This is a genomic window from Thalassobacillus devorans (assembly GCF_900176565.1).
Taxonomy (GTDB): Bacteria; Bacillota; Bacilli; order Bacillales; family Halobacillaceae; genus Thalassobacillus; species Thalassobacillus devorans_A.
The window spans coordinates 114,742-345,427 of the sequence record NZ_FXEH01000006.1 but is presented as its reverse complement, the minus strand read 5'-3'; the positions used below and the strand labels follow the sequence as shown (position 1 = coordinate 345,427).

Here is a 230,686-nt window from a genome sequence, read left to right as displayed (position 1 = left end):
CTTACGGTTTTTAAATCACTTATAAAGACCGTCCACTGCAGTCATCCTTTCAATTATGGTCAGTAAACGTCCTGTAAGAATTTGAAAAACAAACGAAGACGTAAAAGATAAAATACACAGCCTTACTTTTATGCAAGGTGTGTTATAATTAGAAAATTATAACTATTCAAGAACGGAATGAAGGTGAGTACGTGAATCGTATCTGGTTTACTATTTTGCTGGTGACTACCACAAGTCTAATGGGCTCCTCCTTTGCAGTCGGAAAAATCGGATTGAATTATGTCTCTCCCCTGCTTTTGGTCGGCTTGCGTTTTACTATCGCCGGTTTCATCATGGCAGTGAGCGTCTTTCTGCTTAAAAGACAGCATCCGAAACGTGCCAAAGAGTGGGTCCAAATGGTGGTGGTCGGCTTTTTTCAAACAGCCGCCGTAATGGGAGCCATTTTCTTAAGTCTCCGGACGATTACCGCTGGAGAATCTTCCATTTTAACATTTACGAACCCCTTGCTGGTCGTGTTGTTTGGAACTATTTTTATGGGGATGAAATACCGATTAATGCAATGGGGCGGTGTCGCTGTCGGCTTCCTTGGGGTGTTTATCACACTTGGAGCTTCACTGGATATTCAGCAGCCTGGCACCCTGTTAGGTATGATGAGTGCGGTATCCTGGGCCATCGCTACGCTGCTGATGAAAAAGTGGGGCCAGGCGTTTGATACCTGGGTTTTGACCGCTTACCAGATGCTGTTTGGCGGGATCATCCTGTTAGCAGGCAGCGCCGTAATGGAACAGTCTACATTTGTCGTGACTCCCCTATCGATCTTCATTCTGATATGGCTGGCTATCATGGCCTCGATCGTCCAATTTGCGATTTGGTTCTATTTATTGAAACGGGAAGACCCCGGCAAAGTGAGCGCCTTTTTATTCCTGGCGCCATTATTCGGCGTCATCTTCGGCTGGCTGCTATTAAATGAACAACTTCACTTCTCTACATTAATAGGTGGAAGCCTCATTTTAGCTGGAATCTATTTTGTCAATCGACCAGCAAAACAAGTAAGAACCCGTCTCGCCGCCGGTCCCTCACAGCTTTAGAAAAATTTGCCTTAGCCAGGAGTTAAGTCAGAACATTCCTGAGTTAGGGCAGAAGGTGCGCTCGTTAAGTCGGAACCTGGCCGAGTTAGGGCAGAACTTCCCTGCGTTAAGAAAGAATAATCCAACTTAAGGGAAGAACCCGCCCTCCCAGCGCTAGTCCCAGCCTCTACATCAAGTCCATCAGCAAACCTAATACAAACAACATTCCAAATACCCAATGATGGATAGCGGCCCGCTTCATCGCCAGCTGTTCCTCTCTCCCCGACATACGGAAGGAGCGAAGGATACGGATAACAAGCGGAAAAGCGATTGACACCAGCAGCACTCCGCTTCCCACGATGGAAAAAATTCGTAGCGCCATCACTACCAGGTAAGCACCAATTAACAGTACAGCGAGCAGCCGGATGGCATTCCTGCGGCCAATCCGCATCGCGAGTGTCTTCCTGAACCCCGTATCTTTTTTTATATCGCGGATATTATTCGTCAACACCATGGAACTGATCAGCATTGAAAAAACCAGCCCGACAAAGACACTAGCTATGCTAATCATTTGTGTCTGGACTCCGTAACTGAGCATCGTAGTTACAAATCCGAGGAAAAGACCAGCAGTCACTTCACCCAGCCCTAATGATGCAAGGGAACGACGGCCGGCAGAGTAACCGATACCGGTGCAGATTCCAATGAGGCCAACCACAATCACCCACCATCCGGCGATAACAGCAAGCCAGACTCCAAGGAAAGCGGCACTTGCCATCAGCCCGGCCGCCATGTAAGGAATTTCATGATGAAATAGATGCTTTCGCGGGATAGATTTCTGCCACACGCCCCAGCGTTCTTTGTCCTGCCCCCGCTTGAAATCAAAATAATCATTGAACATGTTCGCTCCACTTTGAACCAGCAGGGCAGCAGCCAACAGGATAACCAGTACTTCCCAACGGAATTCTCCTCCTTTTGCAGCCATCAGAGCCCCGGCCATAATCGGACTGATAGTACCACTCCATGTCATCGGCCGCATCAGCTGCACCCAGGACAACTTACATATATAAAGCGTGATCCCGGTTTCTTTTTTATAGGCCTGCACCCTGTTCCCCTCCCTATAATTGCACCATCAAATAAATAAGCACGAGAAAGCCGATGATTTCTACCGATTCTAAGGCGGCGAGTCGAAACAACTCTTGGGAGAGCGGTTTCCGGTCGCCGCCTTCTGCTTCCTTCCATAAATAATCATCCGTGAACACCAGCATCATTTCCCGGTAACCGACCAATACTCCCCAGAACAAGGCGAATGTTCCGATAGAGAGCGCGGCGATCCAATGCTTTCCGTAACTGGTATGAAGGATAGTCTCCAGGCTGCGGAGGGGGCCGAATACGGTACCGAGCAGTATACCGGTGATGATCACAGCAGCCCCTGCCAGTGTAAACAGATAATGGGTGTGGCTCATCAAACGAGTCAGGAATATCCGCTGGGTGTTCAACGGGAAACGGGCAGCCACTGGATACACGCCCCAGCCGATAAACAGGATGCCGCCGGCCCAAATTATGCCTAATAAGATGTGGATGACAAGTACCAGCTCGCGCATATTCCTCCCCCCTGCCCTGTGCTATAAAAAAGATGACTGAGCTCCGTCTGCGCCTCGTTCCGTCATTACCCTTGGAATGCGATGTGTTTTTTCTAACACCAGCCGATAATTGCGATTAACTGCCGTTATCAATCGGCCGAACAAGAACACACTGATCGCCAGCTGAACGATGCCTCCGATTATCAGCAGCAGTCCATTGAACCAGAACATGAGCCCCGCTAACACCGCCATTTCTGCGACAGCCATTTTCCCACTGCGAAGGATAACCGACGCTACCAGCGCCACTACTCCCGCATAGACGATCACAGCATAAACCTCAGGGATATAAAATGCAGTCATAATTCTTCCTCCTTTCCTTTCGGATCAAAACGACACGCCTCATACTCGCTACGGATAAGACCTCCTCCCAACCCTTCATTAATCATGCGGTCCACTTCGTAGTTAATAGGGAGTGATTCTTGTGTTGGCATATCCATCTCCTCCTTTACCATCAGTATCCTCCCATCCTTTAAGAAAATCTTTGACCCAGATCAAGTTTTCACAATATTTTTTTGAGGCTGAACATAAGGTGATATAATGAAAGAAAATGGAAGGAGGAAGCCTGGATGGAAACACATTCCGACAATCAGCCAACCTGTCGCCATTGTCACCATGAAGGCCACGGTCATACCTGCGTCGCCCGGGTGCCGATATTCAATCACCTCGATAGTGACCAGATGAATGCAATAACCAAGGCTATCCGATCGGTTTCCTATCAAAAAGGAGAAATTATTTACCACGCCGGGGATCCTTCTGACTCCCTATATATCGTGAACACCGGATCGGTACGTATATATCGGGTTTCCGATTCCGGCAAAGAGCAGATGGTACGCCTCTTGCATCCTGGAGATTTTACCGGAGAGTATGCATTGTTCAGTGAATCGCTCCATGAATCGTTTGCCGAAGCCAATGAGCCGGCCACGATTTGCACGATTCGCCGGAAAGACCTCCAGGATTTTTTAATGCGATATTCCTCGATCGCATTAAATATACTGGCTGCCTACTCGCGAAGACTGGAAGCTTCCGAAAAACAGACGACTGTCCTCGCAACCGAAAGTGTCGAGAAACGCCTCGCCCTTTATCTGGCGGATTTGGCAGAAGCAGCAGACAGCGATATCATTCGGCTGCCGATGAATAAAAAAGACCTGGCTTCCTTTCTCGGAACAACTCCGGAAACGATCAGCCGGAGAATAGCTGACTTAGAAACGCAGAACATCATCAAAAAAGTGAACCCAAAAACCTTTCGTATCCTTGATAAAGGTCGATTAGAAAGCCTTTAAGCGCCTAATCCATGTATTACAGATACAGGATCGGCGCTTTTTTATGTGCTTTTATTCATCCTTGACCTGCGTCAAGGATTCTTTTTTGCAAACCCAGTATGCTTGAACCATACAAGGCAAAGGAGAGATTTTTTATGAAAACGATCCACTTAAAATTAGAGCCGCTGACTTGTCCATCCTGCATTAAAAAAATCGAAGGAACCATAGCAAAAATGGCAGGTGTTACGTACGTAAAAGTGTTGTTCCATTCCAGCAAGGTGAAAATCCAGTTTGAAGAAAACCTCGTGAACCCCGATCAGCTGGAAGCTACAGTGACCGCATTGGGGTTCACGGTGAATGCCGCGAAAATGATGTAAAGGAGGGATAATGATGAAATGGGTTCAAAAGTATATCAATCACATAACTGGCGTTTCCGGCTTCCTGCTTTTAACGGCCACCGCTAGCTACCTTGCCGGATTTGCAACCATTCAGGAGGTGGCTCTAATCCTGGCGACCTTCATTGCCGGTGTGCCAATCGCGATCAAAGCGATTCAGGCCCTCCGGGTCAAGGCTTTCAGCATTGAATTGCTGGTGACGATTGCCGTAATCGGCGCGCTTATCATAGGTGAATATGTCGAATCCGCTGCGGTTACCTTCCTCTTCCTTTTCGGGGCTTACCTGGAGGCACGGACCCTGGAGAAAACACGTGCTTCCCTGAAAGAACTCATCGATATGGCGCCCCAGGAAGCTGTCATTCTCCAGAAAGACCAGGAAGTCACCATTCCCGTAGAAGCGGTGCAGCCGGGTGACAAGGTAATCATCCGCTCCGGGGAAAAGGTTCCGGTTGACGGCAGCGTCATCAACGGCCGAGCTTCCATCAATGAAGCCGCCATTACCGGGGAATCGGTGCCTGTAACCAAACATAAAGACGGCCACGTTTTTGGCGGAACGATCGTCGATCACGGGTACCTGGAAGTGGTCGCTGAGAAAGTCGGCGATGATACGACTTTTGCTAAAATCATTGAACTGGTCGAAGAAGCACAGGAAACGAAATCCAAAACCGAAAAGTTCCTCGATCGGTTCGCTGCTTTTTATACGCCTGCTGTTGTCCTGTTGGCCGTGCTCGTCTATTTACTGACCCAAAACTTCCACCTGTCCATCACGTTCCTTGTCGTCGCCTGTCCCGGAGCGCTGGTGATCGGCGCTCCTGTCTCGAATGTTGCCGGTATCGGTAACGGAGCCAAACATGGGGTGCTCGTCAAAGGCGGGGATGTGATGGACCGGCTTGCTAAAATCGATACGATGATTTTTGATAAAACCGGCACACTAACCAAAGGTAAACCGGAAATCACCGGGATCAAGACTTTTCATGAAGAGGGTGAAGACGAACTGCTTCGCTTAGCTGCACGGGCGGAAACTCTTTCCGAACACCATCTCGGACGGACTATTGTAATGGAAGCAAACAATCGAGGAATGGCGATAACGGCTGGAGTTACCGGCGATGTCATCAAAGGTGCCGGCCTCATCGCTACGGTAGAAGGTCGCCATCTGTTGATTGGCAACGCAAAACTGATGGCAAAGGAAAAAATTAGCGTGCCGTCGGAAATAGAAGCATATGCCCGAGAACGCGAAAAACAAGGGAACACTGCGATATTCACAGCGATTGACGGGAAAATTTCCGGTGTGATTTCGATTGCCGACAGGATACGAGAAGAAGCTGCAAAAGCAATAGCTGCCATGCGTCATAACGGGGTTAGACAGGTCATCATGCTGACCGGGGACAACCCGCATACAGCGAAGCTTGTTGCCGAACGGCTCGGGCTCGATGAATTCCACGCGGAACTACTGCCGGAAGAAAAAACCGCCTTTGTCCAGGAATTGCAAGCAGCAGGTCATAAGGTAGCAATGGCTGGTGACGGAATCAATGACGCCCCCGCCATCGCCAGTGCGGATATCGGGCTTGCCATGGGTGCAGGCGGAACAGACATCGCCATGGAGACCGCAGACGTTGTCCTGATGGCCGACAAACTGAACCAGCTCGCCCATGCGCACGCACTAGCCAAAGCAACAACCCGGAATATGAAACAGAATACCACTTTTGCTGTCCTTACGGTTCTGATTTTGTTGACCGGCGTCCTTCTGGGAAGTATTCATTTGGCATCCGGCATGTTTATTCATGAAGCAAGTGTCCTCATCGTTATTCTCAACGCTACCAGGCTGATGCGTTTTGGACGCCCTGCTAAAGAAAGAGATGGCATCCCGCAGCCCGCAATCTAGCAGCTATTGAACTGTGATAGAATAAAAGTTTTTCTCACATATGCCAGCCTTTTTCTATCAGAAGTCAGATAAATAAAAGCCAGCTCCTGCTTAATGGGAGCTGGCTTTTTTAAATTTGCCGCAAAAAAATTCCATTCCGCGCTATCCCTTTGAGTTAGGGCGCTATCCCCTCTAGTTAGGGAGGTATACCATGTAGTCAGGGGATTGCCAAAATTAATCTGCTGATTTCCACCCGGCCGATACAACCCAGGCTCTTCAATAAAGTTAAAGTGTCGTTAATTTTTAGTATCTTGGTATCATAAAATACATATAGCTATTGGATTCCGGAGAGGAGTTTTTTCTATGCCCATATTGCCGTCCGCATTACAACGCGGAGATACAATCGGTATTGTTACATTGGGAAGCCCGCCAGAAAGGGATGAAGTCGAGACTGGAATAGCAATGTTAGAAGATATGGGGTTTAAAACAATTCTTGGCCAAAGCGTTTACGCCCGAGATGGCTTTATAGCAGGAACAGCTCAGGATTGTGCGGCAGATCTAATGAGTATGTTTACCAATCCTCAGGTAAAGATGATCTTGCCGTCACGGGGAGGGGTTGGAGTTGCAGGAATTCTCCCCTATCTTGACTACCCGATTATACAGCGAAACCCTAAAATCCTAAGCGGGTACAGTGACATTACGGTACTATTAAATACGTTGTACCAATTTACCAGCATGACCACATTCCAGAGCCTTTTGCTCGTGGATTTTAATGCAAGCACACCCGAGTATAATTTCAATCAATTTTTTACTGCTGTTACCAATACTGCACCAATGAGGCAAATATTAAACCCTCCGGACATGCCGTTAATCAGCAAAAATGCCGGGAATGTCACCGGTCCGATTGTCGGAGGAAATCTCACGTCATTACTTGGTACGCTTGGTACTCCTTTTGAAATAGATACACGGGGAAAAATACTGCTCATCGAAGATACACATGAACCCATCAACACCATCTACCGATATATAGAACATTTAAGAATGGCTGGGAAGTTCCGGGATTGTATCGGTATCGTTATGGGAGAATGTACAGAATGTCAGGAATCTTATGGGAAAACATACGAAGACCTGATCAACGAATTTATCGTACCATTAAATAAACCGCTTATGACTAATCTTGCTACAGCACACGGGACATATAAAGCTGCCATTCCAATAGGGGCTACGGTTAACTTGAACACATTCAATAATACGCTAACAATCCTCGAACCGACTACGCTTCCCTCTTTCATTTGATAGAACAGGGCTATTATCATTTCTATAAGGGTGGTTAATAGCTTTAGTCGTGTTGTATGTGCCACAGTCATAATTCTGTCCAAATTACAAAGAATCCTGAATTTCCTTCTTCTTATATAAATACGTTACTTTCTTCTTATAATCATAAACTCCTTCCATACTAGGTATCTAGCTGGAAGGAGTCTATCTCTTTTATTCTTCTATCATGAGAACCAATATGGGATCAACAGGCTCCTAGTACATGCCGCTCCGCCCACACTAAATATCCGGGGATTTTGTCTCCCCCTATTATTGCTAAGGATTTTCATATGCGCCCCCATCAAATCCAATAATTTCCGGCAAGCTTAGATTCTTGTGTTTTATACTGTTATTAAGACTACTACACTTACTAACCTGCTTGCTTACGGTCTTTATACGACTTTTAAAGACCGTCTACGGCAACCACCTTCACGTAACGTACATAAACACCTTTATAAGGACCATTAACGTCACCTTGTCATCTTCTAACGGTCATTAGATAAGCTGAATAAAGAAAAGAACACGATCCAAAGAAAGGAACGTGTTCCTACAAGCTTATTTTACTTCAAGCTTCACATTATCAATGTAAATTTCATGCTGCCCTGAGAAATTACCCATTAGAAATTTCAACGAAGCGGTATCATTGTCTGTCATAGTAACATCATACTCGTAGTGCTGCATTTCTTCCGTCAAGGAAGCTACTTCACTAAAATAACGGTGATAGGCCGTATTTTCAAGCGTAACTTCGATATCCCTTGCTGCCGTAGAACGGGCATCAAATGATAGTGAATACGTGATATCCTTGCTCAAAGACAGGTTCGGCTGTTCCACTAACACACTCCAGGTCTCATTCCCTGCATTCTCAATGTCCAACTGCAACTGTTCATCGACCACGGAAGCTTGTGCCTGGGCATCAAAGTGGATGTACTGCGACCATGATTCCAGTCCGTTTGAAAAATCACCATTTTTCAGTGGCGCTTGATCGATAGATTTGGAGGTCTGGATAAGCCTGATATCATCTAAGTAGACATCTTCTGCCTGGCCACCGAGCAAAAATCTTAATTGCCCTTCTTCATCAGATATATCTTCCGGCATCTGGAAAGCGATGGTGTTAGCTTTCCTTTCATTAGTAAGCTGCACCGTTTCCCCACGTAAATAACTGACAGATCCATCCTCACTTACGATTTCAATCTGAATACTTGTTACTTCAGGGGCTTTGCCATCAAAAGTAAGTTCGTATTCTTCATTTGCCTGCAAAGGGATTCTGGATTGCTTAAAGACGATGTCTCCCGGCTGTTCTGCCCCATTCTCCACAGTGATTTCCGCTTCTCGTGTCGTCTCCGGAACAGTCACTTCCGCTGCTGCATCATTCTGCAAAGATAGCTCCCAATAGTTAAGGCGTGTCATATCCCCCTGATCAAAGGTACCATTATAAATCAGGTTGCCATCTCCTAAAGCTGGTTTTGACTCGTCCTGCCCTACCTCATCTGTAATATCCTCTACGCGTACGTTCCCAATCCATACCGGAGCAGTACCATTTCCTCCCATATTAAATTCCAGTCTTGCCCCTAAATCTGTATCCTGATTCAAGGTGAAAGTGTAGGAATAGGATTGGACATCCTGACTCAATTGCATTGTTTTTTCACCAGAATAATTGGCATAGCCTCTTTCCGCTCCGCCGGATACCTTGGTCATTATGTTTCGATTCGTGTCTGATTTTGCATCAAACGTCACCTCGTACGTATGACCTTTCAGGACAGGCAGTTTCTGTATCTGCTGTAGCGCCCATAAGGCATTACCAGGATTTTCGATTTCCGTTTTTGCAAAAACAGAGCCGTCCACTTCTTCCGTAGTAAGACTTCCCTTTCCTTCAAAATCCGGTAACTGCAAAAAATTCCAAAGGGTTGGATGAAACTCGTCCTCCGGCTGATCCACTAGTGTAATTGCTTGTTCATAGTTCTGATCGTAAATAAAGTTGCCATCTTCTAACGGCTGCTTGGCATCTTCCGGTAACGTTTCTTCCTCTATAACCGGTTCCACCGGTTCTTTATAATCTCTACCGGTCAATTCATACACCCGGACATAATCCACTTCCATTTGGCCCGGGAATTCGGTTGTTGCATCCGGATTACCTCCATACCAGCCGCCTACAGCCAAATTCAGAATCAAGTAGAATTCCTGGTCAAACGGAGAAGGGAATGCGTACTTATCACCCTGATTTTTCCCCTTACTGAACCATTCATTCTGTGTCTGGTACAGCTTTCCGTCTACATACCAGCGGATTTCACCAGGCTCCCACTCCACTGCATACGTATGGTAGTCTGTGTAATCTTCTCCTTCAGGGAAATGGTATTCAGTGCCCCGGTATGTGTTGTCCGGATATTCTTCCCCATAGTGAATCGTTCCGCCGATATTGCTCGTGTCATTACCGGCTGCTTCCATAATGTCAATCTCACCAGACGTGGGCCACGGACCGTACACATCATCTTCCGGCATCATCCAAAACGCAGGCCAAAACCCTTGTCCTTCCGGCAGTTTCATCTTAGCTTCGAATTTGCCATACTTTTTACTGAACAGACCTTTTGTTTTCAGTTTCGCGGAAGTATAGTCATAAGAGCCAAATTCATCCGTGATCGGCTCTACTTCTTTTTCCGCTTTAATGACCAGTTTTCCATCTTCGATAAAAGAGTTCTCACTGGAGTCTGTATAATATTCCAGCTCATGATGTCTGGGGGGCCGGCCTGCATTGGGTTTCGTCCTGTTCACAGCCAAGTAAAGGCACAGCTATAAAAATAAATAGCAGGACAAATATTATCGTTTTATCCCTTGATTTTATACGCATAAAGCATCCCCCACTCAGTTAAAATTATAGCGTATAATTTATTATTAAGATATGACAATTCATCTCAAGAACTAAAATACATTATTGGGGTAACATTTTGTTTGAAATCGAGAGTCAGAGTAAAGTCAAATAATTCACCATAGTACAGAAAACAAATGAAAAGACAAAGGGTAAAATCATTTCACCCTTTGTCTTATTTGTAATACCATTACTATTATTGGAGTGCATTATTCCTTGTACTCCCCGCCCCACTTATTTTCAAAAATAAGCCGGTCTAACTCTGCTCTCTTTTCCCAATTGGCGGACTCTAAGATCGGCTTGTCCGGATATTCATCTGTATATCCTACGGACAAAAGCGCAATGGGGTCCACATGCGGCGGTATATCCAGGATATCACGCACATCATTCTTTTTATAAAAACTTACCCAGCCCAAGGCCAGGCCTTCCGCACATGCTGCCAGCCACATATTCTGGATCGAACACGCCGTTGATAATGCATCGGTTTCCGGAATGGAATTACGGCCTAACACATGGGACCCTCCTCTGGTGGGATCACATGTCACACATATCGTTAACGGAGCTTCCTTTAATCCTTCGACTTTCAGACTGAGGAATTTAGTCTCTCTTTCCCCTTCATAATGAATGGCTAATGCCCGTCTTTCCTTATCTGCAGCCCAGGCTAACTGTTCATTGATTTCTGTTGATGATATTAAGATATAATTCCATGGCTGCATAAACCCTACCGATGGTGCATGGTGAGCTGCTTCAAGAAAATTCGTTGAATGACATCTTCTTCTATAGGTGTGGGTAAAAAACTCCGAATATCTCTTCGAGTATAAATAACTTTATAGATTGCGTCCCGTTCTTCTTTCGAAAACATCGCTCTCCCCCTTAACCTGTAAAAAGATAGTTATAATGTAATATATATGAAACTACCATTGGAAACAAGCTCACCGGCTGATGTACACTTCTGCTCCAGCACCTTTTCCAGCTGCTGGAGCACTAATCCATGCGTCACCACAACAACAGCGTCATCTTTGTAAGCATGACAGAGTGCCTTCCATTCGCTTTTAACCTGCTTTTCCAACTTATGCATTGCCATGTCATACCATTTCCTGAATGATGGATCATGGATTAAACTTTCTCTGGTTTGACCATTCCAATGGCCATAATCAAGTTCTGTAAAAAGATGTGAAACGAAATGGGGGACCCCCATATAATCAGAAAGGATATAAGCTGATTCCCGTGCCCGCTGTAATGGACTGCTGAGAATTACGTCCCACGTTTCCACCGCTAACTGTTCTGCACATTGACGGCTTTGCCGAATTCCTGTCTCATTAAGTGAAGTTGCTGTATGCCCTTGCAGTTTTCCTTCTGCATTCCAGTCTGTTTCCCCATGCCTGACAAAACAAACTCTCATCTTATTTCAACTGCCTCGACAGGCCATGCCAGCAATAATGGACAGTTTCCGCTTTCTCTGCCGCTGCCTGCAGTACCCACCCCGATAAGTCTCGCCAGGCCCGTTCATCCTTGTCCATAGGGACAACACCACGGCCCATTTCAAGCATAATCAAAATAACCGGCTGCTGGGTCCGTTTTTCGACCTGTTGCATTTCTGACAATATAGATTCGAAGTATTTTCTCACGGATTCCAACTCGCCGGCTTTCTTCCATTCCTCGCGGATCCACACTTCCCATCCTTCGATTACGATAGGCGAGTCAGCGGTGTTATTGATTAATTTCCATTGGTCCAATAGCTGGTTTTCATAGGCGGAAAGCCACTGACAATCAGAAAACTCTTCATTCACTAACTTTCTTTTCCCACTATAGGCACCACCGACCACGAGCTGCATTTCCAGTCACCTCCATCCTGATTGAATACCATACGAATGCCGCCCCCGTTGGGGATTATTGTATCTGTAAAAGATAAACCCGGAATAAAACCGTTCATGATTTCACGAATAACACCGCCATGAGTGACTACTAACACGTTTCTACTATTATTAATTGCCAGTAATTCTATTAGAAATGACCGGACTCGCCTTCTGAACGAAGGATAGTCTTCCCCATTAGGCGGGGACGATGTCTGCCACTGTGAAATCCAGTGTTGATAACGAAGGTCGTTCTGGAGTTCCCGATGCGTATACCCTTCCCAATCACCAAAATTCATTTCACGCAGGTCCGGATCGGCACATGCAAGTTTTTCAGGAACAAGGTATTCTGCCGTTTTTCGGCAACGATTCAGGTCACTTGTATAAATCTGATCGAACGCAAGCCACGATAACTGCTCTTTTAACGAAAACAAATCAGGCAGAAACTCCGACAGCAGAGGCTCATCCGAATGACCGAGATAGCGCTTTTCTTTGTTGCCCTTCGTCATCCCGTGACGAATAAAATAAATAGATACACCATCACAAGTCCCCATAGCTCTCCTCCTTCAATCGCGGTGCCCAGCATATCGCCATTGATGCCCTTGAATTTGTTAAGAAACCATCTGCGTAACAAAAAGAAAAATAATCCATAACCGACCAGTAGCAGCCAGGCCTGCGGTACAAACACTGCGATCACAACAATCGGTATCACTCCAAAGAGGACATCCGCAGTCGACAGGTGTTCCTGCCACGTGTAGGCAAGACCTTTCCGTTTGACCGTCGGGGTCGTTCGTAACAGGAGAATAGCCAGGTACCTGCTACAGGCCGGAATCAGTACGAACATCCCGGCAGCCAGTTGAACATCCATAGCATTAGCGGTCAGCAGGCCATAAAGGAGCGCCAATTTCCATAATAGATAAAAGATCGCTGTCAGCATCGCGAAGCTTCCGACTTGGGGGTCTTTCATAATTGCCAGCTTCTTTTCGACGGGTGCATTTGAGCCGGCAGCATCTGCTACATCCATCAGCCCGTCCAGATGGAGCCCTCCAGTCAGCGCTGTCCAAACAGAAAGCAGCATTAGGGCCGTAAACCATGCGGGCAGCCAGCCACCTATGAAAACATAAATCGCAATCACCAGGATGCCCAGGATAAACCCTACTAAACTGAAAGACTTTAATGCGCCCTTTAAGACAGTTTTTTCCCAAGGAACGGACACGGGCATAGGAATCCGGGTCAAAAATTGCAGAGCAAGTACCAGCCCATAACTTAAACCTTTCATTCAATCACCCTTCCATTGCACAGGAAGTCCAGCAATCACCTGATAGACTTCCTCTGAGCTTGCGATGATATGCTGGTGCAGCTTCTCCAGCATATAAATATAAGCAGCCACACTGCGCGCATTCGCTGGCATTCCTTCATTTATATCATTGGACACCACATACAGGTTCAATTGCCGCCCCCGGGCCGCCTGGAGCCAGCCGCTCACTTCCTGGATGATGGTCTCCCAGTCTGCCTGGTCGATATAAAGTCTGTTACCGAGCCACACCGTCAGGCAATCAATCAGTACGGTACTTTCTTTCTGTATGTCATGTAAACTTTCTTTAATATGTATCGGCGCCTCGATGGTCTGCCATTCTTCTTTCCGATCGTTACGATGGCGAGCAATCCGTGCCTTCATTTCTTCGTCAGATGGCAAAGAAGTTGCAACATAATACAAATTTCCACCCTTATGCTTGTGATAGCTTTCCAGTGCCAGCTTTTCTGCAAAGCTGCTTTTTCCTGAACGAGCACCACCAGAAATGAATGTCAACACGGCTGATCCCTCCATTTTTTCAGCACATGGAGCAGATAATCATTTTCTTCCGCACTCCTGACAGCAAGCCTCAGGTAACAGCCATCCAGCCCTTTGAAATTGTCTGTATGCCTGGGAATGATGTTATGTGCTACTAAAAACCGGAACAGCTTCTCTGTGTCGTTTGGTCTCTTTCCGTCCTTTAGTAAATAGAAGTTGACGCTCGATACGGTATGTATAAATCCAAGGGCTGTCAGGTTTTCCGTAAGTTTCTCACACTCACCCTTCAGCCAGTCTTTCGTCCTTACCATAAAGTTTTCATCAGTCAGCAGTTCTGGTAATAAGCCCGCTGTTATGCCATTGACGCTCCATGGCGGCTGCTTTTTCTGCAGTTTCTGGATCCAGTCACCGCCAGCCATGATATAGCCTGCCCGAAGGCCGGGAATGGCAAAAATCTTTGTTAACGACCGAAGGACAATCAGGTTAGGATAGAAAGTAAGCAGCTTCTTAACAGAAAGCTCCGTTTCAAAAAGAAAATGCACAAATGCTTCATCTATGACAAAAGTTGTCCCCGTTTCCAGTCCGAGTTTCAGTAAACGTTCCAATTCTGTGAGTGGCAGTATGGTTCCTGTCGGGTTGTTCGGCCGGCACAGGAATACGACGTCCACTTCAGCCATTCTCTGCGCCATCGCTTCCACAGGAAACTGGAACGCCAGATTTAACCGGAGATGTGTAATCTCCATGTCGAATGCACGACAGGCCCGCTCATATTCAGAAAAAGTCGGATCGATGATCAATGATTTTTTTCCATGAAATAACTGGGCGATTAGGTAAATGGCTTCCGCTCCTCCATTGGTCAATAGCAGCTGTACCGGATTCATCCCTTCTTGTCGGCAAAGAGCAGCGTACGCCTCTTTATATTCAGGGTCTGGATAGTTCGCTGTTTCCTCCATAAGCCGGGGAAGCTGCCTGGCCAGCCAGGACGGCGGACCAATGGGATTAATGTTGGCACTGAAATCATAGACTCTCCCTTCCGCTTCCATGCCAATAGAAGCGGCAATACGGGCAGGCTGTCCACCGTGTGCAGGTAGTACCATAACGTTTCCTCCTTAACTTATAAATAGCAGCAAGCTTATAAGTATTACAAACATCAGCCATCCGCCGTGCATGATAATGACCGACTGATCAATATGTTCCTTTTTCAATGCTGTTAATGGATTGCCAATTTTGCTGCGCTTCGATACCTTTCCTTTATATGAATTGATACCACCAAGCTCAACACCGAGCAGACCTGCCGTCATCGCTTCCGGCCAGCCACTGTTCGGGCTTGGGTGCTTGCCGGCATCACGAAGTGTCACCCAAAAGGCATTCCTTTTTTTTAGCGTGGGGTGAAACCAGGCAGCGAGCCACATACAAACAGCCGTGATCCGGGCAGGGATCCAGTTGACGAAGTCATCAAACCGCGCAGAAGCAAATCCGAATTTTTCATATGGCTCCTGTTTGTATCCGACCATCGAATCCAGGGTGTTCACTGCCCGATAGGCCATAGCAAGTGGTGCACCACCGAGCAATGCCCAGAATATCGGAGCGGTAATGCCATCGACAGTATTCTCGGCAACCGTCTCAACGGTGCCACGAACAACTTCTCCTTCCGATAACTGTTCTGTGTCACGCCCGACGATATAGCTGAGTTTCTTCCGCGCCAAAGGAAGGTCACCTTCTCGCAACGGCCTTCCGACTTCCTCACCTGCCTGCTGCAATCCTTTGATAGCTATCGTCGAGGAGATAAAGTAAACTTCCAGCACCGCTCCTGCCCAGAAAGAAATGCGTCCAGCAAGGAAAACAACCATGCCAATCATTAAATATGCCGTGACGGTAACCACTCCAAGCAGCAGGAATCCTTTCGCTTTTCGGTGCATTCCCTTGTTCCATTTTTCATCCAAAAAAGAAATCATTTTTCCTATGATCACTACCGGATGAGGGAAAAATTTAGGATCACCGATAACTAACTCGAGTACGATTGCTGCCAGAATAAGATACAGATGATATTCCAAAAAAGCCATCTAACCGTTCATCCTCTGTCGATAATTTTCAATCGCTTCGGTGACAGCACGGTAGACGCTTTGTCCAATTGCCTTCCCAACCTTGGTCCCGGAACCTGCATACGGGGTTGATTCTCCATGCTGGGTAGCTGCAATAGCAATGCTGTCTGTTGATGTACCAGTTGCCATGCTGCCTGTAGCCGGGTCGGTCACCTGCATGTCCGCCAGTGCCTTCGTTTTTGCTTCGGTCGCAGACTGGACAGCATTGACGAATGCCCCATCCGTCAAATGGGCGTCAAGAAACACCATGATATTAATGGTACCGACCTGCCATTCTTCCTCTGCCGGGTGATTTTCTGTAATATCTACTGCATTGCCAACTCCGGCGGTAACGACCGTGAAAACAGGCGTGTCCATGATCGTCTCTCTTACGAACGCCTGGTCCGCAAGCTTGACTGCTGTCATCATCCCCAATGTGTCACCGGCAGGAATATTCGCTTCCTCCAGCCATTCGAGGACATCGGCGGCAGGGTCCTGGCAATCGTAATTTTTTGGCACATGGAAATTACAAAAGTGGCTGAGCCACTGTAATCCTCCTCCCACTACAGCATTGGAGAGCACCCGGAGTGGACGAGGATAGGCAATATGAATGTATTGCTCACTCTGTTCCACCTCCGCCTTTAAGGTAGAAAGTTTCCTATGATGCATCCCTTCCGGAGCCACGAGCATCTGCGGTTTTGCGAGCGTGGGATGACTATGGTGCTTGATATCGACCTCATATACCTTTTGTAATAAGGTCTCATTTTTTAATACCGAGAGGTCGCCTTTTTTCATCAACCGGCCTTGATGAAGAGCAGCAAAGTTATCAGCAAACAAAGCAGCCGTGTTCAAATCATGGAGGATGGCGACAATCGTCATCTGGCGATTTTTCTGATGCTCTTTTAAATGCTGCAGCATGTCGACGGTATGTTTGACGTCCAGATGGTTGGTCGGCTCATCTAAAAACAGGATTCTCGGCTCCTGGGCCAGTGCTTTGGCCATCAGTACGCGCTGCTTTTCCCCGCCACTCAGCCATTTGAACGGCTTGTTTCGATAATGATAGACTTCCGTCTTCTTCATTACTTCGGAAACCACTTCCTTGTCCCTGCGGGAAATATGCTTAATCAGCCCTTTCTGATGCGGGTAGCGCCCAAGCATGACAATTTCCTCCACAGAAAAATCAAATTCCACATGAGAACTCTGGGCCAGAACCGCCATGATTTGGGCTTTTTTTCTGGAGGAGTACGATTGAATCGGTTTTCCAGATACATATATGCTCCCTTGGGAAGGTTCTAATGCTCCCGTCATCAGCCTCAGCAGGGTCGTTTTGCCACTGCCATTCGGTCCAATCAAAGCAAAAAAATCCCCTTCTTCTATCGTCAGGTTGATATCTTTCAGGATATCCTCCTTCTGGTAACCGCCTGACAGGCTCTTCACTTCTATCATGCCTTCACCCCTTTTTCATCCGTTCACGAACCAGTAACACAGCAAATATCGGCGCGCCAATCAAAGCGGTAATGACACCAATCGGCAGTTCCTTCGGTGCGATAATCGACCTCGAAATCAAATCAGCCAGGACAAGAAATCCACCTCCTGTCAGCATCGACAACGGCAGGACATGCTTATGATCCGGACCCGTGATGAGTCGGACAAAGTGCGGAATGACAAGGCCGACGAATCCGATTGAACCCGAAACAGCCACAGATGCACCCGTCAGTAACGAGGCTCCCACTAAGATCAGCACCTTTCCGCCCTGGACATTGACTCCCAAGTGGCCTGCTGATTCCTCACCAAGTGCAAAAGCATTGAGATCATGCGTGCGTGACAACAGGAGGATGACACCCACGATAAAGAACGGAACGATCAGCTGGACGTGACTCCACCCTCTCATCCCGATGTTTCCCATCAGCCAGTATAGAATCTGGCGCATATCTTCCCTGTCACTGAGTGCGATGATCAGGGAAATGATCGCCCCAATGAAGGCGCTGATAATGATTCCAGCCAGGATGATTGTCTCGATATTCAATTCGCGACTGGAGATCCGAGTGATGACAAATACTATTATCATCGTAATAAACCCGCCAAGAATAGCAACAACGGGAAGTGTATAGCTTCCCAGGAAAGCGATCGATAGTTGAAAATAGAGAACAGAAACCGCTCCAAGTGCCGCGCCCGAAGAAACACCGATCGTATACGGGTCCGCCAGTGGATTTCTTAAAAGTCCCTGGAAAGATGCGCCTGCAATCGATAACGATGCACCGACGAATAACGCCAGCAATACCCGCGGGAAACGGATTTCCCAGATAATTACATCAATATTTCCAGCAGCCTCATGACCAAATATTGGCGTCCCGAAAAGCTTCGATGAGAGAACGTCCAGGACAGCTGTCATTGGAAAAGATACACTGCTGACAAATAACCCAAGAAGGGCTGTACCAAGTACAAACCCTCCACTGATTACATATATCCAAAAAATTTTATTCACTAAAAACTTCTGGGTAAATGAGTTCACCAAGTCTTTCAACTCCATCAATCAAACGTGGCCCGGGTCTTGTAACGGTGTCATTGTCAACATCAAATACCTGTTCCTGTTCAACCGCCGGCACTTCACTCCATCCCTCGCGGTTCAGCACTTGCTCTTCCGGATTTTCCACATAATATCCGTAAGTGGTGATGATGACTTCCGGGTTCAATGTAACCGCCTCTTCTTCTGTAAATTTGACCCAGCCTTCTTCATCCGCCGCTGCGTTATTGGCATTGATGGCTTCCAGCATTTCATGCATGAATGTGCCTGTGCCTGTTGTAAAAATATCCGGAGCTGGTGCCACTTCGACCCAGACATCTTTCACTTCCTCCACTTGTTTTGCTTTGTCTTTCACGTCAGCTAACCTGTTCTTCATGTCTGACACAATTTCATCTGCTTTATCTGAACTTCCTGTCGCTTTTCCTAACATCTGAATGTTGTCATAGACCGCATCAAATGAATTGGCATCACCCACGACAACCACATCGATGCCAGCTTCCTCAAATTGATCGAGCACAGCAGAATGGTTCTCATGGTGGAAAGTTGTGACAAGGACCATATCCGGCATCATCGACAAGATCTTTTCCACATTCATTTCCTGACCGCCGACTTTTTCAATATCAGCAGTTTCTTCCGGATAATTGCAATAATCCGAGACACCTATCATTTTCTCACCCTGACCGAGTGCGAAAGCGATCTCCGTATTACTGGCTTGTACCGATACAATCGTTTCGGGTTCTGACTCTATTTCCACCTGTTCGCCCGCCCCATCTTCAACGGTCAGCGGGAAGGAGTCTCCGGAAGCTTCCCCTTGTGTTTCTTCACTACTGTCTGCTGGTTCGTTGGTATTTCCGTCGGATTCGTTTCCTCCTTCTGTCGCTCCACAACCGACCATCACAGCCATGAAGATCGCAAAAATAACAGTTAATAACGAAATTTTTGTTTTGCTTGTCATCATTTTTCCTGCCACTTCCTTCCTATTTATCAAACACAGTTGTTTTTTGCAAAAATCCCCTTATTTTAAGTAGGCGTTTTTCGGCTGGTCACTTGTTCGTAACACCGGCGGCATCGAATGTAGCCATTTCATTCCGCATTCGTACTGCCGCTTCCAGTACTGGAAAGGAAAGAGCTGCACCTGTTCCTTCCCCAAGCTTCAGCCCCAAATCAAGCAGCGGGGCAATCCCTATATCCTCCAGGGCAATTTTGTGCCCCGGTTCTTGTGACACATGACCGGCAAATAAATAACCTGTTATGTGTTCATTAACTCGGGAGGCGACCAGCGCCCCTGATGTACAAATGAAGCCATCTACGATTACAGGGATTCTGGCCTGTGCAGCTGCTAGTATTGCCCCTGTTATTGCGGCAATTTCATAACCCCCCAGTTTCTTAAGCACATCTAACGGGTTCTCTTGATCCGGTCCCCGGCGACTGATTGCTTCTTCAATGACCTTCCTTTTGTGCTGTTTCATCTCTGCTGTAATGCCTGTTCCGTGACCAACCGCCTGTACCACGCTGCAGCCTGTAAGTACGGACACCAGTGCACTGGCTGGGGTTGTGTTCCCGATCCCCATCTCACCTACGATGAGGCATTTTATTCCCCGGGCAATCATCGTCTCCGCTGACTCGGCACCCGCCAGCACGGCCGCATCCATTTGCTCATTCGTCATGGCATCCCTCTTCAAAAAATTCTCTGTCCCGGCAGCTATTTTCCTGGAAACGAGGCGTTCATCGTGAATCTCACCAGCAGCACCGACATCGACTACCTGGAGTTCGGCACTGATTTGCCGAGCAAAAACATTGATGGCTGCCCCGCCATCGAGAAAATTCCTTATCATCTGGATGGTGACTTCCTGCGGAAAAGCGGATACACCTTCTTCTACGATGCCATGGTCACCGGCAAATACCAGAACTCCGGCTGGGAAAACCTGTGGTGCTTCCTGATTCGTGATACCCGCAAGCTGCTTAGCGATTTCCTCCAGTCTCCCAAGGCTTCCTGGCGGTTTTGTCAATGTATCCAGATAACGAGCCGTGTAACTGATTTTCTCCTCGCTTACCGGTTCAATCGATTGGATCAGTTCCTGCAATTGTTTATTCATCGAACTCCCCCGACTGTCGTAAATGTAGTTATTTGTTCATAGAGTTTTGGCATATCGATCGCTTTACGAATATGTGCTGCTAGCCGGTCGAATTCCTGTTCCTGAAAGCTCTGGAATGAGGTTGACGGCTGGATGGGATCCAAACCTTTGTTTACTCGGAGCGTATTCAAGAACTCTTTTCGAAAGATATCGTTATGAAATATTCCGTGAAAGTAAGTGCCGGTCACATTTCCTTTACGTCCACCATCGGTCTGTCCATACATGGTAATAAAAGGTTCCACCCCTTCTCCGGCTAGCGTTGTCCCCATGTGGATTTCATATCCTTCTACAGCGATGGTGCGACCATTCCAATCCACGCTCCCGCTCGATCGGACCGTCTTTTTGTGTCTGGCTATAGTCGTTTCGACCGGAAGCAGCTCCAAACCCTGGACTTCTTCCAGACTGGTCTCCATCTGATATGGGTCTCTTACGTTGGACCCGATCATTTGATACCCGCCACAAATACCAACCACCACAGAGCCATGCTGATGTGCTGTAATAATAGCCTGATCCAGCCTTTTTTCCTTCACATAAACCAGATCCTCGATCGTATTTTTGCTGCCAGGCATAATGATGATATCCGGCTGCTTCAGCTCAGCCGCTTCCTTCACAAACCGGACATGGCAATCTTCCTCGACCAGGAATGGATCTATATCGGTAAAGTTAGAAATCTTCGGATATTCAATGATTGCAATATCAATCGGTTTGTCCGTGTTCTCGTTTCTCGTATACCGGCTTAGGCTTAATGAATCCTCCGCTTCGATACGAAGGTCATGAATATGAGGAACGACACCAAGCACCGGTTTTCCGGTATATTCCTCAAACCATGCCAGTCCGGGATCCAGCAGCGTTTTGTCGCCTCTGAATTTATTAATGACCACTCCAATAATTCGGTCACGGTCTGCTTGCTGCAGCAGTTGGAGCGTACCTACAAGACTGGCGAACACCCCGCCTTTATCTATATCTCCCACTAATATCACCGGTGCATCGGCCAGTTTTGCAACGCTCATATTGACAAGCTCACGGTCATTCAGGTTAACCTCAGCCGGACTTCCGGCTCCCTCGATGACTATGCGATCATAACTGTCTGCAAGCCGGAGGTAAGCCTCTGCAATTATTTCTTTTGCAGTTTCGTAGTATTCCGAACGGTAAGCGCTTGCCTTCATGTTCGACACCGGCTTACCATGCACAACAATCTGAGCATCGTTATCACGGTTCGGCTTGATCAGGACAGGATTCATATCCGTAGTTGCCGGGATGCCGGCCGCTTCCGCCTGGACGCCCTGGGCTCGTCCGATTTCTTTGCCATCGACGGTTATGTAGGAATTCAGCGCCATGTTCTGCGACTTGAACGGAGCCGTCCGGTAGCCGTCTTCCGTAAAAATCCGGCACAGGGCGGTAACGAGGATGCTTTTTCCCGCATCAGAATGCGTTCCCTGAATCATGACCGGGACTGCTTTTTTACTCCCCATACTTCTGGTCCTTGCAGACGCGCAAAAAGTTTTCCAGCACGTCAGGATTAGAGGCAAAATGGATATGCGTATAACCGGCAACCACATTTTTATAGAGAAATCCTTCCTCTCCCGTTCCGAACCTGCTGCTCACCCGATAAGCACCAGGCAGCTCACCTGTTGGTGTAAAAATGGAATAATGGAACTCATGCCCTCGTACTTCCATGTCGTCTTTAAAAAGATAGTTGTTCGCAAGTCCGGAGATTTCCCGGTAGCCAAGCGCTGCTAGTTTCGCTTGCATTTCTGTCTTTCCCGGAAGCACGCCTGCCATCGGATAGGTTTTGCCATCGATCGTCGTGATCGATTCCGATAGATACATCAGCCCACCGCATTCAGCTAGTACAGGGAGACCGTTCTCAACTGCCTCTCTAATAGTCAGTTTGACCTCACGATTTTCCGCCAGTTCCTCTGCAAACTGTTCCGGGAAACCACCGCCTAAATAGAGGCCATCCGCGTCAGGTGGAAGTACTTCCCCTTTTACGGGAGAAAAATAAACAATCTTAGCCCCATAAGCTTCGATCAGCTCCAGATTCTCCTGGTAATAAAAGTTGAACGCCTCGTCACGTGCTACCGCAATGGTGACATCAATCGCGCTTTTTCGTTGAAACATAGCAGGCTCAGCTGCCAGGGCCGACTGTTCGCTGATTTGATAGATTTGGTCCACATCGATCGTTTCGGCAATCGCTTCTCCTAACTGTTCCAGCTGTTCATCCAGTTCCCCACGCTCGATCGAAGGCACGAGACCTAAATGCCGCTCCGGCATCTCGATGGTTTTATTTTTCAAAAGATATCCACAGACCGGAATGCCGCACTCCTGTTCCACCGCTTCTTTGATCAATTGATAATGCCCAGCGCTGCCGACTTTATTAGCAATCACACCAGCAATGTTGTCCCCGGGGTCCAATGACTGAAAGCCCTTCACAATAGCAGCGGCACTCCGGGCCATCGCCGAGCAGTCGACAATCAGAATCGTCGGACTGGAAAGGATCGTACTAATTTCTGCCGTCGACCCTTGGTTGGAAGTCGGTGACTTGCCATCATAAAAGCCCATCACACCTTCGATGATTGATATGTCTGCCCCTTCACTTCCCTTGACGAAAACTTCCGTCATCACATCTTCAGGGAGCATCCAGCTATCCAGGTTGCGGGATGGACGGCTGGTAACCGCGGCGTGATAGGAAGGGTCTATGTAATCAGGACCGCATTTGAAGCCCTGCACTGTGAGCCCCTTTTTCATATACGCAGCCATTAACCCGATCGTAATGCTCGTCTTGCCGACACCACTGGACACACCAGCTATAACGAGGCGGCGGGCAGTCAAAATTCAACACCACGGACGGCAGGAATTCCTTCGTCATAATAATGCTTCTCGACATCAATGACAGATACAAGATCGGCGGCATCCTTTACCTCCTGGAGAGCACTTCTTCCGGTGATCACGAGGTGGACATGCTCGGGCTTGTGATGGATAAGCTCAATTACTTCTTCCAGCGGCAGCACATCATCGACTGGAAACGAATCGATGGCCAGGGCGTTATTCAGCTCGTCCAGAATCACGACATCATACTCACCGGACAGCACCGTTTCCTTGGCGACAGCCCAAGCTTTTTTTAATGCTTCCCGGTGGATTTCCGGTGTTTTTGTCCAGGTGAATCCTTCACCCAGCTGAATGATCTCGGCCCCCAGTTTCAACAGTGATTTTCTTTCACCATAAGGGCGTTTCGGGGACTTGATGAATTGCAGCATTTTCACCTTTTTATCATGGCCTAATGCCCGGACAGCAAGCCCGGTTGCAGCCGTTGTCTTCCCTTTTCCATCACCGGTAAAAACCAGTGTCAAGCCCTGCTTCTTTTTCATCCTATCTCCTCCTCAGTCTTTTTATGGAATTAAAAAAACACCTTCCTCAAAAGGAAGGTGCGACTCTAAATAGGCAGAATATGCAGCATATGAATTCTACGTACTTACAAGCCTCCCTTTTTCCTCGAAGGGTAAACTTTGCGACAAACAGGCAGGCATCCTGACTTACATTCTAATGAAGAATGCTTACAGTGGCGGGACCGTGTTGGACTTTCACCAACTTCCCCTTTTCACCTTAAAGGCTTCCCTTTAAGGACCTGTTCGTATGATATGAAATTAACCTTATTGTAGCCGAACCCATCATTCTTGTAAACTAATCTTTTTTGGATCTTAAAGAAATCACTATCATAATAGCGATAGTAGAATAATCAAGAGAAACAGCTGCTTGCTAATGCATAGAGATAATACATCTGTTATTCTCTTGATCTAAAAAAAGACTGTAAGGCTGGTAAGGCTTAATCTCTAATTCTTTTACAATTTCTTTCGGGATATTAATCGAATTCGTCTCTGTAATGTATCGTTTGTTATGGGTAGTATCCGGGCATGCTTTTTCAATATAAATATGCTGAGATTCATACGTAATATCAACTTGCTCTCCTACATCAATTTCGAGCTCCTTACAAAGACTGGCAGGCATATAAACGACCGGATGTTTCGGAAGTGGTTTTGATCGAATTTTCATCAGATGCATGCGGATGCCTCCTCCTTTAACACTTATTCGTGGGCTGTTAGAAATTCAGGTAAAGGATCGTGGAATTTTGCCCATTCCATCGTCATCTCTGCATTCGTCAACAAACATCGATTCAGTGTCTCCGTTATTTTCTCTTTGTCCATGTCAATTCCAATAAAAACAAGCTCGGTCATCCGGTCTCCGTATTGTTCATCCCAGCGTTCGGCCATTTGAGTATCATCCTGCAGGACTTCTTCCTGTTCTTCCACGGAATATGCAGCAATCCAGTCTCCTGCTCCCTGAATCGTAAGGGACGACCCTGCTTGAGATAATAACCCGGCAATATCATTTCTTGATGCCAGCCAAAAAAAACCTTTGGCCCTTACTACCTCTTCCGGCCAATCTTCAAGCCACTGCATCAACCGTTCGGGATGAAATGGTCTTTGTTTGCGGTAAACAAAAGAACTGATGCCATATTCTTCACTTTCAGGTACGTGCTCTTCATTTAGCTCTTTAATCCAGCCTGCTCCTTGACTAGCCTTTTCAAAATCAAATAATTGAGTATTCAGCACTTCACCGAGTGCTAATTTCCCGTAACGGGTCTCTATAATATTCGCCTCCGGATTCAATTGTTTCAGCACTGCTTTCAATTTGTTGACATCGACTCCCTTAATTAGATCCGTCTTATTTAGAACAAGGACATTGGCAAACTCGATTTGATCGATGAGCAAATCAATGACCTCTCGTTCGTCAGTTTCATCCGCCCCTTGATTACGGTCAAGAAGGCGATCCCCGGAATTATAATCCTCCCAGAAACGATTGGCATCGACCACAGTGACCATGGTATCCAGCCGACATGTTTCCCCGAGGTTTATTCCGAGGTCTGACTCTTCATATGTAAAACTTTGCGCAACAGGAATTGGCTCTGATATCCCAGTCGATTCGATTACAATATAATCGATGTCAAGAGCAGCCAGTTTTTCTACTTCTTTTATCAAGTCTTCCCGCAATGTGCAACAGATACAGCCATTTTGCAATTCTACGAGCTTTTCTTCCGTGCGGCTGAAACCACCTTGTTTGATCATGTCAGCATCAATGTTGACTTCACTCATGTCATTGACGATCACCGCTACTTTCAGGTCTTCTTTATTGTGGAGGATATGGTTCAATAATGTTGTTTTTCCCGCTCCTAAATATCCACTTAATACCGTTACCGGAATTCTCTTTTGCATATTACATTCCTCCTTAGGAAGATTCCGCGATACGTGCTGCTGCTTTTCTGGCCCCGGCAATGTTCCTTGCAACCGGACCTAATTCCAGCTCCGCAAGCGCCCCAGCAACAAATAAGCCCTTTTTCCACTGCAGTCTGGAATCTACAACCGGAAACCCACATGGCGCACAAGGAAGGTGGTGCTCTTGGATCACAGCTGACAGCCATTCCCTTCCAGGCAGGCTAGACTCTGCGCCGGTAGCCAGCAATAGAGCGTCCGTTTGTATAGGTGGGCTGTTTTTCATTTTTATTTCCAGACCTTTTTTGCTTGGACAAACTTTCTTTATCTCATCTGTTACGATCGTCAATTTCCTGTCTCGCTCGTGACGTTTAAGCCTCACGTACAACCCTTTGGTAATAGAACCTAGGTGCCTGGCTTTTTGGATCAACGTCCGCCGTTCCTTATAGCAGGTAATCTGGTTGTATTTATTCAAGTATTTAGGCCCCAGCCATCCCGGATCACTATCAAAGTCTTTCTGGCGAAATGGATGACGCTTAATCAAGGTGACCAATCCATGACTTCTCTGCGAAAGCGTGTTGGCAAGATGGGCTGCTGTCATCCCTCCTCCAACGACTGCAATCGAATGATTGAGGTTTATACCTTCCCTTTCTTCAAACACATGCATGATTCTATCGGGAAACTCTGCTTTCAGCTCAGCTGCCCATTCTGGATAATGGGGTCGATGGTTAACTCCCATCGCAAGAACAACATTTTCTGCATCAAATGATTGATTGGAAGCAGTTGTCACACTCCACAACCCCCTGTGGTAGTCCAGCCCCTCAACAGTATCCTGCTTCCAGCAGCTCTGCAGACCTAAATGATCAAACAGCTCCGTACAATGCTGATTAAACATATCTAACCGTGGGCGTTGATAATATCCTTTAAACGCCTGAGCATAGTCGTTGGATTTCGCATATTTTTTTAAGCTGTAAGGATCCGGGTTCAAATGATGAACAGAAGGCGACCTTAAATAACTCATTCCGATTTTATTAGTAAATGACTTCCACGCTTCAATCGGCTCTCTATGAGGATCGATGATGAGAAGCTCATCTTCTGTTACTTTTTGGTGGTGGAGCAGGCGGGCCGCCACTGAACATCCTTGTATTCCACCGCCTATGATGATCCATTTAAACAACGGCCGCCACTCCTTTCCAAGTTACCAGCTGGCCTTCTTCACACCAGGCACCTGCCCTTTATGCGCATATTCCCTGAAGGCAATCCGGGACATATTAAACTTTCTCATATATCCTCTCGGTCGGCCTGTCACTCCACATCTTCCCGTTAAACGTGTGGGAGAAGAATCACGGGGTAACTTTCTAAGTGCTTCATAATCACCTTTTTCTTTTAATTCTCTTCGCAGCTCCGCATATTTTGTCACCATTTCCTGGCGCTTCTTTTCTTTTGCTATTTTAGACTTTTTAGCCATAACCGCCTCACCTTTCTTAATAATTTTATAATAAGTAATCATTACGTTTTAAAATGAGCAAAAAATTTTTATCCCTTGGGATTATTAAGGAATAGCAACAAAAAAATACTTCTTATTCTCTTCGTATTCCAAATGCTGATGAACGATATCGGTGCAATCCCTCCATTCGATACTTTCCATACAGTCTATAAGTTTTCTGCCAACTTCTTCTTCAATTTCTTTCATTCTATTAAGAAGCTCAAGCAGGGTTATATTAAATTGATTGGCTGCTTTTTTATGCGGAGAGTTAAAAGACAGATAAGAAATATACTCCTTTCCAGTGGCAGTTACCGATGCAATCTCATCTTCCATTTGAATGACATACTTATACAACTCTTTTTTATCATCAGGTAAGCTCTCTACAACTTTGTCAAATAGGAGCTTCTCCAAATACTCGTTCAAGTTAATCATCTCTCCCTAAACGCTAATTAAGTGGCACCGCACAAAACGTAATGATTACGAATTATAATACTTAATTGTAACTGCGTCAACCTCTCCCTAAAAGAAATTTAATAACAGGAACTAAAAAGCAGGCATACTATAAAATAAAAGTTGCATCTGTGCAATATATTCGTATAAAGTTAAAATGTATGGTTAAAAGAAAATTATCCCTGTAAATAAAAGAGGTGATTATATGTGTATATCCACTAATTTCATTGAACAGGAACAAGATAAATACAGACTAGAAATACAGAAAAAATCACTGTATAAATTAGCTCATTCATACAGTGATATTCCTGGGCAAACAGATGAGAAGTGGACGAACAAAATCATATTAGAGGATGAGAATGGCAATCTTTATCCAGTTGCCCTCAACCCAAATGGATTAAGTTTTGCAACGAAAGTAATCACCTATTCGGAATATGAAACGTTAGAAAGTAAAGAGAACAAACGAGCATTCGTAACTTTCTTTGGGTTTCTCGGCTTTTTAATTACAGTTATGGTTACATTCGCCTGGTACTTTACTTGAAAAACCCGTTTAAGTTAGTATCTCCTCTCGAAATGGTTAATCGTTTGTTAACCTTATCATTCAGAGACCTTTGCATCGACTGTCTCGGCATCCTGATAGTAGTAATCAGCAAAAACCTCAGCAAAAGCTTCTATGGAATTGTATAGCTCCGTTAGATTATTGTCGACACCCCCGAATTCGAGAAGCATAGCCCGCTCGGTTAAATCCTGGTTGTAGATGCCATTACCCTCCATCTTTGTTTTAATGAATACCCCGCGACTGATTCCCGGATATTGACTTTCAAGAGCCTCGTGAATTTCTTTAGCAATAGCAAGATTTTTCTCGAAATTTTCATTTTCTTTCCCTACGATAAAAAATAAGCGGGCATATTCGATTCCGTTGATCGTCTGGGTGGTTATCTTCTTTGGTTGGGAGTCCCGATGGATATCTACTAAATACGTCAAACGATCATCTTGAGCCAGTGCCTCCTGGACAAGTTCCCGAGATAAAGCATAGGAGTGATTATAATTCCAGCCCTTTTCCTTCAAACCCCTGGTCATATCAGTTGTATCATGGACAGCTCCAATTCCCCGTGTTTCCAACTCTTTTTTTAGTTTTCTGCCCACCGCAATTACATTGACGTCAGGATTCGTGCTGGATGCATCCTGGTTCGATTCCCCGGTTAACAGCGGGTTGAATGCTTCCCAGCTATGGGAGTGATAAATCAGGACGGATTTATCCTCAATTACCTGGCGCTCCCTTTTTTCTTCTTCCTCTTCCTTCTCTTTTGCAGCATCCAGTTCGTCCTGATCGACTTCCCTGCTATTTAACTGCTCTTCACTTGGAGGTGGTGACTCAATCGGTATATTACTGAAATTGGTACCCTCCCCGGCGATCGCTATTTCTGTATGATAGCTTTCCAAACCAGGCAGTTCCCTTCCTAGTAAGGTGCGGATGTCGCCTAATTCCACATCGGTAGCCATTTTCAGTAAATCAACCTCACCAGTCAATTGGTCAGGGTAATGTATCCGTAAGGAAGTCATTTCCCGAGCCATAAGAAAAAGAAATGCTTCGCTGGGGAGGGCTTCTGATACAGATCGAACAATGGTTGAGGACAAATGGTCTTTTAAACTACTGATTGTAACCGAGACAGATAGCAGAATACCGATTAATATCATGGATAAAAACACATACAACAAGACAATTCTTCCCTTGCGTACATAGTGACCAGGGATTTTTGGCAGCATGCACTTCATCTCCCCCGCTAGAAACTTTAATAATCTAGCTTATGTCACTCTATTAAAAAGCATGACCATTTAGTAGAGGAAATGTCTTTCAAATTACTTTCCATAAAAATAGAAATAGCACCTTTTCTGAGAAAAAAGGTGCTATCGTAGGCATATTTTATGTGATACTTCCATCATGAAAATAAACTATCAAGATTCAACGGAGAAACAATGAAGGAATTTTGACAAGCTATACTTTTGTTGAGCCTTTTCCCACTAAAGATCACTATTCCCAAAGTAAAACATCGATGCATACATTGTTTTTTCGTCAAAAATATACTTCAAACTACTTACTAATATTCCCTTTTACTTGCTTCAATGTTGCCACAATCAGAAAACTGACGATCACTAATAAAAGCCAGGAACTCACCTTACCGAGATGGACAAGACTCCATGCTTCCCTCTGATTCGGGTATTCCCACGCGCCAAAGTAGGTTGCGATATTTTCTGCAATCCAGATAAAAAATCCAATCAGCACAAACGAAAGAGCAAGCGGCATACGGTAGCGGCTGCCATTAACCGAATAAGTCACCCACGAACGCCAGAAAACGAGGATTACAAGCCCCGCTAATATCCAGCGTACATCAATCCAGAAATGGTGCGTGAAAAAGTTCAAGTAGATGGCCGCTGCCAAACTGACCACCATCAAAAACGGCGGCCACTGAACCAGTTCCACCTTAAGCCTTCGCCACGCCTGGCAAAGGTAACTCGCTACACTCGCATACATGAATCCACTATACAAAGGTACGCCAAAAATTTTGGAATACCCTTCACCCGGATAAGACCAGGAACCCATATGCACCTTGAAAATTTCAAGCGCGAGTCCGATCAGATGGAATAACGTGATGACCTTCAGTTCGTCCCGTGTTTCCAATCCGGAACGCAACATAGCCCACTGCATCAGAAGAAAAATAATCAAAAGCCAGTCATACCTTGGCAGTATAGGAAGAGATAGGATTTGCGTAATAGCCAACGAGGCAAAAATAACCACCGGGAACACGCAGGATAACGCTTGCTCCCAGCCAAAATGAAAAAGCTGTACTACCGCTCTTCCAATTTTGCCGCCAACAGCCTTTGTTACATAAGAGTTCGGCAAGGAATTATTCATAATTGTCTTCATCCGGCTGGTATTCCAAAATATCACCCGGCTGGCACTCCAACGCCTTACAAATTGCATCCAGCGTCGAGACCCGAATCGCCTTCGCCTTCCCATTTTTTAATATCGAAAGATTAGCCATCGTGATACCAACCCGCTCCGACAGTTCGGTCACGCTCATCTTCCTTTTTGCCAGCATGACATCAATATTGATGATAATTGCCATGTTCATCACCTCATACCGTTAACTCATTTTCTGATTTTATTTCAATAGCGGTGTTTAACAGTTTTTGAAGAACCGCCGCAAAGACCGCAATCACCATGGCGCCGAAAATAATTATCATGCCAATTACGATTACACCTGGTGCATCGTCATACTCCGCGAAGAGATAAATGATCGGCATCAAAAGCACATAAAAACCACTGATCGCAATGGCACAATATTTGATATTCTTCAACGCTTTTACTGACAAGCCTGAAAAAGCTTCGTTTCTATCAATATAGCTCAAAAGCCGATAAGCCTGATACAACGCCAGAAAATACGCCAGCGCGGTAGTATATAAACCAATAAACACAAGATATTGCACATAATCCATCCCCGGAATTATCTCAGAAAATCCACGCGCGATGGTAGGTACCGCGAATATACACAAAGCAAGAACCGGTATCCCCATAAGAAACACAGCAATCTTCAAAAAGAGTGTTTCCCGTTTCATAAACAGCACCTCACTAATTTAATGTCAGTTAAAATTTACCACAAAATTTATCGTTTTACAATAAATTTTTATTCCTTTATGGTATTTTTTTGTTGATTACTGCATTACGAAACTACTGAATAAGAACTCATTTTCTTATTAATCATAATCATTATTAAAGACCACTGCTCCAAAGGGTATCCTTGCTAACGGTCTTTATCCCGCTTATAAAGACCCTCCAATCAGAGTTTCACTACTATAATGAACCTTAGACCCGTCATAATGACCAGCCGAACTGACCGAGCTTCCTCTAACGGCATTAAGCAGTCTGCTCCTACAAAAAAAAAAGACTTCCGCCACCGGAAGTCCTTACTTTCTTATTATTTCACTTGCCTCTCGGAATAAATCCTTCCTCACACACCTTACAAGGTGTCTGGAAATGAGCCTGCTGCATCAAACACAGCACATGCAGAGACAGGAACAACAAACACGGAGAATTCATCACCCGCCTCTTCAGTCTGTCGCTACTCCAAGAAAACTGCTTTCCCACACAGGAAAACCATCAATCAAACTAAAATAAATCAGGACTGATTTTTTCAGGTAAATAGAAAGCGATCTCAGGGAAAAATGCTATCCCGAACAAGACTACCAGTATGATCGCTATATAAGGCAGTACTGCTCCGAATGACCGCTCAATAGAAAGGTTGCCTATTTTAGCTGCGAGCAACAGACATAGCCCATATGGCGGAGTTACCAATCCTACTGCCAACGTCATGACGGTTATGATTCCTAGCAATACCGGATCAATGTTAAAGGTAATTGCTACCGGCAGAATTACCGGAATAAATAGTATCATAGCCGGTATAGCATCCATAAAGGTACCAACGAATAAAAAGAACGCGATGATAATTAAAAGGAAAACCCATTTGCTATCGATATTTTCTGTAAAAAATTGGTTCGCCCAAGCAGATAATTGATAATAACTCATCAATTCCCCTAATGCATTGGCTGCCGCTAATGCAAACAGGGATAGCGAGCTTAGCGTGATCGTATCAATAAGAATCCGTGGGAAGTCCTTCAGCTTTAATGTTCTATATACAAACATGCCAATCACCACTGTGTATAAAGAAGCGAACGCGGCTGCTTCGGTTGCTGTAAAAATACCTGTGATGATTCCTCCTATTAGAATGACCGGGGTCATCATAGCCGGAATCGTATCAATCAATTGCTTGGTAAAATTCTTTAAGGATGCCCGTTGATAGGTAGGATAGCCTTTTTTTAAGGCCAGCATATATATCAAAGTCATCATACCAAGTCCAATTAAGACCCCCGGGATAATTCCCACAATGAATAAAGCACCGACAGAAACATTCGTTAGTCCGGCATAAATAATCATCGGAATGCTCGGAGGAATTACCACACCGATTGTCGAGGAGGCAGCTGTAATCGCAACCGCATTCTCTTTATCATACCCCTGTTTTTTCATATTCGGTATCAGGATTTTACCTACCCCGGCTGTGTCAGCCTGGGAGGCGCCGGATACTCCCGCGAATAGCATGGATACGAGAATATTAGCATGGGCAAGTCCTCCCCGGATATGCCCGACGATAGATAGAGAAAAATCAATCAATTTTTGAGAGATTTGACCGCTGTTCATCAGGTTAGCCGCTAATATGAATAACGGCACGGCAATTAGAACGAAAGAGTCCAAACCATTTAACATTTTTACAGGGACTGTCACTTCCGGGATATAAGGAACATTCATAATACCTAGCATTGCTACTATGCCGATGACAAAAGCAATCGGAATTCCAATGATCATCAGGATCACAAATAAACCTACTAATAATGGACCTATCATTCTACTGCCTCCTCTCTACTAAAATTCTTTAGGATACGAATGATGTGGTTAAGTGTATAGATAACCATGGTACCTCCCATGATTGGGACAGACACCCATACATATCCCATTTTCATTTGTGATAAAGATACCCAGTTATAATTCCAGAAACTCTGAACAGCCTGGATGCCATAAAAGAAAATAGCAAAGCTGAAGGCAAGCAGAATAAGATCGTTTATAATGAATAAAGTATTGCGCTTTTTCCCACGTAACTTCTTCAGGACAAGATCAAACTTGAAGTGTTCTCTACGATTCAGCATGACAGAAGCGCCCATAAATACCGACCAGATGAACGAATAGTTGGCCACTTCTTCCGTCCAGACAACCGAAACTCCCATATACCTGGTAATAACCTGGATGAGAATGGCTGTGAAAAAGATACAAAGAAATAGGATGCCGAGTGTCAATTGGATACGTTCCAGCCATTTGATGAACATGGTTTTCCTCCTTCTTACACGTTAAAAGGAAAGGGCACCTCGGTGCCCTTTAACCCACAGGGTTCTTTCGGTGTTATTTCAACTCCCTGATTTTTTGAAGCATTTCTTCTGCGCCAATTTCCTTAGCGGTTTTTTCCTGGATTGGTTCAGCCAGTACAATGAATGGCTCACGGTCGATTTCATTCACTTCCGCCCCATCCTCGATGGCTTTTTCCTTATACTCTTCTTCTTGCTCCAGTACTGACTTTCTTTCTGTTTCTACAGATGCTTCAGCCGCTTCCATAATGATTTCTTTCTGCTCATCGGAATAGGTATCGAATTTCTTGCCGTTTACCAGTAAGAAACGTGTGGTGTAATCGTGTCCGGTTTCTGTGATATATTTCCCGTTTTCTGTTTTATGGTGATTTTGCTGTACGAAATAAGGATAAGAGTTTTCAGCTGCATCTACGACATTCTGCTGCAGTCCCTGGTATAGTTCGCCCCAGGCTACTGAAGTCGGTACCGCACCAGTCTGCTTCCAGTAGTTAGCCACCGCACCGGAAGTCTGCGTACGGTATTTCATTCCTTTAATGTCTTCCATGGATTCCAATGGTTTTTTACCATAGTATTGACGTACTCCTGCAGACCAATAACCAAGCAGTTTAAAATCGTTATTGGATTTTTCATTGATAATATCAGCCATTTGTTCTCCTACTTCACCGTCAACCACGCTTTCCCAATGCTCATAACTGTCAAAAACATACGGGAGTGCAAACAAGTCGATTTCATCAATCCCGGCTTTACTCATAAATCCTGGCGACACCAATACCACGTCTGCCCCGCCTAGCTTGAGCTTTTCTACTAATTCAGACTCACTAGTCCCCAGTGTACCCGCATGAACTTCAACCTCAATATTGCCCTCTGATTTCTCTTCTGCCACTTCCTTGAATTCAACGAGTCCATCCTGGTAAGGATTTTCTGGAGACGTCTGGTTGTGGGCAGCAACTATCTTAATCGAATCTCCTTCTGCACCGTTTCCTTCCTCACTGCAGCCCGCAAGTGTCAATAGACCAGCTAGCAGCATAAACAACAAACCTGTCAGTTTTTTCATTTTGAAATCCTCCCTGATATTGAATTCGCTTACATATTTTAGTTAAAAACAGACATAGCAGACACTTTCTTTACATACGATGCTGCACGTTTGGCAAGTTCATCGTAGTCCTCATCTTTATTCAACTGCTTAGGATTAACCAGCTGACTGCCAATTCCGACTACCTCCGCACCATTATTAAAATATTCTTCCATGTTCTCACCATCAATTCCGCCGGTTGTCATCAACGGGATTTGTGGCAGCGGGCCTTTTATACTTTTGATATAACCTGCCCCCACTGTTCCTGCCGGAAACACTTTAACCATGTCTGCCCCGTGTTCATAGGCTGTCAAAACCTCCGTCGGAGTGAAAGCTCCCGGAATGCTTGGGGCCCCATAACATTTCGTTATCTTTATCGTTTCGGTATTAAGTGTAGGAGATACGATGAAGGTGGCACCCGCAAGCAACATAGTTCTTGCCGTTTCTGGATCAAGCACTGTTCCTGCCCCAATCATCAACTTATCACCGAACGCTCCTGTGACTTTCTCGATAATCTTCTCCGCATGTTCAGTTTCTGCTGTAATTTCCAGTGCATGGACCCCCCCTTTATGTAGTGCTTCCGCAATGGGAATGATATTTTCCTCATCAGCATTTCGAATAACTGCAACGATACGCGCTTGTTTTAACCGTTCAAAAACACTCAAATTTTTCACCTCCATTTATTCCATATTCGCATGACGTTCGGTCATTTTCTCATAACTATCGTCCAGTGCATGGATGATGACGGCATCCAGAAGCAGGTGGACAGATTGGTCAAATTGGTTCCCGAGCGGCTGAATGGTCTTTGGTTCTTCCGCTCGTCTTTTTTTCGTTGCCGCCGGAATGACCAGTACCCCATCCGTTATTTTCGTCAGTTCTGCATCAGGATTGGTAGTAACTAAGAATACCTTTGCTCCAGCTTCTTGTGCCTTTTTTGAAAATTGCACAATGGCACCAGTTGATCCAGAGCCCGAAATGGCAATCAGCAAGTCCCCTTCCAAGATACTTGGCGTAATTGTTTCACCGGTAACATAGACTTCAAACCCTCCATGCATTAACCGCATCGCGATTGCTTTGCCCATTAGTCCGGAGCGTCCTTCCCCAGAGATAAAGATACGTTTACTGGACCGGATCTGCTCGGACAACTGCACTGCCTGTTGTTCATCTACACGCTGAAGTACTTGTGTGATCTCTTTGCTGACTTCATCAATGATTGTTCGCATTGGTTTCTATCACCTCTTTGATTTGTCGTGCTGCTTCCTTCTTATTTTCCTGATTGGTAATCGCCGAACCGACGATAATGGTGTCTGGCTGATACTCTATTACCATAGGAAGTGACTGGACGTTTATTCCTCCTGCAACAGCACAGTCGATACCGGAAATATCATCTACAAGCGAGAATGCGTCATCTCCCATTTTTCCTGTCTGCTGCATATCCTTTCCAAAATGAAGGCTTACAAGATCCACTCCCAGCTCCTTCAAGTGAAGAACTTTACTTCTATCCTGGACGCCAAGAAGGTCTACCATCACCCGCCCGCCATACCGATCGGCAACTTCCAACATATCCGTGATTGTCTTATCAGCTGAAAAGGCCATTACCGTAGTGATGTCTGCTCCAGAACGAAAAGCTTGTTCTGCCTCATGTTTTCCAGCATCACATGTTTTCATATCAGCCACGATGGTTTTGTCTGGATAGGCCTTACGGATTTCTCTTACGATTGCCATTCCATATTCTTTAATGACGCCAGTACCAACCTCTATCCAGTCGATGGTGTCACTGGTTTCCTCCAAAATCTCCAGGCACTGTTCCCGGGTTAGCCGGTCAAGCGCTAACTGCAGGTTCATCATCATCCCTCCTAACCTATCTTTCTACTAATTCTTTTTCTCCCAATTGCATAAGCACCTCATCCAGTAATGGAAGCCCTTCATTGTCGCCTTCCACACTTACGACCATAGAACCGATCGTATTGGCAAAACGTATTATTTTTTCTAATGGCCAACCTTGCAGGTAACCATAAATAAATCCGGCGTCAAATCCATCTCCTGCGCCTACGGTATCCACTACCTTTTTAGGTGGGAGAGCGGAAGCTTCCAAAGAGGCTCCGTCCATATAGCCAAACGCCCCGTTTTCCCCACGTTTTATCGCCAATGCTGTTATTTCATGCTTCCTACATTCTTTAATCACTTCTTCTGGGAGATACGTATCAAAAAGAAGTTCTGCTTCGTCTTCCCCAGTTAGCAATATATCGACATAAGGCAGGAAACGAGTCAGCGCTTCTTTTGCCTCCTCCCGGCTCCATAGCTTCAGCCGGATATTCGGATCCAGGGAAACCAGGACATCGTTTGCCTTAGCCAGTTTAAGCATATGTTCAATTAATTCCACATTCTTTTCCTTATCGATGGCAGGGAAGACGCCTGTTACATGGAGTACTTTCGACGTCTTGATCACATGTTCGTCCAATGACTCAATCGTCAGCGTGGTCGTAGGTGAATTTTCTCTATAATAGAATGTACGCCCACTGCCGTCTTCTCTGATTTCTTTAAAATTCAAAGAGGTGGGATAGCCATCCTCCAGTTTCACCGATGAAACGTCTACTCCTTCGCCTCGAACGAAGTTGTAAATGTATCTTCCGAACTCGTCATTTCCGAGTCGGCTGATCCAGCCAGTAGCTAAACCAAGCCGGGCACACCCAATGGCAAAATTCATTTCTGCCCCGCCAATTTTTCTTTTGAATGAATCGGCATATCTCATCGGCCCTTTTTGCGATGGATCAAAGGTAATCATTGCATCGCCGATTGTCACGACATCTCTCATACGGTATCCCTTCCTTTGGCATCAGACCCATATCCAACTGAGTCCCTTACAATTAATTTTGGTTCGAAACAATATTCGGATAGCGATCCTTCTGCTTTTTTATCTAGAATATTTGCTAATAAGATGTCAGCCGCTTTCTTCCCCATTTCAAAGGTAGGCTGTGCCACGGTAGTTAGCGTCGGGGTATAGAAACTTGCAAATGACACATCATCGATTCCGATAACTGCCAAAGCAGCCGGAATTTCGAGTTGTTTTTCTTTTACATACTTTAAAATTTCAATTAGTGCCAAGTCGTTTCCAGCTAAAATCGCATCCGGTGGCTCTGCCAGAGAAAGCATTTCCTCCAGTCCGTTCTGAATATGCTCTATTTCCAAGCTTTTTACGTAATCTTCTTCAACTTGCAATCCGTTATCTTGTAAAGTATTACGGTATCCTTCAATTCTCTCCACCCTGGGGGTTATATCCCGGATAATCGAGGACGTAATAATCCCTATCCTTTTGTAACCACGATTAATGAAATGTTGCACAGCCAGTCCGGCCGCCTTACGGTTGTCCAAAGTAATCGATGTAATGGGTACATCTTCAACGGATCTGTCCACAAATATTACTGGGTATTTTTCGTCAAGCATCTTTCGGTAGAGTTCTTTATTTCCCCCAGTCGGAAAAATGATGATTCCGTCCACTTGTTTCGCTCGAAGCATTTCAATATAATTCTTTTCTTTTTCCGGTTGATCGTCTGCATTACACACGATAAGGTGAAACCCCTGTTCGTTGCATTCGTCTTCTATGGCACGGCTTACTTCCGTAGAAAAGTTGTGCAGGATATTAGCCACAATTACTCCAATTGTTTTGGTAGACTTTTGCTTTAAACTCCTGGCTACAATATTTGGATGGTAACCGAGTTCTTTGATAGCCTTTTCAATTCTTTCTTTTGTTTTCTCCCCCATATAGTCATAACGTTTGTTCAAATACTGGGAAACAGTACTTTTTGAAACATTCGCATGGGAAGCCACATCTCCAATAGTGACTGATTTCATTTGCAATCTCTCCAAGCCTATTAACTAAATCGGTTTAGTAAACCGATTTAGTAACAGTATAGATGGTATGAAAGCGTTTTACAACCCCTGAAGGTAAATTCCATTTATATCCTCCTGTATGCCATTAAGTTCCCCTATTTAATAATTAGTTAAGAAATAATTAAGAAGGAGTTCATGCATGAGAGCTAAAATGAAACCCTTAGCTTGATAAAGAAAGGATGTATGAAATGAAGAAAATTGGAAGAATTATATTCATAGGGTTAGGTGCACTGTTGCTCTTATGTTTCATGGTGCAGTTCATATTGGCGGGAATGGCGGCGTTTATTAACTTCGAATATTGGAAGGACCACATGTTTTTTGTTCATTTGTTTGGGTTTAACCTCCCAATTATTATGTTGCTCACCGCTTTTATCTCCAAGTTTCCAAGAAAAGTATACCTACAGCTCGCTGCAATTTTTGGACTGACCTTCCTCATGTATGTAACCGCAAATATTTCATCCCTCTTCCCATGGGTTGGGGCGCTGCATCCACTATTTGCGGTTTTGTTATTTTTGGCATCTATTGCTATTCTTAATACAAGTTTTAGATTGACCTTTAAAAGACACTGACACAAACAAAATTCTTCTGGCCACTAACATAAACGGAAGCAGGTGATTTCAATGTCCATCAAAAAACGGTTGGTGTTATCCAATATAGGTATGATCGTCTTGCCGATTGTCGGCTTTTTAATTTTAGAGATGATTTTGGGATACCTATTTTTTGTAGCCTTCAACGGAACTCCACGTGGTTCAGACCTGGAGCTATTTATCGGCCTTCGTATGGCAGGAATGATCATTATTTTAGCCGTAATCAATGGCCTGTTAACTTATTATGTGTCACGGAGCATTTTATCGCCGCTAAATAACTTATCGCTAGCAGCCAAAAGAATCCGGGAAGGAGATTTAAATTATAGTGTCAAGTCTAAACGGAACGATGAGTTGGGTGAACTTTCCGAAACGTTTGAGGCCATGCGTATCAGCTTAAAAGAAGCAGAGGTCGCTCGCAGGAATTATGAACAGAACCGGCAGGAGTTAACCGCGAGTATCTCCCACGATTTAGCCACCCCATTAACGTCCATCAAAGGCTATGTAAATGGGATACAGGACGGCATCGCCAACACTCCGGAAAAATTAGAACGCTATTTGGACATCATTTATAAAAAAGCGGATGATATGGATGCTCTCATCCACGATTTATTTCTCTATTCGAAGTTTGACGTCAGCCAGGTTCCATTTGATTTTGAAAAAATAGATTTGTATGCTTTTTTTCAAAATTTCATCGAAGAAATCACCTTTGATATAAAAGAAGCAGGAGGATCGGCTGCTCTCCATGCCAGCCCTGATACCTCCTACCTCGTGGAAGCAGACCGGGAGCAATTAAGAAGAGTCGTAAAAAATATTATCCAAAACAGCTTAAAATATATCGATAAACCTCAAAAGGAAATACACGTTTACCTGGATAATAGGGAAGATGAGATCGTAGTCCGAATACAGGATAACGGCAGCGGAATCGCTCCAGAACACCTCCCCTACTTGTTTGAAAGTTTTTATCGGACTGATACATCAAGAAACTCGTCTACAGGAGGAAGCGGCCTTGGATTGGCCATCGTTAAAAAGATCATTGACCAGCACGGTGGCAAAGCCTGGGCCGAAAGTGAGACCGGACAGGGAACAAGTATTTATTTCACGTTAAAGAAGAAGGTGTCAAAATGAAAAGAATCCTAATCATCGAGGATGAACGGACGATTGCAGAACTGGAGAAGGATTACCTGGAGATGAATGGTTTCGAGTGCGACATCGCAACGAGTGGTGAATCCGGCAATGAACAAGCTCAGCGTAAATCCTACGACCTGATTTTACTGGATTTAATGCTCCCGGGAGTCGATGGCTTTGAACTATGCAGGCAATTGCGTGGCAGCATGGATATCCCGATTTTAATGGTAACAGCCAGAAAAGAAGACATCGATAAAATTCGTGGTTTTAATCGTGGTGCAGATGATTATATCCAGAAGCCGTTTAATCCTAACGAACTGGTAGCCCGGGTAAAAGCCCACATTTCAAGATACGACCGTCTCGTCAATCGTACGAGCGAACCTTCGGAAATACGCACCAATGGTTTAACGATTGACCTCCAGTCACGGAGACTATTTGTCGCTGGTAAACAAAAAGAATTGCGCGCCAAAGAATTTGACTTGCTGGTTCTTTTAGCCTCTAACCCTGATCGTGTGTTTACGAAAGAAGAGTTATTTGAACGTATTTGGGGGATAGATTCTTTCGGAGATATCTCCACTGTAACCGTTCATATCCGCAAGATAAGAGAAAAAATAGAACATAATCCTTCTAACCCTGAATTATTAGAAACCGTTTGGGGAGTAGGTTATCGTTTCAATAAAAAGACCTCCTGAACCCTTGGACCATAAGGCGAAGCTGATCAAACGCTTCGTCTTTTTCATTTGGCAAATAGGTACAAACTAGTTCCACTAGTCTGTCGTTTTAAGAATTAATTAATAAATTGCTAATAACCAATTAAGCTTCATTATTTATGATTAGCTCAGGTTTTCAAACAGGGAGAGCCTAAGTCAATCATAAACAGTAAAGGAGTCATCGTTATGTTTCAAAAAATTACGTTGTCGTCGGTAGTATCTCATTTATGGGTGCAATGGATTATGTTAGGAAGTATTTTACTGGATACGTTCATGGTGTATCCGAATATTTTTCATAATATCCCGGAATCGTTTGCAACAAGTATGGAATTTATGGCAGTGGCAAGTCCCCACACTTACTTTCCGCCATTAGGAATGGCTAGTATAGCAACCGGAATATTGGCAGCGATTTTAGCGTGGAAAGTTAAACCCGCCCGCTATTGGATTTTGTTGAGCATGAGTATGATCGTCCTTGAAGGGGGCGCTTCTATGATATTTGAATGGCCGCGTAATGAAATTATGTTCATCGAAGGTTCTGCAGTGCATTCTGCTGAGTTTTTAAAACAAACAGCCAGAGAATTTTTGATCGTCCACTGGTTCCGTGTAGCTTTTAATGCCATTGGTTCAATTCTTATGTTCACAGGATTCATGAAGTATTACAAACATGCTTACTGTAAGACAGGATCGAATTAACCCAGCCAGCAGGAAGAGAGCCAATCCAGTGGAAGCTCTCTTTTTTTATAGACAACCTCCTTATATACTAGAAAGCACTCATGCGATAAAAGACAACCCCTAATGCTAACTAAACACTTTCAGAACTTTACTAGACAAAATTGAAAATTTAAAAGACACTTTTAAACATTTACTAGACAAAAACCTTCCCTATTAGAAAAAAATGGCCTGCCCCCCCCCCGTGTAAAGCATCCACCTGGGAGCAAGCCAACTATTTATTTATTAATCAAACTCTTCGCTTTTGCTTCCGCACGACGACGATGCAAAATAGGTTCCGTATAACCATTTGGCTGGTTGACGCCATCGAAAATCAAATCACAGGCAGCCTGGAAAGCGACGGATCCTTCGTAATCAGCCGCCATCGGCTGGTATTCTGGATCACCGGCATTCTGCTCATCAACGACCTTCGCCATCCGGTAAAGGGTTTCCTTTACCTGCGCTTCAGAAACAATGCCATGGCGCAGCCAGTTGGCCATGTGCTGCGAAGAAATTCGAAGGGTCGCCCGGTCTTCCATCAGGCCGATATTGTTGATGTCCGGTACCTTCGAGCACCCGACGCCATGGTTGATCCAGCGGACGACATAGCCAAGAATACCTTGTGCGTTATTATCAAGTTCCTGTTGGATTTCCTCACTGCTCCAATTCGTTTCTTTTGCGACAGGTACATCCAGGATGTTGTCCTGTACATCTTCCATTTGAGATTTGATGTCGTTTTGTACTTTCCTGACATCGATGGAATGATAATGCATCGCATGAAGGGTCGCTGCTGTCGGTGATGGTACCCAGGCCGTGTTGGCGCCTGCCTTCAGCTGACCGCCTTTTTCATCAATCATCGATTTCATCATCTCAGGCATTGCCCACATGCCCTTCCCGATTTGGGCACGTCCCTGGAGTCCTGCTGCCAGCCCGACTTGCACATTGGACTGTTCATAAGCCTTCAGCCAGTTGGAGGATTTCATGTCTTTCTTCCGGATCATCGCTCCCGCTTCCATGGAGGTATGAATTTCGTCGCCTGTCCTGTCCAGGAAACCGGTATTAATAAAAACGATACGCTCTCTCACTTCGGCGATACAATTTTTCAAATTCAAAGTAGTACGGCGCTCCTCATCCATGACACCGATCTTGATGGTATGCCGCTCCAGTCCAAGCATATCTTCCACCCGATCCAACAGTTTATTAGCAAAGGCCACTTCCTCCGACCCATGCATTTTCGGTTTCACAATATAAATGGATCCTTTCTCGGAATTCTGGAACTTGGCATTCCGTAGCAGATCATGCTTGGCAACAAGACTTGTCACTACGCCATCCATAAGACCTTCCGGAATTTCATTTCCATCTTTATCCAAAACAGCATCAGTCGTCATCAGGTGACCTACGTTACGCATGAACATCAGTGAACGGCCATGGAGGGTGATGTCCTCTCCCTCCGGTGTAATGTAACACCGGTCCTGTTTAAGCGTCCGGGTTACGGCTGTTCCGCCTTTATTGAAAGTAGACTTCAATGTCCCTTTCATCAGTCCCAGCAGATTGCTATATACCTGAACTTTGTCTTCAGCATCAACAGCAGCTACCGAATCTTCACAATCCATAATAGTTGTCGTCGCGGCTTCCATACAAATATCCTTCACACCAGCATTGTCTGTTTTTCCGATCGGGTGATAAGGATCAATTTGGATTTCCACATGCAGGCCATTGTTTTCGAATAAAATTGCAGTTGGTTCTTCTGGTGACCCTTTATATCCTTTGAATTTTTCCGGATGCTCGAGCTTCGTCTGCTTATCGCTGAGAAGTGTTACGACCAATTCCCCGGATTTAATAGAATAACCTGAAGCTTCATAATGACTGGATTTCTCTAAAGGAAAAATATCATCAAGGAAAGCTTTCGCATATTGGATAACCTTTTGGCCTCGGACCGGGTTATAAGTTTGTCCGCGCTCTGCCCCATCTGCTTCGCTGATTACATCCGTGCCATAAAGAGCGTCATAAAGGCTTCCGTAGCGGGCGTTGGCAGCATTCAATGCATACCTTGCATTATCTACTGGTACGACTAGTTGAGGTCCCGCCTGCTTAGCGATTTCATCATCGACATTTTCTGTTGTGATTTCAAAATCGCCTGTAGGCTCTTCCAAATAACCGATGTCCATTAAAAAGGCCCGATAAGTATTTAAATCAAAATCCTCTTTATTCTCCTGGTACCAGGTATCGATTTTCTCCTGAATCTCATTTCTTTTTTCTAGCAAAAATTTATTTTCAGGAGCTAGATCATGAACCAATCTATCAAATTCTTCCCAAAATTCATCTTGTGGTACCCCGCTTTCGGGCAGCGCTTCCGAAACAATAAATTCATAGAGAGCAGAATCGACTTGTAACCTTCCTGCTTGTACGTAATTACTCATCCATCATCCTCCTTTTAAAAATCTAATGAAACCTTACTAGAAAAGCTTCGACAATCCTTCCCCCGACATAAACCCCTGCTACACCCAGCACGCCGGCGAGTACAGGAGGTGCCGGCAGGGGAAGTTTTATCAATTTAAAGACGATACCAATGAAGATTCCGGCGATCAAAGCAAGTACCGCTTCTCTTACCATCAGGCAGCCCTCCTTCCAGATTATACGTTCACTTTCTCATTCAATCTGCCTAGATTTTGTTCAAAAGGGGCAGTGATAACGCCTTTTTCCGTTATGATACCCGAAATGAGCTTATTCGGGGTAATATCAAAGGATGGATACAGCGCACTGGTACCCTCAGGAGCGATTCGTACTCCCTTGATCTGGGTTACTTCATCGGCGTTTCGCATTTCTACTTCAATGGCATCCCCGGATGGTGTATCAAAATCAATCGTGTGACTGGAGGTAGCCGTGTAGAATGGGATGCCGTTTTCTTTGGCAGCGAGCGCATGCATATAGGTGCCTACTTTATTGGCAAGATCGCCATTCGCAGATACCCGATCGGATCCAACTACGATTTTATCTATTTTACCGGTGTTCATACAGAACCCGGACATGTTATCGGTAATCAATGTATGCGGGATGCCGAACTTTTTCAGCTCATAGGCTGTGATTCTGGCTCCTTGAAGATAGGGACGGGTTTCACAGGTGAATACATGGATATTCTTCCCTTGTTCATGGGCTGCCCGGAGGACTGATAAAGCTCTGCCGCCATAACCGGCGCCTCCAAGTGCTCCGGAATGACAGTGGGTCATAATAGTATCGCCGTCTTCGATCAGTTCAGCACCGTATTTTCCGAGCTGGTATTCGAACTCCAGCTGGCGCTCAATGATTTCTACCGCTTTTTGTTCAAGGGTTTCCACTACATCCCCCTGTGCAGAGGAAGCTGTGGCTACCATTTCATCAACTGTCTTCATGAGATTAACCGCAGTCGGGCGAGTACTTTTCAACAAGTCACCTGCCTGGCGGATCTTCTCTACGTCCCCTTTTGACTGGTAAGCTGCCAGGTAAATACCATAAGCTCCACATAATCCAATGGCTCCTGAGCCACGAATCATCATCGAACGGATTGCCTCGCCCAGCTCCTCTATGGATGCGATTGATTGGATATCCTCTTCAAAAGGAAGCTTTAATTGATCAAGTAGTTTCAATCTTCCATTTTCAAACCAGATCGGCAAAGCAAGCTCCGATTCCCGGTGACGGTTGGCTAATTCTTCGATTAGTCGCATCGTATTCCTCCCTCGTTATTAGCTGGTAACTGCTACATTCGCCTGTAGCTGCGATAAAATGAACGCTTGTTTCGCCGTGGCTTCCGCAAGGTCTACAACATTATAAGCAGCCTCGAGAGTCGGACCTACTGAGCAGACGCCATGATCTTTCATCAAAGAGATTTTAATATCCGGGTACTGGGTGAACACATCTGTGACATGCTGAGCCAGTTCTTTTGAGCCAGATGGCGCAACATCCGCAACCGGAACATGTCCGAGAAGCTTTCTCGCGGTCACGGTTGGAAGTGGAAGTTCCATGCCAAGACAGGCATAGCCGATGGCATAATTCGGGTGGCAGTGAACAACAGCATTTACATCGGGGCGTACTTTATAGATGCCTAAGTGAAAGCCGATTTCTTTTGAAGGCTTTCCCTGCCCTTCGATCACTTCGCCCTCCATGTTGACGATTAGTGCATCTTCGCGGCTAACTTCCCCTAAACTGATACCGCTTCGCTTGATTAAAACGTTATCCGTACCAGGAATTCTTACGCTAATGTTGCCGCCCGTCGCCTGGGTAAAGCCTTTTTGATAGACTTTATGAGAGACGTACTCTAATTCTTTTTTCAACAAATCTAGTGACATGGTGAATTCCTCCTCTTCATTTATAAATCGCTTCAAAAAACGGTTTCTGTTCCTCTGCAAATCTTAGGGCTTCTGCGCTTTTTTCCAGGCGGTGGTGTGAGCGCCTCCGGACCCGGTTAATCACATCATTTTCATTAAACGAGAGGATTTTACGATCGCGCATGACCCATTTTCCTTTAATCATCACCGACTCAATCGATTGCCCATTCTCATGGAAGACAAGCTGCTCATGAACGTCATTAGCAGCCGCCCAGGCAGGGGTGTTTTTATTAAGAAAAACAAGATCGGCTTCATAACCGGCTTTAATTTTCCCCCGCTTGCCTGGAAGTAACGCCGCTCCCTGGATGATTCCCATTTCAAGCATGTTGTGAGCACTCGGCCACCACTTATATTCGGAAGCATTGTTTCGCTGCATCATTAGCGCCAGCCTCATCATTTCAAATAAATTATGACTCGTCCCGCAGTTGCTGGCGTCAGTGCCAAGACTCACGGGCATATCTTTTTCCATATAGGTCATAATCGGTGCTGTCCCGCTTCCAAGAATTTTATTGCTGGCAGGGTTATGGATGATCGATACTCCACGGTCTTCTAACAAATCGATTTCTTCTGGTGCCAGCCAGACGGCGTGGGCAGCAGATAAACGCTCATTCAGCAACCCAGCACGATCAAGATGACCGATTATACCCTTTTTGTAGGTCCTCATACCGTAGTCGCGCTGGAGATATGTTTCCAGCAGATGGGTATGGACATTCAAAGCGTATAAATCACTAAGTTCCCGGGATAACCGAAGCATCTCCCGACTGCACCGCTGTGGCGCATTCGGACCAATCATGATATGAATCCGCTCGTCTTTTCCGTGCCACCGCCTGATTAAACCTTCATAAAAATGTTTCATACGTTCCGGTGTCGGCGGTTTCGAAGCAGCCAGCTTCTGCTTTATCCTATCTGGGAAATCTATCTGTAAAAAGTCGTGATCTTGTATATCGTGCAGCATCGGAGCGAACGCGACATGCATATTGGATTCTCGATAAGCTTCCAGTGCGGATTCTGCTTTCGGAAAATGCGGGAAATGATCGATACAGCCTGTGATGCCGTTTCGGATCATCTCCGCGGCACCCAACAGGACAGCATCATGAATATCTTCATCTGACAGCGAGTGTCCAAAAGCAATGGTATACAGTGACCAGAGTTCAAGCGGATAGCTGCTTTCCGTTCCCTTTAATAGATTGGAATAGGAATGATAGTGGGCATTGGTCATGCCAGGAATCACTAACTTCCCATCGGCATCAACCACTTCCTCTGCGAGACAGGAATCTGGCAGTTCTCCTTCTGGAAAAATATGCTTTATTTTTCCGCCTTCTATCAGCAGACTGCCAGTTATCACCCGCTGGTCTTCCATCGTTACCAGTTCCGCATTTTTTATGAGAACACTCATCATCCTTATGCGTTTGTTACTTGTGCTTTTTTAAGCTTTGCCGCCCGCGCTGCCAGTGCCCGTTCATATGCTTCATGGGCAATCGATGGCTTGTCAGCAGTTGCCAGTTCTACTGTTTTCAGGAATAGATCCTTGATTTTTTCCTGGTTATCTTTCACAACATTTTTATGGGTATCAAGATCAGGTGGAACATCGGTTGTACCAGCCGCGAGATCAGTAGAGATGACTACTACAGCATAGGCCAGCCCAAGCTCACGGGCTAAAATAGCTTCAGTTGCATTCGTCATCCCGACGACATCCATTCCCCATTGCTTATATAACTGAATTTCCAGTGCTGTTTCATAACGCGGTCCATCGACACAGACATAGTTGGCTTTTGGTACCAGGTCGATATCCAAGGCTTCCGCTGCATTCTTAAACGTCTGGTTAAGGTCAGGGCAATAAGGCTGCGTAATCTCTACGGAATATTTATCGTAAGTATTGATGCGATTCGTCGTAGCATCGAGGAACTGATCAAGCAGTGCCAGCTTCCCGACTGGTATTTCCGGATTCAGGGATCCGACCGCACACATCGCAATGACGTGATCAATTTCGAGCTGCTTCAGCGCCATCATGTTTGCACGATAATTGATCTGATGGGCCAGGCTGTCATGAGTCTTGCCATGCCTTGGCAAAAAGTAGATTTCCTTCCCGGCATGTTCGCCTTCATAAACGACGGCATCCCCGTATTCTGTCGTTACCGTTCTTTCTTTCATATTATCTACTAAATTATAAAACCCTGTACCTCCAACAATACCGATTTTCATAGTATTCCTCCTCGTCATCTATTTTTGGGCTTGCTGTAATAATGATGGGAAAAAGTAAGGTTTTCCTGAGCGCTTTTTCAATTCATCCCACTCATTGAGAATCTTTGTCGCCTCTGTAGCAACAGCGATCGATTGGGCTACACCTTCCCCTTTATATTCAAATTCATCTTTCACCCGGTTCGCTACTGCGGTAAATACAGCCCCGGCTCTCAAGTTGAACAGGCTGCTTAGTGTCAACACTGTGGATGCTTCCATCTCAAAATTCAAAACGCCGGCTTTTTGCATATCTTCCATGATGGTCTCCATCCAGCTCTGCCTGTAGTTGTTAAACCCAGGTCTGCCCTGCCCGCAGAAGAAGGATGCTGCGGTATATCCGATTCCGACGTGATAAGTTGCCCCAATACGTTCTGCCGCTTCGATTAGGGCCATCACAACTTCCTGGTTCGCGATGGCAGGATATTTATGATCGACGTACTGGTCGCTCGTCCCGTCATAACGGACCGCTCCGGCACAGATGATCAAGTCCCCTGGTTCGATGTTTTCCTGCATGGCCCCGCAAGTACCGACGCGAATGAAAGTTTCGGCGCCAATTTCGGCGAGTTCTTCTAATGCACTTGCGGTTGATGGCCCCCCTGCCCCTGTCGAACAAGCTGAGATGCCAACGCCACCAACTTTCCCGGTATAGGTCACATGCTCCCGATAGGTGGCGACATGTCGTTTTTCTTCCCATAACGCCGCCATTTGTCCGACTCGCTCCGGGTCACCCGGAAGTAATACGTATTTTTCTACATCGCCCGGGCGGCAGCGAATATGGTATTGTGATTGATCCGCGTTTTCTGGTCGATCTGCTTTAGCTTTCCATTTAAGATCCTGTGCCAACTTTTACATCCTCCTCTTTATTCGCTTTCATCCATTCAATAATTGATTCGACGGTCAAATAGGTTTTCGTTTCATCAAAGCTGGTAATTTGATTGGCAAACTGGGTTATTTGAGGGGGCTGCAGTCCGGCTTCCTCCATAATCCCTTTATCAGAAAACACAACACTTGCGTGGTCATCTGCGATTTTCTCACTTTGATTCATGACGACCGTCCGACAATTCAGTTCACCGATCAAGTGCATGTCGTGAGTGATGAGTACGACGATATGCCCTTCTCTCTTAAACATCCGTACAAGTTCCAGCACCCGCTTACACCCTTTATGATCCTGTCCGGTTGTCGGCTCGTCCAAAACGATTACCTTCGGTGATACCGCCATGATTGATGCCATCGCTACTTCTTTACGCTGGCTCGAGTTCAAATCAAATGGGTTATCATCCAACCGCTCTTTCAGCTGAAAAAGGTCGATTGCCTTCTGGACTCGTGTTTCGATGTCCTCCTCTGCCATCTTCAGATTTTTACAGCCGTAAGCCAATTCTTGCCTGACAGATGGAAGGAATGTCTGGTGATTGGGATTTTGGAACACATACCCGACCTGGCTCGACAGTTTCGAAATCCTCTCTTTTTTAGTATTCATCGTACCTACCGTAATCTCACCTTTGGTTGGTTTGAGCAGGCCATTGAAATGCTTGACGAGTGTTGTTTTGCCGGATCCGTTACTGCCAAGGATAGCGACCACTTCTCCTTCGTGGATGTCGAGGTTGATATCTTTGATGGCAGTCACTCCATTCGGGTACTTATGAGAGACATTTTTCACTGAGATATATGGTTCCACTCGCTTCACCTCCATGTGTTTATTTGCATGCGCTTTCAAAATTGTTAACGGATTCTTCTAATGTCGTAGACAACTTTACATCCTTGCCAAAAGTCTGGTTATAGCTGGCCAGAAACTCCGTAACTTGAGGAGCATTCAGCGTCAGTTCATGCAATTGCCGAATATTCGTAAATACTTCATCAGAAGGAGCGAACATTTGAACTTCTCCTTCATGCAAAACAAGGACTTTGTCGCAGTATGCTGCGATTCGCTCTACTTCATGGTCGATGATGATGCCGGTCATCCCATAATCCTTCAGGTTTTTCAGAACGTCGTACACTTCATTCTTTCCTTTCGGATCAAGCATCGAAGTCGGCTCATCCATAATCATGATCGACGGTCGCATTGCCAGCACGGCGGCAATCGCAAGCCTTTGCTGCTGTCCGCCTGATAAAGCCAGCGGGCTTCTTTTTTCAAAACCGGTCAAACCGACCTGATCAAGGGCGTGCGTGATCCGGCCAAGCATCTCATCTCTTGGCACTCCGAGATTTCCCATCCCGAAGGCGATTTCTTCTTCAATTGTCATCTGACTCAATTGGTTCTCGGGTTCCTGGAAAACGAAACCGACCTCCTCGGACATTTTGGCAACCGAACTTTCACTTACCTTAGAGCCATTTACTTTTACCGTTCCTTCCATCTCGCCATTGATGACTTGCGGTACCAGTCCATTCACACACATGGCGAGCGTTGACTTTCCTGCTCCTGTTGGTCCGATGATCCCGAGGATTTCGCCATGGTTGATGGAAAAATTGATATCTTTCAGTACCGGCTCATCGGTGTCCGGATAGCTGAAGGTCAGATTGTTCACTTCAATTGCTTTTGCCGCCATCAGTTAGCCCCTCCGATCTTTCCCTGAAATTGTTTCACCACAAATTTGATAATCATAAACCCAAATACGATCCATGTTCCAAACAATGAGTACGTGAGTAAAGCATCAGTCGTAAGTTGTAATGAGCCCATCATGAACAATTTCAGATAGATTTCAAAAGCCAGGAAACCAAGCATTCCTAATAGGAAGGTATAGTCAAGTGAACCTATTTTCGTTTCGCGAAGGCTTGTCTTTTCTCCCTTACGACTGAATGCGCGGCATTCCAACACGTAAGATAGCTGATGCACTTTCATGAATGTAATAATAAAAAGAGGGGCGAACATCGGAACCAGATTTTTAACCCGTTGTATGAGGCTTCCTTTTACATCTAGGCACCTTGCCTGCTGGGCTTCCATGACGATTTTGGCTTCCCTGGCAATGATGGGGATGATCTGAAAGGTCGATAATAATATAAACGCAAACGAGTGAGGGACTTTCCACTTTACAAGTGCCGACGCCATATCGGATGGGTGGGTTGTCATGACGAATAACACGGCGGCAGTACCGATAACCAGGATCCGGAAGGACATGACCGATGCGTAGACCATCGATTCATATTTAAATGTCAGGCCTCCGAATATTTCAAAAACCGGAGTCACTCCAATCGGATTATAGATACCATGCACGGTCATGATCAGTACAGCGAACAGCAGTAAAAACTGGATCGAGATGAGATAGGGTTTCACCACTTTCGCCAAGACTACCAATGGAAACAGTGCTACCAGAAAAACAAGCTGTAAGGCAGGATCATTAAGGATGAACGAACTTGCGACAACAAATACAACAAACAACATCTTTGTCCGTGGGTCCAGGCTATGGATCAAACTATCTTTCGGCATGTACAAACTATTCATATGTTTTCCTCCTTTTGCCTTGTTGCGTGTGATTGCTTAATGAACCTTCTTGATACTGGCAGTCGATGCACGTTCTATCAAGGTTGGCGGGAACATGATGCTTTCTTTGAAATTTTTGTTCTCCTTAATAATTTGAACAGCTAGTTCTACTGTTTTTTCCCCCATTTCAGCGATTGGCGTCCGAATCGTTGTCAAACCTGGATCGACAATCTCGGCGAATTGGGAATCATCAAATCCAATAACGGATAAATCTTCTGGAATCTTCATCTCCAACTCACGGGCTGCTTTATAAACACCTACGGCAATTGCGTCGTTACCTGCAAAAATCGCCGTCGGCCGATCCTTCTTTGCAAGCATCTCTTTTCCTTTTTCATAACCACTATGAATCTTAAATTCATCCAGCTTAACATGTTTCTTATCCAGTGGGAGCCCCCGTTCTTCCAGTGCAGCCTTGAACCCTTTCAAACGTTCAACTGTAGCATAGGAATCCTGTTGACCACCAATGTATCCTATTTTTTCATGCCCCAAGTCAATCAAATGCTCCGTAGCTGTATAGCCCCCATCGAAGTTATCTACTAATACTTCATCAAGCCTGACATTCTGAACTTTACTTCCAAGGATGACCATCGGAAGATCCGGTCTCGACTTCATCACTTCACGGATATTCCTGTCATTAATTTCCGGTGTGGAAAAGATGATTCCATCAATCCCTTTCCGGAGCAGGAAGTTCAGGTACTCTTTTTCTTTTTCGAGATTATTATCGGTATTACAAAGGATGACATTGAACCCGTGCTGATGGGCTTTGTCTTCAATCGCCCTCGTCAGTTCCCCGTAAAAAATGTTTTTTATGTCAGGTATGATTAATCCGAAGGTCGATGTCTGTTTCTTGATCATCGCGGTTGCTACCATGTTTTTCTGAAATTTCAATTCATCCACCGCTTTGTTTACTTTCTCTTTCACACTTGCACTGGTATAACCACTGTTATTTAATACTCGGGAAACAGTTGAAATTGATACGTTCGCCTTCCGAGCAACATCTTTGATCGTCACTGTCTTTTCCACATTTTTCACTTCCTCAAATAATTTGTGGAAACGTTTTCTTATATCTATAAATAGAAAGTTCTCTCTTACTCTTTCTATGCACCTAGTTGAAAACGTTTACTTAAGGTTTATTATACGGCTATTAGGCAAACGATTCAATATTTTTCTGAAAATTTTCATTATAATTTTCAGGAATTAATCCCTAACAGCTAGAGGAAGTATGTGGAAACGTTTTTATATGCCTATAAATTTAAACGACAGAAGTCTGCTTTACTTTGCTTACTTTATTCTTGAGCGTGCCGATCCCTTCTATGATACAAGCAATTTCGTCATTTTCTTTCAGAAACTCTGCCCCTACTGGACTTCCAGTAAGAATCACATCACCAGGTTTAAGAGTCATGACATTACTTAAATAAGCAATCATACGCTGGATAGAAACAATCATCAAAGAAGTAGGGCTGTCCTGCTTTTTCTCACCATTATGAACAGCTTCGATTCGGGCTGCCAGCACATCGAACTCTGTTTCAATAACCGGGCCAAGTGGCGTGAACGTGTCGAACGACTTCCCTAACGTCCAGTGTCCGTCCTCATGGAAAAACTTCGGTGCGGTTACATCGTTACCGATTGTATAGCCAAACACATAATCGAACACTTCCTCTTCCTTGATTCCGGAAGCTTCCTTTCCAATAACAACGGCCAACTCCGATTCAAATTTTGCTTCTTCTATGGAAGCGGGCAATTTGATATCTGCTCCCGGTCCGATTACCGAGGAATTTGGCTTAAAGAAAAAGACTGGCATGTCAGGTCCTTTCTCCGGCAAATCTTCCTTCTTGGCTACAAAGTTGGCTCCAATCCCGATGATTTGGTTAGGAGCAAGTGGTGCAGCCAATTTGACGGTGTCTTCCGGGAAAGAATCTCCAGTAAACTCCCACCCATCGAAGATATCACCACTGACTTCTCTTACTAACCTATCTGATATAATGCCTTGTTTTATCGTAGATTCCTTGTCTGTTTTATAACGGACAAACCTCATTACACAACGCTCCTTTACAGAATCGGTAGAGGGATCTTTTTTCTCCCCCTACCACACCAGGTTAAGTTCAATTCATTGAATTTCCATTCAGTTTCTAATAGAATGATAGATAAGCAATTTGTAGAGCATCAATCAACTACTCCCACAATTAGTATGTTGATTTGATGTTCTTTTTTATGCGGAAATCTTCTTTCCACTATTATTTTTCTTTCCCATTCCAATCTTCTCGCGAATGTCTTTCGCATTTGGCAGGAAGCGGACCGGGAATATTTTCAGAATCATCCAGACGATCCAGAATGTAAGTACTTTGTCAGCTACAGTACCAGGGATGTTGGCGATAAAGGCTGCGTTGAAAATTTGTTGCCCAGATGCAATTAGACCTGCAGTCAATACATCGACAGTATGTCCAGAAAATCCACCGAAAACATAAACGGATACAACGGTTGCTAATGCCGAAGCGACAATACCTGTAAACGCGCCGGAAACAACAACTTTCCACCCCTTTTTAAACCAGCCTTTCTTATAAAAGAAGTAAGATAAGAAGGCGACAAGTATTCCCACTAACGCAAATGGAATGTATGTCCAACGAACAATCAGTGCCAGGATGACGTTTGTCATAAGCGCGGTAGCTCCACCCCACAGTGGACCCAGAACAATAGCATTTAAAACAGTACCAATATTATTTAGAAACAACGGAAGCTTCAACATTTCAACAATAGAGTTTGCGACCCAGTTTAGTGCAATCCCAGCCGGGATCATGGCAACTATGAAACTGGAGTTCTTCTTCATCATATTCAATTCACATACCTCCTTTTAATTAGCCATGCGATCAACGACAGTTGCAGCTTTCCCCTCCTTTTATTCAGCAATCTATCCATTCAGCCCATTCAATATAAAAACGTTTCCACATTTGGCTGAATAGAATTTCAAGCAGTTTAAGAAAACGCTTTCTTAAAATGAATTATACATAGACTACTTTCTAATTTCAACAATATTTAGAAAATTGTTTTATCTTTTAAGGCTGTCTGCCTGCAGAATAAGCGCTGAAACAGTAATACTGACAGGTTTTTTGTCGTATAATCTTTATATTAAAAAATCCATATTTATTCGAGTGTACTCCAAGAATAAGTATAATTAAGTTAATTAATGAAGTTTTATATGAAAACATTTCCATATTTTCTCTTCAGATTTACTAGACAATCTGTTTATATACTAGACAGGATCCATACGTAATTAGATAATAACGAATGCCTACTAAACAATTTTGAAACGCTTAAAAGACCTTGCACTTCCTGTCCCTGACAACTCTTATATTAAAAAAGAGAACCGGTGTATCACTCGGATCCCTCTGTATCTTCTAAAGATATTATGAATCTGTCATTCTCATTATCGATAAAAAGACTGTAGGGGTGATAGGGTTCAATCCCTAATTCCCTTACAATTTCCTTTGGTATGTTAATGGAATTCGTCTCTGTTACATAGCGTTTATTATGTGTGGTTTCTGAACATGCTTTTTCAATGTATATCTGCTGGTTATCATAAGTAATATCTACCCGCTCTCCGACACAAATCCCGAGCTCTTCACATAACCGGACCGGCATGTAGACAACCGGGCGTTTCGGCAGTTGCTTTGATCGAATCTTTTCTAGATGCACGCATCGGTCCCTCCTTTTTCATCTACAATAACCGACACGTGTCAACAAACAACACCTATAGAAAAAATCATGAAAAAAGTGCTACTAATTCAATAAAAAAGTTTTACCCTTATTCCATAATATGGAGGACCTGGGGTGTGCGCGAAAACACCCCAGGTCCTCCATATTATGGTAAGTCTTTATTCACCTCGAAGTTCCATTGTCTCTTCCTGATCTCCCCATTTTACGCTGACCTCAATTACCTCGTCACCGCTCATAAGTAGCTTTCCGTTCCCTGAATCTCTCGAAGTAAACTGTTTCTCTGAAGGCGGGTCGCCACCGAAGTCTTTTCCTGTTTCATTGCCAAACCTTCCAGCATCATAGGAATAGCGCAGTTGATCGATCTCCGCCAGTTCCTCCAGCTCACCTTTATACGTGAGTACAAACTCGCGTGTGACGGCCGCTCCATCTTTAGATGCTGTAAAGCTGGCTTCCCAGTGGTCGCTTTCTCCCTCGTACACATACTGTTCACCCAACCCGCACGCCGTCAGCACGAGGATAGAAATTGAAACAAGTATTATTTTGCGCATCCAACTCCCCTTTTCCTTTTATTACCTTTGTAACTATATGTACGTATGACCATGGCTTAAGTTTCATCCGATTCAAGACCCTGGCCAAACAACTTAAAAATGATCTTTTTTTGAGACAATCTAGTGATATATTAGACAGCACCCCCGGTATATGAGCCAAATCGAACCACATATTAGACAATTTCAAAGTTTTATTAGACAAAATCAAAATTAAATTAGACAAACGAAACCATTTACGAGAAAAAATTCTCATATAAGAGACAACGCAGCCCAAAAGCAAATAAACAGCCTCCTCTTTCGAGAGAAGGCTGCTATCCACTTCTTAGAACAAATCCATCAGACGGTCCCAGAAATTCTTTTCTTCTTCTTTTTCCGGCTCCTCTTTTTCTTCGTCGGGCTTCTTGATGCTTTCCGTCTTAATAACAAATTGAACATTGTCTACTTTTTCATTCTCGGAAGAAACGAAAGACTCAGGGTCAAAATCGGATTTATCATATTGATTGATCATTTCATCGATTTCCTGTTGCAGTTCGTCCGGCAGGCTGCTCGTTGATTCCGCAAGCTCTGCTGTTCCGTTATGCAGTTCGGCTGCACCGTTTTCGAGCTCATCGGTTCCACCAGTCAGTCCGGCAATCCCGCCGTGAACTTCTTCATAAGAGCCAGCCAGCTGCTGGACGCCGCCTGTGTAGTCTGTCAGGCCGGAGTGAAAATTATTATAATTGGCGGATAGTTTTTCCAGGCCTTGCTGTAATTGATTCATAGATTCATCGATATCCATATTTTCCATACTGCTACTTAACTCGTCAGCCATCGTGCTGAGGCTGCCGCTCATTTCCGTAAGGGATCCGGATACCTGGCTAAGTGTCGGATCTACCGCGGCAAACGCTTCTTTTACACCTGCATAGGTCTGTTTCGTCGTTTGTGCTGCTTCATAGTTGGCGACCAGCTTGTCGACAGTTTCCTGATCTGCGCCACTTTCATACAACGCTTGAATTTCCTCTTCGGACACATTCTGCTCTGGTATTGCAGCAATCGTCTGGTCCAGTGCCTGGTAAGCCTGGTTGTAATTATCCTTCAATGTCGTCAGGCCGGCTTCTGCTTCATTTAATCCACCGGCAATCTGGCGAAGACCTTCCTCCAGCTGCTGGAATTGACTCATATTCATATCACCGGAGCCCCCACTGACGGACTCGCTCATTTGCTGCAAGGCAGCTTTAATAGACGAGGAGCCATCGACCAGTTCTCCGGACCCGTTGTTCAGTTCCATGATGCCATTTTTATATTGAGCCGAACCATCATACAGCTGTGCGACCCCAGTGTTCAGCTCAGCCATCCCATTTTTCAGTTCGCCGACTCCACGGTTTACTTCCGCGGTCGCATCTGATAAAGATTGCATCTCGCTTTTCATTTCTTCTGTATCTGGCTCTTCGATTGGTATTGATGATGGTGTCGCTGCGATTTCAATCGGTTCCATTTCGAGATCGGACACCTGCGCGTTTACCATGAAGCTCTCTTCTTTTTCCGGTATCGCTGTGAACGTCACTTGCCGGTTTTTCCCGGCATTAGCGACAGTCGCATCTTCCGCTTCAATATTTTTATAATTAGCAGAATCAAAAGTCAGGCTGATTTGCAGGAGATAATTATTGAAAAAGCTTTCGTCGCCCTTGTCGTTCTTTGAGGTGTTTATCTCAATCTCCAAATCGCCGTCTTTTCCTAACAGTTTCTCAGGCGGGATTTCTTTTCCATCTAATTTATAAGTGACATCGATATTCCATGGCAGCGGTTTGCCGTCCAGGTTTCCTTGATAGTAAAATTCATCTTCTTTAGCGGTAAACGTGACACGATCGTCTTTTTTCTCCATGTCCGTCATGTCGGTCAGGTTCTCGACACTGGTATACGGACCATGGTCGGTCATTTTACCTGGTTTATCAACCGTAAAATTATTGACGACGTACATGTCTTTCGGATCGCCGGACCTGCTAAGCGTGGCATAGACGACCTCACTTTTTCCGGAATAGGTCCCTTTCCCCTGGGGAGCCTTTTCCTCAGAAGCTGAACCGTCGTCTGCTTCCGCTGACACGAGAAATGTTGGCAATACCAGCATTGTTGACATGAATAGCGCGGTTATACGTTTCAGTCTCATTATCATTTCTCCTTATAAAAGTTTGCTTTCCACGTTGTTTTTTCAATCACTTTATCGAACACGACCAGTAATGCCGGCAGAACAAACACAACCATGAGGAATGCCAGCAGTGCTCCCCGCCCGAGCAAAAGTCCGATGGCCGATACGATCGGGTTGGTGGAGGTGGCTCCTAAGATAAAGCCGACACTGGATAAGATCGATGCCGATATAAAGATGGCAAAAATCTTCTCATCAATCGTCTTTTTAATCGCCTGCATGGCCGGCATGTCTTTTCGCAATGTATAGTAATTCTCTGTGAATAAAATTCCGTAATCGACAGTCGCGGCCAGTTGGATCGTACTGATTAACAGGTAACCAACATAGACGAGCGGCGTATCGGTGAAATACGGCACGGCCAGGTTGATCCATACCGAGGTCTGAATCGTCAATAGGAGCACAACTGGAATGGAAACCGACCGGAATGTTATCAACAGCACAATAGCAATCGTAATGACGGTCAGTAAATTGACCAGCTTGTTATCCTGCTGCACGGTATTTTTCATATCATACAACGTGACACTCTCCCCAAGGAGATGGGGATCCTCATAATAGCTGTTTGCGGTCTCCCTGACCTGCTCAATCAATGAAAACGCCGCGTCCCCTTCCGCATCTGTTTCTGTATAAAGGGTGATCCGGGCATAGTCATCGGAATAAAACTGTTCTCTCATTGACTCTTCCAAATACTCCGGTGGAATCGCCGTGCTCACCATATTCACATAGGACATGATACTGGAAACATTCGGAAGGTCCTCCAGCTCTGCAACGAGATCTTCCTCTTTTCCCCTGTCTCCCTCAGGGACAAGCAGCACCACTGGGATGCTTTTACCGAACGTATCCTCGATCATCGCTTCATCCTGCCCGGCACGTGTGTTGTCCGGATGCTCGCCTGTGCCATATAGGAAAGTCGTATTACTTTGAGCTAAAAACGCAGGAACAATCAGGACGAGTATCAAGAGTAAACTCGGAATCCTGAGTTTCATCACAAATGTACCGACGTTCTTAAAATCCGGGACAAGCTGACGGTGCTTGGTACGGTCAATCCAGCGATAGAACATCAGCGTCAATGCAGGCAAAAACACCATGACACTAATGAAGCTGAGCAGGATCCCTTTTACAAGATTAAGACCTAGGTCAGCCCCGATCCCGAACTCCATAAATGTGAGTGCCATAAATCCGAAGAATGTCGTCGACGCACTGGCGACAATCGCCGGAAATGACCGCTTCATCGCAAGCCGCATTGCTTTAGCCGGATCGTCCACATCCTTACGGTAATCGGAAAAGCTATGCAGCAGGAATATCGCATAGTCCAGAGAAACCGCCAGTTGCAGAATCGGCGCCACCGACTGGGTAATGAATGATATTTCCCCGATAAAAATATTCGTTCCTAGATTGATCACGATAGAAACTCCGATCGCAATCAAAAAGAACACCGGTTCCATCCAGGAATTCGTAGATAAGACCAAAATGATAATAATGATCGGTACGAGCAAAGCAGCCGCATTCAGTGACTCACTCCCAGCCATTTGCTGGGAAGTTGCCGTCGTTACCGCTTCGCCGGCGATGGCATTCTCTTCTCCGATCAAATCATATATCTTATTGGTCACTTCAACCTCGTCACCTTCTCGGATGTTCAGTGAAATCAACGCATTTTGATCCTGGTAATAAGTTTCTACGGTATCTTCGTTGGCTACCTCCAGCGGTTCTTTCACATCTACCACATCATCAAGCCACATCACTCCGCTGACCCCATCGATCGCTTCTAATTCTTTCTTATACTCAAGCGCCTTCGTTACCGATACATCCTTCACCATCACCCGGGCGTTGGCAATCGGTTCGTCAAACTCCTCCTCCATCAAATCCACCGCTTGCATCGAAGGAGAATCATCGGGCAGATAATCTGCCATATTGTAATTGACCGAAACGGCAAACTGCGCTACCGCACTGAGCAATGTAATAATCGTAAATATAATGACAATACTTTTTTTATGTTTAATGATTCGTGATGTCCAGTCGATAAGGCTTCATCCTCTCTTGCAAAACGCTTTTACACATTCTAATATTGTATTGACACCGTGTTGGATTTACAACAAACAGTTTTATAAAATCTGTCAGTTCCCCAACACATCGTTGGATTATGTTGGATTGTCACAAAAATTTAACAAAAGGAGGCGTGTCCTGTGCAAGAAAAACTGGACCGTCGGAAGAAATATACGCGAAAAGTATTGAAGGACAGCCTGATTACGTTGCTGGCAACGAAACCAATTTCAGACATCACCGTAAAAGAAATCTGCGAACTCGCCGATATCAACCGGTCCACCTTCTACACCCATTATACCGATCACTATGACTTACTGAGTAAAATTGAAGAAGAAATTACAGCAGATATGAATGAATACCTGCATAGCTACAACTATCCCGTCGAAGAAGAATCGATCCAGATGACCGAGAAGATTTTGCAATATGTGATTGAAAATAAATTCATGTTCCAGACCCTGTTGAAACAAGACGCTGCCCCTACCTTTGAAAAAAGAATGATGGAGTTGACCAGAGGTTTTATGATGAACAACTGGATGAACGACAATCGTTTGGAAAAGGAAGAAGTACAATACTTGAGCACCTTCGTCATCAGCGGAGCCATCCACGTCATCAAAGACTGGATCGCCAACGATATGGATCGCTCCCCCAAAGAGATGGCCGTGATGATCAATAACTTCATTAACTATGGATTTTCTTACTTGGAATAATATCGACATGACCAAAATGAAAAAGCTGGGCTACAACAGCCCAGCTCACTCATTTGTATTGAATTTATACTACTTTCTCCCTTGCAGCATCCACATCCGCTTCTTCGCTTTCCCCACTATAATGCGCATGCTTCTCCTGAACAAATAGTATCGCGATGCCCCCGAGCACGGCAGCCATGGCGATGATCGTAAAGTTCATTTGAGAGGAAAGATTCATAGTCAGTAGAATACCGACAAATGTTGGCGCGAAGATGCCGCCGACCCGTCCGAATGCCATGGCGGCTCCTATCCCCGTGGAACGCATCGAAGGCGGATAGTATTGCGAGACGAAGGCGTTGCTGATATTCTGCACACCAACAGATGCAGCACCAATCATTCCGATCAACAGATAAGCCAGTAAAATGTTCTGCGTCAGCCCAATACTGGAAAGGGCAATCGCTCCGATAATATAAAGCGGCACCATTACCTTTTTAAAGCCCCACTTATCTGCCAGCCGTCCGAATATAATGGTTCCGACGATGGCACCGACATTCATCATGGCAACAAAAACCAGACTAGAACCTAAGCTGTACCCAGCTTCGATCATCAATTTCGGAAGCCAGGTATTCATGGCATATATCAGAACAAAACAGGAAAAGCAGGAGATCCAGAACATAATCGTACTGATGGCACGTTTGTTTTCAAAAAGTTTCACCAGCGGCAATCCTTTCTTGGCAGGTTCCGGCTTAACAAAGGTAGTACTGCCATCCAACTGTACTCCCGGCTCTATTTTTTGCAAAACTTTCTTCAACTCTTCTTCCTTTCCCTTGGCTAATAGAAAGCCTGCGGATTCTGGAAGGCTTTTTGCTATAAAAGGAATGAGCAATAACGGTAGCCCGGCAATCCAGAAAACCGGCTGCCAGCCGAGTGAAGGCAAAATAGATTTACTGAACATCGCTGCCGCAATCGCCCCGATGGAGTACCCGCAAAAAATGAACGATACCATCGCAGCCCTGATTTTTTTCGGAGCATATTCCGTGGATAACGCGATCACGTTCGGCATCACGCCGCCAAGTCCCAGTCCCGCAATCACCCGGAATACCGTGAACATCACAGGACCTGTCGCAAACGCCGCTATCGCGGTAAATAAACTAAACAGGACGGTACATAGGATGATTACGTTCTTTCGGCCAAGCTTGTCTGCCAATAATCCGAACAGGACAGCCCCGACAGCTGTCCCGGCAGCGGTGTAGCTCCCGATTGCCCCTGCTGTCACGGAAGATATATTCCACTCTTCCATTAACGAAGGGACAACGGAGCCATAAATGACTACATCATAACCATCCATCAAAATGATAAAGAAACACCAGAAAATAATAGAAGAATGAAACGAACGGAAGCGGCTGTTATCAATGATCTGCCCTGCATGTAAAGCTTTCATCAAATCCCCCCTGCGATGTGCGAATTAATACTTAAAAGCTAAAACGCGTTTAAGCATTAAAGTAACTGAATAAAAAAATAAGCTTAAATTTCAAAATCGACGATGATACTGTCCTTCATACCAATTCGCTTCAAATATGAGACTATTTCCTGGTGCGCGGGATGTGGACCATAGTTTTCCAAAGACTCCCTGTCCTTAAACCGCACCGTTAGCCCGACTTCATATCCCTGGCTCCGATCTGAAAAATTGAGTCCCTGCTGAATATCCACAATCCCAGGAATGATATGCTTCAAATTAAGTGTCCGGCGGATCAACTCCTGCTTTTGTTCCTTTGTGGTTTCCTCAGAGAACTTCACTAATACAATGTGTTCTATCATAACTGCACTCCTATTTACTATTCAAAGTCTCCCGGTCAAAGCCGGCAAGTTTCTTATATTTATTTGCGATTCCTGCTAGTTCCTCATAAGTGATTACATCTTCTAATTGATTAAATCCCTGAGGCGCACGTTCTTCAACAATTTGCATGACCACTTCCGGCCCGTTTTGCCGGTTGGTCCGGACAATATTCGAAGTAGGTTCCAGTCTTTCCTGTTCATAAGCCCGCAAAGCAGATTCTGTATTCGGCTGTTCTGCCATAGACTTTGCTAAAGCATCAGCGTCAAGAATCGCCTGTGAAGCTCCATTTGACCCAATCGGATACATCGGGTGGGCAGCATCTCCAAGCAACGTTACACGACCGAATGTCCAGCGAGGCACCGGGTCACGGTCTACCATCGGAAATTCATAAACCGCATCTGTCTCCTCAATCAGCTGCGGTACATCCAACCAGCCAAAATCCCATCCGGCAAAATGAGGGGCAAATTTCTCCTTATCTATTTTCCTGTTCCAGTCGGCACGCGATAACAGCTCATCACCAACCGTAAGTTCAGCAATCCAGTTGACCAGGGAGCGCCCTTTTTCGTCAGCCTTAGGACAAACAGGATAAGCAACAAACTTCTGATCCTGATAGCCTGCCATAATCATCGACTTGCCAGTTAAAAACGGAGTAGATTCTGTTATGCCACGCCATAAAATCCTGCCGCTGAATTTCGGCTCTCCCTCATTAGGGTAATAGAATTTACGCACGGCAGAATGGATGCCATCCGCTGCAATCATTGTATCGGCACTATACGTACCGGCATGTTTTCCCGTTTTTTTATTTTCAAAATGAGCGGTCACCTTGTCACCAAACATTTGAAATGACGTCAGATGATGACCGGTATGTACTGCATTCTCGCCCAATCGTTGTTTGACTGCATTCAGTAATAACATCTGCAGACGTCCCCGATGGATGGAGTATTGCGGCCATTTGTAGCCGGCATTCAAGCCCCGGTCCTCCTGCCAAATCTTCTGGCCGAATTTATTAACATACATCAGCTCTGCAGTTGGAAGTCCTGCCTCTTTTAGCTCATCATCCAGACCCAGTTCTGTCAGAACCTTCACCGCATGAGGTAAAAGATTAATCCCCACGCCTAATGCCTTAATCGTTTCTACGCTTTCAAATACACGCACTGACACGCCAACGCGGTGAAGTTTAAGAGCAGTCACAAGCCCGCCAATCCCCCCGCCGACGATCAACGCCGTCCTGGTATCAGACATACCGATTCCTCCTTGATGCAATTTTCTAACAACTTTTAGGTATTTTTCCATTATTACATAAAAAACTGAGATTTCAATATTAAATTTGCTTGTACGAATGGAAATTCAACCTAGATGTTAAGTCGTTATGTTGGGTATCTCTGCGAGTTAGGTAGGTATAGGCACGTGTTAAGTCAGTATATGATTAAGATAGGGCAGTAAAAGCTCGGCTGCTCCCCACCTGCCAGTAACCGAGGGTAAAATAAAAAGCCCCTGACCGTTGCAGGATCAACGGCCAGAGGCTTTTAAGACTTAGTGATTCCGATTGGGCTCGAACCAACGACCTCCACCCTGTCAAGGTGGCGCTCTCCCAGCTGAGCTACGGAATCATGGGATGAAGTTGTCGTGAATGGGACATGTACTAATATAATATGATTTCATTTATGTGTCAATAACTTATCGACAATTTTTTTATCATTTCGAGAAAACCTCCGTTCCGCGGGAACCCCGGGACCTTGCACTTCCGTAGAGGAGTTTTCAATTCTGTGACAATCGTCAGACCTGTTCTACTTTTTTGAAAATGATATGATAAAATGGGTATGTTACATTTATAGATAAGTTGTCGTTTTTTGGAGGTGTTCGTTTTGGGACGTGCTGGTACGTTCAAGGATTTCGAGATCAATAGTTCCTATTTAGATGAAACATTGACCCTGAAGGTTTATCTGCCGGAGAATTATTCGCCGCTTTATAAGTATCATATCGCGATCATGCAGGATGGTGACGACTATTTCCAAATGGGCCGGGTCGCGACGCTGAGCGATAAACTCCATGAAAAGAAACGGATTGCTGATACCATTTTTGTCGGCATTCATTATAAGGATAAATATGACCGTCAGGACAAATACCACCCGAATGGCGAGAAACAGGACGCTTATATCAAGTTTCTCGTCAATGAGGTCGCCCCGCTCCTCGATGAAGAGCTTCCGGGCTACCATATGGGCAGCGGCCGCACGCTGATGGGAGATTCGCTCGGCGGGACAGTGTCCCTGATGACAGCACTTAAATATCCAAGCACGTTCGGTAATGTCATCATGCAGTCGCCGTTCGTCAATGAACGTGTAATGGAAAAAGTCCAGAACAGCAAGGATCTTTCCTCCCTCGCCATCTACCATACAATCGGAAATGAAGAAACCGATGTACCGACGACCGATGGGGATCGGAAGGATTTTGTGACACCGAATCATGAGCTTCGCGATGTCCTCAACAGGAAGCCGCTCACCTACTTTTTCCACGAGCTCGATGGCAGGCACACTTGGAAATATTGGCAGCAGGATATGGAGCGCGCTCTGGTGACGATGTTCCGACCGTAAGCCTATGTACGAAAAAGTAATTTTTGGTATAATAATATCAGCTTAAAACTGACCAATCGACTTTGCATTCAACACGAAATATAATCAGCAACATTATATTTAGGAGGGTTTTCCAATGAAGTATGGTATCGCCATTTTTCCACCGAAAAAAATCCAGGATGTCGCAAACTCTTATCGGAAACGTTACGACCCGCATTATGCCTTGATTCCACCACATATTACGTTGAAGGATCCATTTGAGGCAGAGGATAGCGAAATCAAGGAAGTGGTACCGCATTTGAAGGAGATCGCTAAAGAAACAAAACCATTTGATATTGAAATCAATAAGGTCAGCTCGTTTGCTCCTGTCACGAATGCGATCTATTTGAAAGTGGAGCCGGCAGAGGTAATCATGACGGTTAATGAAAAACTTGAGGCAAAGCTTCCAGGTAAATCCGAGCATTCTTTCGTCCCCCATATTACGATCGCCCAGAAGCTTTCGGATGATGAATTCTCTGATGTATACGGTAGTCTTCGAATGGGTGGATTTGAACTGAAAGAAACGGTCGATCGTTTCCAGCTGCTATATCAATTGGAAAATGGCTCCTGGACGGTCTATGAAACATTCGTCCTTGGTGAAGGGTGATAGAATGTTAATAGAAAACGTCGAGAATGAGCAGCAATTAAAAGATGCCTTCGGCGTACGCCGCACGGTTTTCATCGAAGAACAGCAGGTACCGGAAGACCTGGAACTGGATGAGCATGATGATACAGCCGTCCACTTCGTCGGCTATGAAAATAAACAGCCGATCGCAGCTGCCCGCCTCCGGTTTGTCAATGAAAACGGAAAGCTGGAACGGATTTGCGTCCAGAAGGATTTCCGCGGACAGTCTTTTGGTAAACAGATGATCGAAGCTATGGAGAAACGCATCCGAAAAGAAGGGTTGAAACAGGCGAAATTGAACGCTCAAACCCATGCGGAAGAATTTTACCGTGCCCTCGGTTATGAAACGATTTCCAGGGAATTTATGGATGCCGGCATTCCTCACGTAACCATGATAAAAAAATTAGACTGATTTTCGACCTGGAAGAGCAAGATCTTCCAGGTTTTTTGTATAGGTCCGTCGTTCTCTGTCTACAATGGTTAAAAGCAGAGGAGAAGGAACGTGATCATGATGGATTATTTACGCATATTCATAGAAGCCTCATTCGGCTTCGCTGCTTTATTCCTTTTGACCAAAGTGCTAGGAAAGTCCCAATTCAACCAAATTACCCCGTTCGATTTTATTTCAGCCATCCTTCTTGGTGAGCTGGTCGGTAATGCGCTCTATGACCCTGATGTCGGTGTGTTACAAATTGGATTTGCGATATTGACCTGGGGTGTGCTCATGTATGTGACAGAACTGATCACACAAAAACTGAAAGGTACACGGGGATTCCTGGAGGGTCAGCCGTCGATTGTTATCCATAAAGGAAAAATTGCCTATGACGAATTGAAACAAAATAAGCTTGATATAAATCAGCTTCAGCATTTGCTGAGAGCTAAAGATGTGTTTTCGATTCAAGAAGTAGAGTACGCCGTGATGGAAACAGATGGGTCGATTTCTGTTTTGAAGAAATCGATGGATCAAAACCCGACGCGCAGTGACTTGAACCTTGCCCCCCAGCCGACCCCACTGCCGATGGCGTTCATCAGTGATGGCGAAGTACTTTGGGACAATTTAAAAGAAGCAGGGTTTGATAAAAACTGGCTGCTGACCCAGCTGCAGCAGCAGGAAATCACCGATTATACCGATGTTCTATTCGCCGAATATAAAGAAGGAGAGGACCTGTATGTCCTCCCCTACAACTGAGAAAAGTACCCCGGAGCCCTCCAATATCTGGAGGCCCCGGGGTACTTTTATTTATAAAGTTTTGAACACCCACCGGTTTCCTTCGATGGCATAATTAATCGTTTCTTCTTTAACAGCACCTATCAAATAAGCAGTTACAGCGGTCCGGTACAACAGCCACTGGCCCAGCTGGTTATTTTCTACACCAAACGAATCACACATCGCAGCGATAATGTTTTCATGACTGACCCCATTCGGATGCTCCCCGATATAATTCTCAAGCCACGTCAGCAGCACGACATGGTAATCAATATTTTTCTGGACGGTTGTTTTGAAATCCGTTTCATACTCTCCATGACCGGGCACAGCACCATCAGACGGGATCTCTTTCAGACGCTCCAGACTTTCAATCGTCAAAGCGGCATCCGTAATATAAGGGATCTTGTGTTTCTCCAGTTGAGCCGCTTCAAAATAGCTGTCCGCCGCATATAACACATCAAAAACCTTTACAGCCAGCTGGTGATAGCTGTGTCCAGGAAGCAAGTACGTCTCCAACTCGAATGTTCCGAATGTAAAACTTCCTTCCCTCACCTGGTCATCAATCCGGACGGGAGGTCCTTCCAGAAACTTATTCCTTAATTCATCGAGCGGGTCATTGCCCCCGAACAAGTACAACGGTTCGAGCGACGGATTTTCAAGGATAGCCGCTTCGAACTTCGGGGCTATCGTACGGACATCGAAGTTTTCCTGAAGGTACTGTGCTCCCCCATAATGATCCGCATGGGCATGGGTGATGAACAAGTGGGTGATTGGCAGGGAATGCTCTTTCAAACCCTTGATCACTTTCTTGATCGCCGATTTATCAATCCCGGCATCGATGATCATCCCTTCTTCCCCGTTATGGACGTATCCGATATTAACCGCACTATGAAAATAATAGCAATGCGCATTGATTTGGTTCATTTCCATAAAAAAGAACGACTCCTTTCAGCAAACCTATTAAATAGTTTCGCTGAAGTGTCGTCCTTTTCCTGTCATCTCGGCATAAACTTTTTCCGAGTAAGCTGCATGCAGATCATCCGGTGCATGGAGTTTTTTATTTTTATTCGGTAATTTCCCGTTCGTCCTCACCATTTCCCGCATCTGCAGATGACGGTTATCCAACGTCACTTTGTGGACGTTGGCATATTGGAAAGGTGATGCCTTCGGTTTAACGGTTCGCTCTTGGTAATCATCATACTGATACATCGATACTGGTAACATGTAGCCCATGGAGCTCCCCTCCTTACAGAATACATACCCATAACTTACTAGATATATACGTGGAAGCGCTCCCTTTTACGGGGGCTATTCAAAAAATTTCCTGATCCGGTCATGCTTACTTTCTGTCTTCTTTTCGAACTCGCCAATCTGTTTCGTCAGCAGTTTTTCCAGAGAGACCATCATCTGCTCAAACTCTGCCATCGTCTTTTCCGGTTTTTTTAAATTCGGCTTGGACGTGATCATATAATCAATTTCATCGATCATTTTACGCATGTGACGGAAATTCATGTTCTCGCCTTCTTTCCACAGCCGCATTCTTTCTTTTTACGCGGCCTTTTCGCTGGCTTCACTTGCTTGCCTGATTGTTTATGCATAGGAGTCATTCCTTTTTTACTACATCCTATTCCCTTCTGGCAAATCGATGTAGTTCATATATCCAAAGCGACGCGGAGAATGGCAGCAGCTCCAGCGATAGCCAGCCATACGACCACCCAGTCAAAATAAGGAAGGAATGCCCAGCCGGTTAGCAGCATTCCGCTCGCCCAAACGCCTGTACACCAGTGGCAGCTTAGTAATTCTCCAATAAACGCACGCAGTCCCGTTCCTTTCGCTTCCACATAAACTTCCACATTGCCTGCTTCATCTGTTTCTTCTATATAATGATGAAAAGGCGCACGCAGCCACTCGGTGATGCTGTCATCGACGATTAGCCGGGTCAGACGGAAACAGGCCAATGTCAGTAAAATAAGGTGCATCCAAGTCCATTCCAAACGATCATCCTCCTGATGAACAGATGTATGTAGCCCATCCAGTGGATGGGGCGAATCTTAGAACCAAGGGCCGCGACGGTGTTTGCGGTCCTCTCTGCCTCCACGGCGATCGTCGTCGCCTCTTCTCGAACTGCTTTCCATGTGGTCATGGTGACCGCGCCCTCTTCTTGAGCTGCTTTCCATGTGGTCATCATGACGGCGCCCTCTTCTTGAGCTGCTCTCCATGTGGTCATCATGACGGCGCCCTCTTCTTGAGCTGCTTTCCATGCCATCGTGATGGCGACGACGACCTAAGATCGGGTCAAATCTGTCATCGTGTCCTCTTCTTGAACTGCTCTCCATGTGATCGTGACGACGCCCTCCGAACAATGGAGCCCGGCGACGATCATGGTGGTCATCACGGCGGTCATCACGTCCACGACGATCGTGGTGATGATCTTTATCCGATTTGATGATGACTTTATCAGCCTTAACGATTAATTCGTTCACTTTATAATAGTGTTTATGGCTGCAGTTATCACACATATGTTTCCTCTCCTTTAACTACTAATATTCCTTATTAGTCTATGTGGCTTCGGTACATATGTATGGGCTTCAGTTCCACAAATTCCCCAGACGAATCGATAAAAACTCGACAAATGCCCACACCATCAGGGCAAGAGTTCATATTCTATTAAAGACAATACGTCAATACCAGACGAAAGGGGAATATCAATGGGCTGTGGAAAAAAACATGACTCAGGTAACTGTGTATGCGACATCCTGCGTGAAATCGTAGATGCTCAGGAAGATGTCGTATCTATGTGCTGTGACACGAGTTGCGAGCAATCCATTAATGACTTACTGGGAGAAACCGGAGGCAATAACCTGGACACTGTTCCAGTACTGCTATACTGCAAAGGGAACTGCAAACCATTTAAAGGGTTCGGTGCACCACGCAACAACATCGGCGATATCGTAGGAAGCTTCTACTTCCGCGTGAAAGATGTTGACAAAGATTGCTGTGCTACACTTGAACTACTGCGTACACCAGGTGACAGCGACGACAATCCGTGTGATCCAGTTGAACAAAAAACAGGCAACCTGCGCACGACAGGCATCTGCATCAGCGTTGATCTTGACTGCTTCTGCCACGTGACTTGCCTTCCAGCAATCGACGCATTCGATTAATGGAACCATGAACAAAGCCGCGTCCGTTAAGGGCGCGGCTTTTTCATTTAAAAACCGATCAGACTTATATCTTCTATCTCTCTAAAGTCGATTTCTTTTTGGAATGGACGCTTAAATGTTTTCATATAAACGATACCATCCTGATAATTGTTTATATAACCGCGGTACTTTTCTTCGGCAGTCACAACTTCACATTTCATCTTTGGAATCTGGGACGGGAGATTGACAAAGTAAGTCACTTTTTCTTCTAACGTCATATCCCGGAAACGCTGTCTACGGTCCCGAGCTGACCCGGCTCTTGACTGCTTAGCTTCTGTTTCGGCTTTTTCCTGCGGCTCCTGGTGCATCTGAGCTTCCTTATTGCTGTGCTGCCGCTCCCGCTTTACTCCTGCATCTGCCGATTTATTTTCTGCCTGTTTCCCTTCCTCTTTCACTCGCTTTTTTCCATGATACGTCGTCTGCATCGGCGCTTCGCTCGGAGCGAATTCCGGCTGGGTAATATAAAGCATAGGCTTCTGTACAAGCTTCTGCTGCTTGCCCATAGATGTACTCCCTCCTTAGCCTGTTCTCCGTCTTTTCATATATATGCCCAGATTTCAGAAAATGTGCTATCGAATTAGATTTTTAAAAACGTGGGGCTATCCTGCAAATTCGCTCTTGTTCTCAGCTCTTAATTTGGTAATAAAAAAAGCCTGAGGTGGGTTCACCTAAGGCTTTCCTAAATCAAATTTAGAATCCGATGATATTGAAACCGGAATCGACGTGAATGATTTCCCCGGTAACACCGCGGGACAGATCACTCAACAGGTAGTAAGCTGTATCGCCTACTTCTTCCTGGGAAACCGGACGGCGCAGTGGCGCGCGTTCTTCGATCTCTTTCAAAATCGTGTTGAAGCTGCCAACGCCTTTTGCAGAAACCGTACGGATCGGACCAGCAGAAATCGCATTGACACGGATGCCATGCTTTCCAAGGTCGTTAGCCAGGTAGCGCATGCTCGCATCCAGGCTCGCTTTTGCAACACCCATAACATTATAGTTGTTCACGACTTTTTCTCCGCCTAGATAAGTCATGGTAACGATGCCGCCGCCTTCGGTCATTAGCGGATACGCTTCTTTGGCTACGGCCGTCAATGAATAAGCACTGATATCGTGTGCCAGCTTGAAGCCGTCGCGTGTCACGTTCATATACTCGCCGTTCAACTCGTCGCGATTTGCGAACGCGATACAGTGAGCAAGACCATGAATCGTCCCCACATCGTTTTTAATGTCAGCGAATGTCTTCTTGATTGCTTCATCGTCTGTGACGTCACATTCGTAATACAATGATTCCTGGCCTTCTAATGAATCGCCAAGATCTCTTACCGGCTTCTCAAAACGTTCATTCGCGTAAGTGAAAATCAGACGTGCGCCCGCATCATGCAAAGAACGTGCAATCCCCCAGGCAATGCTTCGTTTGTTCGCTACGCCCATCACGACGTATGTACGACCCTCTAAAGAAAAATTCATCCTATTAACCTCCTTGAGGTGATTTTTATTAGTATTATGGTTTGTTATTAGTACCTGCTACTATTTTAGCGGAAAGATTACACAAATACAAATCATGATTAATCGGAAACTAAAAATAATCCGTTCCTTATTTGTTAAAAAACCGCAGCTGTCAGCACAGCTGCGGTTTACTAAAAAGTTAGCAGTATTCACAGAATTCCAACTGCATTTTCAATTCTTCCACATACTCGGTGGATCCGGTGACGATCAAGTGATCGCCAAGCTTCAATTCGGTATCGCCATGAGGCACGATCGAATCTTCGCCCCGGAAAATCCGGACCATGATGACGTCGCCGGTGAATGGAAACTCCCGGAGGCGCATCCGGTGGTACATCGGATTGTTCATATTGATCTGGAACAGGGCACTGTCCTGATCGGTTAAAATCTCGACGACATCCGGTGCGACGATCATCGCTTTCAATAATGCCTTTGTAGACAGCATCACCGAGAAGACATCGATGCCAAGCTCAGACAATTCTTTTTCTAAATCCGGTGACTCGGCGCGGGCGATGACTCTTTCTACGCCATCGTTTTTCGCAAACTTGGCGATTTCTGCATTTTTCGCCTGGTCACCAGTGGAGACAACGAGAATATCCACATTAAAGACATCCATCTCTTTCATCCGCTCGAGATCATAATCTTCCAGCTCACGAATGTCAAAGCAGGAACGGCTGATATTTTCATCTACTTTATCGACTTTCGTATGATACAGGTGTGTTTCATATTGTGATTCATCTAATTCACGGACCACAGGCAAAGTCATCCGGTTGGAACCAATAAAGGAAACCAGCTGCTTATGACTTTCTTCTTCAAACCGACCGTAAATCTTCTTGAAAGCAATCGGTGTAATCAGACAAGTCAGTACGGCAACCAGGATAAGCGCCCCTTCCATCTGCTTGTCGATCATGCCTTCCCGCTCTCCAATGGTCGCCGCTGCAATCACAAGTGAAAGCGTGGAAGTCAAAAGGAAACCGGAACCCATTACGGTCTTCCAGTCGTACCATTTTCGTAAAATAAACGCCGGTACGATTTTTGAAATGAACAGCGCAATCAATAGCAATGGAATCAAAAGCATTACCTGGCTGTCACTGAAGAGTTCCCAAATATCAATTTCCACACCGACCATCACAAAGAATATCGGAATCAGGAATCCGTAGCCAAAACTGTCCATCCGCTTTACCAGCTCCGGGTTTGGAGACAGCAGGGAAACAAGTGTTCCAGCAAGGAAAGCTCCGAGAATATTCTCCGCCCCCACCGTTTCAGAAATAGCGACGAGCAGGATAATTAACGTGAAAACGGCCCTGGTGTCGATCTGGATCGTCCCTTTTGTCATCGTCTCCATAAACGATTGGTGACGATAATGTTTTCCGACAAAGTAAAGCAGGACACCAGCTCCGAATAATAACAGCAACAGCCACATGTTTCCTCCGCCTTCTCCGTAAATAGAAACGAAGACGGCAAGCAGGATCATCGTTACAAGATCGGCGATGACAGCAATCAGCAGGATCGTCTGACCGATCGTCGACTTCATCATTTGTGCATCCTTCAAGGTTGGGACGACAACACCCAGCGAAATCGTCGAGATAATCAAGGTCATTAGGAACAGGTTATCAATGAAACCTGCCAGCACGAATATATACGATAGACCTAATGAAACAATAAAAATAGCGACAAAGACAATTGTAGCTACCCATACAGGGTTTGGCGGGTTAGCATCTTTGTTTACCGCCTGCTTGGATTGCTTTTTCTTCCCGAAAATCGAGAAGTCGATCTCCAGACCACTAAGGAACATCAGAAAAATAAAACCAAGCGTTGATAATATTTCAATCCAGCTTCCATGCGTATCGACGAGATCAAAACCACTTTTACCAATGATAAGACCGATGATGATTTCAGCTACAACTACTGGGATCACTTTCAGCTTAAGCCGATGCATGAGAATTGGTGTAAGGAATGCTGCTAAAATTACAATAACTAATGAGGTGACGGAAGCGCCGTGCTCCATTCACTCGTCCCCCTTTCCATTTATATCAGTAAGTTCATGAAAGCTGTCGCCATCCCGAAGTAAATAAGAATTGAGATGATATCGTTGATCGTCGTAATGAACGGTCCGGAAGCGACAGCCGGGTCGATATTCAATTTATCCATGACTAAGGGAACGAGCGAACCCGCAAGTGTCGCGACAATCAGCGTCGCAAAAATGGATAACCCTACGAGCAAGCCGAGGAAAATATCACTTTTCCAAAAGTAAATGGTCACTGTTGCCAGCAGACCACAGGAAGCACCGGTAATAAATCCGGTGGCCGCTTCCCTGAAGATCATTTTCCCTTTGCCTTGCTTATCGATTTCCCCAGTAGCCATTCCGCGAACTGCCACCGCCAGCGCCTGCGTTCCGGTATTACCAGCCATCCCAGCAATTAATGGGATAAAAATAGCAAGAATCGCTACCTGATCAAGCGTTTCTTCAAACCTGCCAATCAGGCTGGCTGTTAAACTGCCCAGGAACAGCAGGATAATCAGCCATGGCAGCCTTTTTTTAGCTGAAGCAAGGGCATTATCATCCGGACTGTCGACGTCAGAGATCGCCGCCAGCTTGGAATAGTCATCACTCGCTTCTTCTTCCATGACGTCAAGAACGTCATCGACTGTGATAATCCCTAACAGATGGTTTTGAAAATCGACGACTGGAAGTGCAAGGAAATCATAGTCCCGGAACATACGGGCGATTTCTTCCTGATCTTCCCCAACCGGGACGGACACAAGTCTCTCGTTCATCACTTCGGAAATCAGCCAGTCATCCTCTGCAATAATCAAATCACGCAGCGAAATCACCCCGACCAGGTGCTTATCTTCATCGATTACGTACGTATAATAGATCGTTTCCGCATCTGGTGCTTCCCGACGGAGATGAAGCATCGCTTCCCGGACAGTCATATTCGCCTTCACCACGACGAACTCCGTGGTCATGATACTACCGGCTGTTTTCTCTTCATAGTGGAGCAAATCCTTGATCTCATCGGAATCGTCATCATCCATGATCGTCAAGAAACTTGCCACTTTGTTTTTATCTAACATATTCAGAATGTCGACCGCATCATCCGTCGACATATCTGCCAATACCTGTGAAGCAAGCCGCGGATCCATCTCGGCGAAGAACGGTTCAACATCTTCATGATCGATGTGCTCCATCACTTCAGATATTTCTTCCGGAGACAGATACATGTAGACTTTCTTACGTACTTCTACATCCATTTCTTCAAACAGGCTGGCTTGATCATAAGGATGCATTTCCAGGAATTCAGCACGGAACTGATCAATCTGATCGTTCAGCAGGGCCTCCTGCACTTTTTCCCACATTTCTTCCCGTTCATCTACTTCTAAATGTTCCATCAGAAATCCCTCCCCTTATTCAAGCCGATTCATTTTGACCGTTATATCGTAATTGCCTGAATACACTTTGTCAATAAAAATTATTCTTTCAAATGCATGGTAGTAGTTTATCAAATTATCGTATAATAATGGAACTGAAATGAACATTTCTTTGGCTGCGCCTGGTGTGAGTGTATCTTGTAGTTTAATGCGATAATATATCGTCTTAACTGAGCCACATTGCGACTTAACGCCAGCATAATCTTCTCTTACTACTTTTTAGTGTTGCCCATCTTCTTTTTCTTATTGAAAAGGCTCTTTAAAATCTTCTTGTTGTCTTACAGGAAAGCGAGCCGTTTCCCAGCCGCCCTTACTCTGGTTCGGCAACGGACCTCAAAGTATCTCGAAATCAAGTCTTCGACTTTTCAGACTTTTAATTGAACAAACTTCTTATAATAAAAAATATGATTCCAAAAACCTGGGAATGGGAATACTAACGGGAGTAACTTTTACATAAAAGGAGGGCTTTTATGAAAATAGATATCATCGGAGATGTGCATGGCTGTCTTGATGAAATGAGGGAATTATTTCGTGAACTTGGCTACGTGGAGGAGGATGGTGTCCCTGTTCATCCCGATGGCAGGATACCGGTGTTCCTGGGTGACATCACTGACAGAGGGCCTGATTCGGTCGGCTGTATTCGGTATGTTTACAATATCGTCGTGGAAAACAATAAGGGAAAATATGTGCCGGGGAATCATTGTAATAAGTTATATCGTTTTTTTCTCGGTAACAAAGTGCAGGAAAAACATGGCCTCGAGACGACGACTGCTGAATATCGCTCCCTTTCTTCCAAAGAACAAAAAGCAATCCGCCATCATTTTATGAAATTATATGAAGCGTCGCCATTATATCTGGAAGTGCGTGAGGCCAATGCTGTCATCGCCCATGCCGGCATTAAGGAAAGTTTTATCGGTCAGCAGGGAAAAAAGGTACGGACGTTTGTGCTTTATGGCGATATTACCGGCGAAAAACATGATGATGGACGGCCGGTGCGTCGCGACTGGGCACAAATGTATGAAGGCAACCGCTGGATCGTCTACGGCCATACGCCAGTACGGGAGCCCCGGTTCGTCAACAACACAGTCAACATTGATACCGGATGCGTGTTTGGAAACAAACTCACGGCATTTCGGCTTCCGGAAAAGGAAATCGTTAGTGTTCCTTCCCGGCAGCCATTCGTGGAAGAAAAATTCCGGCTCGATTGAGATACATCCTGTCAACTATTACCGATAGCCCTCTTGATATCCGCCGGAAGTTCCGCTTCGCAACTGACAACTTCACCAGTAAGCGGATGGGTAAAGGCAAGCCTGCGGCAATGCAGCGCTTGCCTCTTCATTATGCCGAGTGACCCACCGTACAGATCATCCCCGGCAAGCGGATGTCCCCTGTGGCTCATATGGATCCGGATTTGGTGAGTCCTTCCTGTAAGGAGTTCAAGTTCGACTAGCGAATGTGCGCACAATGTCCTCAGCACTTTATAGCGGGTGACTGCCGACTGGCCTTTTTCATTTACCTCCCGCTCGATAATAGAGCCCTCTTTTCTTCCAATCGGTACATCAATCAATCCTTCCTTGTTTATCAAATGACCTTCGACAAGTGCCCAGTATGTTTTTTCAATCGGACCGATAAAGCCTGTCGATAACAGAGAATGGCTGTAAGCATGCTTTGCCACCAGCACAAGTCCGGAGGTATCTTTATCGAGCCGGGTGACAATATGGACGGTGCTTGGTACACCGTGTTTTTCATAATAAGCAACGATACCGTTCGCAAGTGTCACATGATGGTTCATGGATGGCATAATGGCGAGTCCCGCCGGTTTGTCAAGAATCAATAGATCATAATCTTGGTAAACAATAACAAGCTCCATGGGCACTGGTTCAAGCCGTTCAGCAGGCTTCACAATTGGCAGCGTCACTTCCACCAAGTCACCGGCATGCAACACTTTTCTGACCGTCACCTCAGCTCCATTTACCCGCAGCCCTTGCGCCTGCTTGATCTGTTTCAACAATTGACGCGAAAATGCCCGCACAGACACCAGATAGTCCCGTACGAGCATTCCTTCCTGCTGACCTGTAATTTTCCACGTCCAGCTCCACTGCTTCATTCTTTATCATCCGCCACGAACGAATCCCGGACCCGCTTCCAAAATGGAAATGGACGAAATCTCGCAAATCGAACTTTTTCTTTGGCGACCCGGCATTGGATCGATTTTACCTCTTTATACGTATGCGTATAATGATCGACTGTGATCATAAAACTTTTATCCGCTGTCGGTTTCAACAGGCAGGTGTGATGGCTTGGCAAAATCAACGGGGAACCGATCGTACGGAAAACGCGATTATTGATTGAAGCCATTTCTGCAATTTGAATCGACTCCAGGGACGGATGGATGATTGCGCCGCCTAGCGCTTTGTTATAGGCGGTACTTCCGGATGGAGTCGAGATGCAAAGCCCGTCGCCCCGGAAGGTCTCAAAATGCTCCCCTTTGATATCTACATCCAGCACGACCGACCCTTCTGATGTCTTTATAGTACATTCGTTGAGTGCCAGATACCGGCCTTCTTCTCCACCGTTTTTCAAGCGGATAATCACTTCCAATATCGGATATTCGACCACCTGGAAAGGAGTCCGGGCGACATCGATGATCAATTTCTCTACTTCATCCGGCGTCCAGTCCGCATAAAACCCTAAATGGCCTGTATGTATCCCGATGAAAGCTGTTTTGTCCAAGCGATGGTTGTATGTATGGAAGGCTTCCAGAAACGTTCCGTCGCCGCCGACCGATATGGCAACTTCAGGCTCGTCCTCACAATATTCCATATTAAATTCTTTCAGATAGTTTTTGATTTTCGAACGGATTTCGTTCGAATTACTGTCGCCCCTCGATAATATCGCGAATTTCATAATCGAACCCCACTCCTTCCCAGCAACTGTCCATTAGTCTGGATGTTTCCCTTGTTCTTTTCTATTAAACGCTTTCTTTGCTTCCTGGATTTCATTTTTAATCTTCGACATTTCTTCATCAAGACGGAAGGCCGCTTCGGCTGCCCGTTTCAGCCTGGCCTTGACTTCTCCGGGAATCTGACCAGAATATTTATAATTCAGCGAATGCTCATTGGTCGCCCAGAAATTCATGGCGAGCGTGCGAATCTGGATTTCAGCGAGTACCTTTTTCTCCCCATGTATCGTCTCAACCGGATAGTTGATAATAAGATGATAAGAGCGGTATCCGCTATCCTTCTTCTGGGACACATAATCCTTCTCTTCTATGATTTCAAAATCATGGCGGTTATGCAGCATACTGGCGATGACATAGATATCATCGACGAATTGACAGACGACCCGGACCCCGGCTATATCCTGGATTTCCTTTTCAATCTCGACCGGAGATATGCCCCTTCGCTGCATTTTCCCTAAAATGCTGGACCTGGGTTTGACGCGGCCAGTCACAAACTCAATCGGAGAATGCTCCAGTTCGTACTCAAATTGGGCCCGCATCCCTTTCAACTTGACTTTCAGTTCATCGACCACCTGGGTATAGGGTGCCAGAAATACCTCCCAGTCCATCTTGTCATCCCCACCTTTAACAACGTCTATGTAGTAAATATGTGATATTACGTACCCATTCATTGTATCATAAAATATGACAGGAGATAATCTTTGCAATCAGCACCTTTCTTCCTCATAATGATTGCAGAGCTGGAGGGATACGATGAACCAGGAAATCGAAATTGAATTCAAAAATATACTGACGAAAGAAGAATATGACCGCCTGAAAAACACGCTCCCTTTCGAGAAAGCGAAAGTGCAGGAGCAGACAAATCATTATTTTGAGACGGAAAACTTCGACTTAAAACAGAATGGTGCCGCCCTTAGGATTCGTGAGAAAAACGGCGGGTTTACACTGACATTGAAGCAGCCGCACCCGGACGGACTGTTAGAAACCCACGCCACACTGACTACGGACGAATGTGAAAGCTGGATTTCCGGGGCACCGAACGCCAAAGAAAATGTCTTCCATCAGCTGCACGAACTTGGCATCAACCCGGATGAGCTGAACTATCAGGGCGCATTGAAAACTAATCGTCAGGAGATTCGCTATCAGGATACCCTGCTCGTACTTGATCATAGTCTGTATCACGAGACGGAAGATTATGAGCTGGAACTGGAGGCGACAGACCGGGCGCATGGAGAAAAAGTTTTTCACCAGTTATTGACGGATCATGAAATCCCGGAACGGGAAACCGATAATAAAATCAAACGATTTTTTCAGGCGAGGCCGTGAGTCAGATTAGTTGAAGGCCACCCCCGCCGTTGCTACAATGAATAACAAGCAGAAGGGGTTCTGATCATGAACGTACCAGGAACAATTTATGAAGCAATTGGAGGCAGGGAAGCGGTCGCAACGCTTGTTGACGCGTTTTATGCTCGGGTAGGCAAACATCCCGATTTAACTCCTATTTTTCCGGATGATTTGACAGAGACCGCCCGAAAGCAAAAACAATTCTTAACCCAATTTTTCGGCGGCCCCGCCTTATATACCGAAGAACATGGACATCCGATGCTGCGCGCAAGGCATCTCCCTTTTCCGATTACACCGACCAGAAGGGATGCCTGGCTGAATTGCATGGCCGCAGCACTGGAAGAAGCGAATATCGAGGAGCCATACCGCACGGCGATTTTCGAACGTCTGACCATGACAGCCAATCATATGATGAATACACCAGAGGATGAGAAAGGAGAATCGATGTGAGTTGGAAAGGTACTGGAGCATCCCAGGAACAAACAAGTGCCCAGTTCGGTTTTTTCGATCTATTGAAACGGCCATTGGAGCTCTACCTGTTCGTAGATCCCCTATGTCCGGAATGCTGGTCCATCGAGCCGATCATCAAAAAGCTCACCATCGAATATGGCCGCTTTTTCACCATTAAACCGATTATCAGCGGAAAGATGACTTCCCTTCATAAAAAAAGCGTGGATAAGCCTTATAAATTGAAGAAAGAATGGGATAAGACCGCCAATCGTACCGGCATGTGCTGCGATGGCGATATCTGGCTGGAGAATCCTGTCTCCTCTCCTCTAATCACATCGCTCGCTGTCAAAGCAGCAGAGCTCCAGGGGAAAAAGTCAGGCATCCGTTTTTTAAGAAAAGTTCAGGAGTATGTTTTTCTGGATAAGAAAAACATCTCGGACGAAGAAGTTCTCGTGGAATGTGCTGAAAAAAGCAGACTGGACGTCGAGGAATTCAGGAGAGACCTTTATTCCGATACGGCCCGCCGTGCCTTGCAGTGTGATTTCAAGCTGACAAGGGAAATGGATGTCGACACAATCCCGACGCTTGTCCTGTTCAATCAGTCGGAAGAAGACGCAGGTTTAAAGATTGCCGGCACGTATCCGTATGAAATCTATGTCAATGTCTTGAAGGAGATGCTCCAGAAGGATCCAAATCCGGCGAAGAAGCCACCGCTTGAAGAATTCCTTCAGCATTATAGATTTGTTGCCACAAGAGAAATCGCCGTCGTCTATGACTGGACGGAACAACAGGCAAAACGGGAAATGAAAAAGCTCGTCCTGAAGCAAATCGTCCAGGAAGTTCCGGTGAAACACGGAGTGTTCTGGAAATACCAGCCTGCCGGGCAAGCGTAAAAGCGGCTGTCTCAAAAGGGTCTGACCAGGTGCAGACTTTCATTTTGAGACAGCCGCTTTCATACTTTGGTGAGCGTTTGCAAAGAAAACATTTATTTTGCTAATTACTAGTGTTATGATATTTTCCGTAGTATTATTTGTCAGAAAAGGAGTGAACGTAGCTCTGGATATAAAAAAAGCATTACCTATCTTATTTGCAATCATGTTTTTTGTCATGGTAGGGTTCGGCATCATCATCCCGGTTCTTCCTTTCTATGCAGAAGAAATCGGAGCGACGCCGACCGAACTTGGTCTATTGATGGCTGTCTATTCATTGATGCAGTTATTATTCGCTCCGATGTGGGGGCGTATTTCCGACCGGATCGGCCGTAAGCCAGTCATCGCGCTCGGTATCGCCGGACTTGCCCTGTCGTTCTTTTTGATGGCACTGGCCACTCAATTATGGATGCTGTTCGCTGCCCGGATTATTGGCGGCTTCTTATCTTCCGCCAACATGCCGACCATCATGGCTTATGTTGCCGATATCACGTCAGAAGAAGATCGCGGAAAAGGAATGGGCATCATCGGCGCTGCCATCGGTCTCGGGTTCGTGTTTGGACCGGCAATCGGCGGAGTATTTTCCAGAACAAGCCTGGAGATGCCGTTTTACATAGCAGGAATTTCTTCCTTGATCACGTTTTTACTCGTACTGTTCGTTTTGAAAGAATCACTGACGGAAGAAGCAAGAGGCCAGCATGCGGGTAAACGCCCACCTATGCGTGAGGCTCTGAACGGTCCATCCTCCATGCTGTTCTTCCTGCAGTTGTTCGTTTCGCTGTCCTTATCCGGTCTCGAAGCGACATTCGCCTACTTTGCCGCAGACACGGCAGGACTCGGAACTGTCGAGCTTGGCTATATTTTTATGATCATGGGACTCGCCGGTGCTATTGTCCAAGGCGGACTGGTCGGACGACTTACGAAAAAATTCGGCGAACCGTTCGTCATCCAGCTTGGGGTCGCCGTCTCGGCGCTCGGTTTCTTTCTGATCCTGTTCGTGGATGATTTCCTTACCGCTACCATATTTTTATCCATTTTCGGCATCGGAAACGGTGTCATCCGACCGAGTGTAGCTGCCTTGCTCACGAAAAAAGCGACCGCGGGCTACGGCAGTGCAACCGGACTGTTATCTTCCTTTGATTCACTAGGAAGAATCATCGGTCCTCCCCTTGGCGGCTGGCTGTTTTCCATCGCGATCGGGCTTCCTTATATTTCGGGCATCATCTTATCGGTAATAGCCCTGGTATTATTCCGTATTTACGCACGCCAATCCAGGAAAATATCATCCGCCGCATAAAGATTAAGGCAGAGGTGCTAATGTTGCCCCTCTGCCTTTTTGATTGTCTCCCTTACGTCTGGTGTGTCTCTTTTATTTTTAAAATTGTCACTCTTATTTTCGATTTTGTCTCTCTTATCTTTCGAATCGTCTCTCTTCACGTCTATGTAGCGCAATCATTGACGAGTTGTCTCTCAACCAAAGGTTTTCTCTCTCTTTTGCATCTAAAATCGCTTCTACAGCAAGCACCGCTCAGGAGGATTTTTTCTTCACGCGTTCAAACTGGTCCCGCCTTAATTCAGCAACTTCAGCATCCTTTTTCTTCCCACGATCTTTGCTCCAAAACCGAAATCTCTCCCAATAGCTCGTTTTATCCAAATAGATTCCGACGCGCTCCTGCTGGACTTCCTGTATTCCTTCCACGATCAACTGCATCGCGATTATTACAAGAATAAATGCCAAAAATACTGGAACGACCACCCAATAATGCCCGGTCATGAACGCTTCCCTGGTGTTACTGACCAGCCCGGCCCATTCAAACGTCACGGAATGGGGCGGGGACCGATAGCTCGCATCATACATGATGCTTGTCCCGCCAAGAAATAATTGAAACAAGCCAAGATGGATGAAAATCAATAAAGTCTGGATAAATTGCTGGCCAAAGATGATGCCTAATTTTGATCGCAGGTGAGGCATAATGTGCCTGCCCAATACATGCCTGGCACTGCCACCGAGGACAACCGCGCTCGTCATGAAATCCTGCCTCATGACCAGACTTATCTCATTCCCAATCAATACCATTACTAACGGGAAAACGAGTAGAGTAAGAACAAGCACCTCAAAGACGAGCCGTTCTGTTAACGTGTATTCAAATCCTGACGTAGATCCCATCAGTACCGGACGCAGTAAAATCAGAGCAATGATACTTAACGGCAAATAGTGAAATCCATCAACGAAGCGCTCCACCCTTTTTTTAACAGCCTCAGGAACAAATAAGGCATATGGAATAGCCAGTAGAAATCCTAGAAAAACACGCAGGAAAGCAATCAATCCCGCGAACAAAATCGTAAACTTCGCCCCAGCAAGCAGCTGGTCCAAAATACTGTAGCCAAGCCAGTCGGTTCCAAGCAAGAGGTATTCGGAAGGCGGATGGGGCTTGCTGCTGACAAGTTTCCCTTCTTCATCGTAGATCAGCGTAAAATTCTTTACGTCTTCCTCCTGGATCAATGAGTGCCCGATACTGATCACCAGAATTAGAAAAATAACCGAAAAGCCGACCAGGAATTTTTTATTTTTAAAATGAGCCCCGACTTCCACTAACCCCTTCCTAATAGCAGTACGCCATGAGCTGCTCCTTAAGCTTTTCCCCCAAATAGCTGTCGGCTTTATGGTGTCACCTGTGGACATATGAGAAGGTGTGAAAAGTTCAGCCCCCTGATAAATGATATAAAAGGGAGTGAACACCATGATCAGTACCGTGGCAATGACAATTGGCCGGAAATCGTCTAATATGTAGCTGGAGATTCCATTGATATTAAACATATATTCGATTACAAACAAACTGGAAAGCGAACCCCAAACAATCATTTTAGAATGATAGAAAGCACTGTTCGTGATGTTCCGGAAAATGTGCTTAATAATAAGTGTCTTATAACGAAGCCCTTTACTTTGAGCAAAGGCTACATAATTTTTTGTCATTTCTTCCTCAATCAAAAGCAATATTATCCGAAATAAGGCTATCATCGGCAGAATCGCAAGTACCGCCATTGGCGCCGCATATAGTCGGTTTTCACCTAAGGTAACAAACGGAAACAAATGAACGCCTGTTTGCTTGTAAATGAGGACGACTAAAAATTGCAGCAAAAAAGCAACCATCAAATCTGGAATCGCCTCCATGAACCCTAGGAGCCGTTTAATTGCTGTCCGATAGGTGTTAGGAAGAAATACCGTCAGGAAAGCCATTAGTGCGGCCAGGCTGAATCCTATAGCCAATGCTCCGAACAAAATAGTCATCGAATACAAAAAGGGATCCCACAAAAAAATGAACGCATTCAGTTCTTCTCCCCGGAATTGATACGTCCAGGACCCCGGCTTGAGAAATTGTTCAATCAGCCTCCCGGTTTCTTCTAAATAGAGGGTAACATCAAACAGACCCTCTCCTCTTACTAGAAAAGGAGCCGTACTCAGCGCACCTATCCCCGCAACCCCTAATAAGTAATACCAAAGGAAATTCCATAGCTTCATCATCTCAAGACATCCTCACCTGATATAGTCACGCCAAACTGTAAACAACAGCAAGACTATGTTTATCATACCGAAAACAGTATGAATTTTCCAAATTAATTTTAGAGAAAAAAATAACCAGCATCGGCTGGTTATCAAGGTCCCTTTATATAATAAAGGAGGATGGGAGAAAGTTCCCTGTCAAACTTGTTGGGGGGGTTAATGGGATTTCTTTCACATCTATAATATAGCAAGCCGGAACACCTTGCGCAATACACTTGTTCAATATTTCACGAGTTTGTCACAATGTTCTAACTGCCGCTCCCAAGCATAATCTTGAAGTAAGGAGGGTTGGACATGAAGATCATAGGAGTCATCATTTTCACAGCACTGGTACTGACAGCATTCTTAATGAACCTATTCGGGTTGATGCGGCTTTACCCCATCTATATCACATCGCCTCTATTATTCTTGGTCATCTTCTTCACCATCAAAAGCCTGTTTCATCGAAAAAAGTTCAAAGGATTCAAGAGCTACCATTGAAAAAGGAGCAGCCTGTAAATGGGTGCTCCTTTGCTGATTCATTTAAAAGCTTACATAAAAAGGCTGTTCTTCTTCTTTTAAGCAATACGCTATACGCTGGCGGAAATTACCCCAGGTCACCATTTCCAAAGCTTGATCGACAGGAAAAAAGCCTGCTTCCAGTGCTTCGGGTGTCGTTGTCAGCTCTCCTCCTACCGGCTTTCCCAGAAATAAGGTATTGCAGATACTGCGGCTTATATTTTGAAAAATTCCACAAAATCTAATTACCTCAATATCCAGTCCACATTCCTCTTTCGTTTCTCTGACTGCCGCTTCTGCCAGTGATTCCCCTATTTCCACTTGCCCGCCTGGCATTTCCCAGCCCCGTTTCGGTCCTTTGATCAATAGCAGTTCCCCTTCGTCATTGATGATGATAGTGGCTGCAGATACAATGTGCTTCGGTGGTTCCATTCGCTTCTCCCCCTGACGTATCCTTTACAATCTCTCTTAAAAAGAGCTTACCTTAAATCAGGTAAGCTCTCAGCTTGTAGAGAAACCCCGTGTTTTTCTACAAGCTTTTTTTGTGCGCCCGTGCGGGCGAATACCACTCGCTTTCCGCGGACGAACGCCCGAGCCTCCTCGTGAAAACCACACTGCGGGGTCTCGGATCGCCCGTTTTTCCGCAGGAGTCTCCTGGTATTCGTCCGCCCTTCACCGAAAAAGACTCTCCTTCACCTAACTCACCTTGGATAGGTGAAGGGCAATCTTCTTCATGTTCTGGCAGGCAGCCGTCAGTAACGCTTGTTCGCGTACATTTTCTTTTCCGCGCAAGCGACAATAACGCAGCCCATGCAGTTCTTTTGAATCTGCGAAGCTACGTTCCACTTTCTCTTTTCTCATTCGATAAATCCATTTACCTTCATTAGAAAGTCGGTTCAATCGAACCTGCTCTTTCGAGCCTTCCCACACATGACGGGTAACGGTTTTCTGGTGTTTCTTATTTTGTGTACACTTCGTAAGAAGAGGACAGTCCGCACAATTTTCAGGGTTTGATTTGTAATGCCGATATCCCTCACGGTCGGTTGTCGCATAACTCAACACTTCACCCTGCGGGCACACATACACATCTCGCTTTTCATCATATGTATATTTCCATTTCGGAAGGAACCCCTTTTTTGACTGATACCTCCGATGAGCAATTACTCCGAATATTCCTCTTTCCATAATAAGCCCATGACATATAGGGTTCGTCAAATATCCGGAATCCAAACCTACGGCTTCCACGTCAAAGCCAAACCGTTCGATCTGACGATCCAACCGTTGTAAGTAAGGTCTGGAATCATGAATATTTCCCGGAGTCACATGAACATCAGTAATAATGTTATGCTTCAAATCTGTGGTGCGGTGATCAAGATAGAAGAAGCCTTCCGGCTTATTTTCCCGATAGAGATAACCACTCTCGCTATCCGTGTCACTGACCTTGATTTCTTTTTTCTTTTTCGCCTCCTCCTTTTCCTTCAGAGGCTTTTTTCCATGATCTTCACGATCTTTCCTTACTGCCTCTTCCAAATCTTCGATGTAGTCTAACGTTTCTTCTTCAACTTCTTGTTTCGAGAATTTCTTCTTATTCGCATTAGCTTTCAAGTGTGTGGAATCTGTAAATAACACACGCCCTGATACCATACGGTGATTCATCGCTTGTAATACAATTTCATCAAATATTTCTTGGAAGATATCCGTATCTTTGAAACGAGTACGGCGGTTCCAGCTAATGGTGGAATGATGGGGAACGGGATCTTTAAGGTTCAACCCTAAGAACCAACGATAAGCAATATTAGTTTCGATTTGTCGTGCCAATTCGCGTTCGGAACGAACGCCATAGATATAACCAATGAACATCATTTTAAATAATACAAGTGGATCTAGTGAAGGGCGACCATTATCTTCTGAATAGTAAGGACGAACCTTTTCAGGGATGAAAGAAAAATCTATGTATTGATCAATTTTACGGAGGAGATGATTTTCGGGCACAAGCTCTTCAATCGTGACTATTTCCATTTCACTTTGTCGTTCTTTTTTTGATTGAAACATCAAATCACCTTTCAAATTATTAGTTATAAGTATTATAACAAATTAACGCGGTGATTTATTAAAGATGAGTGAAATAAGTAAAGGCTGTCGAGACTTTCTCGACAGCCTGAGAGCTTACCTTAAATCAGGTAAGCTCTCAACGATAGGAAGAAAGTTGATCACGATCAACCATGATCGGCGGCTGTTCCATCCAGCCATTATCGATCATGATATTCGCTCCATCCTCTACGTACAACGATACATCGAGGAGACATCGAGCATACAATGCTCCAATATCTTTTCTTCCATTAAGCGAGGCACCATTGGCATATTTTCTAATTTTCATTGAGAACATATCGATTTTATGAGACACCATCAGCTTATCGGAAAACGGCGGGATAGTCGAAGGTGTCACCAAATGATCAAGCAGGCCAGGTGCAGCAATATTATCCTTCTTCAGTTTATTAGTAAACTTATCAATATGGCTCGTATTTATCTTTCTGCCGCGATTCAAAAACTTAAGCACTTTCCGGTCCCTTGCACCCTGGCTGAAACCAAGAATCACCGCTTTACTTGTAATGTCGTTATGAAGGTTATCGTACAAATGTGCTACCTCCAGTCCATGGAGGGGCCGCACCTCGCCGAAATACCCATGCAAAAAACTTTGCCGGTTAACAAAATCAATTCCATCCGGCCTTGGTGCCGCTGGAGCATTCCCCAGCACACCCTTAATAGTCAATAGGTCATGAACATCAATCATCAACTCAGTCGTTTTCTTCAAGCTATCCACAAAAAAATCACGCGTATCTTTCCTTGTCATGGCAGGAACGGCCGCACTATAAATACTGGTACCCGCCTTCGCAAGATACCGAAGATAATGCAAGTAAAATTCATCATAAAATAACCGCGGCGCGTCCAGGTTGACATCCTCTTCTGTAAATCCAATAGGAATTGGAAAATCAGCCTCCACGAAAATCCTCTTGATATCCTTCATAAACGTGTTCGTAAGACCCAGGGCAGATTCTACCACTTTCTTAATCTCAGCATCTTCCACATGATGAAGGAAGTAACTAAGCACGCACTTCCCCATCGTATTCCCTTGATATGCTGCCCAAAGCTTCCCCATCTCCGCTGAAGTCAGCTGATTGTTGAACCGTTCCTTTTCTTCTTGCCTTTGTCTTTTCATGATAGCTAACTCCCTTCCTCATAATGAGGTTCATGATTCATTTCTGACTCATCCCCTATATGATCTTGCTCCTGGAAGGAAGAAAAGCTCCGCTTTAACGAGCGCATTGCACCTCGCCAAAAAACAATCCATTTTCTACGTATATAATAGGACCAGTATTTATATTTATTGCCCTTCATGCTAACAAGCAATAACAACATAAAAACAATAATAATTACTGCATATTTCCGCACATCAAGGTCTCCTTTTTACTGTTCAGCATTACCCATATTATGAGCAATCTGGAAACAATCTATGTACATGAAGCCCCCGACTTCCTGTAAATCCAATTAAAAAAGTTCAAGATGAGAACAACCTGTTCCACCTTGAACTTCTTTAACCTTTGATAAAGAGAACTCTATTTACTTCAATAATTCTTCCATTTCACTCAGCTTTTCTTCAAATACATCCAAAGCTGCAAGGATTGGCTCTTTTGATGTCATATCAACACCAGCCTGCTTCAGCACTTCAATCGGATAGTCACTGCTTCCTGCTTTCAGGAATTTCTTGTAACGGTCAACTGCCGGTTCACCCTCTTCCAGGATCTGAGCGGCCAGTGCAGTTGCTGCAGAGTATCCTGTCGCATACTGATAAACATAATAGTTGTAATAGAAATGAGGAATCCTCGCCCATTCCAAACCAATCTCATCATCAATTACGAGCTCATCGCCAAAATATTTTTTGTTAAGATCATAATAAAGCTCGGTCAGCTTGTCGGCAGTCAATGCTTCCCCTTTTTGAGCCAGAACATGAATATCATGTTCGAATTCAGCAAACATCGTCTGACGGAAAACCGTGCCACGGAATCCTTCCAGGAAGTGATTCAACAAGTAAAGCTTTTCTCTGTTATCATCCGTGCTTTTCAGCATATGATCGTTCAGCAATGCCTCATTGCATGTCGATGCTACTTCTGCTACAAAAATCGAATAGTTGCCATACCGGTATGGCTGATTGGCGTGAGTATAGTAGCTGTGCAGCGAGTGGCCCAGTTCATGGGCGAGTGTAAACAAGTTATTGACGTTATCCTGCCAGTTCATCAATATATAAGGATTCGTTCCGTAATGACCGGAAGAATAAGCGCCGCTCCGCTTGCCTTTGTTTTCATCCACATCGATCCAGCGGTTTTCATAGCCTTCTTTGATGATGTTCGTATACTCTTCCCCAAGCGGCTTCAGCCCTTCCACCACAAGGTCCTTCGCTTCGTCATAGCTGAATTTCATATCCACATCTTTGACAAGAGGAGTATACAAATCATACATGTGCAGTTCATCAAGCTCGAGCACTTTTTTCCTTAACGCAATATAACGGTGAAGCAGCGGAAGTCTGTCATTTACTGACTCCACCAGGTTATCATACACTTTTTCAGGAATCTTATTGCTGTCGAGTGCTTTTTCCCGTGCTGAATTGTAATTCTTCACTTCCGCAAAATAGTTATCCTTTTTCACGTTCCCGCTCAAGGTAGAAGAGAATGTGTTCTTGAATTTTTCAAATGTATCATACATCGCCTGGAATGCTTCTTTCCTTACATTGCGGTCCTTGGATTCCAGAAAATTAATGTATCTCCCATGTGTAAGATCCACTTCATTTCCTTCTTCATCTTTAATGGATGGGAAGGTCATATCGGCATTATTCAGCATACCAAATGTCTGCTGCGGATTAGCTGCGATCTCAGAGAAGCCTGCCAACAAGGCTTCTTCTTTCTCGCTCAATACATGGTCACGTTTTCGTGTAATTTCATCAAGGGCATGCTTATATAAGCCTAACTCCTCTTTTTCTTCTAAGAATTTATCGATGGTACCTTCCTCAAGCGAGAGGATTTCCGGCACAATCCAACTCATGGCCGAGGCAACTTTTGTATACAGGTTTTCCGCTTTGGCATTCAATTCCTGGTAAAAGGAATTTGTCGTATCCTGATCCGCACGCATATGGGCGTAAGTAAATAATGTCCCGAACCTGTGTGATAGTTCATCTTGTTTCACTAGCAACTGGTATAACTGATCGGCAGATTCACCGAGCTTTCCTTTGTATTGGGAGACTTCAGGGATCATTTCCTTGACAGCCTCAAATTCCTGTTTCCATTCATCATCTGATGCAAAAATATTTTCAAGCTTCCAGGTCCGTTCCACTGGAAGTTCTTCACGTTTAGGCAGTTCTTTACTTGAGGTACTCATACCTGCTTCCTCCTTTAGTCCATGTCTTCACCATAACTGATTTCTCCAAAAAATAGGAAATACCTCCCTATTTTATGATATTTCGAAACTTTTTACCCGTTTTTCAATGAATTAAATAAAATTTCATCCTGCTGGAGGGCTTCCTCGATCGTACGCGGCAAGGCCAACGCTTTTGTTTTCCGATAATGTTGTGGTGATATCTCTTCAGTAAAACCAAGTTGAGTTAAGAGATTCAAGTATTCCTCAAGAGGGGAAGGTGTAGACGAAACATGTAATAAGGTGCTTAGCCTTGGGGCAGTACGATGGGGGAGAAGTGTTCCTATCGAAGCAGGCATAAAGGCATCCAACAAATAACGGCTCTGCCAGACCCATGGTACCTCGGCGATCTGTAACTGGCTTGTGACTGGAAGGTAAGCGAGAGTTGGTAATAACGAAGGATGGAGGCTAGCCTGGTACAAATACTGTCGCCATCTTTTTTCCTGAATCGATACATGGCCCGGAGCGCGAAGCCGCTTCGTTTTAATGAAACTTTTCCACCCTGATGGCATATGATTAAGAGGATGAATATCAGAAGTGAATAGCTGGGAGAAGGAAAGCTGTTGTAAGGGAACAAAATGGAATGATGTGAATATGCGGGTTCTCCCGCTTGCCTGAAGGTGACTTGCGATTAACAGTTGGTCGGTGGAAGGATCGTAAAAATAAATACGGTAGTCATGGAAATGATAAATGAAGTTTCTTTCAAACGAGGTTAATTGGATGCTGTCTGTCCATTTTCTGGCCAAACGGTTACCTCCAAGGACCCATAATGGGAAGACACCAACACGGTGATATTCTGTGGTACGTTTCGCTACTTCCATTTCTGGTATCCGGGCACATTGGTACTCAATGGCCACACGCTTCGTTTTCATCTGTAGCAATATATCCGGCCGCTGCTGGATTTCAGGTATGTAAGGTTCCAGCTCTGCCTCATACCCTTGAGCTTGCAGCCATTCCCATAACCGTACCTTACCCTGATGGTGGTAACTCCCCTCCCCACCCTTACTGGATGGGCAGTCACTATTGGGATAATGAGCAAAATGCGGAGTTACTTTTGCCCCCGCCCGGATTAAAACAGGCTCCTGACACTGCGGACAAAAATAGCTGTCTTTCTCCGCCTGAAGCAGTTCTGATATATGCCGGCCTGCCAGCTGGATCAATCGACCGTCATCATTTACGGCACTAAGCAATAGTCCACCTCCTTTTTCATTAAAATCTATCACCATAAAAACCTGGTGAAATTTCTTGACCATACGTTACTTATTCGACATGTACCGACAAAAATCCTGCTCGGGATGGCATTTTACGATTGTCTCTCATACGCTATTAATTTCTCTTTTATGGATGCACAAGCGCATATATGTAATGGGTTGTCTCTCACCCAAAGGCTTTGTTTCATTAAGAATTTCCCTCACCAAAAATAAAAAGCATACCACCAGCGCGGCATGCTTTCTAATTATTGAGGAAAGTAAGTTTTTATCTGGTTCAAGGCATCTTCTGCAAATATAGTCTTACCATACTCCTGCAGACGATGGATGGTGAGTTCGGATTCATTACCGTATTCCAAAACCTTACTCAATATATTTTCCTGCTCATCATCACTCATATTTTCATCATCAAACTGAATATATAGATAGTAGGCATTTTCAAAATGGTACATGCTCTGCTCAAAACCATCGGTGTTATCGAATCGGTAGCTCAACTGAATAGCATCTTCAAATTCATGGAAGCGGATCATGAACTGCATCGGCTCCAGGTCATTTTCAAAACGGTCTGCCTCATCGTCCTGTGATTCATTTTCTGCTTCATTCAGTTTTTCATCAAGCATAGATTCTATTTTTTCATCCACCGGCATATCGATGGTTTTTCCATTTTCAGTCGGGAGTTCAAGCTTTTGACCATCAGATGAAAGCTGTGCTTTTGTAACAATGACTTCCAGACCTTTTTCCATCGCCTGCACCTGGATCCATAGGGGACCGTCAGCGTGGAAATTTTCTTTATCATTGACTTCGTCCATCATTTCCCAGAACAGCTGCTCACTTCGGTCACGGTTATACCAGATATCTTCCCGATCGAATCCACGTTGTTCTACATCATGGTACGAGACATAAAACTTAATTGTATTTTCATTTATTCTTTCTATTTCCATGCATTTTCTCTCCCTTCTATTTTCGGATATGCGGAAGGGACTGCTTCACCCTTGTTGTTATTTTATAGTATACCTTACCCTATATTCCTTTCGTTTAATCTTAGGAATATGGGGATAGGCATCTCTTAATTCTATTGTATGACAGGAGCGTCTTTTCGGAAAACAAAATGCTTCATTTTACTAAAAACAAACGAATGTCACGACCCACGTAAAATGTGATTCGGCATTTGCCTGCAACCGGTAAATTTATTGAATGATAAATCTATGGTTAGTTGTCTATTTTAGCTTATTTCTAGTCATTTGTCACTACATGTCAGGAGGCTTTTTTATGGAATGGGAATTGATTCAGGCAATGTTGATCATTATCGGTATTGATATCGTCCTTGGCGGGGATAACGCCATTGTCATTGCACTTGCCAGCAGGAACCTCCCGGAGAAACAACGCAATAAAGCGATTCTTTTTGGGACAGGCCTTGCTATCATTGTGCGTGTCCTGCTAACAGCGGTAGCCCTCTATTTATTGCATATTCCCTTTTTGAGGCTGATCGGTGGTGTGCTGCTTATTTATATCGCTATCAAGTTATTGACCGAAGAAGAAGAAGAGCCGGATATTAAAGCAAGTGACAGCCTGATCTCGGCGATCAAAACAATAGTGTTTGCTGATATCGTGATGGGTTTTGATAATGTACTCGCCATCGCCGGCGCCTCGCACGACAATATTTTGTTAGTGGCCATGGGGCTTTTAGTATCAGTCCCGATTATCATCTGGGGGAGCAAAATTATCTTGCGGCTGATGGAACGTTTTCCTTCCCTTGTATACATCGGAGCTGGGATACTCGCCTACACGGCTGCCGAAATGATTCTGGAAGAACGTCGCCTTCGGATATTTTTTGAACAATTCGACTCCCTTCAATACGTCATGCCACTTGTCACGATTTTTCTCGTCATTGCCTGGGGCTACCGGAATAATAACCCGGCCTCTCAAGCCTAATCAGATATTAGGAAAGTTGTAAAAACTACAAAAAAAGACCGCTATGTATGCGGTCTTTTTCTATTAGTTTACAAGGCGCTGCGCTTCACGAAGCTGGAAAGTACGAACGCTTCTTGGCAGGAAGCGGCGAATCTCATCTTCGTTGTAGCCGACTTGCAGACGCTTTTCATCAATAATGATTGGACGACGCAACAATCCAGGGTTTTCCTGAATTAAATCAAACAAATCTTTCAAAGGCATTTGTTCAAAATCGACGTCCAGTTTCTGGAACACTTTTGATCGGGTAGAGATAATCTCTTCCGTACCATCCTCCGTCATACGCAGGATTTCTTTTATTTCATCCAGCGTTAAAGACTCTGAGAAAATATTACGTTCCATGAAAGGGATATTATGTTCTTCCAGCCACGCTTTCGCTTTGCGGCATGATGTACAGCTTGGTGAGGTATATAGAGTTACCATGGGAACTTCACTCCTCAAAATGTATTTATCATACAAGGTTGTTATTTGCTTGCCAGTTTAAAATAAGTTTAAATAACAGTCTATGTATACTATACCATAACTGTCAAGTGATAGCCAGTAGTGATTGTAATTATTTTGCACAAAACTTATACAAACAACTCATTATTATTCTGACACTTGTAATATACCCTCATTTTCATCTATTAAACATATTTTTATATAAATTTTCCCCTTGTTTTTATGCCCTTTTGATGGGGATTCACTATTTCCATACGTTCAAGTTTTAACAAAGTTTCACTTTTATAATATCTTTATATTCCATTTTCATTTAGCCCAACGAAATTGAAAAAAGGTTGTCCCTTATGAGGGCTTATCAGACAAGAATAAGGACTAACAGTTGCATTACATGTCTGGAAGCTCGTGAGGAGACAACCCCATCTATTCATTCTTATGCTTTTTCTTTTTCTAGTCTAGCCAAAATATCATCATTGTCTTTATCTTCATCGTAGGTTATTGCTTCGTCTACAGGCTCATAGGACTTGCCATAAAATTGAGTATCTTTATAGGTGTGGATTTCTTCGTACATCTTTTTCATTTGCTCATAAATTTGTTCTTCGGATGCATCTTCAGGGGACCAATAGAGGATTTCCATAGAGTTCGGTTCATTTGTAGCCAGTGATTTTCTTGTATAGCCAATCGATTGGGCATGTTTGAAACCTTCACGTTGATAGAAGCGGAGTCGCTTCTCCGTATCGGTATCATCATAATCAACAGGTTCCACTTCAAGGATGATCGGCTTCCCTTTCTCTTTCATCTTCTCCATCAGCTTATGGCCGAGTCCCTGACCGCGGGACGCAGCTGATACATACACATAATCAATGAAAATAAACGATGGAAACTCTGCATACATTAATACATGATGAGGACCTTCGTCCTTAAAATAAACATCGCCTTTTTCTTTGAGTAATGTCTCCATATGTTCGCGTGATTTCATTTCTTCAATCGGAAAGTATTGTTTCAACTTTTCATACCAATTCATAAATCTGCTCCCTTACAAGTTAGTCGTTCTCATTATAACGAATTTTTTCAAAATTGTTAACCGATGTTTGAAAGCATTTTCAACATTACCTTTTCCCGCTTTTCTTTTCTTTAAACATAAACTAAAATAAAAGTAACCGTTAAAAGGAGGGGAGCCTATGGGTGCATTGCTGCTCGATATTACATTGTTAGGGTTAGGGATTATCGGCGCAACCGCGTTTCTCGGTGTTGCTGTCAACGGTATTGGAAACAAATTATTCAGCCGGGGAAAAAAGGATGAGTTTATAGGCAGGTCGCGTGCGTACCAGGATACGTGGCGTAAAGTCGGAGGAACTCACAAATAAGTTAAGCTACAGTACAAAAGCGCAAGCGCCTTGCCCACCCCCGACAAGCTTAAGACAAGCCTCGGCGTGACGTTCTTGGTCACAGAGAGGATTGACTTAAGACCTCGAGGGGGTAGGCGCTGAAGCTGGATGTAACCCACCACGTAAAGTTATTCACAAAAAGAGAATTTTATAATTTCCTAGACAATAAAAAAGCATGGAAGCCATTGCTTCCATGCTTTTTTATCATTTTTAGTCCAGAGGTGTATAATCGACGCCCTCCGTATAGCTGTTGCCTGGATTCCAAATCAAATACTCATGAATACCATTTTCATTTAATGCCCTGATCTGATCCTCCACTTCTTTCACACCATATTGCGTTGGAGGTCCAGAGTAAAGCCATGGTGCTTCAAAGTCCTGTATCCAAGGACGTGAAGTCGGCGCGTTATCCAGCTTGCCTAACACTTCATTTTCCACCTTGGCATATTCCACAGTAAGCTTGTATGGCTGCGTATCCGGTTTTTCGATTCCGAAGTAGGAAGTCCAGTGACTCGGATAGATCATCGATGAGATGACATCGACATTTGAACTGATTTTTGAGAAATTCTGTCCAATCCCCGGTGCTTCCGGAATCGTAGCTGAATACCCAAAGATATCAACTGATACATCAACACCATAGCTGTGAAGTTGCTCTCTCGCATAAGCGACGAAGTCAGTCACGGCTGTCACGCGTTTTTGAACATTATCTCCCTCTAATTCTGCATATTCACCCTGACCGTATTCTAATTCTTCATCACGATTCTCGAATCCTTCCGGGAAGCGTACGTAGTCGAACTGGATATCCATAAACCCAAGCTCTGCTGCCATTTTGGCAATTTCTACGTTGTACTCCCATACTTCTTTCATAAATGGATTGACGAAAGCTTCTCCTCGTCCATTGACCCATACCTGCCCGTTTTGCTTAAAAGAAAGCTCCGGACGCTCTTTTGCCAAAATTGAATCTTTAAATACTACCACCCGGGCAATCGGATAGATGCCTTTTTCTTCAAGGACTTCGAGCATTTTTCTTGGTTCTTTTATATACGGCTGAGCGATATCATAATATGGTGAATCTTCATCAGGTTTGAATGTGATATTCCCATGATCTTCTTTAATATCGATAACCATTGCGTTCAAATCTGTCGATTCAACCAGATCAAGCAACGACTCGAAACGACTGCCCCCGGCTGAATTTCCCGTTACATAGATTCCACGTACAGCATCCGGGTACTCAAACGTCAATCCTGAATTATAAACGAACCTGGCTGCTGGTTTCTCATTGTTCAAAAGCTCCAGTGACATTTCCCGTACTTGTAAATCCTTTACTGGCAATACTTCCCCTTCGCCTTCGTTGTCTTCAGCGTGCAGCGTATGTACCGGAATAAGTGCCAGAATCGTCAACAAACTGATAGTCATGAATCTCTTAAGCTGTCTGAAAGTTTTTCCCATATTAAATCCTACTCCCCCATTTTTTTACTATCTTCTATTATAAAAGAGGATTACTACTTATTGGTAGACTATTTTGTGAAATATTGTAGAAATACACCAAAATATATCATATGAACTAATTTCTTCCTTTAAATATATACAAAAAGGCAAGGCGACATTCTTATAAGAACGTACCTTGCCTTAATTCTAGCCGTTGTTAAACGGACGCATATTCTTTTTTATAATGCTCGAATTCCTTCGTTGTACATAATACCCAATGATCAGGTCGCACCTCACGAAATTCAGGCTCTTCACTGGTATCGTTCTGGCTTGGATCATAGGTTGTCCGGATACGATTACGCTCATAGTCCGGATCCGGTAACGGGATAGCGGATAGTAATGATTTGGTATAGGGGTGCATCGGATTGGCATACAATTCATCGGAATCAGCCAGTTCAACGATTCTCCCAAAATACATAACACCAATACGGTCACTGATATACTTGACCATCGATAAGTCATGCGCGATGAACAAATAGGTCAAGTTATTTTCTTTTTGCAATTTCTTCATCAAGTTGACTACCTGAGCCTGAATGGACACGTCAAGTGCGGATATCGGCTCATCAGCGATTATGAAGCTTGGATCAACTGCAAGTGCCCGGGCAATTCCAATTCTCTGACGCTGACCGCCACTGAATTCATGTGGGTAGCGGTTGGCGTGTTCTTTATTTAATCCAACAGTTTCCAATAGGTCGTAGACACGTTTTTTTCGTGCCTCCTGAGAATCAGCCAGACCATGAATATCAATACCTTCCGCAATGATATCCATGACAGTCATTCGAGGATTCAGGGATGCGTATGGATCCTGGAAAATCATTTGCATTCTGCGGTTAAACTTCTTCAAATCCTTCGCAGATTTTTTTCCATGCACATCTTCTCCCTGAAACTTCACTTCCCCGTCCGTAGCATTATACAAGCGGATAATCGTACGACCAGTTGTAGATTTGCCACAACCAGACTCCCCTACAAGGCCGAATGTTTCCCCTTCATAAATGTCAAAGCTGATTCCATCAACCGCCTTTACGACACTATGTCTTCCGGTACGGAAATGCTGTTTAAGGTTTTTGACTTCAAGTAATTTTTCTTTGCTCATGATTTTTCACCTTCCTCAGATGTACGGATGGTCCCTGTTTTGGCGAACCCTTTCATCCGTTTCTTGACGGCTTCAGGTGGTTCGATATCAGGAGCATACTCATGAAGCAGCCAGGTTGCAGCGTAATGAGTCTCCGACACCTTGAACATTGGCGGTTCTTGCACTTTATCAATCTCCAAAGCATATTCATTCCTTGGAGCGAATGCATCCCCTTTTGGCGGCTTCAGCATATCCGGAGGCGACCCAGGAATAGCGACAAGTTCTTCTTCGTTACTATCCAGTGTCGGCATGGAACCTAGCAGCCCCCAGGTGTATGGATGTTTCGGATTATAGAAAATATCATCTACTGTACCAATCTCCACAATTTTACCGGCATACATGACAGCTACACGATCGGCAACGTTAGCTACGACACCAAGGTCATGCGTGATAAAAATGATGGAACTGTCGGTTTTCTTCTGAATATCTTTCATCAATTCAAGAATTTGCGCTTGAATCGTTACATCCAATGCGGTTGTTGGCTCATCGGCAATAAGAATTTTTGGGTTACAAGCCAGTGCGATTGCGACTACAACCCGCTGACGCTGACCACCAGAAAATTGGTGAGGATACTGATCCACTCGTTCAGACGCATTTGGCAGTCCGACCAATTCCAATAGCTCAACCGTCCGTTTCTTAGCCTGACCACGGGGCATTTTCTGGTGCTTGATCAAGCCCTCCATGATCTGGTTGCCGATTTTCATCGTAGGATTCAATGACGTCATTGGATCCTGAAATATCGTTGATATATCTTTCCCACGAATATTTTGCATTTGTTTTTCACTTGCTTTAACTAAATCTTTACCTTCAAACAAAATTTCTCCACTCGTGATACGTCCTGGCGGTGAAGGAATCAGCCGGGCAATCGCTCTAGTCGTAACTGACTTACCTGAGCCTGATTCTCCTACAATTGCAAGTGTTTCCCCTTTCTTTAGATCAAAGGAGACACCGCGGATCGCTTTAACTTCTCCCCCATAGGTATCGAAGGAAATATTCAAGTCTTTCACTTCTAATATATTTTCCATTGTTGCACCTGCCTCCTATTCACGCATCTTCGGATCTAAGGCATCCCGAAGTCCATCTGCCAATATGTTGAACGCGATCATGATAAGGGAAATCACGATTGCAGGGAAAATCATAATATATGGGTTGATTTGTAACGCTTTAAACCCATCATTAATCAAGGTTCCCAACGATGCTTGCGGTGACTGCAACCCTAAACCAATGAAGCTTAAGAAAGCTTCGAAGAAAATCGCGGAAGGAATCGTGAACATTGTATTAACAATAATCATTCCTAAGGTATTAGGAATAAGATGTTTACTTAGAATTCGGGTGTTGGAGGAACCTAACGTCCGTGATGCCAGGACGAATTCCTGGTTCTTCAATTTCAGCACTTGTCCCCTTACAATCCGTGCCATACCTATCCAACCGGTGATCGTAAGGGCGATGGTTATGGAAATGATGCCGGGATCCAGAATCATAATCATCAGAATAACCACGACTAAGTTCGGAATACCAACAAGAATTTCAATAATCCGCTGCATGACATCATCGACCCGGCCGCCATAATAGGCAGAAATACCACCATATGCGACCCCGATAACCATATCTATTGCCGCAGCCAAGAATGCAATGTATAAAGAAATACGGGTACCATACCAAGTCCTTGTGAATAGGTCACGGCCTAAGGTATCTGTACCAAACCAATAGTATTGATCTTGCAAACCCTTGGCTTCGTAGATATGAAAATAACCTGTGACTTCCGCGCTGCCGTCTTTGTCACTCTTAACATCATACGTCATGAATTCGTCATCACGCTGTGTGTAGCGCTGACGCAGACGTTCTTTGGCTGCCTCGACACTAGATGCTTCAAAAGTATCTGACTTTGTACCATCCAAGCCTAACCAGCGAACATCTTCAAGCCCCTGGACCCTTGGAGGCAATTTTGATAAGCCTAAGTCCTGATCATTGATTCCCTTTTCGTTAAAGAAAGGACCAATAATCGCCATAATGAAAATGATGAAGAGTACAATCATGCCAAAAATGGCACCTTTGTTTTTACGCAGGCGAATCCAAGCATCCTGCCAGTAGCTTAGACTGGGACGCTGGATTTTTTCACTACCTTCATCATCTTGCTTTGCAGGTACGAATAAATCTCTATCTAAATTATCTTTTGCCATTAGTCTTTACCCCCAGCGATTCGAATACGCGGATCGATGATTCCATATAGAATATCGATGACGAGAATAATCAAGATGAAGAAAAAGGCGAAGAATAGTGTAGTTCCCATGATAATCGGAAAGTCGTCCGTCATAATGGAAGTTACGAACTGTTCACCAATTCCAGGCACGGCAAAAATCTGCTCAATTACCAGCGTACCAGTCATCAAGCTGACCGCCATTGGTCCCATTACAGTAACGAGTGGAATCAATGCATTACGTAAACCGTGTTTGAACATTAGTGTTGCGTTGCTTACCCCTTTAGCACGTGCTGTTACGATATAGTCGGATCCTAACACTTCAATCAACTCTGTCCGGACAAACCTGGCTGATATCGCCAGCGGGAATATTGCCAATGCAATCGTCGGCATGATTGTATGGGCAAAAGAACCCCAGAATGCAACTGGTAGAATTCCTAATTCAACCCCCAGATAATATTGGAGTAAACCAGCAAATATAAACGATGGAATCGATATTCCAATAACAGAAATAATGTTGGATGCATAGTCAATTACAGAATTGCTATATAACGCAGCAACTACTCCTAATAACATCCCGATAATTGTACCTATAATCATAGCTTGAATTCCCAGGTGAGCTGATACAGGAATTCGGCTCATTAAAATTTCTGTAACCGGCTGGTTATTCATTTGGAACGATACTCCTAAGTCGCCTTGAAACAAGTTGCCCAAGTAGTTAAGATATTGGATCGGCAGTGGATCATTTAAATTATACTTTTCATACAAAATCTCCAGCTGCGCTGCGGAAAGCTTTTCTTCGGCTTTAAAAGGAGAACCTGGCAGCTGCTTCATCAGGAAGAATGAAGCGGTTGCGATGATAAACAAGGTGATAAACATGTATACAAGCCGTTGGAAAATGTATTTAGCCATCCTTATCCCTCCTATTCCTCAATTAATGTGAATAATGATTCATCTTTTATGAATAATCATTCAATGTTCTAATAATTCAAAAAATGTCCTTAAACGGAAAAAGAGAGTATATGCCACTGAATGGCAGTACACTCTCCCTCTCCTCTACCAAAGAGGTATGAAACTCTCATATATAAATTACTCTTCAATATATGCGTGTTTATATGTGAAGTCTGCCCCCATTGGATTGAACTGGACACCTTTAACAGATGGTCTCCATAGATACGCACGGGAACGCTGGTAAAGCGGAGCGATCGCTGTATCTTCTTCGATAAGAACTTTTTCAGCTTCTAGCATCTTATCGAAACGAGCAGGAAGATCTGTCAATAGGTCGTTATTAGCTTCTTGCATTAAGGAATCATATTTCTCGCTATTGTAGTTCATTGTCATGTACGGGCTGTCAGACATCCACATGTTCAACCATGTGCTGGCATCAAGATAGTCAGGACCCCAACCAGAGTTTTGGATATCATAGTCAGACTTTTCATCACGAGCGATACGCTCTTCGAAAGGTACAGAAGAAAGTTCAAGGCTTAAGCCTTCCAGGTTTTCTTCCAATTGGTTGATAAGATAGTCATCCATTTCTTTGGCAACTTCAGAGTCACCGCCAAGGAAGCGAAGTGTTACAGAATCAGTACCTAGAGCTTCCAGGCCTTTTTCCCAATGCTCTTTTGCTTTTTCCTTATCACTTGTGATCAAGTCACCATTAAGCTCACGGAAATCTTCACCAGATTCTGGGTGAGAAACGAAATCTTCCGGAACGGCACCATTTGATGGGATAGAACCGTTAGCAAGGATAACGTCTACAAGTGATTGCTTGTCGATAGACATTGCGATCGCTTTACGGATATCCGCATTAGCAAGTGCTTCATTTTCCTGGTTCATCTTCAAGTAGAATAGAACAGGTTCAGGCATTGTGCGATAATCTTCAGAGCCAGCGTATTTTTCAACAAATTCAGAAGATAGACCGGCACGATCGATTTCACCATTTTCGTAAAGGTTAACACCAGTGCTAGTTTCTTTTACAACGTTTACATTGATTGTTTCAAGGGTTACATTTTCTGCATCCCAGTAATCTTCGTTCTTTGTCAACTTCCAGCTTTCATTAGCCTTTGGATCCCAGTCTTCAAGGATGAAAGGACCGTTGTATAGTAGATTGTCAGAAGTCAAAGCGTAGTCATCGCCTTGTTCTGTAACAAAGTCTTCGTTAAGTGGCAGGTAAGTACCAAATGTCAATAGACTATGGAAGTAAGGAACTTCCTTTTCAAGCGTAATTTTCAATTCGTAGTCGCCAGTAGCTTCTACACCTAGTTCTTCAACGTCTGCTTCACCATTGTTGATAGCAGTAGCGTTCTTAAGTACATCGTTCATCATGAATGGACCGTACTCAGATCCTGTTTCCGGATCGATCGCACGCTGCCAAGCAAAAACGAAGTCGTTTGCTGTAACAGGGTCTCCGTTAGACCAAACGGCATCTTCGCGCAATTTGATTGTCCACTCCAGACCATCTTCACTTACTTCAGGCTCACCTTCAGCGATTGCTGGTTCAGGTTGAGCATCTTCATTCAAGCGATAAAGACCTTCCATAGTTTCTCCCAACCATTGGAACGCAACGGCGTCAGTAGCGTGGGATGAATCCATTGTTGGAATTTGAGAACCTTCGATCAAGTTAAGTACTTGCTCCCCACTAGGCTCTCCGCCTTCCGCTTCTTCACTTCCGCCTTCTTCAGAAGACGTATCTTCTCCTGAATCGTTGCCGCCGGCGTTATCATCATTGCCGCCTGAGCAAGCTACCAGGAACATGCTTAGCACAAGTGCTAGTGCCAGCAATAACCAGTTTGTCTTTCTCATGAAAAATGACCTCCCCAAAAATATAATTTTCTAAATTTTTACGCAGATGATTAATCCACAATATGAATTATACAAGTTTTCAAACAATTTTGCATTAGAAAATTTTACAGAAATTTATAAAACCTTGTCATTATTACGTTTGAATGACATAATTTAGTTCTATTTACCTACAAAAAATGATGATAAAGCAACAATTTTTCCATATATATGTTTGAATTTGAAAATCATGACTTTAAAGTTACAGCCTGTAAAAACGCTTGTAATCTTCCTTTGTTTCTAACAACCGGGTGATTATTTTCATGCTATAATGTTTATTAGGTTTTTGGGTTGTATGGCAGGCTAATGAAAGGAAGGATTTGTGTTGGCGTTATTAAAGAATAAGTGGCTGTTTTTTATCATTAACTTAGGCTTGACCACCCTCCTGTTTTTTATCTTGGCTCCTGTTTATAATTTGTTTCACTATATAGATGTTTTGTTTTACATCAGCCTCTTCTATTTACTATTGGGTTTATTAATGTGGGTGATCCAAGGCGGATTCTTTGACTCTATGACTTATGGGTTTCGTGCTGTAGTAAATCGATTTACAAAAAACACCGATTATATGGAAAGTTGGAAGGAAAAATCCCTTCCCTCACAAAAAATAAACAAAAGCGTTGTTACGAATTTCGTGTTTCAAGGAGCCTTACTTACAATCGTAATGACATTGCTGCTGCTGTACTATTACGCTTGATTTGCATATATTAGGTAAATTCATTATAATTTTTTTAGAATATCAATAGTTATCAGTGATGAAAAAGTGAAGTACCGGACCTCCCTGTCTATAGAGAGGCTGTGGCTGGTGGAAACAGCTGACAAAGGAATCCGGGAATTGGGCTTTGGAGCTTCGTCTCAGACGACGTATCCCTGCGTTAAAGGTTAAGTGATCCCGAATTTTTCGGGGTAACAAGGGTGGTACCACGGTTCATTCGTCCCTTCTTTTTAGAGGGAGAATGGGCTTTTTTTATGCTCTATAAAAGCGTGTATTGACCTAGGATCAGCAATAACATACTAAATGAATGAGGTGGAGAAAATGAAGACAATTTTTTCAGGAATCCAGCCAAGTGGTACGTTGACACTAGGCAACTATTTAGGGGCGATGAAGCATTTCGTCGATCTGCAAGAGGAAAACCACTGTTATTTCTGCGTCGTTGATGAGCATGCTATCACAGTTCCCCAGGACCGTTTGAAACTGCGTGATAATATCAAATCTCTTGCAGCCCTTTATCTTGCATCAGGGATCGATCCGGAAAAATCGACCCTATTCATCCAATCGGAAGTTTCTGCCCATACCCAGCTGGGCTGGATGCTGCAATGTGTCAGCTATATTGGTGAACTGGAACGGATGACGCAATTTAAGGATAAGTCCAGCGGAAAAGAAGCGGTATCTTCCGGTCTGCTGACGTACCCGCCGTTAATGGCCGCAGACATCCTGCTTTATAAAACGGATCTCGTTCCTGTAGGAGAGGACCAGAAACAGCATCTGGAACTTACCCGTAATCTGGCTGAGCGCTTCAACAATAAATACAATGATATTTTTACTTTACCAGAAGTGAGCATCCCGAAAGTTGGCGCCCGAATCATGTCGCTTCAGGATCCCACGAAAAAAATGAGTAAATCCGACGAAAATCAAAAAGCTTATATCTCCATGCTGGATGAACCAAAGAAAATCGAGAAAAAAATCAAGAGTGCTGTGACAGATTCAGAAGGTATCGTCAAATATGATAAAGAAAACAAGCCAGGGATTTCCAACCTGCTTACGATTTACTCCAGCTGTACTGGAGAAACTGTCGAAGAATTGGAAGCCAAATATGAAGGCAAAGGATATGGGGAATTCAAACAGGGGGTTGCCGACGCAGTCATCCAGGTGCTTTCCCCTATCCAGGAACGCTACCATGAATTAATTGATTCTGAAGAGCTGGATGAAGTCCTTGATAATGGGGCAGACCGTGCCAATCAAGCGGCTGAAAAAATGCTCCGCAAAGCCAAAAAGGCGATGGGGCTTGGGCGCGTAAAGAAGAAAAAATAATAAACGACCTTTCCTCATCAAAAAACCAGAATTGAAGTCAAACTTCAATTCTGGTTTTTTATTCCTTCTTCTGCTTTATGGTTTTCAATTTCCCATATCTTTTCAAAGAACGGCTGTCCTTTTATCAATTTGCCGCATAGCTCTTCATGAGCTTTACTCCAGCCTGGGGTTGTCCCTGCATAGAGTTTATGCCAGGCTTGTTCAATTGTATATTCTTTTACCATCGGGTAATGACTCGGCTCCCATTCCGTCAGCCAGTAGCGGATTTCCTCAGGATTGTCACTGTGCTGCAGCTGATCAAGGGCCATCATCAATAATTGCTTCAACTGCCTTTCCTTCCTTGTCAATCCCAGCATATATTCCGGTGACAATGAAAGGATATGATGTTCTTTTTTGTTTAGCGAAGGATCCCAGTCGTAATCATTCACCTTCTGACCTTCTACCATTTCCAAGGCAAGTCTTTCCTGACGTGGTATTAAACGGCTTTTTCGTACAGGCAGTGTATATCCAAGCGTATCAAACGCCAGTACTGCATTGCCATTGGTGACAATTGCCGCATAATCGAGGGAATTGCGTTCCTGATTTTTTCTTAAGTAAGCTCTTCGGTGGATGGATTCTAACAAACTGATCGGTAAATCCTGCAAGTCATTTTCTATGAATTGATACAATTCGTCAGGAACATATAGCAGCGGTGCCTGATCCAATAATTCAATCCCATCTTCTTTGCGCCACTCATGAAATGGAGAAACGTTATAGCCATTTTCTTCCCCTTCGAACCAATTCACCCAAACATCATGTAAATACAACATACCCGGTACTCACCTTCCATCCCTTTAATTTCTTTTGCCATCAGTATGGCCAAATTTGGAAGTTTTATTCTTACAATGAAATTATTGACAAGGGGATTGTCCAATTTTTAAGGTCGAGAGCAGCATCACAATGATTCCTACGGGGAATAACCAGCACTCACTGCGTGTCTGGACAAACTGAAGGTATTCAATCCAGGTAAAACCTGCTGGAAGGAGATTCATGTATGAAATCAAGGATATACCTCCACTGACGGTAAAACCAAAGCCTATTAAAAAAAAGAACCAGTATATGATATCCATCCCTCCAGCCTGTCCATTTTTTGTTAAATATATGAGCCAAATGCTGGTAACATGACATGAAAACGATATCATCCGTAAAAACTATTTACTATAGCTTCTATAAGCGGTAAATTAATAGGAGTGGTGGATACAAAATGAGGTGATACTTTGGAAACCACACGTTCAGAATATAAACAACGCCACCGGAAAAAAAGAAGAAAAAGAAAAATGCTTCTAGTGTTATTCTTACTTTTTCTAATCATTGGCACCGGGGTTGCAAGTTATGAATATATGGCCGGTAAAAGGGATGCGATGGGAGAATCAGAAGGAAATCTTGAAGAAAGCCAATATAAAAATGACTTTCAGGGTGTAGATAATAAAGACGGAAAAACCACTGTCCTTCTCTTAGGTATTGATAAAAATGAAAAAGAAGAAGTACGACGAACAGATACAATCATGATTGCTCAGTACGAACCTGGCGAAAAGAAAGCGAAGCTCGCTTCCTTAATGCGGGACACTTATGTAAACATTCCCGGGCATGGCTATAATAAATTGAATGCTGCTTTTGCTCTTGGAGGTCCTGAATTATTACGTCAAACAATAGAAGAAAACTTTGGTATCAGTACTGAGTATTATTCCATCGTCGATTTTGATGGGTTTACACAAATTGTCGATACCGTTGCTCCAGACGGTATCGAAGTTGATGTAGATCACCGCATGTACCATGAAGGTGCCGTTGATTTGCAGCCAGGCACACAAAAGCTTCACGGAGAAGAACTGCTGGGATATGCCAGGTACCGTGGTGACGCAGACAGTGACTTCGGTCGAGTAAACCGTCAGCAGGAAGTTATCAAATTAATGAAAGATGAAGTCGTTTCTGCTAAAGGCCTGCTTAAAGTACCTCGTCTGGTAGGAACAATTCAACCTTATATCGATACCAATATTTCTAATAGTAAGATGGTAGGACTTGGCAAAGATTTCATCTTCAATGCACCTGAAAATATAGAGACATTACGTATTCCAGTCGAAGGTTCTTATTGGGATGAAAGATACAGTCATGCAGGCTCGGTTCTTGCTCATGACGAACAGGTAAACCGGGAAGCTTTGCAGGAGTTTTTTGGGTTGAAAGAAGAAAACACCACTAATTAAAATTATAAATAATAAAAAGGTGCGTTCCTATTACAGGATCGCACCTTTTCTTATGATTGTTATTGATATTTTTTGAAAACAAGGCTGGCGTTATGGCCTCCGAAACCAAGCGAGTTACTCATGACAGCATCCACTTGCTGTTTACGTGCTTCATTCGGTACATAATCCAGATCACAATCCGGATCCGGGGTTTCGTAATTAATCGTTGGAGGCAGGATGCCATCCTCGATCGCTTTCAAGGAAATGATGGCTTCGATAGCCCCTGCAGCACCCAGCAAGTGACCAGTCATTGATTTGGTAGATGACATCGCCAGCTTGCGTGCGTGCTCTCCGAACACCTGCTTGGCAGCCATCGTTTCAAACTTGTCATTCAATTCGGTAGATGTCCCATGAGCATTGATGTAGCCGATATCTTCCGCACTCATACCGGCATCTTCCAGTGCCTGCTTCATCGCACGAACGGCTCCTTCCCCTTCTGGTGCCGGTGCCGTGATATGATGTGCATCACCTGTAGAACCATAGCCGACGATTTCTCCATAAATATGAGCCCCGCGTTTCTGTGCGGATTCCAATGTTTCCATCACAAGAATTCCTGAACCTTCACCCATAACGAAACCATCACGGTTTTTATCAAATGGACGGCTAGCTGTTTTTGGATCTTCATTGAAAGACAAAGCCTTCGCAGATGAAAAACCAGCAAATGACATTTTATTCATCGGAGATTCAGTTCCCCCGGTGATCATAATATCAGCATCACCGCGCTGGATGACCTTGAATGCATCACCGATAGAGTTCGCACCGGAGGCACATGCTGTAACGGTACAAGAGTTCATCGCTTTTGCACCCAATGTGATTGAAACCTGTCCTGCTGCCATATCTGGAATCATCATGGGAATAAAGAACGGGCTGACACGGCGGTAGCCTTTCTTTTGGAACTTTTCGAACTGTTCCTCATACGTTCCCATACCCCCGATTCCTGAACCGATCCAGACACCAGTACGGTAGGCGTTCTCTTCGGTAATTTCCAGATTGGCGTCTTTGACAGCCATCAAGGAAGCGGCTACCGCATACTGAGTGAATGGATCCATCTTACGCGCTTCCTTTTTTTCGATGAAATCCGTCGGGTCGAAATCCTTCACTTCCGCTGCCACTTTGGCAGGGTATTCGTCTTTATTAATTTTGGTCATCGTATCAATGCCGGAATTACCGGAAGTGATGTTATCCCACATATCTTTAACATTGTTTCCAACAGGGGAAACTGCTCCAAGTCCTGTAATGACCACACGTTTATTTTCCATACCTGCTTCCTCCTTCTACTACTTGCCCCAACGAAGGGCGACTGCTCCCCAAGTCAAACCGCCGCCGAAACCGACGAGCACGACCAGGTCATCTTCTTTTATTTTACCTTCTTCTACTGCTTCAGACAAAGCGATTGGGATGGAAGCTGCAGAATTGTTTCCATATTTATTTACTTTAATCGCCATTTTCTCTTCCGAAATACCAAGGCGTTCGCGGGCTGCTTCCATGATGCGAATATTTGCCTGGTGTGGGATTAAATAATCCACATCCTCTTTATTGAAGCCGGCTTTTTCAACCACATTAACCGAGGCTTCCGGCATCCGGCGCACAGCGAATTTGAAGACTTCGCGCCCGTTCATATAGAGATGATCTTCTTCGTCCTGGTACAGATGCTCGCCACCAGCGCCATCTGCACCCAGTTCATAGGAAAGGATCCCTTTTCCTTCACTGACAGGTCCAACGACAGCAGCGCCTGCACCGTCACCGAACAGGACAGCGGTATTTCTATCCTCCCAGTCGACGATTTTCGAAAGCTTTTCCACACCTACTACTAAAATATTTTTATAGTCTCCGCATTCGATAAACTGCTTGGCTGTCGACAAACCGTACATGAAGCCAGTACAAGCAGCACTGACATCCATGGCTGCAGCTCCCTTAGCCCCGAGACGGTCCTGGATCATACAGGAAACCGATGGGAAAGGCGTATCCGGTGTCACCGTAGCGACAAGAATCATATCCAGATCTTCCGCTTTTACACCAGCATTGGCAAGCGCGCGTTCAGAAGCACGGAATGCCATATCCGATGAATCCATATCATCTTCAGCGATCCGGCGTTCTTCTATCCCTGTTCTCGTCTTGATCCATTCATCACTCGTATCAACCATTTTCTCTAAATCTTTATTCGTGAGGACTTTTTCCGGTACAAAATGACCTGTACCTAAAATTCCAGCTTTCATATATCCATCCCCTTATGGTAGTATCTATTACTAATTATTATGACTTGGTCCTAATTTTAATGTATAACCCTTATTTTAGCAAGTCAATAAACACCCTGCGCCCACATGCGTATCCCCTGCTGACATAAGCTATTGCAGGAGGTGGGCAAATGACAGCTTATAAGAAGAAACGGGACCCGTTCGATGCTTTCCTGTTTGACGATCGAACCAGGCAAAAGAGAACACGTTTGAAGAAGTTACCCTTCGATTGGATGGAATTTATGAAAAATATGTCTGACACCTATAACGCTTTTAACCCTTATATCAAAAATTTAAGCCAAACCATCGATGAATTCAAAAATAAAAAGTGACTAAAAAAGCACCTCCAGTTTGCGGAGGTGCTCTCACGGATTGTCTCTATGACAACCGCCAATGCTCTCATATTTTTAATTTTGTCTCTTTTTTTAAAAAATTTTTCTCTCTTCGCAAGTAAAACGTCTCACTTACTCTTGACTTTGCCTCTCTTCTTTCCTATATTGTCACTCTTACAGTTAGATTGTCTCAATAAATTTTTAGTCTTGAGAATTAAATAAACTACTGTTTTCCCTTCATTAGAAAGCAGGGCTTCATTTTACCGCTGTGTAGGCAACTTCCCTGTTTCAATATAGGTGTTCACCATCTGATTCACTTCTTCCCTCACGTTCTCAGGAACATTAGGGCTGAATTTTCCCATGGAGATGGCGTCATCCTGAAAATCGAAAGTCAGGACTTCGCCTGGCAGGCTCCCATCCATCAATTTTTCCATAGCTATCATATATAATTCCTCTACATGCTGGACTGTACTTGTCAGGACCGTTCCTTCCCCAAGCGAAGATTGATCCGAAACATAGCCGATCGCATAAAGACCGTCATTCTGAATCTGCTGGATCATTGGAGGGTTGAAAGCATCACCGGCCGGATAAAACACGTCAGCTCCCTGCTGCGCCATCTGGTCATACAGGTCCATTGCCCGTTTTGTGTCATCCCAGCTATTCACAAACGAAAAATTAACAATCGCTTCCGGATTGCTGTACTTTACGCCTTCGTAAAAGCCCTCCACTTCCGGCTGCCATTCATGAGCAGCAATCAAACCTACTTGATCCGTGCTGGTCATATTGCCAGCAACCACGCCGCCAAAGAATCCCATAGCTACTGAACTGAAATTGAGACTGGTGACGTTATCGGCCGCATAACCGCCATTGAAATACACAAAATGAACTTCAGGGTACTCCTCATGGATTTCTTTGAAATATTCGCCATACGTACTGCTATGCCCAAAAATTACGTTAACCCCTTTGTCTATGAGTTCATCTACGGCTTTATTTACATCAAGCTGACTTTTAATGCCTTCTTTAAAATAAACATCAACATCGTATTCCTCTTGGATGTTCATTAAACCTTTGTAACCTTTTTGTCCCCAGGCCTGATCGTGAATCGTCGTCTCCACCAGCATTCCGACGGATCTGATTTCCCCCTCGGTAAAGCCGATTTTACATCCGGCCAATAGCATCATGGCGATTAGGTTAAGTATGATGATTTTTTTCACTATAAGCACTCCTACTGCGTCGGCTGTCTCTATGTTACTCTTATTTTAACTATATTGTTTGTAATAAGTAAATGAATTAGTAGGAATATTAACCTAATCTTCATAAAATTGCTGATGTCTTTGATAATGGTTCTGCAATTGGGAGTATATTTTTTCCCGATCGCTTGTATCTGCCAGTTGCTCCATTCTATACACTTCCTTAACAGCTGATATTCCTCTCTCGGTTAATTTAGTAAGAAAACGAGCAAGAAAGTCTTCTATATACGAGGCATCTTTCCGTTGAAATAGTTCATTGAACAAAATCGGTTCCCTTCCTATATAAGCAAATGATTCATCTCTTGGCATCCACTCTCCGTATAAAGGCGGCAAATCCAGACGCTCTCCTTTCTCCTCCATAAGCGCCTCCACACTTTCACATAGGAGTATTGCGCCAAAACCTCCTGCTGCCTCCCTATTAGAATCCTCGATACGGATAGCGGCTTCAGTGTGTTCCTGATGACAGTGCCGATCCATTTCCTTTAGGGAATGGAAATGCTGGAAACGGCTGTTCCGGCCAATATAAAAATAAAGGTTCTCCCGTTTGCTGGTTTCAACCTGATCAATACCAATTACTTCTTTTCCTTCTGTAAGTAAATGCTGGACCAAATGAAAACCTACCCAATGGAAACAAGAATCGATGATATAAACCATGTGTGCATCCCCCTTCGCTATATGATATTTATTCAGTCAAAGGGGGCGGTTATTCAAATATTAACCAACTAAAGCGATTTCATATTTATTTTTCTTAGCGGGTTTGGTAAACTAATGAAAGAATGTGTATAAATGAGGTGAACAGCTATGCGTTTCTTTTGGACTATTTTTTGGGCTTTCTTATTAAGCTTTATGATTACCTATGTTATCAGCAATATGGTCGGCGGTTCCTTCAGTATGGGACAGGTCGTTGTATTGACCATCCTATTTTCCGGAGCAGCGATTGTTCTTGGGGAAACTCTGATTACCGACGAAGCTTAGCCATCATTCTTAAATGAATTAGAAAAACTGAAGGTTTTCGCCAACTGGTGAAAGCCTTAGTTTTTCCCTTAGCAAAAATGTAAAAAGTAAGAGGCTGTCTCCATTGGTCGAACGCACTTCTTTCGAGTGGCGTTCACAATTTTGGGAGACAGCCTTTTGTATGTTGTGGTATATTAAGGTTTGCGTTTATATGTCCAGATGCGATCCTGATTTTTGGTTTCAGGAAAACGATCGCCAGCCTTCAGCCTGATTTGCTGCGGCTCGGTCACCATACTGCCTGTCTCGCCGATTTCAACATAAATACCGTTGTTCGGTGCATGATCACCCGCTCGAAATTGGTGTCTTTGGCCCATTGTGTACACTCCTTTTTATTCTATATAGTGTTATCATGTGCATTCTTCAACCAATCATTCGTCCGGGTTCATGACAGACAGGGACAAGCATAAGTTTACAATAAGATTTCTTTTATTAAAGTAATGATCACCCAGGAGGTAAGATAGATGGAAGCTTCTACAGAATTTTGGTTATTAGTCAAATACATATTTTTAGGGTTGTTCCAGGGATTCACAGAACCGATCCCGATTTCATCCAGCGGGCATTTGTCCCTGCTGCAGTCGATTTTTGGTATGAACCTTGAAGGGCTCCAGCTTGAAGTGCTGCTCAATTTCGGCTCACTGATCGCTGTCCTGATCGTCTACCGAAAAGACATCGTCCGACTTGCCCAAAATGGCATCAGCTATGCAGTACGTAAAGAAGAAAAAAATAAATCAGAATTCATGTTTATCGTTTACCTTGTGATCGGCACTATTCCTGCCGGGGTGCTTGGCCTTCTGTTTGAAGACTGGATCGGCGAAACGTTCAAAGCACCACAGCTTGTCGGTGTCACGTTGATCATTACCGGTATTGCCTTATGGATCATCCGGAATATCCGTGGCTCTAGAGGCGAGGGAGGACTCACCTGGAAAGATGCCTTGATTGTCGGGCTCGCCCAATCGGTAGCATTGATGCCGGGAATCAGCCGTTCCGGTGCTACTATCGTGGCAGCGATGCTGCTTGGCATGAAACAGGAAACTGCGCTTCGCTTTTCTTTCTTATTATATGTTCCGATCAGTCTTGGAACGATGGTCATGTCTATCGGCGATTTGCTTCAGGATAATATTGCCGAAATGTGGATGCTCTGGCTGCTTGCCGTACTCGCCTCCATCATCGCTACTTACTATGCATTGCTATGGTTTATGAATATTATGGCGAAGGGGAACCTTAAATATTTCGCGTTCTATTGCTTTATTGTCGGGGCCATTGCCATCATTATTTTGGGGTGATGTGATAAATGTCACACCAATTTCCGAATAAACACTATAAGCTGAAAGAGGATGGTGAAAACCATTCTCTTTTTTTCTGATTCATGGACAACAGCTAATTGTCAAGTTCTATCTTGACGTACCTAGCGATATGATTTTAAATGAGAAGTAATACTTTAATACTTACTAAAATTAACCAGCATGCCACGATCAGTGATAAATAATAAAGGTGGGATTGCGCGTATGGAGAAGCAACTGAGTAAACATTCCATATCTAACGATTTGAAAGAACTGCTTTCATCCGTCGACCATATCCAAAAAATCGATAAGAACCGTTTTTTATTCCAGGAAGGGGAAGATGCCGATCAGATGTATATCATCCAGTCCGGCAGAATCCAGATCAGCAAGATGTCTCCGGATGGTCGGGAATTATCGCTCCGCATCTGTCAAAAAGGGGATATCATCGGGGAACTGACGCTATTTACCGATGATGCGACCTATCTCCTGAATGCTAAAGTCATGGAGGATGCAGAGGTGGCAGTCATTAAAAAAGAAAACCTGGAGAAAGAGCTGCTTACCAATACCGAGCTGGCTTTCGAATTTATGAAATGGATGAGCGAGCATTTCCGAAAGACACAGACCAAATTCCGTGACCTCGTTTTACACGGTAAAAAAGGAGCACTCTATTCGACGATCATCCGACTGACAAACAGCTATGGTATTAAACGTGCCGATGGCATTTTTATCGATATCGTACTGACAAACCAGGAATTGGCTAACTTTTGCGGCACCTCCCGTGAAAGCGTCAATCGATTACTCAGTGACTTGAAAAAGAAAGAAGTCCTTACGATGGAAAATAATAACATTGTCGTCAAGGACCTCCAGTATTTAAAGGATGAAATTAATTGTGAAAACTGCCCGATTGTATTATGCAGTATTGATTAAATGAAACCAGAAGATACGATAATCAGGAAAAACAAGGAGTTTCCGATTTCAAGTATCCCGATTTGCATCGGTTTCAGTTGCTTTCCATGTAAATAGACAGCACGAACAAGACTTGGAATGAAGGCTAATGTAACCAGCCATGCTCCTGTTGCGAGAAACAACCCTACCACAATCAAATGATATGTCCATGAAATCCAGCGGAAAGCTGGATTTTTCTTTTCCCTGATCATTGTTTTGACAAAGAAGGCACTGCCATAGAAAAACAATACTGCCAACAGGAAAACGTTCCAGGCCGGTTCATCAATGTATCCTGCCCCCAGGTAATAGGAACCCAGTCCGCCAATGCCGAAAGCGGTGATCGCAGCAAAGTCGTTCCAAAGCGAACGGTCCTTGTTTCTTTTCCCGAACCAAAGATTAATGATAAAAAATGGCATCATCATCAAAGCAATCAGGAATAAGGTCGGCTCTACAATTAGTACAGGCAGGGCAAAGATTAGCGCAACAGTGAAATAGCGGAGGAACCATGTTAAATGAAATCGTACTTTCTTCTTTTTCACAGCAAGAATCAGTGGGTAAGTTGCTAAGTACAAGGCAATCCAGCCGACAAACAGCGGCAGTTGGAACCAATGAAATCCACCCGCTGCTATCCCTAACAGGAATGGAACGGTCAGCATTGCCCATGCCCCGTGTTGCTTAGGGAGAAACAACTTCATACATGTCACCTCGTTCTATTAGTGTTGATCATCGCCCGGCAGTACCGGGCGACCCTTTTCACACAACGTTTTTCTTTTTACCTCGTAAAGCTTTCGGTATATAGACGCAATATGGTTCACTTTCCATATAATCACCGGTCATAGCATAGGCCCGCGATCTGGAACCTCCACATACATGGCGGAACTCACATACCCCGCACTTCCCTTTATAGGCATCCGGGTTACGGAGATTTTGGAATACCTCAGAATCGCGGTAAATATCAGCTAAAGGTGTTTCTTTTACATTGCCGGCTTTAATTGGAAGCAGGCCGCTGGGATAAACGTCCCCTATATGGGAAATGAATACAAAGCCGTTGCCGTCATTGACCCCCTTTGGTGCTCTACCCAAACCATCTATTTGCCCCGTTGTCCCGTTCATCAATGCATCCTGATAATTGATGCCTTCACCGGTCGCCTGCTTTTCTCTCATCTTGTTCTGAATCACTACCCGGCGATAGTGCTGGGCTGCAGTCGTTTTGATATCAAAAGGAACCCGCTTCGATAATTCGTACAGCCATTTGAACGTTTTTTCGTGTTCGACGGGGGTAATCATATCCTTCTCCTGTCCCCGTCCTGTTGGAACAAGGAAAAACACACTCCACAACACACAGTCCAATTCTTCGATTAAGGCAGCCATTTCATCAAGATGATCGTAGTTGTACCTGGATATGACGGTATTGATCTGGATCGGCATATTTAATTCATGTAAGTATTTGATTGCATTCATCGTCAGATCAAAGGACCCCGAGGTTCCACGGAAATGATCGTGAATAGCTGCATTTGGACCATCCAGGCTGAACGCCCATCTGGACAGGCCGACTTCCTTCGCTTTTTCCATCGCCTCCTTGGTCACATTCGGTGTAGCGGATGGGGTCATCGATACGCGCACCCCTTTTTCCACCGCATATTCTGCAATATCGAATACATCCGGCCGCATCAACGGGTCGCCTCCAGTAAATACGAGCATCGGATTATCCATTTCATATATATCATCAATTAATTTCTTCCCGTCCTCGAATGACAGTTCACGAGGATCCCTTCTGTATTGAGCTTCCGCACGGCAATGCAAACATTTCAGCTCACATGCTCTCGTCAATTCCCATATCACAATAAAAGGATTTTCATTATAGTCACGGTTGAACATGACGTCCCCTCCTTCGTGCTACCTTCGAACTTGGTTAACACTATTATCATGGTTCAATTGTAGCGAAGAATGTGACGGTAAGTAGTGATATACATCACAAGAAATGGACTCTTTTCTCGTTTCGTCATAAAGTTTTCATAAATTGTGCAGTTAACCAAGATAGATTCCTTATGCAACAATAGGGGCGAAAAGTCGAAGAAGTAATTTTGAGATATCAAGGGTTCTTTACTATAATCGAGTCAGGGGTGGCTGAGAAACTACTCGCTTTCCTGCGGGGAACCGGCAAGCCTCCTCGGTCGTTTCACTCCCTGTGGGGTCTCGCCTGGCTCCTTCTCCCGCGGGAGACTCGCAGTTTCCCAACCACCCCATCCGAAGGATGGGAGTAAAGAACCCATGTTATAGAGGAAACCGTCTTCTACAATCACTGGTTTCAAGCACGTTTTACAAGTACGCTCCCTTTGGTTGAAGAACTGCATATCGACGTTTCCGTTTACCTCATCAAAGCAAAAACAGGCTGTTCCAAAAGCCTATGACAGACTTTCGGAACAGCCAGAGTTTCTCTATTGATTACTTTTTAGCAATGGCTACCCGCCATTGTTCCGGACCTTTCTCTAGATACTCCCACTCAAACTGGCTCTCCCGCTCTACCATGAACTGATAGTGCAGCGGCCGTGGGTCATGATCGTTTGTGAGCTCCATTACTTCACCGCTTTCTAACTCATCGAAAGTATCAAGAATCCTTGGGTGACGTACTCTCGGCTCAATTTCCGGCGCATAAATCTTAGCGGCAAATTCTTGTTTTTTCATAATAAACTCCTCCTAATAATTAATTTTCTTCCAAATCATCAATTGGCAATGGCTCTTCTTCTTTATGAGTAGCAGGACGCAGATGGAACATAGCTCTTACTGCGAACACTGCGAGAATCACAACACCGGCGATAAAAATAACATCAGGTACGGAACGGATGGTCAGTAAATCCTGGATGATATCCTGCTGCAGGAACGTTGCATCACGTGAAGCCCAGTATCCATTATCGAAAGCTTCTTTCAGCTGCAGGAATCCTATCGGTAATAGGGAAATAAGAATCATTCCGGCAAGACCGATATTTAATGCCCAGCAGGAAATTTTCAGCCAAGTATCATTCCATTTCTCCGGCCGGACGATGTTTCTTAAGGAATAGAGCAATACGGCAATGGCGAACATTCCGTATACCCCCATCATCGCCCCGTGCCCATGTGCTGGTGTCAGGAACTGACCGTGTTCGAAATAGCTTACTGCTGGCAGGTTGATCAGGAACCCTAGGACCCCTGCTCCAACCAGATTCCATATGGCGGTGGAAATCAGGAACCAGAATGTAGACTTGTACGGGAAATCGACTCCTCCGGCACGCATCATTTTATATTGTTCATAAGCTTCCAGGACTAGTAATGTTAATGGAATAACTTCTAAAGCACTAAATACAGATCCTAGAGCTATCCAGGCTTCGGCTGAGCCATTATAGTAATAATGGTGACCGATACCAATAACCCCACTTCCAAGCAGGATGATCAGCTGGAAGTACAAAGCTTTGACTGTTGAGCTTTTTGTAACCAATTTCATTCGGACTAACAGGAAACCAATAACAACTACGGCGAATACTTCAAAAATACCTTCTACCCAAAGATGGATGATCCACCAGCGCCAGTAGTCAGACATCGTGAAGTTGGCACCTGGGTTGATGAAGAAAGCAAAGATATAGAACGCTGGCACCGCAATAGAGGCGTAGAACAACAGGTGAACAAGGCCGCCTTTATCGCGCTCCTTCTTTAAACCGTGCCTAATGCCCCGATAAACGATGTACAGCCAAATCAACATCCCGACAACAAGAATCACTTGCCAGATCCGGCCGAGCTCTAAGTACTCCCATCCCTGATGTCCAAGCAGAAACCACAAATTGCCAAGGTAGCCGTTGACACCAAGCCATTGACCGATCATGGAACCGCCTACTAAGACAACAAGCGCCCAGAACAGGATGTCAACAAGCAGTCCTTGCCGCTTCGGTTCATGTCCTCCAACAATCGGTGCAACGAATATTCCCATTCCGAGCCAAGCGGTCGCAATCCAGAAGATGGCAAGCTGCAAGTGGTAACCTTTTGCGATACTGAATGGCAGAAGTTCAAATATCCAGTCCATGCCGAAGAATGAATCCGGTTCGACGTAATAGTGCGCCATCAGGGCACCAAACATGACCTGCACGAGGAACAACAAGGCAACAACCAGGAAGTATTTCGCTGATTTTACCTGTGAACTCGTTAAGCTTTGTTTCGCCAGATTGAACGTAGGATAGTTGTCTTCCGTATAGGCTTCCTGCATACCCAGGTGATAACGATAAAACACAAACAATATCAAACCTACAAATAGGATAAGTACGGTTACACTGGCTCCACTCCACCACACTGCTGAGAAAGCCATCGTATTGCCGGCATCTTCAAAGTATGGCCAGTTATTTGTATAGGTGATATCATCATCCGGCCGCTCCGTACTGGAAAGCCACGCTGTCCAGAAGAAGAAGTGGGAGATCTGCGTGATCTGGTCACTGTCAGCCACGTAAAGCCGCTCCCCTGCACCAGGCACGTGCTCTTCCTGGATCAAACCTGCCTTCAATCCCCAGCCGTCTCCATTGTTGAAAATATCCTGATAATAAGCTTCGACTCGTTCTAACCCGAATACCTGTGCATCAGTAAGCGGCAGTTCGTTTGTTTCTTCATTGAAACGGTTGACCCGCATCTCCGAGATAACTCTTTCTTTAATGACCGTCTGCTGTTCAGGATTCAGATCAGCATAGGCTTGATTGTGATCTTCCATTGCATAAAAGTCCTGCATTCCGAGCGTATACACTTTTAGTGCTTCTGCTGTATAATCAGGCCCCATATAAGAACCGTGACCCAGCACCGTTCCATAATCCATCAGGCCGTATTTCTGGAAAACTGCCTGACCGCCGATGATCGAATCCTGAGTCATAACTACTTCGCCGTCTGAACTTGTCGCTTCCATCGGACGAGGAGCCATATTTTCAAAGATCCAGAACCCTCCGACAATTAAGACTGTGAAGCTTGCTAATAAAGTAACAATTAAAATAGATTTAAGTAGACCGTTTTTGGTGGTTGGTTTAGCTTCTTTCTGTTGCCATTCTTCCAGCTTTTTAACCCCCATCACGTTCACATCCTTTCGTTGGTATGCCCTCATGTTACTCCTGCTTTTGCTAATGGGGTGTGAGAAGAAGCAACAGGCCCCTATGATTTTCATCACAGCCAACGTATAAAGATAGTTATAAATTGTTCAAAAAGTAGCATCAAAAATACAGCTTTTGGATGATACACTATATAGTAGAAATTGGATAAGAAAGGATGTTGATTGTGAGATTCCATTCCACACAGCAATTGTTACAGAATGTTCCTATATTCAAAGATTTGACTGATATAGAAATGGAACCAGTGCTAGAGCTGGCTAGATCACGGCAATACCGTGCCGGAACTCATGTTTTCATGCAGGGGGATCCGCTTCAAAATGTCTACTTCATCAATAAAGGCCGCGTAAAGATATACAAAACCGACTTTCACGGCAAAGAACAGATCGTCAACGTACTCCAGCCAGGAGATATGTTTCCCCACCAGGGGTTTTTCCGGAAAGATGAATGTCCGGCCCATGCAGAGATACTGGACGAAGCCACCCTCGTTCACATACCGATCCCGTCTTTCGAACAGACGCTAATCAACCATCCGGAGATATCCGTCAAACTATTCAAGGTGCTCGGTGATAAAATCGTCGATTTGCAAAATCGTTTGGAAGAACAAATCCTTCATAATACGTATGAACAGATCATCATGCTGCTGATTCGCCTCAGTAAGCTTTACGGCAATGAAGATAAAGACGGCTGGGTGAAACTCCGCTCCCATTTCACTAATCGGGAACTTGCCAATATGATCGGCTCGAGCAGGGAAACCGTCAGCCGGACATTGACTCAATTGAAAAAAAACAACCTTGTCTACAGTGATTTTGACGGTTATTTCATGCTCCATCCGGAAGCTTTAGAAGATGAACTTTTTTAACCTGTGATATGTGTCACTACCTGATTAATTGAAAATGATTATCATGTAGGTATCAAGTGAAGATGAGGTGATCGTAATGGAAGAACAAGCTGCTATCGTAGAGCTGGACGTACGCGAAGATTTAAAATTGAAGAATGATCCGTTCCATAAAATCATGAATGCGGTAAAGGGACTGAAAGAGGGAGAGGCATTGCTTCTCCACGCCCCGTTCAAGCCTATACCACTTTTGAAAGTAATGGCCAAAAAAGGCTACGACCACCATTTAGAACAAATCGAGCCGAAACATTGGCAAGTCACGTTCTATAAACGAGCAGGTGAGGTGCAATGATTCTCGATAACCGTGGATTAGAACCCCCCCAGCCAATGATGCGGACACTCTCTGCTTTGGAAGACCTGACCACCAAGGAAGCGCTTGTCATCATCAATGACCGCCGTCCGATGTTCTTATTCGCGGAACTAGATGAACTCGGCCACCATTATGAAACGGAGGAGCAAGAAGACGGAAGCTTCCGGATAACCATAACGAAATCTGGTGAATGATATGATCCCTCAAATGCAAACGCAGACCAAAACCGAAACGAATATCAAGTTGCCGCTCGCCTTCATCCTGTTCGGACTTGTCTCATTCGCACTTGCCCAGTCGCTGCTCTGGATGAATACCTCTGCTCTGAGCAATGGTATTTTCCGGATGCCGGACTTATGGATGGCTGCCCACTTTTTGTTGCTTGGCTGGGCAGTGATGGTCGTAATGGGTGCCATGTATCAGCTGGTGCCTGTAGCCTTTTTGACACCGATTTGGAATGAAAAGTTTGGATTTCTCCAATTTTTTGTTACTGCAATTGGTGTAGCCGGACTGTCTATTGCCCTTTCGGTAAGGCCTGGTGTCGCGATTTTCGCCGGGGTTCTAACCGTCATCGGCATTCTGATGTTTCTCTTCCAAATTGCCATGACGCTCCTTAAGCAGGAAAAAGTAAATGTTATGACCTGGTTTGTCGGAAGTGCCCTGGTATTTTTCTTATTGACGATCGTTGCCGGACTGACGCTGACATGGAACCTGGCGTTCGGAACAATCAGAAATTATGATGCCTTTTTCAAATCTCATTTGATTTTCGGCCTGACCGGCTGGTTTACGCTGTTGATTTTCGGCTTCTCCTATAAAATGGTACCAATGTTCAGCTTGTCTCACGGATTTTCAATGAAATGGGCAAAACCAGCTCTTGGCAGTTATGTAAGTGGACTTATTGTTTTGGTTGTTGCCGTATGGATTGGGACCTGGCCTTTTACCATTATTGGCTGGGGTCTATTATGGCTAGGCTTTACCGGTTATGCGCTTGATATGAAAGAAATCATAAAGAAACGAATCAAGAAAAAGCTTGATCAGCCATTCATTTTTTCCTTAATTGCCATCGGATTTGGCTGGCTGCTGCATACCACTGCCCTGCTGATGAACGTTTTACAAGTAACCAATGCTACCGTGTGGAGCTGGCTCGTTTACTTATATATTATGATTTGGATCATTTTCAGCATCATGGGTTACTTGTATAAAATTGTCCCCTTCTTATGGTGGACCCATAAATATTCCGGCAGTGTTGGTAAAAAAGAAGTCCCAACCTTGAAAGCGATGACCCAGGAAAAATGGGGTACCATCCTGTTTACAACGATGACCTTTGGTGTGATCGGACTAGCGGTCACCGCTATGATTGGCCTCCCTGTGCTTACTTTTACTTCCCAGGGAATTTTGACCATAGCCTCTGCCTTATATGTAATTTCAATTGCCCGGGTATTGACTAGATAATCAAGGAGTGATTTCCAATGGAAATGACAAAACAAGTGGAAGAAGCATTGTATCAGGTGATTGATCCGGAACTTGGCATCAATATCGTTGATCTCGGCCTGGTTTACCAAATAAATGTGAATGAAACGAACGATGTTCACGTCCAGATGACGCTGACCACCCCGGGCTGTCCCCTTCATGATAGTATCGTAAGTGGAGCTGAAGCGATGATTTACGGGATTGATGAAGTCAATGATGTCCACGTCGAATTGGTCTGGCATCCAGCCTGGTCGCCAGAGAAAATGAGCAGCCGCGCGAAAGAAATGTTAATGTAGCAAAAAAGCTCAGCTCCCTTGGTACGGGGCTGAGCTTTTTATACGGCCGTGGGTTGTCTCTATTGCAGCTGTCTTGTCACTCTTTTTTCCGATATTGTCTCTCTTTTTTAAAAAATTTGGAACTAGTATAGAAAGTGGACACAGGTAGTGAGCCATGTTTTAATCGACCTAAAGCTTAAATTAAGGACGTGTTCACTTGACTAAAAAAATGAAGAGTTACAGTTCGGAATTTAAAGAGTATGTAGCTAAAATGATTGTCCTAGACGGACATAAAATGACTGATATTTGCAACAAGCTCAATTTACCTTACGGTACCGTTAAGCGGTGGGTAGGGAGCTATCGTGACAAGCAGAAGAACGCAGAAAAAGAGGAACAAAACCAGCTATTAACGGCCTCTGAGTACAAAGAGATGTATGAAAAAGAACGGCAAGAGAAGCTTGAAGCTCAGGAGGAAGCCGAAATATTAAAAAAGGCAATGCACATCTTCACGCAAGAAAAAGAGTAAAGTTCGAGTTCATTTATGAACATCGTACAGAACACACCGTATCGAAGATGTGCGAAGTTCTTGGTGTGTCTACATCCGGCTATTATGCTTACCTCCACAGGTTAGAGCGGCCAGAAACAGAGCGGGAAGCATTCAATCGTTATTTAGATGAGCGAATTCTATTTCACTATCACGATAATCATGGGTGTTACGGCAGCCCTCGTATTCATAAAAAAATCCGGGATGAGGATGGACTATCGGTTTCCTTGAAGAAAGTGACTAACCGTATGAGAGAGTTAGAACTGTATGCAGTGCCACCAAAGAAATTTGTAGCGACTACCGATTCGAAACATGCCAATCAAACTTTTCCTAACCATTTGAAACGAGAGTTTCAACCAGAAGCTCCGAACAAGGTCTGGGCTACAGATATTACCTATATTCATACTGGTGAAGGATTCTTGTATCTAAATCCTGTCATGGACCTGTATTCTCGCCGTATTATCAGTTTTCGTATTGACGACCATATGAAACAATCGCTATCTCTACATGCCTTAGAAGAAGCTATCTCCCTTCGGGAGCCAGAAGCAGGATGGATCCATCATTCAGATCAAGGATCCCAATACTGTTCCAGGGCTTATGTAGAAACCCTTGAAGAAGCCCAAGCTACAATAAGCATGAGTCGGAAAGGCACACCCTATGATAACGCCTGTGTCGAAAGTTTCTTTGCCTCATTAAAAAAGGAGTACTTGTATAAATACGTATTCCCTACAAAAGCTGAAGCTATTTTAGCTGTTCAATTTTATATTAAATTTTATAACCAGAAGCGTATGCATTCCTTCTTGGATGATAAGAGCCCTATTGAAAAAGAAAAGGCCTATTATTCGGGCCAAAGTCAGAAGCTCGCTTCAGAACAAACTCCCTCTGCATAAAGGGTAGGATCGGTTTTGGTATCCTTCCCTTTATGCGGAGGCATCCAAGTGTTTCGGAAGAAAACACGCGGAAGAAAAAGTGGCCCGCTGAGTGATCTATTTTTGTCCACTTTATTGACAGAATTCCAAATTGTCTCTCTTATTTGCGAAAAAGTCTCTCATCCAGCGCCATACAGCGCATATATAGAACGATTTGTTTCTCATACAAAGGAATTGTCTCTCTTAACGTCAGGAAATCATCCCCCGCTGACCGGCGGAATAAAGGCAATCGTGTCTCCTTCTTTTACGACAAAGTCACCATTAGCATACTCTTCATTTACGGCTGCCATCGACGTATCGATTTCGTCCAGCTGATAGCTGTCTTTCAGCATTCCCTTCACTTCTGCGATGCTTTTATTGACCGCCTCCAGCTGTAATTCTGCTTTCCCTGCTTTTTCCTGCAGTCCTGCAAACAACAGAATTTTATTCATGTCAGATCCTCCTCGTCTGGTTGTCCTTTCGGATAAGCTTTTTGTTCTTTCTGATCGCCGATCCACTCTTCTCCGTTTTCCCAGTGTTCTTTTTTCCAAATGGGCACGATTTCTTTAATGCGCTCGATCGCGTAGCGACTCGCGTCATAGGAGTCAGCGCGATGTGGCGTGGATACCGCAATGACGACGGCAATATCCGTAATATCCAGCCGGCCGATCCGGTGTGCGATTGCAGTGTCAGCGTCCGGCCATTTTTCTTTGATCTCTTCACCGATTTGGGCTAGCTTCTTTTCTGCCATCGGTACATATGCCTGATACTCTAATAATAGCGTTCGCTTACCCTTGGTGAATTCACGGACCGTTCCAATGAATGTATTAATAGCACCCGCTTCTCTTCTGGTGACGAGATCGACAACTTCCTGTATATCCAAGGCTTTCTCTGAAATCCAAAACTTATTGCTCACGACTTACACCTCTTTGCACAAATATATCAATTCACCCAAATGCTCTTCAATCGTTTCGATATAAAATACCGGTACATCAACAGATGGCTCCATATCTTTCTCCCAGCAGACGACAGCACGGATATTGGCAATCTGATGAACCAGTTCGAAATCTTCTTTTGTTCGGGCCATCAGGATTTTTGGATATACTTCCCGCTTGTACCCTTCGATTAACAGCAAATTCGGTGAAAAGTTCTCATAAATGTTAATGAGCTGCTTGAGGGAAACGTCCAAACCTTTTCCGAATTCAAGCTGTAAGGAGCCGCCTCCTTCTACACCAGTCAAAAATGCCCCGGATTCCTGATGCTGAAAACTATCCGTTCCTGCATGCATCGGCTCTAAACTGTCCGAATGCCCGTGATGTTTTAATGACGCTGTTCTTAGCCCCTGTTCCGAAGCATAACGAATCAGGCGATTCATCATCGTTGTTTTCCCGCTGTTTTTATATCCGATCACTTGAATGATCGGAAAAGATTGATAGTCCGGCATAAGCTTCCCTCCACTCTATGTATATTGTAAAGCTTTTTTCCAAATAAAGCTGTGACAGATTCTTTAAACATCCTGGGTAGTCAAAAGGCTCTGCCGTTATTGGCAGAGCCTCTCAAGAAGTAATCAATCTGGAATTCCTAGTGCGATTTTCGCGTAGCGACTCATCTTGTCCTTTGTCCAAGGAGGATTCCATACAATATTTACGTTGACTTCCTCTACTTCTGGAATATCGGCAAGTGCGCGTCTTACATCCTGTTCAATGACTCCAGCTAATGGGCAGCCCATCGCTGTCAATGTCATGGTCACTGTGCATGTGTTATTCTCGTCTACATCTACACCATATACAAGTCCAAGATTGACGATATCTATCCCAAGTTCAGGGTCAATGACGTTTTCAAGTGCGCCCATAAGATTTTCTTCTAATGCTTTATCCACGAATCTTTCCCCCTTCCTGAATGTTCATTCCTATTATAAACAAAATTCCACTGGGATTAAAATGATTCCTATCACTTATTCTTGATTAAATTGATGATCCATCCAATCGACCATTTCCAAAATTGCGAACCGGGTAACTTTATGATCTTTTCCAATCTCCCGTAAAAACCGGATATTTTCCGGATTTTTATAATGCTGGATCGCTTCATTATAGAAATCATAGGAATGTTCAAATGGTACGACAGGGTCAGCATCTCCATGCCAGAAGAAAATCGGCCGGCCATGAAGTTTTTCCATTTGCCTGGAAAGATCAATCTCGGCTAAAGAACTCATCAGTTCGTCAACCTCTTCAGCAGTGATCGGCATTTCGACACCCATATTACGGACATCCGCCAGCATCTTTTCCGCAAATTCTACTGGTTTTGGTGAGCCCATCATAACGGCAGCACCATCCACCCAAGGAAATTGCGTCAACGCCGCCGCTGTTGTTACTCCGCCCATGCTTGTTCCAGCTACGACGAACCGTTTCCCTTTCGTCCATCCTTTTTCATCGATTGCAGTTTTAATCGTTTTTAATTCGTCCAGATTGGCCAGGACAATGTCCCAGAATTTGAATTGGAGTTCTTCCTGCGTTTGATCTACTTCTCTTTCGCCGTGATACATGCTGTCTGGAAGCAGGACACGGAAACCTTTCCGTGCTAACAGATAAGCTTGCGCAAGGTTATGTTCTTTTGCAGAAGTAAAACCATGGAAGTATGTAACTACTGGAAGCGGCTGGTTGTATTTTTCAGCTTCAACAATTACTAATACCGGGATTTCTTCAATAAATTCTCGATAGACCGTTACCATATCTCTTTGTCCCTTCTTTTCAAAAACTTTACGCAATTTTAAAATCATCCTAATATTACCATCATATAATCAAATCGTAACATGGGTATACAGATTTTGAAAGCAGTATCACTTTCCAAATCAAAGGAAAACCGATACACTATAGAACAACGAGGTGAAAAGATATGAGTAAACAACAGCATTTGATTGCATTGGACTTAGACGGTACATTACTGACCGATGAAAAAACAATCAGTGACCGAACTAAACGGGCGGTACTGAAAGCGAAAGAGGAAGGCCACGTAGTCGTCATCGCTACCGGAAGGCCGCATCGGGCCAGCATCGACTACTATCATGAACTCGGCCTGGGTACTCCGATGGTAAATTTCAACGGGGCGTTAATCCACCATCCGAAAGACCATCAATGGGATGCGCTCCACTCCCCGCTTCCGATCCGGACAGCAAAAAGCATTATCCATGACTGCTATGAGCTGGAAGTAAGAAACCTGCTGGCCGAGATCAAGGATGATGTCTATCTGGATCAGCATGATGAGGAAGTCATGGAACTTTTCCATGCGACCGGGGATACAAACCCAGTAACTGTAGGAAACTTAAAACATCAACTGAAAGAAGACCCTACTTCGTTACTTATTTATCCCCATGAACATCAGATTCCATCCTTGCGTCAAGGGCTGGAAGATAATCATGCCGAAATGATTGAACATCGAAAATGGGGAGCACCTTACCATGTTATTGAAATCGTCCGTAAAGGATTGAACAAAGCGGTCGGTCTAGATAAAATAAGTCGCTATTATCATATCCCGAAAGACCGGATCATTGCCTTCGGGGATGAGGACAACGATTTAGAAATGATTGATTATGCCGGTGTGGGCGTTGCGATGAAGAATGGAATTGATGAATTGAAAAGCATTGCCAAACACGTCACCCATTCGAACATGGAAGATGGCATCGGCAGCTTCCTGGAAGATTATTTAAAATTGAACACAAAAGCCATCTAACCCATATTTTGTCGAGGTATAAGAAAACCTATACGAGCCATAATAAGCTTGAGCGTTTTGAAAAAAACGTTCAGGCTTTTTTAATTCGGGAGGGTCTTGTTATGGCAAAGAACAACAAATCCAAACGATTTGTACAACAGGGTTCAGATGCTGTGAAGAAGCATGATGAACGGTTTCCTTATCGGGAACGCTTTTCAGACGTCGAACGAAAACGTGAAGAAGCTGACCGTCATACTGTAGGAGGTTTTTAGGATGGACAACAAGCAAAATAATAATAATATGATGCAGAATGCCATGAATGCAGCCAACCAGGGCGGCAACAACCTAATGCAGACTGCTAAAAATGCCGTCAACCGTATCACCAACGCAGGTCGCGGCCAATTCAACGAGCAGGAAAAGCAGGCGGCTCAACAGGCCATTCAGTCCGCTTATGCTGATAGTACTCCTGAAGAAAAGCAGCAGCTTCAGCAGCTTGAAGAGCAGTTACGACGCCATAACGAGCTGTAATTTATCACCCGCAACAAAAGAAGGCTGATCCAGTCACCTGGGTCAGCCTTTTGTCGTGTTTATTCTAATGTTTTCAACGCGTCTTCGATCTGCGTATCGCCTTCTACCATTTCAAATGTTTTACGGTAAGCATTAGCCTCTTCCAGGCAGGCAATCATTGTCTTTGCAACATCTGCACGTGCTACAGACCCGCGATCAACAGATTTTCCTACTTTGATTTTGCTCGTGCCCTCTTCATGAGTCAAGGCTCCCGGACGAACAATCGTGTAATCAAGCTCCGTGCTGCGTAAGTATTCGTCCGCTTCCCCTTTCATTTTCAAATAATACTCCAATTTCTCCGGTCCTTCTTCCGGATTGTCCGCTTTCATTGCGCTTAGCATAATGAACTTTGGTGCTCTGCCAAGCTTTTCGGTCTCTTTGATCAGGTTGATCGCGCCATCACGATCCACATCTTTCGTTTTTTCGGGTGGTGTGCTTGATCCGGAACCTGCCGCAAAAATCACAGCGTCCTTTCCTTTCACAGCATGCCCGACGTCACTCTCTAGATCAGCAAGAACCGGGATTCCTCCCAATCCTTCCATGTCCTCTTTCTGCTCTTCTTTTCGTACCATGGCATACGCCTCATGTCCGGCAGCATCCAAATACTGTACCAGTAGTCGACCAGTATGCCCGTTCGCTCCAGCTACAAGTACCTTCATTCTATCCGCTCCTTGTCTACAAAAATTCTTTGCATATTTCATGTATCACTCAGGCGCCTGTTTCAAACATGAATATCAGCTGTCCCGATAGGTCAGCTTCATGACAACTGCGTATAATCCATGACCGGCAGACCAGAAAAAAATTGCGGAAATGCTGTCAATAGCCGGTGTTTCCTTGACCGCTAATGCAGTAAGAGGGAAATAAGTCAGGCCTGCCAGGGTTGCCAGAGTCAATGCCAGTGACCATTGATGGGAATGACTATCTATCATGGAATTTCGCAATAAAAAGACAAAAACCATCCCTATTCCCCAGGAAATAATCAAATGGAAAAGCCATTCGACATAGACAGGCCAGTCAAACTTACCGATCCATGGTATGAAATCGACATTCATTAATAATGTATACACTTTAACACCGGTCGCTTTCTCCACTATCCAGAGGAAAATTCCAATGGCGAGACCGGCCGTAGTTCCTACCCATAATCCGTTCCGGTACATGATCCTCTCCCTTTCGTACCTGATTCCATATGTAACTTATTTTACCATTCCTATTATAGTGTTAACTCGGGTAAAAGAGAATCTTTTGTGAAACCGTAGATTTTTGATAAAATAAGAGCAGATGTATTGAGGAGGTTTTTAATGATGAGTGTAAAAGTAGAAGCAACACCGAATCCGAATGCAATGAAATTCACAACCGATTCCATGATTTTCAGCGGTGACGGAAGTGTATCTGTCATGGCGGGTCAGACAAGTGAACATGAAATATTGAACGATTTAATGGAAGTGGAAGGCGTGGATAACGTTTTCGGTTTCCAGAATTTCATTACCGTCAATAAGAAGTTCGATGCAGAATGGGACAACCTCACTCCAAAAATCGAAGAAGTATTCCAAAAGCATAACTACTAAAGTCATCACTAATCGAGTATAAAATCCTAACGGATTTTATACTCTTTTTTTACCTCTAAATAGATAACGAAATGAGTATTATTGAAATAGAAAAAGCTTAGAGATGTTGTTTTCTCTAAGCTTTTTTGTGTGTTATATAGATGTATATTTGACAATCAACCTTGGAACTGTTCCAGGGGTATATAGTTCACGTTGGTCGGATTGCCACTCTTCGGATCGATTTCAAATAGGGTCAATGTCAGCGCTCCATATTCCGGTACCTGATCTTCGCTTAGTTCAATTTCAAGCTCGAAGGATGACCAGGACGGAGCTGCTTCATCGACTTCATGTGTCGTGTTTTCAATCAACATATTATGCCCGTCTTCGACATTGTATATAAACGACCCTTCAAATACTTTCGCTTCTCCAGTAATGATATAAGATCCATTCTCTCCTGAAACTTCAATGTTTCGGAACGCTTCTCCTTCTGCTGGAGCTTCAGAAGCTTCATCTTCCTGGGCAGGAGGATTGTCACCTTCCACAGTAAAAGCTCTTGACACTTGGAATGGTTTCGACTCGAGTGTCTGGCTGTTGACCGAATTGGCTTCAATCGAAATCGCGGCATTATAATCGCCAGGTCCTACTCCATCCGACCACTCTTCTTCAAAGCTTAAACTGTCCCCTGGCTCTAAAGTTTTCGTTTCCAGGGCCTGAGTGAACATCTGACCTTCCGAGAAGCGGTATACTTCTTCATCGGCATCATTTTTAACGACAATTTCATACTTTTGTCCAGAGGTGAAACCAAGTTCATAAGCTTCATCTCCCTGGTTTTCTATAGAAAACTGGAAGAGCACCTTGTCTTTTTCTGGTTTGATTTCCGAATGCATAGCAAGATCATTAACCGCTTTTTTGATAACATTCTCACCCGCCTCTTCATTTTCACTATTTGTTTCTTCCTCTTTCATCGTTTCTTCGGCTTCTTCATTCCCAGAGTCCCCTTGGTTATCATCTACTCCACAGGCTGCTGAAAAAAGCAGTACCATCAGCCCGAAAAAAAGCATCCATCCCCTTTTCATATACCGTCACATCCTTTATTTATATCCGTTCATCTATATAGACGTTCCATCTTTCCAAAAGTTACATTATTTGTCGTCTTTTCGGAAAAATCCGAATATGCCTGTAGTTTGTACGATATTCGTGAACGCCTGTGGATCGACTTCATTAATGATGCCTTGCAGGTCATATAGTTCATATCGGGTAATGACCATCACAAGCATATTTTTATCCTGCTGGGTAAACGCCCCACGAGCCGGCAAGGTAGTGATGCCTCGTACCATTTTGGAATGGATCGCTTTTTCCAGCTCTGCAGCCTTGGTAGTAATGATCATGGCTGTAAGTTTCTCGTGACGGGTATGGATAGCGTCGATTACACGCGTTGTCACATATAACGTCAATAACGTATACAAAGCGTTTTCCGGTTCATACAGAATCCCGGCCATCGCGATGATGATACTGTTTAATATTAGAAAATAAATTCCGATCGGACGGTCTTTCATCCGTGATAATACCATCGCTACGATATCGAGCCCGCCAGTGGAAGCACCCCACTTCAATGTCAGCCCGACTCCGGCGCCCCCAAGCACTCCGCCGAAAACAGCATTCAGGATAATGTCCTCAGAAAGCTGTCTGACGGGTACAATACCAAGTGCAATCGTAGTGAAAGCAACTGACAATGCACTGTAGATCGTAAATCCTTTTCCTACTTTATACCACCCGAGGATAGCTACCGGAATATTCAGTAAGAACAGCAGCAAACCTGTACTTACCCCTGGTATCCCCAGAAAATCACCTAACACACTTGCTGTCAGCTGAGCGACACCTGTAAAACCGCTTGCGTAGACATTCGCTTCAATCAAGAATAAGTTCAGGGCAAACGCGTTTAAGATAGCGCCGAATATAACAACAACAATTCGCTTTAATTCAAATGAAAACATAAGGGCCTCCTTCCAAACACTCATCTAATTAAAATATTCAGGCTTTTCGTCAACTTTTACACCAAAAGCCTTCGTATCCCCTGCACTTTTAACCTTTTATAATAGCTAACTATACTATAAGTACAAAAAAGCGCTATTCTTTTTTTATCACCACGTTCCGCGAAAATCAAGCACCAATTCTCAGTTCCCCACTCTAGGAAAAAATAATCACAAAATACCCGCCATCCGTGCGAAATGTTTTGACAGTTTCCTATTATAGTCATAAACTTGAAACAAACAAGCTTAATTTATTCCTTATTATAAGAAGGTGAATGTTAATGGATGTTAAAATCATTGCTGATTCGGCAAGTGATTTGTCCCACGACCATTTCGAACGTTATAACATTGAAATGGTACCACTGAAAGTAACGTTGAATGAAGAGGAATATCTTGATGGTAAGACCATCACCCCGAAAAAAGTGTATGACGCAATGCGGGACGGGGCTGCACCAAAAACCTCTCAAGTCTCCCCACAGACCTTCCAGGAAGTTTTCACACGCTATGCGGAGACTGGCCAGCCATGCATTTATTTCGCTTTCTCTTCCGAATTATCCGGTACATATCAGACAGCAAAAATGATGGAAGATGAAGTGAAAACAGAGTACCCGGATTTTGAGTTGCATGTTGTTGATACCAAATGTGCTTCCTTAGGTTACGGACTTGTCGTACTGCGTGCCGCTGAACTGGCTGCGGAAGGTGCATCGGTACAGGAAATCCTTGATACTTGCACCTATCATGCCAAACATATGGAACACATTTTCACGGTCGATGACTTAGAATATTTATATCGTGGCGGGCGCGTCAGCAAGACAGCAGCTTTTGTCGGGACACTCTTGAAAATTAAGCCTTTGCTTCATGTAGAAGATGGTAAACTCATCCCACTGGAAAAAATCCGCGGTTCTAAAAAAGTCTTGAAGCGAATGGTGGAAGTCATGAAAGAACGTGGCGAAGACCTTTCCAACCAGCCAATTGCCATCAGCCACGGTGATGATCTGGAAAACGCAGAGCAATTGGCCATGATGATCCGTGACGAATTTGGCACCAAACAAATCCATATCGAGATGGTTGGCTCCGTGATCGGCGCCCATGCCGGACCGGGTACCATCGCTCTTTTCTTTCTCAACAAACCTTACAAATGAGTTTTCATCTCTCTCTTCATGTATTTCCATGCTGCCTCTTCCAAGAAGGAGGCAGCTTTTTTATGCTTTAAGGAAGTTTAACATTATTAAAAAATAGCCAGACTTTCGCCATAAGGACTTGGAGATGAGCAAGTTTTCTAATCCTTTTTATATTCATGCCCAACTTCTTCAATATTACCGAAAACCTTCCAATGTTCACTCATTCACAAATTTGTAACATAAACTGCTTGTTTACCTGTTGTAATTACCCCCTCCCCGTTATATCATACGGTTAGGGGTATTAATACAATGGTTAGGGAGGAAAATAAAATGTCTAAAAAGATTGTAATTGTTGGAGGAGTTGCTGGTGGTGCTACAGCCGCTGCCAGATTGAGAAGATTAGATGAGGAAAGCCAAATCATCTTAATTGAACGAGGAGAATATATTTCATTCGCAAACTGCGGCTTGCCATACTATATCGGAGGAACTATCGAAGAACGAAGTAAGCTGCTTGTTCAGACGGTCGATCGTATGGAAGCCCGCTTTAATATGGATATTCGCACTTCTGCAGAAGTTCAAAAAATTAATCGTGAAGAAAAACAAATTGAAATCAAAGATTTGAAAACTGGAGAAGTTTACCAGCAAAGCTATGATGATTTAATTCTATCTCCAGGAGCCAAGCCGATTGTGCCCCCACTTCCTGGATTGAAAGAAAGCACCTATTTTACATTAAGAAACATTCCGGATACAGACCGGATTAAAGCATATGTCGATGAAAAACAGCCGAAGCACGTAACGGTTATTGGTGGAGGATTCATTGGTCTTGAAATGGCTGAGAACCTTGCTGATCGTGGTGCTAAAGTAACTGTCGTAGAAAAAGGACCGCAAGTCATGGCACCAATCGACCCGGAAATGGCAGCTATCGTCCATGAACACCTTCGTGAAAAAGGCGTGGAATTGATCCTTGGCGATGGTATTGCATCTGTCAATAAAGGGGACATTGTGGCCCTCGAAAGCGGCAAGGTGATCGATACGGATATGATCGTCCTTTCCATCGGGGTTCAACCAGAAAGCACACTCGCCCATGATGCAGGTTTAGAACTTGGTGCCCGTAGGGGTATCGTCGTCAACGAGTATATGCAAACAAGCGATCCATCCATCTATGCGATCGGTGACGCGATCGAAGTTCAGGACTATATTACGAAAGAACCAGTGATGGTGCCACTTGCCTGGCCTGCTAATCGCCAGGGCCGGATTGTAGCGAACAACATCTATGGCCGAAAAGAAGCTTATCCTGGTACGTTGGGGACTTCTATTGTGAAAGTATTCGACTATACTGTTGCTGCCACTGGTGTTAACGAGAAGCGTCTGAAGAATCTTGGCTGGAAGTATGAAGCGATTCATATCCATCCTGCTTCCCATGCCGGATACTATCCAGGAGCTGAATCACTAGCCATGAAAATGCTGTTCAACCCTGAAAACGGCAAAATCTACGGTGCCCAAATCGTTGGAAAAGATGGCGTAGACAAACGGATTGACGTACTTGCCACGGCTATCAAAGGTGATTTGACTGTCCATGACTTGCCAGACTTGGAGCTTGCTTATGCACCTCCATTCTCTTCTGCAAAAGACCCGGTCAATATGCTTGGGTATGTTGCAGAGAACATTATCGATGGTGCTGTTGAAATCACCCACTGGGATGAAATCGAAAAAAAAAGTAAGCCAGGGCGATGTTGTACTGGACGTCCGGGATGCGAAAGAACTCGAACAAGGCTTCATTCCAGGGGCAATCAATATTCCATTACACGATCTGCGCCACCGTATGGAAGAGCTGCCTAAAGACAAACCAATCCATGTCAATTGCCAAGTCGGCCTGCGTGGTTACCTGGCAACCAAACTGCTTCGACTCAACGGGTTTGACGCACGTAACCTCGATGGCGGCTGGAAAACCTATTCCATTGCCAATGGAATTAAAAAAGAAACGCAATTAGTATAAGAGTAAACCCACCGCAGGCTTTCTGAAAAGAGAGCCTGCAGTTTTTTTGTAACATTTTTGTTACATCGAGCGACTAACCTGTTAAAGGGGGCGTTGTAATGAAAAAAATAGTTGGAATAGCCATTGGGGTGTTCCTTATACTGGGGGCATGCAGCAATATTGAAGACAGAAGCGAATCCAATGAAGGAATGGATATGGCTACAGAAGAAGATAGCTCTATGCCAGATACCGCTCAAAAAAATGATAGTCTATCTGAAGGAGAAATGACTTCAGACACAAACAATGTAATCGGAAATGTACAGGAGCAAATGATGGTCTACCATGCAGACGTCTCTCTCCGTACAAGAGATTATGATTCATTTTATGAGCAGCTGGAAAGTCATATCGACAAGCAAGAAGCTTATATTATCGAGGCTAACGTACACAAGATGGAACAAGGACAGCGGAGCGCCAATATCAGAATTCGCGTGCCGCAGGAAAACTTCCGCCCTTTTATCGATGACCTTGGCAGTTACAGTGACAATATTGGTTCCCGTAATATCTCCGGACGGGATGTGACCGAAGAATACGTCGATTTGGAATCACGCCTGAAAGCAAAAGAAAAAATAGAAGAGCGACTGCTCACGTTTATGGATGATGCCGAAAAGACGGAAGATCTCATTGAGATTTCACAAGACTTGGAGCGTGTGCAGGAAGAAATCGAAACCATCAAGGGAAAAATGAACTACCTGGAAAATCAAAGCGACTATTCTACCGTGAGCCTGTCCATAACTGAAACGAAAGTAAACGTTCCCGATTTGAAGGACCAGGACTTAAATACGTGGGAGAAAACGAAGCAGGCATTTGTCCAGTCACTGAATGGTCTGACACAAGCGATTTCCTGGATGGTCGTGGCACTGATCGGTTACTCCCCCATCCTTGTATTGCTCGCCATTCCGCTTATCTGGTGGCTTATACGCAGACGAAAGCGCCGTCCCACCAATCAGGACTAGTAAAAAGTGCAGTAAGCTCCAGTTAGTTGAAGTCTCTGTTTAAAGTTACATGGGTCCGTTACCGTGAGAGATGGATAGGGAAACGGACCTTTTAAAAAGCTAAATTAATGATTTTCTGTAATATCCTGTGGAGGTAGTCGCAACAAAACCAAGTTTGCGATATAACTGGTATGCACGTTCGTTTTTACTATCGACTTCCAGGGTTATTTTTTGATCAGACAACTGTTCTGATGCCTTAACCAGATGAACCATCAGCTCCCGGCCATAGCCAAAGCCTTGATGTTCAGGAAGCACGCAGACACCATAAATGGAGGAAGCTTCTTCCAAGAAGGCTGCCGCTCCCATCGTGACAGGGGTGTTATTCAAATAGCCAATGAACAAGTAATGGTTCGATTTGTTCAAAGCCAGGTTAATGAAAGTACGGGCATCTTCCCGAGGCAGACCGAATGCCCGCTCCTGAATCTCAGCTAGTATTTCTAAATCATTCTCTCCCGCACGCAGGATCTCCAAGTTACATGTCCCTTTTTCAAGATCGTCAGCTGTATACTCCATTTGGAACTCTGTATATTGATAAACAGCTTCCCTCTTTACTGCCACCGCCTTGCCAGAATGGGAATCTTCATTCAAGACATAAAGCAGTGATGGAATGTTATGTTTGTCCCAGGTTTCATAGACTTGCTTTTCCAAAATAGAAAAATATCCGTTTCTTCTATGTCCCGGATGAGTGATGCCCATCAGCTCTATTTCTTTTTTGGAAGGTATGAACGCTGTAACTACCGAAATTAGCTCTTCTTCATTATGCATTGTAAAGACCCATGGCAAGGAGGCATCGAAGTTCAGATTATCGGCAATATACATTTCATTTCTTATTCCATCATACTCTTTTATATTATTTTCTAATCTGCGTATCTCTTTTGCCAGTTGTTCATCAACATGTGTATGAGAAGTGATTTTCACTAGTAATTCCTCCACCCTGAACCCTTTACTATTATTATAACTCATTGAAAAACTGCTGGCTTTAATTTTCCAAATCGATCCCCTGCTCCAACTCTTTTTGCGATTTACCGAACTGAGTAGTCAGGATGACCCCACCAATAACAACGAGCGCCCCGACTATTTGCATTGGAGTAATCGATTCACCCAGCCAAAAATAGGCACCAACCATGGTTACAACAGGCAGGAAATTGAGAAAAACTGCTGACTTGGAGGCGCTTGTCAGTTCTACAGCGCGGTTGTACATGCTTAAGGCAATAAAAGATGGGAAAATTCCTAAATACAACAAACCGGTGATCTTAGATATATCCAAAGAGGGCATTCCAACCACCAGCCACTCTGTAAGGACAATAGGAAATAATACGACCACCGATACTCCTGTCATTACAAGCAGCGTTCCATAGGTCTGGAATAAGTGCATATACTGTTTCACCATGATCGAGTAGACAGCCCAGGTCAGGATGGCCCCTATCATGATGACATCCCCGATATTCCAATCTATCAAAGTCAGCTGTAAAATCCGACCGTCCATCACCACCCAGACAGCCCCTATCAGAGAAAGCACGATGCCCAGCCACTGAACGCCGGCCAGTTTTTCTTTTAAAAGAAACGCGCTTAATACAACCGTCGCAACGGGAATCACAGTTTCAAGAACAGAGACGTTTGTCGAAGAAGTAAATTGAAGCGCTCCGTAGATGAACGTATTGAAAAACGTAATCCCTGTCAGCGTGATAATAAGAAATGGCTTTTTATGTTCCATATAACTGTGCCGGTACTGAATCGCTCCACGTAATCCAATCGGCAAAATGACGATAAAGGCGACCGCCAGACGGAAAAAAGCGATGGTAAACGGCGGTAGTTCATTAATTGCCTTACCGACAAGGATATTACCTGAAAAGAATATAATAACGAATATAAGTAAGATATATGGATAAATAAGGCACCCCTCCCTTGCCTCCACCTATCCTATCACACCAGGAAATGGATTTTCTATTATTCCGGGAAAGCTTAACCCTACGAGACTCTCATTTTTAGAAGGTCTCTTCTAATACAAGAGCAGCTCAGAGCATAAAAGCTCTGAGCTTGGTTGTGAGGTATTAAAGTACTTAGAATTCTACTGCTTAATTGTTACGATACCAGCGGTTGGTAAATTGTTTTCTTCACCATGAATATAAAGGCTGAAGTCGCTGCCTTCTTCCTGAGTGATTACCACTTGCTGGTGGTCGACACTCACCTTGATCAAGTGACCTCGGAAATTGATTTTGAAGGTATAGTTATCCCAGGCTTTCGGAATAAACGGTTTGAAATGTAATTCCCCTTTTACAACACGCATGCCTGCAAACCCATGGACGATGGATAGCCACGATCCTGCCATGCTTGTGATGTGCAGCCCGTCTTCTGTGTCGTTGTTGTAGTTATCCAGATCCAGTCTCGCCGTCCTCAAATACATTTCATATGCTTTTTCCTCGTAGCCGATTTCCGCTGCGATAATCGAATGGACACACGGTGACAACGAGGACTCATGGACCGTCATCGGCTCATAGAAGTCGAAGTTGCGTTTCTTCTCTTCCAACGGAAAGCGATGATTCAAAAAGTACATGCTTTGCAAGACATCTGCCTGTTTGATGAAGCAGGAGCGCAGAATACGATCCCACGACCAATTCTGATTAAGCGGTAAATGCTCTTCATCAAGGTCACTTACATGTATCAGATCTTTATCAAGGAAGCCATCCTGCTGCAAATACACACCAAGCTGCTCATCGACCGGATAATACATGTGCTCAATGATATCTTTCCAATGATCAAAATCATCGTCAGTAAGACCTAAGTGATTTTTCAACTCGACGAACCGCTTCTGATGATTGCGCTCTAAGAACAAAGCCACAGAAAGTGTGTATTCAAGTGTCCAGGCGGCCATCCGGTTCGTATGCCAGTTATTGTTGACGTTGTTTTCATATTCATTCGGTCCGGTAACACCGAGAATCATATACTTTCCTTTCCGAGGATTGTAGTTGACCCGGCTTGCCCAATAGCGGCTGATTTCCGCCAGTACTTCAAATCCGTATTCCGGCAAGTAGGATGTATCACCGGTGTAGTTGACGTAGTTCCAAATAGCATGAGCGATAGCACCGTTACGGTGAATTTCCTCGAACGTGATTTCCCATTCATTGTGTGACTCTTCCCCGTTCATCGTCACCATTGGGTAGAGTGCACCTTCCATGCCAAGCTTGGCGGCATTCTCTTTCGCTTTTTCCAAATGGCGATAACGATAGATTAATAGGTTACGTGCAACTTCAGCATCTGCTGTTCCCAGGTAGAAGGGCAGGCAGTATGCTTCGGTATCCCAATAGGTGCTACCGCCATATTTTTCCCCGGTAAACCCTTTAGGACCAATATTCAACAGGGCATCTTCGCCTGTGTACGTATTATATAACTGGAAAATATTAAACCGGATTCCCTGCTGGGCAGATGCATCCCCGCCTACCGTTACATCCGCATGGTTCCAGCGGCGTTCCCAGGCCTCCATTTGCTGTTTGAACAGAGTAGTGAACCCTTCTTTAGCCGCATTTTCTACTTGTTGTTTCGCTTCATCTGCAAGCACCTCTTTATCAAAGTGGCGGCTTGAGGTGACAGCGATGTACTTGTAAAACGTCACTTTTCCACCGGACTTGATATTAGCTGAGAGCTTTTGGCCGACATATTCTTCTCCATTTGTAAACTCTTCCATTTGAGTTTCCTGACCAACCAGCTGAGCTTTCATCGCAGCAGACACATCAAATTCCGTTTTCCGTGTACGCATGGTCAATGCAGCAATTTCTTTATTTGCTTCATGGTGGGCGGGCATCCAGAAATCCTCGTCATAGTTAGCATCTTCATTGCGGACATCGCCATCCATGTATGGCTGAAAGGTAATTTTTCCATCAAAGTCTTCAGAGGCCACTTCATACTTAATGGCAATAGTAGAGGTGGTCACGATAGAAAAGAAACGAGTGACCTTCCCCATAATATGTTTACCCTCCGGGCTTGTTACATCGAATTCACGATACAGATAGCCATGTTTCATGTTCAATTCGCGTTTAAAATCGTGTACTTTCCACGTATGCAAGTCCAATTCTTCTCCATCAAGAAACACACGGATACCGGTCACGTTTGGTGCATTCAAAACTTTAGCGAAATACTCCGGGTAGCCATTTTTCCACCAGCCGACCCGGGTCTTATCCGGGTAATAGATCCCACCGACATAGGTGCCTTGATGTGTATCACCGGAATAGGTCTCTTCAAAATTACCACGCATTCCCATCTGACCGTTTCCAATGCTCATTAGACTTTCAGCCAGTCGGTTATCCTCCGGGTGCAGCTTGTCCTCGATCACTTTCCATTCATCAATCTTGCAAATCTGTTTCATTTTTCATCACCTCTGGATTAGTTTAGGCAAACGTTTGCATCTCAGCGGGAAAAAGAGAGAACCCGCTTTAGGCTCTCTTGGTTGTTTCTTCGTTCAATGGCTGTGTTGATAAACGGTGCTTAATTTCAAATGGCACGATGATACGCTTGGCCGGTTCATTTTTATTTTGTATTTTTTCAATCAGACATTTGGATGCCTGAGCGCCAAGTTCATAAATATTAATGTCCACCGTTGTAAGTGGAGGGCGTGTCACTTCCGCCATGTAAACATTATTAAAACTCACGATGGATACGTCTTCGGGTACATACAACCCGAACTCTTCCAGCATGTTGATCACACCGATGCTCATCAAATCATCTGAGATGACAAGCCCTGTCGGTGGTTCCGGGAGGGAAAAAAGTTCATGAACCGCTTTTCGTCCACCTGACTTTAAGAACTCTGTATGGACGCGATAATCTTTTTTCGCTTTCAGTCCAGCTTTTTTAAGTGCCTCTTCGTAACCTGTCATTCGATCTACAGTGACTGCCAAGTCCTTAGACCCGCCAATAAAACCGATACACCGATGGCCGAGTTCAATCAGATGTTCGGTGATTTCCCTGGAAGCCCGGATATTATCATTATCGACATGACTGATCGTATCGGTATTTTCATTCGGTTTCCCTACAATGACAAACGGAAAATTCTGCTCATAAAGAAACTCCATCACTTTGTCCTTTAATCTTGAGTATAGCAGGATGACCCCATCGACACGATTTCCGTATACCATTCGTTGAACGCCTTCCAATATTTCTTCTTCCGTTTCTCCTGTGGAGAGCAGCAGGGAATATTCGAGGTCATGGGCTACTGCACTAATGCCACGAAGCACCTCAGGGAAGAAGGGGTTTTGTAAGGCTTTATCTGCGCTTGAAGGCATGACGACACCGATTGCCTGGGTGGAACTTCGGACCAGACTCCTCGCATTAACATTAGGATGGTACCCTAATTCTTTCATCGCCTTCCTTACACGTTTTTTTGTAGCAGGACTGATTCTCGGGTTATCCGCAATGACCCGTGACACCGTAGACGGCGCCACGCCTGCCGCTTTGGCCACTTCCTTAATGGTAACTCCCATGACACTCACCTTCTATTCCATTTGATTTCAAATTGCTGCTTCCTCTTAGTATTTAGTTTACATTATTCCATCGGTCTCTGCAGTTTTACTTTTTCTGCTTAAAAAGATGACGGCAACTACAAACGCCGCGAAGACCCCTCCGATAAACAGCAGGAATCCCCAGTTCAGCCCGGTATCTTCTTCTACAAGATATACTTCTGCCTGTTCTCGTTCCATGGCTACATGGTAGGTGCCATCTTCAACTTCACGAGCAATATCATCGGTCAGCATGCCACGCAGCTGTTTTCCTGATGGCAGGTCCGTCAGCTCAACTGTACGAGTCCCTGTGTCATTGTTAATCACGGCAATTAACGTTTCATCTTTATAAGAACGCTGATAAGCAGCCATGCCATCTTCATTATAAAGTTCTTTGTAATCCCCTTTCGTCAGTGCCGGGAATTCTTGTCGCATCGATGTCAACTGCTCAATCCGCTGCTTCAGCTCTTCATCGGCTGCCTTTACATTCATCATTTTACGGTTATCCGGATCTTCTCCGCCATCTAATGGTATTTCTGTTCCATAGTAGGTAATCGGAATTTCCGGCATGGTGAATTGATAGGTCAAAGCCAGTTTCCAGCGTGTCACCGGGTTTTGATTATTTTCCACGGCACGCCTTGTAAACCGAACGGTGTCATGGTTATCAATGAAAGAACTGAGCATCTCGGGGCGTTGATACCTTTCCTCGTTCGTCTTCCAGATACTTAACGGGCCGGTCAGCGAGTTTCCAGCTGCCTGAAAAGACTGGTCCATTGCATTGTATAACGGAAAATCCACGAACGAATCAATACCAGTTTCCTCATATGCAGCTATCTCCCTTGGATTATCATGCCAGACCTCCCCAAGCAAGAAGAAGTCAGGATCAATGCTCTTAACATGGTCGTTAAATTCTTTCCAAAAGTCTTTCGGTACATGTTTAACGGTATCGAGCCGGAAGCCGTCCACTCCAGTTTCTTCTATCCAAAATTCAGCCGCGTCAAATAAGTATTCTTTCACTTCTGGATTTTCCGTATCTAAATCAGGCAGACCGGCGAGCCAGGCATTTTCCAATACCGACGGACTTTCCCCAATCATTCTCTGCACTTCATGGAACCAATCTTCCTTCTCAGGATCCTCCAGCCATGGATGCTGGTAGCCGGTATGGTTCACAACGAAATCAAACAGCACTTTCATATCCCTTTTATGGGCTTCTTCCACCAGACGTTTGGCATCTTCCATGGTTCCAAAATGCTCTTCTACTTCCATAAAATCTTCAATCCAGTAGCCGTGATAGCCCTTCGGCTCGTTTTTCATAATCGGTGTAATCCAGATGGCCGTATATCCAAGGCTCTGAATATAATCCAACTGCTGGATAATTCCATCGATATCACCACCGTGATATGCTTTTGGATCATCCGTATCCACTTCATAGTCGTTATCGAAATTACCGTTAAAAAAACGATCGACCATGATAAAGTAAATCATTTCTTCTTGCCAATCATCTTCTTTTTCTTCAGCTCCTAAAGCAACCATAGGAAAAGAATAAAAAAGAAGAAACGGAATGATGCACAAGGTTAACAGTGCTTTTATCCTCATTTCCGCTCCCCCTCATCATAAAAAATTAAGTTTCCATTCCCTATTATCCTTTGGTCGCTCCAGATGTCAATCCTGAAATCAAATAACGCTGCAAAAGCAGGAACACTAAAGCAATCGGAACAGCGATCAGAATTGCCCCGGCAGCAAAACGTGTAAAGTTATTGGAAAACTGATCATTGATAAAATTGAACAATCCAAGTGCGAGCGTATAATTTTCCGGACTGGTCAATACGATCCGCGGTAAAAGGAAGTCCATGAACGGCGCCATAAAATTAAACAGTGCGACTACTGCCAGAATCGGTTTCGCAAGCGGAAGCATGATAGTCCAGAAAATTTTCAAATGACCAGCGCCATCGATTTTCGCGGCTTCGTCCAGCTCTTTTGGAATCGTATCGAAGTACCCTTTGACAAGCCATGCGTTGAAAGGAATCTGCCCGCCAAGGTAAATCAATGTCAAACCGAACAGTGAGTCGATTAGTCCAATTGTACTGAGCAGGATATACAATGCAACCATTCCCATTAATGCCGGGAACATTTGCAGTAGCAAGAACATGTATAAACCGTATTTCTTCCCGATGAAATGGTAGCGGGAAAATGCATAAGCCACAAGTGACGTCAGGACAACGGAACCGATTGCGTTAGCAAAAGCAACAATAAGACTATTTTTGTACCAGATGACATAATCACTTCTGGGATCTGTAAACAGCCATTTATAATGCTCCAATGTCGGATTGTCCGGCAGCATTTTTGTTACCAGCATATTCGTCCCTGGGTTTATGCTCATCATAATGGTCCACAGTAATGGATAGGCGATGATGATGAACATAAGTCCGAGGAACAGATAAATGAACGTTACTTCGATTTTCGATTTTGTCTTTGTGTTCATAGCCATCAGTAACGTCCCTCCTCTTTAAATGCAGCCGTTTTCCGGAATTGGAAGAATGCGAATATCGAGACAACCAGTCCCATGATAATCGTGATGGCTGCTGCCATATTATAGTTATTGGTTTCAAAAGTCAGTTTGTATACCCAGGAAATCAGGATATCTGTGCCGCCAGCGGATTGCCCACGGACCGCTGGATCCCCCTCGTTGAAAAGATAGATGATATTAAAGTTGTTGAAGTTCCCCGCGTATTGCATAATCAATAACGGTGCAGTCGCATAAAGCAAGTGTGGCAGTGTGATGAAGCGGAACTTCTGCAGGCGGGTACCGCCATCAACATCGGCAGCTTCATACATATCTTGCGGAACACTCTGCAGAACACCCGTGAATAAAGCAAATACGAATGGGAACCCAAGCCATGTCTGAATCATGATCAGTGCTACTTTTGCCCAAAAAGGATCGGACAGCCATGGGATCATCATGCCAAACTGGCTAAGAATATCCCGGTTGACCGCACCAAAGGTCGGGTTGAATAATGCAGAAAAAATCAAAATTGATACAAAAGCCGGGACCGCCCAAGGCAGAATCAATACGGTACGAATCGTACGCTTGAACTTGATTCGCTTATCATTGACGAGCAATGCCAGGAATAACCCGAGAACGATCTGTAACGTTGTTGCTACTACTGTCCAGACGATCGTCCATGTGAATACATTCAGAAATGTATCCTGCCATATCTGCACATTCACCAAATTGACAAAGTTGTCAAAGCCGACCCAGTCGAGCAGCTTACGTGGTGGAGCATTGTACTGGTTGTAGTTGGTAAATGCCAACGAAACCATGAATGCCAACGGCAACACGACAATGAATATCAACATCAAAAATCCAGGCAGGATCATGAAATAAGGAAACCCTCTGTCATAAAAATCCTGCATTGCCCTGAAAAAGGTCGGATTCGGTTTTCCGGCTTCTCTAGCAATCGCATCATTACGAGCATCTTTAACGTTGTAAATATAAATAGCGATACCAAAGAACAGAACTACTAAGGATATGAACCCCTGAATCAATAACTGGATGGAATGGTGTTCACGTGGAATCGTTCCCAGTGTGAACAATCCCCATATCCCGATATCGATATAGTCCCAAAATGCCAATAAGAAAGAAACTGCAATAACGAATAACAAAATTCCTTTAATAAAACGCCTATTATACATTTGTCCCAGACCTGGAACGAAGACAGATAATAAAGTAGCAATATTGCGGGGCTGTTTAAGATCAAATGCTGCTTTTTTATCATCCTTTGCCATAATAATGTCCTCCCCGGTGGTAATGAAAATGGGAGATGGAAGGCTGTCCGCCTTCCATCCTCCATTTTACTCTCTTATTATGAGAGTTTCTCTCTTCTATTTATTGTCCAGCACCTGATGCTTCGATGTTGTCCTGAATAATTTGTACTGCTTCATCCAGTACTTCATCGACAGGCTCTCCTTTAGAGATGAATGAAAGCGCATCATTGATTGGATCCCACACTTGCTGCATGGCAGGAACACCAGGCATTGGCTCACCGTATGTTGACTGTTCAGCAAATGCAGACATAATTTCATCTTCCGCAATCTCCGGCTGCTCGATAGAATCTGCGCGTGCAGGCATTTCACCAGCCATGTCATAGTAAGTCATCGCATTTTCACTGTTCGTAATGAATGCCATCAAATCTTCCGCCCACTCTTTGTTCTCAGAGTAGTAAGAAAGCATATAAGATTTCACACCTACGAAAGAACTTGGATTTTCACCATTTTCCAATAATGGAAGTGGAGCAGCTGCCAGGTCGTCACCGATCGCATCCTGATATTCACGAACCATCCAAGGACCATTGATAACCGTAGATACTTTACCTTCCTTAAACAAACCATTCATGATATCTGGAGTAAGATCCTGTGGAATGTATCCATTGTCAAACCAGGATTGGATCAACTCGCCGCCTTTGACAGCTCCTTCGTTGTTCAACCCAATATCTTCAATATCATAGTTTCCGTCTTCGTTAGCAAATACATAAGCACCATTACCAGAGAAGAACGGGTAAGTGAAGTAGAAGTTTGCACCTTCCATAAGGAAGCCGAATTTATCTTCACTTGCATTCGTGTCATTCTCAGCGATTGTCATCAAATCTTCCATAGTTTCAGGTGCTTCGTCAACAAGAGATTTATTGTAGAACAATGCATAAGTTTCCGTTACTGCAGGATATCCCCAAATGTCGCCATCATAAGTAACAGCATCGATTGCAGTTTCATTATATTCACTTTCTTTATCACCCAGGTTAACAGGGTCGACAAGCCCTTTCAGTACAAGGTCACCGATTCGATCATGCGGCTGGAAAATAATATCCGGACCGTTGCCGGCAGGACCTTCTACATCTAATTTTTCAATTTGATCCAGCATAGAAACTGGGACAATTTCAACTTCGATGTCATTTTCTTCTGTATATTTCGCTGTGATGTCTTTCAACGCGTCTTCCTGTTTTTCTTCAGCGTTCATCCAGACTGTCAGTTTCTCAGGCTTTTCCGGCATATTTTCTTCAGAACTGCCTTCTGTTTCTGTTGTGTCTCCACCTTCTGCTTCACTATCTTCTTGTCCACTTTCATCCGGACCACAGGCAGCAAGTGCACCGATAATTAATAGTGCGGCAAACAACATACCTAACCATTTCTTCATTGTATTGACCTCCCAAAGGTATATAAATTCAAGACCTATGTAACCGATTTCAAATTAATTTCGCGAAAACGATTGCACACATCTTGATTCTAATTATACAAAATCCAAAATAATTTGCAAGACAAATTTACTAGTTTTCATAAGTTGTTTATTTTTCCATTAAGAAAGGTTAGATAACGCTTACAAAAACAGCTCGTAAGACGTGTATGTTTTCATTGACTTTCAATCTTAATTTGTCTACTTTTAGACTATACGTAATTAATATTGTTGCATTTTTGTGCAAACGATTGTTCTGAAAGGATGAAAACCGTGCAAAAAGAAGCGATCTATCACCGGCCAAAAAACAACTTCGCCTATGCTTATGAAGAAGAAACTCTTCACATCATGTTACAGACGAAAAAGGATGACCTCAACGCTGTAACATTGATTCATGGAGATCCTTACGACTGGGAAAACGAAAAATGGAACACTCATCGGATATCAATGGAGAAAACCGGCTCTTCTGAGCTGCATGATTATTGGAAAGTATCCATCCGTCCACCGTACCGTCGCTTACGCTATGGTTTTGAAGTATCGGATGGAAGGGAGACAAGCATTTACACTGAACGTGGTTTTTATGATAAAGCTCCAGAGGACACCGCTTTTTATTTCGCATTTCCCTTTTTAAATCCGGCAGATGTTTTTACCGCTCCGGAATGGGTGAAGACAACGACATGGTATCAAATATTCCCGGAACGCTTCGGTAATGGCGATCCGTCTTTGAACCCGGAAGGCACGCTTGAATGGGGAAGTAAGGATCCGACACCAACCAACTTTTTCGGCGGAGATTTCCAAGGTGTGATCGACCACCTCGATCACCTTGTCGAACTTGGGATCAACGGTATATATTTCACACCGATATTCAAAGCGCATTCCAACCATAAATATGACACGATCGACTATATGGAAATCGATCCCCAGTTCGGGGATAAGGAAACATTTCGCACACTGGTAAAAGAATGCCATAAGCTAGGCATCAAAGTGATGCTGGACGCTGTCTTCAACCACAGCGGCTATTATTTCGCCCCATTTCAGGATGTCCTTGAAAAAGAAAAGGACTCCGCTTACCGGGAGTGGTTCCACTTCCGTGATTTCCCGATTGAAACAGAGCCACGGCCGAATTATGACACATTCGCATTCGTTCCTGCGATGCCAAAACTGAATACCGAACATCCAGCAGTTAAACGCTACCTGCTCGATGTTGCACGGTATTGGATGGAAGAATTCGATATCGATGGCTGGCGTCTTGATGTTGCCAATGAAATCGACCATGTTTTTTGGAGAGATTTCCGCACTGTGGTTAAAAGTGCAAAACCCGACGCCTATATTCTCGGTGAAATCTGGCATGACTCCATGCCATGGCTGCAAGGCGACCAGTTCGACGCCGTCATGAATTACCCATTCACCAACGGGGCGGTAGAATTCTTTGCAAAAGATGTCATGAAAGCCAGTGATTTCGCTGATACGATCTCCAAAGTGCTTCATATGTATCCGGATAACGTAAATGAAGTATCGTTCAACTTGCTCGACAGTCATGATACGCCGCGTATTCTTACGCTCGCAGGAGAAGAAAAAGCACGGGTGAAGCTTTTATACTTATTCCAGCTTTCGTTTACCGGAACGCCCTGTATCTATTATGGTGATGAGATTGGCATGAGCGGCGGAGAGGATCCTGGCTGCCGGGAGTGTATGGTTTGGGATGAGGAAAAGCAGGACCGTGGCTTGTTCGCATTCATTAAACAACTGCTCCAATACCGCAGCGATGTTCCGGCCTTCGGCAACGATGGCTCTTTCCGTTTCCTTGAATCCGATGATGCTGCCGGCGTCATTTGTTATGAGAAATTTAATGATAAAAACCGATTGATATTTGCCATGAACAACAGTGAAGAAGCCCGGTCTATTACACTTGAAGCATTAGTGAATAAAAAGGTCAAGAAATTATTTACTGATGAAACGATATGCTTTGATAATCAGGCAACTATTGATCTCCCTGCTTTCGGTTTTCAAATTTTGCAACTGAATAACTAACCACTTTAAAGAAAACCAGCCGCCCCAAACTGCTCGTGGACGGCTGGTTTTTTGTGAAATTAGATGAATGTAAATTACGTATAAAATTGCATCAAATGACAGATGTAACTTAGCTCACATCCCCAGACTACTGTGACCACGGGAAGCTCTTCATGTGTCAATTTTTAATAGATACTTTATAGTGTTCAAGCCAGTAGTTGATTTGACAGAGGTGCGCTAAGAGCTGGGGACCGGTCATCAACTGTCCAAACCACGGTACATCGACAGCCTTTCCTTTAGAATCCGCTAGTTGTTTCAGCTGTGTCCGTTCGAATAAATCAAAAATAGGTGCCTGCTTATCTGCAATAATTTCATTCATCCATGTAACCACTGCTTCGGTATAAAGAGGGTTGTGTGTTTTCGGGTAAGGGTTTTTCTTCCGGTACAATACCTCATCCGGCAAAATACCTTCTAACGCCTTCCGTAGCAGCCCTTTTTCTTTTCCATCTAAATGCTTCATTTTCCACGGAACATTCCAGACATATTCGACCAAATGATGGTCACTGAATGGCACACGTACCTCGAGACTCGCTCCCATGCTCATCCGGTCCTTCCGGTCGAGCAACGTTTGCATGAACCAGTTCATATTCAAATAAAACATCTGCCTCCGCTTCTCTTCTGCCGCTGATTCGCCCGGCAGCTTTGGCATTTCGTCTATTGTTTCCTGGTAACGGGCGAGCATATAGCCTTTCAAGTCAAGCTTCTGCTGCCATTCTTGTTTCAGGAGACTGTTTCTAAAGTCTAAAGACCGAATCCACGGAAAACCTTCCCGTTCTAATTCTTCCTTTCGATAAAACCAAGGGTACCCTCCGAAAATTTCATCCGCGCACTCTCCTGATAAACCAACCGTAACTTTATCTTCCACTTCCCCACAGAACCATAGCAAAGATGAATCCACATCCGCCATCCCCGGCAAATCCCGGAACACCGTTGCCTCTTTCAATAGCTTTACTAACCGTTCATTGTCCGCGATACAGCTATGGTGGTTGGTGCCATGTTCTTTTTGGATCATTGCGATAAAATCTTTATCACTCGTCGGCTGAAACGGATTGGCTTTGAAATGCTTATCGTTGCCTTCAAAATCGATAGAGAAGGTATCAAGCGCCCCTTTGTTAGATGCCCGGTACTTTTCTGCAGCAATGGCTGTGATTGCACTTGAATCGACCCCTCCAGATAAAAATGTGCCGAGGGGGACATCGGAAACGAGCTGGCGATTGACAGCATCCAGGAACAACTCCCGTACCTTTGCCACTGTCATATCGAGATTATCAGAATGTGGCTTACTCTCCACATTCCAATACCTTGATATCTTTAAACCACCCGGCTTTGTATAGACAGCACAATGACCGGGCCGTAAATCATAGATTCCTTTGAAGACGCCACATCCAGGCGTCCGTGACGGCCCCAGCGCCAATAGCTCATGTAGACCTGTGTCGTCTAATGCAGCCTCTACATTCGGATGAGCGAGCAGTCCTTTTATTTCAGAAGCGAACAATAATCCACCATCCACCTCTGTATAAAATAGCGGCTTAACTCCAAGCCGGTCCCTTGCCAGGAAAAGCTTTTGCTTCGCTTCATCCCACACGGCAAAAGCAAAAATACCATTCAGGTGATCGACACAGCTTTCTCCCCATTGCATATAACTTGTCAGGAGTACTTCCGTATCAGAATGAGAGCGAAAGGACCAGCCTCTACTTGCCAGCTCAGCCCTCACGTCTTCCGTATTGTAAAGCTCCCCATTGTAACATAACGTATAGCGTTTCTCTCCAGCCTGCCTCGTCATCGGCTGCCTGCCACCTTTAGGATCAATGACAATCAGCCGCTGATGGCCAAACGCTGTATGCCGGCCGAACCACTGATTTCCTTCATCGGGCCCACGGTGCTCCAGCGCTCTTCCCATTGCTGTGATGGTATCAAAGGTACAACTCAAGTCTTTATTGAAATCCGTCCATCCGACAATTCCGCACATATATCGAGCCACTCCTTTGGTTAGCTAAAAAAGATAAACTAGTATATGTGAACGGACTTACACTTATGATGTAAATTCTCACCGTTTTCCCAGCCACCATAATTGCTACCTAACGTCTCGAAACTGAGTTTTCTGCAATTGGGAGCTTATCTGGAGATTAATATTTAATAAACTCATAAAAAAACTGCCCGGATGTAATATCCGGACAGTACAACTAATTATTAAGCTGGAAGAATACCTAATGGCATAAAGCCAAAACCGAGAATCAGTGCCAATACGAACGAAACAACAAGCTGAATCCACCAGCTTGATGCCGGCTGCCCTTTCGACACTTTAATGGAAACCATTTCTATCGCTGCTATTACCCAAAGGCCGACAAGCATCTTTACAATGACAAGTACGCCGATATTCGCATAGGAAGCGAATAGGCTGCCTCCAGAATATAAAATGACTAAATAAAACAACCGCATAACCATTTGTGTAATCTTAGCAGCTTTTGCGTTACCTGCACGTGAAAACGTCAGAACAAGCATTAATAGTGCTAAAGCTATCACCCAGGCGGTGATATGTAAATGTGCCACCAAACTTCCTCCTTTTCCTATCAATCTACCGTTATAGTACCATGTTTACACAGAATATTCCTAACAAAACCTCTATTAAACCTTTCCGAAGGAATTTTTAGACTAAAGAGAAAATTGCTCAAAAACCTGTTATAATGGATGAAGATTTTCGAATGTTATGGAGGGATAGAATGACAAGAACTAGTCAAGAAATCATTGATCAGACCCAGGAATTCGGTGCAAAGAACTATCACCCGCTACCGATTGTAGTAGAAAAGGCAGAAGGTGTCTGGGTAGAGGATCCAGAAGGCAACCGTTATATGGACATGCTCAGTGCTTATTCGGCTGTCAATCAGGGGCACCGTCACCCACGAATCATTGAAGCACTCAAAAACCAGGCAGACCGTGTGACTCTTACATCACGCGCCTTCCACAACGACCAGCTCGGACCATGGTATGAAAAGATCTGTAAGCTGACCAATAAAGAAATGGCACTTCCGATGAACACTGGTGCTGAAGCTGTCGAAACTGCAATCAAAGCTGCTCGCCGCTGGGCATACGATGTCAAAGGTGTTGCGGACAATCAGGCAGAAATCATTGCATGTACAGGAAACTTCCATGGCCGGACGATGACTGCTGTTTCTCTTTCTTCTGAAGAAGAATATCAACGCGGCTTCGGTCCAATGCTTCCTGGCATCAAATTGGTTCCTTATGGAGATATTGATGCATTAAAAGAAGCAATCACAGAAAACACAGCAGGATTTTTAATTGAACCGATCCAGGGAGAGGCTGGAATTGTCATCCCTCCAGAAGGTTTCTTAAAAGAAGCTTCAGAAGTTTGTAAAGAAAACAACGTCCTGTTCATTGCCGATGAAATTCAGGCAGGACTGGCTCGAACTGGAAAAATGTTCGCCTGCGACTGGGAGAATGTCACACCTGATATGTTGATTTTAGGTAAAGCGCTTGGCGGAGGTGTCTTCCCGATTTCTACAGTAGTAGCCAACCGTGAAATCCTCGGCGTCTTCAACCCAGGCTCCCACGGCTCTACATTTGGCGGTAATCCGCTTGCTTGCGCTGTATCACTGGCTTCCCTTGAAGTACTGGAAGATGAAAAGCTGGCGGACCGCTCGCTGGAATTGGGGAACCTGATGATGGGTGAATTGAAAAAAATCAACAACCCGGTTATCAAAGAAGTTCGCGGAAAAGGGTTGTTCATTGGCGTGGAGCTTACGGAAGCGGCCCGTCCTTATTGCGAACAGTTAAAGGAAAAAGGCCTGTTATGCAAAGAGACACATGAAAACGTCATCCGTTTCGCGCCTCCATTAATCATTAACCGCAATGATTTAGAATGGGCGATCGACCATATCAAAGAAGTTTTATCATAAGAAAAACCGAGCCTGATCCGATATTCAGGCTCGGTTTTATTCATTTTATAGCTTATTGCCGGAACAGGGCGAAAAATCGGCCCCAAATTCCTTGAGGTTTTTCCTGTACCGTTTGTTCCAGACGTTTATTGAAGTCACTCTGCATACGCCATTCCCTCTGCTGCTCTTCCCGCATGCTTTTCATTTCTTCCCGAAGCATTTCGCTCCGCTCTCTTTCTTGTTCCAATAACGTTTCGTAATGGTTTTTTTGCTGTTCGGTCAATCGTTCCAACTTGGCCTGTGTCTTTTGCGCCGAGTTGCCGATACCCGAGCTGATGACATGGTGATCCTGCTGGAGACGGGAAACTGTCGTCTTAAGCTGAGATACTTCATTGGTCAGCTGCATGTTCATTTCTCTCGAGGCTGCAAGTTCATTAGCTAGCATTTGAAAGAATTCCTTCATTTGTGCAGGATCCTGAAGGAATTGATCATATGTATCGTTTACCGCTACAGCGGTCTCCTCTGATTCCAACCGTTCTTTTTGCTGTTCTACCAGTTCCTTCGTTATTACATCCAGAGGCTTGTCCGTATCGCGTATCGCTATAAGCGCTTCGACATCAGACCTGACGAAGATGCGACGGTCGCCGTCTTTGAAAAACTCATATCCATTCCGTTCCAACTTCTGGCCATACTTTCGCACAGTCGGCGTTGCAATACCTACCTCTTCCGCTACTTCCTTGGTGGTATATGCTCGTTCATTCGGTTGTATATCGTGTCGCATATCGGACCTCCTTCTCTCTAATTTCTAATATGAAGGTTTTTCAGATAATTTGCAAGATGTATCGTCAACCGATATGACAGAAAAAATAAAAAGAGTCAATAAGCCCATATCTAAAGGAATAGACCAGGGCAATCCCCCTCCAATATCACCTTTTTTTCTGCTTCTCATTACCTATAATCCACTTGGACTTACGATGGATCGCTTTTCTAGAAGCTGCCTATTAGCTATAGTTTTTATATCGTCCCTCGCTACAAAAGCTACAGACTTCCCGGTGATTTCATAGGCGTATCGCCTGTTTTCTTATAACAAAGAGGTTTTAACCGCTCCGCAGATCGCTAGTGTATCGCTTCTCTTCTCCCCTTTATCAAGGTCCTATCGACAAAAAATTGCCCGGGGAATAATACGGTTCCCTGCTGTGTTAAAACTTTACGGGCTGGGCAATCTAAGTCTACATCTATTAATACATAGGAGGATGATTCATATGTCTAGCCAAAAGAAAGAAATACAGCCAAAGCAGCATCAGAACCGCCAGCCCGGCTTTGAAAATGAAATGAAACCGCTGCCTGAATATGACGATAAAAGCTATAAAGGCAGTGGTAAATTGCAAGGAAAAGTTGCTATTATAACTGGTGGAGACAGTGGAATCGGCCGGGCTGTAGGCGTATATTTCGCCAAAGAAGGTGCAGATGTCGCTATTCTTTACTTTGACGAACATGAAGATGCCCAGTTGACAAAGCAACTCGTGGAGAACGAGGGCAGCAGGTGCGAAGTGATCAACGGAGATATCGGTCAGGCCGATTTTTGCGAGTCATCAGTTAAACAAATCATCAAGAGTATGGGCAAAGTCGATATTCTGGTTAATAACGCTGCCATTCAATTTCCTCAGAAAAACTTTCTCCATATTACTAATGAGCAAATGGAGAACACCTTCCGGGTCAACTTCTTTTCTTACTTCTATATGACTAAGGCGGTGCTCCCTCATATGAAAAAGGGGGGCAGTATTATTAACACTTCATCTGTAACTGCTTACGAAGGGAACGAACAGTTAATTGATTATTCTGCTACCAAAGGTGCCATTACCACCTTCACCCGTTCCTTGGCAAAGTCACTGGTCGGTCAAAGTATCCGTGTAAATGGTGTTGCTCCTGGTCCGATTTGGACCCCCCTTATTCCAGCCAGCTTCGATAAACAGCAGGTAGCCGAATTCGGTTCCGATAATCCGATGGGACGGCCAGGGCAGCCTAGAGAGCTTGCGCCGGCCTATGTTTACTTAGCCAGTGATGACTCCAGCTATGTCACCGGCCAAATGATACACGTCAACGGTGGTATACCAGTCAACGGATAACCTATGAGCTAGAACTTACCTTTGTCTTTTATCCACCTTTTGGTATACATGATTTCAATAATCACCCCTGTTAACAACAATAATACAAGAAAATAGGCAGGGGTATTATCTGGGAGCAATACAAATAAGACAACCGGAGCAATGGAAATGAACAGAACAACTTGCCAACGTTTTATAACGGAGAAGATCCTTCGCCTTGGGTGAATGATTCATCCCTCCTTTTCTTCGAGAAAAGCAGTTCATTTAAAGGTTTAATACTTCTAAATGAACTGCATTCTTTAGTCTATCTTTAAATTAACGATTTTTTTCTGTCCCCATGGAGCGACAACTACTTCGACAATTATATCATCTCTTTGCTGCTCATACTGTTCCCCCGTATTTTCTTCCACATGGTAACGGTTAATTCCATAAGTGACCATGTGCTCAGACCGTCCATCGTTATGCCATTGATATTTTCCCTTTAAGCGTACCTGCCCTGCAGCTGGGTCCAGCTTTTCCTGAGATGCTGCTGCAACCTGATAAAGTCCATTTTCTCCTTCTTCAAGAAGAACATAAACGATCTCTCCATATTCTGGCACCGCTCCTGACCATTTTCCTGCATCAATGGTTTCTATTTCATAATTCAATATAACGTAATCCCCGTAGAAAAGATCACGGGGATCAATCGGGGCTGTTTTCAGCTGAATTGTTTCCCCAAAGGCATCCATAGCATAATAGGCGACCGACATGCCGACTAAAAACAACACCTGAGCAGCGACAATAATATAGAAGGCGAAACGCTTCATATTTCCTGCCCCCTTTTCGATAAATTCCTACGCTTCCGTTCAAGAAAGAAGCTGAGCAGAAACAACAGGATGCCGCCAATAAAGAAGAACAGTGATTTATCCATAAAGTCCCAAGCCAGTTGAATATAAGCGACGATGGTACTAAGGACGAAGGCCACTGTCCCTTTGGTTACCAAGTCCGATTCCTCTGTCTGATAGCCCCGCAGCAGCCAGCCAAGCGCATATATGAAGAGAAGCATCAGTACGAGCATCGATCCTGCTTCCAGGAAAAAGACTGGTAAAAACAGTACCAGATTGAGCATCAGAATCAGGTTATCCCTGCTCCATAAAAGATAAACAGCTGCTACCATAAGCACCGCCCAGATGACAAGAAATAGAATATCCCCATTTATGGATTCTATAAAATAATCGATCTCTAACATGAATACTTGCCAGATAGCGAGGATGAACATACCAGCCACGCTCAGTTTAGTAAACGGGATACGGATTCCCGGCTTTGATACAACGTGACCTGTAACATAAAGAACCAGCAGATAAAGAATCAGCCATTGAAATGATTCATGTTCGACAAGACTAAGGATAAGCGCCTGCAGCATGTAGCTCAGTGCAAATAACGTTCCATACAGCCAATCAGCCCGGTGATAGACAAAATGACCGAAGCCGAATAAAAACAATAGGCCAAGCAGCAAATGATATTCTGAAAAATTGCCGACACTGTACACCTGTCCAACCGTCACTATAATAATTGCCAGTATAAACAATGTCCGTTCTTCAAATAACGCAAATACCAGCAATGCAGCCAGTGCCCATATAAAAAATGGAAAAGCACTGAATGAGGTGTAGTTGTACATTTGCCCGGTCAGGAATATTCCCGAGCCAAATATCAGCACTGCTATGATGAGCAGGCTGACTCCAACTGCCTCCGATCGTTTACGGTAAACATGGTCGCCTGCCAGATAAAATCCGAGCATCGCCAGGATGATGATCGCCATCCTGGCAATGTGGGGGATTGCTCCCCAGTTGGATGCGATGAAGCTTAAAAACCCCAATCCAATGAATATAGCGGCCAAGGTCAATAAGACAGGCTTCTGATTCCGATTCGGATACAGTTTTATTATTTCTTCTAACTGATCCTTCTCAATAATTCCTTTATCGACCCATTTCTTCCCTTCACTCTTCACTTGCTGCCTATTCATTTCTACCCCTCCTGCCGCCTGCGTAATGGCTGTTTTTTTCCATATGTCAGTGTACGCCAGACCCACTCTAACGGTCCGTAACGATAGGATTGCAGCCACCATTTACTTGCTATCGTCTGCACACTGTAAAACAAGACGACGATTATAACACTCCATAACGGGGACACTTGCCCATACAGCCCAAATCCGACGGAATAAAATAACAAAAAAGCGAATAATGACTGCAAAATATAGTTGGAAAGTGATAACTTGCCGACATAGCTTAATCCTCGCAACCACCGCTTCCCTATCGGAGACTGATACAGCAAAGTAACACTGACAACGTAAAAGACAGCAGAAGCACTTCCTCCGATATTATCCTGCATTAACTGGAACCAGGCTGGATTCCCAAAGAGATAAGGTCCTGCCTTAAACACGAGGAATAACAGGAATGTCACTGCCCATAAGGAAACTAATGCCTTCTTATGTCTTTTTGGCTGATGCAGCCATTTTTTCCGGGCGATATACATCCCAAACAAAAACATTGGCAAAAGACTCATGATAAGAAACGGCCAGTTCATCGGGGCGTTGGTATAGTTCCAATCATTGAGATTCTGGGACCAGATATCGAATAACGTCCCGTTTCCGTAATTTTCTTCAGCCTGTTCAATGGCAGGCTCATTCACCCATCCCCCATAATCAGAACCTAAGCTGTAAAGGCTGAATGTGAAAAAAACAGTGAAGATCAAAAGCATACTGAATCCCCAGGCCAACAATGTTTTTTTCTTACGATTCAAGAAGAATAATAACAATAAACCAATTAGCCCATAGGATAGTAATATATCACCGTGCCAGATCAAAAAAGCGTGGATGAGTCCGAAACCGATTAATATCACTAACCGGCGGCCGATAACGTATTTGGCGCGTAAACCTTTATCAACAAGCCGCTCTCTCATCATTTCTATTCCGAAACCGAATAAAAATGAGAACAGCGTATAAAAGCTGGCCTGGAAAAATATATCGATGATCGCCTGGATGGTATGGCTAGTCCCGGAAGACCAGTAGATTTCTTCCCCACCGTATAAAAAATACGGCGCATTGAAAGCAGGAACGTTGACCATGAATATACCAAAGATGGCCAAACCACGGGCAGCATCAATCCATTCCAACCGTTCCGCTTCCCGTAATGGTGTTCCAATGTCCTTCATCGTGCTCACTCCTTTATTATATTTTACTGCTTTCATTCCTAACTTAATAGATGAAGGATTAAATAAAATTTATACATATTTAAAAAGGAGGCTCATCATGCCAGCACAAGTAGGCGCAGTAAAAGTCCTATCCATTTCTTCGTCCAGCATTTTCAATATCGGAGACGTTTACATGATTGCTCCCACCAGTTCAGCAAAAACATTTGCCGGCGGAGGATCATTCAATTCAGGAGATGGAATCCGGGTCGATTTAGGAAGATCTGTCACCTATGTTAATGACCGGGATGTCTATGACCAGTCCAAAGTAAAAAAATAGGAGGCGTCGACTATGAGTATCACCATCCACCAGTCTATTTGTATTAACCTGCTGAAAATCGGCGCTGTCACCAATTCTTCGGTTCTTCAAATAGGCAGCGCTGGTTCGATTCAATCTCGTGCTGAGCTGTATAACACCGGGGGCTTTACTGAACCAGCTCCGTTGGCTGAGCCTCTCGAAGGCGAGATAGGAACCTATGAACCTGGTGGCGGACCAATGGTGCCGCTCTCAGCACCAGGAGGATGATTTTAGAATCACAGCTTACGTTCTTTTGCATAAATTAGGGATATAGCCTAATTCCAACGGGGGTGATGGAATGAATTATTACGGTTCATGGCAGCAGTACATGGAGCAGATGATGAAACAGCTGCAAGAGCAGCAGAAAGAAATCAAGGCTTTGTATCAAAAATTAGAATCCCTTGAACAAAACCATTCCGATCAACCCAGGACAGTGATAGAAAAAATAGAATATAATTTTGACCAGTTGAAAATAGAATCATTGGAAGGTACCCTTCATATCGGATTGACGCCGCAAGAATTAAGTGAAATTGACGATGCTTCGGTATGGCGCCAGCAGAATCCTATCCAGAAAGCGGCACCGAAACCAGACAATCAGCAGGTTTTGGAGGAATTAGACCACTACCTGACAGAGCAAGGTGGTTCCATTATCCGCAGTCTCGCCACTCACCATGAGGTTGACATGAATCAGCAAATAGAGCAGAGCATCGTTCAGGATATCCGAAATCAACTGCCTTCGCGGATCGAACATTATGAAAACCAGGATCCAAAACCAGGAGCTGAAACAATCGTCCAACAAATTAAGACGGAAATCGAACATTCCATCGCTCAATACCTGGAACGATCCAAAGGAGAAGATAAATAATGGCTTTTATCGTCCATAATTGGGGACTCCATGTTGGTAATGTAGACATCACGGGGATTTCATCTTCCTCTGTATTTTTAATCGGAGATAATAAACAAATACGGTTAAATTCTTATTTTGACACCCCCCCTGAATCCCTGATTATCGGCCCGTTTGTTCCTTTGGGTACAAACAGCGGCACAGCAGATAACACGGTGGAGACAACAGAAGATGAATAAACGGCTTGTAAAGTTGGATGACATCAAAGTTATCAATGTCGTTTATGGCACAACTTTCATCATTGGTGACAGTCACCGGGCGACGCCTTTTGCACGGGTAATAGCCATCCAAAAAGAAGGTGCCAGATTTGATGAAGAAATCTATTCCTACGATCAATACCCACTTTTTACGAGACAATTCAAACGACTCCCTCCCTCAGGTGCTGTCAACGATATCCATTACCAGCACAATCCAACGATCAATGTCGGCAGAGTCAGGGTTAACGGTGCTTCCACTTCTTCCATGATACAAATCGGCAGTCTTGATGAACTGGATGCGGAAGCACGTGTGAAGCATATTCGGATACTCCAGGATGAACAAGAAGAGAATACAGGCATAGACTGAATGAGAGACTTTTTGAAGGAGGGGTAAGATGCCATCGATTGTCGGCCCCATAAAAATCAACAGCGTTGGCGGCGGGGTCATAAACTTTGGAGATGCTTTCTACCTGTCTCCGAAAAGCACATCGAAAACCAACGCCGGTTCCGGTTCTTTGAATACCGGGGATTTTATCAATACGAACAACGGATTCAGCTCCACCAATCCGTTCGATCCGGATGTCAATGATCAGAACGTTGCCGGAAATGCATAAAAAAGACGCTGCAGCTAATTAGCGCAGCGTCTTTATATGAGTAAAAACAATTATTTGGGATGTTCACCGCTGGTTACGCCTTCGATGCGATTTCCTGGTCGTAATCTTTTTCTGCGGGTCCTGCTTTTTCACCCAGCGCAAATACTTGGCCATATCGGGGTGGTCGGCAAGCCGCTCCAATGTATGATAAAAACCTGCCAGTTCTTCATTCGTAAATAAGGCATGGATTTGTCGATGACAGGCGCTGCACAACTGGGCAGTCGGCCCATCCGCGCCTCCATACTCTTTTGGAATCAAGTGGTGGTCGGTTGTCGTAACCGGTGACCTCGCGCATAAATCGCACGTTTTGTCATCGAATTGCCGTATCACTTTTTAACCTGCTCCGTGGAGAGCAAAAGTGGTCCATCGAAAAAATAAAGACACTTTTCCACGACTGGTTCTTTCCATATCTTTTCGAGAGCAGTCTGGTAGAGCTGTAATTGCACTTCATACCGGGAAGAAAGCTTTTCCTTCAGCTCCCCGGTCACCTCTTCTGTAATCTTATCGGTTTTATAATCCAGAATCAGCCATCCCCCTTCATATGGTACGACACAGTCGATGACACCTTGAACGAAGACCTGTTCATCAGTTTCACCCTCCCAGTCGCGGTACACCTGATGGGCCGGAAGCGTCAAACTAAAAGGCACCTCTTTTTCCACCTGATCCGCCTGAAGAACGAATTCCCCGATCCCGGTATCGAAAAAAGCTGCAATTGCTGCATTATCGATAATATCCGCTTCTTCTGGACGGAGCACTTCCCAATCTACTAATTCCAGCACAAATTCCCGGACTTCGTGTTCTGAATATTTTCTTGTGAACGGCAAATGCTGCATGACTGTATGCATCGCGGTGCCTCGCTCTGCTGCCGTCAGCTTCTTCTCTTCCTGCATGAAACGCGGTCGCTTGATAATCGGTGCTTTGAACGGCAGCACCATATCATTGCTGCTATATTCATCTAATTCTTCCCGCTGCCTTTTCAGTTCGGTTACCGACTGCTTAGCCCGGGAATTTGCAGCCTGATGATAGGGATAGGCAAAATTTAATCGGCGGTCTACTTTCTCTGACTCCCCATTCTCTTCGACTTCTTTCCAACCGTATACAGCGTCTTTTAAGCGTTCATCGCGATTCTTTTCTAATTCCTCCAGCTGGTTATAGGCACTGCCATGCTTGATTTCTACCCGCCATTCTGATTCATCCTGCCATAATTCTTCAGACGTTTTCACTTCAAGATCCGGATGACGCAATGGCTCTGTTTTATAGTGACGGATCAAAGCGGGCCCTACCCAATCGAGATAGCTTTTTGATTCCAGCCGATAATGCGGTGGCAGTACCCAGCTCGGGTGCTCCAGGAATTCCAGCCACTTCTCCTGCTTTTTCTCGAAAGACGCGACATTTCCGACCATGACGAGCTTCTCTTTCGCCCTCGTCAATGCGACATATAAAACCCGCATCTCTTCCGCCAGCAATTCGCGAAGCTTTTCCCGTTTTAAGGCGTGGTAAGCAAGCGTCGGATACATAATCCGTTTCTCCGGGTTGATGTAGCGGGTCCCGAAACCATAATCTTTGTGCAGCAGGTATTTCGAGCGGAGATCCATCTGGTTGAACTGTTTATCCATACCGCCCAGAATAACAACCGGAAACTCGAGCCCTTTACTCTTATGGATGGTCATGATCCGTACCACATCTTCCTGTTCGCCCAAAGCACGGGCGGCACCAAGGTCATCGCCTCGCTCCTCGATTCGTTCAATGAATCGTAAGAAACGGAACAGTCCCCGGAAAGAAGTTGCTTCATAGGAACGTGCCCGGTCATACAAAGCGCGCAGGTTCGCCTGACGTTGCCGTCCCCCTGGAATACCTCCCACAAAATCATAGTAGCCGGTTTCCCGGTAGATTTCCCATACCAGCTCTGACAATGCCCCCTGCCGTGCACGTACGCGCCACGATTGGAGTTGTTCTAAGAAACTATCAATCTTGCGTTTAACCTCTGGCTCCCCACTAAAAGCTTTCATCGCTTCATAGTAAGTCGTGCGCTGTTTAGCAAGCCTGATTTGCGCCATTTGTTCTTCATCGAGTCCGACGATCGGTGAATGAAGCACCGATGCCAGCGGGATATCCTGCTGTGGGTTATCGATGACCTTTAAAAGGCTTAACATGATTTTTATTTCAATCGCTTCAAAGTAGCCGGAGGACAATTCAGCATACACCGGAATCCCCTGCTGTTTCAGTTCATCGACAATCGTAGGTGCCCACGTCATTGAACGCATCAAAATCACAATATCTCTGTACTGAACCGGACGCTGGAATTCTGTCTCTTTATCGATGACCTGGAGTGGTTCCTGTTCATTTTGACCGATCCACGTTTTGATCAGCTGGCCGTATGCACGGGCTTCGATCTGTGCTTTTTCCAAGTCACGATAGTCTTCCCCATCTTCTGACGGCTGGTCGTCTGACGCTTCCCGGTCAATCACTAATAACTCAGCATCCGTATCAGAGGAAGTGAGTTCATCATAGATGGAATTGCTGTAAATGAGTTCGGCATCGGCCTCATAGTTCATCTCGCCGACTTCCTCATCGAGGATCTGGCGGAAAATATAGTTTGTTGCTGCCAGCACCTGTTTTCGGCTTCGGAAATTACGGGCTAAATCAATCCGCTCCCCAGGGTGGTCGTTTTCTTTGAACTGCTGGTATTTGTCCAAAAACAACGTTGGCTCGGCATGGCGAAACCGGTAAATACTTTGCTTCACATCACCGACCATGAATAGATTTCCACCGTGTTCTCCACCAGTCAATAGTAAAAGAAGCGTTTCCTGGACAAGGTTCGTATCCTGATACTCATCGACGAGTACCTCGGAGAACTTTTCCTGGAAATCAAACGCGACGTTTGATGGGATTAGATGATCCGTGGTAGATGCTTCGTCACGCAGGACGTCTAAGCAATAATGCTCCAGGTCGGAAAAGTCGACAATCGCCTTTTCCCTTTTCAGCCGAGTGTAGCGCTCACGGAACTCTTTGACCAATGTCACCAGCTGGGCAATGACAGGATGTAATTCCTTCATATCAGCAAGATGACCATCTAATGAACGCGTGAACCACTCGCCAGCCATGTCATTCCATCGCTTCTTGTAGCTGTCCCGTATCGCCTTCACCTGATCTTTTTTGGCTTCATCGCAATCCGCCTTTTTACCGGATAGCCGGGCAAACTTGCTCGTCTGCATAAATTCCTGAAGTTTTTCCCATGACATGCCAGCAAGCCCTTTCGCTTCCTGAATCATGGCAAGGTCGGCATCGATTGTTTCGGCATAATGATAGGGACCATCTGCTTCCTTTGTAACTTCCAGTGCTTTTTCCGCTTCCACTTGAATTGCATCTAGCTGGCTGTCTACTTCCCGCTTCAGCATCCTCAGCCAAGGCAGGTCTGATTCATCGGTATCTTCCGTAATATGATACATCGCCGCCATCTGATCCAGCCAGTTTTCCGGAGAAGGATTCTGCATAGCAAACGTGTATAAGTCGATGATTAATGACTCCACTTCCAAATCACTGCGGTCGTTGGAAAAACGATCGACGACTGCGAAGAAAGCTTCCCGCTCTTCTCCTTCTTTTCCATACCAGTCTTCGAATAATTCTTCCAGCACTTCCTGCTGCAGGAGATCGGCTTCAATATCATCTGCAATCCGGAAGCTTGGATCTATATCGAGCAGGTAAGCATACCGGCGCACGACTTCCATACAGAAAGAGTGCAGGGTGGAAATGGATGCCGTCTGAAGCAGGGATAACTGCTTCTTTAAGTGATTGGATTCCGGATTCTCCTCGAGGGCTTTGCTTAGCGCCAGACCGACACGGCTTCTCATTTCCTGGGCAGCCGCGTTGGTAAAAGTTACGACTAACAGGGAATCGATATCAACGGGGTTTGTTGGATGCAACAGCTTTTGAATGATCCGTTCAACCAAAACGGCGGTCTTACCAGAGCCTGCGGCCGCTGAGACAAGTACATCCCTCCCGCTTGTATGAATCGCCCGTTCTTGTTCTTCTGTCCAGCGAACCATTAGACATCCCCCTCTCTTTCTTGTTTCGCAATCCGCTCTAAGACTTCCTCATCTTTCATATCTTGCAGCTTGCGAAATTTATTCTCTTCTAATGTTGGGTCAAATTGGCAGACAGAGCGAAATGGACAATACGTACAAGCTGTCTGCTGATCATGCTGGAATGGGTCCAGCTTTACTTTTCCATTCGTGATACTCGTACCCGCCTGTATCATGATGTCGCGAATATAGCCCTGCAGGCGTTCAAACATATCCAAGTCCGCCGTTTTGGAACTTTTGTAAAATCCGCCTTTAGCCGTGAGTCCGGCCGGAACCATGTTACTTGTCCCTTTTTCCAGGCTCGTATCCATCATTTGAACAATCTGTTGATTTTCCAACAGCAAGCCCTGCATTTTGAATTTCTTCAGGATTTCATCTTCTATCTTACTGTCATCCATTTTCTGCTTGCCGGAAATCATCGGATTATGGACATGGAAGTATAGCACCCCGGCGGGCGATGCCTTGGCACCAAGCCACTGTTCCGCATAGGTGAGCACGACATCGAGATAGGACAGCATCTGAAGCGCCAAGCCATAATAGACTTCCACCAGGTTCAACCCTTTGGCGCTTGATTTATAATCGATAATCCGCAAAAACAAGTCGTCCTGGTTGAGGGCTTTATCAACCCGGTCGATTCTTCCCCTGAGCATTAATTCAAATCCATTCGGCAAATCAAGTGTCAGCGGCGGGAGTTCGTCTTTTGGCCCGAAGCCAAGTTCCATGCCAACAGGCGAGAATTTCGAGTTTCTTGCCTGTTCACTCAATACAAACGCTGCTCTTGCAATGACGTTCTGCAGTTTATGCTGTAAGTACTGATACCGGTTGGAGCTATGCAGGATCTGATGCTGAAGAATCGGTGCCAATTCTGTAACGGCACGGGTCGCATACTGGGTACTCGTTCGTTTATCCAGTTGAGAGAAGTCTTTTCCTTCTGCCTGGATCCACTCGGTGATTTTTTTCAAGGCTTCGTGGAACAGCTGACCGATGTCAGGTGCATCCAATTTATATGTTTTCCGCTCTTCCAGCTGCAGGCTGTACCTGGCAAAGTGCTGATAAGAGCAGCGGTTATGCATTTCAAGCCGGGACACACTCGCTTTTACCTGCTTCGGATACAGTTGTTCTGTCGTCTCCCTGCTTAAATTCACCGGTTTATTTTGATAAAAAAGGCTCTCGAGAATACGGTTGGTGAGACCGCCTTTTTGCTCATGTCTGACATACCAGTTGAACACATCCCACCAGACCGGACGCATGCTGTACCCTTTCAAATACCGGGACAGTTGTGCCGTAAGCGCCCCTCTTGTCTTTGTTTTTGTAGTAATGAAACGGTCAGCATCTTCCAGGTCGTCAGGATCCTGAAGCAGGATATGATCCTGACAGCAAGGAAACAATTCTTCCACTCGGCGTATAATCGGTGAGGGGGTTTTTGATTTCCCTTCTTCATTGCTGAGCGGGTAACTGATCCACAACCGGTCGCGCGGCATCGTCAGAGCGAGATATACATAAAAGCGGTCATCCAATAGCTGTCGTTTACTGCCATCAGCGAGCTTCAGTCCATGTGTGGCTAATAAATCACGTTCTTCCTCACTGATCATCCCATCACCAGAGGGCTTCATCGGCCATATGCCTTCGGTTACTCCAAGCAAAAAAGCGGCCTTAATACCAGAGATTCTTGACCGGTCGACAGTACCGACGATGACATGGTCCATACTTGGCGGCACATGAGAAAATCGTAATGATTCGAGACCACTTTCCACCGTGTTGCGGAACACCTGTAGAGACATCGTTTCGTCACCAGCCATCTCGACAATTTCATCGAGCAGCTGCAATACGGCGTCCCATACCTGTTCCTGCTCCCGGCCGCGCTCAATTTGACCGTTTTCATCAAAGTCATCCCGCCATTTTTCCAACTGTCCGGGGACGTCCATTGCTTCCAGCCAAGTGTAGATGACGCGGCATTTTTCCCCAATCGTCTTCGCTTCTCTCAACCCTTCGTCAAATGTTTCGAGAATGTTGGTCACCTGGCTGCGATATCGGTTTATCCGGTTCTGTTTCGCCCGTTCCTCATCGGTCTGGGAAGCCTGATCGAAACCGCGGAAACGCTGGTATACCCAAGGTTCCTTACTGCACCAGCGCTCACGGGATCGAATGCCATATTCAAGGACATAGTTTTCCAATTCATCAATGGCATCTTCGTCAAGCGGATACTGGCGGTCATCTGCCAGGCTGAATCCGCTTTTCAAGAGGCGGAACACCGCATCGTAACGCCAGTTTCCTTCAACAACATCCAGCCCGGACCGGATTAATTCGATCAAAGGATGATTGAGCATCGTCCGCTTTTCATCAAGAAAGACCGGAATCTCATAATCTTTGAACACAGTTGTAATCAGGTCATGGTACGCCTCTGGTTCGCGCATTAAAATAGCAACGTCTTTGTAACGGTAACCTTCATCCCGGACCAGGCGAAGGATTTCCTGTGCCACCCCCTCGACTTCGGCACGAGGATGGACTGCTTCTGCGATTTGAATCGGTGCCTCCCCTTCATAAGGAGGAGCCGGCCGTTCATCGAAATAGTTTTCCATATGCAAAAAGTGCGGCCTGTCTTTGAACCTGCCTTGCTTGTTATCGAGAATCGTTGTTCCATCAAAGTTGATGTCTTGTTCTTCAGCCATGGCAGTTAATGTTTCATAGGTTTCTCCCGTCTCATGGAATAAGTCGAGCTCGGAGCGATCACCCGCAGACGGCTTATCTAGCGTCAAGGCGACATGCACACACTTCGTCCGTTTTAATAAACCCTCGATAACCATCATTTCCTGCGGGGTGAAGCTGTGGAAACCGTCAATATAAATTTCCGCGCCTTCCAGGAACCGTGCCGTCGGAATTTTATCCGCCAGCATCTGCAGCTGATCTTCTCCATCCATATATTGGTCTCTGAGGGCGTGATCCAGGCGATCATATATATAGCTTAAATCTTCAAGCTTATTGCGCAGGGCAATTTCACTGGCATATTGGTGTGTGAACTGATCAATAGCTTCCATCTGCCCATGGAGCACCTCCGGAGTAATCCGATAACGTTTAAATTCGGTAATCATCCCTTCCAGTTGTTCCATGAAGCCCTGCTTTTCGATCGCTTTTTGAAAAACGAGCCAGTCCGATGTCCGTTCTTCCGTGATTTTCCGAAGCATCATTTGAATTCCGGTAGAGCTTATGTACTTCCGGGTATTTCCGCCCGTTTCCTGCAGTACACGCCATGCCAGCCTGGAAAAGCTGAATACCTGGGCGCGGATCGACCCTTCGATGCCATCCCGCTGTAATAGCGCATATTCCTGCTGGAACGTCATCTGGTCCGGGACGAGATAGATAATCGGCGGTCCTTTTGGGTCTTCTTTTAACTTTGCTTCGATTTCTTCCATGACGGCGGAGCTTTTACCGGCTCCGGACCGTCCGAGTATGAATCGGATTCCCATCGAATGGTTTCCCCCTTCGTTATGCACATCGTTATGCCTTTTACATATCGTGAATTATATTATCGCTTATGAGAGGATGACAGATCATGAAACAAACCTTCCAGGCACTGGTTCTGATCATTTCCGGGATATTCATCGCCAGCAATTTATACACGATGCTCCCCCTTCACCCTGCCCTTGCCGAACATTTTGCGGCAACACCTGCCTTAACCTCTCTGACGAGCACGTTGTTCATTATTTTCTATGCCTGCGGGCTTCTGTGCTTTGGTGTCCTTGCTGACCTCTATTCCAATGCACAAATTCTTAAGTCCGGCATGTTTGCTGTTACATTTGTCACCGCTCTGATTGCCTTGACCGACTCCCTTGGAATGCTGCTGGTGCTTCGGGCAGTGCAGGGTTTTTTTGCCGCAAGTTTTGCACCGCCTGCATTCAGCTACACGTTTAAACGTTTTTCGGGGGCGCGCCAGGCTTTTGTCATTGCTATGATCAATACCGGATTTTTGTTTGCCGGAATATTTGGCCAGCTGGTTTCAGGCTTTTTCGGTTTATCCTACGGTTATCCCGTGGTTTTTGTCGTTTTCGGCCTCTCCTACTTGTGCTGTGCTCTATTCATGGTGGCAGCTTTACGTCCAGCTGATGCTGTAGATTGGAGATATGCCTCGATTTCACTTACTACCATTCTATCATTTTTCAAGCAATCTTCCTTGCGAAAACTCTATCTGATCAGCTTCTTTCTACTATTTACCATCATGCTCTTCTACAGCAGTTTTGAATGGTATATGGAAGAAAGACAGGAGCAGCTGCAATTGAGCCTGCAGCAATTCCGAATGCTCGGTCTGATCGGCGTGCTTCCTGCTTTTTTTGTCAGTCGTATGCAAAAACACCTCCATCCGGCTATCCTGTTATGCTTATTTTTAAGCTTGATGATGGGGGCATTCATCCCTGCTATGGTCAGTCTGTCAACCGCCACACTTATCTGGGCTTCGGTGATGATGATCGCCTCCACTTCGGTGACGATTCCGATGGTTATCGTCCTGATCGGCACTATCGCTGTCACAAATAGAGGGAGCGCCCTGTCCATCTACTCGTTCGTCTTGTTATCCGGTGCAAGCGTCGGTTCTTTCCTTGCTCCGTTCCTGCCTCTGGAAGCGGCTGTTTATGTCATAGCCGTCTTGTTTGCCTGCTTCACCCTGGTATCTTATCGGATATATTCTAAGCAGGAAAAAGCCCTGCCGGCGAAATGAATCGGCCTGCAGGGCTGCTCGTTTGATCATGTTATTTTATTTTTAAAACTGAATCGCTAATTGCGACATCGGCCAGTACCGGACATCGACTTTCCCAACGACGGTGTCCATCGATACAAATCCGAAGTAACGACTGTCCAGACTGTCGCGACGATTGTCGCCCATCACGAACATCTGGCCCTCGGGTACTTCACTTTTATCAGTCACTTCTTCAAGCGTGAAGTCTTTCGTAAATAATTTACCGTCATCCGGGCGGAGTGCCTCTAAATATTCTTCCGGCTGTGCCTCGCCATTGATATATAACGTATCATCTTTGAACTCGATGTGATCCCCTGGTAAGCCGATCACTCGTTTCACATAATCCTCTTTTTCGTTGGCGTGAAATACGATGACATCCTGTCGATCGATTCCCTGCCAGTCATAAACCACTTTATTGACCATCAACAAGTTTCCATCATACAGCGTCGGTTCCATCGATTCTCCATCTACCACATAACTGGCAAACAAGTACGACCGGAACAAAAAGGCGATCACTAGCGCAAACAAAACAGTACGGAAAACTCGCCAAAAATTCTTCTTTTTCATTCTTTATGCCTCCACGGTGTGTGCTAACAACATCTTACCCGCTTTTGACATAATCTAATCGTTTTGGTAACGTTTCCGTTCTGCTTTTTTCTGCAGCCACTTTTCCAGAAACTTTCCAAGCACCCAGAACAACGTAATGCACACAGCAACTACAATCGTTTTCACCGGATTCTGGGCGAAAGATGTAATGCTTTCTCCGACATAGGCAATGGTGAAAATCATCACCGATTTCCCAAGCAGGACGGCCAGCACGAACTGCTGCCTGCTGACTCCCGACAATCCAGCCACGACATTGATGATCGAGGAAGGCGAGAACGGGAAACACATTAACAAAAATAACGGACCGAAGCCATGATTCTCGACCCAGGTCGTCACCTTTTTCACCTGTTTATGATTGGCAATGAACTGCATGAATCGCTTCTTTCCCAGCCTGCGGATTATCGTAAACACAATAACCGCTCCGACGCTGGCTCCAATCCAGGAATAAAGGAAGCCTTTCAGCAATCCGTAGGCGACCGCATTTGCCAAAACGAATACAACCAGGGGAAGGATTGGAAGGAATGCCTCAATCATCGGCAGCAGGATACCTGGCAGGGGACCGAGCGCTTCGTACCTTTCCAACTGGGCCATGATATATTCATACAGTTTATCATCTTCATACATCTGCTGGAATTTATCAAAATTCAGGGTATAGATATACATCGAAAGTAGCTCCTTAGCTTGTACAATTCATTCCTATGTTTCCATTTTAATCAAAAACAGAAGCTTTGACTATTGATTGATGCAATAGCTGCTCTCGTATATAGCTTACCCTAAAATTCCCTCGCTCAGTGGAGTGCTTCCAAATTTTCCAGAAAAAACTTGCATACTTTTTTTCCGTTCGTGCTATAATACTCGTAACAGAACATACGTTCGCGACGGAGGGAAATGTCATGCGCTATTTAAAAGAAGAAGAATTGGAGGTCACCTCCCGCTATCTGTTTCTTTCGATGGCACTAGTAGTCATCCAGCAGGATCGGCGGCACATCGAGAAAGGACAATTCAAAATCAAGGAACACTATTTGGAGTTGTTAGGGAAAATGGAATCAGAGGCCCGCACAGAAAGAAGAAACCTGCGCGCCCGTATGGACCGGGAAAAGCTTCAGGTCGTCCAGATCAGCAAGAACGATTCCTTCACTTCATTCCTGTTCCTCGCACATGGCTATGAAGAAAAACGCAATTATTTCAATCCGGCAATCCGTAAGAAAGTAGAAAATATCCTGTACGAACTTATGCAAAAGGCTCTGCGATCTGCTCCGCAGTATACAGAGAAGAATGCTTGATCCGGTTTTCCAGAAGGAAACGGAACTGGGCGGTACGCTGGATCTGATTGGCAATCATGCCCGGTGAAACAGGCACAACGATGGAGGATCCATTGGTGAATTCAATAGTAGTCTGGTAGCCGTCAAGGCTGTTAAAAGAGTGGATATGACTGTGGGAAATCCAGGAGCAGTCTTTTCGTTTCGGAGAAATTGTAGGAAAGAAGTAGATGCCCATCGACTGGGAAATTACAATCGGAGGTTTATGAGTAAACCCGGCAACTTGTTTCGTACCGGCTAAGCGGCCCGGCAGACTGGAAGCGAAATAGCGGCATGCTTCATCAACCAGCCGGCTTGGGTGGACGGGAAGCTCATGTCTTGCTCCGGTTTCAATTACCTCTGTCAAAACCTTACCGTAAGGCGTAGTCGTTGCCACCAGAGCAAGGGTCTGCGCTGTAATCTCAAAGGTATCTTTTTTAATTGGACTCATTCATGTCATCTTCCTTTCTGACTTAAAAGAATTCGTGCTATTTAAATGTACCACTAAACATGAAAAAAGTCCTAATTTTTCACAAATCTTTTTTAATTTATCAGGGAATGGCTATTCTGTCTGCTATAATTGAGCTGAAGGAACCTGCCTGGCCTCTAATTCTTCTTTATGGCCGTCATGCCAACAGTCATCATCCGGCCAGCCGAACTCAGGGTTGATACAGGTATAGATATCGAGTTCCCGTTCATTTAATTGGCTATTTTCCATTTCGCACACACCTCCCCTGTTAGTGTGTGCCTGTTATATCTTTTTTAAACAAGGAGGGATGGGTTAATGTGGAAGAAAAAGAAATCGAAGCCTGCTCCAAAACCGACAGAAGTTTATGAGCAGCGCAGCATTCCAATCCATGAAGTTCGAAAGGCAGTCAATGCCTATGCCAGCCAGCTTCCAAAAGGCGTCGAACTGAGTGTCATTATTAAAGAAGACTTGACGATCGACTACGACTTAATCGCCCCTTACCTGAAAGGTATCCCGGTAGAGACCTACTATATGTCGCGGGAGACCTATGAAATTTTTCCGGAAGAAGAGAAGCAGCTCGCGCTGGATCTCGACCATGTCCAGCGCGCCGTCGATCAATATATGAAAGCAACAAAGGAACTCCCCATCATAGAAAACGATCCCTACAAACGAGTCAGCTACTACAAACTCGAAACGTTAAAACTGCTGCCTTACCGTCCTGACCGCGACTTTTACATCACGGACGAAGAATTCCTCATCACCTACCAGCCACCTTCAAAAAAATGACCACAAACAACTCCTCACGGCATATTGAGGAGTTTTTTTATGCAATTAAACGTTGTTGTTCTCATAAGAGAGTTATTCAATTAAAATGCCGAAAAGTCGAAGACTTGATTTCGAGATATCTAGGGTTCTTTACTATAAAAGTGTCAGGGGCGGCTGGGAAACTACTCGCTTTCCTGTGGGGGAACTGGCGAGCTCGTACGCCCATGGAAAGCGAGTGATTTCCCGGAACTCCAAACGCTCCATTCCATAACGGAAACAGTTTCTCTTGAAACTGAGTCTTAAGTAAAAGGGAGCTTTCCTTTAACAAAGCCTATGTAAAAAGAAGATAAAAAAGGACCAATATCCAAACGGTGGATATTGGCCAAAGAGACGACTGGTTAAACTTTTGAGTGAGGGAATTAAATCCATGAAAAAGCTTGGGAAGCTTTTCCAATCTGTTGTCAATCACCGAGGTGATTAACAACTAACTCATGATTTTATTTTAATATATACCCGTTATTCCTTCACCGAAAAAGTGTTGCGGTACACCGCAAAAACGTTTGCGCTATTGTTAGTTTTTGTCATAAAATTCTCATTTATTTGAAATCAGTTCGGATTTCAGTTGAAATTGTGAATTTGTTTTCAAATTTTTGTCATCAGTTCGTCACGAGTTTCCCCTATTTCCCCTACCAGAACATTGTATGATAAAAGTATATTCTATTCGTAATGATGCAGGGGGAGTTATGATGAAAAAAAGATATTATGCCATGTTTGCCGGGATCATTGCCATCGGAATCACACTCGGTATTCTATATATTGAGGTTTGGCGTGATGCCGGCGTTCAGCTGCCGAAGGATGTCCTGCTTGAAACGGCCTCAGCAGAAAGCTATGATTTTGAAAACATGGAACCGAAAGTACGGCTTATTGAATTTTATTACACCCAGTGCCCGGATGTCTGCCCACTCACCACTCAAAGGATGATGCACCTTCGCGAGATGCTGAAACAAGAAGGTGTGTATGGGGATGAAATGGAATTCATTTCGATATCGATCGACCCGGAAAAGGATACGCCAGAACGCATTCAAAAATACATGGATACTTACGCCATCAGCCCGGATGAAAATGGCTGGACTTTCTTAAGAGGATCGTTAGAAGATACGAAAGCTTTTGCAGAACCTTTCCGCTTCCGCTTTGAAGACCGTGGCACCGACTATATTGTCCACGATTCGTTCACTTACCTGATCGACCAGGATAATTACCTGATTGAGAAGTTTTCCATGGGAGAAGGCTTCGATAAAGAAAAAGTATTCAAACGAATTATGAGGACCGTCGACTGATTTCAATCTTAAACCGCCAGAGTCAATTTATGAGACAAAACAACGCTAAAAGAAACAATCTTACCGGATAAGAGAAATCACAATAGGATGAGAGACAATTTCGAAAATAAGAGAGACAGATTCGAATTTTTTCGAGACAAATTTAAAATTAAATGAGAACGCATCGTCATATATGAGACAATCACCAAGGAGACACCCCCCACAAAAAGGAGGCCCGCACCGGGGCCTCCTTTTTCTTACTGAGTGATTTTTTCGCGCAAATTCTTACGTAAAATTTTACCTGTCGTATTCTTCGGAAGCTCCTCTAAAAATTCCACACTGGTCGGTACTTTATATTTGGCCAGGTGTTCCTGACAATATGTGATCACCTGTTCTTCATTCAAGTCAGGATCATCGGAGACGACAAAGCTGATCACCGTTTCACCGGAATCCGGATGAGGGGCTCCGATGACTGCTACTTCCGAAATGTTAGGGTGGTCATACAACACTTCTTCCACTTCGCGCGGATAAACGTTGTAGCCGCCAACGAGGATCATGTCTTTTTTGCGGTCGACGATAGAGAAGTACCCTTCATCGTCCATTTTCGCCATATCCCCGGTATACAGCCATCCGTCGCGAATAGCCACAGTAGTTTCTTCAGGCATTTTGTAATAGCCCTTCATCACATTCGGGCCTTTAACAATCAACTCTCCGACTTCCCCTGGTGCCACCTCTTCTCCAAGCTCGTCCACGACACGATTTTCGACATTTTTAATATTCGTGCCGATCGACCCTGGTTTTCGAGGGCGATCAAGCGGGTTGAAGCAGGTAACAGGGCTGGCTTCAGAGAGCCCGTAGCCTTCGGAAACGATGACGTCGAATTTTTTCTCGAATGCTTTCAACAGTGCAACCGGCATCGACGCACCACCGGAAATACAGAGACGGTTATGCTTGAACGTTTCTTCCATGCCATCTCCGGTTTGCAGCAGGTAGTTATACATTGTCGGTACACCCGCAAATACAGTAGCCTTCCACTCTTGAGAAATTGTAAAAACAGCCTGCGGAGAGAATTTCGGCACAATCAGTACGGTCCCGCCATTCATCAAAGGACCATTCAAGGCAACAGTCAGACAGAAAACATGGAACATTGGCAGCGCAGCAATCACCCTGTCATCATTGGTGAATTCCAAATAGTCCGCGACATCTTTGGCATTGGAATAGATGTTTTTATGGGTAAGCATCGCCCCTTTTGGCTTCCCGGTCGTTCCAGAAGTATAGAGAATAACCGCGGTATCATTGTCATCAAGCTCCGGACGTTCCAGCTCCAGACTTCCTGCTCCAACAGTCTTTGTAAACGATTTCATTTTTTCGCTTAAAGAAGACTGTTCCCAGCCCGGATTTCCCCCTGTCTCTCCTACGAAATAATGCCTGATACCCGGGATGTGTGCATCCATATGTTCAAATTTCTCGAGCAGGACATCCATCGTAATAACGCCTTTGACGTCTCCATTTTTCAAAATATAGCTAATTTCGTCAACCGTATAAATCGGATTGATTGGGATTACCGTGGCTCCGATTCGCAAGGCGCCATATAGACCAATAACAAAAAATGGACTATTGCCAACGACCAATGCGATGTGATCCCCTTTTCCATAACCAAGCTGCTTAAGACTGGAAGCAAACTTTGTGACGGCTCCTTCTAATTCCTGATAGCTGGTTTCCTTATCCTGAAATATGTACGCTGCCTTGTCTGGTTGCTGCTGTGCCGTCAGTGATAATTGATCACTGATATTCATACTGTGTCCCCCTTCGCAATAAAATGAATGAATGGTCATTCACCATTCTGTAAAAAATATTCATTCTAATTATAAAATACTGAAAACTTTCCTGCAACAACTGTATTTTTATCATAGGTTTTAGATAAATAAAAAGACTCCCGTCTCCAGGAGGCCACTGAAAAAGTCCTTTATAACCTAAAGGGAATGTCAACGTTTGTTGTTGATTCTCACGAATCGCTTGTCGGTGGATGCTTGCCGCGGGCACGGCCTCAGCTAACTTGGTCAAGAAGATCACTTGACCAAGTTGATCTTCGACTCGCGCTGTTCCCGCAGGCGTCACCACCGAACGCTCATCGTGGAATCAACAGAGGAATAACGAAAAAGAGTGATTTTCTTTGATTTATAAAAGAAAGTCACTCTTTTTTCTTGTACAATGAAAGTAATACATAAAAGTGAGGGATTCGATGCTAGACCGTCAATTATCCATGAATTTAAGCCAGTACGAAGGACTCTACGATATGGTGGTCCCTAAGGACCACCTTCTTCGGGAAATCAATGAGCTTATAGATTTTTCCTTCGTTTATGACGAACTGAAGGATAAATACTGTCATGACAATGGACGGAACGCTGTTCATCCCATTCGTATGTTTAAATACCTCCTCCTGAAAACCATCTATACGTTGTCTGATGTGGATCTCGTGGAACGAGCTCAGGTCGACATGTCCTTCAAATATTTCCTTGAAATGGCACCAGAAGATGAGGTCATTGATCCCAGCTTATTAGCTTACTTTCGTCGTAAACGTCTTAAAGACACAAACCTTTTAGATCTCCTGATTGGAAAAACCGTGGAGGTCGCTCTTGAGAAAGGCGTGATTCAATCGAAGTCTCTCATCCTTGATGCCACGCACACCAGAGCTCGATACAATCAAACATCCCCTCAAGAAGTATTGCGTACCCGTTCCAAGAACGTCCGTAAAATGATTTATTCCGTCGATGAATCGATGAAGAAAAAGTTTCCTGAGAAACCAACCGAAGATACGCTTGAAGCTGAGCTGGACTATTCGGAACGTCTTGTCGAAGTCATTGAAAAAGAACCAAAACTCGTCTTTATCCCCAAAATCAAAGAACCTCTGAACTTACTGAAAGAGACGATTACAGATGACCAACTGGAATTGCAGGAATCTCAAGATCCTGATGCCCGTTTGGGACATAAATCAGCTGACTCTGCTTTCTTTGGATATAAAACGCATCTCGGCATGTCTCAGGAACGCATCATTACGGCGGCCACAGTGACTACCGGAGAAAAAACGGACGGAAAGCAGTTACCTGCGTTAGTGAAGAAAAGCCGAGGAGCTGGGTTAGAAGTGGAGGAAGTCATTGGAGATACAGCTTATTCGGCAAAGGAAAATATCAACTATGCCAAAGAAAATGAGATCGAACTCATTTCCAAGTTGAACCCTTCGGTTTCTCATGGATATCGTAAGAAAGAAGAAGAATTTGAATTTAATAAAGACGCTGGCTTGTATGTCTGTCCGGCTGGTCATATGGCTTTTCGAAAAGCCCGTCAGGGCAAGAAGGGTCAAGCAAAAAATCAGGTAGAAACCCACTATTTTGATGTCGAAAAGTGTAAACGGTGTCCCCTTCAGGAAGGATGTTATAAACCTGGGGCCAAAACCAAAAGTTATTCGGTCAGCCTAAAATCAGAAGAACATATGGATCAACTCACCTTTCAAAACAGCGATAGCTTCAAAGAAAGGGCGAAGGAAAGATATAAGATTGAAGCGAAGAATAGCGAATTGAAGCATAGACACGGATATGAGATCGCCTCATCTTCGGGTCTCGAAGGCATGCGCATGCAAGGTGCGATGGCGATTTTCACGGCTAATGTGAAACGAATCGTTAAGCTAATAAAGGAATAGAGGGCACAAACCTCTTGAAATTAGACGAAAAGCGGTCTGTATGGAAATCAATTCCACACAGACCGCTTTTTTAAAATTCTACTTTTCATAGACCTTCAGTTCTTCAGTGGCCTCGTCTCCAGGAGTCTTTTTAGTGATATTAATAAAGGATATTAAGAAAACCTTCTTTTGTAATTTTACCAAGATAATGGGAAATATCTACCTCAGCCAATGCTTCCGAGATAGCACTTTTCTCATATTTTGTGCCAATCAGCCGCTCCTCGATTTCACTAATATCACCGACGCCGAAAAAGTCACCATAAATTTTCACGTTTTTGATCATACCCTTTGCTACATCAAGGCGGACATCATAACTTCCTGCTCCTTCAATCCGCTTCGTATGCTGGATGTTAAATTTCGGTGATTTGCCATAATTCCATTCCCAGTTCTGATAGCGTTCTTCTGACAACTTGTGAATGGCTTTCCAATCCTCTTCGGTCAATTTATATTGCGGCACATCCTTTACATCTTCCACATCGAAAATATAACGAAGGATCAGCCGCTTGAACTCGTCCATCGTAATTTTTTCATCCAGATATTCGGAAATGTTAGCAACACGGCTTCGTATCGACTTAATGCCTTTGGATTTGATTTTTTCCGTTTTTACATTTAATGATTTTACTACATGCTCAACTTCCGAGTCGAACATCAAGGTTCCATGGCTGAACATACGGCCGCGCGTGGAAAATTGTGCATTACCGGAAATTTTACGTCCATCGACCGTAATATCGTTTCGTCCGGAAAGCTCTGCATCAACGCCAAGTTTCTTAAGTGCTGCTGTTACAGGTTCCGTAAACTTCGCAAAATCATGGAAACTATCCCCATCATCCTTCGTGATGAAGCTGAAGTTCAAGTTACCAAGGTCGTGATAAACAGCACCACCGCCTGACAAACGACGAACCACATGAATTCCGTTCTCTTCTACATAATCGGTATTGATTTCTTCTACGGTGTTCTGGTTTTTTCCGATAATGATCGACGGTTTATTGATATAGAACAATAAGTATGTTTCGTTGATATCTAAATTTTTCAGTGCGTATTCTTCAATAGCCAGATTGATTCGCGGGTCATTGATTCCCTCATTATCAATAAATAGCATGACAATCAGCCCTTTCATTTATTCTGCCACCTACCATTGTAATGAAATCCCGCAAAAGAAACAATTCATTGGCTTTCCCACGTCCATCCTTCTTCGGCGAGCGAAACCAGTCCCTCATATCTCTCTTTCGCTTCCTTGATCAACTGGTCGTGTTCGCCGAAATGGGGAAGATGACTTAACAGCAGTTCGCGGACTCTTGCTTTGTCTGCGAGAGCACCTGCTTCCTCGCTCGTCATATGGCCTGGACCTGTCCCGTCCATTCCTTTATAAAAATTTGTATCGGTAATTAATAAATCGGCGCCTTCAGCAAAAGGAATCCACGCTTCGGAAAAACTCGTATCGGCTGTATAGACGACTTGGTGTTTACCATTAGTAACCGCCATGCCGTAACAGGGAACAGGATGGTTCGTCTCCTGAAATTTCACCGTAAACGGGCCGATACTTAGAGTTTCCGATGGGTCGTACGCTTTTCCTTCTGTGTACTGATGCGACAACGAGTTGAACTTCGCTGTATCAAACGGATGTCCATAAATGGGAAGTTTCTTATTAGTGTCTTGCAAGGTGTTCTGTACCAGCCAGGCATATTGCAGGGCGCCAACATCCGCAATGTGATCCTGGTGGTAATGGGAAATAAGTACTGCATCTAACTGAAAAGGATCAATATATTTCTGCAATCTTGACATACCCCCACTGCCGCAATCCACCAGTAACCGAAATTCATCCTGTTCGAATAAATAGCATGATGTCGCACTTTCAGCAGCCGGATAAGCCCCCCAAAAGCCAATGACAGTCACTCTCATATAAGTTCCTCCTTTTTCCAACATATTTACTATTTTAAAATTGTTTTATAACAGCCTATTGTATTCTGTGTTTTGTTATATTACAATATGGGTATACTAACTTCAAACACAAAATCAGGAGGCGATTTTCATGATGAGTATTGTTGAATTCTTTAAAAATCTTCCACGTAAACAGTGTGCAAGCTGCGGTAATGCCATTGATGAGAAAGCAGACTGCTACGGCAACCTTTGTGATGAATGCGATCATCCAGCACGCTAAGTGCTGTTAAACGAATATCCTTTGCGATGATTTCCTTTCACCTTTGGACAGCTGTTATATAGCTGTCCTATTTTTTATGTTTTGTATTAACGTGACTATAACAGAATTCCTACTCTTCAAGAAAAAATTCAGCCTCTGTTCTAAAATATTTTAAAAAAAAGAATCCCGCAAGTTTGCGGGATTCTTTTATTCATACTTATTTTCTGATAAACATTTGGGTCCAGTAGTCCCCATTCGCATCATAACCGACACCGATATGAGTCAACTGTCCATTTAAAATATTTTTTCTGTGTCCAGGACTGTTCATCCATCCTTCTACGACACTTTCAGGCGTCTGCTGACCGGCTGCGATGTTTTCTGCCGCTCTTTGATAGTCGACTCCAAAGTCTTTCATCATGTCAAAAGGACTGCCATAAGTCGGAGAGTTATGACTGAAATAATCATTTTCCGCCATATCTTCTGACTTTTCCTGAGCGACTTCCATCACTTCCGTGTCAATTTTGAGCGGTTTGAGACCGTTCTTCTCCCGTTCCTGGTTGGTAAGATCGACAACCTGCTGCTGAATGTCATTGACATTTTGATCGCCCTGAGGCTGTTGCGGCTGGTTCCGGGCTGTTTCATCATTTCGATTGTCCGGCGTTACGGTATTACCGTTCGGGTAATTACTGCCATTTGGGTTCTGATAGTTGTCGCGTTGTGTATATTCTCCAAGATCATAGTCAGTAAAAAAGCGATATTCATCCCGCTGGATGTTATCCTGCCTTGGAGAAAAATCGTCAGGACCAAAGTTGACCTGTCGCGGATCATTGTTGACATCACGCATTCCTTCGTCATTCCCGGCAGCGCAGGCAATCAGAAATGTCATTAAAAACAGAGAAAATCCTTGTGTTAAAAGCTTTTTCATCAGATAACCTCTTTTCTTCAATAGATGGTCATCTGTAGTATTAGCGGTAACAATGCGCTTCAATCGCACCTATAAATGGAAAGAATAATAACTAATTTTAAAAAGGTTATAGCGAAAGAAAAAAGCTCAGAATTAAATTCCGAGCTTTTTCCTTCTACTAAGTGATTTCATTTGTGTAGGCATGAGGTTATTATTTCAGGAAATTCAATACTTTTTCGACTGCTTCCTTCCCCTGGTCAATACAGTCTGGAACACCGACGCCGTGATAAGACCCTCCAGCAAGGTACACGCCTGGAAGTTTCTGTTGCATCGCTTGCTGGATTTCATTCATCCGCTGTTTGTGACCAACCGTGTATTGCGGCATGGCATTTTTCCATCGGGTGATAACGGAAAATTCCGGATCAGCGGTAATTTTCATGGTTTTATTGAGATCATTAAGGACTATATCAACAATTTCTTCATCAGATAGGTCAACGACTTCCTGGTCATCCGGTTTGCCGACGTAGCAGCGGAGCAGAACTTTTCCTTCCGGCGTTGAGTGAGGCCATTTTTTATGCGTCCATGTACAGGCAGTAATGCGAAAATCACTGTTACGCGACACGACGAACCCGGTGCCATCGATGTCTTTTTTGACAGCAGAGGCATCGAAAGCCAGCGCCACATTGGCGACAGAGGTTGCCGGCATCTCCTGGAACGGCTTCATAAAATCATGTTTACTCAACATCCGCTCAGCAGCAGAATGAGGCGAAGCTAGAATCACAGAAGCTGCCTCCATGACAGTTCCGTCATTTAATAAAAGATTATAATGGCTGTCTTTCTTTTCAATATGATCCACCGCTTTATTCGTATGGACTGTCCCTTCGTCAAGATGATCGGTAACCGCCTCTACCAACGACTCCAAGCCATCTTTCAACGTTAAAAACATACTCGGCTTTTTACCTTTTTTGGCAGGTTTTCGTGCAGGCATCGTTTTATTCAAGCCTTTAATCAAGCTGCCGTATTCCTGTTCCAGATGATAGAAGTTCGGAAACGTGGACATTAGGCTAAGATTATCAATATCGCCGGCATATATTCCGGATAACAATGGCTCGATCAGATTTTCAACTACATCATCCCCAAGACGATTACGGAAAAAGTGACCAAGCGACTGGTCGTCCTGCGGAGCGCTTTTCGATTTAACGAAGTCCTTTGCGGCTTTCACTTTCCCGACGGGGGAAAACAAACCGGAAAACAGAAACGGACGTACTTTCGTTGGAATTCCCATAAAAGAGCCACTCGGCATTTTATGAAGCTTATTTTTCACTAAAATATACGATTGACCAGTACCATTTGGAACCAGCTGATCGCCAAGTCCGACTTCAGAAGCAAGCTCTGATGCACTTTTCTTACGGGCTAAAAAGGAATCTGGTCCCCGTTCGATCGTGAAGCCATCCCTCTGTTCCGTTTTGATTTTTCCACCTAATTTATCACTTGCTTCCAACAGTTTAACTTCGTAAGGAAGCTGCTGATGTTTGATTTCTTTTTGCAAATAGTAAGCGGCAGCGAGACCTGTAATTCCGCCGCCGACTACTACAATTTGTTTAGTTTCAGACATGGACATCCCCTATTCTTTCACTTTTTCCAAAACGACTTTTGCTAAAGTATCAATGAATTTAGGATGGGTATTAGGCATTTCCGGACGATAGTAGTTCGCACCTACTTCATCACAGACAACTTTACATTCATAATCATTGTCATAAAGAACTTCGAGATGGTCAGATACAAACCCTACCGGTGCATAGACAAAGGAACGATAGCCTTTTTCGTTGTATAAGTCTCTCGTTAAATCCTGTACGTCCGGTCCAAGCCAGGGATCCGGGGTGTTCCCTTCACTCTGCCAGCCAATTTCGTATTGGGTGATACCAGAAGCTTCAGCAATCAAGTCTGCTGTCTTTTTTAACTGGTCAGGGTATGGGTCGCCTCCTTGGAGAATTTTCTCCGGAAGGCTGTGCGCAGACACGATCAGGCAGGCTTTCTCCTTTTCCGTGTCATCCATTTGGTTATATACAGAATCGATCTGTTCTTTCCAGAAATCAATGAATCCTGGCTCATCATACCAGCTCTCCACGGACTTGATTGTCAATCCATGGTTCGCCGCTTCTTCCTGAGCACGACCATTGTAGGATTTGACGCTAAAAGTAGAATAATGCGGTGCCAGTACAAGTGAAACTGCTTCTTTGATACCGTCTTCTGCCATTTGTGCTACTGCATCTTCTACGAATGGTTCAATATGTTTAAGACCGAGGTAAAGTTTAAATTCTACATCGTCCTGAAGCTCATTCAGTTTTGCTTCGATCGCTTTTCCCTGATTTTCTGTGATACGTGCCAGCGGAGATATACCGCCAATAGCATCATAACGTTCGCGCAGGTCCTGCAGCATTTCCTCCGACGGTTTGCGCCCGCGGCGAATGTGTGTGTAGTAACGTTCAAGGTCTTCTTCTTTATAAGGAGTGCCATAAGCCATTACAAGCAGCCCCATTTGTTTCTTTGCCATCAATCATTCACCTCTAATTTCTGCTGGAATACTCATGAATCAGGCTGGTCAACCGTTTAAGTGTTTCCGGTTTGATATCCGGTGTTACCCCATGGCCAAGGTTGAAAATATGAGCCGGGTTTTCCTTCCCTTCATCAAGGATTCGTTTGGTACGCTCCTCGATGACGTGCCAGTCCGATAGCAGCAGGGAAGGGTCCAGGTTGCCTTGAAGCGGCTTCGTGATGCCAAGATTTCTCGCTTCTGCAATTGACATTCTCCAATCCAGGCCTAACACATCGACGGGCAGCTCATTCCACTCTGTGATCAAATGACGTGCTCCGACACCAAACAGGATCAACGGTACCCCTTCTTCCTGAAGCGAAGAAAAGATACGGTGCATGACCGGCTTGATGAATGTGCGGTAATCTTCCTGATTCAACGCACCCACCCACGAGTCGAAAATTTGAATCGCTTTTGCTCCAGCGTTGACTTGTCCCCGGACATATTCGATCGTCATATCGGCCAATTTATCCATTAGCATAAACCATGTTTCCGAGTCGCTGTACATCAAGGACTTGGTTTTATTATAATTTTTTGAAGGTCCACCCTCAATCATATAGCTCGCCAGGGTAAACGGGGCCCCGCTGAAACCGATCAATGGAACATCCAGCTGCTCCTTTGTCAGTAGTCGGATCGTATCCATCACGTAAGGAACATCGGATTCTGGATCGATCGTGCCTAATTTTTCGACATCAGCTTTGGACTGGATCGGATTATCGATGACCGGACCAATTCCTTTTTTAATGTCGACATCGACACCAATAGCAGGAAGCGGCGACATAATGTCTTTATAGAGAATCGCCGCGTCTACGCCATATTGTTCCACTGGCAGCCTCGTTACATAGGCACATAACTCCGGCTGATGAGTAATTTCAAACAAGGAATACTTTTCCTTCAGCTGACGGTATTCCGGCTGAGAACGGCCAGCCTGACGCATATACCACACTGGTGTGTAATCGGTCGTCTCCCCGCGGAAAGCTCTCAATATCGTATCGTTGATCTGTCTTATCATGCTAAATAACCCCTTTACTATATGTTCAACATAACTGGAAGCGGATCTTTCAACACATGCTGGACTCCGTTTCCCATGAACTGTCATACTTTTTATCCGTATACCACTATAACACTTTTTTACTATCTACATAGAACTTGAGGATTTTTTGTCACCATTTTGTGCGATTTTCCCAATTACCACTCTAACACTGCGCGGTTGGACTGCTGTCCTTCCATCTTCGTATACGGATCGTAAGGAACAACATAGTAGGTATGGCGCTTGAAGACGTTCTTTATTTCCACCGTGAACGCCCCTTCGCCCTTTACTTCCCCTACTCGGCTATCGACTCCAGGCTCCTCTTTATAAATGTGATAGACAATTCGATCATCCTCACCAGGAGACCATGACAATCTGCCCCGGATAAGCGATGAACCTCCAACTTCAAACTTGACGTTAAGATCGTCGATTGCTGGTAGTTTTACGGGAGGAGCAATATCTTCTTCTACTCCTTCAGGCTGTTGAAAACTGGCGCTCAACCCTTTTTGCTGATCAACTTTTGTCAAAATCGCTTTCATCATAGCGGTGGGGTAGCTGCTCCCCCCTTCCAGATAATGATCTTTCCCGGATGAATCATAACCCATCCACAAGCTTCCGACATATTCCGGTGTATAGCCGGCAAACCATACATCTTTATTTTTACCTGAGACGGAATCATGCTGCTGGGTACCTGTCTTGCCAGCTAATGCTTTCCCATAACTGCCCGATGTCCCGGTTCCATGAGAAACGACACGCTGAAGCATCTCGGTCATATTCCAGGCCACCTGTTCAGAAAAAACAGTTCGTTCTTTCGGTTCCATCTCTTCGATGACTTCTCCGTTTCGGTCTTCGATTTTCTTAATGGCGTACGCATCAATCGACTTTCCGCCTCTCGCAAAAGCACGGTAAGCTTCTACTATCTCCACTGGTGAGTAGCCATGCTCTAGTCCGCCGAGCGCCAGCGACAAGCCGCTGTCATTGGTTTCCAGGCCAAGTTTCTTCAAGTATTCTTTGGAAGTCTTAATACCAATTTGGTCAAGCAGCCATACCGCTGGAACATTTTTTGACTTCACCAGCGCATCATATAAGGAGACAAGCCCTTCATAATTACCATCATAGTTTTTTGGTTCGTAATTACCAAATTTCATTGGACGGTCAACTAGTAAGGAGTATGGATCATACCCTGCCTCCATCATCGCCGGGCCGTAGACCGACAATGGTTTGATTGTTGAACCTGGGGCACGCCGTACGTTGGCACGGTTCATGGTACCATGCTCGTAATCACGTCCTCCGATAGCGGCAACAATTGCTCCGCTGTCCGCATCCATCAGCGTGAATGCGCCTTGAACCCCCTCGACAGACCCTGGTGCATATTCGCCATTCTGCATTTCCTCATAAGCGATTTTCTGGATATCAGGGTCCATGCCGGTAATAATCCGGTAACCTCCGCGCTTCAGTTCATCCCGGCTGATATTGTAACGGGCCGCCGCTTCCCGGATGACCAGATCCACGTAACTATTGGACCATTTCTGATCTTCTCGCTCCTGGTAATTCACTTCAAGCGTCTTACCTTGCAACTGAAGTAACTGCTCGGATGTAATCATACCAACACTGTGCATACGGTCGAGCACGACGTTCCTTCGCTTCACGGCTTCCTCCGGATTATCAATCGGCGAGTAAGTGTTCGGTGCTTTTGGCATACCCGCGAGCATTGCCCCTTCAGAAATAGTCAGCTCTGAGGCAGGCTTGTTATAAAAAACTTGGGAAGCCTGCTCGACCCCATAAATTCCTTTTCCAAAATAAATCCGGTTCAGGTATAGTTCCAGTATTTCTTTTTTCGTGTAATTACGCTCCAAATACAGTGCAGCCATTACTTCTTTCGTCTTTCGCATAAAGGTCTTATCATTGGTCAAAAACAGGTTTTTGGCCAGCTGCATCGTAATCGTACTGCCGCCTTCTACCTTCTTCATCGCTATCAAGTCTTTATAAACCGCACGGAAAATTGCCCGCGGGTCCACTCCCCCATGTTCATAAAAACGGGCATCCTCAACAGCCATAAACGCCTCCTCGACGTGATCCGGTATTTCATCGATCGATATCAGGGTGCGATTCTCCGTGTAGATTCGCTCGATCACTTCTCCGTTTTCCAGTTCTACGGTCGTGGCATCATTCAATACCAGCTTTTCTTTATCTGCCACCAGCATGCCGCCAAACAAAATCGTCAAGTAGCCAAGCACAGCCAGTATGACAGCACTTAATGCGACAATCGCGGCCCATTTATAACGCTTTTTCTTCAGACGTTTCATTCTGGTCGTCGGTCTATCGTTGTTATTCCAAAGTTTCAAGGCTTGCGCATCCTTTCTTATAACTTTCCTCTATGTGTTATAACTTGTTTTTTCTTTTCTGTCATTGCTAAACTGAATTTATAATGGAAAGGGGATATGTGCAAATGAAAGTTTCTATGACAAATGGTACACCAAACTATTTAGCAAATCTAGATAAGAAACACCCAGAAACGACACTCTTTTTCATGCAGGACCCAGATAAAACCGTCGCCTACCATGAAGGTGAGCCTAGTATTTTCAATGAAGGACGGGAATATGAAACGGTAGACGCTGTTGGTGAGATGCAGCCGGAAGGTTTCGTCGTTATGAACAACATTCCTGTCAGTGACGAAGGTCGTCCTGTTTTTGAAGACCGCTTTAAAAACCGCAAAGGCGGAGTGGAAAAAATGGAAGGCTTCCAGGCACTGCGCATTCTCCGTCCCTTAAAAGGAAACACTTATGTAGTTCTCACGCAATGGCGCAATGAAAATGACTTTGAAGACTGGAAGAACTCCCAGTCGTTTGAACAGGCGCATCAAAATTCCGGACCAAAGCATACCAAAAAACCTTCCTTTATCGACGGTGACGCTTATATCACTAAGTACCGAATGGTACAATTCGACGAAGAATAAATGATTTCTATATTGAAAGTGAGTCTTGAGAAAAAGAGAGCTTATATTGAAAAACAACTCTGAGATTTAATAGAGCGCATGTAAAAAGTGAGCAGGCATAGATGCCGCTCACTTTTTCATTCCATCATATCTTTTTCAGCAATTGATTTTTATGGGCATAGACCGCGGCCTGTGTCCGGTCGTGGACACCGAGTTTACTAAGTATATTGCTGACATGGGTCTTCACGGTTTTGATGCCTATATAAAGAGAATCACTGATTTCCTGATTGGTCATCCCTTCCCCGATACATAACAACACTTCCAGCTCCCGCTGTGTCAATTCATCATGGGGTTTCTTGTCGGATGATCGGAAGCGGTTCATCATCTTCCCCGCCACTTTTGGTTCGATCGTATTTTCACCACGATAGGCTTTCTTGATAGCATCGGCGATTTCATCGGCTGATGATGTTTTCAGCATGTAACTGAATGCTCCTGCCTCAAGCGCCGGGAACACTTTTTCATCATCATAATAGCTGGTCAGAATAATCACTTTACCATCGGGGTGTTCGGTCATGATCTGTTTTGTAGCTTCAATGCCGGTGCCATCTTCCATGATCAAATCCATCAGCACGACGTCCGGCTTCAAGTCAGCAACCAGCTTTGCACCTTTATTACCGCTGGAGGCTTCTCCGATGATGTCGAGCTCATCCTCAGTATTCAAATAAGCGATGACTCCTTTTCGGACAACATCATGATCATCAACTACCACAACCTTTATCATCCTATCTCCCCCTTAACTGTCTGCAACGGTACACGTATATCAATATGCGTACCTTCCCCTTCCCGTGAGCGGAGTACAAAGTTGCCCCCTATCTCTCCTGTCCTTTCTCGCATTGTTTTTAATCCATAGGAAGCAACAATCGTTTCTTTTTCCTTCATATTGAACCCCACTCCATTGTCCCCGATATGTAAAAAAAGCTCTTCGTTTTTCTCTTTCAGGCTCACATTGACATCCGTGGCATTGGAATGCCGCAGTATATTGGATAAGGCCTCCTGGATAATCCGGAATAGATGTTCCTCTTTTGTCTGAGAGAGACCAGGTGTTTCCTCCATTTGTACGTGAAAATGGATGGGGCATTTCTGCTCCAATTCTTGAACCAGGCGCTCGATTCCTTTGGTCAACGGTTCCCCTGATAAATGGACAGGTCTGAGATGCAGCAATAATGCCCGCATTTCTGTCTGTGCCTGTAAAGCCATCGCAGAAATTTCCTCCAGCTGCAGCTTTGCCTGATCTGGTTTTTTATCGAACATCCTTACCGCCGCCTGGGACATCATCGTCAATGCGAATAACTGCTGGCTTACCGCATCATGCAAATCCCTGGCCAGGCGCTGGCGTTCTTCCATGGTCGCAGCACTATGGGCTTTTTTAGCGAGCTCTGCTTTCTCATCCGCAAGACGCACTAAAGAGTCCTTTTGTTCCTGCAATTTACCGCCCAGCTCATTTAACTCACTGGCAATTCTAGCAATTTCATCTTCTTCACTGAACAAAACTTTCGTCTTGAAGTTCCCTCTTGCCAGATGGGTAATCACTGTCGACAGACTATCGATACGATCCTTTAAATCTCCGCTTGAGCGGAAGCCTGCGTAAAAGGCCATGAACAGACCAAGCAGAAAATAAATACCCATAAATAAAAGAATTGCTCCTGCTGACAGCCACTCCGGTGTGAACCATACATGGACAGAGAGCAGGACAGCCAGAAGCACAAAGGTATTCAGTATCAGCCCAAATAAATGCGATCGTATAAATGTATATCGAATACTGCTTAATCGCTTCAACATACTATCCGCTCCTATACCTTGTCGACCCGGACATCGCCAGCCTTGAGATCAATATCGATCGTCAATCGCCTTGCTGCATCCTGGTAACCTGGCGTCTCAAAAGTCGTCGTTCTATTGATGCCGTCCGATGTCTTTCCGAGAAGATTGATACTGCCCGCTTTAACAAATGCTTCTATACGGTAATCAAGGTTCTCCGGCATCAGCATTTTTATATCTCCCGCCCAGCCTTTCACAGAAATAGGGGTATCTTTTTCCGGGATAAAAGCTTTTGTAAAATCAAAGTGGTAATCCCCAACTGCATTCCACAGTTGCATCGGTTCCACTTTCCAATTTTCTGCATTATATTGATGGTCTCCAATTACCGTGTGCATTTTCTTATTGTTATGTTTTTTTTCAGATGAAGATCCACTGAGGTCTCCCGTATCAACATTCACCTGGAACCGCTTCCGGCTGCCCCCGAGAAACATACCGAATCCAATATAGATAAATAGAAGCGGCCAGAGTTTGAACACATCGCCAAACGTAAATGTAATAACGCCTATTTCTCCCAGCAGCACCAGGAGCCCATAAACAGTAAAAAAAGAACCGAACATCCAGGAACCCCCGTGTCCTGTAACCCTGTCCCACCAGAGCTTCAGTCCGATAAGCATCAGGATTACGGCCAGTATCAATCCCAATGATATATATAACGTCTTATCAATCACTCCAAGGTTTTCCAACATTAGCACGATACCTGTTCCTATCAGCAAGAAAGCAAGCAAGAAATGCAGCCATCCTTTTCTCATCATCGCTCATCCCTTTTTGTCTCTATCTTTATTTAAATTAGACAACCTTGTCTTTAATCCCTTTTTTTACAGGGTTATCTTTTATTTTCCTGGTTCTATTATCACAAAAAAATCCCCGAGGTGTAACGCCCGGGGGAATGGTTCTTTCTCCGTCTCAAGTCGGAGATGATTCTTTTCTTCTTTTCCATATATGATATAAAGATATCCAAACCGCGACGACAAGGATTCCAAAGCTGAAACCTGCCATCACGTCCGTTAAATAATGCACCCGTAACACATAACGACTGAATCCGATGAGCAGAACCAATATCAGGCCCACCACAATGATCCAGACGGCTGCCTTCATACTTTTCATTTGTATCATCAAAAAATAAACAAGCAGACTATAGGTAACCACCGATACCATCGCATGACCACTGGGATAACTTAATCCTGTACCATCGACACTTTCCAAAATGCGTGGTCGTTCCCGCTGCACTAGATGCTTAATAGCAAAGTTAAAGCCATAACCTGCAGCCACACCTGACACAAGCATAACCCCTGCGATGCTATCTTTATAGTAAACCCTGAGAATCAACCCTGCTATGATCGCTATCGTATATAAGAACCAGCTCGAACCCAACTCGGTAATCCATCGGAACATAGATTCCACAGCAGTTCCTTCGACTTCAGCAACAAATGGACTTGCCCAGCGGTCAAGAATTGGTGTCCCTTCTGAAGCTGCCTGGAACGTGAATAGGATAACCGACAGGGACGCCAGCACAAGCATGGCTGCCACAAAGTAGCGCTGTTTTTTCGTCATCGACTGTACCCCCATTCTTCCTTACGATACCACTTAGACGTTTATGAAAAACTATCCAGGGAATAGTAACAATGGAATATTTTATTGGAAAGGATGAATGGATATGGATGAAAATATGAAAGAATTGATTGATGGTTTGAATGAAGACTTAGCACATGAATATGCAGCTTCGATTATGTATACGTATAACGCAGCAACAGTTGATGGACTTTATTATTCCGTTTTGAAGCCATTTTTCGAAGGAGAAATCGCAGACGAGCAGGGTCACGCCCTCTACCTGTCCGAAAAAATTAAAATTCTTGGAGGCACCCCTACCACTACTCCAGCAGAAGTAAAGCAGCTGACGAACGTCAAGGACATGCTGGAAGAAGCTCGCAAGTCAGAGGAAGATACAATTAATCGTTATGAAAAACGCAAACAGCAGGCAGACGAACTTGGCTTGACGGAATTAGTAGTCAAGCTTGAGGATATGATCGCTGATGAAACCCAGCACATGGAAGAAATGGAACGTCTGCTGGCAGACCCGCGATTATCTTAATAATTAAAGCACAAAAACGTCCGGACATCGCCGTTCGGGCGTTTTGTTTATGTCCACATAATTCTGACAATGGCGATGAATGTGATAGAATTAAAAACAAGTTAACCTACGGAGGAGGAACTTGTTCATGTGGAAAGATATCTACACCGCTATTGATGAATCCTACGAAGAAATGATTGAAATCCGGAGATATTTACACCAATATCCCGAAGTGTCGTTCCAGGAAGAAAAGACAGCGAAATACATTGCTGATACATACGAAAAGCTAGGCATCCCGTACGAAGCCAATATTGGCGGCAACGGAGTCATCGCCAGGCTAAAAGGCGGTAGACCGGGCAAGACAATCGCTCTTCGTGCTGACTTTGACGCCCTGCCGATCCAGGAAGAAAATGACGTACCATATAAGTCTAAAAACGAGGGTGCTATGCATGCGTGCGGACATGATGGTCATACTGCCGTCCTGCTGACACTTGCCAAAGTACTCATCAACTATCAGGACAAAATCCCTGGCACAGTCGTATTCCTGCATCAGCACGCCGAAGAATACGCGCCAGGAGGCGCAAAGCCGATTCTCGAGAGCGGTGCAATCGATGATGTTGATGCGGTGTTTGGTACCCACCTGTGGGCGACGACCCCACTCGGTACCATAGAAACGACCAAAGGTGCTTTCATGGCCGGAGCAGACCGGTTCGAAATCACCATCAAAGGAAAAGGGGGGCATGGTGCTCAGCCGCACCTCACCAAAGATGCTCTTGTTATCGGATCGCAATTGGTGACATCCTTGCAGCAAATCGTAAGCCGGCGTCTTGATCCATTGAAGACCGCTGTCGTCACGGTCGCTCAGTTTGAATCAGGCACAGCATTCAATGTTATTGCGGATTCCGCCAAGCTGACCGGAACCGTCCGTACCTTCGACTCTGAAGTTCAGGAGACGATAATCAAGGAAATGGAGCGAATTACACAGTCTGCCTGTATCCCTTATGAAGCTGATTACGATTTCGATTATTATAAAGGGTATCCGCCAGTGATCAATCACGCCGCGGAGGCAGCTTTGATCCTTGATGAAGCGCCTGAAGCTGACGCCTCCTTAACGACCAGAGAAATCGAACCGAGCATGGCAGGAGAAGACTTCGCTTACTACTTACTAGAGAAACCAGGTGCTTTTTATTTTACCGGTGCCAAGATAGAAGGACACGAATATCCTCATCATCACCCTAAGTTTGATATCAACGAACGGGCACTTCCTCATGCGGCCAAAACGCTGCTCCAGGCTTACCGTTCGTACCAGGAAAAGTATACATCTTAACGATCACGGAGCGTCCGGAGACGGTAGCAATTCATCGCCGTCTCCCCTAACTGCTCCAGCAATTTTGTATTCGCCCACGCTCCTACTACAGCCCCGAACCCAGGGATCAGTTGAAGCATTTTAACAAAGTCAATAGTATCGCGATATTCAAGCTGCAATGACTTCCAATCGACTTCTTTCCATTTCAACTGTTCCTGTTCCCAATGATTAATGATAGCCGCTACTTCCTTTTGCTTGTTATCACTGGAAAAAGCCAGCATGAAGACATGAAGAATGTACATCCGTTCTTGATAATTCTGAACTTCACAGCCATAAAGCTGGCCGACATCAAATAAGAACTTCATTTTAATACTCAATAGTAACGGAAAATCGGCCATACCAAGCAGCAGCCCTCCTGCTCCTGTCCCCGCTCCTTCAACAGCGGCAGTACGTTTATACCGTTTCATCCGCTCGTATACCATAACTTCCCGTTCTCGAAAAGAAGCATCTGACTTGATTTCTACTGGGTCGATATATTCGGAACTCGTCAGCGCTGCCTCAATCATTTTACGAATACTTTCTGTTACGACCTGATGTACGCGCTCCGGAATTTTCTTGTTTATTTTTGTTTGAATCCTTTTGGAAGAACGTTGAATCAGCGTGTCACGTTTGCTTAAAGATTTTTCCCAGCGCTTCGCTTCCCTAAGAACCTGTTCCTCATAAGACGATAACAAAGCGCCTCACCTCCTTTTCCGCACCAGGATCACTTATACAATGGTAAATCGACCGTATTTTCTGCTCCAAAATCACTCTATTTCTGATGGAAGTTTCGAGAAACTAATGAAAGTATGGTGGCTGGGAAAACGGTGAGACTCCAGTGGGATGAACATGAGCGGTGAGATCCCGCAAGGCGAAGCCTGAGGAAGCTCACCACATGCCCACGGAAAGCGATCCGTTTTCCCAGCCACCATAATCGCAATCAAAAGTCTCGAAACTGAGTTTTCAGGTAAAGGGAGCTTTTATTGCAAAATCAACACGGAGATTTAACAGAGCCTTTCAAAAAAGGAGCCTGAGGGCAGGCTCCTACGTGAGTCTTGGTTTGATGTAGCTCTGGGTAAACAGCCAGCTGAAGATGGCTCCTCCTACCCAAACGAGCAGTAAGCCAAGAGGATTCCATTGGATGATGAACAGCAAACCGAACAGGAACGTCTGGAATAACATCAGCTGAAACAGCCATTTCAGCACGGCCTTTTGCCGCCATTCCTGCCTCAATGGATATAAATCCATCCAGGCAATCGTCCGGTGATGATTCCATAACGTCATCATCTGAAACGCACTTAGATACAGGAACAAAATGGAAAAAGCGACTTTCACCCAGACATTTGGCACATAGTAGATGGCAAGCCCGCCAATGACCAGCAGTCTGAAATACATGCCGACATAGTCGCTGCTCCGGGCAAAGGTGATCCGGTATAAATAGTCAAATGACTGTGACTGTTTGTAAGTAACAGGCTTGAGCAGAAGTCCTACCAGCCAGTGACGCTTCTTCACTGTGTTTTTTAAATGGGGTACATCGGTAAACATATTTGCAATCCGATAAAAAGCACGCATTCTCGCCTGATCCTTTTCGACAAGAACATCCCAGACGAGACCGGGTTTTTTCTTTGCAAGGGAATAATTGTACATCGTCACTCCAAATAAAAGCACGGTAACAACTCCGGCAAACATTAGCTCGCCCGCTGCAAAGAAATAAAACACGACAATGCTGAGCAGAATCCGTATCAGCTGATCCCATAACCTGGTATTAGGGTTCCTTTCTTTCAGCATCCACCAGTTCGCCATCATGTTCCACCCTTTGAAAACAAGGACCACGAGCATCATCATCAAGTAATATCTTGTGCCCTGTTCCGGATAGCTGGCAAAATACAATGGTCCTAACGCAGCAGCAACCAGCAGCACTAAATACAGCTGGATGACATAGCTGTAATAGAGACAGCGCTTGAAATAATCATTCAATTGGTGTTCTGCAGGCAAAAGGAAAACAAGATCCGGCTCTTTCAAGAGCGTACGAACCGGACTATAACTGGCGATTAAACCAAAAGCGATGCCGACAATCACAGCAGTCGGGAAGTTTTCAGGAAGCTCCGTCAGCCACTGCTGATAATAATAAGCTAATGCTGAAAGGAAGAATATCATCGCTACAGCGATATGCCCATTGAAAATATATTTTAAATACCTGCCTGTTTCTTTGGTATGCTCATTAAACCGCTTCTGCCAAAACGCCTTCGCATCAATCATGGTTCTCTTCCTTTGTCAACTGAACATACAGGTCATCCAATGATGATCCAGGCATTTGAAAGGCTTCCTGCAATTCTTTCAAGGTTCCTTTGGCACGGATTTCCCCATCGTGGAGAATGACAAAACGGTCACAATAGCGCTCGGCTGTTGCTAAAATATGGGTGGACATGAGCACGCCTGCCCCCTCCTGTTTCATTTCCTCCATCAGTTGCAGGTAAGACTGAATACCAAGAGGATCAAGACCGACAAAAGGTTCATCCACTATGTATAAGGATGGCTCAATCAAAAATGCACACATAATCATTACTTTTTGACGCATTCCTTTCGAAAAATGGACCGGGAACCAGTTTAGTTTCTTTTCCATGCGAAATTCCTTCAACAAAGGATCCAAACGTTTTTTGAATTCCTGTTCCTCGATGCCATAAGCCATCGCCGTTAAATGCAAGTGTTCATATAACGTAAGTTCATCATACAGGATCGGCATTTCAGGTATGTAAGCCATCTGCTGACGGTAGGCCTCCGGATTCTCTTCAAACCTCTGCCCATTAACGGCTACTTGTCCTTTTTTGGCCTGCATCATCCCGATGATGTGCTTGATTGTTGTACTTTTCCCTGCCCCATTCAAACCGATCAGACCGACGATTTCATTGGGATGGACATCGAAAGAAATTCCATGCAGGACATTTTTATGTGTATAACCTCCGTGGAGGTTTTCAATATGTAATAAAGGTTCCATTTAATCATCCTCTCCATTGCAATCCTTCTTTATAGAATTTTACCACTACCCATAAACTATGCCAAAAAATTCATGTGCATAATTTCGACTCATTCCGCCAAACTACGTAGTAAGGAGTGAGGCAGTACCCCGTTTCACAATGACAACATCAACTAGTGGTTCAACCACGAAATGAGGTGTCGGTGAAAGATCATTCATGAGCCAGATCCAGATTCCCCATGACAAATGAGGTGTTGACAGAAGGCTTATCAGCGGTTTCCTATCCAAAATTCCGGAAGCTTTTCCAATTGAATGGCTTCTCTTTTTGAAAAAATAGGTAACAATTCGATCAATGATTAGCTTCACTCCTTTTATAGCAGAGTACCGGTTTCGGTGCTCTGTTTTCTTATGAGTAATTTTATAAGCGGAGTGGTTTCTTACCGATGTCAAGATTATGATACAATACAGACAACGATTATAAAGGAGTGAGTAGTATGAGTCATAAGGAAGATTGTATTTTTTGCAAAATCGTAGCAGGCGACATCCCTTCTGCAAAAGTGTATGAGGACGAAGATGTATACGCATTCCTTGACATCAGCCAGGTAACGAAAGGTCATACGCTTATTATTCCAAAAAAACATACGAAAAACATTTATGAGACCGATGCTGAAACCGCAGGGAAACTGTTCACTCGCGTGCCAGAGATTGCTTCTGCCATTAAAGAGACATATCAGCCAATTGGAATGAATCTTTTGAACAACAATGAAAAGCCTGCCGATCAATCCGTCTTCCATTTACATATTCATCTGATTCCCAGGTACGGAAAAGGAGATGGATACAGCTCCAACTGGGAAGTCCATTCTGATGAATACAATACAGATGATTTGCAAAAAATTGCGGAAGAAATCAATCAGAATATCTCTTCCTCATAAATAGATATACTTTTCTGATTGGTGAGGTTTTGATATAATGTACTTATACTTTCGCAGACGGTCACGAGGACACGTCTGGAAAAGTAAATGTAGAAGAGATCAGTAGAGAAGAGGAGAGAATAAAGTGAATATTCGTATTTTAGTCATGCTTTCATTACTTGTTGGAATCGGTGCCGTTTTACATGCAATCATGCCGCCATTCTTTTTAGGAATGCGTCCCGATATGCTGTTGGCGATGATGTTTCTGGGAATTATTCTATTTCCTAAAATCAAATATGTGATGATCCTTTCCTTGGCGACAGGATTCATTTCTGCACTTACGACAACAGTACCTGGAGGTCAGATAGCGAACATTATTGATAAGCCGTTGACCGCATTAGCTTTCTTCGGGTTATTCATCGCAGGGCGCAAATTTGTGAAACAGAACATCTATGCCCCTTTGTTGACAGCTTTAGGCACCATGGTCAGTGGAACCATTTTCCTTAGCGTCATTCTATTCATCATCGGGTTGATGGAAGGAAGTTTCCCTGTCATGTTTGCTACTATCGTGCTGCCGACAGCTGCGATCAATACCATTGCAATGATGGTCATATATCCTGTAACCCAGGGAATTATGAAACGGTCACAACTAAGCGCGAGTTATCAATAATATTCATAAACCTCTGGCTGGCAGGCTGGAGGTTTTTTTACACTTTAGGAACGATTAATTTTCTGAGTAGAATAAAGTATAATAAAAATAAAGGCTTTCCCTATAAGGGTCCAACGATAAGCTAAGTGTTTTTACACGATAAACGGACATAATAATGGGAGGCCTCCGATATTCTTTTAAAAAGGGTTTCATTTTTACATAGAAAGAGAAAATAAAAAAAGAAGATGTTTGAAAGGGGTTATGTTATGGCAAACGGTAAATCGTTACTATTGGGCTTTTTTGTGGGTGGAGTAGCTGGTGCCGCTTACACGTTGATGAATACAAAAACTTCCGGAGAAGAATTCCGTGAAAACGCGAAAGCCAAAAGTGCACAGCTGAAAGATACTGTACTCAAACTGAAAGATGACGGTATGCAATTGAAAGATCAAATCGCCCAGACCTCCAAAGAGGGAGCTGAATTGATTAAAGACCTTTCAGAAGATGTGAAGTCGTCTATTGAAAGCTGGAAAAAGACAGTAGAACCTCATCAGAAAAACATCCAGAAATACCTCGAGCAAATCGAAGAAAGCTTGAAAGAATTGGAAGAAAAAGCAAAACAAGAACAAAACACATCTCCACAGACGCCGCCTATGGAAGATCCAGACAAACCAAAAGCATAACTTTAAAAGGGCTGTCCCAAAAGTCGAATAAGACCTCGACGGGGCAGCCCTTTTGATGCCTCAAAGTGTATGCGGTTCAATTACCTTTCCGGCAGCAAGCAAGTCTTTCCTATTAGTAATGGACTTTACCTGTCTCCATTAAATAAAAGGAACCCCCGCTTTCACAGGAAAGCAGGGGTGATAAAAGTCAATTATTCATCTGGCTGTAGGTCTTCAATGGAGTCTACATCCATGTATTCTGGAACTACCAGACCAATTTTAGCACCGGTCAAGTTTGCTCCAAGGTCTTCCAGACTATCCTGATGCTGTTCATATTGGGCACCGTGTGTACCTGGCAGCCATGCAGCAACCATGCCATCCGCTTCTCCTGAAGCTACGGATTCCCACATTGGTCCATTATCCAAAGCAGTAATCGTTACATCAAAACCTTGTTGTTCCAATACATACTTGACGACGTTCGTGGACGCGATTTCAGAATCCCAGTTCACATATACGAGTGTAATTTTTTCCCCATCTACTTCTTCTGTTCCTTCCGTCCACGCATCTACTTTATCCGCATTGTTATCTACCCAATTTTGTGCCGCTTCTTCCGGGGAAGCTCCTTCTTCAGAAATCTCAAGCATGACTTCCTCCATGTCGCTTGTTTCCCATTGGAATTGGTCCAAAATTTTGTAGGCGTTCGGCATGTCTTCTTCTAATCCTTCGCGAACCATAGTTTTGATTTCTTCTTCACCGCCGAACACTTCTTTAGGGTCTTCAAGGTATTTCAAGTCATACTTTGCAAACTTCCAGTGCGGTGTCCAGCCAGTCACGATGATCGGCTCTTCATTTTCATATGCACTAGATAATTCTTGTGCCATTGCACCGCTTGAAGAAGTTGATACTTCCCACCCGCTCAAGTTTTCATATTCTTCTACCGCAGACTCTGCTGCTGCCACTACACCTGCACCTGCTTCGATACCAGTAATCGTGTAGTTCACTTCTTCGCTGTAGGCAGGTGTATTATCTCCGTTTGATTCTTCGTTGCTTTCACCCTCATTATCATCAGAACCACAACCTGCTGCGACAAGTGACAATGATAGACCAGCTGCTATTCCAATCCGCTTCCAGTTTAAGTTAAACATAATTAATTCGCCCCTTTTAATAGAATTTTTATAAGAAGACCAGCAGAAGCTGGTCTTTTACCCTTTCATTAGACCTTATTGACCTTTTTGCGTATTTAAGTTTTGTGTGAAGCGATCAATGATGATCGCAAGAATAACAATTCCCAGTCCTGCTACGAAACCAGTACCGACATCCGCGCGTTGCAGACCGGTAATTACGGTTTGTCCAAGGCCTTTTGCACCGATCATAGACGCGATAACAACCATAGATAAAGAAAGCATGACCGTCTGGTTGATACCAGCCATGATGGTTGTCTTAGCCATCGGCAGCTGTACTTTAAATAATTTCTGCGTCCCGGTAGTACCGAATGAATCGGATGCTTCAATCAGTTCCTTCGATACTTGCCTTATACCAAGGTTGGTGAACCTAACGGTAGGAGGCGTCGCAAAAATAACCGATGCGAATACCCCGGGAACCATCCCGATACTGAAAAACGCGACCGCCGGGATCAAATAGACGAATGCCGGCATCGTCTGCATGAAATCGAGTATCGGAGTAAGAATGGTCTGAACCGTTTTACTTTTTGCCATCCAGATACCAAATGGTACCCCGATGATGACAGAGATCAGACTGGCAAATATGACCAGAGTGAAGGTGTTCATCAGCTCTTCCCATAATCCCTGGTTGCTGATAAACCATAACCCGATCACAGAGAAAGCAACTAAACCGAACCGTTTTCCTGATACAAAGAAAGCCAGCACGCCAATGACAGCGATAAATAACCAGATAGGTATCGCCATCAAAAGATCCTCTGCGAAAAATTCAATAAAGTCTCCAAAATCCTGTTTAATGAAATCGAATAAAAACTCAAACGTATCTGTTGTCCAATCCGTGGCATTGTCAATCCACTCGGCAACAGGCAGCTTAGGAATGATCTCCATTGATTGACACCTCGCTTCCTGCTAATGCTGCAATGACAGCTCCTCTTACGATGATACCTTTCAGCTTATCTTCTTCAACGACTGCGATCGGTACAGGAGAGTCATGAATCATATCGAAAATTTCGTGCATGGTCGTATTCATATCCGCTTTTGGCACATCCGTATGAAGGATGTCCTTTAAATCTTTCTTGTCTTGTTTTGCGGCAGCAGAAACATCGTCTGCTGTTACATAACCATATAACTTTCGTTTTCTGTCCACCACATAAATACTGGACAAACCTTCTTTTCTCATTCGCTCCAGAGCAGCACGTGGACCATGTTTTTCGATGTCCACTGTTTCTGGGCGTTTCATGATGTGCTGGGCTTCCAGTACCTTAGAGCGATCGACATCTTCGACGAACTTCTCGACATAATCGTTAGCCGGATTGACAAGGATTTCTTCCGGTGTACCGATTTGGACAATTTTTCCGTCCTTCATCAAAGCGATGCGATCCCCAATCCGAAGCGCTTCATCCAGGTCATGTGTGATGAAAAGGATCGTTTTCTTCATACTTTCCTGCAGTTCTAAAAGTTCATCCTGCATTTCTTTACGAATCAACGGATCCAAAGCGGAGAAAGCTTCGTCCATCAATAGAACTTCTGGATCATTGGCTAATGCCCGCGCCAGACCGACACGCTGCTGCATCCCGCCAGATAACTGGGAAGGATATTGGTTAATATACTCGCCAAGACCAACCATTTCTAAAGATTCCTTGGCACGTTTTTCACGTTCACTCTTATCGATACCTTGTACCTCAAGTCCAAACTCGGCATTTTGAAGAATCGTACGATGCGGGAATAAAGCGAACTTTTGAAAAACCATACTCAATTTTTCACGTCGTACTTTTCTTAAATCCTGCTTATTCATCTTGGCCAGGTCTTCCCCGTCAATCATGACACTGCCTTCCGTTGGTTCAATCAGACGATTGATCAGGCGGACCAGCGTCGATTTACCACTTCCGGATAAACCCATGATTACAAAGATTTCTCCTTCTTCTACTTCAAAAGAAGCACGATTGACACCTACTGTGTTACCTGTCTTTTTTAATATTTCTTCCTTTGATAAGCCTTGATCAAGCAGCTTAGTCGCTTGCTTGGCGTTCTTACCAAAAATTTTAGATAACTTATCTACTTTAATAACAGGCACTTAATTCACCTCACTATAACTTTTTGTCTAATTTTTATGATTAGTATTGCCCATTTCTCTGCGCTCACCCTACATACTGTAACGCACATGTAATAAAAAGCACAAACAATAAACTCAGTTAAAAAAGTATGAAAATAACGTACAGTTTATTCTGTACAAAATTTAAAAAGTAAATATCGTAGTTTTCCTCTCTTTTTCTTTCAATTAAACCGCTATCACTCATTTTGATTTTTCATCACCTTGATATAACGTGGTAATTAGCCAATTTTTACAAAGGAGGATTTTATGGCTCCTTATTCTAATACGATCGAAGAACTGCATACCCAGGTCATTCATGAATTTTCTAAGACGTTAGAAATGTTCGCATTGACCCCAACCGAAGCTCGATTATTCGTGACCTTGTACCTGCATGGGGAACCAATGACACTCGACGAGATGAGTAAAGCACTCGGAAAGAGCAAAACTGCCATGAGCAATGGTATTAAGAGTCTCCTCGACCTCAACCTCGTTGAAAGTGTCTGGAAAAAAGGGGTCCGAAAAGACCTTTATCGTGCAGATGAAAACTTATATCGGCAATTCATGACTTCTTATATACAAAAATGGCTCGATGCAGCCAACAGACAAGCACATTCGTTAAAACAAATAGAGTCCTCTATAAAGAAGGAAGTAAAGCAGATCGAAGAACCTGCCGACATGGAAAAGATTGAGGAATTGCATGAGCGGCTCGGGGAGATGATTCGCTTCCACCGGTTGATTACGGATAACTTCAAAGCGATGAAACCAACAGCTAAAGACCTGGTTTAGCATCCACCGGATTCTCCCATAAAAAAGGAGAGAAACCGATCATCAAGCCGGTTTCTCTCCTCTTTATCTTTATTTATCCCGCATTTCCATTTTCGGTAACATTCCCGCAAAAATCGAATCCTATACCGAAAGCGTTATTAGCTGCAGCTAACGTATTTTTGGTACACGAAGCGGTATGAATGGCACACATCATTCGATATCCAGGCTCCTGACTACTGAACATGTTGCCGACGATGGAAATTCTTTCACACGAAGAAGTCACACGGATGCCCTGAGCGTCTTCTCCCCCTCCTCCACCAATTCCGGTCAGATGGTTGTTATTTACCGCCGTCATGACATTGCCAGTAATCCATATTCCATGGCTTCCTATCAGCGACAATGTATTATTAGCTATGGTCAAATCTCTATTACCACTAAATGCCTCAATACCTGTTGCCTTTATCTGTTTTATGTTGTTCCCAATGACATTCACCTGCCTGCATGCCACTAGTTTGATGCCCTTATCTCCGCCGGTTACAATATTGTCGGAAACGTTAGAATGAGCGATGTGAGCAAGATAGATGCTATAGGTGGAGGAAGGATTTTCGATGATATTCCCCGTGACATTCACCTCTAGCATATCATGATGTTGATCACCGGTAATACTCATCACAGATCCATGCCTGCCCGGCTTCGTAAACTGGTTTCCCTGAATCGTGATACGTTTTACCTGATTGCTGGTGTAAGTCTGGTTGCCATCGATATCTTCGCTGTCCACTTCCCCCTCCCCTACATGGTTGGGGTCAATCGAGAGGCCCGCACCGCACCCATTGAAGATATTTCCGTTAATCGTCACATCCTCCCAGGAATAAGCCCGCACTCCCCATTGCAACGTTCCTTCCATGATATTATTCGTAATGATAATTCGCCGGTGCCAGCGGTCTGAGGTTGCTGAGTGTGATCCGATCGCCCTCCCCCAGCTTCCCAGCCTGTCACTCGGGCCGAAGTAACAATTTGTAATCATCACATCCTGACAGGGGGTATGGTCGAAATGTCCTTTTTTCCAGGGAAAAACCCCTTTACTTTTCATCAAATCCAACTGTACCGCTTCCGAATAAAGCTTCTTTTTCTTAGGGGCCATCCCAATAAATCTACAACCGTCAATCAGGACATTTTTAGATGAGTTTATTTCCATCCCGTGACCCGGTGATACATCTTTTATCGTTAGATCACGAAATATTAAATTTTTGCTATGGCCAAAAACAAAACACGTCCCCCCTAAGTAACGGTGCCCGTTATTATCCCAGACTCCTCCAATTATGGTAATATTCCCATTTCCATTATGTCCTGTGTCGGTACTGTCTTTTTTTATATTCTGCAGCATGCCGCGATGGTGGACTTTATTGAAAACCGCTTTTGGATGACACTCCAGCCGTGTCCCTTCGAAAATAAAAAGGGTCGATGTCAGTTTATATACACCTGCAGGGAAATAAATAGAAATTCCGTTTGGTTTGTCTTTCGCTTCATCCAGTAAACGCTGGATACCTGAAGTGTCATTATGCTTTCCGTCCGCTTTAATACCGGGATGGTCTGTTGCAATATGATGCCTGCTGCCCACACCAATTTTTCTTTCCAGCGTATGCAGCCTTTGCTTAATCCTGGCAGTACCTATGGCGTCAACGGGATCATCTGCATTGGATCGATCTGGTTTATATTGCCTCAGCTTATCTGTATATTTGCCCATGTACATCTCTCCATTTCTTCGCCTTCGCCTCTCTTTTTCCATTACCCGTTTAGCACTTTTCAAACCTTGTAAACATATCTGCATCAAGCCCTGTCATGGCAGTCCAAAAACTCTTTTATTTTTTTTATAAAAACCTATTGCTTTTTTTATGAAAACATACTATTATTCCATTTGTGCTACTAAAACATATGGTTTCACCCCAAATATCATAGAAACATTCATTCCAATGTTTCAGTCATTTTTGCAGCAAAGGGGGATTCTGAGATGAATTGCTGGAAAACAGTAAACATCACTAAGGATTTCGGTAATAATCGTATTTATCTCACATCCTTTCTTACAGGGTTGTTGGCATTTCTAATATTGTATCTGCCTTTTTCACTGGTTCATTTGACACATGATGTAAAAGACCATGGGTTCATCCCTTTGCTGGTCATTCTGTTCTTCTTACCGTCATTGCACCGGATGATGCATATATTGCCATTAGTACTTGCTAATAAGCGTGTAAGGGTGAAATGGTCATTCAAAAGAAGATGGATTCCGACATTTGATTACCGGTGTCAATCCAAATTATCTAAAAAAACATCTATTTTCATGGCACTGGCACCTTCTTTATTTATTACTATGCCAGCCTTGGCGATGAGCTTCATATTCCCTGGATATTTCGCTTATCTTGTTCTGTTTGCAGCTGTAAACATCGGGTTATCATTCACCGATTTCCTGTATCTGAACCAATTTATCCGGGCACCTCGTCGTTGTATCATTGAAAATGCAAAAGATGGTTATGATATTTTAATTAAACAAAAAAGCTCCTAATTAATAAAGATAGATTATCGAGTATAAAACCTCACAGGGTTTTGTACTCGATTTTTGATTTACGTTTCCTTTCTGTCTTGTTTTTACAAATATTAAATTCTGTTCAAAAACATTAATTTTTGTTAAAGTAATGGATAAGAATAAAGGGGGTAATCCAGCTGTGGCATTCGTATTTATCATCTACGCCTTAGTCATTCTACTCATCATAAATTCTCTGACGCATTCGTTATGTACGAAGACGAACATGTCTAAAGAGAAACAGCCGCGTGTCTTCCGTACGATTAATGTATTAATAACGATTTTATTGATTTCCTCCTATGTAGAGGTCTTAAACGCAGCGGTCTGACTTCATGATTGACTTCCAAAAATAAGATTAAATAAACAAAAAAAGCCAGACGCTTAAACCAGCGTCTGGCTTTTCTAATTCACCTGTCAGGGATTACAGCCATGCTGCCCCTACAATAATGAGCAAAATGAATAGCACGACGATCAAAGCGAAACCGCCACCATATCCTCGACTCATAACCTCACCCCCTTATCTGATACGTACAGTATCCTATGCAGCTGCCCCATCCTTTGGATAGGCGCATGCCCCCCATCCCTAATATTTTGAAAAACGTACTAGTTTTTGCTAACTCGGTTATGTTATATTATGTCATAGGTTGTTTACTGCCCTACGTCTAGAATAATTACATAATAGGAGTGTTTGAGGAATGAAAAAGTTTGCAGTCGCTGCCACACTTGCAGCAGGAGTATTAACCTTATCTGCCTGCAGTTCAGATGCGGAAGACAATAGTGAAGTCGTTGTTGAAACAAGTGGCGGAGATATCACAAAGGAACAATTTTACGAAGCATTAAAAGACCAGAATGGTGAAGCAGTACTTCAGCAGCTGGTCATGTCTGAAGTTCTATCTGCCAACTATGAAGTCTCTGAAGAAGAAGTAGATAAAGAACTTGAGCAAATGAAGGAACAATACGGTGACCAATTCGAAATGATCCTTCAGCAAAATAATTTCAAAGATGAAGAAGATTTCAAAGATACACTTAGACTAAGCCTGCTCCAGGAGAAAGCAGCAATGGAAGATGTCGAAGTAGCGGAAGATGAAATGCAGGCTTATTACGATAAAATGAAAACAGAAGTAGAAGCGAGCCACATTCTTGTCGAAGATGAAGAAACAGCTAAAGATATCAAAAAACAATTGGATGACGGAGCAGATTTTGCTGAACTGGCCAAAGAGCATTCTACTGATCCTGGCTCAGGAGAAAAGGGTGGCGAACTTGGCTTCTTCTCAACAGGTGAGATGACGGCCAAATTCGAAGATGCAGCTTACGATTTGGAAGTCGGAGAAATCAGTGAGCCAATCGAAACGGAATTTGGTTTTCATATCATAAAGAAAACCGATGAACGAGAAGCAGAAGATGTTGGTTCTTTTGAAGAAGAAAAAGATACTATCAAACGTCAACTGGCTTCCGAAAAAGTTGACCAGCAGGAACTCCAGGCCAAAATGGATAAAATGATGGAAGATGCTGAAATTGACGTAAAACTTGATGAATTTGAAGGACTATTCGACAAGCCAGAACAACCTGCAGAAGGTTGATGACAGACGAAACAGCCAGGCATCCATGCCTGGCTGTTTTTATGTTTCGTTGACGCTATGATTTTAAAACAAAAAGAAACTGCCTGACATGTAAGTTCAGACAGCTTCATCATAAAGGAGGAAAAAACAATCATTAACCTGAAGCAACAGACTTATTATGTTTTCTTTGCTCACGCTCCTCTTCCATACGTCGGATATAGACCTGGCCTTCGCGTTCGATAAACTGGTGTTCCAGCTTCTTCTCGGCACGCATTGCTTTATAAGCCATATAACCACTCAGGAAGATGAACAGGATGCAAAAGTAAACCCAAATTGGAATTCCGAATAACATGGCATGATCCTCCCTGTCCGCTTTGTACTAATATTTATGCGGACAAGCGGACGTATATGCCTTATTTATCTTCGAATAAAGGTTTATAGAAGGAGCGCTGCTCCATAGAAAATAACCGTTCGGTAAACTCCCCTGGCTGCACTTTACCAAGGGCGCGATCGAGCATATTCATTTTAGCATCAAGCATATCAATAAGATGAAGGACTTCTGCTTCCCGTACGAGTGGCGGCTTCGGACTCCCCCATTCACTCTTGCCATGATGTGATAGGACCAGGTGTTGCAGGATGGTCACTTCTTCCGTATTAATCTTCAATTCTTCCGCAGCCTGACCGATCTCCTGGACCATCATCGGAATATGCCCAATCAATTTTCCTTCCATTGTATAATTAGGAGCGGCCGCTCCAGATAATTCCTTTAGCTTGCCTAAATCGTGAAGTATCACGCCGGCATACAACAAATCTTTATTCAGCGAAGGGTACAGCTCTTTCAATTCCCGCGCTAAGTTAAGCATTGATACGATATGGTGAGCGAGTCCTGAAACATAAGCATGGTGATTTTTAGTGGCGGCTGGAAACGTCAGCAATGCCTCTTGATACTTTTGCACGAAGTATCTCACCAGGCGTTGGATATTCGGATTTTTCATTTCAAAAATGGCTTCGGTGATCCGCTCCATCAATGCTTCCTTTTTAATAGGAGCCTTCTCAATAAAGTCTTCCCGCGCTACCCCGTCCGTTGCCTGAACAGGTCGGATCGACTGGATTTTCAATTGGGGGCGTCCCCGAAAGCTGGTTACCTCTCCACTTAATTTCACGAGTTCTTCGGCTTGAAATACAGCTTCATCTTCGAATGTAGCTTCCCAAAGCTTCGATTCAATTTCTCCTGTTGCGTCCTTCAATATTAACGTCAGGAAAGGTTTCCCGTTGCTCGCCACTCCTTTAGAAGCGGATTTAATCATCATAAATCCGTCAAAACCATCCCCGATATTATAATTAGCTATCCCTTTCTTCATCAAATCTCCTCCCCGCTTACCAACAAAAAAGAACAACGCTACCTGTAATTTTCCTCGGAATCGGTCTATATGAGTTCACCCATCACCGATCATCTTCATGCTGATCGATTTTGGGTACATACTGAAAAATTTCTCCGGATTCCACAACGCGGATAAACTCCATCAGCCAGCGATAATAATTTTTGGCGTAACGCAGTCGCTCAATGTCCGCTAAAACTCTTTCTTGCAACTCTTCATCTTCAGATTCATCTGCTATCTTTTCGAGTTTGGCGATCGTTTCTTCCGCTTCCTCGATGTTTGTTTCGGTATGGTGGCGCCAACGGCTCCCAAATAATGTAGTGAATGATTTATACCAATCTTCTTCCGACTTATACAGGTCCTTCCGCACTCCGCGTTTGAACGCTGGCTCGACCATTTTCATATCGGATAATGCACGGACACCTGTCGACATGCTCGTCTTGCTCATCGCCAGGGCGTCGCGCATTTCATCGAGCGTCATGGGTTCGTCTGCAAAATACAAAACTCCATACAAACGGCCGATGGAAGGAGTAACCCCATACAGGCTCATATTTTTCGCAATCACCTGGATGAACTTTTCCACTGTTTCTTCATATTTACCCCAATCTGTCTGTTGTCCTTTTTTCGCCACAGGAAAACCCTCCATTCATCCATCCCTATCTAATCTGAAAACATTTTACCATTAATAATTTCAATTAGCTAACCCGCCTGCTATCCGGTCCGAGAGTTTGATCGTTGCAGCCCCGGACGTATTATCAGCCAAATCCTCTCTGGTCGTGAACAAAAACACCTGATGGGAAACGGTGAGCTCCTTGATGATATCCATCATGACTCCGGTTCTTGTACGATCAAAATGAACAAATGCATCATCAATAAGAAATGGCAGGCGTTCTTCACTGGATAGTACGGCACTCAACGACAGACGTAATGCGACATAAAGCTGGTCTGCCGTACCTCTGGAAAGTTCAGAAGCACTGAAGCTGAAACCATCAGCCGTTTCTATTTGCAAATCCCCCTGCTCAGGGTGAAAATGCACTCGATGATAGGCTTCTTCGGTCAGCCGGGAAAACAAGTCGCTCGCCCGGTCCAATACATCAGGTAAGTACGTGTGCTGATACACTTCTTTCGTTTGCAGCAACATGTTGTATGCCGTTTGCAGGACAGCCCATTCTCTTGCTTCTGCCTGCAGTTCATCGCGCTTTGCCTGCAGCTGGTGACGTTGCTCAGAAAAAGAAGCTGCATGTTCCAGCTTAGATAGTTTATTATGGAGGTCAGCAAGCTCTTGCCTTCTGCTATCCCGCTCTTCCTCTACGTGTTGTAATTTTTCTTGGAGCTGTGTTAGTTGTTGTTCCAGCAGCTGATAATCCGGTACTTTCTCCATAACTTGATAACCCTCGATATCATCCTTTTTCAATATCGTTGTCAGCTGCCTTCTTAAGTCTTCCCGTTTATCCCGACGGTTCCTTTCTGCTTCGGCTGCTTCAGCAATCTGTAAAAAGTCCTGCTCATTTTCTGATCCCGCTGCCTCAAATAAGGAGTTCTTTTCCTTTTTGAACGGTAGCATCCTTATCTCCAGCTGTTTTTTCTTCTCCCGCAGGTCTTCTATATCGGCCTCTAAGCGTACACGATCCCGGTCTGTTTCTTGAACTGCTTTTTCTCCCTCATAAAAATAACCAATCAACGCAGAAAGCTGATTATCGTTCCATTCCCATCCAGCGGCTGTTAAAAACGTCTCCAATTGCACCGTATACTTTTTCCGTTCATTTTCCAGGGAAGCAACTTCTTCCTTCAGCTCTTGGGCCTGGCGGAATTGTTCCTGTAACGGTTTTACTGCATGATAGAGCCGTCCCCAATGAACTGGTGATACTTCTAAAAGAAAAGGATATTGTTTGCGCTGCTCTTCTATCAGCTGGTTCAGTCGCTCACGCCGGCTACAAATGGATTGCTTTTGTTCTTCCAGCTTCATCCGTTCTACAGAAGAACGCTGCCATTGCTCCTGCAGGTGCTCCAGTTCATAGGAGGCTTTTTCATGCTGGTCGACTTTATTACGATATAAATGATATTCATCCTCAGAAAGATTAGACACGTCCGGTTCCTGGGACAACTCAGCCCCCAACGAAGTTGACTGTCTATAAATATAATAGCCGCCAATAAGCATCAGAAGAGCAAACATGGCAACAGGCAAAGAGGACAGCAGCCATGCAGTCATAAGTCCAATCGCTGCCAGGCCAGCAGTCAGGCCAAATGTCTGCTTCGCCTGTCGCTGCCGTTTATCAGACGCTGATCCTTCATTTCCCCCGCCACGGCGCTGCTTCTGTTCAAAAGCTTCCAAGTCCGTTATATAGTGATGATAAGAACGTTCATCCAGGAGCTGATCCTCCCATTCTGCCCTTCTATCTTCTATATGCTTTTCCTGAGCTGACAGCAGATACTCCTGTTCCTTCATGCGCTCTTCATCACCTTCCAGGCGTTCTTTCTGTCTGGCAGCCTGTGCCCATTCCTCTTCTAAAAAGAATGGAAAATCATAGTTCGCCAGCGCTTCCTGGGTGAGATTGATATTCAACTCTTTCAACTCACGAGTAACGTTATATTCGTATTCCCTGATGCGTTCTTTTAGTTCCTCTTCTTTCCTTATCGAGTCTTGTATGTCAGGAAGAGCAACTGATAATTCCTTCATTTCTTCTAACAGCTTGGGAGAAAGCTTGGCGTTCTGGAGGTTTTCCAATCTCTGCTCATTTTCCTGTATGCGCTGGAGGACGAGCTGCTGCTCACTTTCTAATGGCAGCAATTGATCCTTGAGGGCATGGAGCCTTTCTTTTCCATCAACCGGGAATTCCACCGGCTTTTCTGTGCTGGAGCTCGCATACTGATGGTAGGCTAACACTACATCTTTCACTTGCAGCAATCGTTGCAGACGAAATAAGTCTTCCTGTATTGTTTCTTTTTGATGCCACAATAATTCCAGGTGATCCTTAGTTTTCTGCTGTTCTTTTTTCAGCTGCTGATAAGACGCTTCTTCTCGTTCCATTTCCTTTAGCTTCTCGTTTATCTTGTCGAGTTCTTGCAGCCGCTGGTTGATTGGCGGCTTCTTTCCTTGGGGGCGGAATCGTGCGGAGAGCTGCTGTCCCAATGCCCTCTCTGTTTCATTGATCCGAGTTGATCCTGTCAAGCCGATATTAAGTAATGTTTCTCCAAGATCCTTCTGGTCTATTTTATGGAGGTCAGTCAGATCAGCAGCTTCAAAGGAAAAAATCGCTTCATACGTATGGCGGCCCATTCCTAACAATGCGTGCAGGCAGCTTTCATCTTTCTCTGTCCCATCCGGGAACAAACAGACCGCTGCTCCATTATTCCGATCATGGAGACGCTCAACCATCATCTTCTCTCCATTATCCAGGAGAAGTTCCATTCTGCCTCCTACCGTGCCCCCTGTTTTCGGCTGATAAAATTCACGTTGCTTCGGAGGTAATCCAAAAAGTAAGAATAAGATAAACTTCCGGATTGTCGACTTTCCTGCTTCGTTTTTCCCAATCATGATCGGAAAATTCGTTTTTTCCAGATGCAACGTGAAATTTTGCCACTTTCCAAATCCATATATATGTATATAGGTGATTTTCATACACTCGCCCCTCCTCTCATCGCTTCAATAATTCCATAAGTAATAAATCCTTAGCCTCCTGCAGCACTTGCTCTTTTTCCTCCTCCCTCAAAACTTCTAAATGTTTACGGGCCTTACGGTGACAGTACAGTGGTTTCAGCCAGTCGTCCATCTCTTCAGCCTGCTGAAATTGGCGGAGCATTTCCCCTACAAAGTGCTTTTCCTGCATCAGCTGCCCTTCATCCCATGGAGAAACAGCTTCGATATCCATTTTTCTGATCCACAACCATTGGTCTTCCGATTGTTCCTGTTCATTAATAATCTCCACCAGCTCCTCCATCTCTTCATGATGATGCCGAAGAGTTGCCAGTCCTTCCCCTCCGGTAATATGTAAATGGATGATTGCCGGTCCTGTGTTTCTCCATTCTTCCTTCTTTGTTGCAATCATTTGTTCAAGTTCATCAAAACTTTCGGCTTTCGTAGATAAGTGGAACGTTTCAAACTGGAACGCCTGAAGTGGCAGAAAGGTCAAATTCGTTCCGTTCTCTCCCATTTCTACGAGGTAACAGCCTTTTTCACCAGGTTCTCTGATGGATCTTCCCTGGATGTTGCCAGGATAAATAATCGGTGGAGCTTCGGCTAATACAGTCCGTTTATGAATATGACCAAGTGCCCAATAATCCATCACTTTTTCCTTCAATTCCCCAAGACGAAAGGGAGCATAAACGTCATGTTCCGTATTGGTTTCAATACTGCCATGCAGCATGGCAATATGATAGGCATGATCGTTTGTACGAATGTATTCCGCTGCTTTTCTTTCCGTGACCGCCCGGTTATGATAGCTGAATCCATAAATGATGGCCTGTGTTTCTCCGTTTTTGCAAAAAGCTTCGTGGGTTACCTGTTCCTCCTGGAAGACATGAACATTGTCGGGATATGTGACCGGATGGAAGTCGGCTGACAAATAGTCATGATTCCCATGACTGGCATACACCTTGATCCCGTTGTCTTTTAGCTTACGAAAAGCGTCCCGAAGCTTGATTTGCGCCCGTAGACTCCTTATTTCCTCGTCAAATAAATCTCCGGCCATCAAAACAAAATCAACCTTATGGGTTACCGCCTGATCGACCAGCCTATCCAAAGCAAAGAATGTACTTTCCCTAACCTGCCATGTCAATGGAGGCGGCAGCTCCCCCACCCCTTTGAATGGACTATCTATATGTAAATCAGCACAATGAATGAACTTAAGATGAGGTTTCATGCGTGTACCTCTCCTTCTCCCTGTTTCCTTTCATTGTAGCAAAGCAAAAAAACGAATGCACGTTCGATAGCAATTTTTCAGGAAGTTATGAAATGCTAAGTACAAGGAGGTGCTTTTCCGATGCCAAAACAAAAGAAAAACCCATCCGAGCGCGCTAAAAGTGCGGCTAGTGTAAAGGGAAAGAAAAACCAGGGTCCCGTCGATCCATTTGTTGATGAACCCGAACACCAGACAACGAACATGCAATATGGCAAAAAGAATATGGGGGAATAACTTCCTGGCTGGCAGCCAGGCTATTCTTTAAGCCTTGGCTGCTACTCTTCTTTTAACAGGAAAATGAACCTTGTTTATAAGAAAAACCGCCAGGAATAACCCCAGCGGTTTACCAATTATTCTTTTTTCGACAGCTGTAAGGCTGCTTTGATATCCTTCAGCGAGGAAGACTTCCCATACAATAATACTCCACCGCTGTAGATTCTTGCACCAATGACCGCAAGCAGCATAATCGTGGCGATTAGCATACCAATGGATAGTCCCACCTCCCAAATTGGCACATCCAGCATGCCGACCCTCAAGAACATCAGCATCGGTGTAAAGAACGGGATGTACGAAGTAACCGTAACAAACCCTGAATCCGGGGCATTAAGTCCGAACATAGCAATCATGAAGGCTGCGACAATAACCAGTGTCATCGGGGCAATCAATTGCTGTACATCCTCGATTCTGCTGACGAGTGAACCGAGCATAGCAGCGAGCGTAGCATAAAGAAGATACCCAAGAATAAAGAAAACGATCAAGTAGACGAATAGACTGATCTCCATATTATTCAGTCCAAAATAGTCAAAAACACCGCCCGTCATCGTCTCCTGATTCATTTTAACTGCCTGATAACCAACAACCATGAATAACGTGATTTGCGATAGTCCGAGTAAAGCAATACCGAAAATCTTAGCAAACATCTGGGCGACGGGAGAAGCACTGGAAATCAATATTTCCATCACACGGCTTGATTTCTCTGTTGCTACTTCCATGGCTATCATGTTGCCATACATGATTACAGCAAAATACATGATAAACAGCATGACATAGACAAGGCCGCGCGCTTCACTCAGTTCTTCCTCCGTTTTCGCGTTTTCTTCTAAAGCTACGGTCTCAAAATTGACAGGTGCTGAAATCTGTTGGAATACTTCCGGGTCTATCTCAGCCTGCTCTGCAGCTATCATGACCTTTACCTGCTGAAGCGCTTCGCGGATTTGATTGCTTACATTTGTGTTGGCTATTTGGTTCGCATAATAGGTGGCGTTTGGAGTTCCATCCGATTCAGCGATGTCGATGAAAGCTGTATATTCTCCATCTTGCACTGCCTGCTCGGCTTCCTCTTTCGTTCCTTCAAAGGCAGCAAGTTCAATCGTAGTATCCTGCCCATCCAAATAACTTTGCAATGGCTCCAGTAACCCTTCCCGCTCACCAATAACCGCCACTTTCTGGTTTTCATCCGATTCTTTTCCGGTGAACCGTTCGGTTATCATCTCAAAGTTAGCAAGACCAATAATAAGTAACAGCGTGACACCAGTCGTAATAAGAAACGACTTCGATTTTAACCGATTCAAATACGTATGGGCCAGCATGATAAAAAACTTATTCATAAGAAGCACCCACCTTTTCAATGAATATGTCATTCAAGGAAGGCTCTTCTAAATCAAATAGACGGACAAAGCCTTTCCCCTGTAAGGCTTCAAAAACATGGGCAGCTGCCGCTTCGTTTTTTATCTGCAGTTCACAGCCTTCACTCACCGATTTGGATGTCACTACACCCGGCAATTCTTTTAAGTATGTTAAGTCAAAATCAGCATGAATGCGCAAGTTTTTCTTTCCAAATGAACGCTTGATTTCCTTCAGCTGTCCCTGTACAACTGGACGTCCTTTTTGGAGGATGCACAGGTGTTCACATAGTTCTTCGACATGTTCCATGCGGTGAGAAGAAAATACGATAGTAGTTCCTGCAGTTTTCAAATCGATAACTGCCTTTTTCAATTGCTCGACATTGACAGGATCCAGTCCTGAAAATGGTTCATCTAAAATCAACAGTTCGGGTTTATGTATAACTGCTGATATGAATTGAATTTTCTGCTGATTCCCTTTGGATAATTCCTCTACCTTTTTCTCTTTATACTCCGGTATATAAAAGCGTTCCAGCCAGCTGTCGAGTTCACGAAATGCCGCCTGCTTATCCATTCCTCTTAGCCGTGCCAGATAGACAAGCTGGTCTTTCACCTTTAACTTAGGGTAAAGACCCCGTTCCTCCGGGAGATAGCCGATAATATGGCTCTTCTCGTAACTGATCGTTTCTCCATTCCAGACAATCGATCCTTTCGTAGGATTCATTAATCCAAGAATCATCCGGAAAGTTGTCGTCTTTCCTGCTCCATTACCTCCTAAAAATCCAAACATTTCTTTTTCTGGTATCGTAAGCGATAAGTCATCTACAGCTACAGTGCTGCCAAAACGCTTGGTCACTCCTGCCAATTGAAGCGTCATAACCTCTCCCCCTTTTCACTACTCCAATTATACGGTTGAATTAGGAAAATAGTTTCATTTCTTCGAAGTATTTTTAACTGCCTGTTTGATAGGGAAATAAAAGAAATAAGCAGGAATTTTTATGGGTTATATCTAATAGTAGAAAGTGGGAAATGAAGAGGAGGATTAAAATGAAAGCATACGCATTGACTGTCTTTGCAAAAGACGGGGAAAAACTTTTGGATGAAAATTTCGAAGCTGCCGATGATCATGACGCAAAGCAAATCGGTCAGAATAAATTACAGGAACACGGCTATGAAGAGCACACGCATCGTTGTGTAGCCCCAGAAGGCCATCTTGTCTTATTCCATAGGTAGAAATAGAAAGGCTCCTATCAGTAATCATGGATAGGAGCCTGGTTTTTATTTTCCTGTGAACTTTGGCTTTCGTTTTTCCATGAAAGCCTGAACGCCTTCCTGATGATCCTTTGTCTGTCGCAGTTTCCACTGGGCTTTTCGTTCTTCCTCAAGGTAATGCTTCAACTTTTCCACCCCGTGCTGATGGTATAATTGCTTCGTAGCAATCATGGATTGCAGCGGGCGCTTACTCCAATGAGCAACAAGCGCTTTCGTTTCTGCCTGAAGGTCTTCCCCGGCAACCTGGTCGACAAGATGATAATCGTAAGCTTTCTTGGCGTACAATTCTTCGCCATTCCAGGCAAACTGCTTGGCACGATGAGTACCAAGACGCTCCTGCAGCCAGAAATGTCCTCCTCCATCCGGGAGCAGCCCGATACCGATGAAATTCATCGAAAAACGTGAATCAGGGTCGGCAATAATATAATCGGCAGCTAGTGCGATGCTGAGACCTAACCCGACAGCAGGACCATGGATAGAAGCGACAACCGCCTTCGGCATGGTATAAAGCTTTGTCACTACCGCTTCGATATTGCTCATCACTTCATTGAATTTTTCTTCCTCACTGACTTCGGTCATCATGGTGACATCTCCGCCGGCACAGAACCCGTCACCTTTCCCGGAAAGGACAACGATTTGTTCATCACTTGCTTCCACTTCCTCGAGTGCGGCTACGAATTCTTCCAGCATCGCCACATTCAAGGCATTATATCGTTCTCCTCGCGCGATCTTCAGCTCGATTACGTTATCATTTTTCTCTAATTCAAAGTAATTCATGATATCCCCCTCTTTGATTAAAACCTCTTCTTTTCATTCGCTAATCTGCTTACAAAATCCTGCCAGTTTCGATGTAATAAAACATAAATCGCAATCATCTTTAATTAAAATTGTCTTATTCAGTGCCTAAATAAAAGAAAAAAGGTCAGACCCGGGGGCCTGACCTTTTGTTACGATTACTGTTCTTCTGGAGTGCCGTATAGTTCTTCCAACGGCTTAGTGATGATACGGCTGACATCATTGATCACCGTGTTCAATTGCTGTTCTTTTTCCATAAGCTTAGAAATCACTTCATGCTGTTGAACAAGCTGAACTACTTGCTGAGCCTGCTGTACTTCTTCTTCTGTGATTTCCTGGCCTTGCATTTGCTTTTGCTGCAAGTTGATTTGAGTTTCACGGAAGTTATCGAACATTTTCTTTGCTGCTTCATCAGCCATTACTGCTTCATATGCTTCTTTTAGTCCTTGGAATTCATCACTATAACGGATCGCTTTCTCCAAGTCATACGCGTTATCATAAATATTTGCCATTGTAAAAAATTACCTCCTGTATGTTTCACTTACTTTGATTCCTTCCCCACTATAACAAACGTGAACGAATGTGTATAGGAATAGAGCCATTATCCTAAAAATATCACAATCAAACCCTGGATAATACCAATTAAACCGCCAAGTAATGCCCCTAAATAGGTGATCATTTTAAGTTCCCGTCTGGAAATATCCAGCACCATTGCCTCCAGTCTTCCCACTGAAAAAGCCTCTACTTGTTCCTGGACAATTTCTGCCAGGTGCAGTTTCTTCATCATCGGTTCAATCCGTTCGGCAAGTAAAGTGCCCAGTTGTGACACAACTACCGGGACAGCATCCTGGATAATTTTCGAGCGAATCGGCCGCACCCACTCTGCCACAGTTCGGTTCAGCCAGTTTTCAAGAGGCAGAGTCTTGGAAACTGCGGTTCCCAATGCACGCTTGATAGTATTTTTTCCGATTCTTTCCTCAATCGCACCAACGGGCTGATGGAGCCAGTACTCTTTTTCTTTTCCGATCAGCTCTACCAGCCATGCTTTCGTTTCAGGAGCCCGTACGTATTGGAGTACCGCGGGATGGGCTTTATCTGTCAGTCCTTGTGGGGTAATAAACGAAGAAATCATATTCCCGAAAAACCCCTGGCCTGTAAGGTAGTGTTCAATCAAATCCGCAATTTTTCGTTTCCCTTCTGGACTGTCGATATAGCTCCCTATCTTCAGCTGGATATTTGCAGCCAGCTTATCTGTGGCTTTTTCCGTCTTTTTGAGCATATCAGTAGTAAGCACATCACTGAGAGGAATCGGACGATATTGTTCCATCACTTCCTCATATTGTGTTTCCACCCAGTAGGAAACCTTCCGCCTTACCTTTGCTTCATTTGTCTGTACCTCAAAGGCAGCCAGCAGTTCGCTTATTTTTTTATCCTGCTTCAAAAGCTGTTTGACTTCCTCCTGGGCCCAAACGGTCATCTGGCGCTGAAATTCACTTTCCTCGAGCTTCTTGCGGATACCCTCCGCTGTCAGAAGGTGCTGCACAACCATCCGGCCCAGCTGACGGGCGAGTTCCTGCTGCCGCTTGGGTATGAGACCTGGGGTAAACGGAAGCCGGTACTTCCCGACATATTTGGCCTCATAGGGACGGAATAACATTCTTATTGCTAAGGAGTTGGTCAGTCCGCCGATCAGTGCCCCAATCGCCATCATCATCAGTACTAATAACACTACGTTCATAACATCAACCTCATTTCCTCATCGTTCATCAGTATATATCATTTTCCCGAATAGAGAAAAGGTCATGCCACGAATAAGACTTGCATATATAAATACAAAGATGGGGAGGGCTGTACTATGTATTTTGCCATTCGATATTATACCGGTGCGCATGCCAGAATGATTGTACCAAAAGCTTATGAAAAAGAATTCCAATCGATACGGTCTATTACCTTTGGAAACCACTCCTGTGACATTCGCTGTCTGACACACCGGGAACATGATAATTTCATCATGATATCGACCAAGGCTAAAAAACAGCTGAACTTGCCGGATCACCGGATGGCTATGTGTCACATTACAGGGGATGAAGCACGCCTGACCGTCCCTTTCGGTGTTTTTACCGCTGGTTTTGAAAAGGAAGGACCCCTACTCGGTCCCCGCTCCAAATATTTCGAAGCCTTCAGTAATACTGGCCGGGAGCTTGGCTACCAGGCTCTGTTCTTTGGACATCAGCACCTCGCCACCCTCCCTGCTTATATGACCGGCTACATTTATGATCGTGATCTATGGCGCAAAGTGGAATCTCCCCTTCCGGATGTTATCTATAATCGTATTACCAATCGAAAAACGGAACATCACCCTCATGTTGTACAGGCACTGAGAACACTGAAAGAGAAATCACGTGTATTCAATCCCGGTTTCTTTAATAAAGCAACCATTATTAAATATTTGATGGAAAGCAGTCAGCTTGACCATTTTCTGCCTAAAACTATTTTCAATCCTTCCAAACAGATGGTCAGCGATATGCTAAAGCAGGATACTGTCTATATTAAACCAACCCACGGCAGCAGAGGAGAAGGCTTGTGCCGAGTGAAGCGAAATCATGATGGTACTCTTGATGTGCTAGAAGCCGACGCTCGCCATCCGCATCGCTTCCCTTCTACGGATTCCTTTTTTCAGGCTTTCTTTCCCAAAGGGAGTGCCGGGTATTTAATCCAGCCGCAAATCAATTTATTGGAAACCGAAGGAAAACCATTAGATTTCCGTGTTCATACGAATAAAGATGAAACCGGCAAATGGAAATTGACACTTATCGCCGTTAAAACAGGAAATGGTCTTAACCCAACCACCCACCATGTCTATGGAGGTAATATATACGTATTAGAAGAAATTTTTTCAGAATCTAAATGTCGTCAAATCAGACAACGACTCAAAAAAACGGCACTAGTGATCAGTGAAGAATTAGATAAGGAACATGACTACCAGTTAGGTGAATTAGGAATTGATATGGCTATCGATCAGGTGGAGGGATTGTGGATATTTGAAGTGAATGCCAAGCCAGGATTCCACCTGTTCGATCATCCCACTTTAAAAGAGCAGATGTCAGATTACTTTTCCTATCTTTACCGATACGGTCAATATTTAATGAACACAGACTGACAATTCCTGTTGTATGAAAAAAATCTCCTGGCAAAAAATAAAACTACCAAGCCTGGAGGTGAAACAATGAAAGATAAGAAGGAAAGACATCATGCGACAGAAGGAAAAGGCAAATTAGAACTCGATGTCGACCGGATGATCAATGAAGGAATGGCCGGCGGCATGGAACGATCCGTCCACGGAAGAGAACAGTTAGGACAAGTCCATGAGATACCTGAACAAAAGGATGACTAACATACAAACTAAAAAGTACGCCCGCAGCAATTGTTGCGGGCGTACTTCTTTATAGAAACCTTTAAGTCATTATCGGCTTTTGACAATCATTTGTACTGCGTCGTTGATTAGCTGCTCAGCTGAGTCCCCATTCTCCTTGCTGGTGCGTATGCAAGTTTCCAGGTTTTTAGCAACGATGTAGCCAATTGCACGGTCCATCGCAGAACGAGCGGCTGATAGCTGTGTGATGACGTCTTTACATTCTTTTTCCTCTTCCATCATCTTCAACACTCCGCGGATTTGACCTTCTATACGCTTTAAACGGTTTTTCGTTTCCTGGTTATATTGGTCCATTTTAATCTCTTCCATGCTTGTACCTCCCTTTCCTCAGGGTTATATCGTGAAACATAATTCCCTATTATCAGTGTACCCTCGTAGGTATATTATAATCGTTTTTCCTGAAAAAATAAACCCTTTTGCTTGGTATAAGTATTCCTATTGATATAATAAAGAATAACCTATAAAAAAGGAAGATACAAATGATAACTGTGAATCAGCTGCAAACGATATACCCTTCTCTCGTCTGTCTTCCAAGCGATCAGCCGCTGGAAGTCAAGGAATACAAGTGGTATCAGACTAATACGGATGAAATAGTCGGAATTAAAAAAAGCGATCTCACTGAACGGGAGATGCACATGCTTGATTTATTCCTCACACCCTACCGTTATGATACTCCCTATATAACAGAGCGGGAGCAGCAATGGCTCGATGCGATTTATCACAACCAGATAGACAGTTTTAAAAAAAATAACGCGCCGGAACGTTTCCGATTCGTCTTCTTTCAGTTGTCTGAGCGTGCCACAGACCAGGAAACTTTTCGTGAAGCTATCCAGGGGTTGTTTTCTTCTGCAATGCCGATTATTTGGGAAAATGCCCATTCTGGTTTCATCATCGAGGAATCGGTAGTTGCCAACCAGGAAGAAGACCTCTCTTATGAACCGATTATTGACGTATTAATGAGTGACTTTTATATGAAGCTTTCCTTTTATGTCAGTGAATATAATTTCCATATTGATGACGCTCCTTCACATTTTACCTGGAGCAAACACTGCTTCCAAATCGCTAACCGATACCTGAATAAAGACGTTACCAGTTTTTTGGATGTCTTACCTTACCTCTATTTGGATCATATGCCTGGGGAGAAAGGAGAAAGAATCATAACCGGAACATTGCAGGAAGTCGTTGACGAACCTGAACTGCTGGAAACCGTCAGAGTATTCCTGGAGTGTAATTCAAATGCTACCGTGACGGCCAAAAAGTTGTACATGCATCGCAATAGCCTTCAATACCGAATTGATAAGTTTATTGAAAAAACGGGAATTGATGTCCGTCAATTCCACGAAGCCTTGCCGACCTACATGGCTTTACTGCAGCTGAAAGCTGCCAATAGAAATAAACAGTAACGGTGGGCCGTCTGATATACAACGTGCACAAAGTGACCGTTTATCTTTGTGCACGTTGTCCATTTACGGTTGCTGGAGACTTAGATAGACTATATACATAGCTTATAAAACGCTTACATAAATTCAGGGAGGAATTTAGCATGGCAGAACTGAAATTAGAACATATTGATAAAGTTTATGACAAGAACGTAAAAGCGGTTGAAGATTTCAACTTGCACATCGATGATAAAGAATTCGTTGTTTTCGTAGGGCCATCCGGATGTGGTAAATCAACAACTCTTCGTATGATCGCAGGTCTTGAAGAGATTACAGGTGGAGATTTCTACATCGGTGATAAGCGTATGAATGATGTCGCGCCAAAAGACAGGGATATTGCGATGGTTTTCCAGAACTATGCTTTGTACCCTCATATGAACGTGTACGATAACATGGCATTCGGACTGAAGTTACGTAAAATGGACAAAAAAGAAATCGACCGCCGTGTCCAGGAAGCAGCCAAAATCCTTGGCTTGGAAGCATTACTTGACCGTAAACCTAAAGCGCTTTCTGGTGGTCAGCGTCAGCGTGTGGCTTTGGGGCGTGCCATTGTTCGTGACGCAAAAGTATTCTTGATGGATGAACCATTATCCAACCTCGATGCCAAGCTTCGTGTGCAGATGCGTGCGGAAATCCAAAAACTTCACCAGCGCCTCCAGACAACAACCATCTACGTGACACATGATCAGACAGAAGCGATGACAATGGCGACACGTCTGGTTGTTATGAAGGATGGCTATATCCAGCAAGTTGGTGCGCCAAAAGAAGTGTATGATAAGCCGAACAATGTTTTTGTTGGCGGCTTCATTGGATCGCCAGCAATGAACTTCCTGACTGGCACACTAAAAGAAGGGTACATTGAAGTCGGCGATGTCAATATCAAAGTTCCAGAAGGAAAAATGAAACCGTTGCGCGCACAGAATTACTTGAACAAAGAAGTAATTTTAGGGGTGCGTCCAGAAGATATTCACGATGAGCCATTGTTTATTGATGCTAACCCGGAAAGCAAAATTACTGCTCACATTGAAGTAGCAGAACTGATGGGTTCTGAATCCTACCTTTACTCGAAAGTGAACAACCAGGACTTTATCGCCCGTGTCGACTCCCGTACTGATATCAAAGGCGGCGAGGACATTGTACTTGCGATGGATATGAATAAAGCCCACTTCTTCGATGCAGAAACAGAAGAACGCATCAAATAAATAAATTATAAAAAAGGATTGTCATCTGTAAGAAGGTGACAATCCTTTTTAATAGGCAGCTTCTTGTATTCCTTTCGTCATGATTTTCCCGCATTCCACACATTGAATGACATGAATGCACTGCTGAACGGTTGCTGAATCTGGATCACCGTCTACCATCTTTGTCAGCATCACTTCTAAATACGGGCTGTAATCATCTAAGTAATCCACGATCTTCCCATGATCGACCATTTGGTTCGAACAATCTGGACAGCGGTCCTCAACCTCCTCTATTCCATTACATATCGGACAAATGACCATGCTATCCCCCCTCATCATTTATAAACGTTAACCTTTCCCCTTCCATTCCCATTTACCATCACTCTAAAAAACGACTCTGTTTCTTTATTTTTCATAAGATACTTATTCCATAAAAGGGCCGAATAGTTTACCATAATAGCGTCAGGGATGGCTGGGAAACTACTCGCTTTCCTGCGGGGGAACCGGCAAGCCTCCTCAGTCGTTTCACTCCCTGTGGGGTCTTGCCTGGCTCCTTCTCCCGCGGGAGTCTCGCAGTTTCCCAACCATCCCATCCGAAGGATGAGAGGGGCAAACCCCCTGTTATAGAGGAGACTGTCTTCTACAATCACTGATTTCAAGCACGTTTTTACAAAACTGCATATCGACGTTTCCGCTTACTCACCAAAGCAAGGAGGTCCGGGAAATTGCGAGACTCCTCGAAAATGCTACGCATTTCCTTCGTGCGGTGTCTATTCAAGAAGCTTATTCAAAGTCCAAATGGGAGAATAGTACATGGTGAGATCCCGCAGGGCTATAAGCCCGAGGAAGCTCACCGTACGTCCATGGAAAGCGAGTAAATTCCCGGACCTCCAAACCATTACTACAGTTACGGAAACAATATATCTTGAACTGAGTCTTCAGAAATTGGGAGCTTTTAAATAAAAGGAAGGAGAAGCGTAGGCCGCTTCTCCTGTTTACCATTCGTTTATCGTTGTTGTTGTCCGCCGAATTGAGATTCAGCCATTTGAACTAGACGCTTAGTGATTTCTCCACCAACAGAACCGTTAGCGCGAGAAGTAGTGTCAGGTCCAAGTTGTACGCCGAATTCTTGGGCAATTTCCATTTTCATTTGATCAAGAGCTTGTTGTACACCAGGTACTACTAAGTTGTTAGAGTTGTTTTGAGCCATTTTGTCTCACCTCCTGTGTAATTGTAGTTTGACCCACAATTCAGGAAGTATCACAAAATTTTTTTGGTAAATTTGTACAAAAAATCAGCTACTTAGCAGTCGGTTTTGTCATCGCTTTAGGATCGACATACTTTTCAAATTCTTCTTCCGAAAGTATCCCTAATTCTACTGCTGTTTCCTTCAATGTCTGATCTTTCTCAAAAGCAGTCTTAGCGATTTTAGCAGCATTTTCATAACCGATATGCGGGTTCAATGCCGTTACCAGCATTAAAGAATCTTTTAGATATTGTTCAATCTTGCCGTGATCAGGCTCCAATCCGCTCACACAGCGCTCATCGAACGATACCATGCTGTCAGCAAGCAGCTGTGCAGACTGAAGGAAGTTATAAGCGATTACTGGTTTGAATACGTTCAATTCGAAGTTTCCTTGACTCGCTGCAAAACCGATCGTTGCGTCATTCCCCATCACTTGAGCAGCCACCATAGTCACTGCTTCACTTTGTGTTGGATTCACTTTACCTGGCATAATCGAGCTACCTGGTTCGTTAGCAGGAATGGTTATTTCACCAATGCCACAGCGTGGGCCGCTTGCCAGCCATCTGACATCATTGGCAATTTTCATAACATCCGCTGCCAATGCTTTCAAAGCACCATGAGCATGGACAAGTTCATCGTGAGAAGTCAATGCATGAAACTTGTTAGGAGCGGAAATGAACGTCTTCCCTGTTTCTTCGTTGATTTTCTTCACTACTGTTTCGGCAAAATCAGGGTGAGCATTCAGACCTGTTCCGACTGCTGTACCACCAATCGCAAGTTCTTTCACATACTGCAGGCTGTCCTCCAGCATGCTTTCCGTCTTCTCGAGCATACGGTGCCAGCCGCTGATTTCCTGGCCAAGCGTCAATGGTGTCGCGTCCTGTAAATGGGTACGACCGATCTTAACAACATCCTGAAACGCTTCCATTTTTTCTTTTAAAGTGGTCTTCAATTGTTTCAAAGAAGGTAAAACGTATTCTTCTACTTTCAAGACAGCGGCAATATGCATAGCCGTTGGATAAGTATCATTCGAGCTCTGTGATTTGTTAACATCATCGTTCGGATGCAATCTTGTTTCCGAACCCTGCTCCTTCAACCATTCATTCCCTACATAGGCAATGACTTCGTTGACGTTCATATTGGATTGTGTCCCACTTCCGGTCTGCCATACGACTAATGGAAAATGGTCAACCAATTCTCCTGCAGTGATACGATCGGCAGCATAAGCGATAGCATCCGCTTTTTCCTGCTCCAATAGGCCTAATTCACTGTTCGCGCTTGCAGCGCTCTTTTTCAAGACAGCAAACCCATGAACCACCTCTACGGGCATCTTTTCATTTCCGATTGGGAAGTTTTCTTTACTCCGCTGGGTCTGGGCTGCCCAGTATTTGTCTTTTGGTACTTTCATTTCACCTAATGTGTCTTTTTCAATACGATAGTCCATGTAATATCCTCCCTCGCCTTTTGAAAAAATCTTTAGAAAAACTTTGCTTGCCACCAACTACTGAATGGGGATAGCCAAAGTATTTCTTTTCCTTCCATGCTTTAAGAAGTTTACCTTTATTAAAGTACACGTCCAATTATAACAAAAATCTTCTCCCGGCATCATATAGTACAAAAGGTTTTATGAGAATAAGCAACTTTCTGACTATTTACATTATTCAGAAACAAATGTATAGTAAAGGTATCAACTCGGAAAGGAGGCAGGAAGGCACTACATACAACGTGAAGGAGGGATGATTACCGAAACACGTTTAGTAGCTGATTTTCTTGCTCGATTTTTCACTGGGTTAAATAATGGATTAGTGGTGAAAGAAGCCCTGTGGGAGGGCTTCTTTTTTGTTAATGTAAGAAGGCCGTCTTCATATAGACTTGGCGACAAAACAGGTTTTGGTCCTGTATACTTAAAGCATATTATTGATTGGAGGGAAGGTTATGCCAAACATATGGACACATATTCACTTCGCACAATCATTGTTGGATACACTTGAGAATACGGAACGTTTCAAGGTTCTCTCCTCATTCATCAATCTAGGAGCGCAGGGACCTGATCCCTTTTTCTATCATCGGTTCTGGCCATTTCTGAAAAGTGAAGGAGTCGAGGAAGTCGGTATGCGACTCCATACGGAAAACTGCGGGGGTTTTCTCCTGGAGCTTATTGATCAAGGAAAAAATGCTGCCGCCCCTGTACAGGCTTATATTTTTGGGTTTGTCACCCACCATATTTTAGACCGAAATACCCATCCTTACATACATTATCGTGCCGGGTATGAAGGGAACAAGCACCAGAAGCTGGAAGTGATCATCGATACCCTCCTCCTGGATCGTGAGAGGAATTTGAAGACATGGCGTAATCCGGTCCATAAAGAAATCGATATGGGCAAACAGCTGGATAAAGGATTGATCCATCTGCTTCGCAACACCATTGAGCAATATTTCCCCGACTTGACTGCTGATCTTCCTGAAGATTATATTCAGGCATCGTATCGCGATATGAAGACTGCCATGCGCGTCTTATATGACCCGGCAGGCTGGAAAAACAAGCTGCTCGGCTCGCTCGTTTCCTCCTTCTCTCACCAGCCGGTTGAGGAAACGGAAGATTATCTCAATACGAAGGAACAAGAATGGCGGCACCCGGCTACCGGAGAAACCAGGCAGGAATCCTTTGACACCCTTTATATCAATGCATTTGAAGAAGGTAAAGATATCCTGTACCTAGTGACAGAGTATTGGAGAAACGGGGAAGCAGAATTTGAGCAACTGAAAGAAAAGCTGTCCGATATATCTTATGACACCGGTGAGCCCCTTCATAAAAAACTGACAAACCAGTATAGTGAACCGATTGTATAAGAAAAAAGCAAGTGGACAGCCCAAAACATCCACTTGCTTTTTTAAGTATGAATTTCCACTTTATCCTGTAACTTTGTCTGATCTTTTGCATCTTTGGCTCCTTTTTCAATATCCACTTTCTGGAGCAATATCAAACCTGCTACAAAAAAGACGACAAGTGCCAGGATGCCCAGACGGCTTGAACCAGTCAATTGACCGACTAAAGCGAATAGGAATGGACCAAATATGGCAGCGAATTTGGAAGATATCCCATAGAAACCAAAGAATTCGGCATGACGATCGCCAGGCACCATACGGCCAAAGATCGACCGGCTTAATGATTGAGCTCCACCCTGAACCATACCGACACAAGTGGCTAAAAGATAAAAGTGAAGGGCTGATGTCATAAAATAGCCAATAATGACGATGATGATATATACGACTAAACTGAGCGACAGCGCATGTTTTGCCGTAATTTTCCCTGCAATCCATCCAAAAAAGAAAGTGAACGGTATCCCGACAAACTGGGTGATTAAGAGAGCAAGAATCAAATCGTTACTGCCGATGCCGATATCCCTGCCGTACACCGTCGCCATTTTAATGATAGTAGAAATACCATCATTGAACAGCCAGAATGCTACTAAGAACAGTAACAGCTGCTTATATTGCCTGATTTCCTTGAAAGTAGTGCCGACCCGCTGGAAGCCTATCTGCGCGAAAGATTTCGTCCGCTTCGGTTTGACCTTCTTTTCCTCAAAAATATTCTTAAATAAAGGGATGGAAAATATCAGCCACCAGATACCCACCGATACAAAAGCGAGTCTGGTTGCCATCAATGTGTCTGTGATGCCGAATAGTCCAGGCTGCATAATCATTAGCAGGTTGATAGCGAGAAGCACACCTCCGCCAATATATCCGAAAGCGAAACCCCAGGCTGATACTTTATCCATCGTATCCTCCTCGGCCACTTCCGGCAGAAAAGCATCATAGAAGACGTTACCTCCTGAGTAGCCTATTGTGCCAACTACCATCAGAACGGAAGCAAGCAGGTAATCCCCTTCCCCTACAAGAGCCATAAGAATACTGGCAACCATTCCCATAAATGCAAAGAACATAAGGAACTTCTTTTTAGCGGCAGAGTAGTCGCTGATAGCCCCAAGGACAGGCGCAAGTACAGCAACAATCAACACGGCAATGGATTGTGTATATCCCCAATAGCTGGCGGCAAGCGACTCTTTCAGTCCTGAGGCTGCTACATCATAATAAAAAACGGGCAGTACGGCCGCCATCATGGTTGTGGCAAAAGCAGAATTACCGAAATCATAAAATACCCAACTTAAGACCGGCTTCTTTTTCATATGCTTCCCCCATCGGAATACGACTTGTTATACTAAGCATAGCAAAATTTTACTGAAGTGATGCAATGTTTTTTCAGAATATTTTCTTAGGAGGAAGCGAATGAAAATTGCTGTATTCGGAGCTACCGGGAGAGTCGGATCTTATATGATGACATTTGCCTTGGAAGCAGGCTGGCAAGTTAAGGCTCTCGTACGAGCTCCCGAAAAAATCACTCAAAAAACACCTCAACTCGAAGTAATCAAAGGAGATGTTTTCGCCAAGCATTTAGTAGAAAAAACAATCGCAGGCTGTGACGCCGTCTTTGTCAGCCTTGGCACTGATAAAACAAATACACTTTCAGCCTCTGCCCCTCACATTGTTGCAGCAATGAAAAAACACGGAGTCATGCGAGCAGTGATCATAGGCACCGCCGGTATTTTAGACAGCCGCCACCAACCAGGGAAATACCGGTTTGAAACACCAGAAAGCAAACGAAAAACCACTACGGCAGCTGAGGAACATTTGAAGGCCTTTCAAATATGGAAAGCAAGCGGTCTGGAATGGACGTATGTCTGTCCCACTTACCTGCCTGATGGTGAGCCAACGGGTGAGGTTCGCTGCGAGACGGGGGGACTGCCAGAAGATGGTAAAAAAATAACTGTAGGCGACACAGCCTGCTTCGCCTTTCGGACCCTTCATGACAACCGATTTGTCCGCCAACGAATCGGGATTTGCTATTGAATGGGAAAATGGTCTTTTAAGAGACAATCTAAATAAATGTGAGATAAACACTAGCGGATGAGAGAAATTTAAGCGCCCATGAGAGACAAATGTTGAAAATAAAAGAGATAAAAATTGGAATAAGAGTGACACTTTTAAAATTAAGAGAGACAAGTTGTCTATTATAAGAGTCAGTTGCTTATAAAAACCACCACCTGTCAGCTAACAGCATTGCCTTAGCCTCAGGTGGTGGTTTTTATTTATGGATACAGGCCGAAAAATTCTTCTAACGTTTCTTCCTGTTGATGGATTTCTGCGGCTGGCTCTTTGCCTACATAACGTAAATGCCACGGTTCATAGGCATAACCAGTGATATCTGATTTTCCTTCTGGATAACGGATGATGAACCCATATTCATGGGCATGATCTGCCAGCCACTGACCTTCCTTCGTTTCGATGAAGTCTTGATCCAGCTTAAAGGCAGCGGCAGCTGATGTTATATCCATCGCAAGGCCGGTCTGGTGTTCACTTGTACCAGGCTTGGCAGAAAACTGGTTAGCATGTTCTTCCCCATTTTTCTTCACATTATCTTCATAGATCAGTTTCTGACGTTCATATGAGCGATACCCAGATGCTGCAATGAGTTCCACTCCGTCCTGCTTCGCTCCCTTGAACAATTCTTCCAAAGCCTCGGCAGCTTCCAGACGCATTTGTTTTTTCTCATGAAATTCCTCAAATGGGAAAGCAACTTCTGGTACAACAAGGTCATTCGGTTCAAAACCGTCCGGAAGCTTCCTGCTTTTATTCACCACTACAGTTAGAGCCTGCGGTTCATCTACCGTAACCACTTCATCTCCTTTATCTGTAGCAGATCCTTCTGCAGCACCCTCTTCTTTATTCTCAGAGTCGTTACTCTCTTTCTGTCCCTTTTCTTCCTTACTTTCTTCACCAGCTTGATTGGATTCGCCTTCTTGCTCAGGTTTCTCGGGAGCTTCCGGTTGGGAATCGTTATCTGCAGGCGTCGACTCATTTCCGGTTTCATTACTGAGCCCGCTGCACCCGGCCGCTAGCAGTAATAAAAAAACAAACATCAGACTGTAAAATCGTTTCATGGCCAGTATCCTTTCTTAAAAACTTAGCTCATTGCCAATAAGTATAAAAATCTACTAGACAACTATAACATGGAAAAAGAATATTTTTACAGTCTTTAATCCAAAAAGACCGGCTCACCTTTATGGTGAACCGGTCTGATATCTAATTATTATTCCCAAGTATAAGGCTGGTACTGCTTGCTTAAACGATCAAAACTATCTCGGTCTTCATTCGCGATTGCCTCATTGATCTTTTCATCCAATCTATGTTTATTGAACTCGTAACTTAATTCATCAAGAATCAATCTGGAGGCTAGCTGTAAACCAAAGGATAATTCTCGTTTAGCTGTAATTGTCTTATTTCCATAAACAGGGCTTCTTCGCAACACGTAATTGATTTTTTGCTTTTTCATGTGGCTTACCCCCTAATGACTTTTTTCTATTATGCAGGAAATCGCCGCGTTTTGCAACAATTTTCTGAATATTTACTATACAGTTCCCTGCAAATAATCTATTTAAACCTCAACTTAACGATTATTATTATGTAAATATTGGAAGTTGAAGAATCAAAAAGTCCCACCCGGCTGCAGCCCGATGGGACAAGTTATATGAGTCTCTAAACTCAATTTTCACTCTTGCTATTTTTACTCCTTTAAAAAGTCCGGAGTCTTTTTATTACTCTAAGCAATAATTTTACTATACCTTTTTATCCTTCTTTCTGACCTTTCACTACCATTTCAGCTACTTGAAGCGTACGCAGCGCCTGGTTGCGGACGGCTTCTTCTACATCTTCCTGCATATTGCCTTCAGCATCTACGGTTACGCTGGTTCCATATGGGTTCCCACCTGATGAGAATGCTGCATCATTTGTGTATCCAGGTGCTGCAATCAACACGCCCCAGTGGAAGAGACTTGTATATAGATTCAAAATAGTAGCTTCCTGGCCGCCATGAGGGTTTTGCGCTGAAGACATTGCACTTGCTACTTTATTCACCAATTTCCCTTGGAACCAAAGACCGCCAGCCTGATCCATCAACTGCTTGAACTGTGCCGGAACGTTACCGAAACGTGTCGGTACACTGAAAATATAGGCGTCCGCCCATTCCAGATCATCTACTTTAGCTTCAGGTACATCTTTGGTCGCTTGATAATGTTCTTTCCAGGCGGGATTTTGCTCAATGGCTTCCATTGGCGCAAGCTCAGGAGCCTTCACTAATTTGACTTCTGCCCCAGCCTGCTTCACTGCATCTTCGGCCCACTTGGCCATCTTATAATTGGTTCCGGTTGAACTGTAATAGATTACTGCTACCTTTACATTTGCCATAAATGATCTCTCCTCACTTTCATTATTTTTTCAAGCAGGTTATACTGCCCTTTTCACATTTTAACTACATTCCCGCCCTCCATACACTTCAAACTAAAGAATCTTCAATTGAAGATATATGATGCCACTGGTCACTTCAAAAATAGGAGGAATCAGACGACAGGGGCTGGTTGTTGAACTGTTTTATCTATGGACATAAAGCACAAATAAAAAGACTGCTCCAATAAGTCCGTGCTGGACTTATGGAACAGCCTGATGAAACAGGATGACTCCCTTAAATTACCATTTCGTAATAGGCCGGATATGTCCAATAAGCATCCGTCCACCCTCTTTGAATGGATAATTCTTCAAAACTTCTTGCCTGGCTGCCATAAAAACTAATCAATGCTTGTT

General features: G+C 44.4%; 239 protein-coding genes, 1 tRNA gene, 2 pseudogenes, 1 riboswitch and 1 other annotated feature (1 of these 244 cut by a window edge). Of the genes and pseudogenes, 78 read left to right on the top strand and 164 right to left on the bottom strand.

All coding sequences use genetic code 11. From position 1 onward, the window contains the following. Window positions 1-191 precede the first annotated feature (191 nt). Window positions 192-1,088: a DMT family transporter gene (locus tag B9Y67_RS12675; protein ID WP_085507068.1), complete on the top strand. Its 897-nt coding sequence runs from the start codon at window positions 192-194 to the stop codon at window positions 1,086-1,088. Between the two features lie 166 nt (window positions 1,089-1,254). Here B9Y67_RS12675 and menA read toward each other — a convergent pair whose 3' ends face one another. From menA to B9Y67_RS21030, 4 genes are read right to left on the bottom strand one after another with little or no spacing between them, the layout of a single operon-like run. Continuing rightward, window positions 1,255-2,169, bottom strand: coding sequence for a 1,4-dihydroxy-2-naphthoate octaprenyltransferase (gene menA, locus B9Y67_RS12670; RefSeq protein WP_085507067.1), 915 nt, complete (start codon window positions 2,167-2,169; stop codon window positions 1,255-1,257). Between the two features lie 13 nt (window positions 2,170-2,182). Then, window positions 2,183-2,668 carry a hypothetical protein gene (locus B9Y67_RS12665; RefSeq protein WP_176223995.1) on the bottom strand — a complete coding sequence of 162 codons (486 nt, stop codon included), beginning with the start codon at window positions 2,666-2,668 and terminating at the stop codon, window positions 2,183-2,185. A 21-nt stretch (window positions 2,669-2,689) separates the two neighbouring features. Then, complete coding sequence (locus tag B9Y67_RS12660) at window positions 2,690-3,007, bottom strand: hypothetical protein (RefSeq protein ID WP_085507066.1); 318 nt, start codon at window positions 3,005-3,007, stop codon at window positions 2,690-2,692. Next, window positions 3,004-3,138, bottom strand: coding sequence for a hypothetical protein (locus tag B9Y67_RS21030; RefSeq protein WP_254901797.1), 135 nt, complete (start codon window positions 3,136-3,138; stop codon window positions 3,004-3,006). The genes B9Y67_RS12660 and B9Y67_RS21030 overlap by 4 nt, the downstream gene beginning before the upstream one ends. A gap of 135 nt (window positions 3,139-3,273) precedes the next feature. Here B9Y67_RS21030 and B9Y67_RS12655 point away from each other — a divergent pair, with 135 nt between their 5' ends. From B9Y67_RS12655 to B9Y67_RS12635, 4 genes are all read left to right on the top strand, one after another. After that, window positions 3,274-3,987 carry a Crp/Fnr family transcriptional regulator gene (locus B9Y67_RS12655; protein ID WP_085507065.1) on the top strand — a complete coding sequence of 238 codons (714 nt, stop codon included), beginning with the start codon at window positions 3,274-3,276 and terminating at the stop codon, window positions 3,985-3,987. A gap of 134 nt (window positions 3,988-4,121) precedes the next feature. Further along, window positions 4,122-4,343: a heavy-metal-associated domain-containing protein gene (locus tag B9Y67_RS12650; protein WP_085507064.1), complete on the top strand. Its 222-nt coding sequence runs from the start codon at window positions 4,122-4,124 to the stop codon at window positions 4,341-4,343. A gap of 13 nt (window positions 4,344-4,356) precedes the next feature. Next, a complete protein-coding gene (locus B9Y67_RS12645) occupies window positions 4,357-6,243 on the top strand; it encodes a heavy metal translocating P-type ATPase (protein WP_369668758.1) in 1,887 nt (628 codons plus the stop codon). Window positions 6,244-6,585: 342 nt separating this feature from the next. Continuing rightward, a complete protein-coding gene (locus B9Y67_RS12635) occupies window positions 6,586-7,518 on the top strand; it encodes a S66 peptidase family protein (RefSeq protein ID WP_085507061.1) in 933 nt (310 codons plus the stop codon). A gap of 573 nt (window positions 7,519-8,091) precedes the next feature. Here the strand turns inward: B9Y67_RS12635 and B9Y67_RS12630 are convergent. From B9Y67_RS12630 to B9Y67_RS12530, 21 genes and pseudogenes are all read right to left on the bottom strand, one after another. Beyond that, complete coding sequence (locus B9Y67_RS12630) at window positions 8,092-10,302, bottom strand: carbohydrate binding domain-containing protein (RefSeq protein ID WP_254901856.1); 2,211 nt, start codon at window positions 10,300-10,302, stop codon at window positions 8,092-8,094. Window positions 10,303-10,605: 303 nt separating this feature from the next. Next, window positions 10,606-11,258 (bottom strand): annotated as a pseudogene (gene bluB / locus B9Y67_RS12625) (5,6-dimethylbenzimidazole synthase). A 30-nt stretch (window positions 11,259-11,288) separates the two neighbouring features. Then, a complete protein-coding gene (locus tag B9Y67_RS12620) occupies window positions 11,289-11,798 on the bottom strand; it encodes a histidine phosphatase family protein (RefSeq protein WP_085507059.1) in 510 nt (169 codons plus the stop codon). A 1-nt stretch (window position 11,799) separates the two neighbouring features. Next, window positions 11,800-12,231: a bifunctional adenosylcobinamide kinase/adenosylcobinamide-phosphate guanylyltransferase gene (locus B9Y67_RS12615; RefSeq protein ID WP_085507058.1), complete on the bottom strand. Its 432-nt coding sequence runs from the start codon at window positions 12,229-12,231 to the stop codon at window positions 11,800-11,802. Then, the gene (cobC, locus tag B9Y67_RS12610) at window positions 12,186-12,803 is read right to left on the bottom strand and encodes an alpha-ribazole phosphatase family protein (RefSeq protein ID WP_085509174.1); all 618 of its coding nucleotides are present in this window, start codon (window positions 12,801-12,803) and stop codon (window positions 12,186-12,188) included. The genes B9Y67_RS12615 and cobC overlap by 46 nt, the downstream gene beginning before the upstream one ends. Continuing rightward, a complete protein-coding gene (cobS, locus tag B9Y67_RS12605) occupies window positions 12,755-13,528 on the bottom strand; it encodes an adenosylcobinamide-GDP ribazoletransferase (protein ID WP_085507057.1) in 774 nt (257 codons plus the stop codon). The genes cobC and cobS overlap by 49 nt, the downstream gene beginning before the upstream one ends. Then, a complete protein-coding gene (locus tag B9Y67_RS12600; RefSeq protein ID WP_176223994.1) occupies window positions 13,529-14,062 on the bottom strand; it encodes a bifunctional adenosylcobinamide kinase/adenosylcobinamide-phosphate guanylyltransferase in 534 nt (177 codons plus the stop codon). Further along, entirely contained in the window at window positions 14,056-15,138 is a 1,083-nt protein-coding gene (gene cobD / locus B9Y67_RS12595; protein ID WP_085507055.1) for a threonine-phosphate decarboxylase CobD, read from the bottom strand. The genes B9Y67_RS12600 and cobD overlap by 7 nt, the downstream gene beginning before the upstream one ends. A 12-nt stretch (window positions 15,139-15,150) precedes the next feature. Further along, window positions 15,151-16,104 carry an adenosylcobinamide-phosphate synthase CbiB gene (gene cbiB, locus B9Y67_RS12590; RefSeq protein WP_085507054.1) on the bottom strand — a complete coding sequence of 318 codons (954 nt, stop codon included), beginning with the start codon at window positions 16,102-16,104 and terminating at the stop codon, window positions 15,151-15,153. After that, a complete protein-coding gene (locus B9Y67_RS12585; protein WP_085507053.1) occupies window positions 16,105-17,568 on the bottom strand; it encodes an adenosylcobinamide amidohydrolase in 1,464 nt (487 codons plus the stop codon). Between the two features lie 4 nt (window positions 17,569-17,572). Continuing rightward, complete coding sequence (locus B9Y67_RS12580) at window positions 17,573-18,652, bottom strand: FecCD family ABC transporter permease (RefSeq protein WP_085507052.1); 1,080 nt, start codon at window positions 18,650-18,652, stop codon at window positions 17,573-17,575. Further along, on the bottom strand, window positions 18,600-19,601 hold the full coding sequence (locus tag B9Y67_RS12575; RefSeq protein WP_139823859.1) for an ABC transporter substrate-binding protein: 1,002 nt from the start codon (window positions 19,599-19,601) through the stop codon (window positions 18,600-18,602). Before B9Y67_RS12575 ends, B9Y67_RS12580 begins: the two co-directional genes overlap by 53 nt. An 88-nt stretch (window positions 19,602-19,689) precedes the next feature. After that, the gene (gene cobT, locus B9Y67_RS12570) at window positions 19,690-20,742 is read right to left on the bottom strand and encodes a nicotinate-nucleotide--dimethylbenzimidazole phosphoribosyltransferase (protein WP_085507050.1); all 1,053 of its coding nucleotides are present in this window, start codon (window positions 20,740-20,742) and stop codon (window positions 19,690-19,692) included. Next, window positions 20,739-22,253 (bottom strand): cobyric acid synthase, encoded by a 1,515-nt coding sequence (locus tag B9Y67_RS12565; RefSeq protein WP_085507049.1) that lies wholly within the window; start codon window positions 22,251-22,253, stop codon window positions 20,739-20,741. The genes cobT and B9Y67_RS12565 overlap by 4 nt, the downstream gene beginning before the upstream one ends. After that, complete coding sequence (locus B9Y67_RS12560; protein ID WP_139823796.1) at window positions 22,243-23,616, bottom strand: cobyrinate a,c-diamide synthase; 1,374 nt, start codon at window positions 23,614-23,616, stop codon at window positions 22,243-22,245. The genes B9Y67_RS12565 and B9Y67_RS12560 overlap by 11 nt, the downstream gene beginning before the upstream one ends. Next, complete coding sequence (locus tag B9Y67_RS12555; protein ID WP_085507047.1) at window positions 23,610-24,149, bottom strand: cob(I)yrinic acid a,c-diamide adenosyltransferase; 540 nt, start codon at window positions 24,147-24,149, stop codon at window positions 23,610-23,612. Before B9Y67_RS12555 ends, B9Y67_RS12560 begins: the two co-directional genes overlap by 7 nt. A 133-nt stretch (window positions 24,150-24,282) precedes the next feature. After that, a riboswitch (cobalamin riboswitch) is annotated at window positions 24,283-24,425 on the bottom strand. Between the two features lie 112 nt (window positions 24,426-24,537). Next, window positions 24,538-24,840: a hypothetical protein gene (locus tag B9Y67_RS12550; RefSeq protein WP_085507046.1), complete on the bottom strand. Its 303-nt coding sequence runs from the start codon at window positions 24,838-24,840 to the stop codon at window positions 24,538-24,540. A gap of 23 nt (window positions 24,841-24,863) precedes the next feature. Further along, complete coding sequence (locus tag B9Y67_RS12545) at window positions 24,864-26,051, bottom strand: GTP-binding protein (protein ID WP_085507045.1); 1,188 nt, start codon at window positions 26,049-26,051, stop codon at window positions 24,864-24,866. Between the two features lie 13 nt (window positions 26,052-26,064). Then, a complete protein-coding gene (locus tag B9Y67_RS12540; RefSeq protein WP_085507044.1) occupies window positions 26,065-27,225 on the bottom strand; it encodes an FAD/NAD(P)-binding protein in 1,161 nt (386 codons plus the stop codon). A 21-nt stretch (window positions 27,226-27,246) separates the two neighbouring features. After that, on the bottom strand, window positions 27,247-27,516 hold the full coding sequence (gene rpsN / locus B9Y67_RS12535; protein ID WP_085507043.1) for a 30S ribosomal protein S14: 270 nt from the start codon (window positions 27,514-27,516) through the stop codon (window positions 27,247-27,249). Window positions 27,517-27,600: 84 nt separating this feature from the next. Further along, a complete protein-coding gene (locus tag B9Y67_RS12530) occupies window positions 27,601-27,957 on the bottom strand; it encodes a hypothetical protein (RefSeq protein WP_085507042.1) in 357 nt (118 codons plus the stop codon). Window positions 27,958-28,189: 232 nt separating this feature from the next. Here B9Y67_RS12530 and B9Y67_RS12525 point away from each other — a divergent pair, with 232 nt between their 5' ends. Further along, the gene (locus B9Y67_RS12525; protein WP_085507041.1) at window positions 28,190-28,525 is read left to right on the top strand and encodes a hypothetical protein; all 336 of its coding nucleotides are present in this window, start codon (window positions 28,190-28,192) and stop codon (window positions 28,523-28,525) included. 56 nt (window positions 28,526-28,581) lie between these two features. Here B9Y67_RS12525 and spoIIP read toward each other — a convergent pair whose 3' ends face one another. From spoIIP to B9Y67_RS12465, 12 genes are all read right to left on the bottom strand, one after another. Then, window positions 28,582-29,751, bottom strand: coding sequence for a stage II sporulation protein P (gene spoIIP, locus B9Y67_RS12520; RefSeq protein WP_085507040.1), 1,170 nt, complete (start codon window positions 29,749-29,751; stop codon window positions 28,582-28,584). A 325-nt stretch (window positions 29,752-30,076) separates the two neighbouring features. Continuing rightward, complete coding sequence (locus B9Y67_RS12515; RefSeq protein ID WP_085507039.1) at window positions 30,077-30,898, bottom strand: DUF817 domain-containing protein; 822 nt, start codon at window positions 30,896-30,898, stop codon at window positions 30,077-30,079. Beyond that, window positions 30,891-31,112: a helix-turn-helix domain-containing protein gene (locus tag B9Y67_RS12510; protein ID WP_085507038.1), complete on the bottom strand. Its 222-nt coding sequence runs from the start codon at window positions 31,110-31,112 to the stop codon at window positions 30,891-30,893. Before B9Y67_RS12510 ends, B9Y67_RS12515 begins: the two co-directional genes overlap by 8 nt. A 10-nt stretch (window positions 31,113-31,122) precedes the next feature. Beyond that, the gene (locus B9Y67_RS12505) at window positions 31,123-31,602 is read right to left on the bottom strand and encodes a DUF2975 domain-containing protein (protein WP_085507037.1); all 480 of its coding nucleotides are present in this window, start codon (window positions 31,600-31,602) and stop codon (window positions 31,123-31,125) included. Window positions 31,603-32,152: 550 nt separating this feature from the next. Further along, window positions 32,153-33,442 carry a TRAP transporter large permease gene (locus tag B9Y67_RS12500; RefSeq protein ID WP_085507036.1) on the bottom strand — a complete coding sequence of 430 codons (1,290 nt, stop codon included), beginning with the start codon at window positions 33,440-33,442 and terminating at the stop codon, window positions 32,153-32,155. Continuing rightward, window positions 33,439-33,918 (bottom strand): TRAP transporter small permease, encoded by a 480-nt coding sequence (locus B9Y67_RS12495; protein WP_085507035.1) that lies wholly within the window; start codon window positions 33,916-33,918, stop codon window positions 33,439-33,441. The genes B9Y67_RS12500 and B9Y67_RS12495 overlap by 4 nt, the downstream gene beginning before the upstream one ends. Window positions 33,919-33,991: 73 nt before the next feature. After that, window positions 33,992-35,008, bottom strand: a complete 1,017-nt coding sequence (locus B9Y67_RS12490; protein ID WP_085507034.1) for a TRAP transporter substrate-binding protein — start codon at window positions 35,006-35,008, stop codon at window positions 33,992-33,994. A gap of 38 nt (window positions 35,009-35,046) precedes the next feature. Further along, window positions 35,047-35,691, bottom strand: a complete 645-nt coding sequence (locus tag B9Y67_RS12485; RefSeq protein ID WP_085507033.1) for a bifunctional 4-hydroxy-2-oxoglutarate aldolase/2-dehydro-3-deoxy-phosphogluconate aldolase — start codon at window positions 35,689-35,691, stop codon at window positions 35,047-35,049. A 15-nt stretch (window positions 35,692-35,706) separates the two neighbouring features. Then, the gene (hxlB, locus tag B9Y67_RS12480) at window positions 35,707-36,249 is read right to left on the bottom strand and encodes a 6-phospho-3-hexuloisomerase (RefSeq protein ID WP_085507032.1); all 543 of its coding nucleotides are present in this window, start codon (window positions 36,247-36,249) and stop codon (window positions 35,707-35,709) included. After that, window positions 36,233-36,871: a 3-hexulose-6-phosphate synthase gene (hxlA, locus tag B9Y67_RS12475; protein WP_085507031.1), complete on the bottom strand. Its 639-nt coding sequence runs from the start codon at window positions 36,869-36,871 to the stop codon at window positions 36,233-36,235. The genes hxlB and hxlA overlap by 17 nt, the downstream gene beginning before the upstream one ends. Before the next feature lie 16 nt (window positions 36,872-36,887). After that, window positions 36,888-37,841 (bottom strand): sugar kinase, encoded by a 954-nt coding sequence (locus B9Y67_RS12470; protein ID WP_085507030.1) that lies wholly within the window; start codon window positions 37,839-37,841, stop codon window positions 36,888-36,890. Then, window positions 37,838-38,878: a LacI family DNA-binding transcriptional regulator gene (locus tag B9Y67_RS12465; RefSeq protein WP_085507029.1), complete on the bottom strand. Its 1,041-nt coding sequence runs from the start codon at window positions 38,876-38,878 to the stop codon at window positions 37,838-37,840. Before B9Y67_RS12465 ends, B9Y67_RS12470 begins: the two co-directional genes overlap by 4 nt. A 227-nt stretch (window positions 38,879-39,105) precedes the next feature. Here B9Y67_RS12465 and B9Y67_RS12460 point away from each other — a divergent pair, with 227 nt between their 5' ends. The 4 genes from B9Y67_RS12460 to B9Y67_RS12445 all read left to right on the top strand — a co-directional run bounded on the left by B9Y67_RS12460 (window position 39,106) and on the right by B9Y67_RS12445 (window position 42,032). Then, window positions 39,106-39,486 carry a DUF6220 domain-containing protein gene (locus B9Y67_RS12460; RefSeq protein WP_085507028.1) on the top strand — a complete coding sequence of 127 codons (381 nt, stop codon included), beginning with the start codon at window positions 39,106-39,108 and terminating at the stop codon, window positions 39,484-39,486. A gap of 51 nt (window positions 39,487-39,537) precedes the next feature. Then, entirely contained in the window at window positions 39,538-40,629 is a 1,092-nt protein-coding gene (locus B9Y67_RS12455) for a sensor histidine kinase (RefSeq protein WP_085507027.1), read from the top strand. Next, window positions 40,626-41,321, top strand: a complete 696-nt coding sequence (locus B9Y67_RS12450; protein WP_085507026.1) for a response regulator transcription factor — start codon at window positions 40,626-40,628, stop codon at window positions 41,319-41,321. Before B9Y67_RS12455 ends, B9Y67_RS12450 begins: the two co-directional genes overlap by 4 nt. A 204-nt stretch (window positions 41,322-41,525) precedes the next feature. Next, entirely contained in the window at window positions 41,526-42,032 is a 507-nt protein-coding gene (locus B9Y67_RS12445) for a hypothetical protein (protein ID WP_085507025.1), read from the top strand. Between the two features lie 254 nt (window positions 42,033-42,286). On the opposite strand, the gene B9Y67_RS12440 is transcribed toward B9Y67_RS12445, so the two are convergent. The 17 genes from B9Y67_RS12440 to B9Y67_RS12360 all read right to left on the bottom strand — a co-directional run bounded on the left by B9Y67_RS12440 (window position 42,287) and on the right by B9Y67_RS12360 (window position 60,466). Continuing rightward, entirely contained in the window at window positions 42,287-44,467 is a 2,181-nt protein-coding gene (locus B9Y67_RS12440; RefSeq protein ID WP_085507024.1) for a malate synthase G, read from the bottom strand. A 22-nt stretch (window positions 44,468-44,489) separates the two neighbouring features. Further along, window positions 44,490-44,660: a DUF1427 family protein gene (locus B9Y67_RS12435; protein ID WP_062444545.1), complete on the bottom strand. Its 171-nt coding sequence runs from the start codon at window positions 44,658-44,660 to the stop codon at window positions 44,490-44,492. Between the two features lie 20 nt (window positions 44,661-44,680). After that, the gene (gene mtnA, locus B9Y67_RS12430) at window positions 44,681-45,748 is read right to left on the bottom strand and encodes an S-methyl-5-thioribose-1-phosphate isomerase (RefSeq protein WP_085507023.1); all 1,068 of its coding nucleotides are present in this window, start codon (window positions 45,746-45,748) and stop codon (window positions 44,681-44,683) included. 18 nt (window positions 45,749-45,766) lie between these two features. Beyond that, window positions 45,767-46,369, bottom strand: a complete 603-nt coding sequence (locus B9Y67_RS12425; RefSeq protein WP_062444541.1) for a class II aldolase/adducin family protein — start codon at window positions 46,367-46,369, stop codon at window positions 45,767-45,769. 16 nt (window positions 46,370-46,385) lie between these two features. After that, window positions 46,386-47,804, bottom strand: coding sequence for an amidohydrolase family protein (locus B9Y67_RS12420; RefSeq protein WP_176223993.1), 1,419 nt, complete (start codon window positions 47,802-47,804; stop codon window positions 46,386-46,388). 5 nt (window positions 47,805-47,809) lie between these two features. Beyond that, window positions 47,810-48,610 (bottom strand): MTAP family purine nucleoside phosphorylase, encoded by an 801-nt coding sequence (locus B9Y67_RS12415; protein ID WP_176223992.1) that lies wholly within the window; start codon window positions 48,608-48,610, stop codon window positions 47,810-47,812. Between the two features lie 18 nt (window positions 48,611-48,628). Continuing rightward, window positions 48,629-49,489: a nucleoside phosphorylase gene (locus B9Y67_RS12410; protein WP_085507020.1), complete on the bottom strand. Its 861-nt coding sequence runs from the start codon at window positions 49,487-49,489 to the stop codon at window positions 48,629-48,631. Further along, complete coding sequence (locus B9Y67_RS12405) at window positions 49,473-50,321, bottom strand: energy-coupling factor ABC transporter ATP-binding protein (protein ID WP_176223991.1); 849 nt, start codon at window positions 50,319-50,321, stop codon at window positions 49,473-49,475. Before B9Y67_RS12405 ends, B9Y67_RS12410 begins: the two co-directional genes overlap by 17 nt. Before the next feature lie 19 nt (window positions 50,322-50,340). Further along, window positions 50,341-51,189: an energy-coupling factor ABC transporter ATP-binding protein gene (locus tag B9Y67_RS12400; RefSeq protein ID WP_085507018.1), complete on the bottom strand. Its 849-nt coding sequence runs from the start codon at window positions 51,187-51,189 to the stop codon at window positions 50,341-50,343. Then, window positions 51,189-52,082 carry an energy-coupling factor transporter transmembrane component T family protein gene (locus tag B9Y67_RS12395; protein WP_085507017.1) on the bottom strand — a complete coding sequence of 298 codons (894 nt, stop codon included), beginning with the start codon at window positions 52,080-52,082 and terminating at the stop codon, window positions 51,189-51,191. Before B9Y67_RS12395 ends, B9Y67_RS12400 begins: the two co-directional genes overlap by 1 nt. A gap of 36 nt (window positions 52,083-52,118) precedes the next feature. Next, entirely contained in the window at window positions 52,119-53,144 is a 1,026-nt protein-coding gene (locus B9Y67_RS12390; RefSeq protein WP_139823794.1) for a LacI family DNA-binding transcriptional regulator, read from the bottom strand. A 229-nt stretch (window positions 53,145-53,373) separates the two neighbouring features. Next, window positions 53,374-54,156 (bottom strand): fumarylacetoacetate hydrolase family protein, encoded by a 783-nt coding sequence (locus tag B9Y67_RS12385; RefSeq protein WP_085507015.1) that lies wholly within the window; start codon window positions 54,154-54,156, stop codon window positions 53,374-53,376. 174 nt (window positions 54,157-54,330) lie between these two features. Beyond that, window positions 54,331-54,954, bottom strand: a complete 624-nt coding sequence (locus B9Y67_RS12380; protein WP_085507014.1) for a hypothetical protein — start codon at window positions 54,952-54,954, stop codon at window positions 54,331-54,333. Window positions 54,955-55,490: 536 nt separating this feature from the next. Continuing rightward, entirely contained in the window at window positions 55,491-55,811 is a 321-nt protein-coding gene (locus B9Y67_RS12375; protein ID WP_085507013.1) for a hypothetical protein, read from the bottom strand. Window positions 55,812-55,990: 179 nt separating this feature from the next. Beyond that, window positions 55,991-56,380 carry a hypothetical protein gene (locus B9Y67_RS12370; protein WP_085507012.1) on the bottom strand — a complete coding sequence of 130 codons (390 nt, stop codon included), beginning with the start codon at window positions 56,378-56,380 and terminating at the stop codon, window positions 55,991-55,993. Between the two features lie 322 nt (window positions 56,381-56,702). Further along, a complete protein-coding gene (locus tag B9Y67_RS12365) occupies window positions 56,703-58,523 on the bottom strand; it encodes a YhgE/Pip domain-containing protein (protein ID WP_254901796.1) in 1,821 nt (606 codons plus the stop codon). 2 nt (window positions 58,524-58,525) lie between these two features. Beyond that, entirely contained in the window at window positions 58,526-60,466 is a 1,941-nt protein-coding gene (locus B9Y67_RS12360) for an efflux RND transporter permease subunit (protein WP_254901795.1), read from the bottom strand. A gap of 273 nt (window positions 60,467-60,739) precedes the next feature. Between B9Y67_RS12360 and B9Y67_RS12355 the strand changes: the two genes are divergently transcribed. Beyond that, window positions 60,740-61,306, top strand: a complete 567-nt coding sequence (locus B9Y67_RS12355; RefSeq protein ID WP_085507009.1) for a TetR/AcrR family transcriptional regulator — start codon at window positions 60,740-60,742, stop codon at window positions 61,304-61,306. A gap of 64 nt (window positions 61,307-61,370) precedes the next feature. On the opposite strand, the gene B9Y67_RS12350 is transcribed toward B9Y67_RS12355, so the two are convergent. The 4 genes from B9Y67_RS12350 to B9Y67_RS12335 all read right to left on the bottom strand — a co-directional run bounded on the left by B9Y67_RS12350 (window position 61,371) and on the right by B9Y67_RS12335 (window position 64,732). Next, window positions 61,371-62,726 (bottom strand): MFS transporter, encoded by a 1,356-nt coding sequence (locus tag B9Y67_RS12350; protein WP_085507008.1) that lies wholly within the window; start codon window positions 62,724-62,726, stop codon window positions 61,371-61,373. Between the two features lie 83 nt (window positions 62,727-62,809). Beyond that, window positions 62,810-63,103 carry a Dabb family protein gene (locus tag B9Y67_RS12345; RefSeq protein ID WP_085507007.1) on the bottom strand — a complete coding sequence of 98 codons (294 nt, stop codon included), beginning with the start codon at window positions 63,101-63,103 and terminating at the stop codon, window positions 62,810-62,812. Window positions 63,104-63,113: 10 nt separating this feature from the next. After that, on the bottom strand, window positions 63,114-64,364 hold the full coding sequence (locus tag B9Y67_RS12340; RefSeq protein WP_085507006.1) for a flavin-dependent oxidoreductase: 1,251 nt from the start codon (window positions 64,362-64,364) through the stop codon (window positions 63,114-63,116). 295 nt (window positions 64,365-64,659) lie between these two features. Continuing rightward, window positions 64,660-64,732: transfer RNA gene (locus B9Y67_RS12335), tRNA-Val, on the bottom strand. Window positions 64,733-64,987: 255 nt separating this feature from the next. On the opposite strand from B9Y67_RS12335, the gene B9Y67_RS12330 reads away from it, so the two are divergent. The 4 genes from B9Y67_RS12330 (at window position 64,988) to B9Y67_RS12315 (ending at window position 67,545) form a co-directional block, all read left to right on the top strand. Continuing rightward, the gene (locus B9Y67_RS12330) at window positions 64,988-65,713 is read left to right on the top strand and encodes an alpha/beta hydrolase (RefSeq protein WP_085507005.1); all 726 of its coding nucleotides are present in this window, start codon (window positions 64,988-64,990) and stop codon (window positions 65,711-65,713) included. Between the two features lie 115 nt (window positions 65,714-65,828). Then, complete coding sequence (locus B9Y67_RS12325; protein WP_085507004.1) at window positions 65,829-66,338, top strand: YjcG family protein; 510 nt, start codon at window positions 65,829-65,831, stop codon at window positions 66,336-66,338. Between the two features lie 4 nt (window positions 66,339-66,342). Further along, window positions 66,343-66,768, top strand: a complete 426-nt coding sequence (locus tag B9Y67_RS12320; protein ID WP_085507003.1) for a GNAT family N-acetyltransferase — start codon at window positions 66,343-66,345, stop codon at window positions 66,766-66,768. A 96-nt stretch (window positions 66,769-66,864) separates the two neighbouring features. After that, the gene (locus B9Y67_RS12315; protein ID WP_369668757.1) at window positions 66,865-67,545 is read left to right on the top strand and encodes a YetF domain-containing protein; all 681 of its coding nucleotides are present in this window, start codon (window positions 66,865-66,867) and stop codon (window positions 67,543-67,545) included. A 51-nt stretch (window positions 67,546-67,596) separates the two neighbouring features. On the opposite strand, the gene B9Y67_RS12310 is transcribed toward B9Y67_RS12315, so the two are convergent. The 5 genes from B9Y67_RS12310 to B9Y67_RS20465 form a co-directional block, all read right to left on the bottom strand. Continuing rightward, window positions 67,597-68,487, bottom strand: a complete 891-nt coding sequence (locus B9Y67_RS12310; protein WP_254901794.1) for an MBL fold metallo-hydrolase — start codon at window positions 68,485-68,487, stop codon at window positions 67,597-67,599. 36 nt (window positions 68,488-68,523) lie between these two features. Beyond that, window positions 68,524-68,796: a hypothetical protein gene (locus B9Y67_RS12305; protein WP_085507001.1), complete on the bottom strand. Its 273-nt coding sequence runs from the start codon at window positions 68,794-68,796 to the stop codon at window positions 68,524-68,526. Between the two features lie 75 nt (window positions 68,797-68,871). Then, the gene (locus B9Y67_RS12300) at window positions 68,872-69,060 is read right to left on the bottom strand and encodes a hypothetical protein (protein WP_176223990.1); all 189 of its coding nucleotides are present in this window, start codon (window positions 69,058-69,060) and stop codon (window positions 68,872-68,874) included. Window positions 69,061-69,215: 155 nt separating this feature from the next. Beyond that, window positions 69,216-69,542, bottom strand: a complete 327-nt coding sequence (locus tag B9Y67_RS12295; RefSeq protein WP_085507000.1) for a DUF1360 domain-containing protein — start codon at window positions 69,540-69,542, stop codon at window positions 69,216-69,218. Between the two features lie 72 nt (window positions 69,543-69,614). After that, window positions 69,615-70,082 (bottom strand): hypothetical protein, encoded by a 468-nt coding sequence (locus tag B9Y67_RS20465; RefSeq protein ID WP_139823793.1) that lies wholly within the window; start codon window positions 70,080-70,082, stop codon window positions 69,615-69,617. A gap of 189 nt (window positions 70,083-70,271) precedes the next feature. Between B9Y67_RS20465 and B9Y67_RS12285 the strand changes: the two genes are divergently transcribed. After that, window positions 70,272-70,727 (top strand): CotY/CotZ family spore coat protein, encoded by a 456-nt coding sequence (locus B9Y67_RS12285; protein WP_085506998.1) that lies wholly within the window; start codon window positions 70,272-70,274, stop codon window positions 70,725-70,727. A 47-nt stretch (window positions 70,728-70,774) separates the two neighbouring features. Here B9Y67_RS12285 and B9Y67_RS12280 read toward each other — a convergent pair whose 3' ends face one another. The 4 genes from B9Y67_RS12280 to mgtE all read right to left on the bottom strand — a co-directional run bounded on the left by B9Y67_RS12280 (window position 70,775) and on the right by mgtE (window position 75,662). Then, a complete protein-coding gene (locus B9Y67_RS12280) occupies window positions 70,775-71,269 on the bottom strand; it encodes a CotO family spore coat protein (RefSeq protein WP_085506997.1) in 495 nt (164 codons plus the stop codon). 187 nt (window positions 71,270-71,456) lie between these two features. Further along, window positions 71,457-72,233, bottom strand: coding sequence for an enoyl-ACP reductase FabI (gene fabI / locus B9Y67_RS12275; RefSeq protein WP_085506996.1), 777 nt, complete (start codon window positions 72,231-72,233; stop codon window positions 71,457-71,459). Between the two features lie 178 nt (window positions 72,234-72,411). After that, window positions 72,412-74,277: a monovalent cation:proton antiporter family protein gene (locus B9Y67_RS12270; protein WP_085506995.1), complete on the bottom strand. Its 1,866-nt coding sequence runs from the start codon at window positions 74,275-74,277 to the stop codon at window positions 72,412-72,414. Between the two features lie 20 nt (window positions 74,278-74,297). Next, on the bottom strand, window positions 74,298-75,662 hold the full coding sequence (gene mgtE, locus B9Y67_RS12265; RefSeq protein WP_085506994.1) for a magnesium transporter: 1,365 nt from the start codon (window positions 75,660-75,662) through the stop codon (window positions 74,298-74,300). A gap of 509 nt (window positions 75,663-76,171) precedes the next feature. Here mgtE and prpE point away from each other — a divergent pair. Beyond that, window positions 76,172-76,909 carry a bis(5'-nucleosyl)-tetraphosphatase PrpE gene (prpE, locus tag B9Y67_RS12260; RefSeq protein ID WP_085506993.1) on the top strand — a complete coding sequence of 246 codons (738 nt, stop codon included), beginning with the start codon at window positions 76,172-76,174 and terminating at the stop codon, window positions 76,907-76,909. A gap of 11 nt (window positions 76,910-76,920) precedes the next feature. On the opposite strand, the gene B9Y67_RS12255 is transcribed toward prpE, so the two are convergent. The 3 genes from B9Y67_RS12255 to B9Y67_RS12245 are packed head-to-tail and all read right to left on the bottom strand — an operon-like array spanning window position 76,921 to window position 79,271. Continuing rightward, on the bottom strand, window positions 76,921-77,808 hold the full coding sequence (locus B9Y67_RS12255) for an RluA family pseudouridine synthase (protein ID WP_085506992.1): 888 nt from the start codon (window positions 77,806-77,808) through the stop codon (window positions 76,921-76,923). Continuing rightward, window positions 77,805-78,608 carry an NAD kinase gene (locus B9Y67_RS12250; RefSeq protein WP_062444435.1) on the bottom strand — a complete coding sequence of 268 codons (804 nt, stop codon included), beginning with the start codon at window positions 78,606-78,608 and terminating at the stop codon, window positions 77,805-77,807. The genes B9Y67_RS12255 and B9Y67_RS12250 overlap by 4 nt, the downstream gene beginning before the upstream one ends. A 33-nt stretch (window positions 78,609-78,641) precedes the next feature. Beyond that, window positions 78,642-79,271, bottom strand: coding sequence for a GTP diphosphokinase (locus B9Y67_RS12245; RefSeq protein WP_085506991.1), 630 nt, complete (start codon window positions 79,269-79,271; stop codon window positions 78,642-78,644). A gap of 145 nt (window positions 79,272-79,416) precedes the next feature. Between B9Y67_RS12245 and B9Y67_RS12240 the strand changes: the two genes are divergently transcribed. From B9Y67_RS12240 to B9Y67_RS12225, 4 genes are all read left to right on the top strand, one after another. Further along, window positions 79,417-79,989, top strand: coding sequence for a CYTH domain-containing protein (locus B9Y67_RS12240; protein ID WP_085506990.1), 573 nt, complete (start codon window positions 79,417-79,419; stop codon window positions 79,987-79,989). Between the two features lie 66 nt (window positions 79,990-80,055). After that, window positions 80,056-80,457 carry a globin domain-containing protein gene (locus B9Y67_RS12235; protein ID WP_085506989.1) on the top strand — a complete coding sequence of 134 codons (402 nt, stop codon included), beginning with the start codon at window positions 80,056-80,058 and terminating at the stop codon, window positions 80,455-80,457. Beyond that, the gene (locus tag B9Y67_RS12230) at window positions 80,454-81,350 is read left to right on the top strand and encodes a ClpXP adapter SpxH family protein (RefSeq protein ID WP_085506988.1); all 897 of its coding nucleotides are present in this window, start codon (window positions 80,454-80,456) and stop codon (window positions 81,348-81,350) included. Before B9Y67_RS12235 ends, B9Y67_RS12230 begins: the two co-directional genes overlap by 4 nt. Window positions 81,351-81,513: 163 nt before the next feature. Beyond that, window positions 81,514-82,683 carry an MFS transporter gene (locus B9Y67_RS12225; RefSeq protein ID WP_085509172.1) on the top strand — a complete coding sequence of 390 codons (1,170 nt, stop codon included), beginning with the start codon at window positions 81,514-81,516 and terminating at the stop codon, window positions 82,681-82,683. Between the two features lie 231 nt (window positions 82,684-82,914). On the opposite strand, the gene B9Y67_RS12220 is transcribed toward B9Y67_RS12225, so the two are convergent. Continuing rightward, window positions 82,915-84,909, bottom strand: coding sequence for an ABC transporter permease subunit (locus B9Y67_RS12220; protein WP_085506987.1), 1,995 nt, complete (start codon window positions 84,907-84,909; stop codon window positions 82,915-82,917). 333 nt (window positions 84,910-85,242) lie between these two features. Here B9Y67_RS12220 and B9Y67_RS12215 point away from each other — a divergent pair, with 333 nt between their 5' ends. Beyond that, window positions 85,243-85,428, top strand: a complete 186-nt coding sequence (locus tag B9Y67_RS12215; RefSeq protein WP_085506986.1) for a hypothetical protein — start codon at window positions 85,243-85,245, stop codon at window positions 85,426-85,428. A gap of 42 nt (window positions 85,429-85,470) precedes the next feature. On the opposite strand, the gene B9Y67_RS12210 is transcribed toward B9Y67_RS12215, so the two are convergent. From B9Y67_RS12210 to mecA, 6 genes are all read right to left on the bottom strand, one after another. Further along, complete coding sequence (locus B9Y67_RS12210; RefSeq protein WP_085506985.1) at window positions 85,471-85,878, bottom strand: NUDIX hydrolase; 408 nt, start codon at window positions 85,876-85,878, stop codon at window positions 85,471-85,473. Between the two features lie 264 nt (window positions 85,879-86,142). After that, on the bottom strand, window positions 86,143-87,498 hold the full coding sequence (locus B9Y67_RS12205; RefSeq protein WP_085506321.1) for an IS1182 family transposase: 1,356 nt from the start codon (window positions 87,496-87,498) through the stop codon (window positions 86,143-86,145). A gap of 136 nt (window positions 87,499-87,634) precedes the next feature. Then, the gene (locus B9Y67_RS12200) at window positions 87,635-88,663 is read right to left on the bottom strand and encodes a DUF3231 family protein (RefSeq protein ID WP_085506984.1); all 1,029 of its coding nucleotides are present in this window, start codon (window positions 88,661-88,663) and stop codon (window positions 87,635-87,637) included. Between the two features lie 401 nt (window positions 88,664-89,064). Then, window positions 89,065-90,873: an oligoendopeptidase F gene (gene pepF / locus B9Y67_RS12190; protein ID WP_085506982.1), complete on the bottom strand. Its 1,809-nt coding sequence runs from the start codon at window positions 90,871-90,873 to the stop codon at window positions 89,065-89,067. Window positions 90,874-90,965: 92 nt separating this feature from the next. Further along, on the bottom strand, window positions 90,966-92,099 hold the full coding sequence (locus B9Y67_RS12185; protein ID WP_176223989.1) for a competence protein CoiA: 1,134 nt from the start codon (window positions 92,097-92,099) through the stop codon (window positions 90,966-90,968). Between the two features lie 266 nt (window positions 92,100-92,365). Next, window positions 92,366-93,058 carry an adaptor protein MecA gene (gene mecA, locus B9Y67_RS12180; protein WP_085506980.1) on the bottom strand — a complete coding sequence of 231 codons (693 nt, stop codon included), beginning with the start codon at window positions 93,056-93,058 and terminating at the stop codon, window positions 92,366-92,368. Between the two features lie 328 nt (window positions 93,059-93,386). Here mecA and B9Y67_RS12175 point away from each other — a divergent pair, with 328 nt between their 5' ends. Next, entirely contained in the window at window positions 93,387-94,049 is a 663-nt protein-coding gene (locus B9Y67_RS12175; protein ID WP_085506979.1) for a TerC family protein, read from the top strand. Window positions 94,050-94,112: 63 nt separating this feature from the next. Here B9Y67_RS12175 and spxA read toward each other — a convergent pair whose 3' ends face one another. Both spxA and B9Y67_RS12165 read right to left on the bottom strand, forming a co-directional pair. Continuing rightward, a complete protein-coding gene (gene spxA / locus B9Y67_RS12170; RefSeq protein WP_085506978.1) occupies window positions 94,113-94,508 on the bottom strand; it encodes a transcriptional regulator SpxA in 396 nt (131 codons plus the stop codon). A gap of 448 nt (window positions 94,509-94,956) precedes the next feature. Next, window positions 94,957-95,547: a GNAT family N-acetyltransferase gene (locus B9Y67_RS12165; RefSeq protein WP_085506977.1), complete on the bottom strand. Its 591-nt coding sequence runs from the start codon at window positions 95,545-95,547 to the stop codon at window positions 94,957-94,959. Between the two features lie 157 nt (window positions 95,548-95,704). Between B9Y67_RS12165 and B9Y67_RS12160 the strand changes: the two genes are divergently transcribed. Then, entirely contained in the window at window positions 95,705-95,890 is a 186-nt protein-coding gene (locus B9Y67_RS12160; protein WP_085506976.1) for a hypothetical protein, read from the top strand. 231 nt (window positions 95,891-96,121) lie between these two features. On the opposite strand, the gene B9Y67_RS12155 is transcribed toward B9Y67_RS12160, so the two are convergent. The 6 genes from B9Y67_RS12155 to B9Y67_RS12130 all read right to left on the bottom strand — a co-directional run bounded on the left by B9Y67_RS12155 (window position 96,122) and on the right by B9Y67_RS12130 (window position 103,527). Beyond that, window positions 96,122-97,324 (bottom strand): putative glycoside hydrolase, encoded by a 1,203-nt coding sequence (locus B9Y67_RS12155; RefSeq protein WP_254901793.1) that lies wholly within the window; start codon window positions 97,322-97,324, stop codon window positions 96,122-96,124. Window positions 97,325-97,553: 229 nt separating this feature from the next. Then, on the bottom strand, window positions 97,554-98,489 hold the full coding sequence (locus tag B9Y67_RS12150; protein ID WP_085506974.1) for an ABC transporter ATP-binding protein: 936 nt from the start codon (window positions 98,487-98,489) through the stop codon (window positions 97,554-97,556). Continuing rightward, window positions 98,486-99,553 carry an ABC transporter ATP-binding protein gene (locus tag B9Y67_RS12145; RefSeq protein WP_085506973.1) on the bottom strand — a complete coding sequence of 356 codons (1,068 nt, stop codon included), beginning with the start codon at window positions 99,551-99,553 and terminating at the stop codon, window positions 98,486-98,488. Before B9Y67_RS12145 ends, B9Y67_RS12150 begins: the two co-directional genes overlap by 4 nt. A 15-nt stretch (window positions 99,554-99,568) precedes the next feature. Further along, window positions 99,569-100,708 carry an oligopeptide ABC transporter permease gene (gene opp3C / locus B9Y67_RS12140; RefSeq protein ID WP_085506972.1) on the bottom strand — a complete coding sequence of 380 codons (1,140 nt, stop codon included), beginning with the start codon at window positions 100,706-100,708 and terminating at the stop codon, window positions 99,569-99,571. Then, window positions 100,708-101,637 (bottom strand): oligopeptide ABC transporter permease, encoded by a 930-nt coding sequence (gene opp3b, locus B9Y67_RS12135; protein WP_085506971.1) that lies wholly within the window; start codon window positions 101,635-101,637, stop codon window positions 100,708-100,710. Before opp3b ends, opp3C begins: the two co-directional genes overlap by 1 nt. Before the next feature lie 177 nt (window positions 101,638-101,814). Further along, a complete protein-coding gene (locus B9Y67_RS12130; RefSeq protein WP_085506970.1) occupies window positions 101,815-103,527 on the bottom strand; it encodes a peptide ABC transporter substrate-binding protein in 1,713 nt (570 codons plus the stop codon). Window positions 103,528-103,888: 361 nt separating this feature from the next. On the opposite strand from B9Y67_RS12130, the gene B9Y67_RS12125 reads away from it, so the two are divergent. Together B9Y67_RS12125 and trpS are read left to right on the top strand one after the other, a co-directional pair. Then, on the top strand, window positions 103,889-104,257 hold the full coding sequence (locus B9Y67_RS12125; RefSeq protein ID WP_085506969.1) for a DUF3899 domain-containing protein: 369 nt from the start codon (window positions 103,889-103,891) through the stop codon (window positions 104,255-104,257). Between the two features lie 49 nt (window positions 104,258-104,306). Continuing rightward, window positions 104,307-104,503, top strand: a binding site (T-box leader). A 93-nt stretch (window positions 104,504-104,596) separates the two neighbouring features. Continuing rightward, entirely contained in the window at window positions 104,597-105,592 is a 996-nt protein-coding gene (trpS, locus tag B9Y67_RS12120; RefSeq protein ID WP_085506968.1) for a tryptophan--tRNA ligase, read from the top strand. Window positions 105,593-105,636: 44 nt separating this feature from the next. On the opposite strand, the gene B9Y67_RS12115 is transcribed toward trpS, so the two are convergent. Continuing rightward, entirely contained in the window at window positions 105,637-106,401 is a 765-nt protein-coding gene (locus tag B9Y67_RS12115) for a YjbA family protein (protein WP_085506967.1), read from the bottom strand. Window positions 106,402-106,848: 447 nt separating this feature from the next. Here B9Y67_RS12115 and B9Y67_RS12105 point away from each other — a divergent pair, with 447 nt between their 5' ends. Then, on the top strand, window positions 106,849-107,829 hold the full coding sequence (locus B9Y67_RS12105; protein ID WP_254901792.1) for an LCP family protein: 981 nt from the start codon (window positions 106,849-106,851) through the stop codon (window positions 107,827-107,829). 59 nt (window positions 107,830-107,888) lie between these two features. Here the strand turns inward: B9Y67_RS12105 and fabF are convergent, their stop codons facing one another. After that, window positions 107,889-109,127, bottom strand: coding sequence for a beta-ketoacyl-ACP synthase II (fabF, locus tag B9Y67_RS12100; RefSeq protein ID WP_085506966.1), 1,239 nt, complete (start codon window positions 109,125-109,127; stop codon window positions 107,889-107,891). Window positions 109,128-109,145: 18 nt separating this feature from the next. Further along, window positions 109,146-110,084 carry a beta-ketoacyl-ACP synthase III gene (locus B9Y67_RS12095; RefSeq protein WP_085506965.1) on the bottom strand — a complete coding sequence of 313 codons (939 nt, stop codon included), beginning with the start codon at window positions 110,082-110,084 and terminating at the stop codon, window positions 109,146-109,148. A gap of 149 nt (window positions 110,085-110,233) precedes the next feature. Here B9Y67_RS12095 and B9Y67_RS12090 point away from each other — a divergent pair, with 149 nt between their 5' ends. Continuing rightward, window positions 110,234-110,434, top strand: coding sequence for a hypothetical protein (locus B9Y67_RS12090; RefSeq protein WP_085506964.1), 201 nt, complete (start codon window positions 110,234-110,236; stop codon window positions 110,432-110,434). A gap of 260 nt (window positions 110,435-110,694) precedes the next feature. Here the strand turns inward: B9Y67_RS12090 and B9Y67_RS12085 are convergent, their stop codons facing one another. Together B9Y67_RS12085 and B9Y67_RS12080 are read right to left on the bottom strand one after the other, a co-directional pair. Continuing rightward, window positions 110,695-111,648, bottom strand: a complete 954-nt coding sequence (locus tag B9Y67_RS12085; protein WP_085506963.1) for a BMP family ABC transporter substrate-binding protein — start codon at window positions 111,646-111,648, stop codon at window positions 110,695-110,697. A 93-nt stretch (window positions 111,649-111,741) separates the two neighbouring features. Continuing rightward, window positions 111,742-112,338, bottom strand: a complete 597-nt coding sequence (locus tag B9Y67_RS12080) for a hypothetical protein (protein WP_085506962.1) — start codon at window positions 112,336-112,338, stop codon at window positions 111,742-111,744. A gap of 147 nt (window positions 112,339-112,485) precedes the next feature. Here B9Y67_RS12080 and B9Y67_RS12075 point away from each other — a divergent pair, with 147 nt between their 5' ends. Further along, complete coding sequence (locus B9Y67_RS12075) at window positions 112,486-112,659, top strand: YjzD family protein (protein ID WP_082411993.1); 174 nt, start codon at window positions 112,486-112,488, stop codon at window positions 112,657-112,659. 173 nt (window positions 112,660-112,832) lie between these two features. Here B9Y67_RS12075 and B9Y67_RS12070 read toward each other — a convergent pair whose 3' ends face one another. Then, window positions 112,833-113,012 (bottom strand): YjzC family protein, encoded by a 180-nt coding sequence (locus B9Y67_RS12070; protein WP_062444371.1) that lies wholly within the window; start codon window positions 113,010-113,012, stop codon window positions 112,833-112,835. Between the two features lie 147 nt (window positions 113,013-113,159). On the opposite strand from B9Y67_RS12070, the gene B9Y67_RS12065 reads away from it, so the two are divergent. Both B9Y67_RS12065 and B9Y67_RS12060 read left to right on the top strand, forming a co-directional pair. Then, window positions 113,160-113,981 carry an undecaprenyl-diphosphate phosphatase gene (locus tag B9Y67_RS12065; RefSeq protein ID WP_085506961.1) on the top strand — a complete coding sequence of 274 codons (822 nt, stop codon included), beginning with the start codon at window positions 113,160-113,162 and terminating at the stop codon, window positions 113,979-113,981. A gap of 222 nt (window positions 113,982-114,203) precedes the next feature. Further along, window positions 114,204-114,905 (top strand): Crp/Fnr family transcriptional regulator, encoded by a 702-nt coding sequence (locus B9Y67_RS12060; protein ID WP_085506960.1) that lies wholly within the window; start codon window positions 114,204-114,206, stop codon window positions 114,903-114,905. On the opposite strand, the gene B9Y67_RS12055 is transcribed toward B9Y67_RS12060, so the two are convergent. The 4 genes from B9Y67_RS12055 to B9Y67_RS12035 all read right to left on the bottom strand — a co-directional run bounded on the left by B9Y67_RS12055 (window position 114,902) and on the right by B9Y67_RS12035 (window position 119,994). Continuing rightward, a complete protein-coding gene (locus B9Y67_RS12055; RefSeq protein WP_085506959.1) occupies window positions 114,902-115,618 on the bottom strand; it encodes a YwiC-like family protein in 717 nt (238 codons plus the stop codon). The genes B9Y67_RS12060 and B9Y67_RS12055 overlap by 4 nt on opposite strands. Before the next feature lie 58 nt (window positions 115,619-115,676). Further along, window positions 115,677-116,801 carry a TIGR04053 family radical SAM/SPASM domain-containing protein gene (locus B9Y67_RS12050; protein WP_085506958.1) on the bottom strand — a complete coding sequence of 375 codons (1,125 nt, stop codon included), beginning with the start codon at window positions 116,799-116,801 and terminating at the stop codon, window positions 115,677-115,679. Between the two features lie 567 nt (window positions 116,802-117,368). Then, entirely contained in the window at window positions 117,369-117,608 is a 240-nt protein-coding gene (locus B9Y67_RS12040) for a DUF2249 domain-containing protein (protein WP_085506956.1), read from the bottom strand. Window positions 117,609-117,627: 19 nt separating this feature from the next. Beyond that, the gene (locus B9Y67_RS12035) at window positions 117,628-119,994 is read right to left on the bottom strand and encodes a nitric-oxide reductase large subunit (protein ID WP_085506955.1); all 2,367 of its coding nucleotides are present in this window, start codon (window positions 119,992-119,994) and stop codon (window positions 117,628-117,630) included. A gap of 203 nt (window positions 119,995-120,197) precedes the next feature. On the opposite strand from B9Y67_RS12035, the gene B9Y67_RS12030 reads away from it, so the two are divergent. From B9Y67_RS12030 to B9Y67_RS12000, 7 genes are all read left to right on the top strand, one after another. Further along, window positions 120,198-120,890, top strand: coding sequence for a Crp/Fnr family transcriptional regulator (locus B9Y67_RS12030; RefSeq protein ID WP_394459852.1), 693 nt, complete (start codon window positions 120,198-120,200; stop codon window positions 120,888-120,890). Window positions 120,891-120,966: 76 nt separating this feature from the next. Further along, window positions 120,967-121,218: a DUF2249 domain-containing protein gene (locus B9Y67_RS12025; RefSeq protein WP_085506953.1), complete on the top strand. Its 252-nt coding sequence runs from the start codon at window positions 120,967-120,969 to the stop codon at window positions 121,216-121,218. Next, entirely contained in the window at window positions 121,215-121,430 is a 216-nt protein-coding gene (locus tag B9Y67_RS12020) for a DUF2249 domain-containing protein (protein WP_085506952.1), read from the top strand. The genes B9Y67_RS12025 and B9Y67_RS12020 overlap by 4 nt, the downstream gene beginning before the upstream one ends. A gap of 13 nt (window positions 121,431-121,443) precedes the next feature. Next, a complete protein-coding gene (locus B9Y67_RS12015) occupies window positions 121,444-122,685 on the top strand; it encodes a hypothetical protein (protein WP_139823857.1) in 1,242 nt (413 codons plus the stop codon). 17 nt (window positions 122,686-122,702) lie between these two features. Continuing rightward, window positions 122,703-122,999 carry a metal-sulfur cluster assembly factor gene (locus B9Y67_RS12010; RefSeq protein WP_085506950.1) on the top strand — a complete coding sequence of 99 codons (297 nt, stop codon included), beginning with the start codon at window positions 122,703-122,705 and terminating at the stop codon, window positions 122,997-122,999. A gap of 196 nt (window positions 123,000-123,195) precedes the next feature. Then, window positions 123,196-123,504, top strand: a complete 309-nt coding sequence (locus tag B9Y67_RS12005) for a transposase (RefSeq protein ID WP_085505303.1) — start codon at window positions 123,196-123,198, stop codon at window positions 123,502-123,504. Then, complete coding sequence (locus B9Y67_RS12000; RefSeq protein WP_139823724.1) at window positions 123,462-124,412, top strand: IS3 family transposase; 951 nt, start codon at window positions 123,462-123,464, stop codon at window positions 124,410-124,412. Before B9Y67_RS12005 ends, B9Y67_RS12000 begins: the two co-directional genes overlap by 43 nt. A 236-nt stretch (window positions 124,413-124,648) precedes the next feature. On the opposite strand, the gene moaD is transcribed toward B9Y67_RS12000, so the two are convergent. From moaD to B9Y67_RS11975, 5 genes are all read right to left on the bottom strand, one after another. Continuing rightward, window positions 124,649-124,882 (bottom strand): molybdopterin converting factor subunit 1, encoded by a 234-nt coding sequence (gene moaD, locus B9Y67_RS11995; RefSeq protein WP_085506949.1) that lies wholly within the window; start codon window positions 124,880-124,882, stop codon window positions 124,649-124,651. Beyond that, window positions 124,879-125,346 (bottom strand): molybdenum cofactor biosynthesis protein MoaE, encoded by a 468-nt coding sequence (locus B9Y67_RS11990; RefSeq protein ID WP_085506948.1) that lies wholly within the window; start codon window positions 125,344-125,346, stop codon window positions 124,879-124,881. The genes moaD and B9Y67_RS11990 overlap by 4 nt, the downstream gene beginning before the upstream one ends. Before the next feature lie 3 nt (window positions 125,347-125,349). After that, window positions 125,350-125,874 (bottom strand): molybdopterin-guanine dinucleotide biosynthesis protein B, encoded by a 525-nt coding sequence (gene mobB, locus B9Y67_RS11985; protein WP_085506947.1) that lies wholly within the window; start codon window positions 125,872-125,874, stop codon window positions 125,350-125,352. Between the two features lie 123 nt (window positions 125,875-125,997). Further along, complete coding sequence (locus B9Y67_RS11980) at window positions 125,998-126,309, bottom strand: metal-sulfur cluster assembly factor (protein WP_062444343.1); 312 nt, start codon at window positions 126,307-126,309, stop codon at window positions 125,998-126,000. Between the two features lie 75 nt (window positions 126,310-126,384). Beyond that, window positions 126,385-127,194, bottom strand: a complete 810-nt coding sequence (locus tag B9Y67_RS11975) for a prolyl oligopeptidase family serine peptidase (protein ID WP_369668756.1) — start codon at window positions 127,192-127,194, stop codon at window positions 126,385-126,387. Between the two features lie 128 nt (window positions 127,195-127,322). On the opposite strand from B9Y67_RS11975, the gene B9Y67_RS11970 reads away from it, so the two are divergent. The 3 genes from B9Y67_RS11970 to B9Y67_RS11965 all read left to right on the top strand — a co-directional run bounded on the left by B9Y67_RS11970 (window position 127,323) and on the right by B9Y67_RS11965 (window position 128,663). Next, window positions 127,323-128,156 carry a Cof-type HAD-IIB family hydrolase gene (locus B9Y67_RS11970; protein WP_085506946.1) on the top strand — a complete coding sequence of 278 codons (834 nt, stop codon included), beginning with the start codon at window positions 127,323-127,325 and terminating at the stop codon, window positions 128,154-128,156. Window positions 128,157-128,257: 101 nt separating this feature from the next. Continuing rightward, complete coding sequence (locus B9Y67_RS20710; RefSeq protein ID WP_166761337.1) at window positions 128,258-128,407, top strand: hypothetical protein; 150 nt, start codon at window positions 128,258-128,260, stop codon at window positions 128,405-128,407. A 1-nt stretch (window position 128,408) separates the two neighbouring features. Then, window positions 128,409-128,663: a DUF3813 family protein gene (locus B9Y67_RS11965; protein WP_369668755.1), complete on the top strand. Its 255-nt coding sequence runs from the start codon at window positions 128,409-128,411 to the stop codon at window positions 128,661-128,663. Between the two features lie 59 nt (window positions 128,664-128,722). Here B9Y67_RS11965 and B9Y67_RS11960 read toward each other — a convergent pair whose 3' ends face one another. Both B9Y67_RS11960 and B9Y67_RS11955 read right to left on the bottom strand, forming a co-directional pair. After that, window positions 128,723-129,361 (bottom strand): SDR family oxidoreductase, encoded by a 639-nt coding sequence (locus B9Y67_RS11960; protein WP_085506945.1) that lies wholly within the window; start codon window positions 129,359-129,361, stop codon window positions 128,723-128,725. Window positions 129,362-129,436: 75 nt separating this feature from the next. Next, window positions 129,437-129,859 (bottom strand): hypothetical protein, encoded by a 423-nt coding sequence (locus B9Y67_RS11955; RefSeq protein ID WP_085506944.1) that lies wholly within the window; start codon window positions 129,857-129,859, stop codon window positions 129,437-129,439. 144 nt (window positions 129,860-130,003) lie between these two features. On the opposite strand from B9Y67_RS11955, the gene B9Y67_RS11950 reads away from it, so the two are divergent. Next, the gene (locus tag B9Y67_RS11950) at window positions 130,004-130,267 is read left to right on the top strand and encodes a NifU N-terminal domain-containing protein (protein WP_085509167.1); all 264 of its coding nucleotides are present in this window, start codon (window positions 130,004-130,006) and stop codon (window positions 130,265-130,267) included. Between the two features lie 155 nt (window positions 130,268-130,422). On the opposite strand, the gene B9Y67_RS11945 is transcribed toward B9Y67_RS11950, so the two are convergent. After that, on the bottom strand, window positions 130,423-131,322 hold the full coding sequence (locus tag B9Y67_RS11945) for a BsuPI-related putative proteinase inhibitor (protein ID WP_085506943.1): 900 nt from the start codon (window positions 131,320-131,322) through the stop codon (window positions 130,423-130,425). 66 nt (window positions 131,323-131,388) lie between these two features. After that, window positions 131,389-132,240: a YitT family protein gene (locus tag B9Y67_RS11940; RefSeq protein WP_085506942.1), complete on the bottom strand. Its 852-nt coding sequence runs from the start codon at window positions 132,238-132,240 to the stop codon at window positions 131,389-131,391. 317 nt (window positions 132,241-132,557) lie between these two features. On the opposite strand from B9Y67_RS11940, the gene B9Y67_RS11935 reads away from it, so the two are divergent. From B9Y67_RS11935 to B9Y67_RS11925, 3 genes and pseudogenes are all read left to right on the top strand, one after another. Beyond that, entirely contained in the window at window positions 132,558-133,418 is an 861-nt protein-coding gene (locus tag B9Y67_RS11935) for a DegV family protein (protein ID WP_085506941.1), read from the top strand. A 309-nt stretch (window positions 133,419-133,727) separates the two neighbouring features. Continuing rightward, window positions 133,728-135,393 (top strand): annotated as a pseudogene (locus tag B9Y67_RS11930) (CoA-disulfide reductase). Window positions 135,394-135,491: 98 nt separating this feature from the next. Beyond that, a complete protein-coding gene (locus B9Y67_RS11925; RefSeq protein ID WP_085506940.1) occupies window positions 135,492-136,385 on the top strand; it encodes a DUF4349 domain-containing protein in 894 nt (297 codons plus the stop codon). 99 nt (window positions 136,386-136,484) lie between these two features. Here the strand turns inward: B9Y67_RS11925 and B9Y67_RS11920 are convergent, their stop codons facing one another. The 8 genes from B9Y67_RS11920 to B9Y67_RS11885 form a co-directional block, all read right to left on the bottom strand. Beyond that, window positions 136,485-137,342 (bottom strand): GNAT family N-acetyltransferase, encoded by an 858-nt coding sequence (locus B9Y67_RS11920; RefSeq protein ID WP_176223988.1) that lies wholly within the window; start codon window positions 137,340-137,342, stop codon window positions 136,485-136,487. A gap of 61 nt (window positions 137,343-137,403) precedes the next feature. Then, a complete protein-coding gene (locus B9Y67_RS11915; RefSeq protein ID WP_254901791.1) occupies window positions 137,404-138,339 on the bottom strand; it encodes a DMT family transporter in 936 nt (311 codons plus the stop codon). A gap of 153 nt (window positions 138,340-138,492) precedes the next feature. Then, window positions 138,493-140,784 carry a glycoside hydrolase family 65 protein gene (locus tag B9Y67_RS11910; protein ID WP_085506938.1) on the bottom strand — a complete coding sequence of 764 codons (2,292 nt, stop codon included), beginning with the start codon at window positions 140,782-140,784 and terminating at the stop codon, window positions 138,493-138,495. A gap of 67 nt (window positions 140,785-140,851) precedes the next feature. Continuing rightward, a complete protein-coding gene (locus tag B9Y67_RS11905) occupies window positions 140,852-141,895 on the bottom strand; it encodes a LacI family DNA-binding transcriptional regulator (protein WP_085506937.1) in 1,044 nt (347 codons plus the stop codon). Window positions 141,896-141,952: 57 nt separating this feature from the next. Then, window positions 141,953-143,506 (bottom strand): alpha-amylase family glycosyl hydrolase, encoded by a 1,554-nt coding sequence (locus B9Y67_RS11900; protein ID WP_085506936.1) that lies wholly within the window; start codon window positions 143,504-143,506, stop codon window positions 141,953-141,955. A gap of 43 nt (window positions 143,507-143,549) precedes the next feature. Then, the gene (locus tag B9Y67_RS11895) at window positions 143,550-144,392 is read right to left on the bottom strand and encodes a sugar ABC transporter permease (protein ID WP_085509165.1); all 843 of its coding nucleotides are present in this window, start codon (window positions 144,390-144,392) and stop codon (window positions 143,550-143,552) included. A gap of 5 nt (window positions 144,393-144,397) precedes the next feature. Further along, window positions 144,398-145,696: a carbohydrate ABC transporter permease gene (locus tag B9Y67_RS11890; RefSeq protein ID WP_085506935.1), complete on the bottom strand. Its 1,299-nt coding sequence runs from the start codon at window positions 145,694-145,696 to the stop codon at window positions 144,398-144,400. A gap of 100 nt (window positions 145,697-145,796) precedes the next feature. Continuing rightward, window positions 145,797-147,098, bottom strand: coding sequence for a sugar ABC transporter substrate-binding protein (locus B9Y67_RS11885; RefSeq protein ID WP_085506934.1), 1,302 nt, complete (start codon window positions 147,096-147,098; stop codon window positions 145,797-145,799). Between the two features lie 309 nt (window positions 147,099-147,407). On the opposite strand from B9Y67_RS11885, the gene B9Y67_RS11880 reads away from it, so the two are divergent. Next, entirely contained in the window at window positions 147,408-149,165 is a 1,758-nt protein-coding gene (locus B9Y67_RS11880) for an alpha-glycosidase (protein ID WP_085506933.1), read from the top strand. Between the two features lie 157 nt (window positions 149,166-149,322). Here the strand turns inward: B9Y67_RS11880 and asnB are convergent, their stop codons facing one another. Together asnB and B9Y67_RS11870 are read right to left on the bottom strand one after the other, a co-directional pair. Then, window positions 149,323-151,173, bottom strand: coding sequence for an asparagine synthase (glutamine-hydrolyzing) (gene asnB / locus B9Y67_RS11875; RefSeq protein WP_085506932.1), 1,851 nt, complete (start codon window positions 151,171-151,173; stop codon window positions 149,323-149,325). A 221-nt stretch (window positions 151,174-151,394) separates the two neighbouring features. Continuing rightward, entirely contained in the window at window positions 151,395-151,754 is a 360-nt protein-coding gene (locus B9Y67_RS11870; protein WP_085506931.1) for a YisL family protein, read from the bottom strand. Window positions 151,755-151,924: 170 nt separating this feature from the next. Here B9Y67_RS11870 and B9Y67_RS11865 point away from each other — a divergent pair, with 170 nt between their 5' ends. Next, window positions 151,925-153,118, top strand: coding sequence for an ornithine--oxo-acid transaminase (locus tag B9Y67_RS11865; RefSeq protein WP_085506930.1), 1,194 nt, complete (start codon window positions 151,925-151,927; stop codon window positions 153,116-153,118). A 52-nt stretch (window positions 153,119-153,170) separates the two neighbouring features. On the opposite strand, the gene B9Y67_RS11860 is transcribed toward B9Y67_RS11865, so the two are convergent. Beyond that, the gene (locus tag B9Y67_RS11860) at window positions 153,171-153,878 is read right to left on the bottom strand and encodes a MerR family transcriptional regulator (RefSeq protein WP_085506929.1); all 708 of its coding nucleotides are present in this window, start codon (window positions 153,876-153,878) and stop codon (window positions 153,171-153,173) included. 481 nt (window positions 153,879-154,359) lie between these two features. Here B9Y67_RS11860 and B9Y67_RS11855 point away from each other — a divergent pair, with 481 nt between their 5' ends. Continuing rightward, complete coding sequence (locus B9Y67_RS11855; RefSeq protein WP_085506928.1) at window positions 154,360-155,223, top strand: SDR family oxidoreductase; 864 nt, start codon at window positions 154,360-154,362, stop codon at window positions 155,221-155,223. A gap of 278 nt (window positions 155,224-155,501) precedes the next feature. Here the strand turns inward: B9Y67_RS11855 and B9Y67_RS11850 are convergent, their stop codons facing one another. The 3 genes from B9Y67_RS11850 to B9Y67_RS11840 are packed head-to-tail and all read right to left on the bottom strand — an operon-like array spanning window position 155,502 to window position 158,391. Beyond that, window positions 155,502-156,008, bottom strand: a complete 507-nt coding sequence (locus B9Y67_RS11850; RefSeq protein WP_085506927.1) for a GDYXXLXY domain-containing protein — start codon at window positions 156,006-156,008, stop codon at window positions 155,502-155,504. Then, complete coding sequence (locus tag B9Y67_RS11845; protein WP_176223987.1) at window positions 156,005-157,204, bottom strand: DUF2157 domain-containing protein; 1,200 nt, start codon at window positions 157,202-157,204, stop codon at window positions 156,005-156,007. Before B9Y67_RS11845 ends, B9Y67_RS11850 begins: the two co-directional genes overlap by 4 nt. Window positions 157,205-157,206: 2 nt before the next feature. Further along, window positions 157,207-158,391, bottom strand: coding sequence for a DUF418 domain-containing protein (locus B9Y67_RS11840; protein WP_176223986.1), 1,185 nt, complete (start codon window positions 158,389-158,391; stop codon window positions 157,207-157,209). A gap of 97 nt (window positions 158,392-158,488) precedes the next feature. On the opposite strand from B9Y67_RS11840, the gene B9Y67_RS11835 reads away from it, so the two are divergent. The 6 genes from B9Y67_RS11835 to B9Y67_RS11810 all read left to right on the top strand — a co-directional run bounded on the left by B9Y67_RS11835 (window position 158,489) and on the right by B9Y67_RS11810 (window position 160,440). After that, a complete protein-coding gene (locus B9Y67_RS11835) occupies window positions 158,489-158,707 on the top strand; it encodes a spore germination protein (RefSeq protein WP_085506925.1) in 219 nt (72 codons plus the stop codon). A gap of 12 nt (window positions 158,708-158,719) precedes the next feature. Beyond that, the gene (locus B9Y67_RS11830) at window positions 158,720-158,953 is read left to right on the top strand and encodes a spore germination protein GerPB (protein ID WP_085506924.1); all 234 of its coding nucleotides are present in this window, start codon (window positions 158,720-158,722) and stop codon (window positions 158,951-158,953) included. A 70-nt stretch (window positions 158,954-159,023) separates the two neighbouring features. Beyond that, a complete protein-coding gene (gene gerPC / locus B9Y67_RS11825) occupies window positions 159,024-159,590 on the top strand; it encodes a spore germination protein GerPC (RefSeq protein ID WP_085506923.1) in 567 nt (188 codons plus the stop codon). Continuing rightward, window positions 159,590-159,808, top strand: a complete 219-nt coding sequence (locus tag B9Y67_RS11820) for a spore gernimation protein GerPD (protein ID WP_085506922.1) — start codon at window positions 159,590-159,592, stop codon at window positions 159,806-159,808. Before gerPC ends, B9Y67_RS11820 begins: the two co-directional genes overlap by 1 nt. Continuing rightward, entirely contained in the window at window positions 159,801-160,193 is a 393-nt protein-coding gene (locus B9Y67_RS11815) for a spore germination protein GerPE (RefSeq protein WP_085506921.1), read from the top strand. Before B9Y67_RS11820 ends, B9Y67_RS11815 begins: the two co-directional genes overlap by 8 nt. Window positions 160,194-160,221: 28 nt before the next feature. Next, window positions 160,222-160,440, top strand: coding sequence for a spore germination protein (locus B9Y67_RS11810; RefSeq protein ID WP_062444286.1), 219 nt, complete (start codon window positions 160,222-160,224; stop codon window positions 160,438-160,440). 63 nt (window positions 160,441-160,503) lie between these two features. On the opposite strand, the gene B9Y67_RS11805 is transcribed toward B9Y67_RS11810, so the two are convergent. Genes B9Y67_RS11805 through addB form a run of 3 tightly spaced genes read right to left on the bottom strand, consistent with a single transcriptional unit; the run spans window position 160,504 to window position 168,025 of the window. Further along, complete coding sequence (locus B9Y67_RS11805; RefSeq protein ID WP_254901790.1) at window positions 160,504-160,809, bottom strand: HNH endonuclease; 306 nt, start codon at window positions 160,807-160,809, stop codon at window positions 160,504-160,506. Then, window positions 160,806-164,525, bottom strand: a complete 3,720-nt coding sequence (gene addA, locus B9Y67_RS11800; RefSeq protein WP_085506920.1) for a helicase-exonuclease AddAB subunit AddA — start codon at window positions 164,523-164,525, stop codon at window positions 160,806-160,808. Before addA ends, B9Y67_RS11805 begins: the two co-directional genes overlap by 4 nt. After that, complete coding sequence (gene addB, locus B9Y67_RS11795; RefSeq protein WP_085506919.1) at window positions 164,525-168,025, bottom strand: helicase-exonuclease AddAB subunit AddB; 3,501 nt, start codon at window positions 168,023-168,025, stop codon at window positions 164,525-164,527. The genes addA and addB overlap by 1 nt, the downstream gene beginning before the upstream one ends. A gap of 86 nt (window positions 168,026-168,111) precedes the next feature. Between addB and B9Y67_RS11790 the strand changes: the two genes are divergently transcribed. Beyond that, window positions 168,112-169,269 carry an MFS transporter gene (locus B9Y67_RS11790; RefSeq protein WP_085506918.1) on the top strand — a complete coding sequence of 386 codons (1,158 nt, stop codon included), beginning with the start codon at window positions 168,112-168,114 and terminating at the stop codon, window positions 169,267-169,269. Window positions 169,270-169,311: 42 nt separating this feature from the next. On the opposite strand, the gene lepB is transcribed toward B9Y67_RS11790, so the two are convergent. Both lepB and B9Y67_RS11780 read right to left on the bottom strand, forming a co-directional pair. After that, a complete protein-coding gene (lepB, locus tag B9Y67_RS11785) occupies window positions 169,312-169,854 on the bottom strand; it encodes a signal peptidase I (protein ID WP_085506917.1) in 543 nt (180 codons plus the stop codon). A gap of 54 nt (window positions 169,855-169,908) precedes the next feature. Beyond that, window positions 169,909-170,556: a TVP38/TMEM64 family protein gene (locus tag B9Y67_RS11780; protein ID WP_085506916.1), complete on the bottom strand. Its 648-nt coding sequence runs from the start codon at window positions 170,554-170,556 to the stop codon at window positions 169,909-169,911. 230 nt (window positions 170,557-170,786) lie between these two features. On the opposite strand from B9Y67_RS11780, the gene B9Y67_RS11775 reads away from it, so the two are divergent. After that, the gene (locus B9Y67_RS11775; RefSeq protein WP_062444268.1) at window positions 170,787-171,176 is read left to right on the top strand and encodes a hypothetical protein; all 390 of its coding nucleotides are present in this window, start codon (window positions 170,787-170,789) and stop codon (window positions 171,174-171,176) included. Here B9Y67_RS11775 and B9Y67_RS11770 read toward each other — a convergent pair. Beyond that, a complete protein-coding gene (locus B9Y67_RS11770; protein WP_085506915.1) occupies window positions 171,124-171,642 on the bottom strand; it encodes a competence protein ComK in 519 nt (172 codons plus the stop codon). The genes B9Y67_RS11775 and B9Y67_RS11770 overlap by 53 nt on opposite strands. 123 nt (window positions 171,643-171,765) lie before the next feature. Next, a complete protein-coding gene (locus B9Y67_RS20705) occupies window positions 171,766-171,909 on the bottom strand; it encodes a hypothetical protein (protein WP_176223985.1) in 144 nt (47 codons plus the stop codon). Window positions 171,910-171,975: 66 nt separating this feature from the next. On the opposite strand from B9Y67_RS20705, the gene B9Y67_RS11765 reads away from it, so the two are divergent. Then, on the top strand, window positions 171,976-172,446 hold the full coding sequence (locus B9Y67_RS11765) for a DUF3939 domain-containing protein (protein WP_085506914.1): 471 nt from the start codon (window positions 171,976-171,978) through the stop codon (window positions 172,444-172,446). A gap of 725 nt (window positions 172,447-173,171) precedes the next feature. Next, window positions 173,172-173,762, top strand: a complete 591-nt coding sequence (locus B9Y67_RS11760) for an SCO family protein (protein ID WP_176223984.1) — start codon at window positions 173,172-173,174, stop codon at window positions 173,760-173,762. A gap of 236 nt (window positions 173,763-173,998) precedes the next feature. Here the strand turns inward: B9Y67_RS11760 and B9Y67_RS11755 are convergent, their stop codons facing one another. Further along, window positions 173,999-175,537: a fatty acid--CoA ligase family protein gene (locus B9Y67_RS11755; protein WP_085506912.1), complete on the bottom strand. Its 1,539-nt coding sequence runs from the start codon at window positions 175,535-175,537 to the stop codon at window positions 173,999-174,001. A 446-nt stretch (window positions 175,538-175,983) separates the two neighbouring features. Between B9Y67_RS11755 and B9Y67_RS11745 the strand changes: the two genes are divergently transcribed. Further along, window positions 175,984-177,438, top strand: coding sequence for an IS1182 family transposase (locus B9Y67_RS11745; RefSeq protein WP_085506910.1), 1,455 nt, complete (start codon window positions 175,984-175,986; stop codon window positions 177,436-177,438). A gap of 139 nt (window positions 177,439-177,577) precedes the next feature. On the opposite strand, the gene B9Y67_RS11740 is transcribed toward B9Y67_RS11745, so the two are convergent. Together B9Y67_RS11740 and B9Y67_RS11735 are read right to left on the bottom strand one after the other, a co-directional pair. Continuing rightward, a complete protein-coding gene (locus B9Y67_RS11740) occupies window positions 177,578-178,576 on the bottom strand; it encodes a lipoate--protein ligase (protein WP_085509162.1) in 999 nt (332 codons plus the stop codon). Window positions 178,577-178,641: 65 nt separating this feature from the next. Continuing rightward, the gene (locus B9Y67_RS11735) at window positions 178,642-179,376 is read right to left on the bottom strand and encodes an MBL fold metallo-hydrolase (RefSeq protein WP_085506909.1); all 735 of its coding nucleotides are present in this window, start codon (window positions 179,374-179,376) and stop codon (window positions 178,642-178,644) included. 130 nt (window positions 179,377-179,506) lie between these two features. Between B9Y67_RS11735 and yhfH the strand changes: the two genes are divergently transcribed. Beyond that, the gene (gene yhfH / locus B9Y67_RS11730) at window positions 179,507-179,635 is read left to right on the top strand and encodes a protein YhfH (protein WP_082411990.1); all 129 of its coding nucleotides are present in this window, start codon (window positions 179,507-179,509) and stop codon (window positions 179,633-179,635) included. 196 nt (window positions 179,636-179,831) lie between these two features. Here yhfH and B9Y67_RS11725 read toward each other — a convergent pair whose 3' ends face one another. The 5 genes from B9Y67_RS11725 to B9Y67_RS11705 form a co-directional block, all read right to left on the bottom strand. Further along, on the bottom strand, window positions 179,832-180,539 hold the full coding sequence (locus B9Y67_RS11725; protein WP_085506908.1) for a CAP domain-containing protein: 708 nt from the start codon (window positions 180,537-180,539) through the stop codon (window positions 179,832-179,834). 190 nt (window positions 180,540-180,729) lie between these two features. Then, window positions 180,730-182,133 (bottom strand): protoporphyrinogen oxidase, encoded by a 1,404-nt coding sequence (hemY, locus tag B9Y67_RS11720; RefSeq protein ID WP_085506907.1) that lies wholly within the window; start codon window positions 182,131-182,133, stop codon window positions 180,730-180,732. 9 nt (window positions 182,134-182,142) lie between these two features. Beyond that, a complete protein-coding gene (gene hemH, locus B9Y67_RS11715) occupies window positions 182,143-183,072 on the bottom strand; it encodes a ferrochelatase (protein ID WP_085506906.1) in 930 nt (309 codons plus the stop codon). A 13-nt stretch (window positions 183,073-183,085) separates the two neighbouring features. Continuing rightward, the gene (gene hemE / locus B9Y67_RS11710; RefSeq protein WP_085506905.1) at window positions 183,086-184,123 is read right to left on the bottom strand and encodes a uroporphyrinogen decarboxylase; all 1,038 of its coding nucleotides are present in this window, start codon (window positions 184,121-184,123) and stop codon (window positions 183,086-183,088) included. Window positions 184,124-184,299: 176 nt separating this feature from the next. Further along, on the bottom strand, window positions 184,300-186,486 hold the full coding sequence (locus B9Y67_RS11705; protein WP_254901789.1) for a transglycosylase domain-containing protein: 2,187 nt from the start codon (window positions 186,484-186,486) through the stop codon (window positions 184,300-184,302). 104 nt (window positions 186,487-186,590) lie between these two features. Between B9Y67_RS11705 and B9Y67_RS11700 the strand changes: the two genes are divergently transcribed. Further along, window positions 186,591-187,097: an antibiotic biosynthesis monooxygenase family protein gene (locus B9Y67_RS11700; RefSeq protein WP_085506904.1), complete on the top strand. Its 507-nt coding sequence runs from the start codon at window positions 186,591-186,593 to the stop codon at window positions 187,095-187,097. 124 nt (window positions 187,098-187,221) lie between these two features. Here the strand turns inward: B9Y67_RS11700 and B9Y67_RS11695 are convergent, their stop codons facing one another. From B9Y67_RS11695 to B9Y67_RS11680, 4 genes are all read right to left on the bottom strand, one after another. Then, window positions 187,222-187,857 (bottom strand): response regulator, encoded by a 636-nt coding sequence (locus tag B9Y67_RS11695; RefSeq protein ID WP_085506903.1) that lies wholly within the window; start codon window positions 187,855-187,857, stop codon window positions 187,222-187,224. Further along, window positions 187,854-188,915 (bottom strand): sensor histidine kinase, encoded by a 1,062-nt coding sequence (locus B9Y67_RS11690; protein ID WP_085506902.1) that lies wholly within the window; start codon window positions 188,913-188,915, stop codon window positions 187,854-187,856. Before B9Y67_RS11690 ends, B9Y67_RS11695 begins: the two co-directional genes overlap by 4 nt. 11 nt (window positions 188,916-188,926) lie before the next feature. Further along, window positions 188,927-189,700 (bottom strand): cell wall-active antibiotics response protein LiaF, encoded by a 774-nt coding sequence (liaF, locus tag B9Y67_RS11685; RefSeq protein WP_176223983.1) that lies wholly within the window; start codon window positions 189,698-189,700, stop codon window positions 188,927-188,929. A 154-nt stretch (window positions 189,701-189,854) separates the two neighbouring features. Beyond that, window positions 189,855-190,502, bottom strand: a complete 648-nt coding sequence (locus tag B9Y67_RS11680; protein ID WP_176223982.1) for a phosphatase PAP2 family protein — start codon at window positions 190,500-190,502, stop codon at window positions 189,855-189,857. Window positions 190,503-190,605: 103 nt separating this feature from the next. On the opposite strand from B9Y67_RS11680, the gene B9Y67_RS11675 reads away from it, so the two are divergent. Both B9Y67_RS11675 and B9Y67_RS11670 read left to right on the top strand, forming a co-directional pair. Next, window positions 190,606-191,040 carry a ferritin-like domain-containing protein gene (locus B9Y67_RS11675; RefSeq protein WP_085506899.1) on the top strand — a complete coding sequence of 145 codons (435 nt, stop codon included), beginning with the start codon at window positions 190,606-190,608 and terminating at the stop codon, window positions 191,038-191,040. A 127-nt stretch (window positions 191,041-191,167) separates the two neighbouring features. Next, the gene (locus B9Y67_RS11670) at window positions 191,168-192,346 is read left to right on the top strand and encodes a M20 metallopeptidase family protein (protein WP_085506898.1); all 1,179 of its coding nucleotides are present in this window, start codon (window positions 191,168-191,170) and stop codon (window positions 192,344-192,346) included. Here B9Y67_RS11670 and B9Y67_RS11665 read toward each other — a convergent pair. From B9Y67_RS11665 to B9Y67_RS11655, 3 genes are all read right to left on the bottom strand, one after another. Next, window positions 192,343-193,059: an EcsC family protein gene (locus B9Y67_RS11665; protein ID WP_085506897.1), complete on the bottom strand. Its 717-nt coding sequence runs from the start codon at window positions 193,057-193,059 to the stop codon at window positions 192,343-192,345. The genes B9Y67_RS11670 and B9Y67_RS11665 overlap by 4 nt on opposite strands. Before the next feature lie 349 nt (window positions 193,060-193,408). After that, window positions 193,409-194,623 (bottom strand): ABC transporter permease, encoded by a 1,215-nt coding sequence (locus B9Y67_RS11660; RefSeq protein ID WP_085506896.1) that lies wholly within the window; start codon window positions 194,621-194,623, stop codon window positions 193,409-193,411. Further along, a complete protein-coding gene (locus B9Y67_RS11655; protein ID WP_085506895.1) occupies window positions 194,616-195,359 on the bottom strand; it encodes an ABC transporter ATP-binding protein in 744 nt (247 codons plus the stop codon). The genes B9Y67_RS11660 and B9Y67_RS11655 overlap by 8 nt, the downstream gene beginning before the upstream one ends. Before the next feature lie 473 nt (window positions 195,360-195,832). Between B9Y67_RS11655 and B9Y67_RS11650 the strand changes: the two genes are divergently transcribed. The 3 genes from B9Y67_RS11650 (at window position 195,833) to B9Y67_RS11640 (ending at window position 197,578) form a co-directional block, all read left to right on the top strand. Beyond that, window positions 195,833-196,270 (top strand): HIT family protein, encoded by a 438-nt coding sequence (locus B9Y67_RS11650; RefSeq protein ID WP_085506894.1) that lies wholly within the window; start codon window positions 195,833-195,835, stop codon window positions 196,268-196,270. A gap of 124 nt (window positions 196,271-196,394) precedes the next feature. After that, window positions 196,395-196,919 (top strand): tryptophan transporter, encoded by a 525-nt coding sequence (locus B9Y67_RS11645; protein ID WP_085506893.1) that lies wholly within the window; start codon window positions 196,395-196,397, stop codon window positions 196,917-196,919. 245 nt (window positions 196,920-197,164) lie between these two features. Next, window positions 197,165-197,578: a YtxH domain-containing protein gene (locus B9Y67_RS11640; RefSeq protein ID WP_085506892.1), complete on the top strand. Its 414-nt coding sequence runs from the start codon at window positions 197,165-197,167 to the stop codon at window positions 197,576-197,578. Window positions 197,579-197,769: 191 nt separating this feature from the next. Here the strand turns inward: B9Y67_RS11640 and B9Y67_RS11635 are convergent, their stop codons facing one another. The 3 genes from B9Y67_RS11635 to B9Y67_RS11625 all read right to left on the bottom strand — a co-directional run bounded on the left by B9Y67_RS11635 (window position 197,770) and on the right by B9Y67_RS11625 (window position 200,809). Further along, window positions 197,770-198,702 (bottom strand): glycine betaine ABC transporter substrate-binding protein, encoded by a 933-nt coding sequence (locus B9Y67_RS11635; protein ID WP_085506891.1) that lies wholly within the window; start codon window positions 198,700-198,702, stop codon window positions 197,770-197,772. Between the two features lie 75 nt (window positions 198,703-198,777). Continuing rightward, complete coding sequence (locus B9Y67_RS11630) at window positions 198,778-199,623, bottom strand: ABC transporter permease (protein ID WP_085506890.1); 846 nt, start codon at window positions 199,621-199,623, stop codon at window positions 198,778-198,780. Further along, complete coding sequence (locus B9Y67_RS11625; protein WP_085506889.1) at window positions 199,607-200,809, bottom strand: quaternary amine ABC transporter ATP-binding protein; 1,203 nt, start codon at window positions 200,807-200,809, stop codon at window positions 199,607-199,609. Before B9Y67_RS11625 ends, B9Y67_RS11630 begins: the two co-directional genes overlap by 17 nt. A gap of 285 nt (window positions 200,810-201,094) precedes the next feature. Here B9Y67_RS11625 and B9Y67_RS11620 point away from each other — a divergent pair, with 285 nt between their 5' ends. Beyond that, window positions 201,095-201,613 (top strand): GbsR/MarR family transcriptional regulator, encoded by a 519-nt coding sequence (locus B9Y67_RS11620; protein WP_085506888.1) that lies wholly within the window; start codon window positions 201,095-201,097, stop codon window positions 201,611-201,613. A 73-nt stretch (window positions 201,614-201,686) separates the two neighbouring features. Here B9Y67_RS11620 and B9Y67_RS11615 read toward each other — a convergent pair whose 3' ends face one another. Next, window positions 201,687-203,336, bottom strand: a complete 1,650-nt coding sequence (locus B9Y67_RS11615; protein ID WP_176223981.1) for a right-handed parallel beta-helix repeat-containing protein — start codon at window positions 203,334-203,336, stop codon at window positions 201,687-201,689. 264 nt (window positions 203,337-203,600) lie between these two features. On the opposite strand from B9Y67_RS11615, the gene B9Y67_RS11610 reads away from it, so the two are divergent. Then, window positions 203,601-204,149 carry a DUF3267 domain-containing protein gene (locus tag B9Y67_RS11610; RefSeq protein WP_085506886.1) on the top strand — a complete coding sequence of 183 codons (549 nt, stop codon included), beginning with the start codon at window positions 203,601-203,603 and terminating at the stop codon, window positions 204,147-204,149. 160 nt (window positions 204,150-204,309) lie between these two features. Further along, window positions 204,310-204,495 carry a hypothetical protein gene (locus tag B9Y67_RS11605; RefSeq protein ID WP_085506885.1) on the top strand — a complete coding sequence of 62 codons (186 nt, stop codon included), beginning with the start codon at window positions 204,310-204,312 and terminating at the stop codon, window positions 204,493-204,495. A gap of 93 nt (window positions 204,496-204,588) precedes the next feature. Here the strand turns inward: B9Y67_RS11605 and B9Y67_RS11600 are convergent, their stop codons facing one another. Then, window positions 204,589-204,672, bottom strand: coding sequence for a YjcZ family sporulation protein (locus tag B9Y67_RS11600; protein WP_037985558.1), 84 nt, complete (start codon window positions 204,670-204,672; stop codon window positions 204,589-204,591). 190 nt (window positions 204,673-204,862) lie between these two features. Here B9Y67_RS11600 and B9Y67_RS11595 point away from each other — a divergent pair, with 190 nt between their 5' ends. Next, window positions 204,863-205,747 carry a peptidylprolyl isomerase gene (locus B9Y67_RS11595; protein ID WP_085506884.1) on the top strand — a complete coding sequence of 295 codons (885 nt, stop codon included), beginning with the start codon at window positions 204,863-204,865 and terminating at the stop codon, window positions 205,745-205,747. Between the two features lie 133 nt (window positions 205,748-205,880). On the opposite strand, the gene B9Y67_RS11590 is transcribed toward B9Y67_RS11595, so the two are convergent. The 5 genes from B9Y67_RS11590 to B9Y67_RS11570 all read right to left on the bottom strand — a co-directional run bounded on the left by B9Y67_RS11590 (window position 205,881) and on the right by B9Y67_RS11570 (window position 211,964). Next, on the bottom strand, window positions 205,881-206,078 hold the full coding sequence (locus tag B9Y67_RS11590; protein ID WP_085506883.1) for a sporulation YhaL family protein: 198 nt from the start codon (window positions 206,076-206,078) through the stop codon (window positions 205,881-205,883). 61 nt (window positions 206,079-206,139) lie between these two features. Continuing rightward, window positions 206,140-207,087 (bottom strand): 3'-5' exoribonuclease YhaM, encoded by a 948-nt coding sequence (yhaM, locus tag B9Y67_RS11585; RefSeq protein WP_085506882.1) that lies wholly within the window; start codon window positions 207,085-207,087, stop codon window positions 206,140-206,142. 82 nt (window positions 207,088-207,169) lie between these two features. Further along, window positions 207,170-207,736: a GbsR/MarR family transcriptional regulator gene (locus B9Y67_RS11580; RefSeq protein WP_254901788.1), complete on the bottom strand. Its 567-nt coding sequence runs from the start codon at window positions 207,734-207,736 to the stop codon at window positions 207,170-207,172. A 60-nt stretch (window positions 207,737-207,796) separates the two neighbouring features. After that, window positions 207,797-210,724 carry an ATP-binding protein gene (locus B9Y67_RS11575; protein ID WP_085506880.1) on the bottom strand — a complete coding sequence of 976 codons (2,928 nt, stop codon included), beginning with the start codon at window positions 210,722-210,724 and terminating at the stop codon, window positions 207,797-207,799. 16 nt (window positions 210,725-210,740) lie between these two features. Then, window positions 210,741-211,964, bottom strand: a complete 1,224-nt coding sequence (locus B9Y67_RS11570) for a metallophosphoesterase family protein (RefSeq protein WP_085506879.1) — start codon at window positions 211,962-211,964, stop codon at window positions 210,741-210,743. Between the two features lie 120 nt (window positions 211,965-212,084). Between B9Y67_RS11570 and B9Y67_RS20460 the strand changes: the two genes are divergently transcribed. After that, complete coding sequence (locus B9Y67_RS20460) at window positions 212,085-212,237, top strand: YuzL family protein (protein WP_139823792.1); 153 nt, start codon at window positions 212,085-212,087, stop codon at window positions 212,235-212,237. A gap of 116 nt (window positions 212,238-212,353) precedes the next feature. Here B9Y67_RS20460 and B9Y67_RS11565 read toward each other — a convergent pair whose 3' ends face one another. Further along, a complete protein-coding gene (locus B9Y67_RS11565) occupies window positions 212,354-213,610 on the bottom strand; it encodes an ABC transporter permease (protein ID WP_085506878.1) in 1,257 nt (418 codons plus the stop codon). Continuing rightward, entirely contained in the window at window positions 213,603-214,502 is a 900-nt protein-coding gene (locus tag B9Y67_RS11560; protein ID WP_085506877.1) for an ABC transporter ATP-binding protein, read from the bottom strand. The genes B9Y67_RS11565 and B9Y67_RS11560 overlap by 8 nt, the downstream gene beginning before the upstream one ends. Before the next feature lie 170 nt (window positions 214,503-214,672). Between B9Y67_RS11560 and B9Y67_RS11555 the strand changes: the two genes are divergently transcribed. After that, a complete protein-coding gene (locus B9Y67_RS11555; protein ID WP_085506876.1) occupies window positions 214,673-214,858 on the top strand; it encodes a YhzD family protein in 186 nt (61 codons plus the stop codon). A gap of 45 nt (window positions 214,859-214,903) precedes the next feature. On the opposite strand, the gene B9Y67_RS11550 is transcribed toward B9Y67_RS11555, so the two are convergent. The 3 genes from B9Y67_RS11550 to B9Y67_RS11540 all read right to left on the bottom strand — a co-directional run bounded on the left by B9Y67_RS11550 (window position 214,904) and on the right by B9Y67_RS11540 (window position 217,430). Beyond that, window positions 214,904-215,674 carry an enoyl-CoA hydratase gene (locus B9Y67_RS11550; protein ID WP_085506875.1) on the bottom strand — a complete coding sequence of 257 codons (771 nt, stop codon included), beginning with the start codon at window positions 215,672-215,674 and terminating at the stop codon, window positions 214,904-214,906. A 176-nt stretch (window positions 215,675-215,850) separates the two neighbouring features. Further along, entirely contained in the window at window positions 215,851-216,204 is a 354-nt protein-coding gene (locus B9Y67_RS11545) for a YlbF/YmcA family competence regulator (RefSeq protein WP_085506874.1), read from the bottom strand. 89 nt (window positions 216,205-216,293) lie between these two features. Further along, on the bottom strand, window positions 216,294-217,430 hold the full coding sequence (locus tag B9Y67_RS11540) for a DUF445 domain-containing protein (RefSeq protein WP_085506873.1): 1,137 nt from the start codon (window positions 217,428-217,430) through the stop codon (window positions 216,294-216,296). Window positions 217,431-217,547: 117 nt separating this feature from the next. On the opposite strand from B9Y67_RS11540, the gene B9Y67_RS11535 reads away from it, so the two are divergent. Then, window positions 217,548-218,852, top strand: coding sequence for a YheC/YheD family endospore coat-associated protein (locus B9Y67_RS11535; RefSeq protein ID WP_085506872.1), 1,305 nt, complete (start codon window positions 217,548-217,550; stop codon window positions 218,850-218,852). A 66-nt stretch (window positions 218,853-218,918) separates the two neighbouring features. Further along, the gene (locus tag B9Y67_RS20700; RefSeq protein ID WP_176223980.1) at window positions 218,919-219,086 is read left to right on the top strand and encodes a hypothetical protein; all 168 of its coding nucleotides are present in this window, start codon (window positions 218,919-218,921) and stop codon (window positions 219,084-219,086) included. A gap of 69 nt (window positions 219,087-219,155) precedes the next feature. Here the strand turns inward: B9Y67_RS20700 and B9Y67_RS11530 are convergent, their stop codons facing one another. Then, a complete protein-coding gene (locus B9Y67_RS11530; RefSeq protein ID WP_085506871.1) occupies window positions 219,156-219,434 on the bottom strand; it encodes a metal-sensitive transcriptional regulator in 279 nt (92 codons plus the stop codon). A 170-nt stretch (window positions 219,435-219,604) separates the two neighbouring features. Between B9Y67_RS11530 and B9Y67_RS11525 the strand changes: the two genes are divergently transcribed. Beyond that, window positions 219,605-220,528: a PucR family transcriptional regulator gene (locus B9Y67_RS11525; RefSeq protein WP_085506870.1), complete on the top strand. Its 924-nt coding sequence runs from the start codon at window positions 219,605-219,607 to the stop codon at window positions 220,526-220,528. A 140-nt stretch (window positions 220,529-220,668) separates the two neighbouring features. Next, window positions 220,669-221,766, top strand: coding sequence for an ABC transporter ATP-binding protein (locus tag B9Y67_RS11520; RefSeq protein ID WP_085506869.1), 1,098 nt, complete (start codon window positions 220,669-220,671; stop codon window positions 221,764-221,766). A gap of 48 nt (window positions 221,767-221,814) precedes the next feature. Here the strand turns inward: B9Y67_RS11520 and B9Y67_RS11515 are convergent, their stop codons facing one another. The 3 genes from B9Y67_RS11515 to fumC all read right to left on the bottom strand — a co-directional run bounded on the left by B9Y67_RS11515 (window position 221,815) and on the right by fumC (window position 224,435). Beyond that, a complete protein-coding gene (locus B9Y67_RS11515) occupies window positions 221,815-222,066 on the bottom strand; it encodes a hypothetical protein (protein ID WP_085506868.1) in 252 nt (83 codons plus the stop codon). A gap of 685 nt (window positions 222,067-222,751) precedes the next feature. After that, the gene (locus B9Y67_RS11505; RefSeq protein ID WP_062444142.1) at window positions 222,752-222,955 is read right to left on the bottom strand and encodes an alpha/beta-type small acid-soluble spore protein; all 204 of its coding nucleotides are present in this window, start codon (window positions 222,953-222,955) and stop codon (window positions 222,752-222,754) included. A gap of 88 nt (window positions 222,956-223,043) precedes the next feature. Then, a complete protein-coding gene (gene fumC, locus B9Y67_RS11500; protein WP_085506866.1) occupies window positions 223,044-224,435 on the bottom strand; it encodes a class II fumarate hydratase in 1,392 nt (463 codons plus the stop codon). A 491-nt stretch (window positions 224,436-224,926) separates the two neighbouring features. On the opposite strand from fumC, the gene B9Y67_RS11495 reads away from it, so the two are divergent. Continuing rightward, window positions 224,927-225,841 carry a zinc dependent phospholipase C family protein gene (locus tag B9Y67_RS11495; RefSeq protein WP_085506865.1) on the top strand — a complete coding sequence of 305 codons (915 nt, stop codon included), beginning with the start codon at window positions 224,927-224,929 and terminating at the stop codon, window positions 225,839-225,841. 41 nt (window positions 225,842-225,882) lie between these two features. Here the strand turns inward: B9Y67_RS11495 and B9Y67_RS11490 are convergent, their stop codons facing one another. After that, window positions 225,883-227,178, bottom strand: coding sequence for an MFS transporter (locus B9Y67_RS11490; protein ID WP_085506864.1), 1,296 nt, complete (start codon window positions 227,176-227,178; stop codon window positions 225,883-225,885). A gap of 100 nt (window positions 227,179-227,278) precedes the next feature. On the opposite strand from B9Y67_RS11490, the gene B9Y67_RS11485 reads away from it, so the two are divergent. Continuing rightward, window positions 227,279-227,899, top strand: coding sequence for an NAD(P)-dependent oxidoreductase (locus tag B9Y67_RS11485; RefSeq protein WP_085506863.1), 621 nt, complete (start codon window positions 227,279-227,281; stop codon window positions 227,897-227,899). 239 nt (window positions 227,900-228,138) lie between these two features. Here the strand turns inward: B9Y67_RS11485 and B9Y67_RS11480 are convergent, their stop codons facing one another. The 4 genes from B9Y67_RS11480 to B9Y67_RS11465 all read right to left on the bottom strand — a co-directional run. Then, entirely contained in the window at window positions 228,139-228,990 is an 852-nt protein-coding gene (locus B9Y67_RS11480) for a M15 family metallopeptidase (RefSeq protein WP_085506862.1), read from the bottom strand. Between the two features lie 149 nt (window positions 228,991-229,139). Continuing rightward, window positions 229,140-229,382 carry an IDEAL domain-containing protein gene (locus tag B9Y67_RS11475; RefSeq protein WP_062444120.1) on the bottom strand — a complete coding sequence of 81 codons (243 nt, stop codon included), beginning with the start codon at window positions 229,380-229,382 and terminating at the stop codon, window positions 229,140-229,142. A gap of 293 nt (window positions 229,383-229,675) precedes the next feature. Further along, window positions 229,676-230,293 (bottom strand): NAD(P)H:quinone oxidoreductase, encoded by a 618-nt coding sequence (gene wrbA, locus B9Y67_RS11470; RefSeq protein WP_085506861.1) that lies wholly within the window; start codon window positions 230,291-230,293, stop codon window positions 229,676-229,678. 274 nt (window positions 230,294-230,567) lie between these two features. Further along, window positions 230,568-230,686, bottom strand: partial view of a hypothetical protein gene (locus B9Y67_RS11465; RefSeq protein ID WP_085506860.1) — the 3' portion only. Its footprint extends 100 nt past the window's final position; 119 of the gene's 219 nt are visible here — the last part of the coding sequence; the start codon falls outside the window, past its right edge; it ends in the stop codon at window positions 230,568-230,570.

Coding starts and splice junctions, on each gene's coding strand:
- B9Y67_RS12150 (WP_085506974.1), bottom strand. CDS start 98,489: ATGAGCAAAGAAAAATTACTTGAAGTCAAAAACCTTAAACAGCATTTC.
- B9Y67_RS11560 (WP_085506877.1), bottom strand. CDS start 214,502: ATGACGCTTCAATTGGCAGGAGTGACCAAGCGTTTTGGCAGCACTGTA.
- B9Y67_RS12395 (WP_085507017.1), bottom strand. CDS start 52,082: ATGAATAGTTTGTACATGCCGAAAGATAGTTTGATCCATAGCCTGGAC.
- B9Y67_RS12460 (WP_085507028.1), top strand. CDS start 39,106: ATGAAGAAAATTGGAAGAATTATATTCATAGGGTTAGGTGCACTGTTG.
- cobC (WP_085509174.1), bottom strand. CDS start 12,803: ATGGGGACTTGTGATGGTGTATCTATTTATTTTATTCGTCACGGGATG.
- B9Y67_RS20700 (WP_176223980.1), top strand. CDS start 218,919: ATGAAAGATAAGAAGGAAAGACATCATGCGACAGAAGGAAAAGGCAAA.
- B9Y67_RS11535 (WP_085506872.1), top strand. CDS start 217,548: ATGTATTTTGCCATTCGATATTATACCGGTGCGCATGCCAGAATGATT.
- B9Y67_RS11760 (WP_176223984.1), top strand. CDS start 173,172: ATGAAAAAAAGATATTATGCCATGTTTGCCGGGATCATTGCCATCGGA.
- B9Y67_RS11900 (WP_085506936.1), bottom strand. CDS start 143,506: ATGAGGATAAAAGCACTGTTAACCTTGTGCATCATTCCGTTTCTTCTT.
- B9Y67_RS11550 (WP_085506875.1), bottom strand. CDS start 215,674: ATGAATTACTTTGAATTAGAGAAAAATGATAACGTAATCGAGCTGAAG.
- B9Y67_RS11480 (WP_085506862.1), bottom strand. CDS start 228,990: ATGAAACGATTTTACAGTCTGATGTTTGTTTTTTTATTACTGCTAGCG.
- B9Y67_RS11935 (WP_085506941.1), top strand. CDS start 132,558: ATGGATGTTAAAATCATTGCTGATTCGGCAAGTGATTTGTCCCACGAC.
- B9Y67_RS11735 (WP_085506909.1), bottom strand. CDS start 179,376: ATGAGAGTGACTGTCATTGGCTTTTGGGGGGCTTATCCGGCTGCTGAA.
- B9Y67_RS12320 (WP_085507003.1), top strand. CDS start 66,343: ATGTTAATAGAAAACGTCGAGAATGAGCAGCAATTAAAAGATGCCTTC.
- B9Y67_RS12200 (WP_085506984.1), bottom strand. CDS start 88,663: ATGAAAAGACAAAGGCAAGAAGAAAAGGAACGGTTCAACAATCAGCTG.
- B9Y67_RS12645 (WP_369668758.1), top strand. CDS start 4,357: ATGAAATGGGTTCAAAAGTATATCAATCACATAACTGGCGTTTCCGGC.
- B9Y67_RS11595 (WP_085506884.1), top strand. CDS start 204,863: ATGAAAAAGTTTGCAGTCGCTGCCACACTTGCAGCAGGAGTATTAACC.
- B9Y67_RS12550 (WP_085507046.1), bottom strand. CDS start 24,840: ATGCATCTGATGAAAATTCGATCAAAACCACTTCCGAAACATCCGGTC.
- B9Y67_RS11525 (WP_085506870.1), top strand. CDS start 219,605: ATGATAACTGTGAATCAGCTGCAAACGATATACCCTTCTCTCGTCTGT.
- pepF (WP_085506982.1), bottom strand. CDS start 90,873: ATGAGTACCTCAAGTAAAGAACTGCCTAAACGTGAAGAACTTCCAGTG.
- B9Y67_RS11895 (WP_085509165.1), bottom strand. CDS start 144,392: ATGAACACAAAGACAAAATCGAAAATCGAAGTAACGTTCATTTATCTG.
- B9Y67_RS20460 (WP_139823792.1), top strand. CDS start 212,085: ATGCCAAAACAAAAGAAAAACCCATCCGAGCGCGCTAAAAGTGCGGCT.
- B9Y67_RS12340 (WP_085507006.1), bottom strand. CDS start 64,364: ATGTCTGATACCAGGACGGCGTTGATCGTCGGCGGGGGGATTGGCGGG.
- B9Y67_RS11765 (WP_085506914.1), top strand. CDS start 171,976: ATGTGGAAGAAAAAGAAATCGAAGCCTGCTCCAAAACCGACAGAAGTT.
- B9Y67_RS11670 (WP_085506898.1), top strand. CDS start 191,168: ATGTGGAAAGATATCTACACCGCTATTGATGAATCCTACGAAGAAATG.
- B9Y67_RS12400 (WP_085507018.1), bottom strand. CDS start 51,189: ATGGCGGCAAAAGCAATTGAAGTGAACAATCTGACCTTCAGCTATCCG.
- B9Y67_RS12635 (WP_085507061.1), top strand. CDS start 6,586: ATGCCCATATTGCCGTCCGCATTACAACGCGGAGATACAATCGGTATT.
- B9Y67_RS12510 (WP_085507038.1), bottom strand. CDS start 31,112: ATGGCAATTATCATCAATATTGATGTCATGCTGGCAAAAAGGAAGATG.
- mtnA (WP_085507023.1), bottom strand. CDS start 45,748: ATGCGACTAATCGAAGAATTAGCCAACCGTCACCGGGAATCGGAGCTT.
- prpE (WP_085506993.1), top strand. CDS start 76,172: ATGAAAATAGATATCATCGGAGATGTGCATGGCTGTCTTGATGAAATG.
- B9Y67_RS21030 (WP_254901797.1), bottom strand. CDS start 3,138: ATGCCAACACAAGAATCACTCCCTATTAACTACGAAGTGGACCGCATG.
- B9Y67_RS11475 (WP_062444120.1), bottom strand. CDS start 229,382: ATGAAAAAGCAAAAAATCAATTACGTGTTGCGAAGAAGCCCTGTTTAT.
- B9Y67_RS12345 (WP_085507007.1), bottom strand. CDS start 63,103: ATGATAGAACACATTGTATTAGTGAAGTTCTCTGAGGAAACCACAAAG.
- B9Y67_RS12470 (WP_085507030.1), bottom strand. CDS start 37,841: ATGAGAGATGTCGTGACAATCGGCGATGCAATGATTACCTTTGATCCA.
- B9Y67_RS11485 (WP_085506863.1), top strand. CDS start 227,279: ATGAAAATTGCTGTATTCGGAGCTACCGGGAGAGTCGGATCTTATATG.
- B9Y67_RS11495 (WP_085506865.1), top strand. CDS start 224,927: ATGCCAAACATATGGACACATATTCACTTCGCACAATCATTGTTGGAT.
- B9Y67_RS12165 (WP_085506977.1), bottom strand. CDS start 95,547: ATGAATTGGTATGAAAAGTTGAAACAATACTTTCCGATTGAAGAAATG.
- yhfH (WP_082411990.1), top strand. CDS start 179,507: ATGATGAGTATTGTTGAATTCTTTAAAAATCTTCCACGTAAACAGTGT.
- B9Y67_RS12365 (WP_254901796.1), bottom strand. CDS start 58,523: ATGAGACTGAAACGTATAACCGCGCTATTCATGTCAACAATGCTGGTA.
- spoIIP (WP_085507040.1), bottom strand. CDS start 29,751: ATGCTGCCAAAAATCCCTGGTCACTATGTACGCAAGGGAAGAATTGTC.
- B9Y67_RS12090 (WP_085506964.1), top strand. CDS start 110,234: ATGACAGCTTATAAGAAGAAACGGGACCCGTTCGATGCTTTCCTGTTT.
- B9Y67_RS12070 (WP_062444371.1), bottom strand. CDS start 113,012: ATGGGCCAAAGACACCAATTTCGAGCGGGTGATCATGCACCGAACAAC.
- B9Y67_RS12620 (WP_085507059.1), bottom strand. CDS start 11,798: ATGAGAGTTTGTTTTGTCAGGCATGGGGAAACAGACTGGAATGCAGAA.
- B9Y67_RS12420 (WP_176223993.1), bottom strand. CDS start 47,804: ATGAGTGTTCTCATAAAAAATGCGGAACTGGTAACGATGGAAGACCAG.
- B9Y67_RS11955 (WP_085506944.1), bottom strand. CDS start 129,859: ATGTACCGGAACGGATTATGGGTAGGAACTACGGCCGGTCTCGCCATT.
- cbiB (WP_085507054.1), bottom strand. CDS start 16,104: ATGGCTTTTTTGGAATATCATCTGTATCTTATTCTGGCAGCAATCGTA.
- B9Y67_RS12565 (WP_085507049.1), bottom strand. CDS start 22,253: ATGGGGAGTAAAAAAGCAGTCCCGGTCATGATTCAGGGAACGCATTCT.
- mecA (WP_085506980.1), bottom strand. CDS start 93,058: ATGGAAATAGAAAGAATAAATGAAAATACAATTAAGTTTTATGTCTCG.
- B9Y67_RS12515 (WP_085507039.1), bottom strand. CDS start 30,898: ATGAATAATTCCTTGCCGAACTCTTATGTAACAAAGGCTGTTGGCGGC.
- fumC (WP_085506866.1), bottom strand. CDS start 224,435: ATGGACTATCGTATTGAAAAAGACACATTAGGTGAAATGAAAGTACCA.
- B9Y67_RS11555 (WP_085506876.1), top strand. CDS start 214,673: ATGAAAGCATACGCATTGACTGTCTTTGCAAAAGACGGGGAAAAACTT.
- B9Y67_RS11865 (WP_085506930.1), top strand. CDS start 151,925: ATGACAAGAACTAGTCAAGAAATCATTGATCAGACCCAGGAATTCGGT.
- B9Y67_RS12490 (WP_085507034.1), bottom strand. CDS start 35,008: ATGAAAAAACTGACAGGTTTGTTGTTTATGCTGCTAGCTGGTCTATTG.
- B9Y67_RS12020 (WP_085506952.1), top strand. CDS start 121,215: ATGATTCTCGATAACCGTGGATTAGAACCCCCCCAGCCAATGATGCGG.
- B9Y67_RS12080 (WP_085506962.1), bottom strand. CDS start 112,338: ATGGTTTATATCATCGATTCTTGTTTCCATTGGGTAGGTTTTCATTTG.
- B9Y67_RS11845 (WP_176223987.1), bottom strand. CDS start 157,204: ATGAATAGGCAGCAAGTGAAGAGTGAAGGGAAGAAATGGGTCGATAAA.
- B9Y67_RS11650 (WP_085506894.1), top strand. CDS start 195,833: ATGAGTCATAAGGAAGATTGTATTTTTTGCAAAATCGTAGCAGGCGAC.
- B9Y67_RS12545 (WP_085507045.1), bottom strand. CDS start 26,051: ATGCAAAAGAGAATTCCGGTAACGGTATTAAGTGGATATTTAGGAGCG.
- B9Y67_RS11940 (WP_085506942.1), bottom strand. CDS start 132,240: ATGTTTTCATTTGAATTAAAGCGAATTGTTGTTGTTATATTCGGCGCT.
- B9Y67_RS11775 (WP_062444268.1), top strand. CDS start 170,787: ATGCGCTATTTAAAAGAAGAAGAATTGGAGGTCACCTCCCGCTATCTG.
- hemH (WP_085506906.1), bottom strand. CDS start 183,072: ATGGCAAAGAAACAAATGGGGCTGCTTGTAATGGCTTATGGCACTCCT.
- B9Y67_RS12040 (WP_085506956.1), bottom strand. CDS start 117,608: ATGAAAAAACAAGAATTTGCCGCTAAGATTTATGCGCCGGAAATTGAG.
- B9Y67_RS11770 (WP_085506915.1), bottom strand. CDS start 171,642: ATGAGTCCAATTAAAAAAGATACCTTTGAGATTACAGCGCAGACCCTT.
- rpsN (WP_085507043.1), bottom strand. CDS start 27,516: ATGGCTAAAAAGTCTAAAATAGCAAAAGAAAAGAAGCGCCAGGAAATG.
- B9Y67_RS12270 (WP_085506995.1), bottom strand. CDS start 74,277: ATGGAGCACGGCGCTTCCGTCACCTCATTAGTTATTGTAATTTTAGCA.
- B9Y67_RS11860 (WP_085506929.1), bottom strand. CDS start 153,878: ATGCGACACGATATACAACCGAATGAACGAGCATATACCACCAAGGAA.
- wrbA (WP_085506861.1), bottom strand. CDS start 230,293: ATGGCAAATGTAAAGGTAGCAGTAATCTATTACAGTTCAACCGGAACC.
- B9Y67_RS11660 (WP_085506896.1), bottom strand. CDS start 194,623: ATGATTGATGCGAAGGCGTTTTGGCAGAAGCGGTTTAATGAGCATACC.
- B9Y67_RS20465 (WP_139823793.1), bottom strand. CDS start 70,082: ATGTGTGATAACTGCAGCCATAAACACTATTATAAAGTGAACGAATTA.
- B9Y67_RS11505 (WP_062444142.1), bottom strand. CDS start 222,955: ATGGCTCAAAACAACTCTAACAACTTAGTAGTACCTGGTGTACAACAA.
- B9Y67_RS12235 (WP_085506989.1), top strand. CDS start 80,056: ATGAACGTACCAGGAACAATTTATGAAGCAATTGGAGGCAGGGAAGCG.
- B9Y67_RS12525 (WP_085507041.1), top strand. CDS start 28,190: ATGTGTATATCCACTAATTTCATTGAACAGGAACAAGATAAATACAGA.
- B9Y67_RS12655 (WP_085507065.1), top strand. CDS start 3,274: ATGGAAACACATTCCGACAATCAGCCAACCTGTCGCCATTGTCACCAT.
- cobS (WP_085507057.1), bottom strand. CDS start 13,528: ATGAAAGGTTTAAGTTATGGGCTGGTACTTGCTCTGCAATTTTTGACC.
- B9Y67_RS11515 (WP_085506868.1), bottom strand. CDS start 222,066: ATGGTCATTTGTCCGATATGTAATGGAATAGAGGAGGTTGAGGACCGC.
- B9Y67_RS11640 (WP_085506892.1), top strand. CDS start 197,165: ATGGCAAACGGTAAATCGTTACTATTGGGCTTTTTTGTGGGTGGAGTA.
- fabF (WP_085506966.1), bottom strand. CDS start 109,127: ATGGAAAATAAACGTGTGGTCATTACAGGACTTGGAGCAGTTTCCCCT.
- B9Y67_RS12505 (WP_085507037.1), bottom strand. CDS start 31,602: ATGAAACGGGAAACACTCTTTTTGAAGATTGCTGTGTTTCTTATGGGG.
- fabI (WP_085506996.1), bottom strand. CDS start 72,233: ATGAATTTTTCTTTAGAGGGTCGTACATACGTCGTGATGGGCGTAGCG.
- B9Y67_RS12075 (WP_082411993.1), top strand. CDS start 112,486: ATGCGTTTCTTTTGGACTATTTTTTGGGCTTTCTTATTAAGCTTTATG.
- B9Y67_RS11530 (WP_085506871.1), bottom strand. CDS start 219,434: ATGGAAGAGATTAAAATGGACCAATATAACCAGGAAACGAAAAACCGT.
- B9Y67_RS11855 (WP_085506928.1), top strand. CDS start 154,360: ATGTCTAGCCAAAAGAAAGAAATACAGCCAAAGCAGCATCAGAACCGC.
- B9Y67_RS11970 (WP_085506946.1), top strand. CDS start 127,323: ATGAGTAAACAACAGCATTTGATTGCATTGGACTTAGACGGTACATTA.
- B9Y67_RS12425 (WP_062444541.1), bottom strand. CDS start 46,369: ATGTCACTAGATTTGTTGAAAAAAGAATTAGAGTACGTCTCTCATAAA.
- B9Y67_RS12025 (WP_085506953.1), top strand. CDS start 120,967: ATGGAAGAACAAGCTGCTATCGTAGAGCTGGACGTACGCGAAGATTTA.
- B9Y67_RS12010 (WP_085506950.1), top strand. CDS start 122,703: ATGGAAATGACAAAACAAGTGGAAGAAGCATTGTATCAGGTGATTGAT.
- B9Y67_RS12450 (WP_085507026.1), top strand. CDS start 40,626: ATGAAAAGAATCCTAATCATCGAGGATGAACGGACGATTGCAGAACTG.
- asnB (WP_085506932.1), bottom strand. CDS start 151,173: ATGTGCGGAATTGTCGGATGGACGGATTTCAATAAAGACTTGAGTTGT.
- B9Y67_RS11700 (WP_085506904.1), top strand. CDS start 186,591: ATGAAAGTTTCTATGACAAATGGTACACCAAACTATTTAGCAAATCTA.
- B9Y67_RS12575 (WP_139823859.1), bottom strand. CDS start 19,601: ATGACAAGCAAAACAAAAATTTCGTTATTAACTGTTATTTTTGCGATC.
- B9Y67_RS12665 (WP_176223995.1), bottom strand. CDS start 2,668: ATGCGCGAGCTGGTACTTGTCATCCACATCTTATTAGGCATAATTTGG.
- opp3C (WP_085506972.1), bottom strand. CDS start 100,708: ATGGCAAAAGATAATTTAGATAGAGATTTATTCGTACCTGCAAAGCAA.
- B9Y67_RS12240 (WP_085506990.1), top strand. CDS start 79,417: ATGAACCAGGAAATCGAAATTGAATTCAAAAATATACTGACGAAAGAA.
- B9Y67_RS11925 (WP_085506940.1), top strand. CDS start 135,492: ATGAAAAAAATAGTTGGAATAGCCATTGGGGTGTTCCTTATACTGGGG.
- B9Y67_RS11835 (WP_085506925.1), top strand. CDS start 158,489: ATGCCAGCACAAGTAGGCGCAGTAAAAGTCCTATCCATTTCTTCGTCC.
- B9Y67_RS11850 (WP_085506927.1), bottom strand. CDS start 156,008: ATGAAGCGTTTCGCCTTCTATATTATTGTCGCTGCTCAGGTGTTGTTT.
- hxlA (WP_085507031.1), bottom strand. CDS start 36,871: ATGAACCTGCAGTTAGCGCTTGACCGGCTAACCCGGGAACAGTGCCTG.
- B9Y67_RS12215 (WP_085506986.1), top strand. CDS start 85,243: ATGAAGATCATAGGAGTCATCATTTTCACAGCACTGGTACTGACAGCA.
- B9Y67_RS11780 (WP_085506916.1), bottom strand. CDS start 170,556: ATGTATATCTATACCCTGAATTTTGATAAATTCCAGCAGATGTATGAA.
- B9Y67_RS11600 (WP_037985558.1), bottom strand. CDS start 204,672: ATGAGTCGAGGATATGGTGGCGGTTTCGCTTTGATCGTCGTGCTATTC.
- B9Y67_RS20705 (WP_176223985.1), bottom strand. CDS start 171,909: ATGGAAAATAGCCAATTAAATGAACGGGAACTCGATATCTATACCTGT.
- B9Y67_RS12280 (WP_085506997.1), bottom strand. CDS start 71,269: ATGGGCAAGCAGCAGAAGCTTGTACAGAAGCCTATGCTTTATATTACC.
- B9Y67_RS12580 (WP_085507052.1), bottom strand. CDS start 18,652: ATGGAGTTGAAAGACTTGGTGAACTCATTTACCCAGAAGTTTTTAGTG.
- B9Y67_RS11890 (WP_085506935.1), bottom strand. CDS start 145,696: ATGGCAAAGGATGATAAAAAAGCAGCATTTGATCTTAAACAGCCCCGC.
- B9Y67_RS12205 (WP_085506321.1), bottom strand. CDS start 87,498: ATGTTTCAATCAAAAAAAGAACGACAAAGTGAAATGGAAATAGTCACG.
- mgtE (WP_085506994.1), bottom strand. CDS start 75,662: ATGGAACATTTAGAAGTAGATGAACGGGAAGAAATGTGGGAAAAAGTG.
- B9Y67_RS11620 (WP_085506888.1), top strand. CDS start 201,095: ATGGCTCCTTATTCTAATACGATCGAAGAACTGCATACCCAGGTCATT.
- trpS (WP_085506968.1), top strand. CDS start 104,597: ATGAAGACAATTTTTTCAGGAATCCAGCCAAGTGGTACGTTGACACTA.
- addA (WP_085506920.1), bottom strand. CDS start 164,525: ATGGTTCGCTGGACAGAAGAACAAGAACGGGCGATTCATACAAGCGGG.
- B9Y67_RS12500 (WP_085507036.1), bottom strand. CDS start 33,442: ATGATAGGTCCATTATTAGTAGGTTTATTTGTGATCCTGATGATCATT.
- B9Y67_RS12455 (WP_085507027.1), top strand. CDS start 39,538: ATGTCCATCAAAAAACGGTTGGTGTTATCCAATATAGGTATGATCGTC.
- B9Y67_RS12435 (WP_062444545.1), bottom strand. CDS start 44,660: ATGGTAAGAGAAGCGGTACTTGCTTTGATCGCCGGAATCTTCATTGGT.
- B9Y67_RS11810 (WP_062444286.1), top strand. CDS start 160,222: ATGCCATCGATTGTCGGCCCCATAAAAATCAACAGCGTTGGCGGCGGG.
- B9Y67_RS11820 (WP_085506922.1), top strand. CDS start 159,590: ATGGCTTTTATCGTCCATAATTGGGGACTCCATGTTGGTAATGTAGAC.
- B9Y67_RS12385 (WP_085507015.1), bottom strand. CDS start 54,156: ATGAGGTTTGTCCGTTATAAAACAGACAAGGAATCTACGATAAAACAA.
- B9Y67_RS12415 (WP_176223992.1), bottom strand. CDS start 48,610: ATGAAAATCGGTATTGTTGGAGGTACAGGGTTTTATAATTTAGTAGAT.
- liaF (WP_176223983.1), bottom strand. CDS start 189,700: ATGAGAAAAGGATGGCTGCATTTCTTGCTTGCTTTCTTGCTGATAGGA.
- B9Y67_RS12015 (WP_139823857.1), top strand. CDS start 121,444: ATGCAAACGCAGACCAAAACCGAAACGAATATCAAGTTGCCGCTCGCC.
- moaD (WP_085506949.1), bottom strand. CDS start 124,882: ATGAATAAAATTCTGTTGTTTGCAGGACTGCAGGAAAAAGCAGGGAAA.
- opp3b (WP_085506971.1), bottom strand. CDS start 101,637: ATGGCTAAATACATTTTCCAACGGCTTGTATACATGTTTATCACCTTG.
- B9Y67_RS11910 (WP_085506938.1), bottom strand. CDS start 140,784: ATGAAACAGATTTGCAAGATTGATGAATGGAAAGTGATCGAGGACAAG.
- B9Y67_RS12055 (WP_085506959.1), bottom strand. CDS start 115,618: ATGAAGTTGTTTCTCCCTAAGCAACACGGGGCATGGGCAATGCTGACC.
- B9Y67_RS11905 (WP_085506937.1), bottom strand. CDS start 141,895: ATGGGAGTTACCATTAAGGAAGTGGCCAAAGCGGCAGGCGTGGCGCCG.
- B9Y67_RS12160 (WP_085506976.1), top strand. CDS start 95,705: ATGGGTGCATTGCTGCTCGATATTACATTGTTAGGGTTAGGGATTATC.
- B9Y67_RS11520 (WP_085506869.1), top strand. CDS start 220,669: ATGGCAGAACTGAAATTAGAACATATTGATAAAGTTTATGACAAGAAC.
- B9Y67_RS12060 (WP_085506960.1), top strand. CDS start 114,204: ATGGAGAAGCAACTGAGTAAACATTCCATATCTAACGATTTGAAAGAA.
- addB (WP_085506919.1), bottom strand. CDS start 168,025: ATGGGAATCCGATTCATACTCGGACGGTCCGGAGCCGGTAAAAGCTCC.
- B9Y67_RS11790 (WP_085506918.1), top strand. CDS start 168,112: ATGAAACAAACCTTCCAGGCACTGGTTCTGATCATTTCCGGGATATTC.
- B9Y67_RS12175 (WP_085506979.1), top strand. CDS start 93,387: ATGGAATGGGAATTGATTCAGGCAATGTTGATCATTATCGGTATTGAT.
- hemY (WP_085506907.1), bottom strand. CDS start 182,133: ATGTCTGAAACTAAACAAATTGTAGTAGTCGGCGGCGGAATTACAGGT.
- B9Y67_RS12065 (WP_085506961.1), top strand. CDS start 113,160: ATGGAAGCTTCTACAGAATTTTGGTTATTAGTCAAATACATATTTTTA.
- gerPC (WP_085506923.1), top strand. CDS start 159,024: ATGAATTATTACGGTTCATGGCAGCAGTACATGGAGCAGATGATGAAA.
- hxlB (WP_085507032.1), bottom strand. CDS start 36,249: ATGCGAACAATCATTGATGAAGTCAGCAAAGAGATCACACAAGTACTT.
- B9Y67_RS12465 (WP_085507029.1), bottom strand. CDS start 38,878: ATGAAATCAGTCACTATTGGAGATGTGGCTTCCCATGCGAATGTTTCA.
- spxA (WP_085506978.1), bottom strand. CDS start 94,508: ATGGTAACTCTATATACCTCACCAAGCTGTACATCATGCCGCAAAGCG.
- B9Y67_RS12445 (WP_085507025.1), top strand. CDS start 41,526: ATGTTTCAAAAAATTACGTTGTCGTCGGTAGTATCTCATTTATGGGTG.
- B9Y67_RS12145 (WP_085506973.1), bottom strand. CDS start 99,553: ATGGAAAATATATTAGAAGTGAAAGACTTGAATATTTCCTTCGATACC.
- B9Y67_RS11630 (WP_085506890.1), bottom strand. CDS start 199,623: ATGGAGATCATTCCTAAGCTGCCTGTTGCCGAGTGGATTGACAATGCC.
- B9Y67_RS12555 (WP_085507047.1), bottom strand. CDS start 24,149: ATGAAAAAGAAGCAGGGCTTGACACTGGTTTTTACCGGTGATGGAAAA.
- B9Y67_RS12285 (WP_085506998.1), top strand. CDS start 70,272: ATGGGCTGTGGAAAAAAACATGACTCAGGTAACTGTGTATGCGACATC.
- B9Y67_RS11745 (WP_085506910.1), top strand. CDS start 175,984: ATGCTAGACCGTCAATTATCCATGAATTTAAGCCAGTACGAAGGACTC.
- B9Y67_RS12650 (WP_085507064.1), top strand. CDS start 4,122: ATGAAAACGATCCACTTAAAATTAGAGCCGCTGACTTGTCCATCCTGC.
- B9Y67_RS11690 (WP_085506902.1), bottom strand. CDS start 188,915: ATGTTGAAGCGATTAAGCAGTATTCGATATACATTTATACGATCGCAT.
- cobD (WP_085507055.1), bottom strand. CDS start 15,138: ATGGTACTACCTGCACACGGTGGACAGCCTGCCCGTATTGCCGCTTCT.
- B9Y67_RS11755 (WP_085506912.1), bottom strand. CDS start 175,537: ATGAATATCAGTGATCAATTATCACTGACGGCACAGCAGCAACCAGAC.
- B9Y67_RS12220 (WP_085506987.1), bottom strand. CDS start 84,909: ATGATGAAGCTATGGAATTTCCTTTGGTATTACTTATTAGGGGTTGCG.
- B9Y67_RS12130 (WP_085506970.1), bottom strand. CDS start 103,527: ATGAGAAAGACAAACTGGTTATTGCTGGCACTAGCACTTGTGCTAAGC.
- B9Y67_RS11635 (WP_085506891.1), bottom strand. CDS start 198,702: ATGTTTAACTTAAACTGGAAGCGGATTGGAATAGCAGCTGGTCTATCA.
- B9Y67_RS11545 (WP_085506874.1), bottom strand. CDS start 216,204: ATGGCAAATATTTATGATAACGCGTATGACTTGGAGAAAGCGATCCGT.
- B9Y67_RS12050 (WP_085506958.1), bottom strand. CDS start 116,801: ATGTTCAACCGTGACTATAATGAAAATCCTTTTATTGTGATATGGGAA.
- B9Y67_RS11965 (WP_369668755.1), top strand. CDS start 128,409: ATGGACAACAAGCAAAATAATAATAATATGATGCAGAATGCCATGAAT.
- cobT (WP_085507050.1), bottom strand. CDS start 20,742: ATGAATAAACAATTGCAGGAACTGATCCAATCGATTGAACCGGTAAGC.
- B9Y67_RS11885 (WP_085506934.1), bottom strand. CDS start 147,098: ATGAAGAAATGGTTAGGTATGTTGTTTGCCGCACTATTAATTATCGGT.
- B9Y67_RS20710 (WP_166761337.1), top strand. CDS start 128,258: ATGGCAAAGAACAACAAATCCAAACGATTTGTACAACAGGGTTCAGAT.
- B9Y67_RS12300 (WP_176223990.1), bottom strand. CDS start 69,060: ATGCGTAAAATGATCGATGAAATTGATTATATGATCACGTCCAAGCCG.
- hemE (WP_085506905.1), bottom strand. CDS start 184,123: ATGATAAGACAGATCAACGATACGATATTGAGAGCTTTCCGCGGGGAG.
- mobB (WP_085506947.1), bottom strand. CDS start 125,874: ATGCCGGACTATCAATCTTTTCCGATCATTCAAGTGATCGGATATAAA.
- B9Y67_RS12360 (WP_254901795.1), bottom strand. CDS start 60,466: ATGGCAGATTATCTGCCCGATGATTCTCCTTCGATGCAAGCGGTGGAT.
- yhaM (WP_085506882.1), bottom strand. CDS start 207,087: ATGAAGAAAGGGATAGCTAATTATAATATCGGGGATGGTTTTGACGGA.
- B9Y67_RS12370 (WP_085507012.1), bottom strand. CDS start 56,380: ATGCGCAAAATAATACTTGTTTCAATTTCTATCCTCGTGCTGACGGCG.
- B9Y67_RS12660 (WP_085507066.1), bottom strand. CDS start 3,007: ATGACTGCATTTTATATCCCTGAGGTTTATGCTGTGATCGTCTATGCG.
- B9Y67_RS12035 (WP_085506955.1), bottom strand. CDS start 119,994: ATGGGGGTTAAAAAGCTGGAAGAATGGCAACAGAAAGAAGCTAAACCA.
- B9Y67_RS11680 (WP_176223982.1), bottom strand. CDS start 190,502: ATGACGAAAAAACAGCGCTACTTTGTGGCAGCCATGCTTGTGCTGGCG.
- B9Y67_RS12315 (WP_369668757.1), top strand. CDS start 66,865: ATGATGGATTATTTACGCATATTCATAGAAGCCTCATTCGGCTTCGCT.
- B9Y67_RS11840 (WP_176223986.1), bottom strand. CDS start 158,391: ATGAAGGACATTGGAACACCATTACGGGAAGCGGAACGGTTGGAATGG.
- B9Y67_RS12155 (WP_254901793.1), bottom strand. CDS start 97,324: ATGACTATCAGTTTGTTGACGATTCTGGCACTTATTCCGGTACATACG.
- B9Y67_RS11575 (WP_085506880.1), bottom strand. CDS start 210,724: ATGAAAATCACCTATATACATATATATGGATTTGGAAAGTGGCAAAAT.
- B9Y67_RS12295 (WP_085507000.1), bottom strand. CDS start 69,542: ATGCACCTTATTTTACTGACATTGGCCTGTTTCCGTCTGACCCGGCTA.
- B9Y67_RS11960 (WP_085506945.1), bottom strand. CDS start 129,361: ATGAAGGTACTTGTAGCTGGAGCGAACGGGCATACTGGTCGACTACTG.
- B9Y67_RS12095 (WP_085506965.1), bottom strand. CDS start 110,084: ATGAAAGCTGGAATTTTAGGTACAGGTCATTTTGTACCGGAAAAAGTC.
- B9Y67_RS12440 (WP_085507024.1), bottom strand. CDS start 44,467: ATGAGTAATTACGTACAAGCAGGAAGGTTACAAGTCGATTCTGCTCTC.
- lepB (WP_085506917.1), bottom strand. CDS start 169,854: ATGAAAAAGAAGAATTTTTGGCGAGTTTTCCGTACTGTTTTGTTTGCG.
- B9Y67_RS12495 (WP_085507035.1), bottom strand. CDS start 33,918: ATGTTCATCAAATGGCTGGAACGTATCCAATTGACACTCGGCATCCTA.
- B9Y67_RS11725 (WP_085506908.1), bottom strand. CDS start 180,539: ATGAAAAAGCTTTTAACACAAGGATTTTCTCTGTTTTTAATGACATTT.
- B9Y67_RS11615 (WP_176223981.1), bottom strand. CDS start 203,336: ATGGGCAAATATACAGATAAGCTGAGGCAATATAAACCAGATCGATCC.
- B9Y67_RS11950 (WP_085509167.1), top strand. CDS start 130,004: ATGAGTGTAAAAGTAGAAGCAACACCGAATCCGAATGCAATGAAATTC.
- B9Y67_RS12250 (WP_062444435.1), bottom strand. CDS start 78,608: ATGAAATTCGCGATATTATCGAGGGGCGACAGTAATTCGAACGAAATC.
- B9Y67_RS11490 (WP_085506864.1), bottom strand. CDS start 227,178: ATGAAAAAGAAGCCGGTCTTAAGTTGGGTATTTTATGATTTCGGTAAT.
- B9Y67_RS12210 (WP_085506985.1), bottom strand. CDS start 85,878: ATGGAACCACCGAAGCACATTGTATCTGCAGCCACTATCATCATCAAT.
- B9Y67_RS11945 (WP_085506943.1), bottom strand. CDS start 131,322: ATGAAAAGGGGATGGATGCTTTTTTTCGGGCTGATGGTACTGCTTTTT.
- B9Y67_RS11655 (WP_085506895.1), bottom strand. CDS start 195,359: ATGGAACCTTTATTACATATTGAAAACCTCCACGGAGGTTATACACAT.
- B9Y67_RS11815 (WP_085506921.1), top strand. CDS start 159,801: ATGAATAAACGGCTTGTAAAGTTGGATGACATCAAAGTTATCAATGTC.
- B9Y67_RS12305 (WP_085507001.1), bottom strand. CDS start 68,796: ATGGGCTACATGTTACCAGTATCGATGTATCAGTATGATGATTACCAA.
- B9Y67_RS11610 (WP_085506886.1), top strand. CDS start 203,601: ATGAATTGCTGGAAAACAGTAAACATCACTAAGGATTTCGGTAATAAT.
- B9Y67_RS11590 (WP_085506883.1), bottom strand. CDS start 206,078: ATGTTATTCGGAATTCCAATTTGGGTTTACTTTTGCATCCTGTTCATC.
- B9Y67_RS12585 (WP_085507053.1), bottom strand. CDS start 17,568: ATGATAGAAGTGAAGAGCCTGTCAGGCGGTTACCAGAAGGAGGATATC.
- B9Y67_RS12615 (WP_085507058.1), bottom strand. CDS start 12,231: ATGCAGCTCGTGGTCGGTGGTGCCTATAGTGGGAAAAGAAAGTTAGTG.
- B9Y67_RS12115 (WP_085506967.1), bottom strand. CDS start 106,401: ATGTTGTATTTACATGATGTTTGGGTGAATTGGTTCGAAGGGGAAGAA.
- B9Y67_RS12310 (WP_254901794.1), bottom strand. CDS start 68,487: ATGAACCAAATCAATGCGCATTGCTATTATTTTCATAGTGCGGTTAAT.
- B9Y67_RS12325 (WP_085507004.1), top strand. CDS start 65,829: ATGAAGTATGGTATCGCCATTTTTCCACCGAAAAAAATCCAGGATGTC.
- B9Y67_RS11565 (WP_085506878.1), bottom strand. CDS start 213,610: ATGAATAAGTTTTTTATCATGCTGGCCCATACGTATTTGAATCGGTTA.
- B9Y67_RS12350 (WP_085507008.1), bottom strand. CDS start 62,726: ATGAAAGCTTTACATGCAGGGCAGATCATTGATAACAGCCGCTTCCGT.
- B9Y67_RS11675 (WP_085506899.1), top strand. CDS start 190,606: ATGGATGAAAATATGAAAGAATTGATTGATGGTTTGAATGAAGACTTA.
- B9Y67_RS11830 (WP_085506924.1), top strand. CDS start 158,720: ATGAGTATCACCATCCACCAGTCTATTTGTATTAACCTGCTGAAAATC.
- B9Y67_RS11695 (WP_085506903.1), bottom strand. CDS start 187,857: ATGATAAAGGTTGTGGTAGTTGATGATCATGATGTTGTCCGAAAAGGA.
- B9Y67_RS12255 (WP_085506992.1), bottom strand. CDS start 77,808: ATGAAGCAGTGGAGCTGGACGTGGAAAATTACAGGTCAGCAGGAAGGA.
- B9Y67_RS11540 (WP_085506873.1), bottom strand. CDS start 217,430: ATGAACGTAGTGTTATTAGTACTGATGATGATGGCGATTGGGGCACTG.
- B9Y67_RS11570 (WP_085506879.1), bottom strand. CDS start 211,964: ATGAAACCTCATCTTAAGTTCATTCATTGTGCTGATTTACATATAGAT.
- B9Y67_RS12245 (WP_085506991.1), bottom strand. CDS start 79,271: ATGGACTGGGAGGTATTTCTGGCACCCTATACCCAGGTGGTCGATGAA.
- B9Y67_RS11740 (WP_085509162.1), bottom strand. CDS start 178,576: ATGCTATTTATTGATAATGAGGGAATCAATGACCCGCGAATCAATCTG.